This is a genomic window from Pseudomonas sp. D1-1, assembly GCF_051132225.1.
Taxonomy (GTDB): domain Bacteria; phylum Pseudomonadota; class Gammaproteobacteria; order Pseudomonadales; family Pseudomonadaceae; genus Aquipseudomonas.
The window spans coordinates 2,097,447-2,322,776 of record NZ_CP071676.1 but is presented as its reverse complement, the minus strand read 5'-3'; the positions used below and the strand labels follow the sequence as shown (position 1 = coordinate 2,322,776).

The window sequence follows — 225,330 nt, the reverse complement described above, 5'->3', positions numbered from 1 at the left end:
TTGGGCCGCTTCGCGCCCCAGCGGGGATAAATCCCCTCGCCACGTTTGTACGGCTCCAGATCGTCAGGCCTCCTCGACAATTCACCGAATTCGTCTATTCTTAGATAGCAATGTGCCATTATTTTTATCGAAACCGGACGACTGGTCCTCAAGACCGCGTCGGCTTTGCAGATAACCAGTCATTAGCAAATATCCTGTCAGCAACACTGTTCAAGGACCGAACCATGACGTCGTATTCCCACGACCACTCCCCCGCCAAAACCCAACCACGCATTCTCTGGCACGCCTTGATCGTGGCCATCGCCGCAAGCGTTGGCGTGCTGGCACTTAACGGTGCGAGCACACAGAGCATCGGTTTGAGCATCGTGCTGGTGGTTCTTGGCGTGGCCGTCGGCATCTGGGGCGCGCGTTCACAACGTCTTCAACTCGACGAGGCGACGGCCGCGGCCATCACCCGCCACGAGTTGCAAGCCGCCGGTCATGTTTCCCATAAAGCCAGCGCGCAGCTCAACGAAGTGATCCTCGGCGCGATGCCGATCTGGGCCAAGCAAGTCGAAAGCTCACGCCAGCAGACTGAAACCGCAATCGTCTCGCTGACCAGCCGCTTCACCGGTATCTCTTCGCGCCTCGAAGAGACCGTGCAAGCCTCGCAACAGGCCGCCGGCGAGTTGGCCGGCAGCGGCGGTGGCGGTGCCGTCCAGGTACTGGCGCAGAGCGAAGGCGAACTGGTCAAGGTCATCGACTCGCTGAAAACCACCCAGGCCAGCCGTGATGAAACCCTGACCCAAGTCCGCAACCTGACCGCCTACACCGGCGAACTGCGGACCATGGCCGCCGATGTCGCGGCGATTGCCGCCCAGACCAACCTGCTGGCCCTGAACGCCGCCATCGAGGCCGCCCGGGCGGGCGAAGCCGGGCGCGGTTTTGCGGTGGTGGCCGATGCGGTGCGCGCACTGTCGAGCAAATCCAGCGAGACCGGCCAACAGATGTCGGCCAAGGTCGACGTCATCAATACCGCCATCACCCAACTGGTCCAGGCCGCCTCCAGCGGCGCCGACCAGGACAGCCAGTCCGTGGCCGTGTCCGAAGGCAGCATTCAGCGCGTGCTGGAACGCTTCAAAAGCGTCACCGAGCGTCTCGCCGATTCGGCCGACATGCTGCAACGGGAAAGCTTCGGCATTCGCGACGAGCTCACCGAAGTGCTGGTCAATCTCCAATTCCAGGATCGGGTCAGCCAGATCCTCAGCCACGTGCGCGACAACATGGAGGACCTGCATGTGCACATACAGCAGGCCAACCAGTCGCCCGATCAGGCTATCTCCATCGACGCCCGCCAATGGCTGGCGCGCATGGAAACCACCTACGCCACCGACGAGCAACGCCGCAATCATCATGGCGACTCGGCCGCGCAAAAGACTTCACAGGAAATAACCTTCTTTTAGGAGAGCCGTTCATGGCTAAAAGTGTATTGGTTGTCGACGACTCCGCGAGCGTTCGGCAGGTAGTCGGCATCGCGTTGAAAAGTGCCGGCTACGACGTGATCGAAGCCAGCGATGGCAAGGACGCACTGGGCAAGCTCACCGGGCAGAAAGTGCACCTGATCATCAGCGACGTGAACATGCCGAACATGGACGGCATCACCTTCGTCAAGGAGGTCAAGAAGCTCGCCAGCTACAAGTTCACGCCGATCATCATGCTCACCACCGAATCCCAGGAATCGAAGAAGCAGGAAGGCCAGGCCGCAGGCGCCAAGGCCTGGGTGGTCAAGCCGTTCCAACCGGCGCAGATGCTGGCGGCGGTATCCAAGCTGATTCTTCCTTGATGGCCGGAGGCTTCGATGCCGCTGCTGTACGAAACAGAAGATGACACCGCGCAGGTGCAGATCGACGGCGAGCTGACGATCTACACCGCCGCCGACCTGGCCGCACAATTGCTGCCACGGCTGGGGGCCACGCCGAACATGGCACTGGACCTGTCGCAGATCACCGAGATGGACGGCGCCGGCCTGCAACTGCTGCTGATGATTCAGCGCGAGGCACCCAAGGCCGGGACCCAACTGACGGTGACCGGCCAGAGCAAAGCCGTTACGGAGACACTCGCCCTGTGCAACCTCGTTGCCTAGAGGCCCCGCGACACGTCGGACACGACAAAGGATATGAGCGTGAGCATCAATCTCGATCAGGCACAACAAACGTTTATCGTCGAGGCACGAGAGCAGTTGCAGGCGATGGAAGAATCGCTGCTGCAACTGGAAAACGACCCCGCCGACGATGACGCCATCGGCGCAATTTTCCGCGCGGCCCACACCATCAAGGGTTCGGCCGGGCTGTTCGGCCTGGAGCCGATCGTCAGCTTCACCCACATCGTCGAAGACGTGCTCGACCGCTTGCGTGAAGGCAGCGTCGCGGTGGACCCGGGCCTGATCGCGGTGCTGCTCAAGTCCGGCGATCACATGCTGGAACTGATCGACGTGGTCGCCAACCAGGGCTCGACGTTGCAGCCCCCTGCCCTGGCTCGGGAAATGGAATTGTGCCAGATCCTCCAGGAATACCAGGCGCCCCCGACCGCGCCCGAAACCACTACTGCAGAGGCAACCGAAACGAGCGAGTCAACCGACGCGCGCCTCTGGCACATCACCCTGCGCTTTGGCCAGGAAGTGTTCCGCAATGGCATGGACCCGCTGTCGTTCCTGCGCTATCTGCAGACCCTCGGTGAGATCGTCGAGATCACCACGCTGACTGAGGCGATGCCGGCTATCGAAGCCTGGGATGCCGAATCCTGCTACTTGGGTTTTGATATCGGGTTTCGCTCCTCAGCCGGTCATGCCGCGATCAACGAAGTCTTCGATTTTGTTCGCGAAGATTGCCTCATCGACATCGTTGCCGTGCCAGAGGCGGAGGCAGAGCCCCAGGCGAGCACCGATTTGGTCACCACCGCCCAGACAGCCAGCGAAGAAAGCACCGCCATGGTCACCACCGGCGAGCTGCTGCCAGACCAGCGCAAGACCCCGCGCATGCCGGCCCAGGTCGCGCCCGACAAACAGGCCGTGACCAGCGACGGCAAGAGCAGGGACGGCACGTACGTCCGGGTCAATGCCGACAAACTCGACGAGCTGATCAACCTGGTCGGCGAACTGGTGATCGCCAGTGCCGGCGCCAGCCTGCTGGCCCGCACGTGCCAGAACGACCCGTTGCAGGAGGCCACCTCATCGGTGTCCGGGCTGGTGGAAGAGATTCTCGACGGCGCCCTGCGCCTGCGGATGATCCCGATCGGCGAAACCTTCAACCGTTTTCGCCGGGTGGTGCGCGACGTCAGCCAGGAACTGGGCAAGGACATCGACCTGATCATCAGCGGCGCGGAAACCGAGCTGGACAAGACCGTCGTGGAAAAGATCGGCGACCCGCTCATGCACCTGCTGCGCAACGCCATGGACCACGGCATCGAAACCGCCGAGGCGCGGATGGCCGCCGGCAAACCGGCCAAGGGTCACCTGCACCTCAACGCCTACCACGACTCGGGCAGCATCGTGCTGGAAATCGCCGATGACGGCGCTGGCCTGAACCGCGACCGCATCCTGGAAAAAGCCCACGAGCGCGGCCTGATCGCCGCCGGCGCGAACCTGAGCGACCAGGAAATCTACAACCTGATCTTCGAACCCGGCTTCTCCACCGCCCAGGCCGTCACCAACCTGTCCGGGCGCGGTGTGGGCATGGACGTGGTCAAGCGCAACATCACCCTGCTGCGCGGCACCGTCGACCTCGACAGCCAACCGGGCAAGGGCACCGTGGTGCGCATCCGCCTGCCGCTGACGCTGGCGATCATCAATGGCTTCCTCGTCGGCATCGGCCAGTCCACCTATGTGATTCCGCTGGACATGGTCCAGGAATGCATCGAACTGAGCGAAGACGATGGCGTCGCCAGTCGCGAACAAGGCTACCTCGACCTGCGCGGCGAAGTGCTGCCGCTGGTGTACCTGCGCGATCATTTCCATCACGAAGGCCCGGCCTCGCGCCGGCAGAACGTGGTGGTGGTGCGCTACGCCGAACTCAAGGCCGGGCTGGTGGTGGATGACCTGCTGGGTGAATTCCAGACCGTGATCAAACCCTTGGGCAAGCTGTTCGGCGCACTGCGCGGCATCAGCGGCTCGACCATTCTGGGCAGCGGTGCGGTGGCGTTGATTCTCGACGTACCTGCCCTGCTCACCCAGATCGCACAAACAGAAAACCGCTACAACCCGACCCCATTACAACAAGCCAACGCTCGCTGACGCTTCAACACTCCATGGAGAGGTATTCCCCAATGAAATGGTTCTACGACCTTAGAATCGCCACCAAACTGATCACCTCGTTCCTCGTGGTGTTGGCGCTGACCGCCGTCATGGGCGTGTTTTCGATCCACCAGCTGGGCCAGGTGAACGGCACCACCACCGAGATCCGCGAGAACTGGATGCCGTCCATGCGCGCCGCCTCGGGCATGCGCTTCTACGCAGCGAGCTTTCGCCTCAAGGAAAACCGTCATATTTCCGCCGACTCCGAGCAAGAACGCGTAACGCTGGAGCAGGAAGCCGACGAAGCGAAAAAGGCCTTCGAAACCCGTCTCGGCACCTATGAAAAACTGCTCTCCACCGCCGAAGACCGTCAACTGTTCGAAACCACCCGCAACGACTGGGCCGCTTACCTGGTGGTCAGCAAGGATCTGTTCGCGCTGTCCCGGCAGAACCAGACCGAGCAAGCCATGGCGCTGCTCAAGGGCGAGTCCAAACGCCAGTTCGACCTGGTGACAAGCGACCTGCAAAAACTCGTGGAACTGAACGACGTCGGTGCCGGCGCCGCCAGCGAACACGGCACCCAGCTGTATGAGAATGCACGCCTGTCGATCATCGCCGTGCTGGCTGCCGCCCTGCTGGTGGGCCTGGGTCTGGCGCTGTTCATTTCGCGAATTATTTCCCGTCCGCTGAAGCAGGCCGCCGCCGTCGCCGAACAACTGGCCGAAGGTAACCTGAACGCGAAAATCGAAGCCGGCTCCAAGGACGAAACCGGCATGGTGCTCAATGCCATGCAGAATATGGTTGGCAAGCTCTCGCACATCATCGGTGAAGTGCGCAACGCGGCGGACAATCTCGCCAGCGCTTCCGAAGAAGTCAGCGCCACCGCGCAATCGATGAGCCAGGCCACCAGCGAACAGGCGGCCAGCGTCGAGGAAACCAGCGCCTCCATCGAGCAGATGAGCGCCAGCATCAACCAGAACACCGAGAACGCCAAGGTTACCGACGGCATGGCCAGCAAGGCCGCCAAGGAAGCCACCGACGGCGGCGAATCGGTGCAGCAGACCGTGGTGGCGATGAAAAAAATCGCCCAGCGCATCAGCATCATCGACGACATCGCCTACCAGACCAACCTGCTGGCGCTTAACGCCGCCATCGAAGCGGCCCGCGCCGGCGAACACGGCAAAGGCTTCGCGGTGGTCGCCGCCGAAGTGCGCAAGCTGGCTGAGCGCAGCCAGGTTGCCGCCCAGGAAATCGGCGAGCTGTCGTCCAGCAGTGTCGACATGGCGGAGAAGGCCGGGAACCTGCTCAACGAAATGGTCCCGTCCATCAACAAGACTTCGGACCTGGTGCAGGAAATCAGCGCCGCGTCCGAAGAACAGGCCGCCGGCGTTGCGCAGATCAACACCGCCATGACCCAGCTCAATCAGGTGACCCAGCAGAACGCCTCCAGCAGCGAAGAACTGGCCGCCACCGCCGAAGAGATGAGCAGCCAGGCCGAACAGCTGCAACAGGCCATGAGCTTCTTCACCCTGGACACGCCCGCCAAGTCCGCCATGCAGAGCGCCAGGGTCGATAACACCCCAGGTCCGTCCAGCCGCAAACCGGCACGGACACCGGCACCGGTGATGCCCAAGGCGTTTGCCTACAACATGGCCAGCGCGCCGGACGAATCGGAATTCACCCGGTTCTGATGGCCCGGTTCCACAGGCTTGCCTAAAGGAGAAAAAGCTATGGGCGCCATCGCGACCACACGTCAGACCGTCAGCGCGGTCGAGGAAGAAGCGCAATACCTGACGTTCATGCTCGGCACGGAGATGTTCGCCATCGGCATCCTGTGCATCAAGGAAATCATCGAGTACGGCAACCTCACCGTCGTGCCAATGATGCCGGCCTTCGTGCGCGGGGTGATCAACCTGCGTGGCGCGGTCGTGCCGGTGGTGGACTTGTCGGCTCGTTTCGGCCGACCGAATTCCGCCATCAGCCGGCGCAGTTGCGTGGTCATCATCGAGGCCGCCAGCGCCGACGGGCAGGCCCAGGATATTGGCCTGCTGGTGGACACGGTGTCGGCGGTGCTGGAGATCCCGGCCTCGCAGATCGAGCCGCCGCCGAGTTTCGGCGCGAAGATCCGCGCCGACTTCATCAGCGGCATGGCCAAGGTCGATGGCAAGTTTGTCATCGTGCTGGAGGTCGACCGGGTGCTGTCCATCGACGAGATGTCCGAACTCGCCCAGGCCAGCCCCGCTGCGTTGGAAGCGCCAGCCTCATGAGCACAGACACTTGCAAGGAACGCACAGTGAATTCAATGGCCCTCAGCGACCGGGAGTTCAGCCAGTTCCAAAACTGGCTGTACCAGGCCGCCGGCATCAACCTGTCGCCAGCCAAGAAAGCCCTGGTGGCCGGGCGGCTGTTCAAACGCCTCAAGCACTATGAGCTGGACAGTTATGGCGAATATTTCAAGCTGATCATGAGCGGCCAGCGCAGCGACGAATTGCAGGTGGCGCTGGACCTGCTCACGACCAACGAAACCTATTTTTTCCGCGAGCCCAAGCACTTCGACTTTCTTCGCGACCATGTGCTGCCCCACGCGACGCCGGGCAAGACCTTCCGCCTGTGGAGTGCGGCCAGTTCCTCCGGCGAGGAACCCTACAGCCTCGCCATGACCCTGGCCGAAAGCCTGGGCACCACGCCATGGGAAGTCATCGGTTCGGACATCAGCACCCAGGTGCTGGCCAAGGCCCGTTCCGGGCATTACCCGATGGAGCGCGCGCGCAACCTGCCCCATCCGTTGCTGGTGAAATATTGCCTCAAGGGCACCGGCAGCCAGCAAGGCACGATGCTCATCGATCGGGCACTGCGCAACCGCGTCAACTTCATCCAGGTCAACCTCAACGACACCCTGCCGGAGCTGGGGGAGTTCGACGTAATCTTTCTGCGCAACGTGATGATCTATTTCGACCAGCCCACCAAAAGCAAAGTGGTTGCGCGGCTGATCCCTCGGCTCAAATCCGGCGGGTATTTCATCGTCAGCCATTCGGAGAGCCTCAATGGCGTGTCCGATGCGCTGAAGTTGGTCGCCCCTTCGATTTATCGCAAGCCATGAGCGCCGCGATGAAGCAGGTAGCGGAGGTCTACCTCGGGCCGGGAGAGTTTCGCTTTGCGACCTGCCCGACCCGGCTGCGGACGATCCTCGGCTCGTGCGTGGCGATCACGCTCTGGCATCCGCAGCGCAAGATCGGCGGCATGTGCCATTTCATGTTGCCCAGCCGGGTGCGGTGCTCCACCGCGTTGAACGGGATGTACGCCGATGAAGCCATCGAACTGTTCGTCCGTCAGGCCCGGGCCCATCACACCGAGCCCGAGGAATACCAGCTCAAGCTGTTCGGCGGCGGCGAGATGTTTCCCGAACTGCAACGCCATGTGGCATTCGGCGATGTGGCGCGGTCGAACGTCAACGCGGCGCTGGAGATGGCCGCGCTCTATCGCCTGGACCTGATCGCCCAGGACATGGGCAGCACCGGCCACCGCAGCATCATTTTCGACCTTTGCACGGGCGACGTCTGGGTCAGGCACCAACCGATAAGGACCCTGCACTAACCATGTCAGGCAAAAAAATAAACGTATTGCTGGTGGATGATTCCGCCGTGGTCCGCCAGGTATTGCTGGCGATCCTGAGTGACACGCCGGACATCAACGTCATCGGTGCGGCTTCCGACCCGATCTTTGCCATGGACAAACTGGCGAAGGAATGGCCCGACGTGATCGTGATGGACGTGGAAATGCCGCGCATGGACGGCATCACTTTTCTGAAAAAAATCATGAGCGAACGGCCTACCCCGGTGGTGATCTGCTCGTCGCTGACGCCCAAAGGCGCGGAAACCACCTTGCAAGCCATGTCCGCCGGTGCGGTGGAAATCATCACCAAGCCCACCAGCGGCTTGAAGAACTTCCTTTTGGAATCGGCCCCGGAACTGGTGTCCGCCATCCGCGCCGCCGCCCAGGTCAACGTCCGCAACCTGGGCAAGCGCCCGGCTCCGGCGGCGCCGCTGACGCCGGCGACCAAACTCACCGCCGACGCCATGCTGCCCGCCGCCAACGGCCATGCCATGGCCCAGACCACCGAACGCATCGTGGCCATGGGCACCTCCACCGGCGGCACCCAGGCGCTGGAAGCGGTGCTCACCGCCCTGCCGCGGGTATGTCCGGGCATCGTCATCGTCCAGCACATGCCGGAAAAATTCACTGCATCCTTCGCCGCGCGGCTCAACAGCCTCTGCCAGATCGAAGTGCGCGAAGCGAAAAACAACGACCGCATCCACCCGGGCCTGGCCCTCATCGCCCCCGGCGGCAAACACATGATGGTGACCCGCAGCGGCGCGTTCTATCACGTGCAGGTAGTGGACGGCCCGCTGGTCAATCGCCACCGCCCGTCGGTGGATGTGCTGTTCCGCTCGGTGGCGAAGTTCGCCGGCCGCAATGCCACGGGCATCATCATGACCGGCATGGGCGACGACGGCGCCCGCGGCCTCAAGGAAATGCTCGACGCCGGCAGCGCCACCGTGGCCCAGGACGAGGCCAGCTGCGTGGTGTTCGGCATGCCCAAGGAAGCCATCAAACTCAACGCCGCGCAGCGGGTGATGCCGTTGCAGGAGATTGCGCAGGTGATATTGCATCGCTGAACAACGCCTGCCCCGTGGCGAGGGAGCTTGCTCCCGCTGGGCTGCGCAGCGGCCCCAAATACTCGAAAGCATCTCTCAATATCGAGTCGTCAGGGTTCAGGGCCGATGCGCGCCCCAGCGGGAGCAAGCTCCCTCGCCACAGGGAAAACGCTTCAAACAGGCGAGATCGTCGCCAGCACACCAATCAGCAACGTCAACGCCAGAAAACCACCCAGAAAAATCGCCATCTTCGCCATGAGCATTCTCCCAATAGAGTCATTGCGGCACTGCCGAATTGTGGAGCGGTACCTGATACCGTTACAGACGCACCTGCAACCAAAAAATGCGGATCAGCGCATAAAGCCAGAAACCCGCCAAGCCAGAACTGCAGAAGTACGCCATGATCCCGGCTATCATGCCGCACGCCCATTCAACGGGCGTGCTGCAAGCCACCCTAAAGGATTCAGGTATGCCCCTTCTGCCGTCACGCGCTACCCTCCTCGTCTCAGGTCTTCTGATCAGCTCTCTGTGCCTGGCCGAGGGCGAGCCGGCGGAAAGCGTCATCAAGGACTCGACCAAATCCGCGGTCTCGTCGTTCATAACCGCAGGCAAGAACCTGTTGGGCGGTGTGAGCGAAGGCGTGCTCGACGGGCGCGAGTCGGTCCAGGGCACCGATGGCGCCGCGATCATCTCCTCCGGCGAGCAAATGAAAGACCGCATCACCATCGAAGTGCTGAAGCTTGAGCCCAGCGAAGAAAACGTCACCATCACCCTCGGCTTCAAGAACAGCACCGACACCCAACTGCGCCTGATCAACCTCGGACAAACCGGCACCCTGCTGGCCATCGACCAGGCCGGCTACGCCAACCGCCTCACCGGTCTGGACAACCCCGACGAAGTCACCGTCCCACCGAAGATCGCCGTACGACAGAAATTCGTTTTCGAAGGCATGAACGAGGCGATCAGTGCCGTACGGGTCTGGGGGGCGGATTATTCGGTCAAGAAGTAATCACGAAACCGTGGCGAGGGAGCTTGCTCCCGCTGGGCTGCGCAGCGGCCCCACCCCACCAGCGGCTCGGTAAGAGCTTCAACCGATCGTGGAGAAACCGTTCATGCGGTCGTTCAAGAAGTCGCCGTTATCAGACCTCGCTCAAGCGCTGCAGCGATGATGTCGGTTGCAGGTACGTTGACCCAAGTAAAAATGTCTACCTCCTGCCTGGACGCAAGCCAACACCCCACCATCTCGTAGCCCAGCGAGTACCCCAGCCATTTGGGCTTGTCCCCACTACCAAAAAACCATTCGCTGTGATCGTAATAACTCGATTCAAGTGCTTGCAGCCCAACCGGCGAATTCAACAGCTCAGTTGAGCCAACTTCCCGCTCCCAACTCTCTGGATCGGTGTTGAGCAGATATCGGACGAACTGTCCGGCAAGTCCTTCGCTCACCAAAGCCTCGCCCAACGTCCAGCCATAGCCCGGCCCTGCCATGCGCAGACAATGATGGACCTCATGGATAATCTGACGATGTAGCGCGCCAGCGCGCAGGCTGGGAATGAAGTTGGGATTATCTGGATCAAGCGTCATGCTGAACATCGAGCTTCGATACGCTCGCCCTACCAGGCCCAATTCCGGAATGGTTTCGCCCGGCAACCGCTGGACCAGGACATCAAGTCGGGGCGGGACCATCCGAAAAGCCAAGGCCTCATAAGCGGTTTCGAACTCACCAACCAGCTCCTTGCGAAACTCAGCCAGACTCCCCGAGGCTTCTAGCCAGTGCAACGTCCATGCGTCCATCAACTCTCCTTTTTCATTGGGTTTGTGCTTTCTTTTCGTCCGATCAGTCATATCGTTGATTATCCTGAGGATCAATAGGTCCCCGGGGTCCCCCAGCTTTCTACAGCGAAGCTTACAGAAGGATTCGTAATGACCACGCCTGATCAAAACATCAAGAACGATACACACCCCCTCAGCCTGCTAAACGGCTCATGGCTGAACGAACCGAAAATCCACTCCGCGCCCACAACAGACTCCCTGCACCTGGAAACCGACAACGCTACCGACTTCTGGCGAGAAACCCACTACGGCTTCACCCACGACAGCGGCCATTTCCTCGGCGTCGAAGCCCCACCCAGCTTCACCTGCCAACTACGCATCCAAGGCACCTTCGAAGCCCTGTACGACCAGGCCGGCCTGATGGTCCGCATCAACGAACGCCAATGGGTCAAGGCCGGGATCGAACTGAGCGACGGCCAGGCCATGCTCGGCAGCGTACTCACCGACGGACAATCCGACTGGGCGACCAGCCCGTACACCGCCGATCCCAACGACTTCTGGATGCGCGCCACGGTCGCCAACGGCGTACTGCGCTTGCAGGTTTCCGCCGATGGACTTCGTTGGCCGCTGGTGCGCTTATGCCCGTTTCCCATCGCACCGACCTACCGCGTCGGCCCGATGGCGTGCAGCCCCAAGCGCGGCGGCTTGAAAGTCGCTTTTTCCGACTGGACGCTCGGGCCTGCGCTGGGCAAGGACTTGCATGATCTGACCTGAGCGCGGCCCCCTGCAGCGCTCTGTATCCGCGACACACAGCAATACAAACACACCGCCGCACGACACATCCCAGATACACGACAAGCGCCAAATGGCCCCGTCCGAACAGGCCAGTCGCGCCTTGCTTCGACCCGACGTGCCCAGCACCGGGCAAGCAACGTGACGCCGCCACGGCACACGCCCCGCGCAACGTTGCCAGGGGCCAAACAGCTCTTATCTGGAGAAATCTCATGACCCGTACAAAAAACTCGAACACTGCTCGCCTCGCCCTTGCCGCACTTGCCCTGTCCGGCGGCTTGAGCCTCGCCCAGTCGGCTTTCGCGGTCGACGCCCTGCCCCAGGGTTATCAACTGGCCTCGGCGGAAAAAACCTCCGAAGGCAAGTGCGGCGAAGGCAAATGCGGCGCCGCCGAAGCGGGCAAAAAAGTCACCCAGGCCGAAGGCAAATGCGGTGAAGGCAAATGTGGCGACGCGTCCTTCGCCCGCACTGATACCGACAAAGATGATCGCGTGTCGCTGAAGGAATTCCTCAGCGTGGCGCCGACCGAACAAGCCGAGTTCGAAAAGATGGACAGCAACCACGACGGCTACCTGTCCGAAGCGGAAACCTACAAATATCGCACCGGCCAATACACCGCCAATGGCAAGAAAGTGCCCACCGAGCTGTTCACCCGCATGAGCCAAGCCAAGGAATAAAGCCCTTTGCCCGCGCCCTCCCGGCGGTTCACACCGGGAGGGTCTGGCCATCCCTGGAGAATTGCGATGAGCACCTTCACTTCACCCAACGGCGCCGGGCTCGGCCTGCGTCGCGCCATGCTTGGCGACTTGCTGAAAATGGCCCCGAACGCGGTGGATTTCCTCGAATGCGCGCCGGACAACTGGATCGGCGTCGGCGGTGTCTACGCCGAACAACTCGATCAACTGGCCGCAAGACACCCCATCACCTGCCACGGCTTGTCCCTGTCCCTCGGCGGCCCACAACCTCTCGACCTCGACCTGCTGCGGGGCACACGCCGCTTTCTCGATCGCTACGGCGTGGCGATCTACAGCGAGCACCTGAGCTACTGCTCCGCCAGCGGCCACCTCTACGACCTCTTGCCGATCCCCTTCACCGAAGAAGCCGTGCACCACGTTGCCGCGCGCATACGCCAGACCCAGGACCTACTGGGCCAGCGCATCGCCGTGGAAAACATCTCCTACTACGCCGCGCCCTTCCAGGCCATGAGCGAAATCGACTTCATCACCGCAGTCCTCGAAGAAGCCGACTGCGACCTGCTGCTGGACGTCAACAACCTCTACGTCAACGCCATCAACCACCGCTACGACGCTCAGAAATTTCTCGCCGCCCTGCCCGCGCAACGCGTCAGCTACCTGCACGTGGCCGGCCATTACGACGAAGCCGACGACCTGAAAATCGACACCCACGGCGCGCCCGTCAAGCAAGACGTCTGGACGCTTCTGTACCAGACCTACCAACGATTCGGACCGGTGCCGACATTGCTGGAACGCGACTTCAACTTCCCGCCGTTGACAGAACTGCTCGCCGAGGTAGGGCAGATCAAACAGCTGCAACAACTCGCCTGCCCAGCAACCCCGGAGGCCCGCCATGCCTGAACAACTGCTCGACCAACTCAACTGCATGGCCAACTACGTCCGCCACCCCCACCACCCGCCCCCACCCGGGCTGGAAGCACGACGCCTGGCCATCTACCGCCAACTGTTCATCGGCAACATCGAATCACTGCTCGCCGCCAGCTTCCCAGTCATCCACCAAACCCTGCCGCGCGCCGACTGGCAACGACTGGTCCACGACTTCTACGCCAACTACCGCTGCCAGACGCCACTGTTCACGCAGCTTGCCGGTGAGTTTGTCGCCTACCTGGAACAACACGAGGATCTGCACGACCTCCCACCATGGCTGCCCGAACTCGCCCAGCACGAATGGAGCGAAAGCGCCCTGCTGCTGAGCGATGCGGTGGAGCCGTCACACAATCCCCACGGCGATCTGATGGAAGGCACGCCCGTGGTTTCCGGACTCGCGCAGGCACATGCCTATGAATGGCCGGTGTGCGACATCGGGCCGGATCATCAACCCACCGAAAAGCCTGCGACCCCAACGTTGGTATTGTTGCAGCGGCGCGAAGGGCAAGTGACGTTTTCGCGGCTGGCGCCGATGGCTTACGCATTGTTGGCGTCGCTGATGGAACATCGGCGCAGTGGGCGGGAGCATCTGGTTGCGTTGGCTGAGATGGCAGGAGTGTCGGTGCGGGAGTTGATGCCCATGGGGGTGGCGGCGCTTGAAGGGTTCAAGGCGCGGGGGATTGTGTTGGGGACGCGTTGGGGGTGAGTTGTGATAATTCCTACGCGACTCTCGGAAATGGTCACCTGTTCCTGACGGGTACTTGAACTTATAGTCGGTTGCGTCGCCTTGAAGAGCGATCAGGTTTGGCGACCTGCGATCGGATCAGCCCATTAATCTGATCGGAGCAATCCCATGGAAAGATACGTCCCCATCACCGGCATCGACTGCACCCCGGCTTCGCTGCTGATTGATAGCCAGGCACCGCTTGATGTTCTGCATGCTACGGCTGATTACCGTATTCGGGTCGTGACACAGGTTTTGGAAAATATTGCGTTTCGTGCCGAGATTGGTAGCGATACGGTAGTGCTTTCGGATTTCGCGCAGTTGCTGGCGATTCCGCTAAGGGATGGGTGTGATTTGTTGGAGGTGATTGGGCGGCGGCTTCAGGAGGCGGTTGAGGGGTGATGGGAGAACGGGCGTTGGTGGCGCCCGTTTTTTGCCCCAGATGAACGAATGGGGTAATAGAAAGTTCTGCGTTTGGCGCCGCGGCGCATTTTGGAGAGTACTGAACGGCAGCAATCGGCCAGAAGCAGCCACTCGCAACGGGCAGTTTGCGTAGTGAAGCAGTCATCCGTCGATCAATCCCGCCAAGCCTGGGCAGTCGAGTTTCCAATGCTCGCGAGAAAAAACCCGGTATCCCGATTAGACCGCAGATAAACCACGCGGAGTCGGGCGACAACTCACCTATCAGTGGGTGGTATTTCTTTCAGGTCAGTACAGCGTCGCACGAGGTCGGTGGCCTTTCACTACACCTTTTCGCCCGTTTGCGCCCATGGAGCACTGCGCAGGTGATCGGCCAGGTAGTCAATGAGTGCTTGCACGCGAACTGGGCGGCTGCGCCCCGGAGGGGTGACGATGTGCAGCGCGATCGGCTCTACTTGCCAGTCTTCCATCACCGTTTCCAACAGCCCCGATTCCAGATCCTTCCAGGCCAGAAACTCCGGCTGCAGCGCAATGCCCAGTCCCGCCCGCAAGGCTGGTTCGAGTGCCTCGGCATTGTTGGCCTGTAAAGGGGCGGGCATTGCCTGGGTAAATTCTCCATGCCGTTTGTGCCTGAAGCGCCAGCCAGTGCCGCCGAGCGAATTGCTGTATTGCAACGCACGGTGCTTGATCAGATCCCGCGGATGGTCGGGACGTCCATGGCGTTCAAAGTAGGCAGGAGTGCCGACCAATAGGATGCGCACGGTGCACAGGCGCCGAGCCAGCAAACTGGAGTCGCTCAGGGTCGAGATCCGCAGGGCCAGGTCGAACCCTTGAGCGACCAGATCAATTATTTCGTCATTGAAGCTGATATCCAGCACCACATCGGGATGTTGTGCCATGAAGTCTGGCAACAATGGCGCCAGGCGTGAGACGCCAAACGACATCGGGGCACTCAAGCGGATCACGCCGCGCAGGCTAGTGGACTGCTCTATGACCTCAGCCTCGACGGCTTCACCCTCGGCCAGAATGCGCGACGCGCGTTCCAGCGCAGCGTTCCCGCTCTCGGTCAACGACATCTGCCGTGACGTGCGATGGAACAGCATGGTCTTCATGCGGGCTTCCAGGCGCGTAACGGCCTTGGAGACGGTCGCCTGCGACAGGCCGAGATCGGCCGCCGCACGGGCGAAGGAGCCTGCTTCCGCCACTTTGGCGAATATAGCCCAGGCTTCGAGATCCGGCATTTTCTTCATGGCATTCCTGGTAATAGTCCGATCACATTGATCCCATACGAGGCACCATCATGGGCATGAAACGGGCCATCATAGAACAGTGAAACCGGAAAGGATGACTTTCCATTCATTGCATTCTCCCCTCGCTCCAAGCTGGCTATAGTCATTCCAGGACATCCCACCCGACCTGGAGAGAGCAGGATGATCGAACGCCGTTCCTTCGACAGCCTCGGTGGTGCTCACCACGGTTGGCTTGATGCCAGGCATCACTTTTCTTTCGCCGAATACCATGACCCAACGCGGTTTAATTGGGGCGCTTTACGGGTCTTGAACGACGACACGATCGCCCCGAACTCAGGCTTCCCGGCGCACCTGCATTCGGACATGGAGATCGTCACCTACGTCCGCGAGGGCGCCATCACTCATCAGGACAACCTTGGCAACAAGGGTCGCACCGTGGCGGGCGACGTGCAGGTGATGAGCGCAGGCAGCGGTATTCGCCACTCCGAATACAATCTGGAGGCGGGTATCACCAAAATCTTTCAGATATGGATCACCCCTGACACGAAAGGCGATCCACCCTCCTGGGGCTCCAAGCCGTTCCCGAAAGGCGACCGTTCCGGCCAGTTCGTAGCATTGGCGAGCGGCGCCGAAGGCGATGAAGATGCGCTGCCCATCCGTACGAACGCGCGGGTGCTGGGGGCAACGCTGAAAACCGGCGAAACGATCGAATACCACTTCGCCGACGACAAACATTTTGGCTACCTGGTCGCAGCCACGGGCAGCGTCAAAGTCAACAACCTTGTGCTCGAGGCGCGCGATGGCGCCGCCATCCACGATGAGCAGCGCATACGCATTACCGCCCGCGAGGATGCCGAAATACTGCTGGTAGACGCCGCCAGCTGAATCAAAGGTCTCAATAATCAGGTGGACTTTGCGGCGTCCCCTGCATCCAGCCGGGACCGGCGACGCTTTGGCTCACCGGGACGGGCCGAGTGCTGCTCAGGCAGCCGCGCACACCGCCGCTTTCGAACCCATAGTTAATCGTTAAAGGAGCCCCACCGTGTCCAACACGTTGCTAGAAGTACTGACCCCACAAAACAGCCAACTCATCTTCATCGACCAGCAGCCGCAGATGGCTTTCGGCGTGCAGTCGATCGACCGGCAAGTGCTGAAAAACAATGTCGTGGGGCTGGCCAGGGCCGCCAAGGCGTTCGGTATCCCTACGACCATCACCACCGTGGAAACCGACGGATTCTCGGGCAATACCTACCCTGAGCTACTGGCGGTGTACCCTGAGAACGACATCCTCGAGCGCACCTCCATGAACTCCTGGGACGATCAGAACGTTCGCGACGCCTTGGCGAAGTCCGCCGCTGCCGGTCGCAAAAAGATCGTCGTTGCTGGCCTGTGGACCGAAGTCTGCAACACCACCTTCGCGCTGTCCTGCTTGCGCGACACTGACTATGAAATCTACATGGTGGCCGATGCCTCGGGTGGCACTTCGGTTGAAGCGCATAAATACGCCATGGATCGCATGGTTCAGGCCGGTGTGGTGCCGGTGACCTGGCAGCAAGTGCTGCTCGAATGGCAGCGGGATTGGGCACGCAAAGAGACTTATGAAGAAGTGATGGCGATCGTAAGGGATCACTCCGGCGCCTACGGCATGGGAGTGGACTATGCCTACACCATGGTGCACAAGGCTCCGGAACGGGTGAAGCACGGCGAGCGTATCGGCCCCAACCCAGCCGAGTAAGCCTGCGGTGACAGGAGCTATCGCGCATGCGCGATAGCTCCTGTCACGGCCGTTAGTGACCAAGAGAGGTTGAGCATGAAAATGTATGCATTGTCCCTGGCCGCTGGCCTGCTTGTGGGTGTGGTCTACAGTCTTCTGAGCGTGCGCTCGCCTGCGCCGCCGCTGGTGGCCCTGATAGGGCTGATGGGAATCCTGGTCGGCGAGCAAATCATCCCGATCGGCAAGCACTTGTGGTGTGGCACGACATTGAGCGCTGCCTGCGACAAGACAAGCGCCGTCAGCCATGTACTCGGTCAACTGCCTGGTCGACACACCAAGCAACAGACTGAGGAATCAAAGCCGACCTGAGCGACCTGCTCCGACGCTTGCGCACTCGCTGAAGGCCTTTGGCCAGGCGTTGCAACTATAAGGACAGCGACCTATGACATCCCGCCGAAAATTTCTGGGGGCCGCCTCAACGCTTGCGCTGGGTGGCGTACTAGGGCCCAGCGCCTTCTCCGACATGCCAAGAGCAGGAGAGTCCAACGTGACCCATTCCATTCCCGATACCATTTTCCGTAATGGTGAGATCACCACACTCAATCGCGCCAACCCGGTCGCGAGCGCCGTCGCCATCAAAGACGGCAAGTTCCTCGCCGTCGGCTCTGACCAGGAAATCATGCTGCTGGCGGGCCCGGCTACCAAGGTTGTCGACCTCAAGCGCCGTAGCGTGCTGCCTGGCCTGGTTGATAACCACACCCACGTGATCCGCGGCGGCCTCAATTACAATCTGGAGTTACGCTGGGACGGTGTGCGTTCTTTAGCCGACGCCATGGAAATGCTCAAGCGTCAGGTGGCAATCACGCCAGCACCGCAATGGGTTCGCGTGATCGGCGGCTTCACCGAACACCAGTTCATCGAGAAGCGCCTGCCGACCATCGAGCAGATCAATGCGATTGCGCCCGACACGCCGGTGTTCCTGCTGCACCTGTACGACCGGGCCTTGCTCAATGGTGCGGCCTTGCGTGCGGCCGGCTATACCCGGGATACGCCCGAGCCACCGGGTGGAGAAATCACCCGGGATGGCAACGGCAACCCCACCGGGCTGCTACTGGCCAAGCCCAACGCGATGATTCTTTACGCGACGTTGGCCAAGGGCCCCAAGTTGCCCTTCGACTATCAGGTCAACTCCACCCGCCACTTCATGCGCGAGCTCAACCGCCTCGGTGTGACCGGCGTGATCGACGCGGGCGGCGGTTTCCAGAACTATCCCGATGACTATGCCGTGGTGCAGAAGCTGGATGATGACGGCCAGATGACGGTCAGGCTGGCTTACAACCTGTTTACGCAGAAACCTAAGGAGGAAAAAGACGACTTCCTCAAGTGGACCTCCAGCGTCAAGTACAAACAGGGCAACGACTACTTCCGCCATAACGGTGCCGGTGAGATGTTGGTGTTCTCGGCAGCGGACTTCGAAGACTTCCGCCAGCCTCGTCCGAACATGCCGCCGGAAATGGAAGGCGAACTTGAAGAGGTGGTGCGTATCCTGGCGCAGAACCGATGGCCGTGGCGGTTGCACGCCACCTACGATGAAACCATCACCCGTGCGCTGGACGTCTTCGAGAAGGTCAATCAGGACATACCACTGGCCGGGATCAACTGGTTCTTCGATCACGCCGAAACCATCTCGGATAAATCGATCGACCGTATAGCAGCGCTCGGGGGCGGCATTGCCGTGCAGCACCGCATGGCTTATCAGGGTGAATACTTTGTCGAGCGCTACGGCGCCCGCGCCGCTGAGGCCACGCCGCCGGTGAAGCGAATTCTCGAAAAAGGCGTGAAAGTGTCAGCGGGCACTGACGCTACTCGCGTCGCCTCCTACAACCCCTGGGTCTCACTGTCGTGGATGGTCACCGGCAGGACCGTCGGCGGCCTGAACCTCTATCCACAACGTAATCTGCTTGATCGCGAAACCGCGTTGCGGATGTGGACCGAGAATGTCGCCTGGTTCTCCAACGAGGAAGGCAAACGTGGACGCATTCAGGCTGGCCAGTTCGCTGACCTGATAGTGCCGAGCAAAGACTACTTTTCGGTCCCCGAAGACGAGATTTCATTTCTGACCTCCGATCTGACCGTGGTGGGTGGGCGCGTTGTCTATAGTGCCGGCCAGTTCACTGCGCTGGACGACAACCTGCTGCCGCCCGCGATGCCGGACTGGTCGCCGACCCGCACGTTCAAGGGTTATGGCGCTTGGGGAGAACCGGAAGGCGCCGGCAGGAACTCGCTGGCGCCGTTGCGCGCTCAAGCCGCTGCATCGTGCGGCTGCGCAAGCTCCTGCGGTGTGCATGGTCATGACCATGCCGGTGCGTGGGGTTCCAATGCACCGGTGTCGGATCCGAGGAGTTTTTTTGGCGCTTTAGGCTGCTCCTGCTGGGCCGTATAGAGGAGAACGAAAGGCAATACGCTTTCGGTACGCCGCCAGTCTGAATGGCATGTACGTCAATTCCCCTGGACTGAGACGTTGAATAAATTATCTGAAATGCATGCTTTCGTGGCGGTGGTGGACACAGGCAGTATTTCAGAGGCTGCTCGCCGTTTGGGCACCGCCAAGTCCATGATTTCCAAGCGCATTCAACAGCTCGAAAAACGCCTGGGGAGCATTCTTCTGGAGCGTGGCCGGCAGACTCGCCTGACTGAGTCAGGCGAGGTTTTTTACCGTCATTGCAGGGGAATTCTGGCTGACATTGAAACTGCCGAAAACGCGGTGCTGACGTCTCAGTCGATTGTCCGTGGAAGTCTGCGTATTGCAGCTCCGATGGCTTTCGGCAGGCGATATCTGACGCCGATTTTGGCAGCTTTTGCCAGGCAATATCCTGAGTTGTATCTGGATATCGAGTTCGACGACCGCCGCGTCAACTTGCATGAAGAGGGTTTTGATGCGGCGGTTCGTATCGGCGAATTACCAGACTCTTCGCTGATGGCCAAAATAATTACACCCAACCGCCATATCATCTGTGCGAGCCCTGATTATTTGAATGCTCATGGGACGCCACAAATACCGCAAGACCTGGCTCAGCATTTCGCCGTGCTTTACGTCAATCGCGAACCACATGGTATGTGGACGCTACCGGTAAACGGCACATTAGAGTCCTTTCGTGTGCGCTGCCGAATGCGCACCAACTGTGGCGATCAACTGATGGAGGCGGCGAAGACGGGGCTCGGGCTTGCCATATTGCCCACTTTCCTGGCCGCTCAAGCCATTGTGGACGGTGAATTGATCGAAGTGCTGGCGCCTTATGCGCCACGTGGAGGCAATATTTCTGTTGTCTATCGTCAATCGCATAAAACATTGGCCAAGCTTCTCGCGCTGAGTAGCTTCCTTAGCGAACGGATCGGTAACCCGCCAATTTGGGACCGGCTGCTGGCATCCAGTTCGCAACCACAGTAGTAAGCCGTTCGAGAAAAACGAAACCTGGAATCAACTTTTCGAGGCTTATGGTGGGGAACTACCCGACTTATCCTGACTCCAGCCAAGCGTGCTACAGGCGTCTGGCAGGAAAGAAAGCGCCCCGTGAAAAATAATCAGAAACTGAGAAAACTCATGATCACTCCTAAAATCAAATCGCTCGCTGCAGCAATCACGCTCGCCACGTGCATCTTAACTGTCTCGCCAGTGTCGGCACAGTCGACTAGCGAAGCGCAGTCAGCTGCATCACTCTCGGTTGTCATGGAATTCCTGGCCAATACTTCGCCCGATAAAGTCGAAGCCGCTGCGCACAGGTTAGCGGCTCCAGACGCCACCTATGTTTCTCTAAACTTCGATAACCCAGAACTCAAAAAAATCATGCCTTGGACCGGCACAAACAAAGGCCCGAAAGCCTTCAGTTCGTTATTCATGCAGGTCTCGGATTACTGGAAGATCGAAGACTTCACCATCACTACCAAAATCGCCTCCGGCGAAGATGTTGCGATTTTCGGTAAGTTCACCTATCGCTCCGTGGCGGTCGACAAGGTGTTTACATCACCGTTTTCCGTTCACGCCAAGGTTCGTGACGGAAAGATGACTTATTTCCAGTTCATGGAAGATACCTACGCGTCCGCCAGTTCGTTCCGCCAGTCCGGTTCGTGGACCGTGAAGACATCAGCGCATGCAGCCCCCGTTACGGTCGGGACCAATTAACGACCTCTATCGCAAGGACGGAAGTCTTGCCGGCAGGACCGGGAGGCCGTTTGGGTTAGGCCTTGTCGACAATCCCCACCAGAAAAAGGTAGGGCCTGCTGCGGGCTGTCTAGCAAGATGGGCCCGATGATCGACCACAAGAACGTCGGACGCGTCGATAAAGTGGTCGAGCGCGCCATTGCAGAAGGCGCCGAGGTAGTCGTGCGAGGTGGTCCGGTTACGAAGGCCCGTTGTCGGAAGGCGCGTTCTTTCGCCCCGTGATTCTGGAAGTGAGCGATCCCACGCTCCCAGCTGTTCAGGAAGAGACATTCGGGCCGGTGAATGCCTGGGAATGGCCATTTTATTCAACCTCAATTATTTAGACGGCACATCGCGACCGAAGACGGCGTGCAGTTGTATTGCAAGAATTCGGGGCCGAAGCATGGCAAGTCGATACATTCAGCCAAGCGCGAGGGGATACTCCTGGTTGGAGCTGATGTCGAACTGAGTATACAAACAGAGAAATTTTCGCCTGGGTCCATACCGAGGTCGTTCGATCGGTCGAGCTTCGTGGAGAACTTGATCGAATGTCAGCTTCTGGCCGAAGGCGGTCGCTTGTGAAAGGCAGCTAATGGCCGATAACAGCCAGTCACGCTGGCCCTTTGTTGTTGACGGAGATGAGCATTGACGTAGAATCGCCGCCCAAAAAAAGCATGCACAGCAAGAGGTCGCTTCGATGCAACGGGTGATGATTGTTGGTCAACCTGGATCTGGGAAAAGCACTTTGGCGCGTAACCTGGGCCAACGCACGGGCTTACCGGTCGTTCATATCGACACTATTCACTGGCAGCCAGGGTGGGTCGAACGAAGCTGGGACGAGAAGACGCATCTCTGTCGCGAGGTCGAGTCCCTTGATCGCTGGATTTTCGAAGGTGGCCATTCAGCCACGTGGAACCATCGGATGGCTCGCGCTGATCTTTTGATATGGATCGATCGATCTGCGACGCTCCGATTTTGGCGTGTACTCCTCAGAACGCTGCTCCACCGAGGTCAGCGCCGGCCGGACTTGCCGGACAACTGCCCCGAATTGCTGGCGAATCTGCCAGAGTTTTTTAAGTTCATGTGGCGGACGAGAAAATCAGCCCGGGCGAAGATGAACCAACTCGTGGCGACTGCCCCCCCAACTTGCCGCGTGGTCTGTCTGCGGTCTAACCGGGATACAAGAATTTTTCTGGCGAGCGTTGGAAATTCGACTGGCCAGGCTCTGCGGGATTGATCGAAGATTGACTCCTTCAGCGCGAGGGCTTCCGGTATTGAGTGGCGCCTTCCCAATTCCCTCAAATCTTCCGCCCCACCCCAAGACAAAACATCTTCCGATAATCAGAAGGCGACGTCCCCAGATGCACCCCAAAATGCTGCCTCAACGACAATGACGTCCCAAACCCCACCTCCCCCGCGATGTATTCAATAGGCAACTCAGTCGTTTCCAGCAACGCCTGCGCCCTAGCCACTCGTTCAGCGGTCAACCATTTCGACACAGTTGTGCCAGTCGCCTCCTTGAACCGACGGGTAAAAGTCCGTCTGCTCATTTTCGCCATGTCTGCCAGCACGTCGAGGGAGAGGTCTCCGGACAGGTTCATTCGGGCCCACGTCAGGACGTCGGACAGGTGAGTCTCGCCAGCTAATTGCGGTACCGGGTGTTCAACATACTGCGCCTGGCCTCCGGGCCTGTGGGGTGGCGTCACGAGCATTTTCGCGGTGCGATTCGCCACGTCTGCACCGAGTCGCTCGCGTACCAGGTGCAGGCAGCAATCGATTGCCGCGACCGTTCCGGCGGACGTTACGATGTTATCGGCGCTGACGTAGAGCACTTCGGGCTTGAATCGGACCTTGGGAAAACGTTGCGCAAACTGGTCACGGACGGCCCAGTGGGTGGTTGCTTCCTTTCCATCGAGCAGCCCGGCATCGCCAAGGACGAACGCTCCCAAACACAATCCCACGATGAGCTTGCCTTGCGTATTGGCGAGCTGCAGCGCTTCTATGAGTTGGGGCGATGCAACAAGGGATTGATCGCCCCACGCCGGGATGATGATGACGTCGGAAGTTTCCATCAGCTCCAGGCCGAGGCTTACCGACAGGCCAATGTCCTGGTCGGTGCTGATCACTCCGGGCACTTCTGCGCAGTAATTGATTTCGTAGCGAGGCCCATCGGGCGCAGGTTGCGCGGTTCCCAATACCATTCCCGGCACGGAAAGATGGAAAAGGCTGACGCCTTCGAAAGCTAGAACAGCAACGCGTATGGGGAGCATGAGGAAGCCTCGATTCGCCCTCTGGGCCCAAGCCGAACCACCTCGAGCGGTTGGCCCGATTATAGCGAAATATGTCATTCGGGCCACTGTTGGCTCGCGAGACATTCAGCAAGAATGGATTCCTCGATGTAAACAACAGGATCAATTCTTATGAAACTCAGAACTTTACCGCTTGCCGTCAGCATGGCTTGTGCCGTAGCCGCTGCCCCCGCGTTCGCCAGTTCGAATGCTCCCAAGGCACCTGACGCCTCTCACAAGTTGGATTTGCAGCAGGTTCGTAACGCCACGGTGAAAATCACCTACGGTGACACCACTTTCCTGATTGATCCGATGCTGGCAAAAAAAGGCGCTTATCCGGGTTTTGAAAACACCTATCGGAGCAACCTGCGCAACCCCTTGGTTGATCTGACGGAGTCGCCTGAGAAAGTTATCGCTGGAGTCGACGCCGTCATCGTCACCCATACGCACCTGGATCACTGGGACGATGCCGCGCAGAAAGCGCTGCCTAAAGACATTCCGTTGTTCGCCCAACATGAAGAAGATGCACAGCTGATTCGTTCCCAGGGTTTCAAGAACGTACGCGTACTGACGGATGAAGCCGAATTCGGCGGCGTGAAGATCACCAAGACCGGCGGCCAGCATGGCACTGACGAAATGTATGCCGTGCCAGCGCTCGCAAAACCGCTAGGCGAAGCCATGGGCGTGGTTTTCCAATCGCCGGGCTACAAGACGCTCTACCTAGCGGGTGACACGATCTGGCGTAAAGAGGTCGACCAGGCGATCAACCAGTACCGCCCGGAAGTTATCGTGCTCAACGCCGGGGAGGCAAAAATGGCCGGATTCGACGGCTCGATCATCATGGGCGAGGAAGATGTGCTTCGCGCCTCAAAAGCCGCGAAAAACGCACAGATTGTCGCGGTGCACATGGACGCGATCAACCATATGTCCCTGACCCGTGAAGAACTGCGCGCTTACGTCAAGAAGCAAGGGATTCAGGGGCGTGTGGACATTCCGGAAGATGGGGCTTCGCTGGAGTTCTAAATGTGGAAGGGGACAGGTTTTATTCAGCGAATAAATCTGTCCCTTTATCCTCAATGCCATTAACACTCAAACCCGCACCGAAAACCGCTCCGCCGCCCGCCTCTCGAACATCGCCTGTTCCGTCTCCCGCGTCGCCCGCTCGCCCTTGTACGCCAACTGATTGAAAAACAACCCGTCGGAATATTCCTGTATGGACACCGACCCACGGTCTTTCAGCAACGGGGCCAGATCGATCGTGTTGGCGAAGTTTTCCTTGGTCAGGCTGTAGAGGCCCAGGTAGCTGCCGGACCAAGGCGAGTCGGCGTCGACCAGGTCGATGGAGGCGTCGCGAACTGCGATGGCGGCGGCTTTCAGGTCCTTGGAGTCGTTGAGCAGATCGGTCAGCCGTTGGATATCGGAACTGCTGAGCTTGCCGGCGGAGTTGAGCACCTTCAGGCTGCCGTCGGCTTCGACAGTGAAGCCGTATTTCTTCCCGGCCAAGTCCGGGTGGGTCGTCGAGAGCGTGGATTGGAAATCCTCGAACGAGGACTTCAGCGTACTGGTTGCCCCTTTGAGGGTCTCTACGTATCGAGGAAAGTCCGGTGATTGAGAGCGACCGATCCAGGTCTCGATCGCCACAGGCATCGGCATTGTTGCCTGGGCTTCTTCGCTGGGATGGAAGATGGCCGCTGGGCTGGCGTTTGCCAGGAGTTCTTTCGCAGCGTCTGTCGGCGCCTTGGTCACGAGCGCCTGTTCGGAGCGCGTGAGGTTGGTATTGGCCGGCGGGATGTAAGCGGAACTGACGGTGAGTACCATTTTTCATCGGTCCATGATGGGCGGGTTTGTTCAGGTTATCGGCGGTGCTGGATCCAACTTTAGAAGATCGCTCCATGTCGCCAGCTTCGTAGCTTCTGGAGGGGGTGCGTTCCGCAGCCTGGGCTGATGATTGAATCCGTGGAAAGAATCACCACAGTTGATTGTTACCAGAGTATTTAATCGGCATTTCATCAACTTTTCTGAACGGCAGTCGATGGACTTGCAGATCCCAGGGAGCAGTTCAGAAATGAGAAACAATCAGCCGGTCACGCAACGTGAGATTTCGCTCGCACCTCAGCAAAAGCTGATTTCCACCACGGATACGCGAGGCGTCATCACGTATTGCAATGACGCCTTCGTCGAGATCAGCGGATTCGACAAGGTGGACCTGATCGGCGCACCACAGAATATCGTTCGTCATCCGGATGTGCCGCCCGCCGTGTTTGCGCATATGTGGGCCGCGCTCAAGCAAGGCAAGCCGTGGATGGGGATCGTCAAGAACCGCTCGAAAAACGGCGACCATTATTGGGTCAATGCCTACGTCACGCCTGTTTACGAAGGGAGCCAGGTCGTCGGTTACGAATCGGTACGAGTCAAGCCGACGGCCAGCCAGATCCGCCGCGCCGAAGCGCTCTACAAACGCATCAGACTCGGCAAGGCAGCTGTCCCGGGTGTTGATCGGTGGTACCCCTTCCTGCTCAGTTGGGTACCGGTTCTGTTGATGGGTTTATTGGGCACAGTAGGCGGCGCCTTCCTCAATACCGCCATGGCAATGCTGCTTGCTGTCGGAATATCGATTCCGGTCGGGTTGATCATCTCGCGCCAGCAGAACAAAGGCGCGCTGCGTCTGTTGGAAATGGCCGAGGCATCAACCTCGGATGCGTTGCTGGCGAAAATGTACAGCGACGAGCGCGGCCTGCAGGCTCGCCTTGAAACAGCTTTCGAGAGCCAGGCATCCCGGCTCAAGACGTGCCTCACTCGCCTGCAGGACACCGCCGAGCAACTGACCGGTTTGGCTGGCAGGTCCGACGGCCTGGCCGCCGACAGTTCACGCGGGCTTGAACGCCAACGCGTCGAGACTGAGCAAGTGTCGGCCGCGGTGAATCAGATGTCGGCGACCACCCAAGAGGTCGCCAGTCATGTCCAGCGCACGGCTGACGCTACCCAGGAAGCCAACGTGCTGACCGGGCGCGGACGCGACGTGGCCCGTGACACCCGCCAGGCGATTCAGCGTCTCTCCGAGGTCGTGGGCGAAACCGGGCTGACGGTTGCGCAGCTGGCCAAGGACAGCAACGAAATCGGGACGGTGGTCGATGTCATCAAAGGCATTGCCGACCAGACCAACCTGCTGGCGTTGAACGCCGCCATCGAAGCCGCGCGCGCCGGAGACATGGGCAGGGGGTTCGCGGTGGTTGCCGATGAAGTGCGCCAGCTGGCACAGCGCACGACTGAGTCCACCACGCAGATTCATAGCCTGATTTCCAAGCTGCAGGTCTCCTCCAACAACGCCGTGAAAACCATGGAAAGCGGCCATCGACAAGCTGAGGAAGGCGTCGCCTGGGTGCTTGAGGCAGACAAAGCACTGATCGGCATCAGCGAAGCCGTGGCACACATCACCGACATGACCAGCCAGATTGCCGCGGCGACAGAAGAGCAAACCGCGGTGGCCGACGAAATCAGCCGCAATATCACCACTATCGCGAACCTGGCAGACCAGACTTCCGAACAGGCCAGGCACTCCGCGGAGTTGAGCAAGGAATTGACGCAAACAGCCATGACTCAGTACTCGTTGGTGGAGCGATTTAATCGCTAGTCAATCAACCGAATTGAGTTCGTTTTGCCGAAGCTGATGTTGCGCCATTACGGATTTGATGGCCGGGTACCGGGGCAACCAAACCTGGGTTTGCAAGTGAATGCCAACAATTTTGGCAGCCGTTATTATTCGACTACTGCCAATTCGGCGAGTTTGGAGGGGATGGATATGGTAATTCGAGAAATATGATGTTGAGTGCCAAGTACAATTTCTAAGAGCCTCTGTCTAGCCCTGGAACAGATGTGCATGTTTCAGGACTAGACACAGCGCTCTAATTTCTCAGGAAATTATTTTACGGACTATTCTCCAGTGGTGGTTAGATAAAGCAACAAGCCTCGCGGCAGCGCTATCGAGCAAGACTCTTCCAACGCCTTAGCTTGAGACTCAGTCAACTCATAATCGTAAAAATAATTTTCCTTTCTTACCCAGCCCATGATTTCTGCCAGATCTGGACTACCAATGCAGAGAGTTATCTCCCAACAAGCAAAATCGTTCCCTTCAAATACTCCCATAATTCTGCGCTTCAAAGGACAGGCCCAAGTAATTATTATGTTACCAAGCGGCTCGGTAACGAAATGAGATCTGGTAATCAAACTGTTCGGGAACGATCAGGTGGCTGAAGAGGGGTTGAAGAATCGGAATCCATTCTTCCAGCACATCAAAGCCACCGTCATAAATGTTTGGCTCGTTCTCTAGACCCAGTGCGGCGATAGCTGACTTATCTTCCCGTAAATCTACCGTATATTCCTTACCTTCACCCCACTCCGTTTTCGGGTCATACCAGTCCATCCTTAACTTTAAGCCCATTGAACCGTCGCCATATCTGTACGCCTTCTTCTAGCGCAAGAGCTAATAAGCGCCGTAAAACTCTCGCTAGTCGGCTGTCGCCCCAATAAAATATTCCAGTCCCACGGGGAGCTTCCTGCCCAGGATCGCTTCAACTCTCTTGAGCTGCTCTTCCGTAATTTCCTGCTCCCCTGGACCAATTTTGCTGAATGGTTTTGCTTCGGCCATCTGAGCCAAGGCTTCTTTTTGTTCGATGTCTTTTATATCAATCTCAAATTGTAGTGAGTCGTCATTTTTTTCATCCGGGTAAAAACCAGTTATCGAGTAATAAGGCACCATTCTCTCCCGCTACTACGTTTTTGGACCAGCTCGGCAAGCATAGTCTTGCTAACCACCCATCCAGCACAGACCCCATATAAAAAAATCCCAAGATGGAAATCCAAGTATTACCAGCTGTCTCGATAATCGAAGGCTACTTGATAGTCATAACGATCCCAATCAATAAGATGTTGAAAATAGGGCCGAAGAATTTCTATCCATTCCAAGGGAACATTAAATCCACCGTTATTTATATTATTCTCGAAAGGAATGCCCAAAGCGTCGATGACAGCACCGTCATCACCGAAGTCGTCCGAGTACTCCTCCCCCTCGAAAGATTCGGTTTGTTTGCTATACCACTCGAGCCTCAGTTTGAGTCCCATTTGAACCTCAAAAATTATTTCCATGCAGTCCTTTCCTTAGGAAATTCAACAAACCAAACTAAAACACCTTCAACTCCTCCCCTCCTCCTGCTTTACTCAAGGCAGACAATTTGGATAATGACGTTATCCCCATTTAATGCGGTACTGGTCCACCTCTCTAATACCTCTACCTGTTCCGACGAGAGGTCATAGCCATCGTACGGGTCTTCAGGTTGCGTCCAGCCCATTAGTTCGCTCAATTGAGTCGAGTACGACTTTGGAATCTCCACGCTCTGCAGCAACTCCTCAGTTCCCGCGTCGAAAACCTCAATGACGTGCCTCATTTTTCAACCCTCCTAGATGGATCAGCAGGTTTTGTTTGCTCCCCCGTTACGAAATCGAACTCGCCGAGGTGCTTACCTTGCTTTGTATATACTTCTAGCGCGCCATGTTGAGAGTCCCATTCATAGATTTTTCCCGCGCGATCCTTCCATCGTCGACGTTTTTTACCTCCGCCACGTACAGACGTTTTCAAGGGGGCGGACTTCGCGTCTGCAAAGGCGGGAAGCGACAGTGGAGATGGGTAATACTTATGATCCCCCGGAACACTCAAAACCACATAAACCGGCCGAACCCCCGAATCCACCGGAAACACCAGAATGAAATCTTTGTACTCCGGCGGATAGATCGGGTTGACGATGATGCTGTCCGCCACGGGCGTCGGCGGATAAATCCAGATGTGTGGCGTCTGAGGGGCGGCTTCCAAGGCCGGGATGCCGAGGGTGTCGGAGGGGTCGATGGCTGGGGTCCAGATCAGTTCGATGCCGTCGCCAAGGTCGGCGACGTATTGGTCGGCACGCGGCGTCAGCTGGATGACGTCGACCATTTCCCAGTCGCGGTTCTGGCCGGTGTAGAAGCCATAGCCCTTGAGGCTGCCATCGGCCTGCTGCTCGATGCTCAGGCGCATGCGGCTGCGGGCCTGTTTGAGATTGCGCAACTGGTCTTCGCTGTAGAGTGCGCTGTCGCCGAGGCTGGAGGGCCAGAGCAAGGCGACGATGCCGGTCAACAGTGCGGCGCCGACCGTGCCGCCGATGGCTCCGGCGGTTGACACTGCGGAACCGCCCAGTGCGAGCCTACCCATTGCGGCGGGTATCGCGCTTGAGCCAATCTGCTTCAGGGGAAGGGTTCCCGACGCGTCGGGGCTCCTGGCGCCAAGCCACATCAGATCGCCGTACTGCTTGATCAGGTCCGGCGGAACAAAGCCGTTGGGGTTGCTGTAGTCAATGATTCCGTTGGGCAGCGCGCAGCTTTTGGCGAACACCGACCCGGTGATGACGAGAGGCGTTCTTTCAACCTTGGCCCAACGTTGTTTTTCGTAAGCAGCCTGTCGGGCAAGCATGGCTTTGTGGCCACGCTGGAGTGCTTCGTACTCCGCCACCTCGCTGGAGGTCATGTCTCGATAGGAAACGCGGTGCCCTTCTCCAGAAGGTGGATTGCGAATTTTGGGCAGGTCTTTGGGGCGTGTGGTCACGAGTCGCGAATCTCATCCTGAAAATCCAGGACGGACGCTAACGCAAGGGGTAAGCGCGGCGATGTAGGACGCGTCTTGAATTGGCTACTCCGTTTTCCTCAAACGCCAGAGGGCCGGGGTCGAAATTTTTAGCGGAACCGCACAAAGCTGCTTAGGAGTCTTTCCCAACAGTTTGCGAGTTCACTATCCTACGCATCCAACCCAAACGGACTTTGCCTAGATGCATCTGCGTTCAAGCTTGTTGTGCCTGTGCCTTTACAGCAGCCTTGGCCAGGCCGCTGTCGACTGTTCTGCCCTGACGGAAAAGCTCTCGGGAACGGTCCCTGAATTTCATCCGTCAGTGCAAGGCAAGGTCATTGGCACCGGGCGCCTGCATTTCCACGAAGCGCCGGATGGGGCTTGCGCCAACAAGAAGATTTTCGTGATACCCGGCGACTCCCTCACCGTTTACGCCAGTCTTGAAGACGAGTCCTGGCTGGAAGTGAATTACATCGCCAAGGATGGCGAGGACTACACCGGTTGGGTGAAGGCAGACCGGGTACAGATTGGCGAACCTTACGGAGCTCAACCGGACACCGATGACGCGCCAGAGGCTGATGCCCAATAATCGGTCAGGTTGTTGTCGACCAATCATTCAGCCGACTCGGCGGTTGTTCCACCTCGTTCAAATCCACCGCTGCTTTTGGGCTGGCGGCTTTCAGGAGATCTGCATTTGATTGGATATCGGTTCGAGCGCACCGCGCGGGGTGACTTGCACATCCACTCGCTCAACCGGGTGCAGAGCGTATTCGTGTTGTTTACCAGTGCGCTGGCCTTGATCTTTCCCGTGGGAGCCGTGCTGGCGATTGCCACTGCAGACTCGTCGCTGGTGGGCCTGGACCCACTGACCTTGCTGCTGATGGTGCTCGGGCTGCTGTTGGTTCCTGCCCTGGGCCTGGCGCTGCTGGTCTACACCGGTATCCGCGAAACCCTGCTGCTGTCGCGCGTCGACGCTGAAGGCAAGCGTCGCACCCGAAACTTTTTTGGACGCCGTGAGCGGGTGCGATCGGTGTTCAGGATCGACGCCGTCAAATACCTCGAACTTCGCCGCCACCCGGAGGCCGAGCCAGCCCGCACCCAGCTATGGCTGGTGCTGCGCGATGGCACCGAGCACCGCCTGACGAGCGACAATGTTCCGGTAGTGCCGGGAAGCAAACGCACTGACCTGTGGCTGCGTGAACTGGCCGACTACCTGCAAGTGCCAGTGCCCAGCGAGGTCATGATCGGTTCGACGGCCGTTGCGAAGGCAGCCTATCGGCCTGCTCCAACCCCGGCGAAGATCGCCAGGCAGCGCAAAGCAAAGGCGCCGACGCCTTCGGCTGAGACGACTGAGCAACTGGGCACCCCCGTCCGCGCCCTGCTCGCCCTGCTTGGCGCCTTCCTGGCTGTGTATGAGCTGACCCGCATCATCACGTTGGTGCCTTCGCTGTTTACCGGACGGCTGCGCATTGGCATCAGTCGCCCAACGACCTTCTACTGGGCCGAGGAGCCGATGACCTTTTCCTTTCACATGCTTATCGGCGTCGCCGAGCTGCTGGTCATCGGGGTCATCGCCTGGGGTTGTTTGCGCGTGGCGATCGAGGGGCGGATGAAGTCCGATCGTTGAGGGCGGTTGATTCCACTCGGTTGCGTATCGGCAGCAAAAAGCTTGGGGCCGCTACGCGACCCAGCGGGAGCAAGCTCCCTCGCCACGGGGGCTGAGGTGGATTGATTATTTCTGAGCACCAGAAAAACCTGTGGGAGCGAGCCTGCTCGCGAAAGCGGTCCTACACTGCTGACCACCGCCATCGCGAGCAGGGCTAACGGTCCGCGCTATTCATCAACAAGCCGAAAACCGAATTCCCGCCGTAACACCGCCACGACCTGCTCGACAGACGGCCCCTGTATCGGCGGAGGATCAGGACGCTCGCAAAATTCCCGCCAGACAAAGAGCGTCAATTCCGCACCATCGGTCTGAGACAAATTGCTGTCGATCGAGCCGAAAGTCTGCAGCAGCCGGTACCTGTCGTCGTTCCAGAACAGCGCTTCGACCCAGTGATAAACCGGAATGAAATGGAAGTGGATGGAGTAACCAGCGTCATGACCAAAACGGCCGATGTACAGTCGTCTTGGTTGCAGGCAGGTTTCGATGGCGTGCTGGATTCGCGCTTGCAATACACCCAACTCCGCCAGCGCTTCAGCCGACAGCGATGCCAAGGCATTCGTCCTCTGTTTTGCGCTGAGCATCAGGTAGCCGGGCAGTGCACTGTCCACGCGGTGATTGATGAGCCAATGCTCTGATTCATGAACGACAAAGCGAGGCGATATTTCCATCGGATGACCTTGATGAAGTTGGGGACGGCAAATCAAGGCAACTTACAACCCGCCTCCACTGGACGCAGGCGTTCCCGCCAGGAAATCCGCTATCAACGATACGACCCCCTGTTGAATCACCCCACGATCACGCCCGTTTTCGCCGTCCCGGCAAATGATGCCATCGCCTGGCACTTCTTCTTCGAGCATTGCCTGCGCGCCAGGTTTGCAAATCGACATGAAACTGAAATGGCTGGCGTCGCTGATTTCCACATAACGGCTGGACACCGGCGGCAGGCGCCTGGCGAGGTCGGCAGACTCCAACTCGGCGGGAAGTTCGCGCGAGGGCACGCCGGCAGCAATCACCAGGGCGGGCACCGGCAGCGCGGAGAGGCTTTCATCGGTCAGGCCTCGCGACAGGCCCAGATCGAGAGTGATCACGGCCGTGACGCGTTTGTCGCGCCAGTCGGCGGCCAGCGCGGCTTTCGAGTCCGGACTACTCGCCGGATTCATCTGCCCGTAGACGGTGCAGCTGGCTAGCTGCGGATGGGTTTTGCAATCGTCGGCGAAGCGGTCCGGATCAAAACGGGCACCGGCCATTTCCAGGGCGGTCCAGCCACCGAGTGAATGGCCCACGACTGCGACGCGATTATTGGCAACCTGGCCGAATTCTTCCGGTTGAGTCGTGACCTCATCGATGGCTCGGCGCAGATCAACGGACCGCTGCCATAACTGCGCCGCCGCTTGCGGACTGCGGTCATGGGTCGTGGTGCCAGGATGATTGACGGCCGCGACGATGTAGCCCTTACGGGCCAAGGCACTGGCAAGCCAGACCTGATTGCTCCAGTTGCCCCTGTATCCATGAGAAAGCACCACCAGGGGATGCTCACCGGCAGCCGGCGGCGCGTCACGAACGGCAGATGCGCCGACAAATACCGCGTTATCGGCGATCAGTTGCGCGGTTGCGGCAGTTGCTCCGGGATACCAGACGACCATTTCCAGCGGCCGGTCATCCTGTGGATTCGACACTGTCGAAGAGCGAAAGCCGACAGGGTTTTCGTCAGCGAATACGGAGGTGGCCAGGCAAGCCAGAAACAGAGCCGCAAAAGCATTGTTCAATGTCGTCTTCCTTGATCGGACAAACAGTTGAGTTGCGCGGGGCATTAAAGCCTAATTCCGTACCGCCGTGCCTGACTTTCACTTTCAAACAAACTCAGCCCACCACTCAGCCTCTCCATGGCGCAATAACGCCCTCGACCAAGGCAAAAGCCCGGCTCACGAAACCATTGAAGCGCGCCGCATCACGTCGTATTCCGGCCTGCTGCCCGCCAATCAGGCACAAATGGGCCATCTGCCCGATGACCTCCGCCTGACCGGGCGCCGGGGCCAAGCGACGACACGCCTGTATCGCAAAGGCCAATCGTCTTGCGTCGACACGCTGCTGGAACTCGGCAACCAACGGATCATGCAGCGACCAGGCACGGATGGACACTTCCCGCCCAGGTTGTTTCTGCGCGGCGATATCCAGGTAGCGCTGCAACGTCTCTCGCGCGCTCCGACCCTGGCCCGCATAAGCAAGCATGCGCCCCGTGTAGTCCTCTTCCCAGGCAGCCAGCAAAGCGCGGACAAAGTCTTCGCGATTGCGAAAATGGTGATAGAACGAGCCACGGGTCACATTCAATCGACGCGCCAGGCTTTCGGCCGAGACGCCTGCCTGGCCTGCCTGGTCGAGGGCCTCGAAGCCTGCCGCGATCCAACGGTGACGAGTCAGTTTTTCCATGGTTACTTCGCTCCCTCTCAATGCACCGTACAGACTGTGTAGGGTGCCAAACCGATTGATACGCTGCGAACACCTGCATAGAAGGCCGTTGCGTTTTGCACGCCAGCATTTTCATGGAGTTCGCCTTGAAGCAAATCGCCCTGATCGCTTTCGACCAGTTCACCGACATCGACCTGTTCCTGATGTGGGACATCTTAGGCCGCAATACGCAAGACTGGCACGTAAGAATTCTGGCCTCCAGCCCTGTCGTGACATCGGCGCACGGCTTGGCGGTTTCGGTGCACGGCCCGCTGTGCGAGGCCAATGGCGCGGACGCGGTGTTGTTCGTCAGTGGCAAACAAGGCATACCTGCCGCGCTTGCAGCTGCGGACTTCCTACCGTCGTTTGAACTCGATGCCCGACGCCAGCGAATCGGCTCGATCTGCGCCGGGGCCTTTATTCTTCAGCGGCTTGGGCTGCTACCCGACGGCCGGGCAACCACCCACCCGGAGGCTCGCTCAGGCCTGCTGGCCCTGGGAATCGAGCCCGTGGATCAGCCGCTGGTCTGCCACGGGAATGTCGCCACGGCAGGCGGATGCCTTGCCGCGCTTTACCTGGTGGGATGGCTGGTTGAATCCTGGTTCGATGTCGAGAAGCGCCGCGCAACCCTGCTCCCCGTCCTGCCGGCCGGGCAGCAAGCGCTCTACGATATCCTGATCGGGCTCAGCATCCGACAAGGCCAGATCCAGAGAATTGGGTCCAGGCCAGGCGCTTGAACAGCAATCTCAACCGGCCTTGTTCCACTCACCCACCATCGCCTCATAAACCTCCTGGCAAGCGAACTCCGCAGAAACCTGCGCGTCGGCAAACACCTGTTCGCCAGTCGTGGTCAGACAGGCGTAGCCCACGCGCGCATCTCGCGGATCGCTTTGTCGGGAAACCAAGCCTATTTTTTCAAGCGACAGCAGGGACTTGGTCACCGCCGACGCAGTCAGGCCCATGCAATCGGCCAGATCAGCGCGTCGAAGCCGGGAGTTGTGGGCATGCTTGAGGTGGTAAAGAATCATGAAGTCGCTGAAGCTCAGGCCATGCACGGCGGAAAGCTTGGCATCGACCCGCCGCGCGGCTGAGGTGTAGGCGCGTGACAAGCGGATACAGCGATCAAGCATCGATCCGTTCGCGGTCGGTTCAGTAGGTGAATTTACAGACATTGCAAAATGCTCCAGCGCTAAGGGGAAAGACATCGGATCGACCCGGCTTCCAGTTACCGGGTGAACGTTGATTTGCCTGCACCCAGAGGGCCGAACGGCAACCCGTACCAATTCAGGGCAGCCTACCTTCCAGATACTTGACCGCTACAGCATCTAGAAACCAGATCCAAGCGTCAAGCGTCTTTTTCCGCACGCTCCCGACATGCCTCTCCGAACGCCCGAAAAATCGTCCGATAATCCGCGTTATCCATAACCTCCCACTCCGGATGCCATTGCACCCCCAATGCAAACGCCCGGCTGCCCTCCACCGAAAGGCCCTCCACCAACCCATCCTCGGCCACGGCCTCGACGCGCAAGCCCTGCCCCACCCGCGCGACGCCCTGGCCGTGGACTGAGTTGACCTCGATCACGTCCTTGAGGCCCAGCCGCGCCAACACGCCACCGGGCCGCACCGTCAAGGCGTGGTTGCGGGCGTACTGTTCCTGGACCGGTTCATTGCTCGGCGGTTCATGCTCGGCGCCTGGGCCATCGAGTTGTTGATGGAGCGAGCCGCCAAAGGCGACGTTCATTTCCTGGAAGCCGCGGCAGATGCCGAGCACCGGCATGCCGGCTTCGACGGCGGCGCGCCAGAGCGGCAGCGCGAGGTTGTCACGGGCCGGGTCGTGCTCGGTGCCCGGCGGGCTCGGCGGGCCGTCGTAGTGGTGGGGTTCGATATTGGACGGCGATCCGGTGAAGAGCAGGCCGTCCAGGCCGGCGATGATGCGGGCCGGATCGAGCAGCGCCGGAAACACCGGCAGGATGACCGGCAACGCGTCGGCGGCGGTGGCCACGGCCTGGGCATATTTGTCGTTGCTGAGCTGGACGGTGTGTGGGCCGATTTTGCCTGAGCAGGCGATGATTCCGATCATGGGTGGACGAGACATGGGATCCCTCTTTCTTCGAGTCTCAGACGTTTAAGAATCCGATTGCCGCGCGGGTCCGGTTGTTCCATTTCGATGACCACCGCCACGGATCGAACCCCAGGGCTGAACGAAGCTCGCGACACAACGGTCGGAACAGCAATCCCCGACCAAGAAAACTCACCCCATGCCCATACGATCCGCCGCCCTCGTAACGCTGTTCGCCCTGTCTGCCAGCACCCTTGCAGTGGCGCAGGAACCGCTACGCCTGGAAGGCCTGAAACGCTGCGGCGACTTGCTGGAAAACCAGCGCCAGGAATGGTGCCTGACCGCGCGGGGGCTGGGTGACGCAACACCGCAACTGAAACTGGGCGAGAAACTGATTCCGGCCGGCAGCGTTCAGCGTGACGGGAACAACCTCCGCCTGCGCCTGGACCGCGCCGACTACCAGAGCGGCCCGCTCTGGCTGGAGGACGGCCCGCGGGCCAGCAACGCCGCCTGGCTGACGTTACGCACCAGCCACGTGGTGGCCGCCGGGCCGAACGAAGTGGCGAAGAACATGGACGGCCTGACCACGTATGTGGACCTGGTGAGCGTGCTCATCGAGGAAAGTCACGACGGTCGCCAGGAGGCCGAACGTCTCGCCGCCAAATACGGCGCGAAGGTGGTCGGCAGCATCGCCCCGCTGAACGTTTATCAGCTGCGCCTGCCGGCCAAGGACCTGGTCGAGCGCGATGCGCTAGTGCTGCGTCTGGGCGGCGAGACCAGTGTCGATGCGGTGGTGATAGAGGAGTCCGCCGCCGAAGAGACCGAGCAGGCGCCCGCCCAGCCAGAAGAGCCGAAGAAGCCGGCCAAGGACTCGGATGAATGGGCGGCGAATCGCTTCCTCGATGCGGTGCACTATTACCAGCGGCGCATCCCCGGGCAGCAGGCGCCGATCCGACCGCAGCCGGTGCGCATCGGCCTGATCGAGCGCGACGTGGATTTCGACACGGCGGATTTCGCCGATTACCTCGGCGCCTGCTCAATGCCGCGAACCTGCGTCTATGCCCGCGATGCGGACAAGCCGGACAACCACGGCACGACGGTCGCCGGCATCCTCGCCGCGCGCTGGAACGATGGCGGCAACAGCGGCTTCCTGCGGGGCCTGGACAAGGCCAGCGGCGGCTTCGAGGTGATTGTCGAGCGCAATTCCGACGCCGGGATCACCGCCAACATCGCCGCCTCGGTGAACCTCGTCGAGGACGGCGTGCGGGTGCTCAACTGGAGCTGGGGCATTCATCGAGTTGGCGCGAAAAACGTCAAGGGTGACGAGGTCGATTCGTTGCTGCGCTCGGGCATTGCCATGAGCGGCTACGAGGAGTTGCTGGAGGAGTTTTTCCTGTGGCTGCGCAAGGAACATCCCGACGTGGTGGTGGTGAATTCCGCCGGCAACGGCTCGTCATACTCGGGCACCGATGAATACCGCCTGCCCTCCTCGTTCATCACCGAACAATTACTGGTGGTCGGCGGGCATCAGCGCAGCGAACGCGCCGGGGTTGCGGTCGATGATCCGGCCTACGCAGTCAAGCGCGACTCCTCGAACGTCGACATGCGCGTCGACATCACCGCCGCCGCGTGCACCCACGCCTCGACGGTCAAGGCCGGCGAGGACGGCGCGGTGCATTGCGGCACGTCCTACGCCACGCCCATGGTTACCGGCCTGCTCGCGGCGATGCTGTCGATCAATCCGCAGCTTCATCCCGAGCAACTGCGCATGCTTCTGCGCCGCAGCGCCATGACCATCGGCGATAATCACGACTTCGAACAAATGGACGGCGAAGACCTCACCGCGCCCATCCTGCCGTCAGAGCGCAACTACCAGCTCAACGACAAGGATGTCGGTCGCTCGGCGCGGCTGGACATGCAAAAGGCCCTGGATCTGTCGGTACAGAGTCGCGATCGGGTGCGTTGATTCGTAGGGTCACAGGCCCCAAGGCGGCGCCGGGCTGAACCTCGCCTCGATCCACTGCTTGAAAGCGACCACCACGGCACTGGGGAACTTGGCCGACGGCCTGACCAGATAAACCCCGCCGGCGGTGTCCAGGTGCCAATCGGGGAGTACATGCAAGAGCCTGCCGGCGGCGATCTCACGACTCATCAACCAATCGCCGGCGCCAAGTATCCCGGCGTCGGCGCAGGCCGCCGCCAGCAGTGATTCACTGTCGTTGGCGGTGAGGTTGCCTTTCGGCGTGACTGTCTGCAGTTCGTTGCCACGATGGAGCCGCCATTGAGGAAAAGACGCCAGGCCGCTGAAGCGCAGGCAGTTATGGCTGGCCAGGTCCTGCGGCGTCCGGGGCATGCCATGTTTTTCGAGATAGGCCGGTGAGGCGCAGAGGATGCGCCGGTGATCGCTCAGTTTCTTGGCGATCAGCCGGTTGTCATCCAGTTCGCCAATCCGGATCGCCGCGTCAAAACCTTCATCGATGATGTCGACCAGGCGTTCGCTGTAGTCCGCGATGATCGAAACATGCGGATATGCCTCGAGAAACCCCGGCAGCATCGGGCCGAGCCAACGCCTGCCCATTGCGGCGGGCAATGCCAGTCGCAACGTGCCGCGAACCTCGCTGGCGCCCTCGGCCGCTTGCGCCTGAGCTTCATTCATCAGCTCGATGGCCGAGCGCAGGCGCTGTTCCAGCTTGGCCCCGACTTCGGTAATCCGCACCTGCCGGGTGGAGCGCTCCACCAGCCGCACGCCCAGGCGCTTTTCCATCGCCGCGAGCCGTTTCGAGATGATGGTCGGGTGCCGTTGCAACAGCCGGCCGGCCGCCACGAATGAGCCCTGCGCGGCCACGGCCAGGAACGCGGCGATTTCGTCGCTGTGCTGGTTATTCAAGACATCAAGATTCATGGTTTCAGGATGATCGCCCCCGATGAACGCCCCGACTCCAGATCGGCATGGGCCGATGCTGCGTCAGCCAGCGCATAGCTTGCCCAGATTCGTGGCTGGATGACAGCCGAATCGATCGCGGCCAGGACATCCTGGGCCCGCGCCTGGTATTCATCGACAGTCGCGGTATGCGCGGCCAATGAAGGACGCGTCAGGAACAGCGAACCCTTGGCATTGAGTGTCGCCAGTTCCACGGCTGCCGGCGCCCCCGATGAAGCGCCGAACGACACTAGCAGGCCTCGGGGTCGCAGGCTGTCCAGGGAGGCCAGGAAAGAGACCCGCCCGATCGGGTCGTAGACGACGTCGACTTTCTGCCCACCGGTGATACGTGCGACATCCGAAGCCAGGCTGTCGGCGTCGAACACCAGGACCTCATCGCAGCCCAATGCCTTGGCTTTTTCGACGCTGGCTTGCCTGGAGACCACGCCGATCACAAACGCGCCCAAGTGCTTGGCCCACGGCACCATGATCGCCCCCAGCCCGCCTGCCACTCCGTAAAGCAGAAGGGTGCTGCCCGGCCCGACGGGATAGGTGCTTTTCAGCAGGTACTGCGCCGTGATGCCCTTGAACATCAGCGCCGCCGCATCATCGAACGACAGCGCATCGGGAATCCTGACCAGCCGCTGCGCCGGATAAAGCCGGGCCGACGCATACGCGCCTATCGGGCCCGTGGCGTAGGCGACGCGATCTCCGACTTTTACGTTGCTGACATCGGCACCTACGGCCGCCACACGCCCAGCACCTTCAAGCCCGAGGCCGGAAGGCAAGGGAATCGGCACGGCGCCCTTGCGCTGGGTAACGTCGAGAAAATTCACCCCGATCGCTTCTTGCTCGAGCCAGACCTCGCCCGGCCCCGGCGACTGTTCGGGCGCTGCTTGCAGCGTCAATACATCGGGGCTGCCGAATTGGTTGAACCGGATCGCAGTTGCCATGTTCATTTCTCCCTCGGTTGGAAATCGGCTTCACCAGACGGAGTCAGTGTGAGAAGCGATCCCGAAATGAACAAGACAGGCGGATTGCAGATCATTGCTGCACAACATGCAGCAATGATGCTTTGCTCCGGCTGCCTACTCTCCGGCAACCGCCTCACGGACAAACGCCTCATAGCTGCGCAGCGGACGGCCGAGGATGGCCTGCAACCGGTCGATGGCGCCTTCGCTGGTCATGCCGAACTGCTGGATGCCGGCCATCATCAGGCGCATGTCATAAGCCAACCAGGCGGGACCGAACGAAGCCATCTGCGCTTCGAAGGCCGCCACATCGTCACCGCCGTAGGCAATCTCGCGCCCCAGCGCGGCGCTCCAGATCTTCGCCACCGACGCCCCGGTCAGCGCTTGCGGGCCGACCAGATCCAGGGTGATCCGCTCCAGCGGTGCCGAAGCCCTGTCACGGCGCAGCAACTCGGCCACAGCGACATCGGCGATATCGCGCGCATCGACCATCGAGACGCCCGCCGAGCCGATCGGCATCGGGTACACCGAGTAGTCCTGGATCGTTTGCTGGACCATGCGTTCGTTTTGCATGAAGTAGGCCGGGCGCAGGATCGTCGCGGCGATGCCGTGGCTTTCGATCATGCGTTCAACCGTGTGCTTGCCGGTGAAATGCGGGACGTTGGTGAACCGGTCGGCATGGATCACCGAGAGGTAGACGACGCGCTCGATGCCTGCCTCTTGGGCGAGGTTCAGGGTGATCAGGGCTTGGGTGACCTCATCGGGCGTCACGGCGTTGAGGAGGAACAGCGTACGTACCGACGACAGCGCAGCGCGCAGCGACGGGACATCGGTGAGGTCCGCGACAACTTCCGTGACACCGGCCGGGAACGACCGTTTACCGGGTTGGCGCACCAGGGCTTTGACCTCGGCGCCCGCGTCGGCTAGGCCTTGCGTGACGAGTGAACCGATGGTGCCAGTGGCGCCGATGACGAGAATGCTCATGTGAATCTCCAGAAGTGGATGCAAGTGGATGAATTGAACTGCGTTGGAAAAAAGATAAGCCGTTGCATCCGCAAAACGAAGACCACAATATGTAGACGCCATGTCTCAAATCTGGAACAGCGATGAACCTGAATGCACTGATCGATTTCACACTCGTCGCCAGCAGCGAGGGATTGGGAAAGGCAAGCAGAGCAAGCGGCCGGTCCAAGGCGACCTTGTCGCGGCGCATCTCCGAGCTCGAAGAGCAATTGGGTGTGAGGCTGATCGAGCGCAGCGCGCGAGGCCTGAAGCTGACTGAAGCCGGCGAAACACTGCTGGCCCGGGCCGAGGGGCCGCTGGCCGAGGTGGCGGAGGCGTTGACGGCCGCGCGTGACGGAGGGTCGACGCCACGAGGACGCCTGCGTGTCGCCTCCCCGGTGCTGTTCTCGCAGTTGGCGATGGGTCGGATCGGTGCCGAGTTTTGTGCGGCCTACCCGCAAGTCACCCTCGAAGTGGTGGCGGAAGATCGGCTGGTGGACCTCGTCGAGGATCAATTCGACGTCGCCATCCGGATCAATCCGAGCCCGGACAACAGCCTGGTCGGGCGCTGCTTCGCCAAGGACCGGCTGGTGGTCGTGGCCGCTCCAGGCATACCCAGGCCAGAACCCGGCGCGATCCGCCCGGTTCCCGCCATCGTGATGCCGAGCTTCCAGCCCACCCACTGGACGCTCGATGGAGGGGAACTGGTGCTGGAGCCCATCCCCAATCTGCAGTTTTCCTCATTCCTGATGATCCGCGACGCCGCGATCGCCGGCGGTGGTGCTGCGCTCATTCCCCAATCGATCGCGTGGGACCAGCTGGCCCGCGGTGAGTTGGTCCAGTGGGGCACCGTGACCGGCGTCGAACCGCAACTCTGGGTCCTGCACACATCCAGGCGCCTGGCGGCGCCGAAGGTCCGCGCCTTCGTCGATTTCCTGTGCGCCAGATACCCGGACATGTCGTTGGTGCTCAAGGGATAGGCGCAGCCGTTCACAAAAGACGACGCGGGAACCCGAACCCTAGCCACCGCCCCCTTTCGCACTTACGATACGTCACCGCAGCCGCTTCCCAATCGGACAAGCCGAGTAGAAAACATGAATCGCCGTAAAAAGATCAACCAGCTACTCAAGGCCAATGCAAAAAAGGCCAGTGCAAAGCTGGCGCCGAAGAGCAAGGACCGATACATCAGCAAAGCCGACCGACTGAAGCTGGCGGCTGAGGCCGATCCAGAGACGACCGTTTCCGCTGAAAGCTGATGATGACCAAGAACCCCATCGATCCACTGGCGCTTCAGCGCATCACCGCCGCCCACGGCACCCTTGAGGGTGCGTCGTACTTCGACGCGGAAGAAAGCCTCGTCCATGACGTGTTTCCTGATCGCATCGTTTTCCAGACCAACTACCTGGACCACAGCAGTTATGCAGTGGATGTCGTCGAAGGCGCGGTTCGGGTGCGCAAGACGCGGCTGGACAATTACCACCGGGGCCACAAGGCCCAAGTGATCGATGACGACATGGACGATGACGACTGGGCCGAACTTGGCAGTCTCTGGCAGCGTTTGAGCCTCGACCTCGACACCCAAGGCAACGGGCCGCCCGTGGATCTGGCCGATACGCTGGCCGACCTGTTCGATGGACTTTTCGACGAGGCGCAGGCGCAAGCGCTGATCGACAACATGCCGGCCCCTACCGGCGAGTGGGATTGGGCCTGGACGCAAGTGCAATCGGCGCTTTCCGAGGCCGGGCAGCTGGCTGAATTCGAATGGAAGGAGTGGTCGTCCTCAGGCGTCTACGCCATCAATGCCCTCGCCCCGCTAAAGCAACTGAGCATCGAAATCCCTGCTCCGGGCAGCAAGACCGTTGACGCCGTGAACCGCGCCGATGATTGGGAGCGCGCACTGCTGCAGTACTTCAACGCGCAGCTGGAACCCCACGATTTGAAACTGCTGGCCATCGGCACGCATTTCGATGAATACCAGGCATTTGCCTGCCTGCCCATGAACGGTCTGGGCCTGGTCAATGCGTTGGAAATCCTCGGCAGGCTGGGCATCGTCTATAAATACTAAGTCTCTGGTGCGGCGATATTTCGTCGTCGCACAAACGTCCTCGAGCCTCGGATATACCATGAAAAATTGTGTTTACTGCGGAGCCCTTATTCTCGCTGATAACGGTGAGTGCAAACGCTGCTCCGAGGCGATGAGGCAGACAGCCGCCGAAATGCTCCCGCCGAGTTCCGGGACGCCGAGGTGGGTGAAAGTCGTCAAGTGGCTGTTTATCGGGTTGCTGGCAGCGGTGCTGATTGCCGCAGCGGTGATCGCCTGGGTGATCAAATCGTTGGGGCCGATGCCTTCGTTTGGGTGATCACACCTGCAATTTTTACTGCTTCTGTGGCGAGGGAGCTTGCTCCCGCTCGGCGGCGCAGCCGTCGTAATACCGAACACGCGGTATACCTGCAAAACCGCATCCAGCCCATTGGGACTGCTACGCAGTCCAGCGGGAGCAAGCTCCCTCGCCACGGTGATATGCAGGTATCTGAATTCCCCATAGTTGCTATCAACGCCAGCGCCGTTCTCGTTGCGCTGCGCTCTCTCTAATCTGCCCACCAACGCGATCGATGACGATCCCGGCAGATCAAAACACCCCTTATGGAGAGAGAAACGATGAACACCTTCAACCGCACCCTGGCTGTCGCAACCCTGGCCCTGGCCACCCTCGGCGCCGAGGCGGCGACGCCTGTGCAGGCCGGTGCCAGTGCTTCCGCAATCGGCAGCGTGATGCAGTCCGCCAGCTACATCACCACCAAGGATGGCGTCCAGCTCTATTACAAGGATTGGGGCCCGCGTAACGGCCAGGTCGTCACCTTCAGCCACGGCTGGCCGCTGGACTCCGACAGCTGGGAAGGCCAGATGATGTTCCTCGCCTCCAAGGGCTACCGCGTGATTGCCCACGACCGTCGCGGTCATGGTCGCTCCAGCCAGCCGTGGGAAGGCAACGACATGGACCATTACGCCGACGACCTGGCGGCGGTCATCGAAGCGCTGGACCTGAAGGACGTGACCTTGATCGGCTTCTCGACGGGCGGCGGCGAAGTGGCGCGTTACATCGGTCGCCACGGCACCGGTCGAGTCAAGAAAGCCGTGCTGGTGTCCTCGGTGCCGCCGCTGATGCTCAAGACCGACACCAACCCCGGCGGCTTGCCAATCGAAGTCTTCGACGGCCTGCGCAAAGCGTCCCTGGAGAACCGTTCGCAGCTGTACCTGGACATCGCTTCCGGCCCGTTCTATGGCTACAACCGCAAGGGTGCCAAGCCATCCCAAGGCTTGATCCAGTCGTTCTGGGCGCAGGGCATGCAAGGCGGCAGCAAGAACACCTATGACTCGATCGCGGCGTTCTCGGCGACCGACTTTCGCGGCGACTTGAAAAAATTCGACGTGCCGACGCTGGTGATCCACGGTGACGACGACCAGATCGTGCCCATCGATGCCTCAGGCCGGGCTTCGGCGGCGCTGATCAAGGATGCTCGATTGATCGTCTACCCAGGCGCGCCGCACGGCTTGACCGAGACGCACAAGGATCGCCTGAACCAGGACCTGCTGACTTTCCTCAAGGAATAACCCCCCGGATAGTTGTGTGAAATACCCTGTGGGAGCGAGCCTGCTCGCGAAGGCGGCAGCAGATCCAACACCTCTGCAACCTGTGCCACCGCTTTCGCGAGCAGGCTCGCTCCCACATTCATCCACTCAATCATTCATTTGTGCTCAAAGCCCTTCTCCGGAAGGGCTTTCGCGTTGGAGCGCCGCTTCCACCGCCGCCTTGTCGATGACCGACCACACGCGAACGATTTTGCCGCCATCGAAGGTGTAGAACACATTCTCGGAAAAGCGAATCCGCCGGCCATCAGTCTCAAGCCCGAGAAACCGGCCGCGCGGCGAGCAATCGAACAGCAGCCGGGCCGCCACGTTCGGCGGTTCGACCACCAGCAGGTCGATAGTAAAACGCAAGTCCACAATGGTCCTCACGTCGTTTTCCAGCATCGCCCGATAGCCCGCCAAACCCACCGGTTCGCCGTTGTATTGCACGCTATCGTCGACAAAGTCGCCCAGCTCCTGCCAGCGACGGGCATTCAGGCAGACGATGTAATTGCGGTATTGCTCGGCCAGGTCCATTTCCATGTCCTCGATTCCCAGAGCGTATCTGGAGGACCGCATCGGCAGACCAAGGTTCTGGTTCACACCCTACCCCTCGAACCGCCCCGTGCCCTCGCGATCATGTTCATAGCGCCGTGAGAGTGGAAACGCCGGCAACCAGGATTCGCGGCGCACGGTCCAGCTTTCGTAGGTGGGCATCAGTTGGTCGGGCGCATCCAGCGTGCCCAGGTTGACTTCGACCTCGTCGCCGCTGCGGGCGAAGACGGACGAACCGCAGTGGGGGCAGAAAAAACGTCCGGCGTAATCCCGGGTTTCACCGCTGACGGTCACCGCGTCCCGGGGGAACACGGCGGCGGCGAAAAACAGCGCGCCATGGTGCTTGCGGCAATCCAGGCAGTGGCACAGGCCAACCCGGTATGGGCGCCCTGAAGCTTCAATGCGCACGTTGCCGCACAGGCAACCGCCAGTGAATCGGTCCATCGTCGATCTCCTCTGCATTCGAGAAAATTTTCATGACACAGGCCGATCAATAATAGGCGCATGTTGCGCCATCAGCTCCACCACCCAGTCGATGAATACCCGCAGCTTGGCGCTGATGTGCCGGTTCGGCGGGTAAGCCACGTAAAGCGGCATCGACTCCAGGCGCCAGCCTTCGAACAGCGGCACCAGCGCGCCTTGCGCTTCGTGTGGGCGGGACATGTACTGGGGCAGCCATAACACGCCCAGCCCCGCCAGGCCGGCTGCGAGATAAGCGTTGCCATCGTCGACGGCGAGCGCATGGCGGCCCTTGATATGAAGGTGTTCGTCATCCTTGTGCATGGCATAAGGCAAGGCCTTGCCGGTGCGCGCCCAGAGGAAACCGACGATGCGGTGCGCGGAATCTTCCAGCTCCCGGGGATGCCGGGGGATGCCCTCGCGCGCCAGGTAACTCGGCGCCGCAAACACGCCCAGGGCCAGGTCGCCGACGCGCCGGGCGATCAGTGACTGGTCTTTCAGTTCACCGCCGCGCACCACGCAATCGACATTTTCGTCGAGCATGTCGATGATGCGATCGCTGACGCCCAAGTCGATCTGGATGTCCGGATAGCGCTGATAGAAACCCGGCAATGCTGGCACCAGGATCATCGCGGCCAGCGGACTCGGCACGTCCACCCGCAGCCGGCCACGGGGCAGCGACTGGGCAGTGGACAAGCTGGTTTCGGCGTCGTCCAGGTCGGCCAGCAGGCGAATCGCCCGCTCGTAGAAAACCGCGCCGTCCGCGGTGACATTGACCTTGCGGGTGGTGCGGTTGAGCAGCCTGACGCGCAGCCGCGCCTCCAGCTGCTGCACCAGTTGGGTCACGGTGGTCTTGCTCATGTGCAGGGTCTCGGCGGCCTTGGTGAAGCTGCCCGCCTCCACGACACGTACGAACGCCTGCATCGCATCGAAACGATCCATGGGTGCCTCGGATTGTTTGGGTTCTACAAACAGTGATCGCCAAGGTTGCTCGTTTATCGCCCGGACACAAGCCCCTAGAGTGACTTCATCGTTGATTTCCCGCCGCTTGCGGCTCATTTGATGGAGACACCCATGACACAGCGCGACGTTGTTTTCCCACCCGGCCGCCAAGCGCTCTACGAGCGCAACCGTTACTCGCCGGCGATTCGTTCCAATGGTTTCCTGTTCGTCTCCGGGCAGGTCGGCAGCACCGGGGACGGTTCACCGGAGCCGCACCTGGAGGATCAGGTCCGGCGTGCGTTCAACAATCTGAAGGCGATCCTGGCGGCTGCCGATTGCAGCTTTGACGATGTGGTTGACGTGACGGTCTTCATGGTCGATCCGCAGTCGATATTCGAGCGAGTCTGGAGCGTCGTGCCGGAATTCTGGGGCAACGCGCCGCACCCGACGCTGACGGCGGTGGGCGTGACGTGGTTGTATGGTTTCCAGTTCGAGATCAAGGTGATTGCCCGGTTGCCGGAAACCACCGGGAGCTGATAGCGGTATCGACAGTACCGGCGCCATCGCGAGCAAGCTCGCTCCCACAGGGAAGAGGTGTGAACTCAATGTTCGGTCTCCCCAGGGAGCCCATGTGGGAGCGAGCTTGCTCGCGATAGCGGTAGTTCAGCTTGCATCAATGGCGGTACTGCCGATCAGCCCCTCACCGCCGCCTCAATCGCCGCAATATCGATCCTGGTCATGTTCATCATGGCTTCGAAGGCGCGCCTGGCGGCGGCTTTGTCGGAACTGGTGACTGCTTCGATCAGCACCCGCGGGCTGATCTGCCACGACACGCCCCACTTGTCCTTGCACCATCCGCAGGCGCTCGCCTGGCCGCCGTTGTCGATGATTGCATTCCACAAGCGGTCCGTTTCGGCCTGGTCATCGGTGGCCACCTGGAAAGAAAACGCTTCGTTGTGCTTGAACATCGCCCCGCCATTCAGGCCGATACAGGGGATGCCGATCACGGTGAAATCCACGGTGAGCACGTCACCTTGCTGGCCCGCCGGGTAGTCGCCGGGCGCGTGGTGGATGGCGTTCACCGCACTGTCGGGAAAGGTAGCCGCATAGAACTGCGCAGCTTCCTGAGCGGTGCCGTCATACCAGAGACAGATCCTGTTCTTGTTGTTCATCCGGATTCTCCGCAAGGGGCTGGACCGTGAAGTCTAGCAGCCCCTCCAGAGATGAATGAGCAGACCTCAGGTAAACAGATCGACGCCCAGCTGGAACGCGACCCACAACGCCAGGCCAGTGGCGAATACCAGCGCGATATTCTCGAACAGGTTGTTGCGGTATTCCTTGCTCAGCAGCGACTTCTGGTTGGACATGATCAACAGGCCCAGGGAGATCACCGGCAGGCCGATGATGTTCAGGGCGTTGACACCAATGGTCAGGGTCACGAAGTCCGGCATGCCGGGCAAGGACCAGATCAGCGGCGTCACCAGGATGAACAGCATGAACCACTTGTGCATCGGGTCACGGTGGAACTCTTTGCCGTAGCGCTCGCGACGCTCGGGCCGCACGTGCTGGAAGGCGTCGGTGATGAGCATCGGGAACGCCGTGGTCTTGCCGGAAATACTGGCGAACAGCGTGGCAAAGACACCGATGAAGAACACATACCAGCCAATCGGGCCGAAGAAGATTTCCAGGGCCTTGCCCAGGTCGCCCAGGGTTTTGACTTCGATGCCGTTGGGCCGCAGGATTTCCGCGCCGACGATCCAGATCGCCAGGTTGATGATGATCCCGACGAACACCGCGAACAGCAGGTCGTTGCGCTGGATGCGCTTGTGCTCAGGACCCACCCAGCCTTTCTGGCGCATGACGTAGGGGTGAACGAAGTTAGCGATGGAACCGGCCACCGCGCCGATCACCGAGACCGCCACCAGCAGCGCACCGTGCACACCTTCATCCGGCGGAATGCTGAAGCCAATGGTGCCTTTGACGATACCGGCGACATCCGGGCCGGACATCACCGCCAGGGCCAGGAATGCCAGCGTCATGATCGCCAGCAGCGCCTTCATCACGCCTTCGATCATCGAATAGATATTGCGCCCGACGAGCATCCACACCGCCAGCACCACCGCCACCGAACAGAGCAGCGGATAATCGGTCTTGAGCAGCATCGCCAAGGCCTCACCGGCACCCTTGATCATGTAGGCATTCATCAGGTGCCCCATGAGCAGCGCATACACCAGCATGAACCAGGCAAAAAACGGATTGAGTTGCGCGTAGCCCTGCAGGATGGTCATGCCCTGGTTATTGCAAAGCTGGAAGCGCGCGATGATGTTGACGATCAGGTAGCGCAGCAGCAGAGACACCGCCAGCACCCACATCATGGCGTAGCCGTAGTTGGCGCCGGCCACGGAAGAAGTGATGAGGTCGCCTGCGCCCAGCCAGGAAAGTACTGCGATGATGCCCGGGCCTAGAAGCTTCAACAGGCGTACGAAGCGGCTTTGCGCGGGGGCTGCAGCCTGCCCTTCGACGGAAGGTATGCTCGACATGGATGGAGTCTCCGTTGTTTTTTTTGTGAGAAACGGACACAGTCGACCATATTTCGTACGACATCGTACAACTCTAATTTATCGAGAGTATGTAAAAATGTTTCATCACTGTTCGGGCGGCAAACAGCCATTATTGAACCCGCTGTCAGTGGCCCTCCCCTCGTTCGCCGTTATTGATCATCCACCGAATCATGCTCGCCAGCGGCACGCGATAATGCTGGGTGGCGCACAAGCCGGCTTGCTCGGGGTCGTACCATTCGACGTAGCGGCTGAGCAGCACATGCCGGCCATCCTCGGCGAGCCGCAACTCGACTTCGCGGCAATGCAACGCACCCTGGTCGAGTGTCTTCACTCGACGATGCAGGACCAGCGCCTGGCTATTCATCCCCGGCACCCTGTTCCTGGCATTGCGGGTTGTCCTGGACGGCTCCCAGTTTCCCGTCGGCGACAAAATCGGCGCGCCGCTGGGCGACCGCGTCTCGCAGCGCCACGTAGTAATCGGCCTGGGTCTGCAATTTGTCGGTGAGCGGCAGCGCCTCGGCGCGGCCATCGACGACACCGCCCACGGTCTTGATCGTGCCCAGGGTTTCGACGGTATCGCTGTTGCTGCCGAACGGGTCCACCGCGAAGCTCACCACCTTGCCGGTCGCGTCCCTCAGGTTGCCAGTGCCGAACAGTGGCAGCTCGACGATCGGCCCCGGAGCGATATTCCAGACGCCGAATGTCTGGCCGAAATCGGATTCGTGACGCGCAATGCCCATCTTGCCCGACACGTCGATCAGCCCGACGATGCCCACCGTGGTGTTGATGACGAAACGGCCCAGGGTGGTGACCGAGCGCTCGCCGTTGCCTTGCAGCAAATCGTTGATGAAGACCTTGGGCTCGCCGAAGTTGGTGACGAAGTTGTGCACGCCGCTCTGGAACATCTCAGGCAATTTGCGATAACCACGGGCGATGGGGGCCAGGGCATAGTCGTCCACGGTACGGTTGAAGGCGAAGATGCCGCGGTTCACCGGTTCCGCCGGATCATGCACGGCATAGGGCATATTCTCGCAGCTGCCCGGTGTCGCGGGCGGCGTGCTGCTGCAACCGCTGGCAAACGCCGCCAGCGCAACGACGACGGTGGATCGAAGAAACAGCGGAGCGGGTTTGCTGATCGGCATACGGGGCAATCTCGACGAGGAATGGGCGATACCAATCAGTCAATGCAGGCCTTTTGTGGCGAGGGGATTTATCCCCGCTGGGTTGCGAAGCAGCCCAAAAGCTGTCGACTCAATGAGCCAGGCACACCGGGATGTCTGGTTTGGGGTCGCTTCGCAACCCAGCGGGGATAAATCCCCTCGCCACGGGTCTCGGTGTTGAGCTTGCAATTGTCTGACTGGCTGACATCGAGGCAATCCTGCCGCGGTTTTCTTGCCCGAAGATTTCCGCAATGTTGCGTGCCGGTCGCTTTGTTTCCGGATTGAAATATATGACGCAAGCGGCGGATTGACCCTAGTATCGCCTCCTGTATCCATTGCCCGACGTGACCCCTGTGAGCCACCTACTCCTGGTGGACGACGACCTCGAAGTCCTCGCCCTCCTGCGCAAATTCCTCGAACAACATGGCTACAGCGTCGAAGTGGCCGCCGACGGCGCGGCGCTGTGGCAGGCGGTCGAGCGGCGGATGCCCGACCTGATCATCCTCGACGTCATGCTGCCGGGCGACAACGGACTGGTGCTCTGCCAGCGGCTGCGGGCCGAACACCGGGTCGGGATCATCATGCTCACCGCCATGGGCGAACTGAGCGACCGCGTCGTCGGCCTGGAAATGGGCGCCGACGATTACCTGACCAAACCCTTCGACGCCCGCGAGCTGCTGGCCCGGGTCCGCGCCGTCCTGCGGCGTACCGGCGAAGCCAGGGGCAGCCTGGGCGATATCTCCCGACCCGTGCTGGAATTCGAGGGCTGGCAACTGGACGTCACCCGTCGCGAGTTGCGCTCCCCCGACAAGGTCATGATTCCGCTGTCCACCGGCGAGTTCGAACTGCTGCTGGTCTTCGCCGAACATCCGCGCCGCGTCCTCACCCGCCAGCAACTGCTGGACCTGGCCCGGGGCGAAACCTTCGACGCGTTCGACCGCAGCATCGACGTGCAGGTCAGCCGCCTGCGGCGCAAATTGGAGACCGACGTCACGGGGCCGTCGATGATCCGTACCATCCGCAACAGCGGCTACCTGTTCAGCCCTCACGTGGTGAAGCGATGACCGCCAACCCCTCGAAGATGCCTCGCCCCAGGGACACCGTGGCGCGCTGGATTGCCCTGACCACCATGGTCTCGATGCTGACGCTGCTGGCCCTCAACGAACTGTTCAGCCTGGTGGCCGGTGCGTGGGCGCGCCCTCCCCTGATGGAAACCGGCCTGATGGACAAGGCTGCGGCGATCACGCGCATCATCGACGCGGCCGATCCCGGCCAACGGCACGCCATTGCCCGTATCGCCAGCGACCCCGGGATCAACGTACAGTGGCTGCAGCGCTATGAGGAGGCGCATCTGCCGGTGATCGGGGATCCGGAGTTCAGTGAAGGCTCGGCGTTCCTGCACCAGCAATTGAACAGGCCCGACGCCCGGATCGAGGCCTACGAGCCCAACGACTGGCCGGCCGCTGATGACCCGGGCAGACGCTACGCGGTGATCATCGAGCTGTCTGACCACACCTGGGTCATCTTCTCCGTGGGCTCGCGCAGCTGGGGGCTGGGGGAATGGCAGCGCAACCTGATCATCATCGCGTTGATCCTGCTGTCGACCTTCATCGTCGCCCTGATTGCCACGCGGCACCTGGCAACCCCGCTGGAGCGTTTCGCCGAGGGTGCCCGGCGCTTCGGCGTGGACTTCCGGGCGCCGCCGATCCCGGTCGTCGGCCCCTTCGAGATCCGCCAGGCGATCCTGGCGTTCAATGCCATGCAGGCTCAGCTCAAGCATTTCGTCCAGGACCGCACGCAAATGCTCGCGGCCATCTCTCATGACCTGCGGGCGCCGTTGACCCGCATGCGCCTGCGCGGCGAATTCATCGAGGATGCCGAACAGCAATCGCGGTTGTTCCGGGACGTCGACGAGATGCAGGCGATGGTCAACGCCGCGCTGGAATTCTTCCGCGACGAAGCGCGCCTCGAACACGCCACCGCTTTCGACCTGGCGGAGCTGCTGCACACCATCGTCGATGATTTCAGGGACGGCGGCATCGAAGTGTCTTTCGAGGGCGCCCAGCGGCTGGTCTACGTGGGCCGCCCCATCGGGATCAAGCGCGCGCTGACCAACCTGATCGACAACGCGGTCAAATACGCCAGCGAACCGGGTGTTCAACTCAAGACCTTCATCGATCGCATCGAAATCCGCATCCAGGATCGCGGCCCGGGCATTGCGCCCGAATACCATGAGCAGGTCTTCGCACCGTTCTTTCGCATCGAGGGTTCACGCAACAAAAATACCGGCGGCGTCGGCCTGGGCCTGTCGGCGGCTCGGGCGACGGTGCTGGAGCACGGCGGCACACTGACGCTCAGGAACCGCCGGGGCGGCGGCCTGGAGGTCAGGGTCTCGCTCCCGCTCAATTGACCCTGGCAAGGCTCGCCCGGGAACAATCTCCTAAACATCACGCGCCTTCCCCGGTAGGATGTCCGGCCTTTCGACCCGGACCCAGCCGCCTGGAATTGCCCGATGATCCTGATCGTTTATGCCCATCCCTACCCCGACCAGTCGCGGGTCAACCAGCAGATGCTCAAGCGCGCCGGCGCCAATCCGGACGTGGTCATACGCTCGCTCTACGATCTCTACCCGGGTTTCGACATCGACGTCGAGGCGGAACAGCGCGCCGTCGAACAGGCACAGCTGGTCGTCCTGCAGCACCCGATGTACTGGTACAGCATGCCGCCTCTGCTCAAATTGTGGATCGACAAAGTCTTCACCCATGGCTGGGCGTACGGCAAAGGCGCCACGGCCCTGAACGGCAAAAGCCTGCTGTGGGCCGTCACCACGGGTGGCGAACACGATCATTTCCAGATGGGCGCCTACCCCGGCTTTGCCGTGCTGGCGCAGCCGCTCCAGGCCACGGCGCTCTACTGTCATATGCGCTGGCTGGAACCGCTGGTCGTGCATGGTGCGTTTGCCGGCGACGCCGAGGCCCAACGCGAGCAAATCGAACACTATGGCGAACGCCTGGCCGCCTGGAAGGAAGATTGATATGGAAACTCACAGCCTGATCGAAATGCTCATCTACCTGGCCTCGGCGACACTGATCGTACCGATTGCCGTCCGGTTGGGCCTGGGCCCGGTGCTCGGTTATCTGCTGGCCGGGTGCGTGATCGGCCCGTGGGGGCTGAAGCTTATAACCGACGTCAAGGCCATCCTGGAATTCGCCGAAATCGGCGTCGTGCTGATGCTGTTCATCATCGGCCTTGAGCTCGACCCCAAGCGCCTCTGGGCGCTGCGCCGGATGGTATTCGGTGGCGGCGCGCTGCAGATGCTCGCTTGCGGTGCCGCCATCGCAGCGTTTTGCGCGGCGCTCGGCCTGGGCTGGACGGCGGCGTTGCTGGTGGGCCTGACCCTGAGCCTTTCGTCCACGGCCATCGCCATGCAGGCCATGCGCGAACGCAACCTGAACGCTACCGCAGTGGGCCGCAGCAGTTTTGCCGTCCTGCTGTTCCAGGACATCGCGGCCATTCCTCTGGTGGCCATGATCCCGTTGCTCTCGGCCCATGGCGACACGCCGTCGGGCATGGCCCTGGCGTTATCGATCGTCAAGATCGTCGCCGCCATCAGCGTCGTCGTGCTGCTCGGGCGCTACGTGACACGGCCGCTGTTGCGCTTCGCCGCGCGCTCGGGCCTGCGTGAGATCTTCAGTGCCGTGGCGCTGTTCCTGGTATTCGGCTTCGGCTTTCTGCTGGAAGAAGCCGGCCTGTCGATGGCCATGGGCGCATTCCTCGCCGGCGTGTTGCTGGCGAGTTCCGAATACCGCCACGCCCTGGAAAGCGACATCGAACCGTTCAAGGGCTTGCTGCTGGGGCTGTTTTTCATCGGCGTCGGCATGTCGATCGACTTCGGCACGCTGATCGACGCACCGCTGAAAGTCATCACCCTGACCGTCGGGTTCATCCTGATCAAACTGCTGGTGATCAAGACCGTCAGCCGCTTCCTGAATGTCCCCGCCGGCCAGCGTTCCTGGCAGGCGGTATTGCTCGGCCAGGGCAGCGAGTTCGCCTTCGTGGTGTTCGGCGCCGCGACGTTGGCGGGCATCCTGACCGACCAGTGGGGCAAGAGCCTGACCCTGGCGGTGGCCCTGTCGATGTGCGTGACGCCGCTGCTCATTCTGCTGCTGGAGCGAATCGAGTCGGCCAGCAAGAAAGATCGCCAGGAATCCGACCTCGTCGACCAGCAGAACCCGCGGGTGATCATTGCCGGCTTCGGCCGTTTCGGACAGATCGCCGGACGTTTGCTGATGTCCTGCGGCGTCGAGGTAGTGGTTCTGGATCACGACCCCGACAACATCGAGACGCTGCGCAAATTCGGCGTGAAAGTGTTCTACGGCGACGCCACGCGCCTCGACCTGTTGCACGCGGCCGGCGCGGCACAGGCGGCGGTGCTGATCAATGCGATCGACGATCAGCAAGACAACCTGACGCTGACCCGGTTGGCCCAGGAGCACTTCCCCACGTTGAAACTGGTCGTCCGCGCGCGGGACATGGGCCACCTGATCAACCTGCGGCAGATGGGTGTCGAGGTTGCCGAGCGGGAAACCTTCGAAAGCGCGCTGGCGTTGGGTCGCCGGGCACTGGTGCAGATGGGTGTCGGCGCTTACGAGGCGCGCGAACGCGCCGATCAGTTCCGCCGCTTGAATCTGCAGATGCTCGAAGAAATCGTCGCCCAACCGGAAGATGACCTCACGTTCCGGCACGACGCCTACCGACGCGCCAACGCGTTGCTCACCGAGATGTTCAACGAAGACCGCGCCCGCCCCGTCGACAGCTGGCCGGAACACCATCGAAACGAGACGGATGAGGCGCGTGGCTAGCCGGTCACCACTGACATCAGCACCGGCTCCCTGGGCAACATGGGCAGGCGTTGAAAATCGACTTCTTTCACCACCAGCCGCCATTGCACGTGGCGGCACAGATGTTCGAAGGTTTTCTGCATCAGGGCCAGCGTCAGCGGCTCGCCCGGGCAGCGGTGATAGGTGTAATCCCCGCCGCCCTGGCTGATGACAGAGGTTCTCATGGGGCACTGGCCGAAACGTTCGGGCGCAAAGCTTTCCGGGGTTTTCCAGTGCGCCGGATCACGGTTGGAGCCAAACAGATCGAGCAGCACCCGAGTGCCTTTTTCGAAGCGGTAGCCTCGCCACTCGAAACTCTCGCGCACAAACGCCGCCACCATCGGAAAGAACGCGTAAAAGCGCCGCGTTTCCTCGGCAAAAGCCCAAGCCGCAGCGTCATCGCGAGCAATGCTGGCGCGCCATTGCGGCCGGCGTTCCAGCTCGATCAGCCCGAACAACAGAAAGCGCCCCACCGCCACCACTGGACGCAAGATATTCAGCAGCTCCACTGCCGCTATCCGCGGTGGGAGCAACTGGCCGTGCTCATCGCGATGCCATGCGAGTTGTTGCAGCGGGGTCTGCAGCGATGCTGGCGCCGGGTCTTGCCGACAGTTTTTTATCCAGCGTGCCGCCTGGGCCTCGCAAGCCTTGCGCCGCATCCAGGCGGCCGGCATCCGCCAGTCGACGCGGCCGTTGCCATCGATCAGCGAGGCGAGCCGACGGGTCAACCGCCGCATTTGCCGATCACTCATCATTGGCACGCCGGCCCACTCGCAGACCGATCGACACAGCAGCGCCTCGATCCACGGCAGGAATTCGATCGGCTGGTTCGCCGCAAGCTTCGCCGCCGCTTCGCTCAAGTGAGCCTCGTAGCGGCCGACCAGGCGGTTTACGCTTTCCTTGTCCAGCACGTCGAGAAACAGCTGCTTGCGTCGCGCATGAGGTGCGCCATCGAGACCCTGGACGCCGCCCGCGCCCAACAGGATGTTGCGCAGCGGCGCCGGTGTCGACGTGGGGGTCCGGACGAAGCGCCGCGCATCGTAGAACAGCTCCGCCGCTTCCAGCCCACTGAGGCACAGCGTGCGCCGTCCCAGCAGTCGGGCCTGGAAAACCGGACTGCCATAGGCGACGCAACGCTTGCGTATGAACGGGTAGCCCTCGCGCAAGAAAGCCAAGGTCGAATCAGCCCAGCGGTGGCCGGGAATAGAAGGGTCTGCCATGACGAAATCCTTGCCTGACAACGATATGTCTGGGACATCGCCCGGCTGGACCCTGTTCGATTTTTCAGGCGAATGGAGACTGCCCAGAGGGGCTGCGGCTAAACCATGGCGTCAAGCTCAGCCAACATAGGCGCCGGAATCTGCAGCTCACTGGCCGAGATATTTTCCCGCAGGTGCGCCACCGACGAGGTGCCGGGTATCAGCAGGACGTTGGGCGCACGTTGCAGCAGCCACGCCAACGCGACACACAGCGGCGATGCCTCCAGGCGCGCGGCAACGTTCGACAACGTTTCCGATTGCAGCGGCGTAAACCCACCCAGCGGGAAAAACGGCACGTAGGCGATACCTTGGCGGCCCAGGTCAGCGATGAGTTGTTCGTCGTCGCGGTGGGTCAGGTTGTAGTGATTCTGCACGCAGACCACCTTGGCGATGCCTTGGGCTTCCTTGACTTGCGCCGCCGTGACGTTGCTCAGGCCCAGATGGCGGATCAGGCCCTGGCGCTGCAGCTCGGCCAATGCTGTGAAGGACTCTTCAATCGATCCTTCAGCGGGCGCATGCACATCGCCCATGACCCGCAGATTGACCACGTCCAACACCTCGACGTCGAGGTTGCGCAGGTTATCGTGCACCGCACGGGTCAGCTCGGCGGGGCTCTGGGCTGCGTTCCATGACGCATCGGCGCCACGAACCGCGCCGACCTTGGTCACGATGACCAGGTCGTCGGCGTAAGGGTGCAACGCCTCGCGGATCAGTTGGTTGGTGACATGGGGCCCGTAAAAATCGGCGGTATCGATGTGATTGACTCCGGCCGCCAAGGCTTCGCGCAGCACGGCGATGGCCGCCGCCGGATCCTTGGGCGGCCCGAAGACCTGCGGCCCCGCCAGTTGCATCGCGCCGTAGCCCATGCGGTTGACCGTACGATCACCCAGTAAAAAAGTCCCTGCCTTGTCTGCCCTGCTCATCGCGTCCCCCTTGAATTAGTCTGTGTGAGCCGACTATAGGCGTTGACCACTCCACTGATAATCAGGTGCAATCCGAACGGGTTGTACGACGGAGAGAACAATGGCGACGGACATTCAAGACTTGCTGGCCTTTGTGGCGGTGGTCAATGCGCGGGGATTTCGAGCAGGCGCCCGGCTCAGCGGCAAATCCGCCTCCAGCCTCAGTGACGCGGTACGCCGGATCGAAAGCCGACTCGGCGTGCGCCTGCTCAACCGCACCACCCGCAGCGTGGTGCCGACCGAGGCCGGCGCACGGTTGATGGAACGCATCGTGCCGGCCCTGGGCGAAGTCGAATCCGCGCTGGACGTGGTCAACGATTTTCGCGACCGCCCTTCCGGTACCCTCAGGTTGAACGTGCCGGTCAGCGCCGCCCGGCTGGTGCTACCGTCGATCATCGCGCCGTTCCTGAAAAGCCACCCCGACATCCGCCTCGAAGTGGTTACCGAAGAAAGCTTTGTCGACATGCTGGCGGCCGGGTGTGATGCGGGTATTCGCTACGACGAACGCCTCGAACAGGACATGATCGCGATCCCCATCGGCCCGCGCTTTCAACGCTTCGCGACCGCCGCCGCACCGGCGTACCTCGACGCCCGGGGCCGCCCCGAGCACCCACGGGACCTGCTGCAACACGCTTGCCTGGCCGGCAAGTTCCCCAGCGGCGCCTTGCCGCTGTGGGAGTATGAGCGTGACGGCGAAACCATCAGCGTCGAGCCGAACGGCCCGTTGCTGGTGCGCATTGGCGGCGCCATGGACCTGGCCGTCCAGGCCGCGGTGGATGGACTGGGGATCGTCCACCTGTTCGAGGACTGGCTGTGCCCCTACCTGGACAGCGGTGTCCTCGAACCGGTACTCGAACCCTGGTGGCAGCGCTTTACCGGACCGTTCCTCTACTACCCCGGCCGCCGCTACCTGCCCTCGCCGCTGCGGGCGTTTGTGGACTTCATCAATCAAAACCGCAGCAACCAAGACGCCTGATCCCGGCGGCAGATCCAGCATCTCCATAAACTGAACCACCGCTTTCGCGAGCAGGCTCGCTCCCACAGGGGGCCTGCGGCGCATGCACATCCAACGCCCAATCTCATTTCCAATGTGGGAGCGAGCCTGCTCGCGAAGGCGGCGGCACGTCCAACATCGCCATAACTGAACCACCGTTTTCGCGAGCAGGCTCGCTCCCACAGGGGTCCTGCGGCGCGCGCACATCCAGCGCCCAACCTCATTTCCACTGTGGGAGCGAGCTTGCTCGCGAAGGCGGCGGCACGTCCAACATTTCCATAACTGAACCACCGATTTCGCGAGCAGGCTCGCTCCCACAGGGGGCCTGCGGCGCATGCACATCCAACGCCCAATCTCATTTTCCACTGTGGGAGCGAGCTTGCTCGCGATGGCGGCGGCACGTCCAACATCTCCATAGCTGAACCACCGATTTCGCGAGCAAGCTCGCTCCCACAGGGGTCCTGCGGCGCGCGCACATCCAGCGCCCAACCTCATTCCACTGTGGGAGCGAGCTTGCTCGCGAAGGCGGCGGCACGTCCAACGTCGCCATAACTGAACCACCGTTTTCGCGAGCAGGCTCGCTCCCACAGGGGTCCTGCGGCGCGCGCACATCCAGCGCCCAACCTCATTTCCACTGTGGGAGCGAGCTTGCTCGCGAAGGCGGCGGCACGTCCAACATCTCCATAACTGAACCACCGCTATCGCGAGCAAGCTCGCTCCCACAGGGGTCCTACGGCGCGCGCACATCCAGCGCCCAACCTCATTTCCACTGTGGGAGCGAGCTTGCTCGCGAAGGCGGCGGCACGTCCAACATCGCCATAACTGAACCACCGTTTTCGCGAGCAGGCTCGCTCCCACAGGGGTCCTGCGGCGCGCGCACATCCAGCGCCCAACCCATTTACTCTGTGGGAGCGAGCTTGCTCGCGAAGGCGGCGGCACGTCCAATATCGGCAGCTAACGCTTGCCCAATTCCAATCCCTGCGCCTGCCACAGGGTCTGGAACGGCCCTTCACGCTGGCGCAGTTCATCGGGTGAGCCGTCTTCGATGATTCTTCCGCCCTGCAAGACCAAGATCCGGTCGAACCGCGCGACCGTCGACAGCCGGTGCGCCACTGCCAGCACGGTGCGACCGCGCATCAGGTCGTCCAGGGCCATTTGCACCTTGGCTTCGGATTCCGAATCCAGTGCCGAGGTGGCTTCGTCGAGGATCAGGATCGGTGCGTTCTTGAGGAACGCCCGCGCCAGCCCGAGGCGCTGGCGTTGGCCGCCCGAGAGCATCACGCCGCGCTCGCCCACCAAGGTGTTGAAGCCTTCCGGCAGGTCGCGGATAAATTCTTCGCAATAGGCATGGCGGGCCGCGTCGATGACTTGTGCCTCGGTGGCATCGGGCTGGCCATAGGCGATGTTTTCGTAGATGGTCCGATTGAACAGCGCCGGCTCCTGAGGCACCACGGCGATCTGGCTGCGCAGGCTGTCCTGACTGACCGAGCGCACGTCGCGGCCATCGATCAGGATCACCCCGCTGCGCACATCGTCCAGGCGCTGGACCAGACTGACCAATGTCGACTTGCCCGCGCCCGACGGCCCGACGATGCCGACTTTCTGGCCGGCCGGAATGTCCAGGGACAGATGCCTGATCGCGCCGCGCCCGTCGGCATAGCTGTAGCTGACGTCGAGGAAACGGATATTGCCGCGCCCAGGTTCCAGTTCCGCCGGGGTGTCGCTGAGTGCGTGTGGCTGGACGATGATGCGCAACGTCTCGGCAATCACGCCCATCTGCTGCGAGGTATCCACCAAAGCCAGCGCCAGGTCGCGCGAGCCGTGCAGGATGCGAAACGACAACGCGCTGACCATCACCACATCGCCCGGGGTGATCTGCCCGCCCTGCCACAACAGGATCGACCAGCCGAGCATGCCGCCGGCCATGATCGACAAGCAGATGTCGTGCAAGACCCGGGCTTTTTCCAGGTAGATCCAGCTGCGGCGCTGGGCCTTGGCCTCGACGCCGATCGCCTGTTCGAGCCGGCGCCGCTCGCGGTGTCGGGCGGAGAATGCCTTGATCGTCCAGACGTTGGAGACCTGGTCCACCAACTCGCCACCGACGCGTGCGGCCTGGGAAGCGAAATCGATATGCCGACTGCGGCCGCGCAGCCCCATCACGGTGATCAGCGAGGCCACCACAACCACTGCGCCGATCAAAGCGATTCCCATGGACAGCCGCACGGTAAACAGCACCACCACCGCACCGATGAAATCCACGCAAGGGGGAATAATCTTCCAGGCCAGGCCACCATAGATGGAACCCGCTGCCGCGCCCGCCGAGGAGATCCGGTTGGCCAGGGCTCCGGCGAAATGCTCGGAGAAATAGCGCATCGGGTGTCCGGTCAGGTGATTGAACAGGTCAATCCGCAAGTCCGCGCAACTGGCGACCACCGTCCGGCAGCCCAGGTAGCCGCCCGAACGCCAGAACAGGTTTTCCACCACAATCAGCGCGATGAATACGGTGAACGGCAGCCACACATGCCCGGCCGCCTCCCTGCCCTGGGCCATCGCGTCGACCAGCAGCTTCATGCCGAACTGCACCGCCACGGCGCAACTGGCGGCACCGACAATCAGCACAAACAACGTCGCGAAATGCCACGGCCTGAGGGTGACGTATCGCCACAAAAACGCGATGGCGGTATTCGGCAACGGCGCGCCATGGGACTGATGGCTGTTCACGGCATCTGCACCGTGGCCACGGACGAGGCAAACCGCGCCTGCAGGGCCTTCATTGCCAGCGTCAGTGGATGGAAAGACGCGCGGCTGCCTTCGCTGTCGGCATAGCCAAACACGCCAGTGGGACAATAGCGATCATCGTCCCAACCCGGGTAGTCAAGAAACGGGTACCAGCACATGCCTGCTATCGGAATGCCGCGCTCCATCGCCAGTGCCAACTGCTCGCCGATGTAGTGCAGCCAGGGCACCCGAGCGGTGTCTTCGGCGCCCGTTTCAGAGAGCAGAAGCGGCCTTCGATAACGCTGGTGGACTTCGCTGAGCATGCCCACCAACGGGCGATAATCCGCGCTGCCCGGCTCGATCCGATTGCCGTGCAGGAACCACTGGTTATGCGGATAGAAATTGACGCCGACAATATCCAGGTACTCCTCGCGCCCGCCCAACCCCGGCCAGCTTCTGCCGGTGAGCAGGTCCCACGCCTCGAACTGGGATAACCGATACGCCTCGGCGGCCTCGATATCTTCGGCCCGCCGCGATAAGGACCGCACGTTGATCAGCGGGTCGCACTGGACGAATCGCGCGGCGGGAGTCACCTCGCGAATCGCCTCGATCGCCGCGATACTCGCGCGCACCAACTGGTGCTTGAGCTCCATGCCCCGTTGTCGGGCGGTGGGGTTGAAGTAGCCGACGTCGCCGCCGGCCCAGCTCCAGAAAGATATCTCGTTGATCGGCGAGTAGAACGCCGTCTCGATCCCCTCCTCGCGCATCAACCGCGCGACGGCGCCGGCGAAGCGAGCAAACCGTTCGACGAAGGCCGGCCGCCAGATGTCCAGATCGTCAGGGTAGCCGTAATGGCACAGGTCCCACACCACTTGCACATCGCCGCGCTGGGCGGCGCGCAGCATCGGCAGGAAACTGCTCCAGTCATAACGACCCGGCTGCTGTTCGATCAGATGCCAACGCAAGCCATCCCTGGCGCAGCGAATGCCCAGCTCGGCGAGCCGGCTGTAATCCTGCTCGGCCCAGCGGTCATGGCGAGTCGCGGCGAGCATATCCAGCCGACGTCCATCGGCACGGCGATGGGTGGAACACTCGTAGCCGGCCATCACGAAACTGTTGAAGATCCTCTCCTGCACGCTGCTGTCTCCCAGTGTCTGGATGAAGCCGGGATCAACCCGGCTCGACCTCGTGAGCCCTCGTCACGACCCCTTCGCCCTCGGCGATGCGCTGATACAGCGCCAGCGCCTGACCGACCACCTGATCCATGTTGTAGTACTTGTAGGTGCCGAGCCGACCGAGAAAAGTCACCCCGGGTGTTTCGTCGGCCAGGGCCTTGTAGCGTTTGTACAGCTCGGCGTTTTCCGGGCGCGGAACCGGGTAGTAAGGGTCGCCATCGGCGCAGGGAAACTCGTAGCTGATGCTGGTGCGCGGATGCTCCTGCCCGGTGAGGTGCTTGTACTCGGTGATTCGTGTATAGGGCACGCGCTCGTCCGGATAGTTGACCACTGCCACCGGCTGGAACTGCGGCGCATCCAGCGTTTCATGCTGAAAGCGCAACGAGCGATACGGCAGATGGCCGAAGCAGTAATCGAAGTACTCATCGATCGGCCCGCAATAGACCAGTTCCCGATAGGGGATGCGCTGGCGAACCTCTTTGAAATCGGTCGCCAGCAAGATATCGATGTTCGGATGGGCGAGCATGCGCTCGAACATCCGTGTGTAGCCGTGCAGCGGCATCATCTGGAACTGGTCAGTGAAATACCGATCATCGGTGTTGGTCCGTGTCGGCACCCGCGAGGTCACCGACTTGTCCAGCTGGGAAGGGTCCAGCCCCCACTGCTTGCGGGTGTAGCCACGAAAGAATTTCTCATACAGCTCGCGGCCGATCTGGTTGATGACCACGTCCTCCGAAGTCCGGATCGACTCGACCGGCTCCGCCCGCTGCGCCAGGAAGGCCTCGGCCTGCGCTTCATCCATGGACAAGCCGAACAGCGTATTGAGCGTCGTCAGGTTGATGGGAATCGGCACCCGGTGCTCATCGACCTGGGCCAGCACTCGATGCTCGTACGGGCGCCATTCGGTGAACCGCGACAGGTAATCGACAATGCGCTGGGCATTGGTGTGGAAGATGTGCGGCCCGTAGCGATGGACCAGCACGCCCGCCTCGTCCAAGTGGTCGTATGCATTGCCGCCGATGTGATCGCGACGATCGACCAGCAGCACGCGCTTGCCCAACCCTTCGGCCAGCCGCTCGGCCAGCACGCTGCCGGCGAAACCGGCGCCGACGATCAGGTAGTCGTACGGCGCGCCGCCCTGGGAGTTATCAAGGGAATCGAGGGTTATCGTTGGCATTCGATCTGCTCCTTCATCTGCGCGCAGGTCTTGTCCCAGGACATGCCGTCCAGCGCTTTGTCGGCGTACTGCGCAACCACTCCTGGCTGGGTCCGCAGGTCGAGCGCGGCCTGGATCGCGTCGATGAATCCCTGGGGCGAATCGGCAATCGCGACCACACCACTCTCACCGTAGCCATTGACCACATCGCGGATCGGCGTGGACACCACCGGGCATCCGCCCGCCAGGTATTCGGGCGTTTTGGTGGGGCTGATGAAGCGAGTGGATTCGTTCAACGCGAATGGCATCAACGCCACGTCCCAACCCGCCAGGTACGCCGGCAGCTCTTCATATTGCTTGGCGCCCAGGTAGTGAATATTCGCCAGGCGCGGCAACGTCTGCGGATCGATCTTCACCACCGGCCCGATCAACACGATGTGCCAGTCCGGCCGCTGCGTCGCCAATTCACGTACCAGCTCAATATCAAAACGCTCATCGATGACGCCAAAGAAACCCAGGCGCGGATGACCGATATCGGCCTGGTCCGCCGGGTCGGGAATCGGCTGCCTGGCCGCGGCAAAGTGCGTGATATCAACGCTGCTGGGCATGGCGTGGACGTTGTCGTGATGCTCGCGCTTGGCCTCCCAGAGGCTGTATCCGCCGGTGAACACCACATCGGCCTTGGCCATCAGCCGCCGCTCCATCTCCACCAACGCGGGCGGCGCAAACTTGAAGGCCGAGAGCTCGTCCATGCAATCGAAAATCACCACATTGGCCTCCAGGTGATCGGTGAAGGCCTGGCTCATGGGCGTGAGGTACCAGAGCATCAACTCACTCGGCCAGTGCTCTGCCAGCCAGGCATCGAGCAATTCACGCTGGGTGGCGATCACCTGGGCTTCATCCAGCCCCTCGGGGAGCCTGGGCACCAGCACCGTCACGCCCTCCGCCACCGCATAGCTTTCCAGGTGCGCGGACTGCCGCCCTTCGAATATCGGTTCTTCGAAAAACAGTACGTCGTAGTCCCTGGCCAATCGCGACATCACGTGTTGCGGCCGCTGATAGACAAAGCCCCAGCGCAGGTGCGACAGGCACAACAGCGTAGGTCGCAAGCTCGCGGCGGGCGCGGCGCTGTGATCGGGATGAAGATGTTCTTGTTGATTCATGTGACGTTCCTTTTCTCAAGATCGATGTCTGAAGATTGATGTTTGTAGATCGATGCTGGGCCTACCGCGATCCGGCGCTGCCGCGCCTGGCAAACAAGACCTGGTAACTCCTCTCACGCCTGGCCTTGTGGACGTTTGAGAAAGCCGGTTCCGATGCCGTTCCAAATCTTCTTCCAGCCAGCCGACCAAGTGCACACACCGGTCAGTCAACTGCTCTGAACTCCTGGAGCCCGCCACCACACTCAACAGAACAGGCTGATGTCTCCAACGCGCACCACTGCCGAAAGAGACCGCCGGACAACGCCGAGTGTCTCGTCCAAGAGACACCAGGACAGGGATAATCGAGGGGGACTGAATGATGATTCTGGTGACAGGTGGTGCGGGTTATATCGGCGCCCATGTGGCGGTCGAATTGATGAACCAGGGCGACGAGGTGGTGATCCTCGACAACCTGTGCAACAGCTCCCGGGCAACCGTGCAGCGCATATCGGACGTGACGGGGCGGGAGCCGGTTTTTGTCCATGCCGACGTGAGAAGCCGTCGCGCACTGGACAAGGTCTTCAGGGAGTACCCCATCGAGGCCGTCGTCCACTGCGCCGGGCTCAAGGCTGTGGGTGAAAGCGTGCGTGAGCCGCTGAGGTATTTCGATACGAACGTCAGCGGCAGCGTGACGCTGTGCCAGGCGATGGCGCAAGCCGGCGTGTTCAACCTGGTGTTCAGTTCATCGGCGACGGTCTATGGCGATTGCGCCCAGATGCCCATCGCCGAAACCTGCCCGACCGGGCAGCCAACCAACCCGTACGGCCAGTCGAAACTGATGGCCGAACACGTCATGCGCAGCACCGCCGCCTCCGACGCCCGCTGGTCGATCGGCTTGCTGCGCTACTTCAACCCCATCGGCGCCCATTGTTCAGGCCTGCTGGGAGAGACGCCGACGCAGACCCCCAACAACCTTTTGCCGTACCTGTTGCAGGTGGCCAACGGCGAGCGCGAGGTGCTGCGGATTTTCGGCTCCGACTACCCGACGCCGGATGGCACCGGGATCAGGGATTATGTGCATGTGGTGGATCTGGCCGAGGGGCACTTGCAGGCTCTGGCATTCCTGCGCGAACAGACGGGTGTGCATGTCTGGAACCTGGGCACCGGGCGTGGTTATTCGGTGCTGGAGGTGGTCAGTGCTTTCGAGCGGGCGACCGGGGCAAAGGTGCCGCTGGCTTTTGAAGCGCGTCGTCCGGGGGACATTGCACGGTGCTGGGCGGATCCGGGCAAGGCAGCCGAGCAGTTGGGCTGGACTGCACATCATGGGCTTGAGCGCATGTTGGAGGATGCCTGGCGCTGGCAGCGCCTGAATTTTCCTCGGGTCGAGCCGCGGGAGGTGGTGTTGCGGAGTATTGAGCAAGGGTGAGTTGATTTGGTTTAGGACGCACGGGTGGGTTTGGATTGGGGGCATATCCGTTTTTTTGGTGATGGCTGCTTATGGTTTCGCCCTTACGGCGAGTCACTTTCAAAAAGCGTGAAAGTAACCAAAGCGCTTCTGCCCCACCACTTGGCACCTCGCCTAGGCTCGGTGTGCCCTCACTCCGGCATTGCTCCGTGGGCCCGCCGCGAAGGGCCGTCCCTGGCCCAGCGCGGCTATCCCGGCATCCATGCCGGGATGCCCACTGCGCAATACCTGCGTTCGGCCGTCGTGGTTAACGGGGCCTCCGAGATCAACGTTTGCGGCGAGGCGGCCTTATAGCCGACCTGATTTTGGGTGGACGGACCGCGTTCCAATGTGGGAGCGAGCCTGCTCGCGAAGAGGCCGGTACATCCAACATCTTCATTGCCTGTACCGACGGTTTCGCGAGCAAGCTCGCTCCCACATGGGCTTTGCTATGTGTCTGGAATCTGGCATCCGCCGTAGATCCAATGTGGGAGCGAGCTGGCTCGCGATGAAGCCGGTACATCCAACCTCTTGATTTCCTGTGCCGACGCTTTCGCGAGCAAGCTCGCTCCCACCTGGGCTTTGCTGTGTGTCTGGGATCTGGCGTCCGCCCTAGATCCAATGTGGGAGCGAGCTGGCTCGCGATGAAGCCGGCACATCCAACATCTTCATCGACCGTGACATTGCCTTCGCGAGCAGGCTCGCTCCCACAAGGGAAATGCAAACCACACCAAAACCAGGTCGGCTATAAGGCCGCCTCGCCGCAGACGTTGATCCGGAGGCCCCGTTAACCACGCTGGCCGAACGCAGGCATTGCGCAGTGGGCATCCCGGCATGGATGCCGGGATAGCCGCGCTGGGCCAGGGACGGCCCTTCGCGGCGGGCCCACGGAGCAATGCCGGAGTGAGGGCACACCGAGCCTAGGCGAGGTGCCAAGTGGTGGGGCAAAAGCGCTTTGGTTACTTTCACGCTTTTTGAAAGTGACTCGCCGTAAGGGCGAAACCATAAGCAGCAGCTACAAATAAATGGATATACCCACCAAACCTCGGCGCAACGAAAATCAAGCTCGAGGCAAGCGCATCCCCTGCACACTCAGACAATCGCGCTGATTACGCGCCAGCATTTCAACCGTCAGTTGGTAAGCCTGGTCCGCCGCGTCCTTGAGCAATTGCCAATCCTCCAGACTGATCAATTCATGCAACACCAATTCATCCGCGCGCCGGATCAACGTGTCGTAATAATCTTCGGGAAAGTCCAGGCGATATGCATCGTCTTCCAGCAACAGCCGCCAGGCTTTCAATTCCATCTCAAGGTCGGTTTCACTCACGGGCGGGTGTCCTTCAAAAGTTCGAGCCAAGGGCTCCACCCCGGAAAAAACAGGGTGGAGCCCGCAGTGAAACAAGCCTCAACTCACTTGCGCGAGCAGGTCTTGCCTGATGAAGTCGCGAACCGTGGCCAGGTGCGTTTCCTCCTGCTCCAGGGCATGGCCGAAGCGCTTGGCGATCAGCGGGTGACCGCCCTTCTTCGCCAGCTCGATCAGCAACTCCCAGGCAGCGTTGTCTTCCAGCTCGATGGTCAGGATCGCGCTCATCGACTGGGAAACGGTGGTGCGTGGGTCCGTCAGTACCTGCAGCACGCCCATCGCCTTGACTCCCGCCACGTCCGCGCATGGCGTCATCGCGGTTGGGTCGCCGCCAAGGGTTTCGATGGCTTCGCGCACGATGTTCATGTGTTCGAGCTCCTCGGCCTGGATCTGCCGCAAGGTCTCTACCAACGCCGGATCAGCCCCGGGCGCGGCTGTGGCCTTGGCGACCATCGCCTCATACAGGCGCACGCCGGTGCGCTCGAAGGCCAGGCGTTCGCCGAGCTTGTCCAGCAGCACTTCGGGCGCCTTGCCGATGGTTTTGTCCAGTGCGGTCTTGACCACGCCTTTGACCGAACCCGGTGCCGGTACCGAGCCGATCAGGTCGGCCTCGCGAATGGCGCGCTCGCGTTCTGCCGTGTAGGCGCTCACGTCGCCCGGCACATCCGCCGGAAACAGGCGGGTGGCTTCCAGTTGGCGAGCGGTGTCTTCGGGAGACATCTGGACGCCGGTACGATTCATGCCGATGGTGACTTGGCGTTCGCTCATTGCTGTTCTCCCACTGGGTTGAGTTCGGTGCCGGGCTTGAAGGTGTAGCCGGCGGAGACGATGTTGGCAGGCACGCCTTCGCTGTTGAGCTGGGCGCGGTAGTCGAGGGAAGCGTGGCCTTCGCGTTCCTTGGGCACGTAGTCGATGCCGTGGGCTCGCAAATCCACTTCCCGGGACAGCGTCTCACGGACGAAATCACGCTGGCTCTTGAACTCGATCATGCGCGGCAACTGGCCGCTGAGCACCTCGGCGGGGTCGCGTCGCTCGTACTTCTTGAACAATTCGCAAGCCAGGTTCAAGTGCCCCAGCTCGTAGTCGACGAAGCGTTCCCACATCGCCTTGATCCGTGGGTTTTCTTCCTGCTCGGCGCAACTGGCGTAGGTGTAGACCTCCATCGCTTCATGCACCAGCCACTTCTCCATGAAGGTTTCGCTGGGGTCCTGCAACGAGCCATATTGGGTGACATGCTGCTCTTCCACCGAGGCGATTTCGGCATACAACGCGCGCGCCACCGGGTCGGCAAACAGCGGACCGATGTTCATGTAGTAATCGTGGGTCTGGTATTCCGCACCCGTGATCAGCGCCGCATGGATCTTGGTGATCAGCGCGGCGTTCTCCTTCTTGTAGTTGTCGCGCAGGTCATCGCCGGGGGCACGGTGGTGCTCGCTAGTGGGCCGGCCGGGCACGATGTCCGTGTAGCCTTGCAAGATGTTGTTGGCGTCTTTGCCTTCCAATCGATCAAGCATGGCCGAGTAACGATAGAGGTGGTCGAAATCTTCCAGCAGGCCGAAACGATAGGTCTGCGCCTGATAAGGGTCGGGCTCGTTCTGGGCGACGGCGGCAGTCACTTCGATGGCGACCTGTTCGTAGGCCACGGTGGTTTCAAGCGGCGAATGATCAGCCGACAGTAGCCAGTTTATCGCGGTCATCTGATGCTGCTCGGCGCGCCTTACCTGGGCCAGGGGCAGTTGCAATTCCTTGTGGAAACGCGCGCCGAAATGCTTGAGGCGCAGCGCGTCGGATTCGACGCCGTTCATCAGGATCACCCGCACTCGCGTGAACGCATCGTCATCCAGTTTGCTGATGGGTTTGCCGGCCAGGTCACGCCAGGTAAACGTCTGCTTGTCCAGCGGCGTCCCTTTGTTATCCAGCAGGTTGTCGATTTTGGTCATGGGTCATTTCTCCTTCATCAGAGGCCTCGCGATACGCCGTCGATACAACAGCAGCGGGGACAAAACGAACGACCTTGGGAAATTGCGCGGCTCTCCGTGCAGACGATGAGCGGTCGTATAAGTGGATGAAATGCCGCTTGATTTTCCGCTCATCCGGTGACGATAAGGATTTTCGAACCAAGCTTTGGCGCGTCGGCTCGGAGCTACATAACCCCGCCGCAACCGACTGAAGACGACTCGTTTTTTGCGGCTTCAACGGCGGGTTGTAGTCAATATCTGCCTGGAGTTTTCGCGATGTGTGAATGTTTCGTTCAGCCCGTTTCTTCCAAGGATTCCCTTGCGTTTTTTGCCCAGCGCGACCCCTTCGGTGCCAACCCATCAAGCTTGTCCGCCGACAGCCTTCACGCTGCGGCGGAGCCCGCGCTGCATGAGCGACAAAGCGTGATCAAGCCGAACATGCAGGTCAGCGCCATACGCAACCGTGGCGGGCGCCTGGAGTGCATCAAGGTGCGCTGGGGTTGGTCGCCCGTGTGGTCGATGGGCACGATGCCGCCGCTGACCCACCTGCCCTTGCACCTGGTGATGCGCTCCAAGGTGTTCGACCGGATCAAGCGCGACGGTCGCGTCCTGGTGGCGGTGGATGGCTGGTACGAAGCCGCCGCGGAGACTGGCGCGCACGCCCAGTCCAAGCGCCTGAGCTATACGACGTCGCGGCAATCCTCACCGATCTTCCTCGCCGCCCTGGCCCAGGCCAGTGAAACGCCCAACGGCTGTGACGGGCTGGCCCTGGTGACCTACGGCGACATGGTCAATCAACAGCAGCGACTGCTGGCCTTCACCGGCGAGAACGCCCTCGAATGGTTGCGCCCGGAGCTGGATTGGGAACAGGCCCGCGACATGGCCGCCCACGTAGCGGTCGCCGAACCGCAACTGGAGCACGTGCTGACCGCCAAGCGAATGGTCCAGGGCCGACGGTGACGGCGGCTCGAACCGGAGGAAGTGGCTGACAGCCCGAAGATCGGCGTTAAACTGGCAGGCCAGTCGTTTTGACGCGACTGGCCTCCTTTCTTTTCGAGCACGAGACTTCCATGGCGAACCAAGACATCACGTTCACCCCCGACCCGGACGCAGACTCCATCTCCTCCGACGTCGCCGGTTTCGGCGGCTTGCTGGTTTCCACCCAGATCCCGACCCGCGCCGACGGCAGCCTGGAGCTGGGCGACATCACGGCGCAGAGCGAATGCACGTTGCAGGCGCTCAAGAGCGCCCTCGAACGCGCCGGCAGCTCCATGGACCGCGTGTTGCACTTGACCATCTACCTGACCGACATAGCCGATCGCGCGGCTTTCAATGAAGTCTACAAACGCTTCTTCGCCAAGCCCTGGCCGGTGCGCGCCGCGGTGGGCGTGGCGGCGCTGGCGGTGGAAGGCATGAAAGTGGAAGTGACGGCGATGGCGGCGAAGGGCTGAGCGCACGGTCTTACGAATCAGTCTCGTGGCGAGGGAGCTTGCTCCCGCTGGCCTGCGCAGCAGGCCCAAGCTTTTTTGCCAAGGCAGAAATTTTTGGGGCGGCTTCGCCACCCAGCGGGAGCAAGCTCCCTCGCCACGGGGGTTTTGTTAAGGCTGGCTCCCAGCTTCAACATCGGTGTTTTGTTAAGGCTGGCTCCTAGTCCAACAGGGGCTGTGTTTATTCAGTTGTAGGATCCTTCGGGTTTGGGCTACATCGTCTTGCGCCATTGCCTACGACTACGCCAGAATCCACCGGCTTGTGCGTCTTGAGGGCGGGCTTTACTGTTTCACGGTCGCTGAAAAATCAGCGATCGGGTTTGGTAGCCCGGTTTTCCATGTGACGCACAGCTTCACTTTCTGCGAATGCCCTTCAGCATTTGCATAAATGGTGGCCATGCGTAGGGCGTCTTCGGGCGCGCCGGTGTTCATGTGGACCGGTCTACCAACCTTCGTATGGCCGCCACCCTTCGTTTGGTAGCGAGGGGTCATGGCTTCTCTAAATTCCACATGAGACTCCATCTATGTTCAAAGCAACCCCAAACCCGCCAAACACCGAACCCACCCAACTCTTCACCGTCATCAACGGCATCGACACCGAAGCCCTGCTCGCCAACCTCAGCGAAACCCTCGCCTCGGCCAATGCCATGGTCACCGACCTGGCCTTCGACCTGGACGGCTCGCGACGCCACATTGCCCTGGGCATCCAGCAACTGATCGAGCTGAGCGGGCTGCTGGCGAACCGCGCGCTGGATAACGTCGAAGCCCGCTAGCCGTCATCACCCGAAACCCTGTGGGAGCGAGCTTGCTCGCGATAGCGGTGGCACAGTCAGCTTCACCTCCAACTGACCCACCGCCATCGCGAGCAAGCTCGCTCCCACATTGGGTAAGCAGGACCAGAAGGTTCCAATCCCATCCTCTGATCCCCGCCTATACTTCTCTGCCAATCCCCCCCGGGGCCTGCACTTCCAACAATAAAAAGCAGAGGTGGAACATGGTCTGGCAACAAGTCTACGATCCCTTCGGTAATGCGGTGCTGTCGACGCTCCTGGCGGCGGTTCCGGTGGTGGTGATGCTGGCGGCCCTGGCGTTCTTTCATGTCAAGGCGCACCTGGCGGCGTTGTACGCCCTGGCCTCGGCGTTGCTCATCGCGATTTTCGCCTTCGGCATGCCCGCCGACATGGCCGGTTCGGCGGCCCTTTATGGTGCGGCCAACGGCCTGCTGCCGATCGGCTGGATCGTGCTCAACATCATCTTCCTGCACCGGCTGACCACCGAGAACGGTTCGTTCAAGGTCCTGCAGGATTCCCTGGCGCGCATCACCGACGATCGGCGGCTGCAATTGCTGCTGATCGCCTTCTGTTTCGGTGCCTTCTTCGAGGGCGCGGCGGGCTTCGGCACGCCAGTGGCGGTGACCGGAGCGATCCTCATCGGGCTGGGCTTTTCGCCGCTCGCCGCCTCGGGCCTGGCGCTGATCGCCAACACTGCGCCAGTGGCGTTCGGCGCGCTGGGTACGCCGATCATCACGCTTGCCAAGGTCACCGGGCTGGATGAAATGGAGCTGTCGATGATGGTCGGCCGGCAGTTGCCGTTTTTCTCGGTGATCGTACCGTTCTGGCTGATCTGGGCGTTCGCCGGTTGGCGCAAGATGCTCGAAGTCTGGCCGGCGATCCTGGTGGCCGGCGTCAGCTTCGCCATCCCGCAGTTCTTGGTATCGAACTACCACGGCCCGATGCTGGTGGACGTGATTGCCGCGCTGATTTCCATGGCCTGCCTGACCGGTTTCCTCAAGGTCTGGAAACCGGCCACGGTGCATACCTCGGCGGCGTTGTCAGGCCGGCACGATGATTCGAAGATCGACCCCAGCGAGCAACAGACACCGGTGGCCAGCGGCGCCTTCGCCAGCGACAACCGCCCCGCCGTGCTGCGGGCGTGGATGCCGTGGATCATCCTCACGGTCTTCGTGTTTGCCTGGGGCACCCAGGGCTTCAAGAATCTGTTCGACACCCGCCCGGCCCTCGACCCGCAGACCCAATCGGCCAGGCTCGATCCCCAGGGCAAGCCAATGCGCGAGGCGAATCCGATCTTCTCGCCGCTGTTGACCTTCGGCACCATCCACCAGCAAATCGAAAAGGTCCCGCCGGTGGTGCCCCAGCCGAAAACCGAGGAAGCGGTCTACAAGTTCAACTGGTTTACCGCCACCGGCAGCGGCATCTTCCTGGCGGCCATTCTCGGCGGCTTGCTGATGGGCTATTCGATCCCGCAACTGGCGCGTCAATACCTGCGAACGCTGTGGGTGGTGCGCTATTCGCTGATCACCATTGTCGCCATGTTGGCGTTGGGCTTTCTTACGCGCTATTCGGGCCTGGACGCGACCATGGGCCTGGCGTTTGCCGCGACGGGCATCTTCTACCCGATGTTCGGCACGCTGCTGGGCTGGCTCGGCGTGGCGCTGACCGGTTCGGACACGGCGTCAAACGTGCTGTTCGGCGGTTTGCAACGGGTCACGGCAGAGCAGTTGGGAATCAGCCCGGTGTTGATGGCCGCCGCCAATAGTTCCGGCGGGGTGATGGGCAAGATGGTCGACGCCCAGTCGATCGTGGTCGCCTCCACCGCGACCCGCTGGTACGGCCACGAAGGGGAAATCCTCCGCTACGTGTTTTTCCACTCGGTGGTGCTGGCGATTCTGGTGGGCGGGCTGGTGACGTTGCAGGCGTATGTCGAGCCGTTCAGTCACATGGTGGTGGGAGGAAAGTAACCTGGAAATGAACCAGCTTTTGTGGCGAGGGAGCTTGCTCCCTCGCCACGGGCGGACTTACCTGGTCGGGCTTACTGAACGTTCTTCAGCTTGACCACATCACCGGACACCGAAGTGGTGTAGCCGGTCAGGACCCAGGCCCAGAACCAGTTTTCCTGGACTTGAGTGTTGATCATGGCGTCGCCGCCCTTTGCCTTGATCGCGGCGGTCTGGGCGCGCACGAAACGGTTGTTCTGGCGGATCGGGATCACGCCGAACAGCAACAGGCCGGTGGCCTTGGCTTCACTGTGGCCAACCACGGTGTATTGGCTGCTGTCGTATTGCTGGGTTTTCATCGGGGTGCCGGTGCAACCCGCCAGGACCAGGCCGAACAGTGCGCAGGCGACAACTTTGCTGAATTGTTTCATTTGATGCTCCATGGGAAAACGCCCGGGATCCGTCTCTCGGGCGGCGCGTACTCTAACCGATCAGCAACAAAAAGACACAACGTCACTCCCCCCAATTACGGGCCTGAGAGGCTCATCGCAGAGCCATCCGTCAGTTGGGCCTCCAGCGAAGCAGACTCCCGTCGATAGCATGAAAACTACGCCACGGAAGGCAATTCATTGTCTTGACGACCGCCAGATACGGCCGGTCCCGTTGGAGGATTTCATCATGATTGACGTGACTGTCTGGAGCGTTACCCTGCCGGTGCAAACGCCCGCGCAGGTCGTGGCGACCAAAGCCATGCCGAGTCTGAACAACAAGTATTTCGACAATAACGGCCAGAGGATCATCTTCTGGGCGCCTGTCACCGGCTCCCATACCGGTAACAGCGATTACCCGCGTTCCGAATTGCGGGAAACCAGCAAAGACGGGAAACATCGCAACTGGCGCTACAACAGCGGCACCAACACTCTCAAGGGTGAATTGTCGGTGAACCAGGTGCCTTCGGAAGGCCGTGTGGTAGTGGCGCAGATTCACGCCAAGGAGGCGCCGACGCCGTTGTTGAAACTGGTTTACCGCTACGAAAAAGGCGTCGGCAATATCGACGTGGAATACCGCTTCAAGCCCAAGGACAAAAAAAGCCCGGTGATCATGACCGTGCCCAAGGTGCCGTTGAACAAATCGTTCTCGTACACGCTGCAAATGGACAAGCAAGGCCAACTGTCGGTGCTGATCGGCAGCAGTGGCAAACAGGTGAAACTGGACAAGTCCTGGCAAGGCTACGATTTCTACTTCAAGGCCGGCGTCTACACCTTGGATAACAAGGGCAGCACCAGTGAAGGCGGAAAAGTGACCTACACCAAACTGAGCGCCAGCCACAAGTGACTGGCGTTCTTTCCCCACTCAAGCCTTGGACGGCGCCACGACCGCTTGTCGGCCGCTGAAGGTCAGCAGGAAGCAGACGAATACCACCAGGGCAAAACCGGCCGGGAACAGCCAGATGCTTTTCCAGTCGTGGCCGCCTTCCACCACAAAGTGATCGGTCACCTGCCCCGCCACCCAGAACCCGATCAACATGCCCACTCCGTACGTCGCCAGGGTGATCAGCCCCTGGGCCGAGCTGCGCAGGTGCGCGGGCGCCTTGGCGTCCGTGTAGATCTGCCCCGAGACAAAAAAGAAGTCGTAGCAGATGCCGTGCAGCGCAATGCCGGTGAACAGCATGAACGCCAGCCCGCCGTTGTCGCCGTAGGCGAACAGCACGTAGCGCAACGCCCACGCCAGCATGCCCACCAACAGCGCCAGCTTGATACCGAAGCGCTGGATGAACAGCGGCAACAGCAGCATGAACAGCACTTCGGACACCTGCCCGATGGCCATTTTCGCCGTCGGGTTGGTCATGCCGGTTTCCGCCAGGAACGGGTTGGCGTTCTGGTAGTAGAACGCCAACGGGATGCAGATCAGGATCGAGGCGATGAAGAACACCAGGTAGCTGCGGTCCTTTAACAGGCCTAACGCGTCGAGCCCCAGCGACTGCTTGACGGCGCCAGCGCTCGCCTGCGCCTTGAGCGGCGCGGTGCCTGGCAGCGTGAAGCTGTAGAGCCCAAGGAGCAGCGAGGCAATGGCCGCCATGAGGAACGTATTGCGCAGGCCGCCGGCCGAGATCGCCTCGCGTGAGTCCCAGGCGAAGACAAAACTGATCACCACGCCGGCGACGATCCAGCCGACCGTGCCCCAGACGCGGATACGCGAGAACTCCAGCGCCGGATCACGCATCTGCCGGAATGCCACGGAATTGACCAGGGCCAGGGTCGGCATGTAGATCACCATGTAGGCCAGCACGTACGGATAGAACGCGTTGAAATCCGCCGCCGAGTACAGCTGATACAACAACACCGCGCCCACCAGGTGCAGCACCGCCAGGATGCGCTCGGCGTTGAAGTAGCGGTCGGCAATCAGGCCGATGACGAACGGCGCGATGATCGCGCCCCAGGATTGGGTGGCGAAGGCCATGCCGATCTGCCCGCCGCTGGCACTCAGCGTAGTGGACAGGAACGTGCCAAGGGTGACGAACCAGCCGCCCCAGATAAAGAACTGCAGGAACATCATCACGCTCAGGCGTGCATTCATCGTGGTCATGGTAGTCACCGTTTTATTGTTGTTCTTATGAAAAATTGAAGCCTTGCATGCCCTCTGTGGCGAGGGGATTTATCCCCGCTCGGTTGCGCAGCGACCGCAAAATCTTATGACCGCTTCGCAGCCCAGCGGGGCGGCGCGACGTTTCGCTAAATCCCCTCGCCACAGGGGTTATGTCATTGGCACCGGGGGCAACCCCAGCAACCGCCGATTGGACGCTTCGTCCGCCGTGACACCGGCGAAATCATCGAACGCCTTGGCGGTCTTGCTGATCATGTGCCGCTGGATGAACGCCGCGCCTTCGGCCGCGCCCTGCTGCGAATCTTTCAGGCAGCATTCCCATTCCAGCACCGCCCAGCCGTCGAAGCCGTACTGGGTCAGCTTGCTGAAGATCGCCTTGAAATCGATCTGCCCATCGCCCAGGGAACGGAACCGGCCGGGGCGATCAACCCAAACCTGGTAGCCGCCGTAGACACCGGAACGGGCATCGGGGCGGAATTCGGCGTCCTTGACGTGGAACATGCGGATGCGGTCGTGGTAGCGATCGATGAAGCCCAGGTAGTCCATCTGTTGCAGCAACAGGTGGCTGGGGTCGTAGAGGATCGCCGCCCGTGGATGGTGATCGACGGCTTCGAGGAAACGCTCGAACGAGGCGCCGTCGTGCAGGTCTTCGCCGGGGTGGATCTCGTAGCACAGGTCGACGCCGGCCGCGTCGAAACAGTCGAGGATCGGCAACCAGCGCCGGGCCAGTTCGGCGAACCCTTGCTCGACCAGGCCGGACGGACGTTGCGGCCACGGGTACATATAAGGCCACAGCAACGCACCGGAAAACGTCGCGTGGGCCTTGAGGCCCAGGCGTTGGCTGGCACGGGCGGCGAGTTTCAGTTGCTCGATGGCCCACTCGGTGCGCGCCTCGGGCTGGCCGCGCAGGTGGGCCGGGGCGAAGTCGTCGAACAGCGCGTCGAATGCCGGGTGCACCGCCACCAACTGCCCTTGCAGGTGCGTCGACAACTCGCTGATCTCGACGCCGGCCGATGCGCAGACGGCCTTGAGCTCATCGCAATAATCCTGGCTCTCGGCGGCCCGGGCCAGGTCGATGTAGCGCGTGCCGAGGGTCGGCAGTTGAATCGCCTTGTAGCCCTGCGACGCGGCCCATCGAGCAATGTCGGCCAGGGTGTCGAACGGCGATTCATCGGACATGAACTGCGCCAGGAAAATCGCTGGCCCGCGCAGGCCGCTCGGTGTTTCGTCGGGGGTGCTCACAACTGCGATTCTCCGGTTTTCAGCGTGGTCCATTTCGCCTCGCCACGGTGATTGAGGATGGCGGCCTCAATGAACGCCATACCGCGCAAGCCGATTTCGATGCCGGGTACGCCAGGCACATCGGGGCCTTCGACGCGTTCGCGAATGGCCCGGGCGAAATCGCCGTAGAGGTTGGCCATCGCTTCCAGATAACCCTCGGGATGCCCGGCGGGCAGACGCATGCGGCGCGTTGCGGCCTCGCACAACCACGGCTGGCCAACCCCGCTACGCAGGATGCTCAGGGGTTGATCGAGGGCGCGATGGATCAGGCTCGACGGCTGTTCCTGGCGCCACTCCAGGGCGCCTTTGTCGCCGTAGACGCGGATCTTCAGCGGGTTCTCTTCGCCGGTGCAGACCTGGCTGGCCAGCAACACGCCGCTGGCGCCGCGTTGCATCTGGAATAACATCGCCACGTCGTCGTCCAGTTGCCGACCGGCGACATGCGTGCCCAGCGTGGCGCAAAGCTGTTGGATCGGTTGGTCGGCGACGAACTCCGCCAAGGAAAAAGCATGGGTGCCAATGTCACCAATGCAGCCGCCCAGCCCGGACTGTGCCGGATCGTCGCGCCATTCGGCCTGTTTGTTGCCTTGCGCGGCGACGTCCTGGCTGAGCCAGCCCTGAGGGTATTCGACGAGCACTTTGCGCACCTGGCCGATCACGCCCGAACGCACCATCTCCCGGGCCTGCCAGACCATCGGGTAGCCCAGGTAGGTGTGAGCCAGGCCGTAGAGACAACGGCTGCCCTGCAGCACGTCCCTGAGCGCGAGCAACTCCTTGAGGTTCAGTGCCGCGGGCTTTTCGCTGAACACATGGAAACCCGCCGCCAGCGCCTGGCGGGCAATGGGCGCGTGGAGATGGTTGGGGGTGACGATCACCAGCAGTTCCATGCGCTGGTCCAGAGGCAGCAGCGCCTCGGCGTCGAGCATCTGCTGCCAGTCGTGATAACAGCGGGACGCGGCCAGCCCCAGGGCTTCTCCGGTCTGCCGGTTATTCTGCGGGTCACGGCTGAACGCGCCGCACACCAGCTCGAAACCACCGTCCAGGCCCGCGGCCTGACGATGGGCCTGGCCGATGAACGCGCCCTCCCCACCGCCGACGAAGCCCATTCTTATTTTTGGTGCTACAGGTTTCATCGCGATTCTCTTTTGTCCGGACTGATGATGTAACCGGTTACATCATGAGCGGAAATCTAGGCCTGGTTTAGCTTCGTGTCAAACCCTGGAAGATGCCGATGAGCATTTGTCAGGCTTCGAACCTGCGGTAAGCTCGCGGCCATGCCTGTGTCTCCAGGCGCCGAATCGAGGTGATCTTGTCGAATATCCGTGAAGTGGCCCGGCTGGCCGGTGTTTCCGTGGCCACGGTGTCGAGGACGCTGAAGTCGCCTGAACGCGTGCTGCCGGAAACCCGCGACAAGGTCAACGCCGCGGTGGCACAGGCCGGTTATCGACCGAACCTGATGGCGGTGCAGTTCCGTTCCCGCCGTACCGGCAACCTGGTGATCCTGGTGCCGGCGATCGCCAACACCTTTTTCGCCCGGGTCATCAGCGGCGCCCAACAGGCGGCGCAAGCGGCCGGCTATCGACTGCTGCTGTGCGATACCCAGGGCCGCGAAGCCATCGAGCAGGAATTCGCCGCGCTGGTCTACGCCCACCAGGCCGACGGGGTGATTCAACTGCGCGCCAGCGACCCCTTTGTTTCATTGCCGCCCGGCGCCGACGCGTTGCCGCTGGTCAATGCGTGCGAAGTGGTCAAGGACGCGCCCTACCCGACCATCAGCCTGGACAACCGCAGCGCCGCCCGCGCCATGACCGAGCACCTTATCGGCCTCGGCCACCGACGCATCGGCATCATCAAGGGCCCTCGCAGCAGCCCGTTGACCCTCGATCGCGTCGCCGGCTATCAGGACGCCTTGCAAGACGCCGGCATCGCCATCGTCCCCGAGCTGATCTGCCACGGCGACTTCACCCTCAAGGCCGGCTTCGACGGCGCCAGCGCCATGCTCGCCCTGGCCGAGCGTCCCAGCGCGCTGTTCTGCGAGAACGATGAGATGGCCATCGGCGCGCTCAAGCGCATCAAGCAGACGGGCCTGCGGGTGCCCGAGGACATCTCCCTGGTGGGTTTTGACGACATCCCGTTCGCCGCCTATTGCGATCCGCCGCTGACCACCATTTCCCAGCCAGCTGAAACCTTTGGTCACAAAGCCGTAGAAATGCTCATCGCCCTGATCGAGAAAAGATCCATCGCCCAGCGGCACGTGCTCCTGCCGTTCGAGCTGACCGTACGCGGCAGCAGCGCAGCGCCAGGCTCCAGCATGGCCTGATCAGGCCCATCGGAGTTGTCGACTCGCCATCAGGCCCGTTTCGACTACAGTGGAAAGACTCTGCAAAAGCCATAACAAGACGGAGAGTCGCCATGCCAATCAGCAAACGCTTCATTTCCCTGGCCGCCACCGCAGCCGTGATGGTCACGACCACGGCCTATGCTGCGCCAGCGTACATCAACATTCTGACCGGAGGCACCAGCGGGGTGTATTACCCGATTGGCGTCGGGCTCTCGCAGATCTATAGCAGTGGCATCAAGGATTCCAAGACGTCGGTCCAGGCCACCAAGGCTTCGGTGGAAAACCTGAACCTGCTGCAAGCCGGACGCGGGGAGTTGGCGTTCGCCTTGGGCGACTCGGTGGCGGACGCCAAGAATGGGGTGGAAGACGCCGGCTTCAAGGCGCCCTTGACCAAGCTGCGGGCCATCGCTGGCGCCTACCCCAACTACATACAAATCGTCGCCAGCCAGGAATCAGGCATCAAGACCCTGGCCGATCTCAAGGGCAAGACCGTTTCGGTCGGCGCAGCGAAATCCGGCACCGAGCTCAACGCCCGGGCAATCTTCAAGGCCGCGGGCCTGACCTACAGCGATATGAAGGTGCAATACCTGCCATTCGCCGAGTCGGTGGATCTGATCAAGAACCGCCAGTTGGATGCCACGCTGCAATCTTCCGGCCTGGGCATGGCAGCGATTCGTGACCTGGCGTCGACCATGCCATTGAACTACGTATCGATTCCCACCGATGTCGTGGCAAAAATCGGTAACCCGGCCTATTTGAGCGCACAAATCCCGCCCAACACGTACGACGGACAAACTGACGCCGTGCCCACCGTCGCCATCACCAATATCCTGGTGACCCGCGAGGATGTGCCGGACGAAGTGGCCTATCAGATGACCAAGCTGCTCTTCGACAACCTCAATCGCCTGGGCACGTCCCATTCGGCGGCGAAAGACATTTCCCTGAAAAACGCCGCGAAGAACCTGCCGATAGCCCTGCACCCTGGCGCCGAACGCTACTACAAGGAAGTGGGCGCGCTGTAGACCCCTGGGGCGGCAACGGCGTAAACCGCCGTTGCCGTGTCGTGTTTCGCACCGGCTACAGACAACAGGCAGGCACCTTATGAGTGAAGACCAGCACGGCATCGCCACGGACCCACGGGACTGGCCGAAGACGCTGTTCTATGTAGCGTTGCTGTTTTCCATATTCCAGATCGTCACCGCAGCCTTCTCCCCGGTATCGAGCATCGTGCTGCGGGCGGTGCATGTGGGCTTTTTGCTGTGGGTGGTGTTCTTGAGCTACCCGGCCCATGGCAAGCAACGGCCCTGGCAACCCCTGGCCTGGGCGTTGGGGCTGGCGGGGATGGCGACCGCGCTCTATCAGTGGGTGTTCGAGGCCGACCTGATCCAGCGCTCCGGCGACCTGACGAGCGCCGACATGGTCATCGGCATCGTCCTGATCGTGCTGGTATTCGAGGCGGCGCGGCGGGTGATGGGCATCGCCTTGCCGATCATCTGCGGCCTGTTCCTAGCCTATGGCCTGTTCGGCGAACACCTGCCGGGCGACCTGGCGCATCGCGGCTACGGCGTGGACCAGATCATCAACCAATTGGCGTTTGGCACCGAAGGGTTGTACGGCACGCCGACCTACGTATCGGCCACTTATATCTTCCTCTTCATCCTGTTCGGCGCTTTCCTGGAAAAGGCCGGCATGATCAAGCTGTTCACCGATTTTTCCATGGGCCTGTTCGGCCACAAACTCGGCGGCCCGGCGAAGGTGTCGGTGGTGTCATCGGCGCTGATGGGCACCATCACCGGCTCGGGCATCGCCAATGTGGTGACGACCGGCCAGTTCACTATTCCGCTGATGAAACGCTTTGGCTACAAGGCCGCGTTCGCCGGCGGCGTGGAAGCGACATCGAGCATGGGCAGCCAGATCATGCCGCCGGTCATGGGTGCGGTGGCGTTCATCATGGCCGAGACCATCAACGTGCCGTTCGTGGAAATCGCCAAGGCGGCCTTGATACCCGCCTGCCTGTATTTCGGCTCGGTGTTCTGGATGGTGCACCTGGAGGCCAAGCGTTCGAACCTCAGAGGTCTACCCAAGGATCAGTGCCCGAGTGCCTGGGGCGCGGTCAAGGAAAACTGGTATCTGCTGATTCCACTGGCAGTGCTGGTCTATCTGTTGTTTTCCGGGCGCACTCCGCTGTTCTCCGGCATGGTCGGGCTGGCATTGACCGCTATCGTGATTCTCGGGTCGGCGATCATCCTCAAAGTATCGAACTATGCCTTGCGCTGCGCATTCTGGATAGCACTGGGGATTCTCTGCGTCGGCTTCTTCCGGTTGGGTATCGGAATCGTGTTCGCGGTGATCGGCGTGCTGGTGGTGGCTTGCTGGTTCATGCAAGGCACACGGGAAACCCTGGTCATCTGCCTGCATGCATTGGTGGATGGTGCCCGGCACGCCGTTCCGGTGGGGATCGCCTGCGCCTTGGTCGGCACCATCATCGCCGTGGTTTCGCTGACGGGCGTGGCGTCCACTTTCGCCGGTTACATCCTGGCCATCGGCAAGGACAACCTGCTGCTGTCGCTGATCCTGACCATGCTTACCTGCCTGGTATTGGGCATGGGCATCCCGACCATCCCGAACTACATCATCACCAGCTCGATCGCCGCGCCAGCCCTGTTGGAACTGGGCGTGCCGCTGATCGTATCGCACATGTTCGTGTTCTATTTCGGCATCCTCGCCGACCTGACCCCTCCGGTGGCCCTGGCCTGTTTCGCCGCCGCGCCCATCGCCAGGGAGAGTGGCCTGAAGATCAGCTTCTGGGCCGTGCGCATCGCCCTCGCCGGCTTCGTCATTCCGTTCATGACGGTCTACAACCCGGCGCTGATGCTCCAGGGCGACAATCTCTGGATGACGGCGTACATGCTGATCAAGACCTTGCTCGCGGTCGGCCTGTGGGGCATGGCGTCTACCGGTTTCCTGCAACAGAAGATGCCGGTCTGGGAACGGCTGATGTGTTTTGCCGCCGGGGCATTGTTGGTGGTGGCGCTGCCGTTGACCGATGAAATCGGCTTTGTCCTGGGGGCGCTGTTGATCGGGCAGCATCTGTGGCGCGCACGTCGCGGCGGACAGGCCTTGGCGTGATCGGCTTGTGCCTGGGCCTGTCCGGAGTGATCTGGGCGCAGCTTGAACTCAGCGAGTTCACCTTGGCGTGGGATCACACCATCGAGAAGATCCGTTGGGAGGAAGACTACCGTGTCACCGAAACGGGCCTGGTCCTGGGCGAAGCCAGGATCAAGGGCAACGGTGCCGGCATGGAGATTCCGGAAAACGCCCGGCTGGAACACGGCAGTTGGCACTACTATCGCCAACTGCCGCCGCTGCAACCCTTGAAGCTGGGCCGCACGCCCCAGGCCGGCGATTACCAACTGTGTCATGCCGGCCATTGCCAGCCGATGGCGCATTGGCTCGGCCCGCCCACCGTGGAACACCCCTCGGTAGAACTGTGGAGCTGCGAACGGCGCTCGATCATTCAGCGCTGATCGACCGCCACGCCGCCTGCGCCAGTAATTCCCGATGGGCCTTCGGGCTGGTCGGCACGCGCCCCGCCAGCCAGGCACGGCAATAACTTTCCGACGCGCCGATGATCAGCGAGAACATCAACTCGGCTGGATAACGCTTGAGCGCCTCGCCCTGCTCCGCCGCGCTCAGCCACTGCCAGAGCTGGCCGTTGCGCGTGCTGTTGCGGCTGGCGAGTTCGTCCTTGAACGGTCCCTTGGTCACGGCAAAACGCGCGTGATACTGGAAACGCGCCCATTCCGGCTGGCTGTCGACCCAATCGACATAGCTGAAGATCAACGCTTGCACGCCCTGTTCGGCCGTCGTCGCCTCGGCCAGGTATTGCTCGCGCAAGTGCGCCTGGTCGTCCAGCGCGGTGAAGAACAGCGCCGCCACCAGGCCTTCCTTGTTGCCGAAGTGGTGGTAGATCGCGCCGACACTGGTCTGGCATTCGGTGCGGATCATTTCAATGGTGGTCGCCTCGATGCCCTGTTCGTTGAACAGCGCCAGGGCCTTGCTGAAGATATCGCGCTTGAGCTCGGCCCTTCTGCCGGGGAAGGCACGTTCGAGTAATTCCGTTGTTTGCATGCTGGGCTTAAACCGGTTCGTTGAAGGATCAGGCAGACGACTGCCCATGACGAAGTGAGCGCAGCTTGACAGATTCGCCAACAACAGAATACCGTTCCGTCACAGAATAATATTCTGTAACGGAAGATTGTTCCGCAAATCCCTTGTCAGTGAGGCTTCACATGAATCAGGTTCTCGGTATGTTCAACAGCGCAGGTCCCGATGCGTTCAGCAAAATGGCCTGTCAGATGGCACCTTACTTCTCCACTATCAATCCGCTGGTCACGGAGCTGCGCCAGGGCGCGGCGACTGTGCAGGTACCGTTTCGCAAGGAAATCACCAATCACCTGGGCACCGTGCATGCCATTGCCATGTGCAACGCCGCCGAGCTGGCCGCCGGGATGATGACCAACGTCTCGATTCCCGACGGCGCCCGGTGGATCCCCAAAGGCATGACCGTGGAATACCTGGCCAAGGCCAAGAGCGACGTGACGGCGGTGGCGAACGGCGATGAGGTGGACTGGCAGACCGAGGGCGACAAGATCGTGCCGGTGGATATTCATGACGTGGATGGCAAGAAGGTGTTCACGGCGCGGATCACCATGAATGTGAAGTTGGCTTGAAAAATCGGGGGCGTCTGGAACGCCCTCTATCCAATAATTGGAAAAATCGTGGCGAGGGGATTTATCCCCGCGCCACAAAGAGAGGTGCTCGGCTAACTGAGAGACGTTGCTGGGCTATTTTTAATGATCAAGCAAACGTCGCCCCGCGGGTGTTCACGAACAATGAGTACAACGAGTGGCTGCCGGCCATGAACAACCGGTTGCCCTCCCTGCCGCCGAAACAGATGTTGGGGCAGCGTTCCGGCAGGGAGATATGCCCGATGGCCTTGCCCTCGGGGTTGAACACCCGCACACCGTCGAGTTTTTCCAGGTCGGCCTTGGGGTCGCCGTTGCCGCCCCAGCCGCACCAGAGGTTGCCGCTCTCATCGCACTTGATGCCGTCGATGGCGGCGTAATCCAGGCCTTCGATATGCTTGCGGCGCTCGCCCAAGGTGCCGTCATCCTTGACCGTGATTGCCCAGACCAGGCGGTTGGGCTTGGCCCGGCCTTCGACCACGTAGAGAGTTTTTTCATCCGGGGAAAAGCACAGGCCGTTCGGCCCCGCCAGGTCGTCGATGACCCGGCTGAGCTTCCCGGTTTCACCGTCGATACGGTACACCGCGTGCGGCTGCTCGGGGGTGACTTTGTGCCCCTCGTAGTTGTTGCCGGTCTGGAACGGCGGGTCGGTGAACCAGATCGAGCCATCCCGTTTGCAAACGATGTCGTTGGGCGAGTTCAACGGTTTGCCGTCGAAACGATCGGCCAGCACGGTGATCGTGCCGTTGTGTTCGGTGCGGGTGATACGCCGCCCTTCGGTCGACGTGGTCGAGCCTTCACAGACCAGCAACCGTCCCTGGCGATCACGGCACATGCCGTTGGAGAAGTTCGAATTCTCCCGATACACCGACAGCCCACCGGTGACTTCGTCCCAGCGCACGATGCGGTTGTTGGGGATGTCACTGACCAGCAGATACCGACCGTCGCCGATCCACACCGGCCCTTCGGCCCAGCGCAGGCCGCTGGCGAGTTTTTCCACGCTGGCGTTGAAGATGCGCAGGTCCATGAAGCTGGGGTCGAGGATATTGACCAGAGGGTCCGGATAACGCTGGCTCAGCGGTTCGGCCTGGGTCAGGCCGGGCAGGTTGCCAAGGGTCACGGCGGCGGCCGAGACCACCAGGGATTTCTTGAGGAAGGTCCGGCGCGCCTGATCGGCGGCTGAAGGTTGCGAAGCATCCATAGTACGTCTCCGTTAATTATTATTGGACGGGGACGTTTGTTTTACCCTCTGATAGGACATCGTACAAGTTATTATCCTCGCCCGGCCCTGTCACTCGGGATGGAGTGGGATCCGAACGGTGAACGTGGTGCCTCCGCGCGCCTTCGAGTGGACTTCGATGGTCCCCTGGTGAGCCGCGACGATCGCCGAGGCAATGTAGAGGCCCAGTCCCAGGCCGGCCGTGGGGCCATATTGCAGGTCGCCGCTGCGCAGTTGCCGGATCAAGGGATTGAAGATGCTGGCGATGGCGTCCTTCTCGATAGGCTTGCCCTGGTTGTTGATCGCGATGACGGCTTCATCCCCTTCGCGGCTCAACGATACCGTGATCGGCGCGCCCTCCGCGCCATGTTGCACGGCATTGCCGATCAGGTTGGAAAACACCTGTTCCATCCGCGCCGGATCGAACAGTCCTTCAAGCGGACCGTGGGGCTCGAAGAGGATGCTGCTTTCCGGATGATAGGCCCGCGCCTCTTCCACCATGCCTTCGCACGCCGCGACCAGGTCGCCGTTGAAACGCTGTACCGGTATGCCTGCGCCCAGCTGGGTACGGGTGAAGTCCAGCAGGTCGCCAACAATCTTGTTCGCCCGTTTGACGCTGGTATAGATGCGCGAGGAAATCTTGGTGGCCTTGGCCGGCAGATCGCCGGCGCGCAGGAGCACTTCGGAACTCAGCAGGATTGCCCCCAGCGGGCTGCGCAGATCATGTCCCAGGATCCCGAGGAAGATATTGCGCGCCGCATCGACCGCGCCGGAATAACTGACCACCGATTCCGCCAGGGCCTGGTCGACGGCTTCATTGAAGCGGATCACATCCGACATCGCCTGCGCCTGGTCCAGCTGGGCATGGGGCATCCACAACACCAGCACGCTGGTGCGCAACGCACGGTACTCCGAGACCATCTGTTCCACGGTAAAACCGGATGACTGGCGAATGACAGCGTGGGTTTCCGCCGCGGTCTCGGCCTCCGCCGCCGGGGCTTCGCCCTGGGACTTGGCGATCTGCTCCTCCGGGGTCTGAGAGGTGCGCAGATCAATGGCGATGGTGCGCAGCATCTGCTCGGCATGGTCGCGCAGCGCTACCGCATCCATGCCGATGGAAGCCGGGGTGATGGTCCTGGCGAAGTCTTCCCACGCCTGGAGGATCGGTTCGATGTTGTCGACAATGAAATCAGCCAGGCGCATGGGTTGCTCCGCGGGAAACTCAGGGGGATCGGTGCCGGAAACAACACAGCGGTCAGCTGTTGTACAGCAAATCGCTGGGGGATGTACGCCAGTCTCTGGATTGGTTGAGCTGGTGGAGCTGGCGGCTGCTTTGCAGCCGAGCGGGAGCAAGCTCCCTCACCACGGGTGAGCTGCCAACATCTGCGGAGAACGGGTTACGGGCGGGAGCCGGCGCTTGTCTCTCTCTGCTGGATCCGGTACAAATCTTCCTTTGTTGTACGACAACCTATAACTAAAAAATAAACCACCGAAGCCTCGCTGCTGCGGTGGTACACCTTTGAGATTGCTGCCATGACCCGCCCCACCGTTGCCGCCGATGTTCCTATTCCTTTTTCCCGCCCTGTCGCTGTGCTCATCCTGCTTTGCATGGGCTGCGCTTTTGCCGGTAACCACGTCGCCGCGCGGGCGGCGTTCGATGACGGTGCCGGCGTGCTGCTGGCGATCCTGCTGCGCTCGGGCGGGACGTTGCTGGTGCTGGCGGCGATGGTCTTGTGGCAACGCCAGAGCCTGCGCCTGCCCGCCGGGGCCTGGCGCTGGCAGTTGGTGTTGGGCCTGTTGATCGGCGCCCAGAGCCTGTGCCTGTATTCGGCCGTGGCGCGGGTGCCGGTGGCGCTGGCGCTGTTGGTGGGTAACGTGTTCCCGATCCTGCTGGCGCTGCTGACCTGGGCCCTCGGCGGGCCGCGCCCCACTGCGCGTACGGCGATGTTGATGGGGATGATCCTGGTGGGCCTGGTGTTCGTACTGGAAGTGCCGGCGCGGTTATCGTCGCAGGCGGACGTCGGCCCGCAATGGCTGTTGGGGGTTGGCCTGGCATTCTGCGCCGCGTGCGTGTTCGCTTGCGCGTTGTGGATCACCGATCACAAGCTGTCCCAGGTGCGCGGCTCGGTGCGCAGCCTGCTGACGATTTTCATTGTGTTCAGCAGCGTCAACCTCGCGGGCCTGACCGGCGCCCTGCCCGGCGGCCTCGACCTGCCCGCCAGCAACACCGGCTGGCTCGCGCTCGCCACCCTGGTGGTGCTTTACGGCACCGGGTTCATCGTGTTGTTCATGTGCGTGCCACGCCTGGACATGCCACGCAACGCCCCGGTGATGAACATCGAACCGCTGGCGACCCTGCTGATCGGCTGGCTGGTGCTGGGCCAGATGCTCAACCCGGGCCAGGTGCTCGGCGGCGCGATCGTGGTGACGGGCATTGTGTTGCTGACCTGGCGCAAGGCTGAGCGGGTCAAGGCGCCGGTGGCTGCACGCAATTGAACTGACTGAACGCTCTTTTGTGGCGAGGGAGCTTGCTCCCGCTCGGCTGCGACGCAGTCGCGAATTTCTTGGGCCTGCTTCGCAGGCCAGCGGGAGCAAGCTCCCTCGCCACAAAAGCATTGTGCGGTCAGGCGTTTATGTCTGGGTGCGCCGGAAACTAGTTTCAAAAGCCACAGTCCTACCCCAGCCCTGAACGAAGCGTTTCGGGCTGATTGGCGCCGTCTCCCGGCGCTCAGGCAATTCCCTTCCAGAGCTGTCCATCCATGCGCCACCTCGTTCGCTCTCGCCGTTTCGCTGCGCTGTGCCTCACGATCCTGTTTCCGTTGTTCCCCAGCCCGGCTCACGCCCGAGGCGAAGGACAACTGGTGAGTGCCATCAACGACTACCGCAGCCAGCCCCACCGCTGTGAATGGCAAACAATGCGTGCTGCCCAACCTTTGGTGTTGCGCTCCAGCCTGGCATTGCCCATCGGCTTCAGCGGTGGCTTGCGCGAAACCCTGAGCAGATCCGGCTATCAGGCCCGGTCAGTGCGCAGCATTCGCCTGACCGATGCGCGGGACGCCGAAGAAGCGTTCGAGAGACTGGCGGACGAGCATTGCGCAGCGCTGCTGGACGGCCAGTACGCCGACATTGGCGTCAATCGGGTCGGGGATGAATGGCGCGTGGTGCTCGCACAACCCATGGGCGGAACGCGGATCAGCGACACGCGCGACATCGGCGCGCCGGACAAAACGCTGCTGGCCCAGGTCAATGCCGCCAGGGCCAAGCCCCGCATGTGCGGGCGCCAGCGCTTTGCGGCGGCTCGGCCGCTGAGCTGGAACGCCGCGCTGGGAAGCGCTGCCCAGGGCCACAGTCGGTCGATGGCCCGCGGCAACTATTTTGCCCATCGCGACCCGGACGGTCGCTCCACATCCGAGCGGGCCAGGAGCGCCGGTTTTCGCGGACGCAAACTCGGCGAGAACATTGCCGCCGGACAACGTTCGCCAAGCCAGGCCATGCACGACTGGCTCGCCAGCCCCGGGCATTGCGCCAACCTGATGAACCCGATGTTCACCCAGGTCGGTGCGGCGTCGGCCAGTGACTCGCGCAGCGATGCCGGAGTGTATTGGACAATGGTGCTTGGCGCCCCGTGATGTAACGGACGGGTATCCACGGAGGTTTATGCGAGCCTGGCGTCCTCACGCCGGCCGACGCACCGCCCTCACCTTCCCGCTGCCACCGCCGCCACAGAAAAACCGTTCGCCCCCGTCGGATTCCAGCCCCGACACACCGGTCCCGGGCGGCATCGTCACGCTTTCCAGCACTTGTGCCGTCTGCGGATCAATACGCCGCAGGTCACTCTCATCGTTTTCCCACGTCCCGTGCCAAAGCTCTCCGTCGACCCAGGTCACGCCCGTGACGAAGCGATTGGATTTAATGGTGCGCAGGACTTTTCCGTCGGCCGGGTCGATCTGGAGAATTTTGCGCGCCTTGTACTGGCCGACCCAGAGCGATCCTTCGGCCCACGCCAACCCTGAATCATCACCGCTGTTGGGCGCCGGAATTGTCGCCAGTACCTCGCCGGTGCGTGGATCGATCTTGCGGATGCTGTCGCCAGCAATCTGGAACAGGTGCTCACCGTCGAACGCCGTGCCAGCGTTCGCCGGCACGTCGAGCGAATGCACGGTCTGGCCACTGGCGGGATCAAGTGCGTGGAGCTTTTCGCCTGAGGCGAACCAGACGCGCTCACCGTCATGGCTTACCCCGTGGACACACTCGACGCCCGGAAAAGGGCCGTACTCACGCAGGATCTGTGCTTCTGAACGTTTCATTTCACTCGCCTCATCAGTGGGGTGTGATTGCATCCTAACCAGCCACTGGCAACGCAGTGAGTAACAATGCCGTCGCGAATCCAGGCATCGTTGGCGCCATCCAGCGCCGGGCCCTGGCACGACCGAACGCTTGCGCCTTGCCGCAGGCGGCGAGGGTTTCCAAGGCCCGCTGCACGCTGCGCTGGCTGTTGCCCAAGGCAAGCGCCAGGGCCGAACTGGACCAGGTTTCGCCATCGGCAAGCAGCGCCAGCACCGCGCCGTGAGGTTCTTCGATGACGCGCGCCAGCACCACGACCTCGTCGGCCTGGTTGGGAATAAGGATAAAACCGCGCCGGGTCGCCTTCACCTCGGCCAATGACCGCAGCTCCGCCCGCAACCGCCCCATCTCGACGCGCAGCCGGGCGCGGTGGGACTCATCCGTCAGTTTCAAGCCGAAGGCCTCGGCCATGAGCGCTTCCCTCGATGCATCGCCCGGCCAGGCTTGGGCCAGCCCGCGGGCCAGGGCGAACAACACCGGGCGCCGGGCGAGGGAAACCTGGCTGCCAGCGCTACTGACGCCATACCGGCATGCATCTACTACCAGCGCCGCACCGGCCAGCAGCACCTGTACCTCTTCAAGAATCAGCAAGCGCTCTTCGTTCCGGCCGATCAGACGCGCCGCCGGTGAGCTCAGCATGCGCCAGGCGCTTTCGATTTCGGCGTTCAGCGCGCTGATGCCCGTTTGCCGTGCGGCCTGCCCGGCCCTTTCCAGAGCGGCGTGGGCGGTTTGCGCTTGCAGGCGCCGCATGGCGATCCCCGCCGCCACCAGTTCACAAGCGGCTCGAGACGCCACAGGCAAGCTGCAAAGATTCAGATCAGCAAGCTTGCCCTCGGCCTCGCCAAGGCGACCGAGCAACAGCAGGCGGCGGATTTCAATCGCATGAGCATGCCCGACGTTCGCCCGGTCGCCGCAGGCTTCGAGCACCGTCCGCGCGGCGTCGAGGCGCTTCATGGGCCACGCCAGGTCACGGGAAGCCAAGGCGATTTCGCCCTCCGCCACGATACACCGTGCCCGCGCCACGGCCGCCTTGGGCCCGAACGCGGTACTTGCCCGGCGCATCAGGCTCCTGGCTTTGTCCAGGTCCCCCAGCTGCGCCATGGCGATGCCGCGCAGCGCGAGGGCCGGGGCATCGGTGCGCAAGGCGATGCGATTGAGCGCCGCCACTGGATCGCCCGCCGCCAATGCTCGCGCTGCTATGCTGATCGCGTAATCCATAAAACGACGGCCTTTGTGGCGAGGGAGCTTGCTCCCGCTGGCCTGCGAAGCGGGCCTGAAAATCTTGCAGTCGCTGCGCACTGGAGCGCCAGCCCGGCCTGCTCCTCAGGCCAGGCAGTGAGTATCGCTACAGGCGAATCCCGGCGGCCCGTACCACATCAATGCGCGACACCGCGCTGCTCAGCCGCCCCAGTCGCTGATTGTGATCGGCAATGATCTGCTCGGCCGACAGGCTGCCATTGTCCACCGTCGAATGCGCATCGGCGGCCAACACCACTTCGTACCCCAGGGCATGGGCCTGGCGCACGGTGGCATTGATGCAGTGATCGGTCTGCAGCCCGCAGATCACCACGCGATCGATGCTTCTGGCCTGCAACAGCGCCAGCAGGTCGGTCTGGTAGAACGCGTCCGCGGTGGTCTTGCGCACGCGCAAGTCATCCGCGGCGGTGAGCAGGCCGTCGGCCAATTGCCAGGCGGCACTGCCATAAGCCAACGAACCCTCAAGTTCTTCGTGCTGGACCAGGATCACCGGCAAGCCGACAGCCCGAGCCCTGGCACTGAGGTCATTGATGGTGCCGAGCAGGCGTGGGCTGTCGAAGCATTCCTCTTCGCCCGTGCACAGCCCGGCCTGGACGTCGATAATCAGCAATGCGCTGCTCATGCTTGCCTCTCCGAGCGCTCAGTAGCCCAACGATAACCCGGTGTTGCGACGCGGATCGTTGGCACCGTAGAAACGATTCTTGCCCACGGGCTTGCCACCCAATGATGGCGCGCCCACCAGGATCGCGGCGATGTGGTTGGGGTCCTGCGGGCCGGCGAACTTGTGGCCCCAGCTTTCCAGCAGCTTGAGCGTATCGGGGCTGGCGGCGAAGGTTTCCAGGTTGGTCTCCTCCGGCATCCACTGCTGGTGGAAGCGCGGTGCGTCCACCGCTTCCTGCAGGTTCATGCCGTAGTCGATCACGTTGAGGATGGTCAGCAGGGTCGCGGTAATGATGCGGCTGCCGCCCGGCGTGCCGACGACCATCACGGTCTTGCCGTCCTTGGTGACGATGGTCGGGCTCATGGACGACAGCGGCGCCTTGCCCGGTGCGATGGCGTTGGCCTCGCCCTGTACCAGGCCGTACATGTTGGGCACGCCGACCTTGGCGGTGAAATCGTCCATTTCATCGTTGAGGATCACCCCGGTCTTGCTCGCCATCACGCCGGCGCCGAACCAGTCGTTGAGGGTGTAGGTGACAGAGACGGCGTTGCCCCATTGGTCGACGATCGAATAGTGGGTGGTGTTGCTGCCCTCGTGAGGCGCCACGCCGGGTTTGATCTTGTGCGAGTCGCCGGCCTTTTGCGGCTCGATCGCGGCGCGCAGTTTCGCCGCATAGTTCTTGTCCAGCAGATGGTCGATGGGGTTCTGCACAAAGTCCGGGTCGCCCAGGTAGCTGTTGCGATCGACGTAGGCGTGACGCATGGCTTCGATCTGGTAGTGCATGCCCTGGGCCGAATGGAAGCCCAGGTCTTTCATCGGATACCCGTCGAGGATATTCATGATCTGGCACAGCACCACACCACCGGAACTGGGCGGTGGTGCGGAAATGATGTGATAACCGCGGTAGTCGCATTCCACCGGGGCCAGCTCGCGGGTCTTGTATTTGTTCAGGTCGGCCTGGGTGATGATGCCCTTGTTGGCCTGGCTGGAAGTCACCAGGGCGTCGGCCACCCAGCCTTTGTAGAAGCCGTCGGCGCCTTTGGCGGAAATTTCCCGCAGGGTCCTGGCGAGGTCTTTCTGCACCAGTTTCTGGCCGGCCTGCATCGGCTCGCCGTTGTGCAGGAAGATCGCGCCGGAATCGCGCATGTCCTTTTTGAACACGTCCGTGGCGGTCTCCAGCAGGTCGACATCACCTTGTTCGAGGACAAAACCCTCCTCGGCGAACCTGATCGCCGGGGCGATCAGTTCCTCCCGGGGCTTGCTGCCGTATTTCTTCAGCGCTAGCTCCATGCCGGACACCGTGCCGGGCACGCCTACCGCCAGGTGGCCGCGGGTGCTGAGCTCGGGAATGACGTTGCCGTCCTTGTCCAGGTACATGTCGGCGGTGGCGGCCAATGGCGCTTTTTCGCGGAAATCCAGGAATGTCTTGCGGCCATCCGCCATCTGCAGCGTCATGAAACCGCCACCGCCAAGGTTGCCCGCCGCCGGGTAGACCACCGCCAGGGCGTAGCCCACCGCGACTGCCGCATCCACCGCGTTGCCCCCGTTCTTGAGCACATCGACGCCGACGTGGGTCGCCAGGTGCTGGGCGGTGACGACCATGCCGTTCTCGGCGGCAACCGGGGCCTGGGACGCAGCGTGGGCAGTCAGGCAGCAAAGGGAGAGCGAAGTGGCGATGAGGGTCCGGGCCAGGGATTCGAACTTCATGAGTCGGTCTCTTCTTGTTTTAGGGTCGGGATCGCTTCAAAAGCACACACGAGTATGGCTCGGTTTAAACAATATGCCTGTTTACTGTAGGCTCGTGTGCTTGATCATCCTCGCACAAGGACATCGCCGATGACGTTAAGAATCGAGCGCACGGACGCTCCCACCGATGAACAACGCCAGGCCATCCTCGCGCCACTACGCGCCTATAACACGGCTCAGACCGGTGGAAGCGCGCCGGAACTGGTCGCCTGGCTGGTGCGCGACGAGCACGGCGAAATCGTCGGCGGACTCTACGGCCGAATATTTTTTCGTTGGCTCTATATCGAACTGCTGGTAGTGCCTGAACAGGCCCGGGGCCAAGGCACGGGTTCGCAGCTGATGCAGATGGCCGAACAGTTGGCCAGGGAAAAAGACTGCGTAGGTATCTGGCTCGACACCTTCGACTTCCAGGCGCCGGACTTCTATCGTCGGCATGGTTTCACCGAGTGCGGGCAGATCGACGACTACCCGCCGGGGCATCAGCGTTTCTTTTTCCAGAAACGCCTGCCGAACGCTGACTGACCACATATCCCCTGTGGGACATCCCCTGTGGGAGCGAGCCTGCTCGCGAAAGCGGTGGGTCAGTTAAATGCTATGCAAGAAGATAAACGGCTTTCGCGAGCAGGCTCGCTCCCACATTGTGATCAGGGGTTCAGAGGCAAGTCGCCAACGCCGCCAACCGGCGCTTGGCGACAAAATCATCCTGTTTGGCGTAGTACTTCAACGCCGTGCCGGTGGCACTGGCTTGTATATCGACAAACGATTCGGCCGAGCGGGTGTACACCGTCGAGCCACCCTGCTTGCCGGGTTGCAGGTAGGCACCGGCATCGACGCCGAACACCGCTTCGTCTTCCCAGGCGAACTTCACGCATTGGGCGACATTCTGCTCCGGCTTGTCCGAGGCCAGGGTCTTGTAGGGGGCTTGGGTCCGGGCCTGTTCCATCGCCGAACCCGCGCAGCCGGCCAGCAGGGTTGCGGCCACGGCCACCATCAGCATTCGCATCACATTCACTCATCGAGAAAAAAACCGACTTTAGCACTGCGATCCGCGCCTACGTGCGGCTTTACTGAAATTTGCCCGCGACAATGGCGATCGATTCACGCAACCTGTCGGGACATTGACTCAAGGAGCAACCATGGCGGCAACCGGACAGCAGCACGAACGAGCCCTGGAGATCTTTCTCGACGAACGCCCGCAGTTGCGTGTCGAGCTGGACAACCTCAACCCCCTGCTGGCCCAGGCCAAGGGCGAAACCGCTGCGCAGTATCGCGCCGAGCGCTTGCATGAGGCGTTCGAAGCCGAGGCCGAGCGCCTGGGTCTGTTTGCCTGGGAGCTGACGCTGTCGCTGACGGCGGACTCCGCCGAGGACTACCAGGCCCAGCGCATGGAAGTGCACAGGGAAGTCGCGGAGATGGCGGGAATGGAGTGGGCTGAGTATTGCCAGTTAAATGGTCTCATGGACTGAAGTGAACCCCGTGGCGAGGGAGCTTGCTCCCGCTGGCCTGCGCAGCAGGCCCAAAAAGGCGACTCAACTCACCTGACACACCGAGTTGCACGATCCTGGGGCCGCTTCGCAGCCCAGCGGGAGCAAGCTCCCTCGCCACGAAAGCTCACGCCGTTTCCGAGAATCGCCCCACCGCCCATAAAGCTTTATCATGGCCGCAGTTTTACGGATCGGGTCTGTCATGAAGTTCGCCATCGCGCTGTTTTCCGCCGCCCATGCGCCCTCCTCGCGCCGCGCCTTGCTGTTTGCGCAAGCCGCGCTGGCCGGTGGGCATGAGATCGTGCGGCTGTTTTTCTACCAGGACGGCGTCTACAACGCCGATAACAGCATCGTCACGCCTCAGGATGAGCAGGATCTGCCCCGGCAATGGCGAACCTTCGTCAGCGACCATCAGCTCGACGGCGTCGTCTGCATCGCGGCGGCGTTGCGCCGTGGTGTGCTCAACGCTGAAGAGGCCCAGCGCTATCAGCGTTCGGCAATCAGCGTCGAAGCGCCTTGGGCCCTCTCCGGACTGGGTCAGCTGCACGATGCGATCCAGGACGCCGACCGCTTGATCTGTTTTGGAGGCGCATGATGGCCAAGTCGTTATTGCTCATTAGCCGTCAGTCTCCGTGGTCTGGCCCTGGAGCCCGGGAAGCGTTGGACATCGTGCTGGCCGGCGGTGCGTTCGACCTGCCCATTGGCCTGCTGTTTCTCGATGACGGCGTGTTCCAGCTCAGCGCCGGGCAAAACGCCAAGGCCCTCCAGCAAAAAGACCTGAGCGCCAATTTGCAGGCATTGCCGATGTTCGGCGTCGAAGACCTGTTTGTCTGCGCCGACAGCGCCGCCGAGCGTGGCATCGCCACCGATACCCTGGCACTGGACGCTTTTAAAGTGCTGGGCGCAGCGGACATCGCCGCGCTCATTGACCGTTACGACCAGGTGATCACCCTCTGATGTCGACTTTGCATGTGTTGTCCCATTCACCGTTCGGTGATAACCGCCTCGCCAGTTGCCTGCGGATACTGGGGAGCCAGGATGCGCTGCTGCTGTGCGGCGACGCGACTTACGCGCTGCAACCTGGCACCGAACCGTTCGCTGCACTCCAGGCCTCCGGGCGCAAGGTGCTCGTCCTTGCCGAAGACGCCCAGGGCCGTGCCCTGCACATTCCCGACTGGGCCGAAGCCATTGATTATCCGGCCTTCGTCGAGCTCTCAATCGAGCATGACAAGGTCAACTCCTGGCTATGAACGTGCTGACCGTGGGCGCGCGCAGCATCGCGCTGGACAAGGACGGCTACCTGGCCGATCTCAATGACTGGTCAACGGAAGTGGCCACAGCCCTGGCCGCCGCCGAAGACATCGAGCTGAGCCCCGAGCACTGGGAAATCCTCGAACTGCTCCGGGCCTTCCACGATGAATTCCAGCTGTCCCCCGCCACTCGGCCGCTGATCAAGTACACCGCGCTGAAACTCGGCGCGGACAAGGGCAACAGCCTGCACCTGAACCGATTGTTCAAAGGCACTCCCGCCAAACTCGCCGCCAAGCTGGCGGGCCTGCCCAAACCGACGAATTGCTTATGACCGACTTTCCTTCGCTGACCCTCGAGACCCCGGCCGAACATCCGTTCGCCCAATTCGTGCGCATCCTTGGCAAAGGCAAGCGCGGCGCCCGCAACCTCACCCGGGAAGAAGCCCGCGAGGCCATGGGCATGGTGCTCGATGAGGAGGTCGAAGAGACCCAGCTCGGCGCCTTCCTGATGCTGTTGCGGCACAAGGAAGAAAGCGCCGAGGAAATGGCCGGCTTCACCGACGCCCTGCGTCAACGCCTGGTGGTTCCACAACTGGCGGTAGACCTCGACTGGCCGACCTACGCCGGGAAGAAGCGCCACCTGCCGTGGTATCTGCTGGCGGCCAAATGCCTGGGACAGAACGGCGTGCGGATCTTCATGCACGGCGGCGGCGCCCACACGGCGGGTCGGCTCTACACCGAACAGTTGCTTGGTTTGCTGGATATTCCCTTGTGCCGCGACTGGCAACAGGTCGGCACGGCGCTGGACACCGGCGGCCTGGCCTTCATGCCGCTGGTGGACTGGGCACCGCAGATGCAACGGATGATCGACCTGCGCAACACTCTCGGCCTGCGCTCGCCGATCCATTCCCTGGCGCGGATCCTCAACCCACTGGGCGCGCGTTGCGGTCTGCAAAGCATCTTCCATCCTGGCTACCAGGCCGTGCATCGCGAGGCCAGCGGGTTGCTGGGCGACACCGCCATCGTGATCAAGGGCGACGGCGGCGAGATCGAAATCAATCCGGACGCCGACAGCCATCTGTACGGCACCACCGGTGGCGCCAGTTGGGACGAAGAATGGCCACGCCTGTCGGAGCAGCGCCACGTCAAGCCGGAGCGCCTCGACCCTGAGCATTTGAAAGCCGTCTGGCGCGGCGACGTCGAGGACAGCTACCCGCAACTGGCGTTGATCGCCACGATGGCTTTGGCCTTGCGCGGCCTGGGTTTGTCTCGCGAAGAAGCGTTCGACAAAGCCCGGCAGTATTGGGACGCGCGGAACAGATCGATTTAGTCGATCATCAGCGCCCAACCTTTGCGCTTTTTGTTCGAACCTATCGGCATAGACTCTTCTCCAACGTTTATCAGGCTGAGGAGATCGAGATGGGTTTGTTGGTCGAGGGCCGCTGGCAGGACCAGTGGTATGAGAGCAAGGACGGTAGTTTCCAGCGTGAACAGGCGCAACGCCGCCACTGGATAACCGCCGACGGCAGCGCCGGCCCTTCCGGCGAGAGCGGTTTCGCCGCCGAAGCCGGTCGTTATCATCTTTATGTATCCCTGGCCTGCCCCTGGGCCCATCGCACGCTGATCTTGCGCAAGCTCAAGGGCCTGGAAGACCTGATCGATGTTTCAGTGGTCAGCTACCTGATGCTGGAAAACGGCTGGACCTTCGATCAGGCTCACGGCTCGACGGGCGACAAGCTCGACCACTTCGACTTCCTGCACCAGCGCTACACCGCCGATACACCGAACTACACCGGTCGTGTCACTGTGCCCGCGCTGTGGGATAAACAGCAGCAGCGCATCGTCAACAATGAGTCAGCGGAAATCATCCGCATGTTCAACAGCGCCTTCGATGGTTTGACCGGCAACGACCTGGATCTCTATCCAGAGCACCTGCGCGGCGAAATCGATGGGTTGAACGAGCGCATCTATCCGGCGGTGAACAACGGCGTCTACCGGGCCGGCTTCGCCACCACCCAGGCGGCTTACGAAGAAGCCTTTGATCAGCTGTTTGCCGAGCTGGACCGTCTGGAGGCTCTGCTCGACACCCGCCGCTACCTGGCTGGCGAGTACCTGACCGAGGCCGACATCCGCTTGTTCACGACGATGATCCGTTTCGACGCGGTGTACTTCGGTCACTTCAAATGCAACCTGCGACGCATCGCCGATTATCCGAACCTGTCGAACTGGCTGCGGGAGATGTATCAGTGGCCAGGCATTGCCGAGACAGTGGATTTCACGCATATCCAGGAGCATTACTACGGCAGCCACAAGACCATCAACCCCAATGGGATCGTGCCCAAGGGGCCGAAGCAGGACTTCATGGTGGCGCATGATCGAGGGAGGTTGGGTGGGAAAGGGATCTGGCGCGGGGCCCGGGATTGATCCTGGATTTTCGCTGTGATTGAGGGCCTCATCGCGAGCAAGCTCGCTCCCACAGTTGATTGGTGTTGGCCACAATCCGTGGTTACACACAGTCCCCTGTGGGAGCGAGCTTGCTCGCGATTGGCAGCGGCGCGGTCTTCAGACCTGCCCCTGAGCCCCTTCAAACCAAGCCAGCTTCTCGCGCAACTGCACCACTTCCCCGACGATCACCAGTGTCGGCGCATGCACCTCATGCTCGGCCACCAGCCGCGGCAGGTCCGCCAAGGTACCGGTAAACACCCGCTGGTTTGAAGTCGTGCCTTGCTGGATGAGCGCCGCCGGCGTGTCCGCCGCTCGACCGTGCTTGATCAATTCGTTGCAAATCACCGGCAGCCCCACCAGGCCCATGTAGAACACCAGGGTCTGCGCTGGCGATACCAGGTCCGCCCAGGGCAGATCGCTGCTGCCGTCCTTGAGATGCCCGGTGATGAAACGCACCGACTGGGCGTAGTCGCGATGGGTCAGCGGGATCCCGGCGTAAGCCGCGCAACCACTGGCGGCGGTGATGCCCGGGACCACCTGGAACGGGATGCCATGGGCCGCCAGTTCTTCGATTTCTTCGCCGCCACGACCGAAGATGAACGGATCGCCGCCCTTCAACCGCACCACACGCTTGCCCTGCCGGGCCAGGTCGACCAATTGCTGGTTGATCTGGTCCTGGGGTACCGCATGCTCGGACCGGCGCTTGCCGACGTAAACCCGCTCGGCGTCGCGCCGGCACAGCTCGATAATCGCCGGGGCCACCAGACGGTCGTAAAGCACCACGTCCGCCTGCTGCATCAGGCGCAGCGCGCGGAAGGTCAGCAGGTCCGGGTCACCCGGCCCGGCGCCTACCAGATAGACTTCCCCCGGCGCGTTCGGCGCCTGGCCGTCGATCTTCTCGCGCAGCAACCGCTCGGCCTCGGCGCCCTGCCCGGCCAGTTGGCGATCGGCGATCGGGCCCTGGAAAACCTCTTCCCAGAATGCCCGCCGTTGCTGCACATCGGGAAACAGTTGCTTGACCTGATTGCGAAAGCGCGCCGCCAGGCCGGCCAGTTGCCCGTAGGTCGATGGAATCCAGGTTTCCAGCTTGGCGCGGATCAGCCGTGCCAGCACCGGCGCGTCGCCGCCGCTGGACACCGCAATAACCAGCGGCGAGCGGTCGACGATCGCCGGGAAGATCACGCTGCACAGCGCAGGCGCGTCCACCACGTTGACCGGCACGCAGCGCTTGTGGGCGTCGGCCGAAACCTGGGCATTGAGCGGCTCGTCGTCGGTGGCGGCGATGACCAGGCCGCAGCCGTCCATATCCGCTTCAACGTAGCCACGCAGCACGCATTCGCCGTCGCTGCCACTGACCAGTTCCCGCAACTGCGGTTCGATGTCGGGTGCGACCACCCGCAGCAGGGCACCGGCATCCGCCAGCAGGCGAGACTTGCGCAAGGCAATCTCGCCGCCGCCGACCACCAGCACGCGGCTGCCGCGCAGGTTGTGGAACAGTGGCAGATAGTCCATTTAGCCGATGACCTCGATGCCGCCCATGTACGGCTTCAGCACTTCAGGCACCCGGATCGAACCGTCGGCCTGCTGATAGTTTTCCAACACGGCGACCAGCGTACGACCCACCGCCAGGCCGGAGCCATTGAGGGTATGGACCAGTTCCGGCTTGCCGGTTTCCAGGTTGCGGAAACGCGCCTGCATGCGGCGGGCCTGGAAATCACCGCAGTTGGAGCACGACGAAATCTCGCGGTACTTGTCCTGGCTCGGGATCCAGACTTCCAGATCGTAAGTCTTGACCGCGCTGAAGCCCATGTCGCCGGTGCACAGCGCCAGGGTGCGATACGGCAGCTCGAGCAGTTGCAGGACCTTCTCGGCGTTGGCGGTCAGGCTTTCCAGGGCTTCCATGGATTTCGACGGCTCGACGATCTGCACCATCTCGACCTTGTCGAACTGGTGCTGGCGGATCATGCCGCGAGTGTCACGACCCGACGCGCCGGCTTCACTGCGAAAGCACGGGGTGTGGGCGACAAACTTGATCGGCAGTTGCTTGGCGTCGACGATTTCGCCGGCAACGATGTTGGTCAGCGAGACTTCGGCGGTCGGGATCAGGTACAGGTCGGCTTCGCCGTCGCGAGCGATCTTGAACAGGTCTTCCTCGAACTTCGGCAACTGACCGGTGCCTTGCAGCGCCGGCGCCTGGACCAGGTAAGGCGTGTAGGCCTCTTCGTAGCCGTGCTCGGTGACGTGCAGGTTGATCATGAACTGCGCCAGTGCGCGATGCAGACGGGCGATCGGCCCGCGCAGCAGGGCGAAACGCGCGCCCGACAGCTTGGCGGCGGTTTCGAAGTCCAGCCAACCGAATTTCTCGCCCAGGGCGACGTGGTCCTGTACCGGGAAATCGAAGACTTTCGGCGTGCCCCAGCGACGTACTTCGACGTTGCCGTCTTCGTCTTCACCCACCGGCACCGATTCGTGAGGCAGGTTCGGGATGCCCAGCAGGATCGAATCAAGCTCGCTCTGGATCGCGTCCAGTTCGGTCTTGCCGGCACTCAACTCGCCCGCCATGCGCTCGACATCGGCCATCAGCGGCGCGATGTCTTCGCCGCGCTGCTTGGCCTGACCGATGGACTTGGAGCGCGCGTTACGTTCAGCCTGCAGGGCTTCGGTGCGGGTCTGGACGGTCTTGCGCTGTTCTTCCAGCGCTTCGATGCGCGCGACATCCAGGGCAAAGCCACGGGATGCCAGGCGGTCCGCTACGTCCTGAAGGTTGCTACGTAACAGTTTGGAATCGAGCATGTCGGTCTCTCGTTATCAAAGTTTGGTCAGGGACAGGCCGGCCCAGGTGGCGAGCAGCCCGCCGAACACGCTGATGGCCGCATAGCCCAGGGCCAGCGGCACCTGCCCGCTTTCCAGCAGGCGCACCGTATCCAGTGAAAAGGATGAAAAAGTCGTCAGGCCGCCAAGAAAACCGACCATCAACCCCGCGCGCACCTCGATGGGCACTTCGGGGCGAATCAGAAACAGGCCGTATAGGACGCCGATCAGCAGACAGCCCACGATATTAACGGCCAGCGTCGCGGTATAGAAGTGCCGCGGCCAATTTGCGCTGATCCAGTTGCCCGTGGCGAAACGCAACAATGTACCGGCAACGCCGCCGGCGGAGACTGCGAGAATCAAGGGGATCACGGTTTTCTCCGCTGCCGTGGACTCAATCGGTCCAATTGCGCCAAGTGGTTGAGCTTCTCGCCGATCTTCAGCTCCAGGCCACGGGGCACCGGCTGATAGAACCGCTGGGGTTCGAGTTCCTCGGGAAAATAGTCTTCGCCAGCGGCGTAAGCGTCAGGCTCGTCATGGGCGTAACGGTATTCCTCGCCGTAGCCCAACTGTTTCATGAGCTTGGTCGGCGCGTTGCGCAGGTGCAACGGCACTTCCAGAGAGCCGTGCTCGGCGGCGCTGCGCATCGCCGCCTTGAAGCCCATGTAGACGGCGTTGCTTTTCGGCGCGCAGGCCAGGTAGGTAATGGCCTGGGCCACGGCGAGCTCGCCTTCCGGGCTGCCGAGGCGTTCCTGCACGTCCCAGGCCGTCAGGCACAGGCTCAGCGCGCGCGGATCGGCGTTGCCGATGTCTTCGCTGGCCATGCGCACCACGCGGCGCGCGAGGTACAGCGGATCACAACCGCCATCGATCATCCGCGCAAACCAGTACAACGCGCCGTCCGGGTTGGAGCCGCGCACCGACTTGTGCAGCGCCGAAATCTGGTCGTAGAACGCCTCGCCGCCCTTGTCGAAGCGGCGCCGGGTATCGCCCAGCAGGCTTTGCAGCAGTTCGACACCGATCTCGCTGTCGTCTTCGGCCAGGTCCGAGGCGTTTTCCAGCAGGTTGAGCAGGCGTCGGCCATCGCCGTCGGCAGCGCTGAACAATATCTGGAAACCTTCGTCGCTGAGGCTCAGGTGGCGCTTGCCCAGGCCGCGCTCTTCGGTGAGCGCGCGATGCACCAGCTTGCGCATCGCCGCCTCGTCGAGGCTCTTGAGCACGTAGACCCGCGCGCGGGACAGCAAGGCGTTGTTGAGTTCGAACGAAGGGTTCTCGGTGGTGGCACCGATGAAAATCAGCGTGCCGTCTTCGACATAGGGCAAGAAGGCGTCCTGCTGCGACTTGTTGAAGCGATGCACTTCATCGACGAACAGGATGGTGCGCTTGCCGTACTGGCCGGCCTGCTGCTTGGCGATTTCCACCGCCTGGCGAATCTCCTTGACCCCGGCCAGCACGGCCGACACCGTTTCGAAATGCGCGTCCGAGACTTCCGCCAGCAACCGCGCCAGGGTGGTCTTGCCGACCCCCGGCGGGCCCCAGAAGATCATCGAATGCAGGGCGCCCTGCTCCAGGGCTTCGCGCAGGGGCTTGCCCCGGGCGAGCACATGTTCCTGGCCGACGTACTCATCCAGGTTGGTGGCCCGCAGGCGGGCGGCCAATGGCTGGGCAATCGGGGCGCTTCGAAACAGGTCCATCACTGCTTATGCAACCTCCACTGGGTCCTGTTGAACACCGCCCCCTGTGGGAGCGAGCTTGCTCGCGATAGCGGCATTACATTCAATATCAATGTTGACTGATATGACGCCATCGCGAGCAAGCTCGCTCCCACAGGGGGGCTTGCCTTTATTTATTCCTGGATCACATCCGCACCCTTGGGGATGTCGAACTTGAACTTGGACGCGGCGATCGGCTCGTTGGCCTTGACCCCGGTGAACAGGATATTGGTGCGCTGGCCGACACTGTCGATCAGTTGCATGTCGTTGACCAGGCCGTTGCGGAACGACAGGCGCAGGCTGTCGAACAGGCTGTCCTTGGTCTTCGGCTTGAGAGTGAAGTCAATCACGCCACCGGCCTCCTTGGAGGTGATGTCGAAGCTCTGGCTGATCTCCGAGATATCGCCGGAGAGCAGCAGCGCCGGCGTCTGGGTCAGGCGCTGGTCGAGGGTCTTGATGGTCACTTGTTCGAGGTCCGGGTCCCACAGGGAGACTTTCTTGCCATCGGACACCATCAGCTGTTCGGCGGGTGCATCGGTGTGCCAGTAGAACAGGCCAGGGCGCTGCAGGGCCATGTCGCCAGCGGTTTCCTGCAACTGGGTGCCGCTGCCGTCGAGGGTCAGCTGGGAGAAACGCGCAGTCAGGGTCTGGGAGCCGCCCAGCAACTGGGTCAGGCGGGCCACATCTTTCTCGCCGGCATGGACCGACAAGGTAGACAAAGCCAATACGGGCAACAACAGCATGCGAATCAGGCGCATGGGAGTCCTCATGAATTCGTGGGGGGCGAGCGGCGCGTCATCACGCCGCCCGGGTTGTCAGTCGCGCATCGGGCCCGGCGCCAGCACTTCGCGCGAGCCGTTGGTGTTCATGGCCGTCACGACCCCGGCCATTTCCATGGCCTCGATCATGCGTGCGGCGCGGTTGTAGCCGATCTTCAGCTTGCGCTGTACGGCGGAAATCGAGGCACGGCGACTCTCCAGGACGAACTGCACCGCTTCGTCATAGAGCGCATCGGTCTCGGCATCGTCGTCACCGCCGCCACTGCTGCCCTCGAAACCGCTGCCGGCCTCTTCGACACCGTTGAGGATGTCGTCGTTGTATTCAGGCGCGCCACGCAACTTCCAGGCTTCGACCACGCGGTGCACTTCGTCATCGGAGACGAACGCACCGTGGACACGGATCGGCAGGCTGGTGCCGGGCGGCATGTAGAGCATGTCACCGTGGCCGAGCAATTGCTCGGCGCCGCCCTGGTCGATGATGGTCCGCGAGTCGATCTTGCTCGACACCTGGAACGCCATGCGGGTCGGGATGTTGGCTTTGATCAGGCCGGTGATCACGTCTACCGACGGCCGTTGTGTGGCGAGGATCAGGTGAATACCGGCCGCACGGGCTTTCTGGGCGATACGGGCGATCAGTTCTTCGACCTTCTTGCCGACGATCATCATCATGTCGGCAAATTCGTCCACCACCACCACGATGGTCGGCAGCTTGTGCAACAGCGGCGCTTCGTCGTGGATGCTTTCGCGGTGGTACAGCGGGTCGCTCAACGGCGTGCCGGCTTCCTCGGCCTCCTTGACCTTGGCGTTGAAGCCCGACAGGTTGCGCACGCCCATCTTCGCCATCAGCTTGTAGCGGCGCTCCATCTCGGCAACGCTCCAGCGCAGGGCGTTGGCCGCGTCCTTCATGTCGGTGACCACCGGGCACAGCAGGTGCGGGATGCCTTCGTAGATCGACAATTCGAGCATCTTCGGGTCGATCATGATCAGCTTGGCGTCTTCCGGGCCGGACTTGAACAGGATCGACAGGATCATCGCGTTCACCCCCACCGACTTACCCGAACCGGTGGTACCGGCCACCAGCAGGTGAGGCATCTTCGCCAGGTCGGTGATGACCGGCTTGCCGCCGATGTCGTGGCCCAGGGCCAGGGTGACCGGTGACTTGTGATTGTCGTACTCGGGGGTCGAGAGCACCTCGGAGAAGCGCACGATCTGGCGATCCTCGTTGGGGATCTCGATGCCCACGGTGGTCTTGCCCGGGATCACTTCCACCACCCGCACGCTGGTGACCGCCAGGGAGCGCGCCAGGTCCTTCGCGAGGTTGGCGATACGGCTGACCTTGACGCCGGCGGCCGGCTGGATTTCGTAACGGGTGATGACCGGACCCGGATGGATCGAATCCACCGACACCTCGACACCGAACTCCTTGAGCTTGATCTCCAGCAGGTGACCGACGGCCGCCAGGGATTCGGGGGAATAATTGAGTTGTTTCTTTTCGGCAGGATCGAGGATCGAAATCGGTGGCAAGGTCCCTTCCACCGCGCTGTCGACGAACAGCGGCGCCTGTTTTTCCTTCTGCACGCGCTTGCTCTGCTCCGGCGGCTTGGCCGGGGCCATGGTGATAACCGGCGGCACCTGCTTTTCGCGCTCGGACATGTGCTTGCTCAGGGCCTGCTCGCGCTCGATCAGGCGTTCCTTGACCTTGGCCTGCTCGCGTTTGTCCGGAACGGTGGGCGCCACGACGTCATGGACCCGATCGTCCACTTCACGCAGTTGCGCCACCAGTTGCTTGCGTTCGTTGCGCGCCGCCCACCAGCGGTTCAGCGCACCCTGGATCAATTCGATGAGGTCGAGCGTGATCTTGCCGGTGACGTCCATGACCTTGAACCAGGACAGGTCGGTGAACACCGTCAGGCCGAAGAGGAACAGTGCGATGAACAGCAGCGTGCTGCCCTGGATATTCAGGGCATTGCGCGCCAGATCACCAAGGCTCTCGCCCAGCGCACCACCCGCCCCGGCCGGCAGGCCGGTGGGTGCGTGGAAATGGATATGTGCCAGCGCGGCGCCTGACAACACCAGGAACACCAGGCCAATCAGGCGCCAGGAGAACAGCCAGCCGCTCCACTGCCAGGGCTCATGGCGCTGGCGGAAAATCTGATAGGTCTTGATCGCCAGCAGCAGCGGGAAAATATAGGCGAAATAGCCCAGCACCATGAACAGGATGTCAGCGCTGTAGGAACCGGCCGGCCCGCCGAAATTCTGCACGTCTTCGATCTTGCTGTTGTGGCTCCAGCCCGGATCGTCCTTGCCGTAGGTCAGCAAGGCCATCATCAGGAACAGGCACAAGGCCCCAATGGCGATCAACGCACCTTCCTTGAGCCGGTAGTGCAATTGTTGGCGCCAGAGCGGAACGACTGTCTTGGGTGCTGCGGTGGATTTCTTCAAAACGCTTCTTTTCCTGCGCCAATGGCGCGTCCATCTGTTGAATGACTATAAAAACTGCCCACGGGGAGCAGGTAAAAAAAGTGAATGTGCTCAACCGGTACTACTTTTACCACTGAGGCATGTTTTACCACTGTGGCATGCGTCCGGAAAACCGCAGGTGTTGCCGAAGATTTGACCTTTTGCCCGTCCTGCGTTCAAAACTCAAGCATTGTACGGGTTTGTCTTGCCAGAGGCATTGCCCGCTCGCCCGGCGACAACCTGGCCAGAAATGGGTCATCGGGCGCCAATTTGAGCATGCATTCTCTTTTGTGACAAAGGCTTATGAGGTGTTTTTTATGAGCGAAGCGAAGCATTCACGCCTGATCATTCTCGGTTCCGGCCCTGCAGGGTACAGCGCGGCTGTCTATGCAGCCCGCGCCAACCTCAAACCCGTTGTCATTACCGGCATACAGGCCGGTGGCCAGCTCACCACCACGGTCGAAGTCGATAACTGGCCCGGCGATGTCGAAGGCCTGACCGGTCCCGTACTCATGGAACGCATGCAGCGGCACGCCGAGCGCTTCGACACGCAGATCGTCTACGACCATATCCATACCGCCAAGTTGCAACAGCGACCGTTCGAACTGGTCGGCGACAGCGGCACCTATACCTGCGATGCATTGATCATCGCCACTGGCGCCTCGGCTCAATACCTGGGCCTGCCTTCAGAGGAAACCTTCGCCGGCAAAGGCGTGTCCGCCTGCGCGACCTGTGATGGCTTCTTTTATCGAAACCAGGTGGTGGCCGTTATCGGTGGCGGTAACACGGCGGTTGAAGAAGCCTTGTACCTGTCGAACATCGCCAGGGAAGTTCACCTGATTCACCGCCGCGACAAGCTGCGCGCGGAAAAGATATTGCAGGACAAGCTCTTCGAAAAGGCAGCCAACGGCAATATCCGCCTGCACTGGAACCAGAACCTGGATGAAGTGCTGGGTGACGCCAGCGGCGTGACCGGCGCGCGCCTGCGGCACAGCGAGACGGGCGATACCAGCACGTTATCCCTGGCCGGGGTGTTCATCGCCATCGGGCATAAACCCAACACCGATCTGTTCCAGGGCCAGTTGCAGATGCGCGATGGCTACCTGATTGTGCGTGGCGGCAGCGAAGGCAATGCCACCGCCACTGACATCGAAGGTGTTTTTGCCGCCGGCGACGTGGCTGACCACGTCTATCGCCAGGCCATTACGTCCGCCGGCGCCGGTTGCATGGCCGCGCTGGATGCAGAAAAGTATCTCGATGACATCCCGGCCGTTTGACGGTTAACCTCTAGGGCGGGCCTATGACAGGGCCCGCTCCCCTCCCCTTCTGCAAGTCCGGATAACGATGCTGACCTGGTTACAACGCAACACGTTCGATTTCCCACCGCTGGAAAAAGCCATGCGCGACCCCAATGGCTTGCTGGCCGCCGGCGGGGATCTTTGCGCCGATCGGTTGATCCAGGCCTATCGCCACGGCTGCTTTCCATGGTTCTCGGAGGGACAGCCGATTCTGTGGTGGTCACCGGACCCGCGCACCGTGCTGTTTCCCGACGAACTGCATGTTTCCCGCAGCCTGAACAAGCTGTTGCGCAAGCAGCGCTATCAAGTGACGTTCGACCGGGACTTCGCGGCGGTCATCAAGGCCTGCGCCGCACCCCGCGATTATGCCGACGGCACCTGGATCACCGACGCCATGCAGACCGCTTATCTGGAACTGCACCGGCGTGGCTTCGCCCATTCGGTGGAGGTCTGGGACCAGGACCAACTGGTGGGCGGCTTGTATGGCCTGGCGATGGGGCAGCTGTTTTTCGGCGAGTCGATGTTCAGCCGGGCCGACAATGCGTCGAAATTCGGCTTCGCAACCCTGGTCCAACATCTCAAGGAAGCGGGTTTCGTGCTCATTGACTGCCAGATGCCCACCGAGCACCTGCACAGCCTGGGCGCCCGGTCGATTCCCCGCGCAGCGTTTGCCGATTACCTGAAGGCGCACCTGGACCAGCCCAACCAGGCCACCTGGCTTTGCTGAGCGATATTCGCTCGACTGGCTTACACTTGAATTGAAGTTTTATCCCGAGGGTTGATCATGACCGAGTTGGCGCGCTTGAAGTTCTATGCCACTCAACCTCACTCTTGCAGTTATCTGCCGGAGGAGCAGGCCACGACCCTGTTCCTCGACCCGAGCCAGCCCATGGATGTGCATGTCTACGCAGACCTGTCGGAAATGGGCTTTCGGCGCAGTGGCGATCATCTTTACCGGCCCCATTGCCAACACTGCAATGCGTGCGTTCCGGCGCGCATTCCCGTGGCGCGATTCACACCCAATCGCCAGCAAAAGCGTATTTTCAAGCGCAACGCCGACTTGCAGGTGCGCCCGGCCAAGCCGCAATTTACCGAAGAATATTTTGACCTGTACCAGCGCTATATCGAGCAACGCCACGCCGATGGTGACATGTACCCGCCTAGCCGGGATCAATTCTCGACGTTCCTGGTGCGCGACCTGCCGTTCTCGCGCTTCTACGAGTTCCGCCTCGATGACCGACTGGTCGCCATCGCCGTCACCGACCTGCTGCCCAATGGGCTTTCGGCGGTGTACACCTTCTATGAGCCCGACGAAGAAAAACGCAGCCTGGGGCGTTTTGCGATTCTCTGGCAGATCAACGAGTGCCGGCGCCTGGGCCTGGATGCGGTGTACTTGGGCTATTGGATCAAGAACTGCAAAAAAATGAACTACAAGACCCAATATCGGCCCATTGAATTGCTGATCAATCAGCGGTGGGTTGTCCTGAACTAAGGGCTCGCTCGCAATGAGTGCCCCGATGCAAGTACCCGACTCGTCGAGTATCCCAAGAACCCCTTGGCTTGCCCCCCCTTTTTCGGGCACAATGCACGCCGCTTTTGCCTGGCGCAGTTGCACCGGGCCATTCACTGGATACCGAGGGCTTTACTGCATGTCGAAAGAAGACAGCTTCGAAATGGAAGGCACTGTCGTCGACACCCTGCCCAACACCATGTTTCGTGTGGAGTTGGAAAATGGGCACGTCGTAACCGCGCATATCTCCGGCAAGATGCGCAAGAACTACATTCGTATTCTTACCGGTGACAAAGTGCGCGTCGAGCTGACGCCCTATGACTTGAGCAAAGGGCGCATCACTTACCGCGCTCGCTAACAAGTCAATACAAAACGCCCGGCTCATGTCGGGCGTTTTTGTTTGCCCGCGATTTGATGGCTGCCCCGAAACACTGTGGGAGCGAGCTTGCTCGCGATAGCGGTGGGTCAGTTTGCATCAGTGCCGAATGTGCCGCAGCCATCGCGAGCAAGCTCGCTCCCACATGGGATTGCGGTGTCGCATATAGCAAAAAGGCGCCTTTCGGCGCCTTTTGCTTATCCCAGATTTACGATCAGGCCATTTCTGCCGTGGTTTCGAAGTCGAACGTAAGCTCGCCATCCTTGATGTCGATGTGGACCACACCGCCATGCTCGGCCAGTTCGCCAAAGAGGATTTCCTCCGCCAGTGGACGCTTGATCTTGTCCTGGATCAGGCGAGCCATCGGCCGTGCCCCCATCGTCACATCGTAGCCACCTTCGGCGAGCCAGCTGCGTGCCGCATCGGTAACCTCCAGCAACACCCGCTTGTCTTCGAGCTGCGCCTGAAGTTCGGTAAGGAACTTGTCCACCACGCTCTTGATGACTTCATGGCTGAGGCGACCAAACTGGATGATAGTGTCCAGGCGGTTACGGAACTCAGGCGTGAAGCTCTTCTTGATCACTTCCATCGCATCGGACGAGTGATCCTGATGGGTGAAACCGATCGAAGCGCGCGCAGCGGTTTCAGCGCCGGCGTTGGTGGTCATGATGATGATCACGTTGCGGAAATCCGCCTTGCGTCCGTTGTTGTCGGTCAGCGTACCGTGGTCCATGACCTGCAGCAGCAGGTTGAAGACTTCCGGATGCGCCTTCTCGATCTCATCGAGCAACAGCACGCAGTGCGGCTGCTTGGTGATCGCCTCGGTCAACAGGCCGCCCTGGTCGAAGCCGACATAACCTGGAGGCGCACCGATCAGCCGCGATACGGTGTGACGCTCCATGTACTCGGACATGTCGAAGCGCACCAGCTCGATCCCCAGCGCCTTGGCCAACTGCCGTGCCGCCTCGGTCTTGCCGACACCGGTAGGCCCGGCGAACAGGAACGAACCGACCGGTTTGTCCGGCGACTTGAGACCGGCGCGCGACAGCTTGATAGCGGTCGACAGCGAGTCGATGGCCGCATCCTGGCCGAACACCGTGAGCTTCAGGTCGCGCTCCAGGTTACGCAGCAGCTCCTTGTCGGAACTGGTGACGTGTTTTGGCGGAATCCGCGCGATCTTCGCGACGATGTCCTCGACCTGCGGCACGTCGATGCGCTTGACGCGATTCTCCACCGGTTGCAGGCGCTGATAGGCACCCGCCTCGTCGATAACATCGATGGCTTTGTCCGGCATGTGCCGATCATTAATGTAGCGCGAGGCCAGCTCGGCGGCGGCGCGCAACGCCTCATCGCTGTATTCGATGCTGTGGTGCAGCTCGAAACGCCCTTTCAGGCCGCGCAGGATGCCGATGGTGTCTTCCACCGACGGCTCCGAGACGTCGACTTTCTGGAAACGCCGGGCCAAAGCACGGTCTTTCTCGAAAATGCCACGGAATTCCTGGAACGTGGTCGAGCCGATGCAACGGATATCACCCGAGGAAAGCAACGGCTTGAGCAGGTTCGAGGCATCCATGACGCCACCCGACGCAGCACCGGCACCGATGATGGTGTGGATCTCGTCGATGAACAGGATCGCCTGCGGACGTTTCTTCAGCTCGCCGAGCAGCGCCTTGAAGCGTTTCTCGAAGTCGCCGCGGTATTTGGTACCGGCCAGCAAGGCACCCAGGTCGAGGGAATAGACGACACTGTTGGCCAGCAGGTCCGGCACCTGGTTATCGACGATGCGCTTGGCCAGGCCTTCGGCGATCGCGGTCTTGCCCACGCCCGCCTCGCCTACCAGCAGCGGATTGTTCTTGCGACGCCGGGCCAGGATCTGCGCCACGCGCTCGACTTCCGCCTCGCGCCCGACCAGCGGGTCGATACGGCCCTGGCGCGCCAGTTCGTTCAGGTTGCTGGCATAGGCATCCAGGGGATTGCCTGAAGAAGAAGACTCACCGCCCTCGTCGTCCTGCATGTCCTGCTCACCCTCGGAATGATCGCCATGCCCGGGCACCTTGGAGATGCCATGGGCGATGTAGTTGACGACATCGATACGCGCCACGCTCTGCTGCTTGAGCAGGAAGACCGCCTGGCTTTCCTGCTCGCTGAAGATCGCGACCAGGACATTGGCGCCGGTGACTTCGCGCTTGCCCGAGCTCTGTACGTGAAAGACAGCACGCTGCAATACACGCTGGAAGCCCAGGGTTGGCTGGGTTTCGCGATCCTCGTCATGAACGGGGATCAATGGCGTGGTGGAGTCGATGAACTCCTGCAGATCATGCTTGAGTTTATCGAGGTTTGCGCCGCAGGCACGCAAAACGGTGGCGGCAGCCTCATTATCCAATAGGGCCAGCAGCAGGTGTTCGACGGTCATGAATTCATGACGCTTCGAACGAGCCTCCTTGAAGGCAAGATTGAGGGTGACTTCGAGCTCGCGGTTTAACATAGCTTCACCTCATACCCAAGTGGTCGGCGTTAACCGTCCTTCTCGATTTCACAGAGTAGCGGATGCTGGCTTTCCCGGGCGTACTGGTTGACCTGCATGGCCTTTGTCTCGGCGATGTCGCGGGTAAACACTCCACATACTGCCCGTCCCTCTGTATGGACGGCCAGCATGACCTTGGTCGCCAGCTCGCGATTCAGGTTAAAAAACACCTCGAGCACTTCGACGACGAAATCCATCGGTGTGTAGTCATCGTTGAACAAAACCACCTTGTACATCGGTGGAGCCTGTAAAGCGGGCTTTGATTCCTGAACAGCAATACCCGCTGAATCGTCGTCATGTAGATCCGGGCGATCCTGATTGAATGTTAGTCGAATCTGGCTGATTGCATGCATGGAAAGAAAGGTTCGTTTAGTTGGCGAATACAGTGATGGGGCCGCTTGCAGGCGATTTCAACCGCTACTGCCCGATCACCTTGACTATCGGCAAATCGGTGTTACAACCAATAGAGCCCACCGTGGGTTAAAAAGGTCCGTGAAGTCAATCCGATTTCAATGATCGACGGCGGATAGTCAGGATGATACTCCCATGGCGGGGTGTGTTGCAGAGGGATATTGGTATGCCGGGTACCGGGATGACATTCAAGGGCAAGGTCAAATGGTTCAACAACTCCAAGGGCTTCGGGTTTATCAATCGCGATGGCGATCCGAATAAGGAAGACCTGTTCGCTCACTACTCGGCGATCCTGATGGACGGCTACAAGACCTTGAAGGCCGGGCAAACCGTGTCGTTCAGCATGATCCAGGGTCCCAAGGGCGTACACGCAGTCGCCATCACGCCCGTCGCGCAGGACAACGCCGACGCCACGCCCGAATCCGTCAACGCCCTGGAGCACGTCAGCGCCTCCGAAAAAGGCTGACACACCCGCCCCTCCTCAGGCAAAACGCCCGGATCGATCACTCGAGCCGGGCGTTTTCAGTTGCGTAACGATCCGCCTACATGTGCGAGATCAGTGCATCACCAAAGCCGGAAGACGATACCAGCTTGGCTCCGTCCATCAGGCGTTCGAAGTCATAGGTCACGGTTTTGGCCGAGATCGCGCCGTTGGTGCCCTTGATGATCAGGTCGGCCGCTTCGGTCCAACCCATGTGACGCAGCATCATTTCCGCCGACAGGATCAGCGAACCCGGGTTGACCTGGTCCTTGCCGGCATATTTGGGCGCGGTGCCATGGGTGGCCTCGAACATCGCCACGGTGTCCGACAGGTTGGCGCCCGGCGCGATACCGATACCGCCCACTTCGGCCGCCAGGGCGTCGGAGAGATAGTCGCCGTTGAGGTTCAGGGTTGCGATCACGTCGTACTCGGCCGGGCGCAGCAGGATCTGCTGGAGCATGGCGTCGGCGATGGCATCCTTGACCACGACATTCTTGCCGGTCCGCGGATTCTTGAACTGCATCCAGGGCCCGCCGTCGAGCAGGGTCGCGCCGAACTCTTCGGCCGCCACTTCGTAGGCCCATTCCTTGAAGGCACCTTCGGTGAACTTCATGATGTTGCCTTTGTGCACGATGGTCAGCGAATCGCGGTCATTGTCGACAACATATTGCAAGGCTTTGCGCGCCAGACGTTTGGTGCCCTGCTTGGAAACCGGCTTGACGCCGATACCGCAATCTTCGTCGAAGCGGATCTTGGTAACACCCATTTCCTCCTTGAGGAACTTGATGACCTTGGTGGCCTCGGCCGAACCGGCCTTCCACTCGATGCCTGCATAGATGTCTTCGGAGTTCTCGCGGAAGATTGTCATGTCGACATCGCCAGGCTTCTTCACCGGGCTTGGCACACCCTCGAACCAGCGCACCGGGCGCAGGCAGACATACAGGTCCAGCTGCTGGCGCAGCGCGACGTTCAACGAACGGATACCGCCACCGACCGGCGTGGTCAGAGGGCCCTTGATGGAAACCACGTAGTCCTTGACCGCGTCCAGGGTTTCCTGGGGAAGCCAGGTGTCCTGGTCGTAGACCTGGGTGGCTTTTTCACCGGCATAGACTTCCATCCAGGAAATCTTGCGCTTGCCGCCATAAGCCTTCTCGACCGCGGCGTCGACGACCTTGATCATGACCGGACTGATATCAACGCCAATGCCGTCACCTTCAATGAAAGGAATGATCGGATTGTCGGGAACATTAAGAGAATGGTCTGCATTGACGGTGATTTTGTCACCGACGGCTGGAACCTGAATCTTTTGATACCCCATGCTGAACTCCATTGCTTGGATTGAACATCTGGCTGCGTTCGAGCGTACCCCAGTTGTATCGGCACGCAAACCCTACGTTCGGCCCGTCCTCGGCAAATAAACCGAGTTCGCCGCGTACAAGCCTGAAAACCAAGGGAAAAGCGCCAAACTTGAGCATAGTCCAGCCCCGCGGCCTGCGACGTTTAGACCAATGGACGTGTACGGAAGTCTATGAACCGTCGGCAGATCGCCAGCTACCTATGTATAATGCCGCCGCTGACCACAGGGTCACGACGGCTGACGGCTCTATCACGAGACTTTCCGCCAATTTGAAAGCCGGACCGTACCGCGGCCCGACCGCTTGACGCTCGACTGATGCACCCAACATCACCGCGAAGAAACCTCGACATTCGGCTCACGGATGACTTTGAACGAACGCGCTTACCCGGCGCCCCTCGAGTTTCTGCGCATGCTTTAGCAAAGAAGAGAGTTAATCCGAATATGCCCACCCGCTCGAAGATCATCTATACCTTCACCGACGAAGCGCCTGCCCTCGCCACCTATTCGCTGCTGCCGATCGTCGAAGCCTTCACCGCTTCGGCCGATATCGCCGTGGAGACCCGCGATATCTCCCTCGCAGGGCGCATCCTGGCCAGCTTCCCCGAGCAACTGGGTGACAAAGCCGTAGCCGACCACCTCGCCGAACTGGGCGACCTGGCCGTCACGCCTGAAGCCAACATCATCAAGCTGCCGAACATCAGCGCCTCGGTGCCGCAACTGCAGGCCGCGATCAAGGAATTGCAGGCCCAGGGCTACGCACTGCCGGACTACCCGGAAACCGTGACCACCGACGCCGAGAAAGAAGTCCGCGCCCGTTACGACAAGGTCAAGGGCAGCGCCGTGAACCCGGTCCTGCGCGAAGGCAACTCCGACCGCCGCGCGCCGCTGTCGGTGAAGAACTACGCTCGCAAGCACCCGCACAAGATGGGCGCCTGGGCTGCCGATTCCAAATCCCACGTGGCCCACATGAGTACCGGCGATTTCTACGGCAGCGAAAAAGCCGCCCTGATCGACGCCGCGGGCAGCGTGAAGATCGAGCTGATCGCCAAGGACGGTACTGCCACTGTCCTGAAGGAAAAAACCACCGTCCAAGCCGGTGAGATCCTCGATTGCGCGGTCATGAGCAAAAATGCCCTGCGCAATTTCATCGCCGCCGAAATCGAAGACGCCAAGCAGAAAGGCGTGCTGCTGTCGGTTCACCTCAAAGCGACCATGATGAAGGTCTCCGACCCGATCATGTTCGGCCAGATCGTGGCTGAGTACTATAAGGACGCGCTGGCCAAGCACGCCCAGGTACTGGAGCAGATCGGCTTCAACCTGAACAACGGCATCGGCGACCTGTACGCCCGCATCAAGGCCCTGCCGGCCGAGCAGCAGGCGCAGATCGAAGCCGACATCCAGGCGGTCTATGCCGTTCGTCCGGCACTGGCGATGGTCAACTCCGACAAAGGCATCACCAACCTGCACGTGCCGAGCGACGTCATCGTCGACGCCTCGATGCCAGCCATGATCCGTGACTCCGGCAAGATGTGGGGCACCGACGGCCAGCTGCACGACACCAAGGCCGTGATCCCGGATCGCTGCTACGCGACCATCTACCAGGCCGTGATCGAAGACTGCAAGCAACACGGCGCCTTCGACCCGACCACCATGGGCAGCGTGCCGAACGTCGGCCTGATGGCCAAGAAAGCCGAAGAGTACGGCTCCCACGACAAGACCTTCCAGATCAAGACTGACGGTGTGGTCCGCGTCTCGGACAGCAACGGTCGCACCCTGCTGGAGCAGAACGTCGAGGCTGGCGATATCTTCCGCATGTGCCAGACCAAGGACGCGCCGATCCAGGACTGGGTCAAGCTCGCCGTCAACCGCGCCCGCGCCAGCAGCACCCCGGCAATCTTCTGGCTCGACCCGATGCGCGCCCACGATGGCGTGATGATCGAGAAGGTCCAGGCTTACCTGAAGGATCACGACACCAGCGGCCTGGAGATCCGCATCATGTCGCCTGTCGACGCGATGAAGTTCACCCTGGCGCGTACCCGCGAAGGCAAGGACACCATCTCGGTGACCGGCAACGTACTGCGTGACTACCTGACCGACCTGTTCCCGATCATGGAACTGGGCACCAGCGCCAAGATGCTCTCGATCGTGCCACTGATGAACGGTGGCGGCCTGTTCGAAACCGGCGCCGGCGGCTCGGCACCCAAGCACGTGCAGCAATTGCTGGAAGAGAACTTCCTGCGTTGGGATTCCCTGGGCGAGTTCCTGGCCCTGGCCGCATCCCTGGAACACCTGGGCGTGACCTACAACAACCCGAAAGCACTGGTGCTGGCCAAGACTCTCGACCAGGCGACTGGCGAATTCCTGGACCGCAACAAGTCGCCTTCGCGCAAGGTCGGCGGCATCGACAACCGCGGCAGCCACTTCTACCTGACCCTGTTCTGGGCCCAGGCACTGGCCGCCCAGGATGACGACGCAGCCCTGAAGGCGCAGTTCACCACCCTGGCCAAGACCCTGACCGACAACGAAGAAAAAATCGTTGCCGAGCTCAACGCCGTCCAAGGCAAGCCAGTGGACATCGGCGGCTACTACTCCGCCAACCCTGAGCTGACCAGCAAGGCCATGCGCCCGAGCAACACCTTCAACGCGGCGATTGCTGCGCTGGTATAAGGTCGCAAGGAAACACCACAAACCCCGGCCCTGTGCCGGGGTTTGTGTTTCTGGCATTTACACTATCCGTCAGACAGCACCCGACCCTGTGGGAGCGAGCTTGCTCGCGATTGCGATTCATCATTCAATTCAGGCGCTGACTGACCCACCGCTATCGCGAGCAAGCTCGCTCCCACAGTTGGATTGGAGTACAGCCGGCAAAGACAGGTCGGCTGTCAGGCCGCCTTCGCGAGCAGGCTCGCTCCCACAATTAGACCGGGGTATAGCCAAAGAGACAGGCCGGCTATCAGGCCGCCTCGATCTTGATCTTGATCTTGATCTTGATCCTGATCCTGATCCTGATTTGGGGCGCCCCGTTAACCACGATGGCCGAACGCAGGCATTGCGCAGTGGGCAACCCGGCATGGACGCCGGGTTAGCCGCGCTGGGCCATGGATGGCCCTTCGCGGCGGCCCACGGAGCAATGCCGGAGTGAGGGCATGCCGAGCCTAGGCGAGGCACCGAGTGGTGGGGCTAAGCCTTTTTGGTTACTTTTTTGGCGTCTGAAAAAAGTGACCCGCCGTAAGGGCGGAACCCTAAGCAGCCGTGACCGCAGCAATGGATATGTACTCAGCCAACAAAATCCGAGAAATAGAGGAGTCTCATGAACTGGCAACCCCACATCACCGTCGCCACCATCGTCGAAGACCACGGCCGCTTCCTGATGGTCGAAGAATCCAAGGGCGGACGAGCAGTGCTCAACCAGCCCGCCGGCCACCTGGACCCGAACGAAACACTGATCCAAGCCGCCATACGTGAAACCCTCGAAGAAACCGGCTGGGACGTCGAACCCACCAGCGTCACCGGCCTCTACCTCTACACCGCCCCGAGCAACGGTGTGACCTACCAACGGGTCTGCTTCGCCGCCAAAGCCCTGAAACACCACCCGGATTATCAACTGGACGACGGCATCCTCGGCGCCAAGTGGCTGACCCGCGACGAATTGCTGAAACAGCGCGACCGCTGGCGCAGCGAGCTGGTCATCCGCTGCATCGACGATTACCTGGCCGGCCATCGCCACAGCCTGGAGCTTATCCGCCCTTCTCTTTAGCCTTGCACGCCCGGGCCTGATAGAATCGCGTCCTTTTTCAAGACACTCATTGAATTCCTATGCGTGATCCAGCCTCTTCGAACACCCCCAAGCAACGCGTCATAGTCGGCATGTCCGGCGGCGTGGACTCTTCCGTTTCCGCCCTTCTGCTGATCGAGCAGGGTTATGAGGTGGAAGGCCTGTTCATGAAGAACTGGGAAGAAGACGACGGAACCGAATACTGCACCGCCATGGACGACCTGGCGGACGCCCAGGCCGTCTGCGACCGGATCGGCATCAAGCTGCACACCGCCAACTTCGCCGCGGAGTACTGGGACAACGTGTTCGAGCACTTCCTCGCCGAATACAAGGCCGGTCGCACGCCGAACCCGGACATCCTCTGCAACCGCGAAATCAAGTTCAAGGCGTTCCTCGACTACGCCATGATGCTCGGCGCCGACCTGATCGCCACCGGTCACTACGTGCGCCGCCGCGACATCGACGGTCGTACCGAGCTGCTCAAGGGGCTGGACCCGAACAAGGACCAGAGTTATTTCCTGCACGCCGTCGGCGCAGAACAGATCGCCAAGACCCTGTTCCCGGTGGGCGAACTGGAAAAACCCGAAGTGCGCGCGATTGCCGAGAAACATGACCTGGCCACCGCCAAGAAGAAGGATTCCACCGGGATCTGCTTCATCGGCGAACGGCGCTTCAGCGATTTCCTCAAGCAATACCTGCCGGCCCAGCCGGGCGAGATCAAGACCACCGAAGGCGAAGTCATCGGCCGCCACCATGGTCTGATGTACCACACCATCGGCCAGCGCCAGGGCCTGGGCATCGGCGGCTTGAAAGACGCCGGTGAAGAGCCTTGGTACGTGCTGGTCAAGGACCTGGAGCACAACGAGCTGATCGTTGGCCAGGGCAATGACCATCCATGGCTGTTTTCCCGTGCCCTGCTGGCCTCCGATATCTATTGGGTCAACCCGATCGACCTCAGCGAACCGCGCCGCCTGACGGCCAAGGTTCGCTATCGCCAGAGCGACCAACCCTGCACCCTGGAAAAAACCGCCAGCGGCTATCGCGCCACGTTCGATGATCCGCAGCGCGCGGTCACCCCCGGCCAGTCCGTGGTGTTCTACGACGGTGAAGTCTGCCTCGGCGGCGGCGTGATAGAAGTCGCCGAGCCATGGAGCAGCCAGGCATGACGCCGATCCAGGAACAACTGACGGCACTCGGCGGGGTGTTTCTCGCCGCGGTGCTGGTGGACCGGATCGCCAAGACCGGCCAGGCCACCGAAGCCGGCCTGGGCTGCATGCTCGGCAGCCTGCTGGTGCGCGATCCCAAGGACACCCTGGAAGTCTATGGTGGCGATGACCTGAACCTGCGCGAAGGCTACCGTGCGCTGATCGGCGCCCTGGAGCGCGACCCCAGTGCCCTGCAACGCGAGCCGCTGCGCTACGCTCTGTCGATGCTGGGCCTGGAGCGTCAGCTGGCCAAGCGCGACGACCTGCTGGAAACCATCGGCAAACGCCTGCCGCAAATCCAGTCCCAGGTCGAACACTTCGGCCCGTCCCACGAGAACGTGATCGCCGCTTGCGGCGCGCTGTACCAGGACACCTTGAGTACCCTGCGCCAGCGCATCCAGGTGCATGGCGACATGCGCAACCTGCAGCAGCCTAGTAACGCTTCGAAGATCCGCGCCCTGTTGCTGGCCGGGATTCGCTCGGCGCGGCTGTGGCGACAACTGGGTGGGCATCGCTGGCAGCTGGTGATCAGCCGGCGCAAATTGCTGAAAGAGCTTTACCCGTTGATGCGCAACGAATAAGCCGCCTCGACCTGCTTGTGGACATTGAGGGGCTGCTTTGCAGCCCAGCGGGAGCAAGCGCCCTCGCCACAGGTGATGAACAGTTTTATCTCGATACGCGTAACACGCCGGTCAGTTGGCAACGGACCGGCGCTGGATTTCATGTATGATACGCGCCCCATTTCGTTGCCCGACTGTCCGAGAACACCCCATGCAGCTCTCTTCGCTCACTGCGGTTTCCCCTGTAGACGGCCGCTACGCCGGCAAAACCCAGGCCCTGCGCCCTATTTTCAGCGAGTACGGCCTGATCCGTGCCCGCGTTCTGGTTGAAGTGCGCTGGCTCCAGCGCCTGGCCGCTCACCCTGGCATTGGCGAAGTACCGGCCTTTTCCGCCGAAGCCAACGCGGTACTGAACGCCCTGGCCGACGATTTCGCGCTGGAGCACGCCGAGCGCGTCAAAGAGATCGAGCGCACCACCAACCACGACGTCAAGGCCATCGAATACCTGCTCAAGGAGCAGGCGGCCAAGCTGCCGGAACTGGCCAACGTCAGCGAGTTCATCCACTTTGCCTGCACCAGCGAGGACATCAACAACCTGTCCCACGCCCTGATGCTGCGCGAAGGCCGTGACGAGGTGATGCTGCCCCTGATGCGCCAGACCGCCCAGGCCATCCGCGAACTGGCGATCCGCTTCGCCGACGTGCCGATGCTGTCGCGCACCCACGGTCAACCGGCTTCGCCGACCACCCTGGGCAAGGAACTGGCGAACGTGGTGTATCGCCTGGAGCGCCAGATCGCCCAAGTAGCCGCCGTGCCACTGCTGGGCAAGATCAACGGCGCCGTGGGCAACTACAACGCCCACCTGTCGGCCTACCCGGACATCGACTGGGAAGCCAACGCCCGCGCCTTCATCGAAGACGAGCTGGGCCTGAGCTTCAACCCGTACACCACCCAGATCGAACCGCATGACTACATCGCCGAGCTGTTCGACGCGATCGCGCGCTTCAACACCATCCTGATCGACTTCGACCGTGACATCTGGGGCTACATCTCCCTGGGTTACTTCAAGCAGCGCACCATCGCCGGCGAAATCGGTTCCTCGACCATGCCGCACAAGGTCAATCCGATCGACTTCGAAAACTCCGAAGGCAACCTGGGCATCGCCAACGCGCTGTTCCAGCACCTGGCGAGCAAGCTGCCGATTTCCCGCTGGCAGCGCGACCTGACCGACTCCACCGTGCTGCGCAACCTGGGCGTAGGTTTTGCCCACAGCGTCATCGCCTACGAGGCCAGCCTCAAGGGCATCAGCAAGCTGGAACTGAACGAGCAGAAAATCGCCGCCGACCTGGATGCCTGCTGGGAAGTCCTGGCCGAGCCGATCCAGACCGTGATGCGTCGCTATAACATCGAAAACCCCTATGAAAAGCTGAAAGAACTGACCCGTGGCAAGGGCATCAGCCCGGACGCGTTGCAGACTTTCATCGATGGCCTGGACATGCCTGCCGAGGCCAAGGCAGAGCTGAAGAAACTGACCCCGGCCAGCTACATCGGCAACGCGGCGGCACAAGCCAAGCGCATCTGACACATCGCTTCACCTTTGAGACGCCCGGCCGCGCCGGGCGTTTTTATTCGCGTCTGAAAAGTATATTTTTTCAATAGGTTACACATGAATTCTGACATTCCACTGCAACTCCTGGGCGGTATCACGGCACGGGAGTTCCTGCGCGACTACTGGCAGAAGAAACCCCTGCTGATCCGCCAGGCCATTCCTGACTTCGAAAGCCCGATCGACGCCGACGAACTGGCCGGCCTTGCGCTTGAGGAAGAGATCGAGTCACGCCTGGTGATCGAACACGGCGAGCGCCCCTGGGAATTGCGTCGCGGCCCGTTCGCCGAAGACGAGTTCAGCAAACTGCCGGAGCGCGAGTGGACCCTGCTGGTGCAGGCGGTCGACCAGTTCGTACCGGAAGTCAGCGAGCTGCTGGAGCATTTCCGCTTTTTGCCGAGCTGGCGCATCGACGATGTGATGATCAGCTTCGCTGCCCCAGGTGGCGGCGTCGGCCCGCATTTCGACAACTACGATGTGTTCCTGCTGCAGGGCCACGGCAAGCGCAACTGGAAAATCGGCCAGATGTGCAACTCCGAAAGCCCGCTGCTGCCCCATGCAGACTTGCGCATCCTCGCCGATTTCGAGGCGACCGAGGAATGGGTCCTGGAACCTGGCGACATGCTCTACCTGCCGCCGCGCCTGGCCCACTGCGGCGTCGCCGTGGATGACTGCATGACCTATTCGGTGGGTTTCCGCGCACCGAGCGCCGCCGAGGTGCTGACCCATTTCACCGACTTCCTCAGCCAGTTCCTGCCGGATGAAGAGCGCTACACCGACGCCGATGCGCGGCCTGTCGCCGATCCGCATCAGATCCAGCAAGACGCCCTGGACCGACTCAAGGGCCTGCTGGCCGAGCACATGAGCGACGAGCGCCTGCTGCTGACCTGGTTCGGCCAGTTCATGACCGAGCCGCGCTATCCGGAACTGGTCGTCGGCCCGGAGCTGGAAGAGGACGATCTGCTGGCCGGACTGGAACAGGGCGCGGTGATCATTCGCAACCCGAGCGCTCGCCTGGCCTGGTCGGAAGTCGATGAAGACCTGTTGCTGTTCGCCAGCGGCCAGAGCCGTTATTTGCCGGGCAAATTGCGCGACCTGTTGAAGATGATCTGTGCCGCCGACGCGCTGCACATCGAGAACCTCGGCCCATGGCTGGCCGACGAGGACGGTCGCGGCCTCATTCATGAATTGGTCAAGCAAGGTAGCCTGGGGTTCGCCGATGAATAAAATTCACGTTCGTGTCGCAGACTGGCAAAAGGATAACGCCGAGATCCGGCGCATTCGTGAAGCGGTATTCATTGCCGAGCAATCCGTGCCGCCGGAGTTGGAGTGGGATTCGGATGACCAGGACGCCGTGCATTTCCTGGCCTTCGAAGGCGACTTCCCCATCGGCACCGCGCGCCTGCTGACCGATGGCCATATCGGCCGCGTCTCGGTCCTGAAGGATTGGCGCGGCCTGAAAGTCGGCGATGCGCTGATGCACGCAGCAATCGCCGAGGCCGAGAAGCGCGGGCTCAAGCAGCAGATGCTCAGCGCCCAGGTGCACGCCACGCCGTTTTACGAGCGACTGGGGTTTGCGGTGGTCAGCGAGGAGTTCCTCGAAGCCGGGATTCCTCACGTGGACATGGTGCGGCGCTCGATCTGAGACCGTGGTGCGGCATTCGCGAGCAGGCTCGCTCCCACAAGGTTCTGCTGCGAACACCGATCCGGTGATCACTTCGGCGCAAATGTGGGAGCGAGCCTGCTCGCGAAGAGGCCCTCAAACCCTGCCCAAAAGCCCGACAAAACACTGCCCCCTCGCCACAAAGGCAGCCTGCAACAACATCCTGCAACGCCCAAAAACGCCCCGCCATCCACCGATGCCGGGGCGTTTTGCCGTCTACCATTCAACTTGCCCCACCCGGGGCCGACAAACTGGCAATATCCAGCTTTTGTCTCGCGGAGAAATGGACATGTCCCTACGTACCCTGCTGACCACCCTGCTGCTCGGTTGCAGCCTGTCAGTCATGGCGGCTACCGAAATCGTGCCGCTGAACTACCGCACCAGCGCGGACTTGCTGCCGGTGGCGCAGAACTTCATCGGCAAGGATGGCCAGGTCAGCGCTTACGGCAACCAACTGATCGTCAACGCCGAACCCGGCAAGATCGAAGAACTTCGACAATTCCTGGCGCAGCTCGACGTGGCTCCCAAGCGCTTGCTGATCACGGTCGACACCAATGAAAACAACCTGCAAGGCGATCAGGGTTACTCGATCAACGGAGCCGCCCCCAGCCAGACCCGCATCATCAACCGCAGCACCGCCAGCCGTGACGGCGGCGTGCAGCAGATCCAGGCCAGCGAGGGCCAGCCGGCGCTGATCCAGGTGGGCCAGAGCGTGCCCTTCACCAGCAACCAGACCGATGGCTATGGGCGCATGCAAAGCCAGACCGAATACCGCAACGTCACCCAAGGTTTTTACGTAACGGCCAGCGTCACGGGCGAGACCGTTCATCTGAGCATCAGCACCAACCGTGACCGCATGAGCCAGGAACGTCCCGATGTAGTGAACGTGCAAAGCACCGACACAACCGTCAGCGGGCGCCTGGGCGAGTGGATCACCCTGGCCGGGGTGAATCGGCAGAATCAGGCCGATAAACAAGGCCTGACCCGCAGCTACTCGACCCAAGGCCGGGATGACATGATTTTGCGGGTCAAGGTCGATACGCTGAACTGAAGCACCAGAAACTGACTGATAAGTCGTATTAGACCAAAGATGTAGTGCCTGAAAAAAAGCACTACAAAACGTTTGACGAGCCAAAAAACCGAAGGCATGATGGCCTCGCTCCCGCTAATCAGGGGCCCTGGCAAGGGCCTTCGGGTCGAAGCTTGCAACTACCCTGCGAGCCGATTCGTGTCTGTACCGCCCACAAGGTGTGTTTGACGAGGTTGCGACTGGAACGAAGTTGTCCCGAGGGACGGAAGCGTAACTAGGTAACCCGGCATCACTCTGAGTTCGTATGAAGGCCCACGACGCCCGAATGCGCCCGCAGCTCGCCCCTACCTGCTCACTTTCCCCTCGAGCCCATCGTTCATCCCGTCGCCTCCCCGCCTCAACCGACTTGTACGCCAGCCTCCTGGTCAGCGAGCAGCCCTTCACACCAATGACTGGTGCGATTGACGAGCTGGAACCTTCCAGCCCGGAACGACCATCCATACAAGACGCGACGAGGTTTATTTCCATGGCACTGACACGCGAACAGCAAATTGCAGCCCTTGAAAAAGACTGGGCTGAAAACCCGCGCTGGAAAGGCGTGAAGCGCAATTATTCGGCTGCTGACGTCGTCCGTCTGCGTGGCTCGGTGCAACCTGAGCACACCTTCGCGAAAATGGGCGCCGAGAAGCTGTGGAACCTGGTCACCCAGGGCGCCAAGCCAGCCTTCCGTCCCGAGAAAGACTTCGTCAACTGCATGGGCGCCCTGACTGGCGGCCAGGCTGTGCAGCAGGTCAAGGCCGGTATCCAGGCCATCTACCTGTCGGGCTGGCAAGTGGCCGCGGACAACAACTCCGCCGAGTCCATGTACCCCGACCAGTCGCTGTACCCGGTGGACTCGGTTCCAACCGTGGTCAAGCGCATCAACAACTCGTTCCGTCGTGCCGACCAGATCCAGTGGAAAGCCGGCAAGAACCCGGGCGACGAAGGCTACATCGACTACTTCGCGCCAATCGTGGCTGACGCCGAAGCCGGTTTCGGCGGCGTACTGAACGCCTACGAACTGATGAAGAGCATGATCGAGGCAGGCGCCGCCGGCGTGCACTTCGAAGATCAGCTGGCCTCGGTGAAAAAATGCGGCCACATGGGCGGCAAGGTACTGGTTCCCACCCAGGAAGCCGTACAGAAGCTGACCGCCGCGCGCCTGGCCGCCGACGTTGCCGGCGTACCGACCATCATTCTGGCCCGTACCGACGCCAACGCCGCTGACCTGCTGACTTCCGACTGCGATCCGTACGACCAGCCGTTCGTCACCGGCACCCGTACCCAGGAAGGCTTCTACAAGGTGCGCGCCGGTCTCGACCAGGCCATCGCCCGTGGCCTGGCCTACGCCCCGTACGCCGACCTGATCTGGTGCGAAACCGCCAAGCCGGACCTGGACGAAGCTCGTCGCTTCGCCGAAGCGATCAAGAAGGAATACCCGGACCAACTGCTGTCGTACAACTGCTCGCCTTCCTTCAACTGGAAGAAGAACCTGGACGACGCGACCATCGCCAAGTTCCAGCGCGAACTGTCCGCCATGGGCTACAAGCACCAGTTCATCACCCTGGCCGGCATCCACAACATGTGGCACAGCATGTTCAACCTGGCGCACGACTACGCCCGCAACGACATGACCGCCTACGTGAAGCTGCAAGAGCAGGAGTTCGCTGACGCCGCCAAAGGCTACACCTTCGTGGCCCACCAGCAGGAAGTCGGCACCGGCTACTTCGACGACATGACCACGGTGATCCAGGGCGGTACCTCGTCGGTGACCGCACTGACCGGCTCGACCGAAGAAGAACAGTTCCACTGATTGCACGCGTAAACGGCCCTTGCGGACCGAATAAAAGCTAACCGCAAAGCCGACGATTTGAAGCCCCGACTGGTTCGGGGCTTTTTTTTGCCTATGCTATGACAGACACCCTGTTCAACCCTGTGGGAGCGAGCCTGCTCGCGAAGGCGTCATCCCAGCGGATATTACGGTGACTGTCACACCGCAATCGCGAGCAGGCTCGCTCCCACAAGGGAAATGCGCGAACCGATAAAAAGATTGATCGAACGCAGTAACGGGCAGTCTGAAAAAGAGTAAAACGGCCGGCGCTGACAACTGCGATCACCGCTATATAAGACATGTTCTCAGTTGTTGCATCGAGCCCATACGGCGATCGCAGGCCAAACAATAATAATTATCATTTGAAGGGCGTTTTCATTGTTACATCCAAAACGAAATTCCATTGTGGATTCGACAGCCAATCCCCACGGGGCCGGGCTCGCGAGGTCGTGGAGGCGCGCTATGTCCTTATTCCAATAAATAATTTCGCTATAGGAATTTTACTTGCCCGGTGTTTAGCCATAAAATCACCGCGATTGATTGCTGCGACATATCGTCACTGCGTTATTTCTTTTCAAGCTCAGAGACCTTTGCTCTCTGTTAAGGATTTCCAGCATGCCCGAAGCGACAGGACTCATGGCCCACAACTGGGGCTTTGCCATTTTCCTTCTGGGTGTTGTCGGCCTGTGTGCCTTCATGCTCGGCGTGTCGAGCCTGCTCGGGTCAAAAGCCTGGGGCCGCAGCAAGAATGAACCGTTCGAATCCGGCATGCTGCCTACCGGTGGCGCCCGCTTGCGGCTCTCAGCCAAATTCTATCTGGTCGCGATGCTCTTCGTGATCTTCGATATCGAAGCCCTTTTTCTCTTTGCATGGTCTGTGTCCGTCCGCGAAAGCGGCTGGACCGGATTCGTCGAAGCTCTCGTTTTCATAGCAATTCTGTTGGCAGGTCTTGTCTACCTTTACCGGGTGGGGGCTCTTGATTGGGCTCCGGAAGCTCGGCGCAAGCGGCAGGCGAAGCTGAAACAATGAGGCTTTGGCAATGCAATACAATCTCACCAGGATCGACCCCGATGCTCCTAACGAGCAGTATCCGATCGGCAAGCGGGAAACCGTTTCCGATCCGTTAGAGGATCAAGTTCACAAGAACATCTTCATGGGCAAGCTCGAAGACGTGCTGAACAGCACGGTCAACTGGGGTCGCAAGAACTCCCTGTGGCCGTACAACTTCGGCCTTTCGTGCTGCTACGTGGAAATGACCACCGCCTTCACGGCGCCCCACGACATCGCGCGCTTTGGCGCCGAGGTGATCCGGGCATCGCCGCGCCAGGCGGATTTCATGGTTATCGCCGGTACGCCGTTCCTGAAAATGGCTCCCATCATCCAGCGCCTGTACGAACAGATGCTGGAACCCAAGTGGGTCATTTCCATGGGCGCGTGTGCCAACTCCGGCGGCATGTACGACATTTATTCCGTGGTCCAGGGAGTCGACAAGTTCCTGCCGGTGGATGTCTACGTGCCCGGCTGCCCGCCCCGCCCCGAAGCGTTCCTGCAAGGCCTGATGCTGCTGCAGGAATCCATCGGCCAGGAGCGTCGCCCACTGTCCTGGGTCGTCGGTGATCAAGGCGTCTATCGCGCCGACATGCCGTCGCAAAAGGAACAGCGCCGCGAACAGCGAATCGCAGTCACCAACCTGCGCAGCCCCGACGAAGTCTGATCCAGCTCTGTTCTGTAGAAGAAACGAGAACCTGGCTTCATTCTTTACGTTGACCGAAAGCGATAAATAACCATGACTACAGGCAGTGCTCTGTACATCCCGCCTTACAAGGCAGACGACCAGGATGTGGTCGTCGAACTGAACAACCGCTTTGGCGCCGAGGCGTTCACCGCCCAGGCCACCCGCACCGGCATGCCGGTGCTTTGGGTTGCCCGCGCCAGGCTCATCGAAGTCCTGACTTTCCTGCGCAACCTGCCCAAGCCGTACGTCATGCTCTATGACCTGCACGGCGTGGACGAGCGCCTGCGCACCAAGCGCCAGGGTCTGCCGGGCGCCGACTTCACCGTGTTCTACCACCTGCTGTCGATCGAGCGTAATAGTGACGTAATGATCAAGGTCGCCTTGTCCGAGAGCGACCTCAGCGTGCCGACCGTGACCGGCATCTGGCCGAACGCCAACTGGTACGAGCGTGAAGTCTGGGACATGTTCGGCATCGACTTCCCCGGCCACCCGCACCTGACCCGCATCATGATGCCGCCGACCTGGGAAGGTCACCCGTTGCGCAAGGACTTCCCGGCCCGCGCCACCGAGTTCGACCCGTACAGCCTGACCCTGGCCAAGCAGCAGCTCGAGGAAGAATCCGCGCGTTTCAAGCCGGAAGACTGGGGAATGAAGCGTTCCGGCGCCAACGAGGACTACATGTTCCTCAACCTGGGCCCGAACCACCCTTCGGCCCACGGTGCGTTCCGTATCATCCTGCAACTGGACGGTGAAGAGATCGTCGATTGCGTCCCGGACATCGGCTACCACCACCGTGGCGCCGAGAAGATGGGTGAGCGTCAGTCCTGGCACAGCTATATTCCATACACCGACCGCATCGATTACCTCGGCGGCGTGATGAACAACCTGCCGTACGTCCTGTCGGTGGAAAAACTGGCGGGCATCACGGTGCCGGACCGGGTCAACGTGATCCGCATCATGATGGCCGAGTTCTTCCGGATCACCAGCCACCTGTTGTTCCTGGGTACCTATATCCAGGACGTGGGCGCCATGACGCCGGTGTTCTTCACTTTCACCGACCGCCAGAAAGCCTACACCGTGATCGAAGCCATCACCGGTTTCCGCCTGCACCCGGCCTGGTACCGCATCGGTGGCGTTGCCCACGACCTGCCGCGCGGCTGGGAAAAGCTGGTCAAGGATTTCGTCGAGTGGATGCCCAAGCGCCTGGACGAATACACCAAGGCAGCGTTGCAGAACAGCATCCTCAAGGGTCGTACCGTCGGCGTCGCCGCGTACAACACCAAGGAAGCGCTGGAATGGGGCGTCACCGGCCCGAACCTGCGCGCCACCGGCCTCGATTTCGACCTGCGCAAGGCGCGCCCGTACTCCGGCTACGAGAACTTCGAGTTCGAAGTCCCGCTGGCGTCCAGCGGCGATGCCTATGACCGCTGCCTGGTTCGCGTCGAGGAAATGCGCCAGAGCGTCAAGATCATCGAGCAATGCATGCGCAACATGCCGGAAGGCCCGTACAAGGCGGACCACCCGCTGACCACGCCGCCGCCAAAAGAGCGCACGCTGCAACACATCGAGACCCTGATCACGCACTTCCTGCAGGTTTCGTGGGGCCCGGTCATGCCGGCCAACGAATCCTTCCAGATGATCGAAGCGACCAAGGGCATCAACAGTTATTACCTGACGAGCGATGGCGGCACCATGAGCTACCGCACCCGGATTCGCACCCCAAGCTACCCGCACCTGCAGCAGATCCCTTCGGTGATCAAAGGCAGCATGGTCGCGGACTTGATCGCGTACCTGGGTAGTATCGATTTCGTTATGGCCGACGTGGACCGCTAAGCATGAACAGCACGCTTATCCAGACAGACCGTTTCGCCCTGAGCGAAACCGAGCGCTCGGCCATCGAGCACGAGCTGCATCACTACGAAGACCCGCGCGCGGCGTCGATCGAAGCCCTGAAGATTGTCCAGAAGGAACGTGGCTGGGTGCCCGATGGCGCGCTCTACGCCATCGGCGAAATCCTCGGCATTCCGGCCAGCGACGTCGAAGGTGTCGCCACGTTTTACAGCCAGATTTTCCGTCAGCCGGTCGGCCGCCACATCATTCGCGTCTGCGACAGCATGGTCTGCTACATCGGCGGCCACGAGTCGGTGGTCAGCGAAATCCAGGGCAAGCTGGGCATTGGCCTGGGCCAGACCACCGCCGACGGCCGCTTCACGCTGCTGCCGGTGTGCTGCCTGGGCAACTGCGACAAGGCACCGGCGCTGATGATCGACGACGACACCTTCGGTGACGTCAAGCCGGATGGCGTCGCCAAACTGCTGGAGGGCTACGTATGACCCTGACTTCCTTCGGGCCCGCCAACCGCATCCAGCGTTCGGCCGAAACCCATCCCCTGACCTGGCGCCTGCGTGACGATGGCGAGGCGGTGTGGCTGGACGAATACCAGGCGAAGAACGGCTATGCCGCCGCGCGCAAGGCGTTCGCCGACATGGCCGCCGACGACATCGTCCAGACCGTGAAAGACGCCGGCCTCAAGGGCCGTGGCGGCGCGGGCTTCCCCACGGGTGTGAAGTGGGGCCTGATGCCCAAGGACGAGTCCATCAACATCCGCTACCTGCTGTGCAACGCGGACGAGATGGAACCCAACACCTGGAAAGACCGCATGCTGATGGAGCAACTGCCCCATCTGCTGATCGAAGGCATGCTGATCAGTGCCCGCGCGCTGAAAACCTACCGTGGCTACATCTTCCTGCGCGGCGAATACACCACCGCCGCCAGGCACCTGAACCGTGCCGTCGAAGAAGCCAAGGCCGCAGGCCTGCTGGGCAAGAACATCCTGGGCTCGGGTTTTGATTTCGAGCTGTTCGTCCACACCGGCGCCGGGCGCTACATCTGCGGTGAAGAAACCGCCCTGATCAACTCCCTCGAAGGCCGCCGCGCCAACCCGCGCTCCAAGCCGCCCTTCCCCGCCGCTGTTGGCGTGTGGGGCAAGCCGACCTGCGTGAACAACGTCGAGACCTTGTGCAACGTGCCGGCGATCATCGCCGACGGCGTGGACTGGTACAAATCCCTGGCCCGTGACGGCAGCGAAGACATGGGCACCAAGCTCATGGGCTTCTCCGGCAAGGTCAAGAACCCTGGCCTGTGGGAACTGCCGTTCGGCGTCACCGCGCGCGAGCTGTTCGAGGACTACGCCGGCGGCATGCGCGACGGCTACAAGCTCAAGTGCTGGCAGCCCGGCGGCGCCGGTACCGGTTTCCTGTTGCCGGAACACCTTGACGCACAAATGTACGCCGGCGGCATCGCCAAGGTCGGCACCCGGATGGGTACCGGCCTGGCGATGGCGGTGGACGACAGCGTCAACATGGTCTCCCTGCTGCGCAACATGGAGCAGTTTTTCGCCCGCGAGTCCTGCGGTTTCTGCACCCCTTGCCGCGACGGCCTGCCATGGAGCGTCAAGCTGCTGATGGCCCTCGAGAACGGCCAGGGCCAGGCCGGCGACATCGAGACCCTGCTGGGGCTGGTCGGTTTCCTCGGCCCAGGCAAGACCTTCTGTGCTCACGCACCGGGTGCCGTGGAGCCGTTGGGCAGCGCAATCAAATACTTCCGCCCTGAGTTCGAGGCCGGCATCGCGCCAACCCGCGCGGGCGATCTCAATCAGGTGGTCACGCCGACCATGGTCGGCGCGTAACGACGCTTAACAAGGCGAAGGGTCCGTGCCCTTCGCCTTTCGTTCGATGACGCCTTTTCACCGAGGCTGTTTGGATTCGGACGAACAACAAGATTCCATTAGCCACGCCCGCTGACACCGGGCCAACGAAGAACTTTGAACCATGGCCACTATCCACGTAGACGGCAAAGAGCTCGAAGTCGATGGCGCAGACAACCTGTTACAGGCATGTCTGTCGCTGGGCCTCGACATTCCTTATTTCTGCTGGCACCCCGCCCTTGGCAGCGTTGGCGCCTGTCGCCAGTGCGCGGTCAAGCAGTACACCGACGAAAACGACAAGCGTGGTCGGATCGTCATGTCCTGCATGACCCCCGCCACCGACGGCAGCTGGATCTCCATCGACGACGAAGAAGCGAAAGTGTTTCGCGCCAGCGTCGTCGAATGGCTGATGACCAACCACCCTCACGACTGCCCGGTCTGTGAGGAAGGCGGCCATTGCCACCTGCAAGACATGACCGTGATGACCGGCCACAACGAGCGCCGTTATCGCTTCACCAAGCGCACCCACCAGAACCAGGACCTCGGCCCGTTCATTTCCCACGAGATGAACCGCTGCATCGCCTGCTACCGTTGCGTGCGTTTCTACAAGGACTACGCCGGCGGCACCGACCTCGGTGTGTTCGGCGCCCACGACAACGTGTACTTCGGTCGCGTTGAAGACGGCACCCTGGAAAGCGAGTTCTCCGGCAACCTCACCGAGGTCTGCCCGACCGGTGTGTTCACCGACAAGACTCACTCCGAGCGCTACAACCGCAAGTGGGACATGCAGTTCTCGCCAAGCATCTGCCACGGCTGCTCCAGCGGCTGCAACATCAGCCCGGGCGAACGCTACGGCGAACTACGTCGCATCGAGAACCGCTACAACGGTTCGGTGAACCAGTATTTCCTCTGCGACCGTGGCCGTTTCGGCTATGGCTACGTCAATCGCAAGGACCGCCCGCGCCAGCCGCTGCTCGCCAATGGCGCCAAGCTGAGCCTGGACGAAGCCCTGGACAAGGCCGCCGAACTGCTGCGCGGTCGCAACATTGTCGGCATCGGTTCGCCACGGGCCAGCCTGGAAAGCAACTACGCCCTGCGTGAGCTGGTCGGTGCCGAGCACTTCTACAGCGGCATCGAAGCCGGCGAGCTGGAACGTATTCGCCTGGTGCTGCAAGTGCTCAAGGACAGCCCGCTGCCCGTGCCGACGATGCGCGACATCGAAGATCACGATGCGGTGTTCGTCCTCGGCGAAGACCTGACCCAGACCGCCGCCCGCATGGCCCTGGCCCTGCGCCAGTCGGTAAAAGGCAAGGCCGAGGACATGGCCGACGCCATGCGCGTCCAGCCATGGCTCGACGCTGCGGTGAAGAACATCGGCCAGGACGCGCTGAACCCGCTGTTCATCGCCAGCCTCGCTGAAACCAAGCTCGACGACGTCGCCGAAGAATGCGTCCACGCCGCTCCGGACGACCTCGCGCGCATCGGTTTTGCCGTCGCCCACGCCCTGGACGCCAGCGCCCCGGCCGTCGACGGCCTGGACAGCGAAGCCGCCGGCCTGGCCCAGCGCATCGCCGACGCCCTGCTGGCGGCCAAGCGTCCATTGATCATCGCCGGCACCTCGCTGGGTTCCAAGGCGCTGATCGAAGCCGCCGCCAACATCGCCAAGGCCCTGAAGCTGCGCGAGAAGAACGGTTCCATCAGCCTGGTCGTGCCGGAAGCCAACAGCCTCGGCCTGGCCATGCTCGGTGGCGAATCGGTCGATGCCGCCCTGCAAGCAGTGATCGACGGCAGCGCCGATGCCATCGTGGTGCTGGAGAACGACCTGTTCACCCGCACCGACAATGCCAAGGTCGATGCTGCGCTGAACGCTGCCAAGGTAGTGATCGTCGCCGACCATCAGAAAACCGCCACCACCGACCGCGCCGACCTGGTGCTGCCGGCGGCGAGCTTCGCCGAAGGCGACGGTACGCTGGTCAGCCAGGAAGGTCGCGCCCAGCGCTTCTTCCAGGTCTTTGACCCGCAATACCTGGACGCCAGCATCCTGGTCCACGAAGGCTGGCGCTGGCTGCATGCCTTGCGCGCGACCCTGCTGAACCAGCCGATCGACTGGACCCAGCTGGACCACGTCACCGCGGCCGTCGCTTCGAGCAGCCCGCAGTTGAGCCGCATCGTCGACGCCGCGCCGTCCGCCGCGTTCCGCATCAAGGGCCTGAAGCTGGCGCGCGAACCGCTGCGCTACTCCGGTCGCACCGCGATGCGCGCGAACATTAGCGTGCACGAACCGCGTATGCCGCAGGACCAGGACACCGCGTTCGCCTTCTCCATGGAAGGTTACTCGGGCTCCGCCGAACCGCGCTCCCAGGTGCCGTTCGCCTGGTCGCCGGGCTGGAACTCGCCGCAAGCCTGGAACAAGTTCCAGGACGAAGTCGGCGGTCACCTGCGCGCCGGTGATCCGGGCACCCGCCTGATCGAAAGCCAGGGCGATGGCCTCGGCTGGTTCGCCAGCGTGCCACGCGCCTTCAATCCGGCACCGGGCACCTGGCAGGTCGTGCCGTTCCATCACCTGTTCGGCAGTGAAGAGAACTCTTCCAAGGCCGAGCCGGTGCAGGAGCGCATCCCGGCGGCCTACGTGTCGCTGGCCAAGTCCGAAGCCGATCGCCTGGGCGTCAACGATGGCGCCTTGCTGAGCCTGAACGTTGCGGGCCGGACCTTGCGTCTGCCACTGCGCATCAATGAAGAACTGGGCGCCGGCCTGGTGGCCCTGCCGGCTGGCCTGGCGGGCATTCCACCGGCGATTTTCGGCAAGACTGTCGACGGTCTGCAGGAGGCAGCGCAATGAGCTGGTTCACCCCTGAAGTGATCGCGGTGATCCTGACGGTCCTCAAGGCCATCGTGATCCTGCTGGCCGTGGTGGTCTGCGGCGCGTTGCTGAGCTTCGTCGAACGTCGCCTGCTCGGCTGGTGGCAGGACCGCTACGGTCCGAACCGCGTCGGCCCGTTCGGCATGTTCCAGATCGCCGCCGACATGATCAAGATGTTCTTCAAGGAAGACTGGACGCCACCGTTTGCCGACAAGGTGATTTTCACCCTGGCACCGGTCGTGGCCATGAGCGCCTTGCTGATCGCCTTCGCGGTCATCCCGATCACCCCGACCTGGGGCGTGGCGGACCTGAACATCGGCCTGCTGTTCTTCTTCGCCATGGCCGGTCTGTCGGTGTACGCGGTGCTGTTCGCCGGTTGGTCGAGCAACAACAAGTTCGCCCTGCTCGGCAGCCTGCGGGCCTCGGCCCAGACCGTGTCCTATGAAGTGTTCATGGGCCTGTCGCTGATGGGCATCGTGATCCAGGCCGGCTCGTTCAACATGCGCGACATCGTCGAGTACCAGGCCCAGAACCTGTGGTTCATCATTCCGCAGTTCTTCGGTTTCTGTACCTTCTTCATCGCCGGCGTGGCCGTGACTCACCGTCACCCGTTCGACCAGCCGGAAGCGGAACAGGAACTGGCCGACGGTTACCACATTGAATATGCCGGCATGAAATGGGGCATGTTCTTCGTTGGCGAGTACATCGGCATCATCCTGATCTCGGCGCTGCTGGTAACGCTGTTCTTCGGTGGCTGGCACGGTCCGTTCGGCATCCTGCCGCAACTGTCCTTCGTCTGGTTCGCCCTGAAGACCGCGTTCTTCATCATGCTGTTCGTTCTGCTGCGCGCCTCGATCCCGCGCCCACGCTACGACCAGGTGATGGACTTCAGCTGGAAATTCTGCCTGCCGCTGACCCTGATCAACATGCTGGTGACCGCTGCGATCGTTTTGATGAACGCGCCTGCGGCCGCGGTTCAGTGAGGATTTGACCCATGTTCAAATATATTGGCGACATCGTTAAGGGTACCGGTACCCAACTGCGAAGCCTGGTCATGATCTTCGGCCATGGCTTTCGCAAGCGCGACACCCTGCAATACCCGGAAGAAGCGGTCTACCTGGCGCCGCGTTATCGCGGCCGTATCGTCCTGACCCGCGACCCCGACGGTGAGGAACGCTGCGTGGCCTGCAACCTGTGCGCCGTGGCGTGCCCGGTAGGTTGCATCTCGCTGCAGAAAGCCGAGACCGAAGACGGTCGCTGGTACCCGGACTTCTTCCGTATCAACTTCTCGCGCTGCATTTTCTGCGGGTTGTGCGAGGAAGCGTGCCCGACCACCGCGATCCAGCTCACGCCGGATTTCGAAATGGCCGACTTCAAGCGTCAGGACCTGGTGTACGAGAAAGAAGACTTGCTGATTTCCGGTCCCGGTAAAAACCCTGATTACAACTTCTATCGTGTTGCAGGTATGGCCATTGCCGGTAAGCCGAAAGGCGCCGCGCAGAACGAAGCCGAACCGATCAACGTGAAGAGCTTGCTGCCTTAAGGAAGAAAGATGGAATTCGCTTTCTATTTCGCATCGGGTATCGCGGTGGTGTCCACGCTTCGTGTGGTCACCAACACCAATCCTGTGCACGCCCTGCTCTACCTGATCATTTCGCTGATCGCCGTGGCCATGACCTTTTTCGCTCTCGGAGCACCGTTCGCCGGTGCCCTGGAAGTGATCGCCTACGCCGGCGCCATCATGGTGCTGTTCGTATTCGTGGTGATGATGCTCAACCTGGGTCCGGCGGCCGTCCAGCAGGAACGCTCCTGGCTCAAGCCGGGCATCTGGGCCGGACCGGTGATTCTCTCCGCGCTGCTGCTGGGTGAACTGCTGTATGTGCTGTTCGCCCACCAGAGCGGCCAGGCCATCGGCCACACCACCGTAGGCGCCAAGGCCGTGGGCATCAGCCTGTTCGGTCCGTACCTGCTGGTGGTCGAACTCGCCTCGATGCTGCTGCTTGCCGCAGTCGTCACGGCGTTCCATTTGGGCCGTAACGAGGCGAAGGAGTAATCACATGCCTGCTATCCCTCTCGAGCATGGTCTGGCGGTTGCCGGCATCCTGTTCTGTCTCGGTCTGGTCGGCCTGATGGTCCGCCGCAACATTCTGTTCGTGCTGATGAGCCTGGAGGTCATGATGAATGCCTCCGCCCTGGCCTTCATCGTCGCGGGCGCGCGCTGGGCGCAACCGGATGGACAGATCATGTTCATCCTGGTGATCAGCCTGGCAGCCGCCGAGGCCAGTATCGGCCTGGCGATCCTGTTGCAGCTGTACCGCCGCTTCCACACTCTCGATATTGACGCTGCCAGCGAGATGCGCGGATGAACCTTCTCTTCCTGACTTTCGTATTTCCCCTCATCGGTTTCCTGCTGCTGTCTTTCTCCCGTGGACGCTGGTCGGAAAACCTTTCGGCGCTGGTCGGCGTGGGCTCGATCGGCCTGTCCGCCCTCATCACCGCCTACGTGATCTGGCAATTCAACGTCGCCCCACCGGAAGGTGGCCGGTACGTGCAGGTGCTGTGGCAGTGGATGGCGGTGGAAGGCTTCACGCCGAACTTCGCCCTCTACCTGGACGGCCTGTCAGTGACCATGCTTGGCGTGGTGGTCGGCGTGGGTTTCCTGATCCACCTGTTCGCCTCCTGGTACATGCGCGGTGAAGCCGGTTACTCGCGCTTCTTCGCCTACACCAACCTGTTCATCGCCAGCATGCTGTTCCTGGTACTCGGCGATAACCTGTTGTTCCTGTACTTCGGCTGGGAAGGCGTGGGCCTGTGCTCGTACCTGTTGATCGGTTTCTACTACAGCAACCGCAACAACGGTAACGCCGCGCTCAAGGCATTCATCGTGACCCGCATCGGCGACGTGTTCATGGCCATCGGCCTGTTCATCCTGTTCCAGCAACTGGGCACGCTGAACATCCAGGAGCTGCTGGTTCGTGCTCCGGAGCACTTCAAGGCCGGCGACTTCTGGATCGTCCTGGCGACCCTGATGCTGCTGGGCGGTGCTGTCGGTAAATCCGCGCAACTGCCGCTGCAGACCTGGCTGGCGGACGCGATGGCCGGCCCGACCCCGGTTTCGGCACTGATCCACGCCGCGACCATGGTCACCGCAGGCGTCTACCTGATCGCCCGTACCCATGGCCTGTTCGCCCTGGCGCCGGACATCCTGCACCTGGTCGGCCTTGTTGGCGGCGTGACCCTGGTGCTGGCCGGTTTTGCCGCGCTGGTGCAGACCGACATCAAGCGTATCCTCGCCTACTCGACCATGAGCCAGATCGGCTACATGTTCCTGGCCCTGGGTGTCGGCGCCTGGGAAGGCGCGATCTTCCACCTGATGACCCACGCGTTCTTCAAGGCCCTGCTGTTCCTTGCCTCCGGTGCGGTGATCGTTGCCTGCCACCACGAGCAGAACATCTTCAAGATGGGCGGCCTGTGGAAAAAACTGCCGTTGGCCTACGCCAGCTTCATCGTTGGCGGCGCGGCCCTGGCGGCCCTGCCACTGGTCACCGCCGGTTTCTACTCCAAGGACGAAATCCTCTGGGAAGCGTTCGCCAGCGGTAACCAGGGTCTGCTCTATGCCGGCCTGGTGGGTGCGTTCATGACTTCGCTGTACACCTTCCGCCTGATCTTCATCGCGTTCCACGGTGAAGCCAAGACCGAAGCCCACGCCGGCCACGGCATCGCCCATTGGCTGCCGCTGTCGGTGCTGATCGTGCTGTCGACCTTTGTCGGCGCAATGATCACCCCACCGCTGGCCGATGTGCTGCCGCAAAGCGTCGGCCATGCCGGCGGCGAAGCCAAGCACAGCCTGGAAATCGCCTCGGGTGCCATCGCCCTGGCGGGGATCCTGCTGGCCGCCCTGCTGTTCCTTGGCAAGCGCCGCTTCGTCACGGCCATCGCCAACAGCGGCATCGGGCGTTTCCTCTCGGCCTGGTGGTTCGCCGCCTGGGGCTTCGACTGGATCTACGACAAACTGTTCGTCAAGCCATACCTTGCGATCAGCCACATTCTGCGCAAAGACCCGCTCGACCAGACCATTGGCCTGATCCCGCGCATGGCCAAGGGCGGCCACACCGCCCTGAGCCGTACCGAGACCGGTCAACTGCGTTGGTATGCGGCTTCCATGGCGGCTGGCGCCGTGCTGGTTATCGGCGCCATCGTGCTGGTAGCGGTCTGATATGAACCTTGCGAACTTGCGAAAGGAAACGAGCCCGTCATGATTCTGCCCTGGCTAATCCTGATCCCCTTCATCGGCGGCCTGCTGTGCTGGATGGCGGAGCGTTCCAGCTCTACCCTCCCGCGCTGGATTGCGCTGCTGACCATGTCCCTGGAACTCGCGCTCGGCCTCTGGCTGTGGGCGACCGGCGACTATTCATTTGCACCGGCGCCTGGCGCCGATCCGACCTGGGCGCTTGAGTTCAAGCACACCTGGATCGAGCGCTTCGGCATCAGCGTGCACCTGGCCCTCGACGGCCTGTCGCTGCTGATGATCCTGCTGACCGGCCTGCTGGGTATTCTCTCGGTACTCTGCTCCTGGAAAGAGATCCAGCGTCACGTCGGTTTCTTCCACCTGAACCTGATGTGGATCCTGGGCGGTGTCGTCGGCGTGTTCCTGGCGCTGGACCTGTTCATGTTCTTCTTCTTCTGGGAAATGATGCTGGTGCCGATGTACTTCCTCATCGCGCTCTGGGGTCACAGTTCTTCGGACGGCAAGAAAACCAGGATCTACGCGGCGACCAAGTTCTTCATCTTCACCCAGGCTTCCGGCCTGATCATGCTGGTGGCGATCCTTGGCCTGGTGCTGGTGAACTTCAACAATACTGGCGTGATTACCTTCAATTACGCCGACCTGTTGAAAGTGCAGATGTCGCGCACCACCGAATACGTGCTGATGCTGGGCTTCTTCATCGCCTTCGCGGTGAAGCTGCCGGTGGTGCCGTTCCACTCCTGGCTGCCGGACGCCCACGCCCAGGCACCGACCGCCGGTTCCGTGGACCTGGCCGGTATCCTGTTGAAAACGGCGGCCTACGGCCTCCTGCGTTTCGCCCTGCCGCTGTTCCCGAATGCCTCGGCGGAGTTCGCGCCGATTGCCATGACCCTGGGCCTGATCGGGATTTTCTACGGTGCGTTCCTGGCATTTGCCCAGAGCGATATCAAGCGCCTGATCGCCTTCTCCAGCGTCTCGCACATGGGCTTCGTGCTGATCGGGATCTACTCCGGCAGCCAGCTGGCCCTGCAAGGCGCGGTGATCCAGATGCTCGCCCACGGCCTGTCGGCCGCGGCGCTGTTTATCCTCAGCGGTCAGTTGTACGAGCGCCTGCACACCCGGGACATGCGTGAAATGGGCGGCATCTGGTCGCGCATCGCCTACCTGCCGGCCATCAGCCTGTTCTTCGCGGCCGCTTCCCTGGGTCTGCCAGGCACCGGCAACTTCGTCGGCGAGTTCCTGATCCTGATCGGCTCGTTCGTCAGCGCACCGTGGATCACCGCGATCGCGACGTCCGGCCTGGTGTTCGGTTCGGTCTACTCGCTGATCATGATCCACCGCGCCTACTTCGGTCCGGCCAAGTCGGACGAAGTGTTGCGGGGCATGGACGGTCGCGAACTGATCATGGTGCTCGGCCTTGCGGTGCTGCTGGTTTACCTCGGCGTCTACCCGCAACCGTTCCTCGACACCTCTGCCGCCACGATGCATGGCGTGCAGCAGTGGCTCGGCACCGCCTTCTCTCAACTCGCTTCGGCCCGGTAAGAGCGCTATGGAATTCACGATTCAACACTTTATCGCGCTTGCGCCGCTGTTGATCACCAGCGCCACGATCATCGTGGTGATGCTGGCGATCGCCTGGCGGCGCAATCACTCGCAGACCTTCCTGCTGTCGGTGGCGGGGCTGAACCTGGCCTTGCTGTCGATCCTGCCGGCCCTGAAAGTCGCGCCATTGGCGGTCACGCCACTGATCCAGATCGACAGCTTCGCCTGCCTGTACATGGCGCTGATCCTGGTCGCCACCCTCGCCTGCGTCACCCTCGCCCACGCCTACCTGGGTGACGGCGGTTCGGGTTACCCGGGCAACCGCGAAGAACTGTACCTGCTGATCCTGATGGCCGCCGCCGGTGGCCTGGTCCTGGTCAGCGCGCAGCACCTGGCCAGCCTGTTCATTGGCCTGGAGCTGCTGTCGGTACCGGTCTACGGCCTGGTGGCCTATGCCTTCTTCAACAAGCGCTCCCTGGAAGCCGGCATCAAGTACATGGTGCTGTCGGCGGCCGGTTCCGCGTTCCTGTTGTTCGGCATGGCCCTGCTCTACGCCGAAGCCGGCACCCTGAGCTTCGTCGGCATCGGCCAGGCCCTGGCGGCCACCGGCCTGCCTAGCCCGATCGCGCAACTGGGCCTGGGCATGATGCTGATCGGCCTGGCGTTCAAGTTGTCGCTGGTGCCCTTCCACCTCTGGACCCCGGACGTCTACGAAGGCGCCCCGGCGCCGGTGGCGGCGTTCCTGGCTACCGCTTCGAAAGTGGCGGTGTTCGCGGTGATGGTGCGACTGTTCCAGATCTCGCCAGTGGCCAGCAGCGGTGTCCTGAGCAATGTGCTGACGATCATCGCCATCGCGTCGATCCTGTTTGGCAACCTGCTGGCGCTGACCCAGAGCAACCTCAAGCGTCTGCTCGGTTACTCGTCCATCGCCCACTTCGGCTACCTGCTGATCGCCCTGATCGCCAGCAAAGGCCTGGCCGTGGAAGCCATCGGCGTGTATCTGGTGACCTACGTGATCACCAGCCTCGGCGCCTTCGGCGTGATCACCCTGATGTCCTCGCCGTACAACGGCCGCGACGCCGACGCCCTGTACGAGTACCGCGGCCTGTTCTGGCGCCGTCCGTACCTGACCGCCGTGCTGACCGTGATGATGCTGTCCCTGGCCGGCATCCCGCTGACCGCCGGCTTCATCGGCAAGTTCTACATCATCGCCACCGGCGTCGAGGCCCACCAATGGTGGCTGGTCGGCTCCCTGGTGCTGGGCAGTGCCATCGGCGTGTTCTACTACCTGCGCGTGATGGTCACCCTGTACCTGATGGAACCCAACCTGCGTCGTCACGATGCCGAGCTGCACTGGGAACAGAAGGCAGGCGGCGTGATGCTGCTGGCCATCGCGGTGTTGGCGTTCTTCCTCGGTGTGTACCCGCAGCCGTTGCTGACGCTGGTCCAGCAGGCGGGCCTGACCGGCTGATCGCCTGAGCGTCATCGCTGACAAATGCCCGTATCGTGAGATGCGGGCATTTTTTTTGAGCTGGATTTGAAACCGTGGCGAGGGAGCTTGCTCCCTCGCCACGGTTTGGTGGTTTTCCGAGATTGTTATTAGGTTTGATTAATTTTTTGGCAGATTAAATCGCAACCACTCATCTATAATCATCGCCCTAGAAGACTGGCTTGCACAGCCAACCGCCAAGGAGAATTCCGTCATGACAACCACCACGAAAACCCGGTCGGTCACCGCTCATGTCCCGGTGGACCTGGCTGAAAAAGTCGACCTGATGGCCGAGCGCCTGGAGCGCTCCAGGAACTGGATCGTCAAACAAGCGCTATCTGCCTGGATCGAACAGGAGGAGGAACGCAGCCGTCTGACTCATGAGGCATTGGCCGATGTTGACGCTGGCCGCGTGGTTGATCACCAGGCTGTCCAGGCTTGGGCCGACAGTCTCAGCACCGACACCCCGTTACCGGTACCGCGCTGATGGAGTTGAAGTGGACCAGCAAGGCGCTTTCCGACATCGCCCGACTTTATGAATTTCTGGCGCTGGTGAATCAACCCGCCGCCGCGCGAACGGTACAACAGCTCACGGCGGCGCCGACCGCTCTGCTGACCAACCCACGCATGGGTGAACGCCTGGAAGAGTTCGACCCTCGGAACGTGCGCAGAATCCAGGTCGGCCCCTACGAAATGCGCTATGAAATAATCGGCTCCACCCTTTACCTGCTACGCCTGTGGCACACACGCGAAGATCGATGACCTGGGCTCGATCAGCCACCAACACCCGCGGCAGCGCAAAGTGCAAGGCGTTTTCAGCGGGCCTCATGCAGCCTGCACGATGGCGAAAATCCTCGATAATTTAAGTCATTGATTACAAAGAATTTTATCAAGCGGCTCGGCTGGCACGGTGGATGCACCTGTCCTTGTTACGTGGCGTCGGCGCTTGAAGCCGGCCCGCATCCGTGAATGACCGAGGAGCAACACATGAACGCCATCGACCTGTTGAAAGCGGACCATGAACGCGTGAAGGGCATCCTGTCCCAGTTGAGCGAATCAACCGACCGCGCCATCAAGAAACGCACCGAACTGTTGGCCAAGCTGGAAATGGAAGTGTCTATCCATACCCGCCTGGAAGAAGAAATCCTTTATCCGGCCTTCAAACAGGAAGGCGGCAAGGACGAAGCCGAGATGTACTACGAAGCCAAGGAAGAGCACCGCACCGTCGATTCCCTGGTGCTACCCGACCTGAAAAACACCGACCCTTCCCAGCCTGAGTTCGCCGGTCGCGTGAAAGTGGTCAAGGAGCTGCTCGAGCATCACATCGAAGAAGAAGAGGAAGAAATGTTCCCTAAAGCCGAAGAAATCCTCGGCAAGGCCAAGCTCGAAGAACTGGGCAACCAGATGGAAGCCGTGAAGGCCCAGTACAAAAAAGAGTTCACCGCCAACCTGGCTGCCTGATCAAGGCGCCTTGAAATTCAGCCGTCCCAGGGACGGCTGAATGCGTTTTGCGCCACCTACTGCATGTGTTCACGCAAGAATTCCACCAACGCCTGCACCGGTCGCGAGCTTTGTCGGTGCTGCGGATAGACCGCCGACAGCGTCAGGGGCTCGGTCTCGAATCCCTCCAATACCTGGATCAGCCGCCCATCCCTCAACGCCTCACCGAGGATGAAGGTCGGCAGATAAGTAATCCCCATGCCGGCAATCGCCGCATCCCTGAGCAAGTCGCCGTTATTGGCACGCATGCGTCCCACCACTTCCAGCGCCAACGGCTTGCCCTTTCCGGCGAATCGCCACTGCACCTGACGGCTGTGCCCGTACGGCAAACAGTCGTGGGTGCGCAGGTCTTCCGGTCGCGTCGGCGTGCCTCGCTGCGCCAGGTAGGCGGCGCTCGCGCAATACACTCGCTCGATACTCGCAATGCGCCGGGCGATCAGGGTCGAATCTTCCAGCACGCCGATCCTCAGTGCGAGGTCGTACCCCTCCCCCAGCAGGTCCACCGAACGATCACTCAGGTCGACCTCCACGGTGACATCCGGGTAGCGCTGCAAGAACAGCGGCAGCAGGCTGCCCAGGTGCGCCACGGCGAAGGACAACGGAGCGCTGAGGCGGATGGTTCCGCGCGGCTCGCTGGTCTGGCCACTGATGCCCTGCTCCACCTGCTCGACTTCGCTGAGCAGGCGCAACGCCGCCTCATGATAGCGCTGGCCCAACGGAGTGACGTCCAGGCGGCGCGTCGAGCGATTGAGCAACCGAACCCCCAGCCGCTGCTCCAGCTCCATCAACTTGCGACTGACGAACTGCTTGGACAGCCCGAGTTTGTCCGCCGCGGCGGTGAAACTGCCCGACTCCATGACCTGGGCAAAGATGCGCATTTCTTCGAAGGGGTTCATTGTCATTCCGTGGGTGGACAGTCATCGGGTTCCAGCGGGCATTGTGGTCTTGGCAGGTCAGATTGGCCAGCTGTTGAATGTGCCGGCCTCATCGCGAGCAAGCTCGCTCCCACAGGGATTCGAGGCGTTCACAAATCACCTGTGGGAGCGAGCTTGCTCGCGATGAGGCCAGTACAGCTGCCCACCATCAAAGGCCCGACACAAAAACGCCCGCACAAGGCGGGCGTCGTCCAGCAAGGCGCGCTTATTTGGCCGTCAGCGCCGAGTAGCTGTTCATCAGGTTGCGGTAGTTGGGGATGCGCTGGGACAGCAGGTTACCCAGGCCTTCGATGTCGTTGCGCCAGTCGCGGTGCAGCTCACAGGCCACCGAGAACCAGTTCATCATCTGCGCGCCGGCGGCGGTCATGCGCACCCAGGCGGCTTGTTGCACGGTTTCGTTGAACGTACCCGAGGCGTCGGTCACGACAAACACGTCGAAACCTTCAGCCAGGGCCGACAGGGTCGGGAACGCCACGCAGACATCGGTCACTACGCCGGCGATGATCAATTGCTTGCGGCCGGTGGCCTTGATCGCCTTGACGAAGTCTTCGTTGTCCCAGGCATTGATCTGGCCAGGGCGCGGAATATACGGCGCGTCCGGGAACATTTCCTTGAGCTCCGGCACGATCGGGCCATTGGGGCCCTGTTCGAAACTGGTGGTCAGGATGGTCGGCAGGCCAAAGAACTTGGCCAGGTCAGCCAGGGCCAGCACGTTGTTCTTGAACTCGTTGGGCGAGAAATCCTGGACCAGGGAAATCAGGCCAGTCTGGTGATCGACCAGCAGGACCACCGCGTCGTCTTTGTTCAGGCGGTTGTAGGCGGGAACGTTGCTCATGGGATGACTCCTTTGGGATGGATATATTGAAACCAATGTGGGAGCGAGCTTGCTCGCGATAGCGGAGTGTCAGGCGGCGGCACGTTGAGTGTTCCGCCGCCATCGCGAGCAAGCTCGCTCCCACAGGGGAATTCCGCGTCTCAGTTAAAAGGCAAAACACGAACAGCCAAACGCGCCCCAGAACCCCTGGAAGTCGCTGACCGGCACGTTCGACAGACGCGCCCGTTCATGGCTGTGGGAATGCACCTTGCACGGCCCGCTGCACTGGTGGACTTGCGCCTGCAATGGCGAAGCCGGACGCCAGTGGCCGGGAACCTTGACCACCGGCGACCAGTCCGGCAGTACCGGGACGCTGGCCGGGCCGAGTTTTTCGAAGTCGCCAGCGGCGTAGACGACCTTGCCGTCCACGACGGTCAGCACCGATTCGATCCACTTGATGGCTTCTTCCTCGACGCTGAAGAAATCCGCGCTCAGGGCTGCCAGGTCCGCCAGTTGACCAACCTTGATCTGGCCCTTCTTGCCCTGCTCCGAGGAGAACCAGGCGCTGCCATGGGTGAACAGCTCCAACGCGGTCAGCCGCGGCAGGCCTTCTTCGTGCAGCGAGAGGCCGCCGACGGTGCGGCCGCTGACCATCCAGTACAGCGAGGTCCACGGGTTGTAGCTGGAGACCCGGGTGGCGTCGGTGCCGGCGCCCACCGGTACGCCTTCGGCCAGCATGCGCTTGATCGGCGGCGTGGCTTCGGCGGCCTTGGCGCCGTAGCGGTCGACGAAATATTCACCCTGGAAGGCCATGCGGTCCTGAATGGCGATGCCACCGCCCAGCGCGCGGACCCGCTCGATGTTTTTCGGCGTGATGGTCTCGGCGTGGTCGAAGAACCACGGCAGGCCGTTGAACGGAATGTCGCGGTTGACCTTCTCGAACACGTCGAGCATGCGGCTGATGGATTCGTCATAGGTGGCGTGCAGGCGGAACGGCCAGCGCTGCTCGACCAGATGACGCACCACCGGCTCCAGGTCCTGCTCCATGCCCGGCGGCAGGTCCGGACGCGGTTCGAGGAAGTCTTCGAAGTCCGCCGCCGAGAACACCAGCATTTCCCCGGCACCGTTGTGCCGCAGGAAATCGTCGCCCTGGTGCAGCTTGACGCTGCCGGTCCAGTTCTTGAAGTCGGTGAGTTCTTCCTTGGGCTTCTGGGTGAACAGGTTGTAGGCGATGCGCACCGTCAACTGCTGCTCGCGAGCCAACTGCTCGATGACTTCGTAGTCGTCCGGGTAGTTCTGATAGCCGCCGCCGGCGTCGATCGCGCTGGTCAGGCCCAGGCGATTGAGCTCGCGCATGAACTGGCGGGTGGAGTTGACCTGGTATTCCAGCGGCAGCTTCGGCCCTTTCGCCAGCGTCGAGTAAAGGATCATCGCGTTGGGCCGCGCCACCAGCATGCCGGTCGGATTCCCGTTGGCATCGCGAACGATCTCGCCGCCCGGCGGGTTCGGCGTGTCGCGGGTGTAGCCGGCCACCCGCAGCGCGGCGCGGTTGAGCAAGGCGCGGTCGTACAGGTGCAATACGAACACCGGGGTGTCGGGCGCGGCCTGGTTCAGTTCTTCCAGGGTCGGCAGGCGCTTTTCGGCGAACTGGAATTCGTTCCAGCCCCCCACCACCCGTACCCATTGCGGGGTCGGGGTGCGATCGGCCTGGTCCTTGAGCATGCGCAAGGCGTCGGCCAGGGACGGCACACCTTCCCAACGCAGCTCCAGGTTGTAGTTCAGGCCACCGCGGATCAGGTGCAGGTGCGAGTCGTTGAGGCCGGGAATGACGGTGCGGCCCTTGAGGTCGATGACCTGGGTGCCGCTGCCACGCAAGGCCATGGCCTCGGCATCGGTGCCCACGGCGACGAAACGGCCCTGGCTGATGGCAACCGCGCTGGCGCGAGGTTTTTCACGGTCGACGGTATGGAACTGGCCATTGAACAGAATCAGATCGGCGTTCATTGGATGTCCTTCTGGATGGGAAGAGGAAAGAGACAGGCGTGGCCAGAAAGCCGCCGCCGCGCTGAGCAGGGATCCGGCGGCCAGCAACTGGCGGCGCAGCGGATCGGTCGGGTCGTCTTTATTGGCCATCGCCGGGCTCCAGGTGTTGGTGGGCCTTGGACGCTTCCAGCCACGGCGCGAACAGACGCGTCGCCAGCGGCATGCACACGTACACCACCGAGAGCACGATGGTCACGGTGATCAGGAACGTGGCGACCACGTAGTTGGACAGAAACGCGTTGAGTTGCAACAGCGGGCCCCAGAGCAACGGCACCAGCAAGGTGTGCGGCAGGATGACCAGCAAGGTCACCACCGATTGCTTCCAGCGCGGTGGCGGCGTGGCGGCATCGGCCAGCGGGGCGAACCAGAATTCCTTGTGCGGAGCGACTTCTGTCTGGTCGCCGTCCGCCAGCAGCGGCGCGGCCTCTTCCACCAGTTCGCGGCGCTCGGGCGAGTCCAGCCAGCGCTGCATGGCCTCGGTGGAGCAGAACCGCAGCACGCAGGTGAACAGCGACAACCCGCCCTGCTTGCCCCGGACTACGTCCACGCCCAGATGCCCCGGCCATTGGCCGGCCACGCTGACGATGCGCCGCAACCAGGCTTCATAGGCGCCGTCCTGCCCGGCCTTGACCCGGTGCTTGACTACCAGGGTGACGATTTCATCGAAGCCGGGGATCGCCGGGATCGCGGTTGATTCAAGGGTTTGGGATTCAGGCATGACGCAGCACTCCAGCAAAACGCGCGTTGATCGCCAGGCCTCCCGGGCCAGCAATGAACACGCTGGTAAATATGATCAGCAGCAACCAGCCGAACTGGCCTTCTTCCAGGCTCCATTGCGGGTGCACCACGAGCAGCGCAACGGCCAGCAGGAAGAGGATGGGCAAGCACGCCAGGCGCACCAGCACGCCAGCCATGATCAGCAGCGGGCAAAGCACCTCGGCGAAAATTGCCAGGATCAGCGTGGGCGCCGCGCCGAGGTGGAACGGGTCTTCGATGCGGGTCAGCTCGGCGCTGTAGTTCAGCAGCTTCGGCAAGCCATGGACCCACAGCAGAAACAGCGCGCCGCTCAGGCGCAGGAACAGCAGGCCGAGGTCCTGCATGCGGCGTTCGTCAGTGGCGTTCATCGGTGAGCTCCGGCCGGGTCCGTCGAGGCGGCTGCCGGCAACGGTTGGGACATGTGGGTGGCGATGCGCGAGCGCAGCCAGCGCTCGGCGGGGTCATTGTCGTGGACGCCGCTCCAGACCATCGACAACTCGGCGGCATTGATCTCGAACGGCGGGTCTTCGGCGCGCAAGGCGCAGCCCTCCACCAGCGCGCAGGCGGCGTAGTCCGGTACCGTGGCGATCAGCTCGGTGCCCGCCAGCAAGGCGCGCAGGCCGCTGAATTGCGGCACTGCCAAGACCACTTTGCGGGCCCGGCCGATGCGCGCCAGGTCCAGGTCGATGTTGCCGCTCAGGTCGCCCGAGAACGACACCATGGCGTGGGGTCGCGAGCAGTAGTCGTCCAGGGTCAGCGGCCCCGGGCGCTTGTCGCCACGCAGGACCTTGCAGGGAATGTCCCGCAGTTTCTTGCGCTTGGCATTGGCCGGCAGGTCGGTGGTGTAGCTGACGCCGACGCTGATTTCGCCGCTGGCGAGCAACGACGACATCAGCAGGAAATTGGCCCGGCGCACCACCACGATGATGCCCGGCGCTTCTTCGCGCAATTGACTGAGCAGCGGTGGAAACAGGCCGAATTCGGCATCATCGGACAGACCGATGCGGAACACGTCGCAACTGGTGGACGGGTCGAACGCCTTGGCCCGGCTGACCGCGCCGGAAATGGTGTCCATGGCCGGCTGCAATTCTTGCAGGATCGCCAGGGCCCGAGGCGTCGGTTCCATGCCCCTCCCGTGACGGATCAGCAGCGGATCATCGAACAGATCCCGCAGCCGCCCGAGCGCCGCGCTCACCGCCGGCTGGCCCATGAAGAGCTTTTCGGCGACACGGGTCAGGTTCTTCTCGAACATCAGCGCCTCGAAGATCACCAGCAGGTTCATGTCGAGGCGGCGTAGATCGTTGCGGTTCATGGGTGTGAGGTCCTGTTTAAACTGTGGGAGCTGGCTTGCTCCCACAGGTTCATGGCTTGATCAACCCTGGATGAACGCCAGCAGGTCGGCGTTCAGCCGGTCCTTGTGGGTGTCGGTCAGACCATGGGGCGCGCCCGGATAGACCAGCAGCTGCGAGTTCTTGAGCAGCTTGGCGGCCGCGATGCCGGCGGTTTCGATCGGCACTACCTGGTCGTCATCGCCATGCACCACCAGGGTCGGCACGTCGATGTTGCGCAGGTCTTCGGAAAGATCGGTTTCCGAGAAGGCCTTGATGCAGTCGTAGGCGTTCTTGTGGCCGGCGAGCATGCCCTGCATCCAGAACCAGTCGATCATGCCCTGGGACACCTTGGCACCCGGACGGTTGGCGCCGAAAAACGCGCTGGCCACATCCTTGTATAGCTGAGAACGATCGGCCAGAGAGGCCTGGCGGAAGCCGTCGAATACCTCAACGGGCAGGCCGCCGGGGTTGGCCGCGGTCCTGAGCATCAGCGGCGTGACCGCCGAGATCAGGCCGAGCTTGGCGACGCGGGCGGCGCCATGCCGACCGATGTAGCGCGCCACTTCGCCACCGCCGGTGGAGAAACCGAGCAACACCGCGTCCTTGAGGTCCAGGCGCTCGATCAGCTCGGCCAGGTCATCGGCGTAGGTGTCCATGTCATTGCCGTCCCAGGGCTGGCTGGAACGCCCGTGACCACGACGGTCGTGGGCAATCACCCGATAGCCGTTGGACGCCAGGAACATCATCTGCGCCTCCCAACTGTCCGAATTCAACGGCCAGCCGTGGCTGAAGACCACCGGTTGGCCACTGCCCCAATCCTTGTAGTAGATCTCGGTGCCGTCGCGGGTGATGAAAGTGCTCATGACGTGATTCCTTGAGGTCGGTGGATCATTCAATGGTCCGGCCAGGAGAGGCATGTGCGTGAGTTAAACGTTGTTAATTTTTTCGCGACGGCGGTGCTAAAACCTCAGGGGGAACTGCTTTTGTGGCGAGGGGATTTATCCCCGCTGGGCCGCGAAGCGGCCCCCCAAAGCGCAATCCCCAAATATGTCTGGCACCCCGAGATAACAGTCTTGGGACTGCTTCGCAGTCCAGCGGGGATAAATCCCCTCACCACACATAAATCCCCTCACCACAGGGGTTTGTGTCTGTCGATCGCTCTGCGCAGCGCCTCCCACCGTTGCGCTTGACGCAAAACCTGAGGAATATGCTCGGGTACAGCGGGAACAGAACCTTGAGCAGACCATGAGCCAATACCTCAACCTGCCCGTCGAACAGACGGTGCATTTCGGCCCTTACCGGGTCCATCCGCGCCAGCGCCTGGTGCTGGAGGGCGGGCAACCGTTGCGCCTGGGGCGGCGAGCGGTGGAGATCCTGCTGGTGCTGCTCGAACACGCCGGCCAAGTGGTGAGCAAGCAGCAACTGATCGCCCGGGTCTGGCCGAAAAGCGTGGTGGAGGACACCAACCTGCGGGTTCACGTGGCGGCGTTGCGCAAGGCCCTGGGCGACGGCCAGGCCGGTCAGCGTTATATCGTCACGGTGGCGCAGCGCGGCTACAGTTTTGTCGCACCGGTGACATTCGAAGCGCCCGAGGAACTGGCGCGCATCCCCCACCCCTCCCTGGCGCGCAACCTGCCGCCGCGCCGTACCCGCATGATCGGCCGCCAGGGCCTGGTGGAGAGCCTGGTGGCGCAACTTCCGCGCAAACGCTTCATCAGCCTGGTCGGCAGCGGCGGCATCGGCAAGACCACCGTCGCCTTGCGGGTTGCCGAACGGCTGCTTGGCCAGTACCGCGACGGCACCTGCCTGCTGGACCTGGCCTCGCTCAACGACGCGACCATGATCGCCCCCAACCTCTGCGCGTTGCTGGAGCTGACGCTGCATGACGGCGAACCGCTCGACGCGATCGTCCGGCAACTCAAGGACCGCCATCTGCTGCTGGTCATCGACACCTGTGAACACCTGATCGATGCCGTCGCGCTGCTCTGCGAAACCCTGCTGCGCGGCGCGCCTCACCTGCACATCCTGGCCACCAGCCGCGAAGGCCTGCGCGCCGAAGGCGAACACGTGCAGCGCCTCGATTCGCTGGCGTTTCCGCCAAGGGGCATGGTCATCGAAGGTTATCCGGCCCTGGAATTCCCGGCGCTGCAACTGTTCGCCGAACGGGCGATAGCCAGCCAGGACGACTTTGAGCTGACGGACCACGAGGTTCCGCTGATCGTCGATATCTGCCAGCGGCTCGACGGAATCCCCCTGGCGATCGAACTGGCCGCCGCCCAGGTCGGGCGCTTTGGGCTGGAGGCGCTATGCCGGCAACTGCAGGACAGCGTCGCCCTGCTCGACCATGACAGGCACGCCAGCGCACCGCGCCAGCAAACCCTGCGCGCCACGGTGGACTGGAGTTTCGCGCTGCTCACGCCGTGCGAACAGACCTGCCTGCGGCGCCTGGCGGTGTTCATGGGCAGTTTCAACCTGGCGTCGGCCGCGGCAGTCATCGTCGGCCAGCATGTCGCGCCGGAACAGGTGCTGGTCTCGATCAGCCAGTTGGTGGCGAAATCGTTGCTCAATGTCGAGATCGGCGACGATGAGGTCCGTTATCGGTTGCTGGACACCACGCGCAGCTACGCCCTGGAAAAACTGCTGGATGCCGGGGAACTGGCCGCCACCCGGGAGCGCCACGCCGAGCGCTGCCTGACGCTCATGGAACAGGCTGAAAAGGATTGGGAAAACACTTCTACGCGCGTGTGGATCGCACGCTACGCGGCCTATCGGGACGACATCCGCGCGGCGCTCGACCGCGGGCTGGGCCCGCAGGGTTCGCACGCCGTGGCGATCCGCCTGGCCGCGCGCACCCTGCCGCTCTGGCAAGAGCTGTCGCTGCTCAAGGAGCACGGGCTGTATGTCAGCAAGGCGCGGGCGCTGCTACAGGCCAGCCCCTCGCCGTGCCAGAGATTGACCCTCGCCCTGGAACTGGCCCACGGCAGTTTCAACTACCACACCGAGGGCGGTACGCCGGCCACTGTCGAGGCCTTCGTCACGGCCCGCCACCTGGCCCGGCAGTGCCAGGACCGGGCGGGAGAATTGCGCGCATTGTCGGGCCTCATGACGGTCAATCTCAGCGCCGGCCGCTATCAGCAGGCGCTGGAGCAAAGCCTGGATTTCGATCGCCTGGGCCTGCCGGGCGACCCGGTCCTGTCCTTGAGTACCCAGCGCCTGCGGGTGCTGGCGCTGCATTTCACCGGCGACCAGGACGGCGCGCGACGTGACGCCGAGCAGGTCATCCAGCGCCTGGCCCAGAATGGTCACCTGAGCCGCTTCAGCCACGGTTTCGGCGTGCAATACGAGCAGAGCGTGGCCGCGCTGACGATCCTGTCGCGCATCCTCTGGCTGCAAGGGTTCGCCGAAAAAGCCCGGCGCACGGCCAACCTTGCGCTACAGATTGCCCTGCAGATCAACCACGGCCTTTCGATCTGCTACACCCTGGCGATCGCCGGTTGCGTGATCGCCCATTACACCGGCGATCAGCCGACCGCCCAGGAACGGCTGGACATGTTGAAGCAGCAGGCCAAACGCCATTCGGTCATGCTCTTCCATGATTGGGCTGGCCATTACGAGCGCGCCTTCGACGGCGCCAGTCCGCAGTCGCACTGGAGCGCTTGCGGCCTGATCCAGGATACCGTCGTCACTCTGCGCGGCGATGCCGTCAGCCCGCAGCAGATCGAGCGCGCCCATAGCGGCGCGGCAGGCTGGTGCTCGGCGGAAATCCTGCGCATCGCTGCCGAAGCGTTGCTGGCCGAGGGAAAAGCGGGCGCAGAAAGCCGTGCCGAAGAGTACTTACACGCCGCGCTGACGGTAGCCCGGAGCCAAGGCGCGCTGGCCTGGCAATTACGCAGTGCCATGTCGCTGGCCCGGCTGTGGCAACGGCGCGGCCAGGATGCGGCGGCGCAGGATGTGCTCGCTTCGGTCTATCGGCGCTTCAGCGAAGGGTTCGACACACCCGACCTAAAGGAAGCCGGCGCGCTGCTCCAGACGCTGACTCGCCAGCTCGGGTCTTGAACGCCGCGCCAGCCAAGCCTCCTGCAACACGTAGCGCCGATGGAGCGACTGCCACTGGCCTGCGCGACGCAACTTTTCCAAGGCATAGGCACGCGTGGTATTGAGCAGGTGGTAGCGATTGCCTTCGGCACCTTGTTCGACCATCACCAGCGACTGCTTGACCAGCCGTGACAGCAGCCAGGGCAATCGCCCCACCCCGACGTCAGTGCAACTGACCACAGCCAGCGCAGCCTTCAACGTGAACGGTTCCTCGAACACCGCCAGCCGCTGGAACACCGTTCGTTCGTCGCTGCCCAAGCGCTCGAAACTCCAATCCAGCGCCGCGTCAAGGCTGCGGTGGCGCGCCACGGCTGTACGGCGGCCGTGGCTCAACAGTGACAGACCGTAGTCCAACTGTTCCAGGACCCCCGCCACGCCCAGCACATCAACCTGGGCCGCCGCCAGTTCCAGCGCCAACGGCAACCCGTCCAGGCGCTGGCAGATCTGTGCGAGAGGCGCGAGGTCGCGTTCACCCGGCTTGAAGCCCTGCTGTCGGGCACCGACCCGATCAACCAGCAAGCGCACTGCCGGACTCGCCAATATCAAGTGGCCGGGCTCGCTGGCCGTCGCCACGGCCAGACCGGCCAATTGCACGACATGTTCATCTGCAAGCTCCAAGGCTTCGCGACTGCTCAACAACAGCGATACGCCAGGGGCCGCTGAGCGCAGCGTCAAGGCCAGCTCCCGGCAGGCATCGAGCAGGTGTTCGGCGCCATCGAGCACCAGCAACATCCGGCACGATTGCAGGCACTGTCCCAGCGAGCCGCCCGTCAGGCCAAGGGTTTGCATGATCCGCGGGCAGACCTCGGCCGGGTCGCTGATCGCCGCCAGGTCAATAAACCAGGCGCCGTCGGCAAAATGCTCGAGCAACAGTTCCGCCGCCCGCGACACCACCGTGGTCTTGCCGATACCGCCCGGGCCGACGACGGTGGTCAGGGGCTGGCGCGGAACCTCGACCAACAGCCGTCCCAGCAGCTTGTCGCGACCGATCACCGGGCTCAGGCGCGCGGGCAGATTGTGCCGCTCGGAGCGCCTGGCGCCGGATGATTCAGCACTCGGCTGCGGGGTCAGGGGCACGGCGAAGCAGTAGCCCTGGCGCGGATGATTGAGGATGTAGCGATTGCCATCCTGTCCAGCACCGAACGCCCGCCGTAAGGCGGCGATGTGCACCCGCAGGTTGATGTCTTCCACCACGCTGTCGGGCCAGACCTGGGCGATCAGGGTTTGCTTGCTGACGAAGGCGCCCGCATGGGCAACCAACAAGTGCAGGATGTCCAGGGCGCGACCGCCCAAGGCCAGGGGCTCGCCATCGCAGGTAACCAGCCGCTGCTGGCGGTGAAAGACAAACGGACCGAAGCGCACCGTGGTTTCGGGGCTCGCCGCTGTTGCGGCGCAAGGTTTGGTGAAGCTGTTCATGAGCGATCCAGCGACAGAAAACCGGTCCGGGCGTGGCGCTGCGGATTACCGCACACACCTGCCCTGGCTCCTGCGCATCCTTTGCAGAGGGTTCGCCGTTATCTTGGCAGCCACGGGCCAGAGAACAATGCTGGCACAGGACGCATCACGGACATCACGGTGCCCTGGACGGACACCGAAGGCTCAACTGAACTGCTGCCGGTACTGGACCGGTGTCAGGCCGAGTTTTTCGCTGAACAACTGGCGCATGTGCCGGACGCTGCCAAAGCCACTGCGAAAGGCCACGGTCTTGAGGGGCAAGTCGGTGGACTCCAGCAACTGCCGCGCCCGATCGATGCGCGCACCTTGCAGGAACTCCATCGGTGTCATCTTGACTTCGCGCAGGAAAACCCGGGCGAAATGCCTTGAGCTCATGGCGGCCAGATCAGCCATGCGCTCGATGGAAAACGGCTCCTCCAGATGTTCCATCACGTAATGCTGCACCCGGGTAACCGCCGATTCCTGTGCCGCCACCGCCGCTACCAGCGGGCTGAACTGCGCTTGCCCACCCTGGCGCTGCATGACCACCAGCAAGACCTTGGCCACATCCAGCGCGACTTTGCGGCCATGGTCCTGGGCGACGATGGACAGGGCCATGTCGATACCGGCCGTGACCCCGCCGGAGGTGATCAACCGTCGGTCATGCAAGATGATCTTGTCGGTCTCGACCAAAGCCTTGGGGAACCGCTGGATCAGGCGTTCGGTGTAATGCCAATGGGTGGTGACCCGATAGCCGTCGAGCAAGCCCGCCTCTCCCAGGATGAAGGCTCCCGTGCAGATCGACCCGTAGCGCGTGGCCCGCTGCGCCGACGCCCGCAACCAGGTGTGCAAGCCCGGATGCCTGTCGTTATAGGCACCAGGCCCGCCCGGTACCAGCAGTACGTCGTAGGCCGCCCAAGCCTGGTCGATATGGATGTCGGCCTGGACAGTCACCCCGTTGGAGGCTCGCAACGCCCCGCGCTCGGTGCCCAGGGTCAGCAACTGATAGTGCTGCTCCGGCGCGAGAAAACGATTGGCGATGGAAAACACTTCGAGCGGCCCGGCCATGTCGAGCAGCAGGAAATCGGGGAACAGCACCATTGCAACGGTTTTCATGGGGAGGACGCCAAGACAAGGGGAACATGCTACCGGTTGGCGACCGACGACCCTGTGGGAGCGAGCTTGCTCGCGATAGCGTCCGTCCAGCCGGCATCTATGTAACTGAGGCACCGCTATCGCGAGCAAGCTCGCTCCCACAGGGACCAGCGGTCACCGGCTGGCATTATGACGAAGCGCAGCGCTCCCGGCGAGATTGTCCACTCAGAACGGACAGTATTTCCACATTCAGCCGCTTATTGAATGCGCCGATAACCATTAACCTTCTTCTGTACCCGGCGAACGGCCAAGGCCACCGCCTACTGAACCAGGAGAATCATCATGCTGACCCTTCGCAAAGCTTCTGATCGCGGCATCGCCCGTCACGGCTGGCTGACGTCGTTCCATACCTTTTCCTTCGCCAACTACCGCGACCTCAACCAACAGGGTTTTTCCGACCTGCTGGTGATCAACGACGATCGGGTTGCCGCCGCCAAAGGTTTCGGCCAGCACCCACACCGGGACATGGAAATTTTCTCCTACGTGCTCGAAGGCGCGCTGGAGCACAAGGACACCCTGGGCACGGGCTCGGTGATTCGTCCGGGTGATGTGCAGTTGATGAGCGCCGGCAGCGGCGTGGCCCACAGCGAGTTCAATCACAGCGCGGACGAGCCGGTGCACTTCCTGCAGATCTGGATCGTGCCCAATGTCGTGGGCGCTACGCCGCGCTACCAGCAGGAGCACTTCAGCACCGAACAGAAACGCGGTCGCCTGCAACTGATCATCTCCCCGGACGGCGCCGAGGGGTCGTTGCACGTACGCCAGGACGCACGGGTGTATGCCGGGCTGTTCGATGGTCAGGAAAGCGCCACGCTGACCTTGGCCGCTGATCGTTATGCCTATGTGCATGTGGCCCGGGGCAGCGTCGAGCTCAACGGCGTGGCGTTGCAGGAAGGCGACGGTGTGCGGGTACGCAACGAACAGGCACTGACGCTGGGCAACGGCCAGGATGCCGAGGTGCTGGTGTTTGACCTGCGGCCGCAGGAACTGCCGCAAATGCCATAACATCGGCAGCTGTGAGATTAATTTGTGGGAGCGAGCTTGCTCGCGATCGCGGTGGGTCGAGCAACATTAATGTTGGATTGACCACCGCCATCGCGAGCAAGCTCGCTCCCACAGTTGTTTTATGTCGTACTCAGATGTGGGGCCGCTGAAGATCTACTCGTTCTCCTTGGAAAACGCCGCGACGATCTCATCGATCACCGCCCGCACCCGCGCCGTGTGGCGCAGATCCGCGTGAGTTACCAGCCACACCTCATATGGCAGCGGTCGCGTGCGCTGCGGCCAGAGCCGCACCAGCCCGTCGCGCTCCCCCATGTACACCGGAATTTCTCCCACCCCGATCCCCGCCCCGATCGACCTGCGTACCAGCAGGCTTGAGCTCAGGCTGGCGACAATCCGTCCTCGGCCGACCGGTTCGGCCACCAGGGTGAAATCCTTTTGGCCCTGCCAGTACGGTTGATAGACCACCAGGTCATGCCCTTCGAAAGCACTGCCCGGCGCAGGCTCCCCATGAGCGTCGACGTAATCCTGGGAGGCGAACAGCCCCACCGGCCAGCGCGCAATCCGCCGGGCGATGAGATCAGGATTGTCGGGCCGGGTATTGCGCACGGCAATGTCCGCTTCACGCTTGACCAGGCTGATGATCTGCGTGGAGGCGTCCAGTTGCACGCGGACGTCGGGATGCCGCGCATGCAGGCGGGCGATGGCCGGGATGAGGAAATCGATCGCCAACGAATCGGTGGTGGCGACGCGTACGTTGCCGATCAGCCGATCGTCCAGGCCCTGGATGCGACGCTCAAGCTCCAGGGCCGACTGCTCCATTTTCTCCACGGCCTTGAGCGCCGCTTCGCCCACCGCCGTCAGCGCATAACCGTCGGAGGTGCGCAGGAACAACGCGGCGCTCAAGGATTTTTCCAACGCGACGATCCGTCGCCCCACGGTCGCCTGATCCACGCCCAGTATCCGGGCCGCTCCACGCAGTGTCGACTCCCGACATACCGCGAGAAACACCCGCGCGTCATCCCAATTCATTCGCCCTCTCCCGCTGCAAAACTGCATCACCATGTCGCGAAATCGCTGCATAAACGCTCCAACGATAGCCGATATGCTGGACGCCATAAACCTTTCCAGAGGATCGTTCCCATGCACACCCAATCCACGGCGCTGGACTCATCCCCGACGGGCATCTGGCTGCCGATATTCGCCGGCCTCTGCGCCAGCCTCGTCAGCATCGGCCTCGCACGCTTCGCCTACACGCCGTTGATTCCGTCGCTGATCGAAGCGCATTGGTTCAGCGCCAACGACGTGGTTTACCTGGGAGCGGCGAACCTGGTGGGCTACCTGATCGGCGCCCTGCTCGGCCGGCCCATGGCTCGGCGCCTGGGCAACAAGCAGGCGCTGCGCCTGATGATGCTGGCCGTGACGGCGGCATTTTTTGCCTGCGCCTTCCCGGTGTCGGTGATCTGGTATTTCGCTTGGCGGCTGCTGTCGGGCATCGCTGGCGGCGCGATCATGGTGCTGGTGGCGGCGACCGTACTGCCGCATGTGCCCGCCGCGCGCAGAGGCTTGGCCAGTGGTGCGATTTTCCTTGGCATCGGGCTGGGTATCGCCGGCTCCGGAACGATTGTGCCGCCGCTGTTGAGCCACGGTCTGCAGGCGACCTGGCTGGGGCTCGGCGTGTTGTCACTGGTGCTGACCGGGCTGAGCTGGTTCGGTTGGCCGCAAGATTCTGCCCAGGCGACAAGCGTCGCGAAACACGCCACACCGGCCGAACCCACGCCCCGCGCCGTGTATCAGCTGTTTGCCCAATACGCCTTCATGGCGGCAGGGTTGGTCCCGGCAATGGTGTTCCTGGTGGACTACGTAGCGCGGGGCCTCAAGGCCGGCGCCCATGTCGGTGCGCTGGTCTGGGTGATGTACGGCCTCGGCGCGATTATCGGCCCGGTGACCTACGGCCTTCTCGCCGACCATCTGGGCGCGCGCAAAAGCATACGACTGGTGCTGGCCGTCCAGGCCGTTGCCCTTGGCCTGCTGGCGATTACCCAGAGCTTCCTGGCGCTGGCGGTACTGGCCGTGCTGATCGGCTCGTTCCCGCCGGGCATCGTGCCGTTGGCCCTGGCCCGGGTGCACGAACTGGTGCCGGACCATCATCGCCAGCAAGTCGCCTGGAGCCGCGCCACCGTTTCATTCGCAACCTTTCAGGCGCTCGCCGGGTTCGGCTATTCGGCGCTGTTCAATGCCAGTGGCGGACAGCATGCGGTGCTGTTCCTGGTTTCTGCGGGGGCGATCGTGGTGGCGCTGCTGCTCGATTTCACGCCCAAGCTGTTCGCAAGGACCGCAACCGCGGACGACTAAACCTTACTTGCGCCCAAACGTCGAACGATAGCTACCCGGCGGCACACCAAAAAAATCGCGGAAACGTCGCTGGAAATGCGGGGAGCTGACGAAGCCGGTGGCCACGGCGATTTCGGTCACCGAGCGGTTGGTCTGCTGGATGAGCTGGCGTGCGCGTGTCAGGCGCAGTTCCAGGTAATAACGCGTCGGGGTCGCACCGAGGAACCGGCAGAACCGCCGTTCCAGCTGGCGCTTGGAGACCTTGACGCAGGCCGCCAGCTCATCGATCGTCAAGGGCTCCTCGACGTTCTGCCACATCAGTTCCAACGCCAGCTTGAGGCTTTCCGGCAGCGTCGGATCGGTCTCGACGAAGATCGGCGGCAGGTCCGTGGCGTCATCCCCTGATTCATCGCAGCGAAGGATCTCTTCGATTGCCCCCACCAGCGCCTCGCCGCCGGTGCGGCGGATCAGCTGGAGCATCATGCGCAGCGAGCTGTTGGCGCCCGCGCAGCTGACTCGCTCGCGGTCCACGACATAGGCGCGGCTGGTGACTTTCACATGGGGGAACATTTCGGCCATCGTCGCCCGACTTTCCGGATGGACCGCGCATTCGAAACCATCGAGCAGGTTCGCCTCTGCCACAAAAAAAACGCCGTTCCACAACCCCCCCACTATCGCCCCGGACGTCGCATGGGCGCGCAGCTTGCGCCGCAATAACGGCGTGCCTTGCAACTTCACACGAAAGCCTCCGGCGACAATCAGCACGTCGAGGTTATCGGGCAATTGCGCCAGCTCGATATCGGTGGAAATCACGATGCCCAGGTCACTCGTCACCTGCCCGCCCGAAGCGCCCACCGTCAGCACTTCATAAAGCGGCATGTCGCTCATCAGGTTGGCGGTGACCAGCGCGTCCACCGCGCCGGTAAAGGACATCATGGAAAAGTTGTCCATCAGCACAAACGCGACGCGCACCGGCGCTTGTCCCTCAGGCGCAGCCCCTTGGGGGCGATAGGCCATGTTCTTGTTCTTGAGTACGCTTTCGAATGCGCTGGGCATGGGGCCTCGTGAGACAGGAAGGCGATCTGGACCGGACCCGGGCGGATTGCCCGAGCCAAGCCATCTTCCCGATTAACCGCAAAGGCAACCATCGCCTGCGCGACATCACTGTCAGCGTTAGCGACGTCCGACCGGTGGCGACCTCAAGGGAATACGACATTGGTCGATAGCCTGAGAGTAGGCATGGGCGCTTTTCCCTCCAAAGCTCGCAACGCTCACCGCTACTGTTTCCGCCGTTTCCAACACCGATAAATACCTGCGGGAGAAGTCATGAATATCAAACAGAAGCTGACATGGGCGTTCGCGACCATTGCCTGCCTCCCGGTTATCCTGGTGGCGGTGCTCGTTGTATTGAACCTGCGCGATGCGGCACAAGCCAACTTCCTGGACAGCAGCGGCCGCGAGATCCGCCAGATCGACAACGGCATGAAGCAGTTCTTCGACGGCATCATGCAGAACGTCGAGTTCTTCGCCAAGGACCCGCGGATCGTCGCGGCCAAGGACCTGAAGAACTACTCGGGTGCTGAGGCCGCGCAGATCCCGCTGACCGAGAACAACAAACAGCTGCTGGCGATTTTCGACCAGTTCGCCAAGAGCCATCCAACCACCGCCTACCTGTCCCTGGGCCTGGCGGACGGTGGCTATGCCAGCTGGCCGGATGATCCGAAGATTTCCAACTACGACCCGCGCGTACGCCCCTGGTACAAGGCGGCTATTGCAGCGCCTGGCACCACCGTGAAAACCGATGCCTATTACTGGGCGCCGGACGACGTGTCGTTGATCGGCATCGTGCACACGGTCGCCGATGCCAGCGGCAAGGTGGTCGGCGTGGTCGGCCTCGATGTGTCGCTCAAACAGCTGACCGAACTGGTCAAGAACATCAAGCTGGGCGACAGCGGCTACCTGATGCTGGTGGAGGCCAGCGGCAACGTGCTGGTCGACCCGGCCGAGGCCAAGCACAACTTCAAGCCGCTGGCCGACCTCGGCCCCAATTACGCCGCGCTGGCCAAGAGCAGCGATGGCGCCACCCAGATCGAGATCGATGGCGTGCCCTACATGGCCAACATCGTCACCTCCAAAAGCCTGGGCTGGCGCTTCATCGGCCTGATCAAGCGCGACGAAGTGATGGCCGAGGCTTCGAGCCTGACCTGGTTGATCGCCGCCATCGCCGCCGCGCTGGCCGTGGTCTTCGCCATTGTCGGCGCCAGCTTCGCCAGCGTGATCGTGCGGCCGATTCGTGGTGTTGCCAATGGCCTGCAGGAAATCGCCGAAGGTGAAGGCGACCTCACCCGCAAACTGTCGGTGCAGGGCAAGGACGAAACGGCCACCCTGGCGGGTTGGTTCAACCAGTTCCTGGCCATGATCGCGCAACTGATGCAGCGCATCGGCAGCGCTTCTTCCGACCTGCAAACTGCCGCGGCCGATACCAGCAACGTGGCCCAGAACATGAACGATGCCGCCGGGCGCCAGCGCCAGGCCGTGGAGCTGGTGAGCACCGCGTTCAACGAAATGGTCGCCACCGCGAACGAGGTGGCCCGCTCCTGCAGCCAGGCCGCCGTCAGCGCGGACACCGGCTATCGCGATGTACACGACGGCCAACATCATATCGGCGAAGCCACCGGCAGTGTGCTGAAGCTGAGTGAGGAATTGCAGCAGTCGACCCAGACCATGCAAGCGCTGGAGCAGGACAGCAAGAACATCAACACCATCCTCGACACCATCCGTTCGATCGCTGAACAGACCAACCTGCTGGCGCTCAATGCGGCCATCGAAGCGGCGCGCGCGGGCGATCAGGGCCGCGGCTTTGCCGTGGTGGCCGACGAGGTGCGCGCCCTGGCGCGGCGTACCGCCGATTCCACCGGCGAGATCGACAGTCTGCTCGGCAACCTCGCGCGGCGCACCCAGGAAGTGACGCAACAGATGCAGAACAGCCTGCAGGTGTCGCACACCAGCGTCGAACGCATCCAGCAGGCTCGCGACAGCTTCGACAAGATCCGCACCTCGGTGGACTCGATCCGCGACCAGAACACCCAGATCGCCACCGCCGCGGAGCAACAGCACCAAGTGGCGGAAGACATCAACCGGCACATCGCGCAGATCCATTCCGATGCGCAACTGGTCGAGGAATTCGCCCATACGGCGCAGACCGGTTCGGGGCGGCTGACCGATATTTCCGGCCAGCTCAAGGGGCTGGTGGGACGCTTCAGGTTCTAAATCGGCTTTATGTCCCGCCGGAGATCCAATGTGGGAGCGAGCCTGCTCGCGAAGGCGGTCTGACAGTTGATAGATGTTTTGACTGTGCTGGCCTCTTCGCGAGCAAGCTCGCTCCCACAAGGGGTTCTGCGGTTACCTTAGTTTTGTGTCTGCTGAAGTTCTGCGGTTACTTGAGTTTTGTGTCCGCTGAAGACCAAAAATGTGGGAGCGAGCTTGCTCGCGAAGGCGGTATCACAGCCAATGAAGATGTTGACTGTGCCGGCCTCTTCGCGAGCAAGCTCGCTCCCACAGGGGTTCTGCGGTTACCTGGGTTTTGTGTCTGCTGAAGTTCTGCGGTTACTTGGGCTTTGTGTCCACTGAAGACCAAAATGTGGGAGCGAGCCTGCTCGCGAAGGCGGTCTGACAGTCGATAGATGTGCTGACTGTGCCGGCCTCTTCGCGAGCAGGCTCGCTCCCACAGGGGTTCTGCGGTTACCTTAGTTTTGTGTCTGCTGAAGTTCTGCGGTTACTTGAGTTTTGTGTCCGCTGAAGACCAAAAATGTGGGAGCGAGCTTGCTCGCGAAGGCGGTATCACAGCCAATGAAGATGTTGACTGTGCCGGCCTCTTCGCGAGCAAGCTCGCTCCCACAAGGGGTTCTGCGGTTACCTTAGTTTTGTGTCTGCTGAAGTTCTGCGGTTACCTGGGTTTTGTATCCGCTGGAGACCGAAATGTGGGAGCGAGCCTGCTCGCGAAGGCGGTGTCACAGCCGCTGGGTACCTGCCCGGTGGCTACCCTTTCGCCTTGATCGCATACATCCCACCCGCAATCACCAGACATGCACCCACCACGGTCCAGGTGTCGGGCAGCTCACCGAATACCAGCAGGCCAATCAGCGTGGCGAACACCAGCAAGGTGTAGTTGAACGGTTGGAGCGTGGCTGCCGTTGCGTACTTCAGCGCCTGGAGCAACAACAGCTGGGCCACAACCCCGGTAGTGGAAAGCACCGCGATCAGGGCCCATTGCATCGGGCTTGGCGAAACCCAACCTGGAAGCCCCCACAAGGTGATGGCTATCGCGCCGAAAAACCCCATGTAAAGCAGGTTCGTAGCGAACGAATCATGCTGGCTGATGCGCCGGGTCAACACGCTGAAAATCGCAAAACCCAGGGCAGACAACAACGGGACCAGCGCCGCCAGCTCGAAGACACCGGTGCCGGGGCGAAGGATAACCAGTGTCCCCGTAAAACCGATGGCGGCGGCTATCCATCGACGAACCCCGATGAACTCGCCCAGGAACGCTCCAGCCAAGGCCAGCGTCATCAGCGGGAAGACTGCATACAGCGCGTGCATTTCCGCCAGCCCAAGGTAGCGCAGCCCCAGTCCGAACAAGGCGATTTCACCCACGCCGATCAAGGCGCGAATGATCTGCAGGCAGGGGTGGCGGCTTCGACAGGCGGTGCGCAGGCTTCCCTGGAAGACGCCATAGCCGACAGCGAAAACCAGGAAGGCCCAGTAGCGCACCATCACCAGCTGCGCAATCGGGAGATCCTTGACCAGGACCTTGGTAATCCCGTCCTGGCTGGCGAACACCAGCATCGAGAGAAGGCACAGGATGATACCGAGCTGAGGCCTGGGCACATCGTAAGCAGGTGCCGCGCTGTCCGACTGGTTGCTCATGGATCATTCCATTTCGAGGGAGACGACATCATTCGCCCGGCATGCTCGTAAGCCCGCGCCCCATCCTCAGGCGAGGTCAGATTCAAGCGCGATCAACGGTTCAAGGGCAACCTTGAGCGCGTCGAGTTTACCAGCAGCCAAACGCGCCAACGGCCGACGCGGGTTTCCCGCTCCGTAGCCGGTGATCTCGGCAGCGGCGTAGACCGACTGCACATAGTCACCCTGCCAGATCAACGACATCACCGGCTCTATCGACCGCCAGATCTCCCGGGCACTGATCCAGTCGTGCCTCATGGCGGCCTCTACCACGGCAACGCAAGCGCGCGGGGCCATGTTCGCGCCGCCCCAGATCAGGCCTGCGGCCCCGGCGAAGAGCGCGTAGGGCACCAGTGCATCGGCGCCATTCATCGTCGGCAGGCCCGTGCGGATCAGCGCGGCTTGGGCGGCAAGGTCACCACTGCTGTCCTTGACCGACACGAAGTTCGGAATCTCACTCAACTGGCGAAACAGCGACGGAGTGACTTCCACACCCACCGCCTGAGGCACGTTGTAGCCAATGATCGGCAACCCGGCTTCGGACACTGTGGAGTAGAAGTCAACGATGCACTGGTCGTCGGTTGGGCCTTCGAAAAACGGCGGCAGCACCATGACGCCATCGGCGCCACACCCGGCGGCGTGGCGGGTGCGCTGCACTACTTCGTCCACCAGCAAGGCAGAGGTTTGCACAATGACGCGAGCACGACCCTTGATGACGCTGGTGCCGAAGGCAACCAATTGCCTGGACTCTTCCTGGCTAAGGTAGACATGCATGCCGGTCCCCGAACTCAGGACAAAGCCCTCCACGCCGGCCACGAGATAGTGCTCAAGCAACGTTTCGAAGCGCGGATAGTCGATCTTGCCTTGGGCATCGAAAGGCGTGGTCACGGCCAGGTTGAGGCCGGAAAAAGCGAATGCGGACATTAACTCGAGCCTCTTCTTGTTCTTCTCTGATCGAACGCACTGATGACGGGGGATCAGCCCACCGACTTGAGCGGAATATGGGCCTGGAGCCGCTTAAGCATGATTTCGCAGTACCAATCGTCAAACTGGCATACACCGTTTTCCGCGATGTCCGAAAAGGGTCCCGGCTCGTAACTCGGTGAGGTAATACCGGCCTGCGTACCTTCCACCAAACGACGGTCCTGATCGTTGGTGGCAAGCCAGACCTTGGTCAACCGATCAATCTCGTAGTCAACACCTTCAACGGCGGTATTGGGCACCAGCCATTTGGTCGTGACAAGCGTTTCGTCCGGTCCGATCGGGAGGACGCGGAAGCTCAACGCATGATCACCAAGGAAGTGGTTCCAGGTAGATGGGTAGTTGAAATACAGCAAGGCGCCAATATCCGGCTCGCCGCTTTTATCCAGGCGTCCCGCCACAGCAGGTTTACCGTCCATTGTGTAACTCACGGCGCCTGCCGAAAGTGGGATGCGTGTCATACGAAACCGGCCATTGGGATCCATGACCAGCTTGCTCGGCATACCCGCGGTCTCGCAGCGATTCCAGTGTGCGCTCAGTTCGGGATCATCTTCGCCGCCCACCCCGGCCACCGAAAGGTTCTCGACAAAGGAGTTCATCAATTCCGGATGGGTACCGTCGCAGTGGAAGCACTCGCGATTATTTTCAAAGACAAGTTTCCAGTTACCCTTTTCAATGAGGTTGGACTCGAAAGCGATCTTGCAGTTATCCAGGAAATGCGGGGCTATAAACGGACTTACAGCATTTCTGAAACTGTCGAATTCCGGCGCCTTGTCAGCGACACAGACATAAATGTAGGTGTGAACAACTTCACAATGGACAGGCTTCAAATTGTACTGCGACCTGTCGAAGTCGGCGCCCATGTTACCGGCAAACAAAAGACTGCCGTCCAGTTCGAAAGTCCACTTATGATAAGGACAGACCAGTTTTGCGACTTTGCCCTGGGCGTGCTCGCAAACTTTGGAGCCACGGTGACGACAGGCGTTGTGAAAAGCCCGGACCTGACCACTTTTATCCCTGACGACCAGGACGGGATAGTCGCCGATCTGCAATGTCAGGTATTGCCCGGGTTTTTCAAGCTCAAAGGTATGCCCGGCAAAGATCCAGTCCTTGTGCCAGATCTGCTCAAGATCCTGCCGAAAAACCTCAGGTTCAATGTACAGTTCGCGAGGAAGCGCGTGGCGCGCCTTGCGCTTTTGAATCAGGTCGATCACGGATGTTCTGATATTCATTATTATCCTCTACACATCAACCTGACGGTTAATGGCAAGTACGCCCAGAAAGCAGTGTCATGGCCATCGGATCCTGCGCCAACGATTGTTCAGCGCAGCCGCTGGATACGCATGTATCAGCCATATTTAGCCCGAAGGGTACGATAGCCAATCCGGTCGGCAAAACTACATTTTCGTTGTTCAACTGATAACTTGGCGTTATGACCGGGCGAATCCAGACACTACCTTGTTTGGATTTCGCTAACGGCGAGAGGAACCTACGTCGGGAGAAACTTATACAGCCAATCTGGAAAACTTCGAGAGGATCCAGTCTCGCACTCTCCGACAGGCATCTTCATATTCAGTCCTTTCATTACAGGCAACATAATGAAGACTGTTTCGAAGCGTCACCTGCTGCTCGACGGGACGAACAAGCTGCCCCCTCTCGACCATGGCCCCGACCAGCTGGTTCCAGCCCAGTGCTACGCCCTGATGGGTCAAGACCATATTCATGATCAGGTTGTAGTCATTGGCATGAAAAATAGGCGGGCAGTCACCAGGACGCTCATCAATATCAACGTTCAGAAACGCCAGCCATACCCCCCAGTCAACATGCTCAGCCACCCCCGACCGGCCATAGGGACTCAGATTGAGTAGCGAAGAATCGCGCACGCCTTCAAGCGAAGTCAGTTCGGGGTGCGCCTCCAGGAACACGGGAGAGCAAACAGGATAAATAATGTCGTGGCACAACTGATAACTCTTGTACCCGTCCCCGACCTTGCGGATCTTCGAGATGATGATGTCCGGCTCTACGCCAGGCTCCATATTCACAAAGTTCTGGGTAGTGATCAGATTGAACTCGATATCCGGGTTCGTTGCACGAAACTCTGGAAGATGTTCCGACAGCCATAATGCGGAGAATGCGGGTGAGCAACAAACAGTCAGAATGTGCTTCTGCGTCGGCGTGGTACGAATCCTTTCAGCCGCCTGTGCGATATTAACGAAGGACAGTTGCGCCGCCTCAAAAAAAATCTTCCCCTCGGCGGTCAGCTCTACCGTCCGCCCGGCACGCATGAACAATTGAGCGCCCAAGGAGTCCTCAAGCTCCCGGATCTGCCGACTGATCGCCGCTTGCGATACACAAAGTGCCTCTGCCGCCCGAGTGAAGCTTTCATATTTGGCGGCGGCGACAAACGCTCTGACAGCCCTGAGGGAAGGCATTCTAAGCAGTAATGTATCGGGGTCAACGTGTCTGCTGAGCATGGCAGGCCCTCGCACTCCTAGCATCCGCGAAAGCGGCGGAGCGTAACTCAATAGCCTGGCCCGGGCCATACAAAGCGTCGTGATTACGCCAAGGCGGTCGTTTCGACAGGCCTCGATAACGTTAGGTTATCCATAAAGCCCGGTAAATGTTGTTGGATTTAACACAAGGATACCCATAGATTGAAAAAAAGCCCGAGCCCAAGGGCAAACAATAAAAACAAGGTCAATGTCATGCGCCATTCAATCATTTATTCCTGCCCGCCTAAATTACCAACGCTCGAACTCAATTCGATTTCGTGCGCTTGTAGCGTTACACGCAAAGGAGGGACGCGATGACTAGTTCAGACGAAATCATTTCTGTTAAGAACGTTTTCAAGATATTCGGCGCACAACCCGACGCGGCGATGAAGATGCTTGCCGCTGGCGCCTGCAAAAAAGATGTGTTTGAGAAAACAGGTCAGGTTATTGGTGTTTTCGACGCCAGCTTCGCCGTCAAGCGTGGCGAAATCTTTGTGATCATGGGGCTCTCGGGTTCTGGCAAGTCGACGATGGTGCGTTTGTTCAACCGGCTTATCGAGCCCACCTCCGGCAGCATTTATCTGAACGGTCGGGAAATTACCGGGCTGGCTGATAAAGCCCTGCTTGATGTTCGCCGTAAAGAGATGGGCATGGTGTTCCAATCCTTCGCCCTGATGCCTCACATGAGTGTCCTGGAGAACACCGCCTTCGGCCTGGAAATTTCCGGCATCGCCGAAAAGGAACGGCATAGCCGCGCCAGGGAAGCCCTCAGCCAGGTCGGTCTTGCTGGCCAGGAGCACAGTTATCCGCATCAACTTTCCGGCGGCATGCAGCAACGCGTAGGCCTGGCCCGTGCGCTGGCCAACGACCCGACCATCCTGCTGATGGACGAAGCCTTTTCCGCGCTGGACCCGCTTATCCGCAGCGAGATGCAGGGGGAGCTCATTCGCCTGCAAGCCGAACAGAAGCGGACCATCATTTTCATCTCCCACGACATCGAGGAAGCCGTTCGCATCGGCCACCGCATCGCGATCATGGAGGGCGGCCAGGTGGTGCAGATCGGCACGCCTCAAGAGCTGATCAGCCAACCCGCCAATGACTATGTGCGCACCTTTTTCAAAGGGTTCGACAGTTCACGGATTCTCAAGGCGGGCGACGTGGCCAGGCTTGATCCGGAATGGGTTCGTAAAGCGAATGGCCAGGCGCCCCACTTCAAGGCCGGCCTTCCGTTCGGTTACCTGGTCGATGAACGAGGGCAACTGCTCGGGGTCGTCGACATCGATACCAGTGGCGCGGGTGGCGGCACACATCACACCCAGCACCAACACCAGCCGGTATTTACCGATACGCCCCTGCACGAAGTATTGGAAATTGCGGCCAACCTGCCGTATCCGGTCCCTGTACTGGACCGCTCGGGCGCGCTCACCGGGACCCTGTCAAAGAGCGAGTTGCTGCAAACGCTGAGCCGCCATTGATACAACCGTGAAGAGGTAAGCCCTGATGTCCGAGTTCAGTTTTCTCGACCCGTTCCAAGTCGCCACCATTCCACTCGGCGATTGGGTGGAAAGCACCCTGAATTTTCTGGTGCACAACTTTCGCGATGTATTTCGCGCCATCCGCTGGCCGATTGACCAGGTACTTAACGGCGTTGAGTTCATTCTGCAGAGCATTCCGCCGAGCATCGGCATCCTCCTGTCTTCATTGCTCGGATGGCAACTCGCTGGTAAACGCATGGCGTTGCTGTGCTTTGTGACGCTCACACTGCTGGGTTTGATCGGTGTCTGGTCCGAGTCGATGACGACCCTGGCGCTGGTACTGACCTCGGTGTTCTTTTGCGCGCTGCTGGGTATTCCACTGGGTATTCTCTGTGCCCGCAGCGACAACCTGGAAAAGGTCCTGCGGCCCATCCTCGATGCCATGCAGACACTGCCGGCGTTCGTTTATCTGGTGCCGGTCGTCATGCTGTTCGGCATCGGCAACGTGCCGGGCATCCTTGTGACGATTGTCTTCGCCCTCCCCCCTCTGGTGCGCCTGACGAACCTGGGCATCCGCCAGGTGCCGGAGGACAAGATAGAAGCGGCCCGCGCGTTTGGTTGCACACCGCGGCAGATGCTCACCCGTGTCCAGCTGCCACTGGCGACGCCAACCATCATGGCGGGACTCAACCAGACCCTGATGCTCTCGCTGTCGATGGTGGTCATCGCCTCGATGATCTCGGTGGGCGGCCTGGGACAGATGGTCCTGCGCGGCATCGGTCGCCTGGACATGGGCCTGGCCACGGTCGGCGGGACGGGCCTGGTACTGCTCGCCATCTTCCTTGACCGCCTGACCCAAGCCATGGGCGCGCGCACCGGCGCCGACCCGAGCCTGCGCTGGTATCACACCGGTCCCGTAGGTCTGCTGCTACGCCTGTTCGGCGCAAGACAGCCTGCGGGGCGGAGCAAGACCGCCTGAATCCCACTTTCGATCTGCCGCACTTGAAGAAAAAACCCCAAAAAAGGTACGCGACAATGTCTGAATTCAAGCTCTCCCGCAGCATTCTCAATTGCGCTACAGCCCTCGCCATTGCGGCCATGTCCCTGTGCGCAAACGCCTCGGCGAACCAACCGGGCGACGGTGTGAAGGTCACCCCCATCTTCCCGTCCATCGCTGAAGAGCGTTTCCGTGGCGAAGTGGCCATGGAAGGGCTGCGAGGGCTGGGTTACAAGGTGCAGGAGCCCAAGGAGACCGAATACGGCGTCATGATGATGGCCTTGGGTAGCGGTGATGCGGACTTTACCGTGCATTTGTGGGACAAGTTGCACGATAAATTCTTCCAGCAGGCCGGGGGTGATAAAGCCATGGTCAAGGCGGGCGACATCATGCCCGGTGTACTTCAAGGTTATCTGATCGACAAAAAGACCGCTGAAGCGCACAACATCAAGTACATCACCGACTTGAAGAAACCGGAAATCGCCAAGCTGTTCGACACCAACGGCGACGGCAAGGCAGACATGACGGGCTGTAATCCTGGCTGGGGCTGCGAGCTGATCATTGCCCATCACATGAAGGCCTATGACCTGGAAAAAACGGTCACGGTCAACCAGGGTTCCTATTTCGCGCTGATGGCTGACACCATTACCCGTTATAAGGAAGGACAGCCGATTCTCTACTTCACCTGGGTCCCACAGTGGATTGCCACCGTTCTGGTCGAAGACAGGGATGTGGTCTGGCTGGAAGTACCGAAAACCGACCTGCCTGATGGCAACAATAACGTTGACACGATGTACAAGGGCAAGAATCTCGGCTTTGCAGTGGATAAGGTCGAGGCCGTGTTGAATAAAGAGTTCGCCGACAAAAATCCGGCAGCCTTGAAGTTCCTTTCGGTGATGCAGATTACTACCGCTGACGAAAGTGCCCAGAACCTGAAGATGCAACAGGGCGAGAAAAAGCCTGCGGATATTCGCCGCCACGCCAAGGAGTGGGTAGCCGCCCATCGGCAGCAGTTTGATGCCTGGTTACAAACTGCTCGCGCGGCAGCGACACAAGCCAGCAATTGATACGAACAAGAGGCGGGGCGAGTCGATGACTGCCCCCGCCTTTTAATGGCGCTCGGTTCTACGCAACATTTAGTTTATGAAATCCAACTGAAAGCTCCCGTTTCGATTATCGATAACGGAGGGTTATCTTTTTTCTTGATTTAATGTTGCTGGATATCAAGCAATCATCAGAATAAATTTTATGCCCTACCCCGTCGTTAATTAACTGCAAAGTCTTGACCGTTACGCCCGTTAAATACTCAGTCGCCGTGAAATTGCCAAGCAACCTTTTGCAAGACAGGCGTCGGATTGGTTGAATGAACAGGATCTTGAAATGTTGAAAGTCTCTTCGTTACCTGCCGATGATCAGTCTTGCGGGTGGTATCACTTGAGCAGGGGGCGCCAGGTCAAGCCCGCCCATCAAGGTCACGACAGCGCACGTTGGGTGATTGTCGGTGCCGGTTTTACCGGGCTCGCCGCCGCCCGGCAGCTCGCGACTCATTTCCCCGACGACCACATTGTGTTGATCGACGCTCAGGAAATCGGCTTTGGCACTTCCGGTCGCAATGCCGGATTCGCTATCGACTTGCCGCATGACATCGCCGCAGAAGATTACATCGGTGATATCGCCACTGCCAAAACAACCCTTAAACTCAATTTGAGCGGCCTGAGCTATCTAAAAGAATTGGTTGAACGCCACAACATCAATTGCCAGATGAAGCATTGCGGCAAATATCAGGCGGCCGTTGAACCACGGGGCATCGCTGTCCTGGAAGCCTACCGTCGCGGACTCGATAAGCTCGATCAACCCTACCAGATGATCGAGGCTGGCGAACTACCCGAACATATCGGCACGCATTTCTACCGCAAGGCCTTATTTACGCCAGGGACTTCCTTGCTTCAGCCGTCGGCGCTGGTCAAAGGTCTGGCCGACAGCCTTCCCGGCAACGTGACACTCTACGAAAACACCGCGATCACGCATGTCGAGTACGGCACCAGGACGGTGCTCAAGCACGCCGGGGGCTCAATCACCGCCGACAAACTGATCCTGACCAATAATGCCTTTGGCATGAGTTTCGGCTTCCTGAAGGGGCGAATGCTACCAGTGTTCACCTATGCCAGCCTGACCCGTCCCATGACCGAGCAAGAGCAAGCTCGCCTGGGCGGCCGGCCTTATTGGGGGGTGATTCCCGCGGACCCATTCGGCACCACGGTACGTCGCACTCCGGACAACCGCCTGTTGATCCGTAACAGTTTCAGCTTCAACCCCGACGGCCGCAGCGATACAAAATATCTGAAACGCTTTGTCGCCAGGCATCAAGCCTCTTTCGAGCAACGCTTTCCCATGTTGCCCGCGATGAACTTCGAATATACCTGGGGCGGTGCACTGGCTCTTTCGCGTAACCATATGGGTTATTTCGGCGAACTTTCACCCCATGTCTATGGGGCTCTTTGCTGCAATGGCCTGGGTGTTACCCGCGGGACGGCGACCGGAAAACTCCTGGCGGATTGGCTGGCCGGCGAACACTCCGAACTTATTGATTTTGTCTTGAAATCACCCGGCCCCAGCCCTAATCCACCCGGCCCGCTGGTTTCAGCGGGCGTCAATATAAGTTTGCGCTGGGGGCAATACCGCGCCGGTAAAGAAAGTTGACCCGCCCCGACACACTTGAAGAAGTTCAGGTCCGTTCGCTCGATTCTCGGCAAGCGGCCTCCCTTGGTTGAACAGTGACATTAACTGGAGCGATATCAATGAAGTTTGAAGGCATTTACACACCGGCCGTTACGCCCCTGACCTCAGACGGCAGTATCGATAAGACAGCCTTCGCCGACGTCCTGGAGTATCTGGTCGACGCCAAGGTACACGGCATCATTATCGGCGGCTCGACCGGCGAATATTATGCCCACACCGCCCAGGAGCGTTTCGACCTGGCTGCCCAGGCCAAGGACGTGCTGCGCGGTCGCCTGCCGCTGATCGTGGGGACCGGCGCCATCCGCACCGAAGACTCCGTCGCCTACGCCGAAGCGGCGAAGGCGATCAAGGCCGATGCGCTGCTGGTGGGTTCACCGCCCTATGCACTGCCAACGCAAAAGGAAATCGCGCTGCACGTCAAGGCAGTGGACCGCGCCGCCAATCTCCCCATCATGCTTTACAACTATCCAGGCCGCATGAGCGTGAGCATGGGCACGGAGTTCTTTGATGAGGTCCGTGATGTGAAGAACATCGTCGCCATCAAGGAAAGCTCCGGCGACATGGCGCAGATGCACCGCCTGGCCTGCAAGTATCCGCACATCGCTCTGTCTTGCGGCTGGGACGACCAGGCCCTGGAGTTTTTCGCCTGGGGCGCCCGCAGTTGGGTGTGTGCCGGTTCCAACTTCATTCCCCGTGAACACGTCGCGCTGTACGAGGCCTGCGTGGTCGAGAAGAACTTCGACAAAGGTCGCCGAATCATGGCGGCGATGATGCCGCTGATGGATTTCCTGGAAGGTGGAAAATTTGTCCAGTCCATCAAGTACGGCTGTGAACTGAACGGCTTGAGCACCGGTGGCCTGCGTGCCCCCCTGCACGGCCTGGACCTTGATGAGAAACAGGCGCTGCAAAGTGTCGTCACCGAGCTCAAGCGCAACATCGCGCAAATCACTGGAGGTGCATGAGATGGCTGATTTACTGACCAAGGAACAGTACGCGGCCATCGCCGCCAAGTTGCAGTTTCCTACCCAGGCCTTCATCAACGGCGAGTTCCGCGATGCGCTCTGTGGAAAGACCTTCATCACGACGAACCCTGCCACGGGTGAACAGCTTGCAGAGGTAGCGGCTTGCGATACCCGTGACGTCGACGTTGCCGTGGCTGCCGCCAAGCAGGCGTTCGAGGATGGCCGCTGGCACAAACTGTCGCCCGGCGCACGCAAGCAGGTGCTCCTGCGTTTCGCCCAGTTGCTGGAAGACAATGCCCATGAGCTCGCGGTGCTGGAAAGCCTGGACAGTGGCAAGCCGGTCAGCGAATGCCAGAACGTCGATGTGCCCGACACCATCCATACCTTGCGCTGGCATGCCGAGTTGATCGACAAGGTGTACGACAGTACCGCGCCGACCGGCCACGGTGCCGTAACGATGGTGGTGCGCGAAGCGATCGGCGTGGTCGGCCTGGTCCTGCCTTGGAACTTCCCGCTGTTGATGCTGGCCTGGAAGATTGGTCCTTCCCTGGCCGCCGGCTGTTCCATCGTGGTCAAGCCCGCCAAGGAAACCACCCTGACCGCGCTGCGTGTCGCCGAGCTGGCCCATGAGGCTGGTATTCCGGCCGGTGTATTCAACATTACCCCTGGCGGTGGTCGCGAGGCTGGCGAGGCAATCGGCCGACACATGGATGTGGCGATGGTCAGCTTCACCGGTTCTACCGACACAGGCCGGTTGTTCCTCAAGTACGCGTCCGAGTCGAACCTCAAGCGCGTGGTGCTGGAACTGGGGGGCAAGAACCCCGCCGTGGTGATGAATGACTGCGAAGACCTCGATCAGGTTGCCCAGTATGTGACCGCCGGCGCTTTCTGGAACATGGGCGAGAACTGCTCGGCGTCGTCGCGGCTGATCGTCCATGAAGAGGTCAAGGAAGAGTTGCTGCAACTGATCGGCAAGCACCTGCGCGATTGGAAAATGGGCGACCCGCTGGATCCGCAAAATCGCCTCGGGGCCATGATCAGCAAAACCCATTTCGAGAAGGTGCGTTCGTATCTGGAGTATGCGGCCGAGCAGAAACTCAATGTGCTGCAAGGTGGCGAGACCGAGTCCGGTGTGTACGTGCAGCCGACGATCATCGACGGTGTTGAACGTGACAGTCGCCTGTTCATCGAGGAGATCTTCGGCCCGGTCCTGAGCGTCACCCGCTTCAGCACGATCGACGAAGCCATTGCGCTGGCCAACGACACGGTCTACGGCCTGGCGGCATCTGCCTATACCGGTAGCCTGCGTAACGCTTTGCGGCTGTCGCGGGAAATTCGGGCGGGCGTGGTCACGGTCAACTGTTTCGGTGAAGGCGACGCCTCCACGCCGTTCGGCGGCTACAAGGAGTCCGGTTTTGGGGGGCGTGACAAATCCGTCTGGGCACACGATCAGTACACCGAGCTGAAAACCATCTGGATCGATGCTTCGTAAGCTGGATGCTTTTAATAAGGGTCGCGACTTTTTGGCGACTGTACTGGCCTCATCGCGAGCAAGCTCGCTCCCACAGGGTCATGTGTACGGCCGAGGAATGTGGGAGCGAGCTTGCTCGCGAAGAGGCCGGCACAGCTGAATACCTCTAGCAGACTGAACACTGGACGCCATCATGCCCCCTTCACCTTTTTCGATTCCAGCCAATGCCCGGCGCATCGACCCGGCGAGGCAGCGTGCAGTTGCACTGAAAAAAGACGGCTCCGTCGACGACAACAACCGCGTCGAGATAGGCCCTACGCCGCTGGCGTTTGCGGAGTGGGAGCGGCTGGGCCTGGAGCCGCCCCATTTGCCCACCCTGCGCAAGTACCGATTGCAACGGATAGTCGATCAACTGGTCGTCCGTGACCTGGGTGGCATCCTGTTATTCGATCCGCTGAATATCCGCTACGCGACCGATACCACCAACATGCAACTGTGGACGACTCATAACCCCGCACGGGCATGCTTCGTCGCCGCCAGCGGGCATGTGGTTTTGTGGGATTTTCATGGCTGTGATCACTTGTCCGCCCACTTGCCGCTGGTGACGGAGCTACGCAGCGGGGCATCGTTTTTCTTTTTCGAGACCGGTGAACACACGGATCGACACGCCAGGCATTTCGCCGCGCAACTCGACGATTTGCTGCGCCAACACGCCGGAGTCAACCGACGGCTTGCGGTCGATCGAATAGAAGTCGCCGGCGTGCGCGCCCTGGATGCCTTGGCGATCGAAATTTGCAGCGGCCAGGAAGTGACCGAATTCGCGCGCATGATCAAGGGCCCGGATGAAATCAAGGCGATGCGCTGTGCGGTGGCTTCATGCGAAGCGTCAGTGGCCGAAATGCACCAGGCAATGCGCGCCGGCGCGACCGAAAACGATGTCTGGGCCGCGCTGCATTCCGGCAATATCCGCCGCGGTGGCGAATGGATCGAGACGCGCATCCTCAGTTCCGGTCCTCGCACCAACCCCTGGTTCCAGGAGTCCGGCCCACGCGTGTTGAACGACGGCGACCTGCTGTCATTCGACACGGATCTGATCGGCACCTACGGCATGTGCGTGGACATGTCCCGCAGCTGGATCTGCGGGGGTCTGGAGCCCATGCCCGAACAGAAGCGCCTGTACCGGATCGCCCATGACCATATCGTCCATAACACCGAGTTGATCAAGCCAGGCGTACGCTTCACCGAGCTGACCGCCAAGGCGCACCGGTTGCCCGAACCGTGCCGGGCTCAACGGTATGGCGTGCTTTATCACGGCGTCGGGCTGTGTGACGAGTACCCGAGCATTCGTTATCCGGAGGACCTGGAGTCCTACGGATACGAGGGCGAACTGCAGCCGGGCATGGCCCTGTGCGTCGAGGCGTATGTCGGTGAGGTGGGCGGACAGGATGGCATCAAGCTGGAGAACCAATTGCTGGTGACCGAGGCCGGTTATGAGTTACTCACCCACTACCCTTTCGATGACAGTTTCCTGCGGGATACGAAGCGCAACTCATGAACGCGATGATCGAGTCCCAGAAAACATCGAGCGTGGGCTTCCTGTTGCTCGATAATTTCTCCCTGACCTGTTTCACCCAATGCCTGGACGTGCTCGTCACCGCCAATTTGATTCAGCCAGGGTCGATAAAAATCCATACTTTCAGTCGCAACGACTCTGAAGTGATCAGCGACCTGGCAATCCCCATCAGGCCAGACACACCGTTGACCGATATCAGGATCGCGGCGCTGGACTTGATGATTGTCTGCGGCGGCCTGCGCACGCCGAGGGTACTCCCCCACGGGTTGGTAACGCTGCTGACCAAACTGGCGAACCTGCCCATTGCGCTCGGCGGCTTATGGAACGGCGCCTGGTACCTGGGCAAGGCTGGACTGCTGGATGGTTACCGATGTGCTATTCATGCCGAACAACGAATGGCCTTGTCGGAGTGTTCACCGAAAACCACGGTGACGCTGGATACAGTGGTGTTCGACAGGGACCGATTCACCGCGTCAAACCCTGCCGGCGCGTTTCAGATCATGATGAAATGGCTGTACGCGGCCCTCGACCCGAAAGTTGCGGACGCGGTGTTTGACCTGTTGGACCATGAGTCTCGGTTTCGTACCTCGGCCAAGGTCCTGGACCGCAAAGTCAGTGCGTGCCTGCGGGAAGTCATTGCATTGATGGAATGCAACCTTGAAGAACCTTTGAGCCTGGACTTGCTCGCTCAATGCGTTCAGCTTTCCAAGCGCCAGATCCAGCGCCTGTTTCGCAGGCAGATCAATATGTCTCCGCAACGCTACTATCTGGAACTACGGCTGACCGAGGCACGGCGCCTGCTACAGAACTCCAGGCTGAGCGTCACGGATGTCGCCATTGCCTGCGGGTTTGTCTCTACCCCTCACTTCAGCAAGTGCTATAGCACGCTCTTTGGCTGTCCTCCTTCGAAGGAAAGTCGCTACGAGATATAGCGCCTGCTGACGAGGAGGCAGGTTTCCCGATGCTAGGCTTCGATAGGCTGCTCATTAGAATCCGAGGATTGCAACAACGAAAACGGAGTGTCTTTAAAGTTGTCAGGCAGTAGCAGCGCTTACAGACTATTCATCCTTGAAAACAATAAATCCGGTGCCCTGACGAAGGGCACCGGACGGCAACAAAACCATCATGGAACAGCGGTGATTACGGGGCTGGCGTAGCGGAAGCAGTCTGGCTGCCGAACATCGCTTCGAAGCGCGGTTTGTTCGCCGCGTAGTACTCGGCAACCACCTTGTCCGCAGTGCTTTCGCGGGCATCCGCCATCAACTTCTCAAGGTCCGCTTTCGGGATCTTGAAGTTGGCGAAGAAGCGCGCCACGTCCGGATGTTCGGCGCTGAAACCTTTGCGGGCAATCGCGTGGATCTGCTCGGCGCCACCGAATATCTGCTTTGGATCATCCAGGTAACGCAGCGGCCATTTGGCGAACATCCAGTGGGGGCTCCAGGCGTTGACCAACGACCACTTGTCCCGTTTGATGTTGCGATCCAGTTCACTCAGCATGCCGGACTCTGAAGACGCAACCATCTTGTAGCCGTCGAGCTTGTATTCCTTGATGGCTTTTTCCGTCAGCTTGTACTGACCATTGCCCACTTCCGAGGTGAGAATCTTGCCGCCGAGCTTCTCCCGCACTTCGGGTTTGTTGAGGTCTTCGACACTGGCAATCTCACTGGTAGGAATCGAGGTGGGCACCGCCATGCCGATCCGGCCTTCATACAGGACGCCGAGGTCTTCGAGCTTGTCCTTGTACTTGTCATAGAAGGACTTGTGGGTGCTCGGCAGCCAGACCATCGGAATCAAATCGATATTGCCGTTGGCCAGTGCCTGGAACTGGATGCCGATGTCGGCCAGTACCAGCTTGACCGGTTGCTTGAGATGATCCTGCAACGCGGTATTCGCCAGCTTCACGGCGATTTCCGTATCCGACCAGTTCACCCAGCCGATACGAATGGGCGCGGGTTCCTCGGCTTGAGCGATCAGGCTGCCGCAGGCCAATGCAAGGCCGGCAAACCAGCCGATAAAAGTTTTACGGGGTAAGGTCATCATGTGCATCTCCGCAGACTGTATTAATAGTTATTGGCAGGGCAGCAGAAGCATTCATTTCCCATCGCGACCGCGCACGGCCATGGGCAAGTTCTAATTATGAAATCACGGCTATTGAGTGTGGCTTACCCTCCTCCGCCCGTTGGCGGGCTGATTCTTTCAAGGTTGTCGATAAACCCGTGGCGAGGGAGCTTGCTCCCTCGCCACGGGTTCGTCGTTTTACGTCTTGAATTCACAATGCCCTTTCGAGTGCCGGCAACGCCTCGAACAAATCCGCCACCAACAGGTAATCCGCCACCTGGGCAATCGGTGCCTCGGCGTCCTGGTTGATCGCGACGATGACCTTTGAACCGCTCATGCCCGCCAGATGTTGAATGGCGCCACTGATGCCTGCGGCAATATAAAGCTCCGGCGCGACGATCTTGCCCGTCTGCCCGACCTGCAAATCGTTGGGCGCGAATCCCGAATCAACAGCAGCGCGGGAGGCCCCCACGGCACCGCCGAGCTTGTCGGCCACTCGCTCGATCAGGGCGAAGTTCTCTTTGCTCTGCATCCCGCGGCCACCGGAAACGACGACGCGGGCGCTCGACAGATCGGGCCGTTCGCTGGCCGTCAGTTGTTCGCTCACCAAACGCACGTTGCTGGCGCTTTGTCCGCCGTCCACTGCAACCACTTCGCAGGGTTTGTCATGGGATAACGCTGGGGCGAATGCCGAAGCGCGCACCGTGAGCAACTTGATCGGATCCAGTGACTGCAGCGTGGCGATGGCATTGCCGGCATAAACAGGCCGCTGGAAAGTGTCCGCCGAGACGATGTGGGTAACGTCCGAAAGCATGCCCACATCCAGGCTCGCCGCGACCCGTGGCAGCAGATTGCGGCCCATGCTGCTGGCATCGGCAACGACGTGTGTATACCCCTCGGCCACCAGCGACGTGATCAGCGGCTGGACGTTTTCAGCCAGGGCATTTTCGAATACCTCCGCCTGTGCGAGCAGCACCCGGTCCAGGCCTTGGGCCAGCGCTGCCTGTTGCGCCACGGCCGAGGCGTCCGTCCCGCCCATCACCAGCAAATCCGTTTCAGCACCCAACGCCACGGCAGCGCCCACGGCGCTCCAGGTGCCTGCCGTCAGTTGACCGACACTGTGCTCGGCGATCACCAATGTGCGCATCAAATCACCCCCGCAACGGTTTTCAGTTTATCCACCAACTCGGTCACCGAAGCGACCGTGATGCCTGCTTTGCGTACCGGTGGAGGGACAACACCGAGCAATCGAGCGTGTTGCTTCACGCTCGCGCCCAAGCTGTCGGCGGCGATGGTTTCCAAGGGCTTTTTCTTGGCTTTCATGATGTTCGGCAACGAGGCGTAGCGCGGTTGATTCAGGCGCAGATCGCAAGTCACCACGGCCGGCGTCGACAGCGCGACCACCTGGCTGCCCCCATCGACCTCACGCTCGACGAGCCATTGCCCGTCGACATGATTGACTGCCGAGGCGTAAGTGGCCTGACCGCTGCCGATCAATTGCGCGACCATTTGCCCGACCTGATTGTTTTCCTGGTCGATCGCCTGCTTGCCGAACAGGATCAGTTGCGGTTGTTCCTGATCAATCACTTTGCTCAGGTACTTGGCGACGTTGAGCGGCTCGAGAATCGCGCTGGTCTCGACCAGAAGTGCGCGGTCCGCACCGAGTGCCAACGCCGTGCGCAGTTGTTCCTGGGCGGCCGATGTGCCCACCGAGACCACCACCACTTCGGTTGCCAGCCCTTTTTCCTTGAGGCGAATCGCCTCTTCAACCGCGATCTCGCAGAACGGATTCAAGGCCATTTTCACGCCGTTGAGCTCAACGTCTGAACCGTCAGCCTTCACCCGGACTTTCACATTCGGGTCGATGGCGCGCTTTATCGCAACGAGCACTTTCATGGTCTTTGCACAGCCCCCTTGCACTTGGATCGATGCGCGATGACCGGCGCGCATACGCCGGATCACCCCTGTTTCGACTGGATGGTAATCCTGGTTATTCCCCCGCGCAAGAAAAATGTACACCTGTGTCTCAATCGTTGACACACATGAACATTGCACATACCGTTATGTCAAAACCAAGCCTGATGTTCTGTTCCCGGAGCAACACCATGTCCAGCGATCCTCTGCTGCAGCCCTACAAGATCAAGCATCTGACCCTCAAGAATCGGATCATGACCACCTCCCACGAACCCGCGTATCCCGTGGATGGCATGCCGAAGGATTTGTACCGCGCCTATCACGTCGAACGGGCGAAGGCCGGCGTTGCGTTGACCATGACCGCAGGCTCCGCTGCGGTTTCACGGGACAGCCCGCCGGTGTTCAACAACGTGCTGGCGTACAAGGACGAGGTGGTCAAATGGATGAAGGACCTGACCGACGAATGCCACGAACACGGCGCCGCGGTGATGATTCAACTGACCCACCTGGGGCGGCGCACGCGCTGGGACAAGGCTGACTGGCTACCGGTCGTCTCGCCGTCCCATCGCCGCGAAGCGTCCCACCGGGCGTTCCCGAAAAAGATGGAAGACTGGGACATCGACCGGATCGTCAAGGACTACGTGGACGCCGCCGAACGCATGAAGGCCGCCGGTCTCGACGGTTTGGAACTGCAGGCCTACGGGCACCTCATGGATCAATTCTGGTCGCCACTGACCAACGATCTCGACGGCCCCTACGGTGGTTCGCTGGAAAACCGCATGCGCTTCACCTTCGATGTGTTGCGCGGCATCCGCCAGCGCTGCGGTGAGGACTTCCTGCTGGGGGTGCGCTACACCGGCGATGAAGACCTGCCCGGCGGCTTTGGCGCCAGCGATGGCCTGCAGATTTCCCACATGCTCAAGGACAGCGGGCTGGTAGATTTCCTCAACGTCGTGCGCGGGCACATCGATACCGATGCCGGCCTCACCGACGTGATCCCGATCCAAGGCATGCGCAACTCGCCGCATCTGGATTTTGCTGGCGAGATCCGCTCCGCCACCGGTTTCCCGACCTTTCATGCAGCGAAGATCCCGGACGTCGCCACGGCGCGACACGCCATCGCCTCGGGCAAGGTGGACATGATCGGCATGACCCGCGCGCACATGACCGACCCGCATATCGTGCGCAAGATCATCGAAAAACGTGAAGAAGAGATCCGCCCTTGCGTTGGCGCCAACTATTGCCTGGACCGCATCTATCAGGGCGGCGCCGCGTATTGCATCCACAACGCCGCCACCGGGCGCGAAACCACCATGCCCCACGAAATCCCCAAGGCGCCGCTCAAGCGCAAGGTGGTGGTAATCGGCACCGGCCCGGCGGGCCTGGAGGCGGCACGGGTGGCCGGCGAGCGCGGCCATGCAGTCACCGTGTTCGAAGTGGCCGACCAGCCAGGCGGGCAGATCCGCTTGACCGCGCAGAGCGAGCGCCGCCGCGAGATGATCAGCATCATCGACTGGCGCATGGCGCAATGTGAACGCCTTGGCGTGAAGTTCCAGTTCAACACCTGGGCCGAAGCCGAGACGGTGATGGCCGAAGAACCGGACGTGGTAATCGTCGCCACGGGCGGCCTGCCCCACACCGAGGTGCTCAAGCAAGGCAACGAACTGGTGGTGTCGACCTGGGACATCGTTTCCGGCGATATCAAGCCCGGCCAGAACGTGCTGATCTTCGACGACGCCGGCGACCACGCGGCGCTACAGGCGGCCGAGATCATCGCCAGCAGCGGCGCGAAACTGGAAATCGTCACGCCCGACCGGTCGTTCGCACCGGAGGTGATGGCGATGAACCTGGTGCCTTACATGCGCAGCCTGCAAGACCTGAACGTCACCTTCACCGTCACCTATCGGGTCGATTCCGTGGAAAAACGCGACGGTCAACTGGTTGCGCACTTCGGCAGCGACTACGGCCAGGTGCACAAGCAGCGTGTGGTCGATCAGGTGGTGGTCAACCACGGCACCCTGCCCCTGGACGATTTGTACTTTGAGTTGCGGCCGTATTCGAGCAACAACGGCGCGGTCGAGCAGCACAACCTGATCGCCGGGAAAACCCAGAATATCGTGACCAACCCCGGAGGCCGCTTCCAGCTGTTCCGGATCGGCGACGCGGTGTCGGCGCGCAATACCCATGCGGCCATCTACGATGCGCTGCGGTTGGTCAAGGACATCTGAAGCGCGACCGGAGAAGGACACAGCAATTGTGTCGATAAATGAAGATCCAAATGTGGGAGCGAGCCTGCTCGCGAAGGCGGTGGTTCAGTGAAAGGGATGCTGGACTGGCCGACGCCATCGCGAGCAAGCTCGCTCCCACAGGGTTCTGTGTTGCACGGCAATCTTGTGATTAATAAAGATCCAAATGTGGGAGCGAGCTTGCTCGCGATAGCGGTGGTTCAGTGACAAGGATGCTGGATGGCGGACGCTTTCGCGAGCAGGCTCGCTCCCACAGGGTTCTGTGTTGCACAGTAATCTTGTGATTGATAAAGATCCAAATGTGGGAGCGAGCCTGCTCGCGAAGGCGGTGGTTCAGTGAAAGGGATGCTGGACTGGCGGACGCCATCGCGAGCAAGCTCGCTCCCACAGGGTTCTGTGTTGCACGGCAATCTTGTGATTGATAAAGATCCAAATGTGGGAGCGAGCCTGCTCGCGAAGGCGGTGGTTCAGTGACAGGGATGCTGGACTGGCGGACGCCATCGCGAGCAAGCTCGCTCCCACTGGGTTCTGTGTTGCACGGCAATCTTGTGATTGATAAAGATCCAAATGTGGGAGCGAGCTTGCTCGCGATAGCGGTGGTTCAGTGACAAGGATGCTGGATGGCGGACGCTTTCGCGAGCAGGCTCGCTCCCACAGGGTTCTGTGTTGCACGGCAATCTTGTGATTGATAAAGACCCAAATGTGGGAGCGAGCTTGCTCGCGATAGCGGTGGTTCAGTGACAAGGATGCTGGATGGCGGACGCTTTCGCGAGCAGGCTCGCTCCCACAGGGTTCTGTGTTGCACAGTAATCTTGTGATTGATAAAGATCCAAATGTGGGAGCGAGCCTGCTCGCGAAGGCGGTGGTTCAGTGAAAGGGATGCTGGACTGGCGGACGCCATCGCGAGCAAGCTCGCTCCCACAGGTCTCCCACAGGTCTGATCAGTGAATCAGGCTTGCAGGCCCTGGCGGGCGACCGTGGCGCCGGCTTGCAATGCCTTCCCCACCTGCTCCTCGAAATGTCCCTCGGTCATCGCCTGGAGGGCGGCGGCGGTCACGCCGCGGTAGGCGACCAGGGCGTCGATCATCTGCCCGGCGTCATGGCTGGCCAGTAACTGGCTGCTGTGGACCACGACATTCTTCGCCGCAAGCTGTGCAATCTCGGCGGGGATGCCGGCCTCCATCGCCTGATTGGCCAGGGCTGTCATGAGCAAGGCGGGAAAGGCCGGGCCGGTGCCGGAAAGCGCGGAAAGGTAATCAATGAAGTCTTCCTGCTCAACCTCGGCGGCAGTACCGACGCATCCGAACAAGCGCTGGACGAAGCTCTTCGTCGCCGCATCCACCACGCCGAAGCAATACCAAGGTGTAAACGACTGCCCGATCTCCACCGCCGCATTGGGCATCGCCCGCAGCACTCTCGAAGCCGAGGTCCGGGCGGCAATGGCCTGCGCGGTGATCCCGGCCATCAATGAAATGACTGTCTTGCCAGAAGCGTTGAGGCTCAGGCCGGCGAACTGCTCAGGGCGCACCGCGATGATGATCACGTCGCTGCGGTCCACCAGCGCCTGGTTGTCCGTGACCAGACAAACGCCTTGTTGCGCCAAAGGATGGACACCCGAGCGATTGGAAATAACCAGGTTACCCGCCGGCAACAGCGCCTGCGCCAACACAGCCTTGGCAATCGCCCCGCCCAGCCAGCCCGTTCCGCCAATGATGCCCAGCGTCGGCGCGTTCATTTACCGGCCGTCTCTTCAAAGGTTTCCGTCAACGGCACAAAGATCCCTGGCTCTTTTTCGGCATAACCGAATTTACCGTAGAAACGATCCAGCTCGCGCTGCTTGGGTACTTTGCCGGTGAAAATGCTCACATAATGCGGGATGCGCTGGAAACGCACGGTGATCAGCTCGCTGGTGTTCATGGTGATGTAGCCAATCTGGGTCAGGTAAATCGTCCGGGCCCGTGCGTCGGCACCCTGGCTGTCATAACCAAAGCGCTTGAACATGCTCGCCAGGGCGCCCATTCGCTGCTCGTCGACGATGGCGACTTCCTGCGCCACTTCAGCGGACTGGAGCGCCCAGCTGCGCACGGCGAATTCGAATTGCGAATCGAACAATTGAGGATTGAGCCAGCATTCGAAGACATTCAGGATCGCCTCGGAAATGCTCTCGGCGTAGCTCTCGCTTTGCCGGATCAAGCCACCGGTGTTGGTCTCGCGCCAGCGCGACAGCAAGGCGGCGAGCAACTGCTCACGATCCTCGAAGAACCAATAGAAGCTGGTGCGTGACAATCCCAAACGCTTGGCCAGCGGCATGACCCTGACCGCATCGATGCCGGACTCCTTCAAGGCCTCGTAGGCCGCTTCCAGCCAGCCTTCGGGCGACCCTCGCCAGCCGGCGTCCTGGGCCTTGCCGCGCGCCTTTCCTACCTGGGGCATCTTGCATCCACCTTGTTGAACATACGTAACGCGAATGTACTCGGATGCCCGCCGAATGTACACCTGAGTACAGTTGCTCAACGCGACGCGACTTGTGCTTCCGAATCCCAGCAGGATTGATGACAAAAACTCATGAGCCGCTGACTTTAAATGGTTTGTCAGCACCGCACGCCCGGATGAGTATCTGCTCCAGGCAAACCAGAACAAAAACGAGCCGCCTTATGTGGACTGCACAAGAAAAACTCCCACTGGGTGAGTACATCGCCCGATACGTCGAATGGCTGACCCAAAATGGCGCCGATGTCTTCGACGCCATTTCGCTGTCGCTCTCCGAGGTCATTTCGGTCTTTACCAGCGCCCTCCTCTGGTTCAACCCGCTGGCCTTGATCGGGCTGCTGGCCCTCTTCGCTTATTACATTCAACGCAAGGTGAGCCTGACGCTCTTCGTCGCCCTGTCGTTCCTGTTGATCTTCAACCTGGGCTACTGGCAGGAAACCATGGAAACCCTGGCCCAGGTGACATTCGCCACGCTGGTGTGCGTCATCATCGGCGTGCCGCTGGGCATCGTCGCGGCGCATCGTCCCTGGTTCTACGCAACCCTGCGACCGGTGCTCGACCTGATGCAGACCGTCCCCACTTTCGTCTACCTGATCCCGACCTTGACGCTGTTCGGCCTCGGCGTGGTTCCGGGATTGATTTCCACGGTGGTCTTCGCCATTGCCGCGCCAATCCGCCTGACCTACCTGGGCGTGCGCGATGTGCCTCAAGAACTGATGGACGCCGGCAAAGCCTTCGGCTGCTCACGTCGCCAGCTGCTGGCACGCATCGAGCTGCCCCATGCCATGCCGAGCATCGCCGCCGGGATTACCCAATGCATCATGTTGTCGCTGTCGATGGTGGTCATCGCGGCGCTGGTCGGTGCGGATGGCCTGGGCAAACCCGTGGTCAACGCGCTGAATACCGCCGATATCGCCATGGGTTTCGAAGCAGGCCTGGCGATCGTGTTGTTGGCGATCATCCTCGACCGCATCTGCAAGCAGCGCGAAACCGTGAAAAGAGGTGACGCATGAGCACCATTCGTTTTGAAGACGTCGACGTCATCTTCGCCAGCCGCCCGAAGCCGGCGCTGGAGCTGCTCGACCAGGGTTTTTCGCGCCCGGAGATTCTGCAGCAAACCGGCCTGATCGTCGGCGTGGAGAAGGCCAATCTCGACATCAACAAAGGTGAAATCTGCGTGCTGATGGGCCTGTCCGGCTCCGGCAAATCGAGCCTGTTGCGCTGCATCAATGGCTTGAACACGGTGAGTCGCGGCAAGTTGTTCGTCGAGCACGAGGGCCGACAGATCGACATCGCCGCCTGCACCCCGGCCGAGCTGAAAATGATGCGCACCCGACGCATCGCCATGGTCTTCCAGAAATTCGCCCTGATGCCCTGGCTGACCGTGCGCGAGAACATCGGTTTCGGCCTCGAAATGCAAGGCCGCCCCGAGAAGGAGCGGCGCAAGCTGGTCGACGAAAAGCTTGAACTGGTGGGCTTGACCCAATGGCGCAACAAGAAGCCCGACGAGTTGTCCGGCGGCATGCAGCAGCGCGTCGGCCTGGCCCGCGCCCTGGCGATGGACGCCGATATCCTGCTGATGGACGAACCCTTCTCGGCCCTCGATCCGCTGATTCGCCAAGGCCTGCAGGACGAACTGCTCGACCTGCAGCGCAAGTTGCACAAGACCATCGTCTTCGTCAGCCATGACCTGGACGAAGCCCTCAAGCTGGGAACCCGGATCGCCATCATGAAAGACGGCAAGATCATCCAGTACAGCAAACCCGAGGAGATCGTGCTGAAGCCGGCCGACGACTACGTGCGCAATTTCGTCGCCCACACCAACCCACTGAATGTGCTCTGTGCGGGAAGCCTGATGACCCCGTTGGACCAGTGCATATCCGCACAGGGCGAATATTGCCTGGATACGGTGCAGAACCTCTGGGTTGCGCTGAACGCATCGAGAGGATTGGCCAGCGTGCGCCGCGGCGCTGCGGCCCAACCGCCGCAACACTGGAACCGCAACGAGGCCACCGCGCCCTTGCGCCGCCTGGTCACCTCGGTGCCGGCGGATACCGGCATGCGCGAGGCGCTGCGTATCCGCTACGAAACAGGACACCCATTGATCGTGCTCGATAAAGACCAGACCGTCGTCGGTGTACTGGGCGATACGGAACTGTACCGCGCGCTGCTCGGGCATGACCTGTCGCGCCCGGTTTTATCCGAGCCATTGTCAGAGCCTGCGGTGGCCTGAACAGACGAAACCCGTTTTCCCTGCAGCACTGCTTGTCCGCCAACCACCGATCATTTGCCTTGAGTGAGATCGACGATGAACCCAACCCTGAAAACCCATCGTGAACTGCTGGCCGACCGCACCCCGGGCCATGGCATGCCCGGCGGTCTGTTCGGCCGCGAGGATATTTTTGCAACCGACGTCGATGTGTTTTTTACCAAACACTGGATTCTGGTGGGGGTCACCAGCGACGTTGCCGAACCCGGCGATGTTTCGACGATCGATATCGGCAAATCCTCGATCATCCTGGTCCGCGATGATGACGAGCATGTGCAGGCGTTCCGCAATGTCTGCCGGCACCGTGGGGCGCGCTTGAAACAGGCCGGCAAATCGACGGTGGGCATGCTGGTCTGCCCCTATCACCAATGGACGTACGACCTGGATGGCAGCCTGAAACATGCCGCGCACATGGGCAAGGATTTCGACCCGGGGTGCAAGAGCCTGATCCCGGTCCACACCCGCGTGGTGGGTGCCCATGTATTCGTCTGCCTGAGTGACGAGCCGCCGGAAGACATCCTGTACCTCGACCAGGTCATGACCCCGCGTTTCGCTCAGTACGATCTCAGCCATTCGAAGATCGCCTACGAGTCGGAAATCATCGAAAACGGCAATTGGAAACTGGTGATCGAGAACAATCGCGAGTGTTATCACTGCGCCGCCACTCACCCCGAATTGACCGCGTCGTTCCTGCCGGAAGACTTCGGCTTCTGCACCGATGGCCTGGGCGAGGACTCGCTCCTGGCACTCAAGGAATACCACCAGCGCAACGCCGATACCAGGCAAGACTGGGAAAACCAAGGCTACCTCTGCGAGGCCGTCGAGCACCTGGGCGAGGACGCGGTGACTCAGTTCCGCACCCAGCGCCTGGCCATCGCCGGCAACGGCGAATCCCAGACCCTCGATACCCGCGTCGCCTGCACGCGCTTGTTTGGCGACCTCACCCGGCGCGATCTGGGCGACATGCACCTGTGGACCCACAACTCATGGACCCACATCATGAGCGACCATGCGGTGGTCTCCTACATCATCCCGCTGGCGCCCGACAAAACCCTGGTGCGGACCAAATGGCTGGTGCACGCCGATGCCATCGAGGGCGTGGACTACCAGGTGGATAAACTGATCGAGGTCTGGGCGGCGACCAATCTTCAAGACGCCAACCTGGTCGGCATCACCCACAGCGGCACCCAGGACCCGGCCTATTCACCCGGACCGTTCTCGGCGTTTACCGAAACCTATGTCGACCAGTTTTCTCGCTGGTACGCGGCGCGTCTGGCCGCCCATGGCGTGTGAGGGATGGACATGACGACCTACGAAAAGCTGACGCGGCCCCAACGTTTTACCGACCCGACGACCTGGACCGCTTATGGCTCGCAATGGCACAGCGGCGAGCAGAAAACCTTGTCATGTTGCGCCGTGCACCAGGAAACCCATGACGTAAAGACGTTCGTGTTCCAATGCGCGGACTTCAGTGCCTTGAGCTTCGAACCGGGGCAATTCATCACGCTGTCGCCGGTCATCGGTGGGCAAACCATCGCGCGCTGCTACACGCTGTCGTCCTCCCCCACGCGCCCGTTCACCTTTTCGATTACGGTCAAGCGCGTGCCGGGTGGCGTGGTCTCGAACTGGCTGCATGACCATCTCGAACCGGGAGACAACCTCAGGGCGTCCGGCCCGGCGGGCAGTTTCACACCGGTGGGTCATTCGGCGACAAAACTGCTGTATCTGTCGGCCGGTTCCGGCGTGACGCCCTTGATGTCGATGACTCGCGCCGCCTGCGACATGGCGGCCAATCTCGACATCGTGTTCCTGCACAGCGCCCGCACGCCGGCGGATATCATTTTCCATGACGAACTGACGCGAATGCAGGCCGATATGCCCGGCCTGCGGGTCATCGGCATTTGCGAAGGGCTCGGCGTTGCCAGCCAATGGCAGCAACCGATCGGTCGGCTCGACCTGCCTCTGTTGAGCCAGCAAGTACCGGACTACCACCAGCGGGAAATCTTCACCTGTGGCCCCCAGGGCTACATGGAAGCAGTCAAGGCGCTGCTCAGGGAAGCGGCGTTCGATTTTCGCCACTATCATCAGGAAAGCTTCGATATCGCGGTGCTGAATGAGGAACCGCTGATCGAGCAGGCCCCCTCACTCGACCAGCAACAGATGTTCACCGTCACCCTGTCGCGCTCTGGCAAGACCTTCAGCATGCCCGGCAACCAGACCGTGCTGAGCGCGGCAAAAAAAGCCGGGGCGATCGTGCCCTCCTCGTGCAGCCAGGGCATCTGTGGCACCTGCAAGACCGCCCTGCTGGAAGGCACGGTGGACATGAACCACAACGGCGGCATCCGGCAACGGGAGATCGACAAAGGCCTGCGCTTGCTCTGCTGCAGCAAGCCGACCTCCAATCTGATCATCGATCTCTAGCCGTCACGCCTGATCCGCTAGTCACTGCGCGCAGGCTTCTGCACAATCACCCTGCGCCTGACCCCAAACAAGACAGTGACCCAGCCCGATGAAACTGCAACCGTTGCCGCCGCTCAACAGCCTGGTGGCGTTCGAGGCCGCTGCTCGCCACCTGAGTTTCACCGTGGCGGCTCGTGAACTGAACGTCACCCAGGGCGCCATCAGCCGCCAGATACGCCTGCTCGAAGATTATCTGGGCACGGCACTGTTCATCCGCACGACCCGTGAAATCAACCTCACTTCTACAGGCAGCCAGTACCACGAAAGCATTCGCGACACTCTGCAGCAGATCGCCCGCGCCACGGCTGGCGTTCGGCATTGGCAAGGCGCCCAGCAAGTCACCGTGGTCACCAGTACGGCGATGGCATCCCTGTGGCTGCTCCCGCTTGTTTCGGAGTTTCAGCGCCAGCACGAAGAAATCGACCTGCGCATCATCGCCACCGACCAGGTCGAGGACTTTTCCCGACTCGATTGCGATCTGGCGCTGTATTACTGCAGCAAGCCGCCCAACAACATGAAAGTCTCCGCGCTGTTCAGCGAAGAGATTTTCCCGGTATGCAGCCCCACGTACCTGGCGCAGCACCCCGAGGCCGGCAGGCTCGACCAGCTCGGCGCCTGCACCTGGTTATGGCTGGAGGATCAGCATCGGGACTGGATCGGCTGGAAGGAATGGTTCCGACGCCTGGGCCACCAGGCGCCAGAGCCTCGTCGGCGGATCAACATCAACAGCTACTCGATGCTGATCCAGTCGGCGCTGGCAGGGCAAGGTGTGGCCCTGGCCTGGTCGAGGTTGCTCGGCGACCACTTGCAGACCGGCAACCTTGTCCGCCCGACCGCTAGCCTCTTGCGCACCGATGCGCAGTTTTGCCTGCTGGAACCCTTGGGGCGCGTGCCGAACCGGCAAAGTGTCAATCGCTTCCGCGAATGGCTGATGGCCTACCTTGCGCAGACGGAGGATGCCTGAGCCGTGGCGCGTCGAACCCAGGGGCGTTTATCAAGCCGCTTCAAAAACCGCAACCACGGCCGATAACCCTCACAAGAGCCCAGTGACTGGGTGGCTGGATTGCGGCGGGAACCGGTGATGACAGACATATATCTGCTGATAGCGAGCGGCACGGACCAGAGCGATGCGTACGTGCTGGGTTGGTTCGATGACAGGAACAAAGCCAGGGAAGTGGCCGAGCAGAAAGAATGGGAGGCTTATCGCGCCAGCCTGAAGGCGGAAAACCGTTGGTCAAGCCATAAACCGCTGGCGCCGGACAAGACCGAGTATCGGCGGTACTGGATCAAGACCGTGTCGAAGTTCGAATACGTTTCCGTCCCGAGGTCCCTGGCGGTTCACTGAAAGCCTGCGGCCGATCATTCGAAAATTTAACGAACCGCGCGCGCTCGCCAGGGGTCTAGAACACTAAGCCCATCTGAAGAGAGCGTCCTCATGTTGAAATTTCTTGGTGGTACCGTCGGGATCATTTTCCTGATCGGCCTGATCGTGGTCATTGCCTTGTTCAAGTTCATTTTCTGACCCGGACAGCGGTAGCACGTCCTGCGCTACCGCTGGTTTTTCATGGCTCCGGATGCTGGCAGGGACGCGAGGATCTGTGCTCGGCAGACCTCGAGTATTTCCCCAGCCAGCGGGGCATCGTCCGGGCACGCGCGCGAAAGCATGATCGCGCCGATAGCCTGGGCGAGCAGGCCAAGCATCTTCGCCCGGGCCCCCTCCTCCTGTGTCCCAAGCTTTTTTTCAAGCGAAGCCAGGGTGCTTTCGACGCCGCTGGCGAAAGTCGCCTTCAACTCGTCTGACTGACGCGCCGCATCCCCGCACAACGCCGCCATCGTGCAACCGTGCCCCCGCGCGTCGCGGTGTTCCCTGGATAGATACATTGCAAAAAATCCGGCTACATCAAGCTCGCCGGTGCTGGCCAGCGACTGCGACAGGCTGTTCGCGGAAGCCTCAGCCATCAGGTCGGCCTTCGAACCGAAATGTTTGTAGAAGCCGCCATGGGTAAAACCCGCAGCAGCCATCAGGTCCGCCACGCCTATTCCGTCAAAGCCGCGCTCGCGGAACAACACGGACGCCGTCTCGACGATGTGCTCGCGGTTTGCCTGTGCCTGGGCCTTGGTCACTCTCATTTGCGTATGCCTCGTGGCCGCTCGAATCAAGCCCTCATCATACATAGATGCCGAGCATAATCAAATTCGTTGACAGTTTAGATTTCGGTCATCATCCTATAACCAAGCGGTACTAAACTGACTGCCCGACGTTCGCTGAGCAGCACCGCAAATGAAGTGAGTGCACACTCCCAACCCTTCAAGAGACCGACACCATGACCACTCGCAAAACCGTCCTCATCACTGGCGCCTCCACCGGCATCGGCGCGGTCTATGCCAAGCGCTTCGCTCAACGCGGCCATGATCTGGTGCTGGTAGCCCGCGACAACGCGCGGCTGGAAGCGCTGGCAAGCGAACTGCGCAATGAACACAACGTCAGTGTCGATGTGCTCCAGGCCGACCTCACCCAAACCGGCGATCTGCACAAGGTCGAGGCCCGCCTGCGCGATGACGACAGCATCGGCATCCTGATCAACAACGCCGGCGCCGCCCAGTCCGGCAGTTTCATCGAACAGACCACCGACAGCGTCGCGCACCTCGTTGCGCTCAACACCACCGCGCTGGTTCGACTCGCCAGCGCCATCGCCCCGCGCCTGGCAAACGCTGGCGAAGGCGCAATCATCAACATCGGCTCCGTGGTCGGCCTGGCACCGGAATTTGGCATGTCGGTCTACGGCGCAACCAAGGCCTTTGTGCTGTTCCTCTCCCAAGGGCTCAGCCTCGAGCTTTCGCCCAAAGGCGTCTACGTCCAAGCCGTGCTGCCGGCAGCCACCCGTACCGAAATCTGGGAGCGCGCCGGCATCGACATCAATACGCTGAGTGAAATCATGGAAGTGAGCGACCTGGTGGATGCCGCGCTGGTCGGCTTCGATCGCCGCGAAGGCGTGACCATCCCGCCCTTGCAGGACGGCGCGCGCTGGGATGCGTTGCAGGCGGCGCGGCAGGGACTGCTGTCGCAGATCAAGCAATCGACGGTTGCCGAGCGCTACAAAGCCTGACGTTTCACCGCGAAAGTGCTCCGGTGCTGGGGGGTTCGTGGCTGCGTACGCGCGGGATGAGCGCAGTCGACTGTTCGCAATTCAGCTCGATTTCCACCCCGGCGTAGCGCTATCCTCTATTCGCTAATCGAATGGCTACGACGTGAATTATGCGCTTTCCATGATCGCTGTTCCTTCGCAGGATGCCAGTCAGAATCAACCCATCTGGATCGGATCATGCCGTTTGATACCTGGTTGCTCTATCTGGTTACTTGCTGCGGCATAGCGGTAGTGCCAGGTCCCAATGCCTTGTTGGCGCTGACCCACGGCGCCATTCACGGCAGCCGGAAAACGCTGTTCACCATCACCGGCGGCGTCCTCGGCTTTGCCGTCGTGCTGACGCTTTGCGCCCTGGGCCTGGGTGCGCTGATCCAGGCTTCAGTTACCTGGTTCACGGCGTTGAAAATCATCGGCGGGCTCTATCTGATCTGGCTGGGCTTCAATCTATGGCGATCGCCTCCCGTCAGTCTTGAGGCGCCCGCTACAGACAGCTTCCGTGGTTCGTCGCTGTTCCGCCAAGGGCTGGTATCGGCCATTTCCAATCCCAAGGCGCTGCTGCTGTTTACCGCATTCATTCCGCCGTTTCTGGATCCCCACCGGAACATCATCGCGCAGACGTTGGCCATCGCGCTGACTTACGCGGTTGTCGAGTTTATCGTCGAGTTCGGTGTAGCCAGCGCAGCGCACCGGGTCAGGCCCTGGCTGGCCCGAACCGGGCGCCGGTTCAATAAAGTCTGCGGCGGTTTTTTCGTACTTTTCGGGGTGAGCCTGCCGATTCATAACTGAACGGTGTGCTTCCGGCATGTAAAACCGTGATCATTGGCCAACCATCGAACGCTCAGGTCGCAACAACATGACAGACGTAGAGACGGCTATTGCTGAGTGGGAGCCGCTTGATCTCGAATGGCATCAGGGTTTCGCCTTCCTGGAAGGCGTGCTGCTGGGCGACGGGCAAGTGCCGGACGTGTACATCCTGCTCAACCCTGAAGGCGCACACCCCGACGCGATAGCGAAAGCTGCCAGTGACGGGCGTTATCCGCCTTCGCCTCTGGTTGCCGGCCAGCCGGTCTGGCGGCATCGACGCAACCCCTGGGTTTTGCGTGACGCCTTGCGCGACTATTACCTGCTTCCCGCCTACCCACAGCGCTACGGTTATCACGGGCTCCAGAGCCTGGCGTTTCGGTTCGACAAAGCCCTGGAAAACCTTGGCCACCAATATTGGCGCGATGCGTCCGGCGCCTATTGGTTCGGCGAATACGCAATCACCGAAATCCTTCAGGCAAAGCCCGACAGCCTGGCCCTGGTGGCATTGTCGCCAGCCTCGGTGACTGCAGCCTCTGCCCTGTTCAGCGACGGGGTGAGTATCTTTCTTCAAGGCAAATTCATCGCCAGCGCGACGGCGCGGGTGCGTTATTGCAATCACCCTTCCTATCGAGTGATTGACGGCCAGGTCTACAAGGGCTTCAACCCCCTGCATCAGAAGGACGGCACCCCATTGCCGATCAGCAATCCGGACGACTTCCGGATGCTCGCCGAACGCTGGGGAACCGATGGGCAGTCGATCATCGTGCAGGCGCAGCAAGGTTCGAGCATTGCCTATGAGTATTTCTATCGCATCGACAATGCCGACCTGGCGACCTTCACCGTGCTTAACGAACGTTACGCCAAGGACCAGCAACGCGCCTATTACCTGACCGGCAAGACCCTGCGCTACGTTGGCGATTTTCGGCTGCTGAAGAACTGCCACCCGGCGTTCGACGAGTGCGGCCGCGTGATTGGCAGCAGCGAAAGCGAGGATGAGTATTTCGCCGTGGACGACCTGTACGTCTACGCCGCCGGGACGCGCCTGCGTGACGCCCACGGCCCGAGTTTCCGCCACTTGGGGTTCGATTACTACCGTGATCAACATCACGTCTACAAACGTCAGAAACGCCTGGATGTCGACGTGGAAAGCTTCGTCGTGACCCAGCTCTGTGGCGATGACCTGGACTACTCGCCTGTGCTCGCAGGCGACAGGAATGGTCCGCTGGGTTCTGGCGGAATCATCGATGCGGCAATGCAACAGGCATGGGCGCCCTACTTCGAGGCTCATCCGCAATTGCAGGGTTACTGGTGGCATCGTTTGCAAGCGCCGCCTGAAGTTGCAGAAGCGCAAGCAGAAACGCCGCCGTTACAAGCCATCGGCCTCGGTTTCGAAGTCGGCCGCCAAGTGTATTTTCATGGCCGCGTTATCAATGGGCTGGACGCTGCAAGTTTCCAATTGCTCGACACACACCTGTGCGGCGATGCCCGGGGGCTTTATCTGATCCCGTTTCATAACGCCGAGACACAAGTGCCCGAACGGTTTTCCCAGGAGCCGGTTGAGCACTTCCGCTCACTCGGCGGGCCCTATCTCACCGACGGCAAAACCGTGTTCTGCCACCGGGTCTTCTACCATCCCCCTGAACCGATTCGTAAGGCTCAGGTAGGCAGTTTCGAGTCTTGCGGGCATGGTTGGGCCAAGGATCGGGACGCGGTTTATTACTACGGCGAGGCGAAAAAAAAGCTGCATCCTTGCGACACTCGCATTCTCGGTACCTATGCCGTTAGCCCCACGCTGATCTTCTCGGAAGGCAAGTGGCTGGATGTAGCTTTCGAGCCTGACGAAGTCCGCGTGCCGCATCCCGATTTCCTGCAATTGGGTACACGCAAACTGTTCTGCCATCGGCGGCCGCTGAGTGCCAAGCGTATCGACCTGGGCACCTTGGAATTCCTGACGGAGCGTCATGCCCGAGACAAGCACCGAATCTACCACTACGACGGCTATGCGAGCCTGACCGAGGTCGATGAAGCGCATTATCAGCAATCCCTTCGTGAGCCGTCCCATTCATAGCCGCCGGCGATGTTCTATCATGAGCCAGCGCTCATGACGCGCATCCTCAAATCGCCGGATATCCTTCACATGAGAGACCTGCCGCCGACCGCTACATTACGAGCCTTTGAAGTCGCCACCCGCCACGCGACCTTTACCGCAGCCGCGCAAGAGCTGCACGTCACCCAAAGCGCGGTCAGTCACCAGCTCAAGCACCTGGAGTCCCTTTGGGGATTGCAACTGTTCGAGCGTGGCAAGTCACTGCGCCTCACCGCCGCGGGGGCCACGCTGGCGCCCATCGTGCGCGAGTTCTTCATGAGCCTTGAAGCGACCCTGGGCGATCTACGCGAACAGAAAGGCAGGGTTCGACTCGAAGTCAGCACCACTTATTCCTTCGCGCTGAAGTGGCTGCTGCCCCGCTTGCCGAATCTCTCCCGCCTGCACCCGGAGTTATTGGTCTCGCTGGACACCACCGACAAGATCATCCACTTCTCCAGTGCCCAGGCCGACGTGGCAATCCGGCTCGGCAAGGGCAACTACCCCGGCCTGTATTCGGAATTTCTCTTCGGCGAGCAGGTTTTTCCGGTGGCCAGTCCTGACTTGCTGCAGCGCTTCGGGACGCCACGCAGCCCCGCCGAACTGTTGCACTACCCGTTGCTGACCCGGGATGGCGCCGAGCTGGTGCCGAAATGGGAGATGTGGTTCGAGAAGGTCGGCCTGGAATTCTTGCCACTCAAGGAAAGCGTCAGGTTCGGCGACACCAACATGACGGTCGAGGCAGCCCTGCTCGGCCAGGGCGTTGCCTTGGTGCGCAGCGGGCACGTTGAAAGCGAAATCAGCGATGGCCGCCTGGTGCGGCTGTTCGACGTGCCATTCCCGTCACCACTGGCCTACTATTTTGTCTGTCCCAAGGGCATCGAATCGCAGCCGCATATCGTCAGCTTCCGCCAATGGTTGATCGGCGAGGCGTCGACCGTCCAACGCGCTTATGAAAATGCATGAGGTTTTACTCATGAAACGATGAGGAGACTTCGCTGTAGTACAGGCATCTGCGCCGCCTAGAATGGCGCATGCCTATCCATATCATTTCACTGGTTCTTTTCGCCGCGCTCCTGCATGCCAGCTGGAACGCCTTGCTGCGCGGCGGTGCCGATCGGCTGTGGTCAATGACGATCATGTGCATCGCCATCGCCGTGACCTGCGTCGTCGCCGCAGCATTCATGGTCCCACCGGCTGCCGCCAGTTGGGGTTATGCGGTGCTTTCAGCCGTACTGCACGTCGGCTACAACCTGTTCCTGGTGCGCAGCTACCGGGTCGGCGACCTGGGACAGGTCTATCCGATTTCCCGTGGCTCATCACCGGCACTGATCGCCCTGGGCGCCGCCGTCTTCGCCGGAGAAAGCATCGCCCCCGGCGTCCTGCTGGGGATTGCGCTGGTGTCCGGCGGGATCATTTCCCTGGCCTTCAGGGGCCGCCAACTGTCGGTGCCCAGCCTGCCCTACGCGCTGGGCACCGGCTGTTTCATCGCCGCCTATAGCGTCGTCGACGGCATCGGTGCCAGGCTCTCCGGCGCGCCGCTCGCCTATACCGTCTGGATGTGCGCCTTGTGGGGCGTGATGATGCCGATGGTCTACATCGGCCTGCGCGACGCACGCAGCCTGTTCTCCGTCCGCCCCGGAATATTCAGCGCCGCGGCCGGCGGGCTGGTCTCCTTGCTGGCCTATGGAATAGTCATCTACGCCATGAACGAAGCGCCCCTGGGGGCGGTATCGGCATTGCGCGAAACCAGCGTGCTGTTTGCGGCGCTGATCGGCGCCATCTTCCTCGGCGAGACACTCACCGCCCGCCGGATCCTGGCGTGCGCAGTGATCGTCAGCGGCACCATCATCATCGGCTGACACAGCCGACTGCTCAGGAGGGCTATTCACCATGGTCAACGACTCGCAGGCACCGCTGATCCTGATAACCGGCGGAAGTCGCGGAGTGGGCGCCGCCACCGCGCGGCTGGCCGCCGCACAAGGCTACGACGTCGCGATCAGCTACGTTGCCAACGAGCCCGCGGCGCTGGCCGTGGTCGCGGATGTGGAGGCACTCGGACGTCGCGCGCTGGCCATGCGCGCCGACAGTGCCGACCCCGAACAGGTCGCCGATCTGTTCGCGGCCATCGACCGCTCGTTCGGGCGCATCGACGTCCTGGTCAATAACGCGGGGATACTGTCGGCTCAGTCACGCCTGGAAGACCTTGGCTTCGAGCGCATGCAGCGCATCTTCGCGGTCAACTCCATCGGCCCGATTCTCTGCGCCCAGCAGGCAGTGAAGCGCATGGCGTACCGGCATAACGGCCCGGGCGGCGCGATCATCAACGTCTCTTCGGCATCGGCACGCCTGGGCAGTCCCAACGAATATGTCGATTACGCGGCGTCAAAAGGCGCCTTGGAGACCTTCACCATCGGCCTCGCCAAAGAAGTGGCCCGGGAAGGCATACGCGTCAACTGCATTCGCCCCGGACACATCTACACCGAAATGCACGCCAGCGGCGGCGAGCCGGGGCGGGTTGATCGGGTGAAGGACTCGATCCCCATGGGTCGAGGAGGCCAACCGGAGGAAGTGGCACGGGCGATTCTGTGGCTGGCGGGTGGAGAGGCGTCGTTTGTGACGGGGACGTTTCTTGATGTGACTGGAGGGAAGTGAGTTTTGCGCGGGTGAAACGCTGAGGAGCCTAACGCTGTTCACCCAAGAGAAACGGCAGACCCGTGGCGAGGGAGCTTGCTCCCGCTCGACTGCGAAGCAGTCGTAAAACCAGCGGGTGCGGTGGGTCTGATGCTCCGCGCTCGGCAGATTTTGGGCGCGCTTCGCGGCCCAGCGAGAGTAAGCTCCCTCGCCACGTCTTTTGCAGGATTGAAGTCCCGCAAAACTCCCGCCCATGAAAAAGCCCAACTGGTTAGAGTTGGGCTAAGTCATTGAAAAATATGGTCGGGACGGAGTGATTCGAACACTCGACCCCTAGCACCCCATGCTAGTGCGCTACCGGACTGCGCTACGCCCCGACTAGGCGTGAATCTTGTTCCGTTTCTCAACGGAACGCTCAGGAATATATCGCAAGCTTTTGAAAACTGGAAGTATTTAAAAGCAGAAATTTATTTCTTGAGCACCACCAGTACATCTTCAAGCTCGGCGATCATCTGGCGGATCATCTGTTTGTACTGGGTTGTGTCGTCTTTGGCCTCATCACCGGAAAGGCGCAGGCGCGCGCCGCCGATGGTGAACCCCTGGTCGTACAGCAGCGCGCGGATCTGGCGGATCATCAGCACATCCTGGCGCTGATAATACCGGCGGTTTCCGCGGCGCTTGACCGGGTTGAGTTGAGGAAACTCCTGCTCCCAATAACGCAGCACGTGCGGTTTTACCGCACACAGCTCGCTGACTTCACCGATGGTGAAGTAGCGTTTGCCTGGGATGACGGGTAGCTCGTCGTTATGACTTGGTTCCAGCATAAGCCTCAACTCGGGCCTTCAACTTCTGCCCTGGACGAAAGGTGACCACACGGCGAGCCGTGATCGGGATTTCTTCTCCCGTTTTCGGATTGCGGCCAGGCCGCTGGCGTTTGTCCCGAAGGTCGAAATTGCCGAAACCGGACAATTTGACTTGTTCGTTGTCTTCGAGAGCGTGCCTGATTTCTTCGAAAAACAGTTCGACCAATTCTTTGGCCTCCCGTTTATTCAGGCCCAACTCCTCATACAGACGTTCCGCCATCTCAGCTTTCGTCAGAGCCCCCATACGTCACTTCCTTAACGTGGCGTTCAACCTGTGTTCGAGCGAGGTGAGGATATTCTGCGTTGCGGTATTCACCTCATCGTCGTTAAGAGTGCGCGATGGATGCTGCCAGGTCAAGCCGACTGCAAGGCTTTTTCTATGCGGATCAATGCCTTTACCCTGATACACGTCAAATAGCCTGAGGTCCGTCAGCCATTCGCCTGCATTTTCACGGATTACTGCCAGTACGTCGCTGGATGCGACGCTGACATCGGCCACCAGGGCAAGGTCACGACGCACTTCAGGAAAGCGCGACAACTCCTGGAATTTCGGCATTTTTCCTTGGGCGACTTCGGCCAGCACCAGCTCGAAAACGAAGACCGGACGATCGAGGCCCAGGGTCTTCGACAATTCAGGGTGAATCGCCCCGACATAACCGACTTCGCGCCCGTCTCGCTCGATGCGTGCGGTTTGGCCCGGGTGCAGCGCCGGATGCTTGCCCGGCACAAAGGTGAACGCGTCTAGCGCGCCGGCGAAGCCCAGCACCGCTTCCACGTCAGCTTTTACGTCGAAGAAATCAACAACATCGCGACCTTGCGCCCAGCCTTCCGGCAGGCGGCTGCCACAGACGACACCGGCCAGCATCGGCTCTTGCTTCAAGCCGTCCAGTTGCCCAACGAAGCGCAGGCCACTTTCGAACAGACGCACGCGGTCCTGCTGGCGGTTCAGGTTGTGCTGCAACGACTTGACCAGGCCCGGCCACAAGGACGAACGCATGGCCGCCATGTCGTTGGAGATCGGGTTGGCCAGCAGCAGCGGCTCGACACCCGGGCTGAACAGCTCGAACTGGCGCGGATCGATGAAGCTGTAGGTGATCGCTTCCTGATAACCACGGGCCACCAGCAGGCGGCGCAGTTCCGGCAGCTCGCTGCGCGCCTCAGCCTTGGCCTGTGGAGCCAGACGGGCTTGCGGGTAGCGAACCGGCAGACGGTTGTAGCCGTACAGGCGGGCCAGTTCTTCGATCAGGTCGACTTCCAGGCTGATATCGAAGCGGTGGCTCGGCACTTCAACCTGCCACTGTCCTTCCCCATCGGCGCGGATGCCCAGGCCCAGGGCGCTAAGCAGGCGCTCGACTTCGGCCGAGTCCATTTCCATGCCCAGCATCTGGGTGATGCGTTGGGCACGCAGGGTCACCGGCGCGATCTTCGGCAAATGCTGCTCGTTGACCGTCTCGATGATCGGGCCGGCTTCGCCACCGGTGATTTCCAGCAGCAGGCCAGTGGCGCGCTCCATGGCTTCACGGGCCAGCTGCCAATCCACGCCACGCTCGTAGCGGTGCGAGGCGTCGGTGTGCAGGCCGTAGGAACGGGCCTTGCCAGCGACAGCGATCTGGTCGAAGAACGCGCTTTCGAGGAACACATCACGGGTCGTCTTCGAGACGCCACTGTGCTCGCCGCCCATCACGCCGGCAATCGCCAGGGCGCGGGTGTGGTCGGCGATCACAAGTGTGTCGCTGCGAAGGGTCACTTCCTGGCCGTCGAGCAGTACCAGCTTCTCGCCTTCGTCGGCCATGCGCACGCGGATGCCGCCGTTGATTTCAGCCAGGTCGAACGCGTGCAGCGGCTGGCCCAGTTCGAGCATCACATAGTTGGTGATGTCGACGGCCGCGTCGATGCTGCGCACGTCGGCGCGCCGCAGGCGCTCGACCATCCACAGCGGGGTCGGCTTCGATAGGTCGACGTTGCGGATCACACGACCCAGGTAACGCGGGCATGCGGCCGGCGCGAGAACTTCAACCGGCCGCACTTCATCATGCACCGCCGGAACGACCGCGACCGCAGGGCGGGTGACCGGAGCGTCATACAAGGCGCCCACTTCGCGCGCCAGACCGGCGAGGGACAGGCAGTCGCCACGGTTCGGCGTCAGGTCGACTTCGATGCTGGCATCGTCCAGGCCCAGGTATTCACGAATGTCCTGGCCAACCGGTGCGTCGGCTGGCAGTTCCATCAGGCCGTCATTACCTTCGCCGATCTGCAGTTCGGCCTGGGAGCACAACATGCCGTTGGATTCGACGCCGCGCAGCTTGGCTTTCTTGATCTTGAAGTCGCCCGGCAGCTCGGCGCCGATCATGGCGAACGGAATCTTCAGGCCCGGGCGCACGTTGGGCGCGCCGCAGACGACCTGGAAGGTCTCCGTGCCATTGTTGACCTGGCAAACCCGCAGTTTATCGGCGTCCGGGTGCTGCTCGGTGCTCAGCACCTCGCCCACGACCACACCGCTGAACTCACCGGCGGCCGGCGTCACGCTATCGACCTCAAGGCCGGCCATCGACAGGCGAGCAACCAGCTCGTCCTGGCTTACCTGCGGGCTTACCCAGCCGCGCAGCCATTGTTCACTGAATTTCATCCTGCTCCCCTTAATAAATTCGTTACCGACTGCGACCTAGCGAAATTGCGCAAGGAATCGCAAGTCGTTGTCGAAGAACAGGCGCAAGTCATTCACACCGTAACGCAGCATGGCCAGGCGCTCGACGCCCATGCCGAAGGCAAAGCCGGAGAACTCTTCCGGATCGATCCCGGACATGCGCAGCACGTTCGGATGAACCATGCCGCAGCCCATGACTTCCAGCCAGCCGGTCTGTTTGCAGACGCGGCAGCCTTTGCCGCTGCACATCACGCATTCCATGTCGACTTCAGCCGATGGCTCGGTGAACGGGAAGTACGAAGGGCGGAAACGCACGGCCAGTTCTTTTTCGAAGAACACCCGCAGGAACTCTTCGATAGTGCCTTTCAGGTCGGCGAAATTGATGTCGCGATCCACCAGCAGGCCTTCAACCTGATGGAACATCGGCGAGTGGGTGATATCGGAGTCGCTGCGGTACACACGGCCCGGGCAGACGATGCGGATCGGCGGTTGTTGCGATTCCATGGTGCGGACCTGTACGGGCGAGGTATGGGTGCGCAACAGCATGTTCGCATTGAAATAGAAGGTGTCATGCATCGACCGGGCCGGGTGATGGCCTGGGATGTTGAGCGCTTCGAAATTATGGTAGTCGTCTTCGACCTCAGGGCCTTCGGCGATGCCATAGCCGATATGGGTGAAGAACTGCTCGATGCGCTCCAGGGTACGGGTCACCGGATGCAGGCCACCGGAAGTCTGGCCACGGCCAGGCAGGGTCACGTCGATGGACTCGGCGGCGAGCTTGGCAGCCAGATCCGCCTCCTCGAACAACGCCTTGCGCGCATTGAGGACCTCTGTGACACGCTCCTTGGCGACGTTGATCAGCGCACCGACCTGCGGACGCTCTTCAGCCGGCAGGTTCCCCAGGGTCTTCATCACCTGAGTCAACTCGCCTTTCTTGCCAAGGTAGTGAACCCGGATTTGCTCCAGGGCATTGATATCTTCAGCGCTTTGCACAGCCTCTAGTGCTTGAGCGACCAGCGCGTCCAGGTTTTCCATGTACAGACTCCAGATACAAAATAGGGGAAGAGCTTTAAGGCTCTTCCCCTATTTAAGACGTTTGACACCTGGGCCCACAGAGGTGAGCCCTGGTGACTGCCGGGGGTACTTAAGCCAAGGTGGCTTTAGCTTTCTCGACAATCGCAGCAAACGCCGCTTTTTCGTTCACTGCCAGATCAGCCAGAACCTTACGGTCGATCTCGATGGACGCTTTTTTCAGGCCAGCGATGAAACGGCTGTAAGACAGACCGTTAACACGAGCACCAGCATTGATACGAGCGATCCACAGAGCGCGGAACTGACGTTTTTTCTGACGACGGTCACGGTAGGCGTATTGGCCTGCCTTGATTACCGCTTGCTTGGCAACACGGAATACGCGGGAACGCGCGCCGTAGTAGCCTTTAGCAAGTTTCAGAATTTTTTTGTGACGCTTACGGGCAATGACGCCACGCTTTACACGAGCCATGAGTTACTTCCTCTATTCTTGATCCAAAAATTAACGAAGGCGCAGCATGCGCTCGACTTTTGCCACGTCAGACGGATGCAGCAAGCTGCTACCGCGCAGTTGACGCTTACGCTTGGTCGACATTTTGGTCAGGATGTGGCTCTTGAAAGCGTGCTTGTGCTTGATACCGTTAGCAGTTTTCAGAAACCGCTTAGCAGCACCACTTTTAGTCTTCATCTTTGGCATGTTCGGATACTCCGCATTCAGTTGATAAACATAATCGCAAGGCCTGCCGTGCCCTGGTGATTACTTCTTCTTTTTCGGGGCGATGACCATGATCAGCTGGCGTCCTTCCATCTTAGGATGCTGTTCGACCGAACCGTACTCGAGCAGGTCTTGTTCAACCCGCTTGAGGAGTTCCATCCCCAGCTCCTGGTGGGCCATCTCACGGCCGCGGAATCGCAAGGATACCTTGGCCCTGTCCCCGTCACTCAGGAAACGTACCAGGTTGCGCAGTTTTACCTGGTAATCCCCTTCCTCCGTCCCTGGACGAAACTTGATTTCTTTTACCTGAATCTGCTTCTGGTTTTTCTTCGCCGCGGCAATCTGCTTCTTCTTTTCGAAGATCGACTTGCCGTAGTCCATCACCCGGCAAACGGGTGGGACTGCGTCCGCGGAAATTTCCACCAGATCAAGCTTGGCTTCTTCAGCAATACGAAGCGCTTCATCAATCGAGACGATGCCAATCTGCTCGCCATCAGCGCCAATTAACCGAACCTCGCGTGCCGAGATATTCTCGTTGATCGGGGCTTTCGGTGCAGCTCGTTTATCTTGTCTCATTTCACGCTTAATAATAATTACTCCGAATCTGGGCGACCACGCCGGGAAACCGCTTGCGCGAGAAACTCAGCGAATTCGGCGACGGGCATCGAGCCCAGGTCAGCACCTTCACGAGTACGCACAGCGACAGTCTGCATCTCGACCTCCCGATCTCCAACAACCAAGAGAAAGGGAACCTTGAGCAAAGTATGCTCGCGGATTTTAAAGCCGATCTTTTCATTTCTCAAGTCGGACTTGGCACGAAATCCGCTTTGGTTGAGAGTTTTTTCGACTTCAGCGGCAAAATCTGCCTGTTTATCAGTGATATTCATGATCACTGCCTGGGTCGGCGCCAGCCACGCGGGGAACGCACCCTCGTAGTGTTCGATCAGGATACCGACGAAACGCTCGAAGGAACCGAGGATCGCGCGGTGAAGCATGACCGGGTGCTTGCGGCTGTTGTCTTCGGACACATATTCAGCGCCCAGACGGATCGGCAGGTTAAAATCGAGCTGCAGGGTACCACACTGCCAGACGCGACCAAGGCAATCTTTCAGCGAGAATTCGATCTTCGGACCGTAGAAAGCGCCCTCGCCCGGCTGCAGATCGTACGCAAGGCCCGCGCTGTCGAGCGCAGCGGCCAGGGCTGCTTCGGCGCGATCCCACAGTTCGTCGGAGCCGACGCGTTTTTCCGGACGAGTGGACAGCTTCATCTCGACTTCGGTGAAGCCGAAGTCCCGGTAGACGTCCATGGTCAGCTTGATGAACGCGGCGGATTCGGCCTGCATCTGCTCTTCGGTGCAGAAGATGTGGGCGTCGTCCTGGGTAAAGGCCCGCACGCGCATGATGCCGTGCAGCGCACCCGATGGCTCGTTGCGGTGGCAGGCACCGAACTCGGCCAGGCGCATCGGCAACTCACGGTAGCTTTTCAGACCCTGGTTGAACACCTGCACGTGGCACGGGCAGTTCATCGGCTTGATGGCGTAGTCGCGGTTTTCCGACTGGGTGGTGAACATGTTGTCGGCGTAGTTGGCCCAGTGCCCGGATTTCTCCCACAGGCTGCGGTCAACCACTTGCGGCGTCTTGATCTCCAGGTAGCCGTTTTCGCGCTGGACCTGGCGCATGTATTGCTCAAGCACCTGATACAGCGTCCAGCCATTCGGATGCCAGAACACCATGCCCGGGGATTCTTCCTGGGTGTGGAACAGGCCGAGGCGCTTGCCGATCTTGCGGTGGTCGCGTTTTTCCGCTTCCTCGATGCGCTGGATGTAGGCCGCCAGCTGCTTCTTGTCGGCCCAGGCGGTGCCGTAGACGCGCTGCAACTGTTCGTTCTTCGCATCGCCACGCCAGTAGGCGCCGGACAGCTTGGTCAGCTTGAAGGACTTCAGGAAACGGGTGTTCGGCACGTGCGGGCCGCGGCACATGTCGACGTATTCTTCGTGGTAGTACAGGCCCATGGCCTGCTCGTCCGGCATGTCTTCCACCAGACGCAGCTTGTAGTCCTCGCCACGGGCCTTGAAGACTTCGATGACTTCGGCGCGCGGGGTGACCTTCTTGATGACGTCGTAGTCTTTCTCGATCAGCTGCTGCATGCGCTGTTCGATGGCGGCCATGTCGTCCGGGGTAAAAGGACGCTCGAAGGCGATGTCGTAATAAAAGCCTTCGTCGATGACCGGACCGATGACCATTTTCGCGCTCGGATACAGCTGCTTGACCGCATGGCCAACCAGGTGCGCGCAAGAGTGGCGAATGATCTCCAGCCCCTCTTCGTCCTTGGGCGTGATGATTTGCAGCGTGGCATCGCTGTCGATGACATCGCTGGCGTCGACCAGCTTGCCGTCGACCTTGCCGGCCAGGGTGGCCTTGGCCAGGCCCGCGCCGATGGATGCGGCGACCTCGGCTACGGAAACCGGGTGGTCGAATGAACGTTGACTGCCGTCGGGAAGAGTAATAGTTGGCATGGCGCCTCCTCTCCTAGTGGTGACCCCTACCAAAGGTCACGTGGGTTGGGATGAGCCAGTACAAGATCCAGTCCAGGCCGTTCAATGAAGAACGCCTGCCTTACAGCGGCAGGAGCCTTGCGGCCAACCGGGAAACCGAACCAGAGTGACTGGGATTCAAATCAGGGTTGATCGAACATTTACCGCCGCCGGGGCCTGTTGCCTCCGGAGCCTGAGAAATACCCGAGCCCGGCATCCTAGCACAGATGAACGGTCATCGCCGCGCCTGGATCGAAGCCGGCGTAAACTGACGATTTTTATGCCAGAGTGCTGAACCGAAACGTCCGCAACGCCTCAGATAACAAGACATCGACCCACAAAGGAGCATCCCCGCATGCGTCTGAACACCCTATTGGCAGTAGTCGCCCCCCTCGCCCTGCTGCTTCCGCTGAGTGCCCACGCCGAATGGCCCAAGGGCGAGCGTGAGAAATACATGGCGCAGTGCACTCAAGCGGCGACCCCGCAGATTGGCGCAGCGGCGGCCAAGACCCACTGCGCTTGTGGCGCGGACGCGATCAAATCCTACCCGGCGAGCGATATCCAGGCGCTGATGGACAATAAGGCCACCCCTGAACTGCAGCAGAAAGCGCTCGGTCAGATCGCCAAATGCAAGGCCAATCCACCCGCAAAAAAATGAGTGATCGAGGCCCCAGAGACGGCTCGGAACAGCTGAAAAGGCTAGGATAAGCGGCTTTTTTCAGGATTTATTCAGGTTTTACAGCTTTTTTTATCGTCTTTACGTTCGGCTGAAAGCCTTTGAAACCGGGCCTTCCAGCCGGTTCAGGGGGTAAAGGAAACACGACTGATTGGCAAACAGCTCGTCCGGGGGGCTCCCAAATCGAACATTTCGACTATGATACCCGGGTGTGCCCAGTTGGCCTGAGCAGCACAGTACACTGAAAATATATGTTTCTTGGAGATACACCATGTCTAATCGCCAAACCGGCACCGTTAAATGGTTCAACGATGAAAAAGGCTTCGGCTTCATCACTCCTCAAGGTGGCGGTGACGACCTGTTCGTACACTTCAAAGCTATCGAAAGCGACGGTTTCAAAAGCCTGAAAGAAGGCCAGACCGTTTCCTTCGTAGCTGAGAAAGGCCAAAAGGGTATGCAAGCTGCACAAGTTCGCCCAGAGTAATTTCCCGGCGCGCTAAAAAAACCCCGTCCATGTGACGGGGTTTTTTATGGCCTGCTGGAAACCGCCTGTCAGCCGCAGCTCACCCGATTGACCACCAGCTTGGCATCGGTGTTGAGGTTGAGGCGATCGGAGCGGTACTCAAGCGTGATCATGTCGTTGGGTTTGAGAATCCGGGCATTCTGCGCGCCGGATCGAGCGCGCGCTTGCTCAAGCAACTGCGGCGAAGCCTGCTTGCCGACGGCAAACTCGGCGGCCTTGGCATCGCAGCGGGTATGACCGGCCTCGGCTGCCACGGGATCAGGCGTCGACTCCGACGTGCTACTGCATCCGCTCAAGAACGTGGCGGCCAACAGAATATTCAATGACACGAGCTTCCAAGGCATGAAGCCTCCTTTTTTCGATGGATAGTAGTGAGCGTGCGACAGCCGGGATGACGCTTGGTTTCAACACCGGCGCTATCATTGCGCCCTCACTGGAAAAACCGGCAGTTTGCCCGAGCACGACCGCCAGTCCAGAGCTGAATCGTGACTGAATATGAACGGTGCTCAATAGATATCGATGTAATCGAAGGGTGGGTTCGGCCAGTTGTCCTTCAGCGCGTTATAGATCTGCATGACCCAGACCTCGTCACTTGCCGCGACCCGGCCAACGTAGCCTGACCCTTTCGCCCATGTCTCGAGCCGGAACCGCAGGCCATCGATTTCAGCACCACCCACGATGCCCGAAGACAGATAGGCAATGCCGTCCTTGGTCACTCGCAGTTGGGTATGCTCGTCATCACTGGCAGAAGCCAGCAATTGGCGAACCGAGTCGAGGGTAAGTCCATCTGGTTTGTTCAGGTCGATCTGCATGCCAGGGCTCCTCGAAAAAATCAAACGCCAAGTGTCGCATACCGCACTTCTGATGCCTAAGTCGCACTGCCAAACCCGAAGCAAAAATGCTTAACTCAGCCTACTGATCTCCCAACCTGCGAGCCCGACCATGAGCACCGTCAGCATCGAAGCCACCATCAATGCCAAATGGGCCCAGGGCCACAGCTCATACAGCCCGGGCAGCCCTGAGGAACTGGCAATCATCGGCATCGAGTTGTTGGTGAAAGAGCTCGGGACGCAAGGCGCTCAGAACTTCATCCAGCAGGCGTTCGAACGCTACCCGAGCATTATCGAGACGGTTGACTAGACCACCGCAGGCCGGCGCCTGCGGGGTCGCTGCGAGAGGGTCTACTTGAGGCGGGCCAGCCGCTCGGTCAACAGATCGAAGAACCCCTGCGCATCGCCGTCCTTCACCCAGAAGGCATTCTTGGGCGCCTTGAGGCCGTCGTACCAATCGACGACCGTCTGCCCGAACGTCGGGCCTTCACGACTGTCCACCACCAGATTGACCGAACGCCCGGTAAACAACTGCGGCTTGAGCAGATAGGCGACCACGGTCGCATCATGCACCGGGCCGCCGGTCATGCCGTAGTGCTCCATATCGCCCTTGACGTACTCATTGAGAATATTGCCGACCAGCTTGCTGGCGTTGTTGTTCAGCGCGGCGATCTGCTTGAGGCGTGCCTCGCTGGTGAGGATCTTGTGGGTCACGTCCAGTGGCAGATACGTCAGCTTCAGCCCGCTTTTGGCGACTATCTCTGCCGCCTGGGGATCGGCGTACAGGTTGAACTCCGCCACCGGCGTGATATTGCCGCCGTTGAAATGCGCGCCCCCCATGATCACCACTTCCTTGATGCCCTGGACGATGTCGGGCTCCTGGACCAGCGCCAGGGCCAGGTTGGTCTGCGGGCCCAGCATCGCAATGGTGATGCTGTGTGGCTTGGCGGCCTTGAGCGTGTCGATCAGGTAGCTGACGGCATTGCCCTCGGCCAATCCTTTCTTCGGCTCATGCACCTCGACACCGGACAAACCTTCCTTGCCATGGATGTTTTCGGCGTAGATCGGCGTGCGCATCAACGGCTTCGGGGCACCGGCGTACACCGGAACCTCTTCACGCCCGGCCCACTCGCGAGCCAGGCGCGCGTTGCGGGATGTCTTGTCCAGGCGCACGTTGCCGGCGACGGTGGTCAACGCCCGAATATGCAGCTCTTCGGGGGATGCCAGCGCGAACAACAACGCAACCACGTCATCGGCGCCTGGATCGGTGTCGATGATCAGGTCGATTTTTTCCGCCGCCTGGGCGTTTGTAGCCGTGAGCAATGACAAAAGCAGCAGACTCCGCAACAGTTGATGCATTTTCTGAGCATAGCGGTGCATGGCGCACTCCTTGTGCTGGTGGGAAAACCTAGAACGTGACGCCGGCGATCAGCACCACGTTGCAGTATGGAGAACATTCTCCTGTGCGAATGATTGCCCTCGCCTCTCGGCTGAGCGTCTTGAATTGCTCGTGGCTGACCAGCTCCCGCGTACCCAGCGCGCCTTCGGCATGCAGCGCCTGCAACGTGGCCAGGGCCGACGGTTGTTTATCGAGGATTTCCTGAGCCAACACATGGCGCTCGACCTGCATCTCGCTGAGCACCACTTTCAAGGTACTGACGAAATCCGGAACCCCATGGGTCAGCGCCAGGTCGATCAACTCGACGTGGGGCGGCACCGGCAGGCCGGCGTCACCGATGACCACTTTGTCGCCATGACCGAGGGAGGCGATCAATCGCGACAGGGCGATGTTCAACAGAGGAGTTTTTTTCATGCTTCGAACGCCTGTACTTCCTGCAGGGTTGGAATGGAAGGCTGAGCGCCCGCGCGGGTGACCGACAGTGCAGCGGCGACCTGGCCGAAACGAATAGCCTCGACCTCATTCTTGCCGCTGGCCAGGGCCGCGGCAAACCCGCCGACAAACGTGTCGCCCGCTGCCGTGGTGTCCACTGCCTTGACCCGCGGCGCCGGGAAATGTTCGAAGCTCGAACCGTTGGCGAACATCAGCCCTTGGGCCCCCAGGGTCACGATCACCTTGCCGGCACCGGCGGCGATCAACTGGGTCGCGGCGGCTTCGGCGTTTTCCAGGGACTCCACCGCCAGGCCGCTGAGGATCGCCGCTTCACTTTCGTTGGGAATCAGGTAATCGACGCAGGCGTACCAGTCGGCGGGCAATGCCCGAGAAGCGGGCGCCGGATTGAGGATGACGGTCTTGCCGAGTTCACGACCACGCTTGAGTGCATGGCCGACGGTGGCATCCGGCACTTCAAGCTGGCAGATGATGACCTCGGCGCTTTGCAGCACCGCGTCGAAACTGTCGAGCACAGCCGGCGTCAGCTCACCGTTGGCGCCGGCGACGATCACGATCGCATTCTGGCTGTTGTCATCGACCACGATCAGCGCCACGCCGCTGGAACCCTCGACAACGCTGACGGCCTGGCAATCAATGCCTTCGGCCACCAGCGCACCGCGCAATTGCTGACCGTAGGCGTCACCGCCGACGCAACCGACCATGGACACTTGCGCCCCGAGGCGCGCGGCAGCCACCGCCTGGTTGGCGCCCTTGCCGCCGGGGATGGTCGAAAACGATTCCCCGATCAGCGTTTCACCGCCACGGGGCAGACGTGGCGCACGCGTCACCAGGTCCATGTTCAGGCTGCCTATTACCACTACTTTTGCTGGCATACATCATTACTCGTCAATTCGGTTCAGCGGTATTGGGCGAATGTACCGGACAGCGGTGCAGTCGATTCTCGCAAGACAATGCTGGGCGTCACGATCCGCTGGTCGGTGGCAAGCGTCGGCGTGGCGATCCGGCGTAGCAGCACTTCGGCCGCCATCTCGCCGAGCTGCAGGATCGACTGCCCCACCGTGGTCAGCGCCGGGTAGACGTAACGGCTCATCTGGATGTCGTCGAAGCCGATGATCGACAGCTCGCCGGGCACCCGCACGTTGCGTTCGGCGGCGGCGCGCAGCGCCCCGATGCCGATCATATCGTTGGCGGCGAAGATCGCGCTGGGCGGCTGCTGCTCAAGCAGTTGCGCCGCCGCGCGATAGCCACCGGTACTGGTGAAATCGCTTTCGAGCATGCGCTCTACGGGCAATTCGATCCCCGCCTCTTTCAGCGCACGGCAGTAACCCGCCAGGCGCATCTGCGCCACGCTGGTGTCCGCCGGCCCACCGATAAAGGCAATGTCGCGGTGCCCCAGCTCCAGCAGGTGCCGGGTCGCCAGGTACGCGCCATATTCGTGGTCGATACGCACCAGGTCGGCGTCCACCCCATCGAGCCCGCGGTCGACGATCACCATGGGCGTGCGCACGTTGGCCAAGCCCTCGGCCAGGCCGACATCGCCGCCGGCCGACGCCACGATCAAGCCGTCGATGCGTTTTTCCAACAGCACCCGCAGGTAACTGCGCTGCTTGTCCGGGTTGTCGTCGGAATTGCACAGGATCACGCAATAGCCATTGCGCTCGCAGTAATCCTCGATCCCACGGGCCAGTTCGGCGAAGTACGGGTTGAGGCTGTTGGGCACCAGCAGGCCGATAGTCGCTGTGGTCTTGGCCTTGAGTGAACGCGCCACCGCGCTGGGCACGTAGTCCAATCGCTCGATGGCCGCCTCGACTTTGCGTCGCACCTCGTCACTGACCGGTCGCGTCTTGTTCACCACGTGGGACACCGTCGTGTAGGAGATCCCCGCGAGCGCCGCCACATCCTTGATCGTTGCCATGCTTCAAGCCCGCCGACTGGCGCGCTGGCTGCGGTACGTATCGAGCACCACCGCCACCACGATCACCGCACCGGTAATGATCCTTTTGGTCGGCTCGGTCGCGCCGATCTGGGCCAGGCCCGCCGCCAGCACCGAAATGATCAGCACGCCGAAGAAGGTACTGATGACCGAGCCGCGCCCGCCCATCAGGCTCGTACCGCCGATGACCACCGCGGCGATGACTTGCAGCTCAAGCCCTGAACCGGCGTTGGGATCTGCCGCCTCCAGGCGCGAAATCTGGAACAGCGCGGCGACACCGGCCAGCAGCCCCATGAGGCTGAACACCAGGATCTTGTAGGGTTTGGGATTGATGCCGGCCAGGCGCACAGCCTCTTCGTTGGTGCCGATGCCGATCAGGTAGCGACCGAACACGGTACGGGTCAGCACGGCCTGGGCAATGAAAATCACCAGCAAGGCAATGATGAACGAAGGGGAAATACCGAAGGCGATCGGGTTGGACAGCCAGGCGAAGGAGTCGCCGATATAGGCGGTCCGCGAGCCGGTCATCTGGTACGCCAGGCCACGGGCCATTTCCAGCACGCCCAGCGAGACGATGAACGACGGGATGCGCCACGCTACGGTAATCGAACCGGTCACCGTCCCGGCCAGCGCCGCCACGGCCATGCCGAGCAAGGCCGACGGCCAGACGCTCCAGCCCCAGCCGAGCACCGCCACGCTGACCGTCGAGGCAGCCAGCGCCAGCACCGAGCCCACCGACAGGTCGATGCCGCCGATGATCAGGATGAACGTCATGCCGACCGCCAGTACCATCAAATCCGGAATCTGGTTGGCAAGGGTGCTGAAGGTGTCATAGGAAAGAAAGTGGCTGCTCAGGACCGAGAACAGCGCGACCATGGCCAGCAAGGCGCCGGCCAGGCCCAGGTAGGTGCCAAGGCCATAAAAGTTGCCATTCGATTTGCCGACGGCAGGAGCGGTTTTCATGAGAGTTCCCTAGGCGCTGCTTCGTTGAGCAACGCATCACGTTTCTGGTAGCCGGCGAACGCGGCGGCAAGCAAGTCATCCTGGGTCCAGCTGTCGCGCTCGAAGGTGTCGATCAGGCGCCCGGCGGACAGCACGCCGATCCGGTCGCAGATCAGCATCAGTTCCCGCAGGTCACTGGACACCACGACCAGCGCCTTGCCCTGGCGAGTCAACTCACCGAGCAGCGCATAAATGTCGAATTTGGCGCCGACGTCGATGCCCCGGGTCGGCTCGTCGAACAGCAATACCGAGCAATCGCGTTCGAGCCAGCGGCCGATCACGACCTTCTGCTGGTTACCGCCGGACAGCTCCGACACCAACTGCGTCGGGCTGGAGCTGCGGATGCGCATGGCATCGATCTGCCGCTGCGCCAGCGAGAGTTCCTCGCTGCCGTTGACGAAACCGCCACTGGAAATCTCCGGCATGTTGCCCAAGGCAATATTGGCCGCGATGGATTGGGTCAGCAGCAAGCCTTCGCCCTTGCGATCCTCGGTAATCAAGGCGATGCCATGAGCTACCGCGTCGGACGGCGAGCGAATGCTCACCACCTGCGCCGGTGAACCCAGCGCCACCGTGCCGCTGTCGGCCGCATCGGCGCCGAAGATCAGCCGCAGCAGCTCGGTGCGCCCCGCCCCGATCAGGCCGGAAATACCGAAGATTTCGCCACTGCGCACTTCAAAGGACACATCGCGAACCTTGTCGGAACGGCTCAGGCCCTTGACCGTCAGTGCCGGTGCGCCGATCTGGCGCGGGCCCAGGTCGATGTGCTCGCCCAGCTCGCGACCGACCATCAGCGTCACCAGTTGCTCGCTGTTGTAGTTGGCCATCGGCTCGACGCAGACCAGGTTGCCGTCGCGCAACACCGCAATGCGCTGGGCCACCCGCGCCAGTTCTTCGAGGCGATGGGAAATGTAGATGATCGACACGCCGCGGGCTTGCAGACGGGTAATCTGTTCGAAAAGCATCTCGACTTCACGGGCCGTCAGCATGGCGGTCGGTTCGTCGAGGATCAGCACATGGCAATCGCCGATCAGGTTGCGGGCGATCTCGACCATCTGTTGGTGACCGATCCCCAGCTCACCGACCAGCGTGTCAGGATCGATGGCATCCAGCCCCACCTGGGCCATGGCCTCGACTGCCGCCTTGCGCAATTGCTTGCGGCTGATCCAGCCAGCGTGGCTGGGCAGGTTGTCGAGGAACAGGTTTTCAGCCACGGAAAGGGTCGGCAGCAGGTTGAGCTCCTGCATCACCATGCGCACGCCCAACGATTCAGCCTGGGTCCGGCTGCCGGGACGGTAATCCTGCCCCTGGAATTGCATCTGCCCGGTTGTCGGCGTGACCAGCCCGCCGATGATCTTGGACAAGGTACTTTTGCCGGCGCCATTTTCGCCGGTCAGCGCCAGCACTTCACCGCGCATCAACGTCAGGGTGATATCGCTCAGTACCGGCTGCGCATAGGTCTTGCCGATACCGCTGACGCAAAGGACAGCGTTCGGATCACGAACGGACATAACAAACTCTCCAATGCGCCCGCCCGGACGGGCGAGCGCCGTTGTGTCGCCAGGGTTACGGCTTGGTCACCAGCTCGACCGGAGTTTCGATGACGCCGTTGGTGCCGCTGTCGACTTTTTCGCCCTTGAGCATCTTCAGCGCGGTTTCGATGCCGAACACTGCCTGCCTGGCAGCGAACTGGTCGGCTGTCGCCAGGACGCGACCGTCCTTGAGCATCGGCTTGATGGCGTTGATGTTGTCGTAGCCGACCACTTGCACCTTGCCCGCCTTGCCAGCGGCGCGCACGGCCGAGACCGCACCGACCGCCATGCTGTCGTTGCCGGCCAGCAATGCCTTGATGTTCGGATATTCGCTGAGCATCGACGCGGCAACCTGGTTGCCCTTGTTGATTTCCCAGTCACCGGATTGCAGGGAGACGACTTTGATCTGCGCCGCCTCCATCGCATCCTTGAAGCCTGCGGTGCGCGCCTGGGCGTTGGTGGTGGTCGACACGCCTTCGATGATGCCGACCTCGTCACCGGCCTTGAGCTGCTTGGCCAGGTATTCACCTACCAGGCGGGCGCCCTTGCGGTTGTCCGGACCTACGAACGGCACGTTGATGTTCTTGCTCTTGACCACGGCCGGATCGAGCTGGTTATCGATGTTGATCACCGTGATGCCGGCATCCACGGCTTTCTTGATCACCGGCACCATAGCCTTGGAGTCGGCCGGCGCGATGATCAGCGCATCGACCTTGGACACGATCATCTGCTCGACGATGCGAATCTGGTTGGCGGTGTCGGTTTCATCCTTGATCCCGTTGGAGATCAGGTCGAACTCGGCGGAGTGTTCCTTCTGATAAGCCTTGGCGCCATCTTCCATGGTCAGGAAGAATTCGTTGGCCAGGGATTTCATGACCAGGGCGACCTTGGGTTTTTCGGTGGTCTGGGCGAGCGCCGAGGAGAATGGCAGCGCTGCGGATGCGGCCGCGAGCATGGCGACGGCGAGAAGGCGTCCAGCGAATGGCAGCTTCATGGGTTCACTCCGATTTTATGATTATTGTGAGCAAAATCGTCGCACGACAGCCGCGCAAACGTTTGCGTGGAATGAACTATGGTAAAGCATCAGGGTTTTGTCAACGTTGCGGTTTCATCCGCAACGTTGAAACGTCAAGCGGTGGTATTCACCAGCGCCCCCGAACCCGAATCCTTGGCCAGTTCCTTGATCAGGTTGCCGGTGACCTGTTGCAGCGCGCCGGTGGTATCGGCGATTTGCCCTTGGATAGCCATGATAGCGGTCGTCTTGGCTTCGGGCGTTGGATAGGCACGCGTCTGTGCAGCGGCAAGTTGTTGCTGCTGCTCCCGCAATTGCTGCTGGAGTTCCTGCATTCGCTTGAGCAGCACTTGCATAGCGATACTTTGCGTACTGCTGCTTTTCTCGGTCTTGCCCTCGGCTTCGGTCGCCAGGTTCGCACGGACCGTGCCGGTTTCCTGCGTTTCGCCAAGCGCCTCATCAGCCGCGTCGGCGCTCGCCTCCCTCAGGGCATTCAGTGTGGAGATGGATCTACCACCGATGGTGATGGTCGCGGCATTGGGAAAGCCGATGGAAAAGGACATGTCTCGCTCCGTGAATGAATTCCTACAAAGGCATCGTCCGTCAGAGCTTTTTCTTTAGCGCTTCAGACCTTTCTTTCAGCCCTTTCCCTTTCGGGTAACCGAACAGTAAACACTCGCGACATTCGGAAACCCGTCCCCAGACTGCTCGCCCGGGCCCCTCACTCAATACACATCGTTTTGGATATCAACGTCTTAGGCCCTGATCAGCGGCGCCGACCGGGCTGGTACGGATCATGCTCCTCCAGCTGTGTTCCCGGCATTCAGGTCTGCCGGAACATCTAGATGAATCCTCATGACTAGATTCCTCATGACTAGAGAGAAAAATAATGACATCTGCTTTCAAGACTCTTGTTCCGGGCGCCTTGGCCCTTCTGCTCCTGCTGCCCGGCGCGCTCCAGGCAAAAGAAACCCAAACCGAGCAAAAGCTCGCCAACGTCGTCATCCTCGCCACCGGCGGCACCATCGCCGGCGCGGGCGCCAGCTCGGCCAACAGCGCCACTTACCAGGCGGCGAAGGTGGGCATCGAACAACTGATCGCCGGCGTGCCCGAGCTCAGCCGACTGGCCAATGTGCGTGGCGAACAGGTCATGCAAATCGCCTCGGAAAGCATCACCAACGACAATCTGCTGCAGCTGGGCCGGCGCGTCGCCGAGCTCGCCGACAGCAATGACGTCGATGGCATTGTCATCACCCATGGCACCGACACGCTGGAAGAAACCGCGTACTTCCTCAACCTGGTGGAAAAGACCGAAAAACCGATCATCGTCGTCGGCTCGATGCGTCCCGGCACCGCGATGTCGGCCGATGGCATGCTCAATCTCTACAATGCCGTGGCCGTGGCCAGCAGCAAGGAAGCACGGGGCAAGGGCGTGCTGGTGACCATGAACGATGAAATCCAGTCCGGTCGCGATGTCAGCAAGATGATCAACATCAAGACTGAAGCCTTCAAGAGCCCATGGGGCCCGCTGGGCATGGTAGTGGAAGGCAAATCCTACTGGTTCCGCCTGCCGGCCAAGCGTCACACCCTGGACTCGGAATTCGACATCAAGACCATCAAGAGCCTGCCGGACGTGGAAATCGCCTACTCCTACGGCAACGTCAGCGACACGGCTTACAAGGCCCTCGCCCAGTCCGGCGCCAAGGCGATCATTCATGCCGGCACTGGCAACGGTTCGGTGTCGTCGCGGGTTGTGCCTTCGTTGCAGGCCTTGCGCAAGGAAGGCGTGCAGATCATTCGTTCGTCCCACGCCAACGCCGGCGGTTTCGTGCTGCGCAACGCCGAACAGCCTGACGATAAATACGACTGGGTCGTGGCCCACGACTTGAATCCGCAGAAGGCGCGCATCCTGGCCATGGTCGCCCTGACCAAGACTCAGGACAGCAAGGAATTGCAGCGGATATTCTGGGAATACTGATACTCACGCCCAGCCGTTTCCGGTCGGGCTGTTTCGCCACCTGCTTCCTACAAGCAGGTGGCGCTTCGCCTACACACCCGCTAAAAAAACGTATTTCTCCTACACCAAAGTCGGAAAAGTGTTGTCAGACGATTTTCTTGAATTTTAAGCAGTTGCGTAATTGCCTACGGTTAAATACTGTATGCCCGTACAGCTTAATAAGGATAATCCTGTGGCAACGCCTCTCGCTGCAACTACCCCCTTAGATTCCTACACACGACTCGGCCTGCGCGTCTCGAAAATCATCAATTCGCCCACCGCGCAAAAGGCCAAGGCCGCGCTGATCTTCCGCCTGCCCGACGAGCCGATCGACGAGTGGGAACGCCTGCTCGAAGAAATCGACGAGAACGACAACGTCACCCTCGCTTATCGCGACGATGGCGGTGTGCAGGTTTTCTGGGTTGTGCCGAAGGAAGATTGAGCCCGATGATTGTTCGCTGTTTAGCTTTATTGCTCGTCTTCGTTGCCACGGGTGCACAGGCTGGTGCGCCGCGCACCTTCAACGAAGCCAAGAAAGTCGCCTGGAAACTCTATGCGCCACAATCCACCGAGTTCTACTGCGGGTGCAAATACACCGGCAACCGGGTGAACCTCGCGGCATGCGGTTATGTACCGCGCAAGAACGCCAATCGCGCCGCCCGCATCGAGTGGGAGCATATTGTCCCGGCCTGGCAGATCGGTCATCAGCGCCAATGCTGGCAACAGGGCGGGCGCAAACAATGCACCCGCTACGACCCGGTCTATCAAAGGGCCGAGGCGGATCTGCATAACCTGGTGCCGAGCATTGGCGAGGTGAACGGTGATCGCAGCAACTTCAGCTTCGGCTGGTTGCCGGTGCAGAAAGGCCAGTACGGCTCATGCCTGACTCAGGTGGACTTCAAGGCCAAGAAGGTCATGCCGCGCCCGTCCATTCGGGGAATGATCGCCAGGACGTATTTCTACATGAGCAAACAATACGGTTTGCGCCTCTCCAAACAGGACCGGCGCCTGTATGAGGCCTGGGACAAGACCTACCCGGTGCAGGCCTGGGAACGCCAGCGCAACCAGAGCGTGGCGTGCGTCATGGGTCGCGGGAACGAATTCGTCGGCCCGGTGGACCTGAAGGCCTGCGGCTGACCTGGCATCCGTTAACACACAAAAACGATGTGGGAGCGAGCTTGCTCGCGATAGCGGAGTGACAGACAACAGGTTTATCGACTGATATACCGCTATCGCGAGCAAGCTCGCTCCCACAGGTTCTGTATTGACTGATTATTGAGCCGGCGGGAAGTCCACCACCAAGGCCTCGATGTTGCGTTTCTTCGCACGGACCAGGGCAGCGGTGATCTGCTCCTGCTTCGCTTCGGCTTCAGCCTTGGAGCTTAACGGCCCTACCAGGACGCGGTCCTTGCCGTTTTCCCTGACGACAGTGGACATGAAGCTGTGCTCGATCAGCCATCCGGTCAGATCGCTGACGGCCTGGGGCGTCTGGCCTCGAACCTCGACGGCCCACTGCGGTGCGGCAGCGGCGGCCGGCGTGAAGCTCGCCACGGGCTTGGGCTTGGGTGCCGAGACGTCACGCCCTTCACCGCATCCCGCCAGCGCCAATACCACCAATACCCAAGCCAATTTACGCACAACGATTCCCCCGAAAGACATGAGGCGGGAATTTTAGCACTCACTGTCGCCAAAAACGCCGCAAACGGAGCTCAAAACACGAGAAACCTCTCCGGCGTCTCTGTATAGTCGCACCCTGGGAATTAATGCAGCATCTGCACGTCAGAAAGAGGCACCCATATTGTGACACTTAGCACTAATCTATAAGCAGTACCGACATCTGCACTGTCTGAATCAGGTGCCCTATAAAGCAATCAAGGAGAACACCATGCTGATACTCACCCGCAAAGTCGGTGAAAGCATAAACATTGGTGACGACATCACGATCACCATTCTGGGCGTAAGCGGCCAACAAGTCCGGATCGGCATCAACGCCCCGAAAAACGTTGCGGTGCATCGAGAAGAAATCTATCAGCGTATCCAGGCCGGCCTGACTGCTCCTGACAAGCCACAAACGCCCTGAGCCCCTGCCGCAATCCGCAGCCAGCCCGTTTGCAGCAGCGCAGTGGCTGGCTAAAGATCAGGCCGACCGAGCCTCACCCTGCTCTATCCCGCCTCTGACGTTCCGTTAAAACCGATACTACTGGCATGTCTCACAGCATGGCTGTCAGACGTTTCGTTTTAATGGCGACGAAGCAGGCGTTCGTGACCGGTTCCGGCATGGGGACTGCTGTCAGCGCGAGGGTCGAAGCGACCTGTTCCAGCGTAGACATACAAAAAACTGTGGGAGCGAGCCTGCTCGCGAATGCGGTATATCAGTCAAACCATTGTTGGCTGATATTGCGCTTTCGCGAGCAGGCTCGCTCCCACAGGGGCATTGCAAGGACTGGAAGGACTCAGTCCGCCAACCGCCAGGTCGTCCCGCCCTTGCCGTCTTCGAGCACCACGCCCATGGCGGTGAGCTGGTCGCGGATGCGGTCGGATTCGGCCCAGTCCTTGTTGGCCCGCGCGGTCAGGCGCGCCTGGATCAAGGCCTCGACCTCGGCGGCGTCCACGCGGCCCTCGGCGCCGGCTTGCAGGAAGTCGTCGGCTTCAAGCTGCAACACGCCCAACACGCTGGCCAGTTCCTTCAGCCGCGCTGCCAGGCCCGCCGCCGCATCGAGATCGCTCTCGCGCAGGCGGTTGATCTCACGCACCATCTCGAACAGCACCGCGCAGGCTTCCGGCGTGCCGAAGTCGTCGTTCATCACTTCGGTGAACCGCGCCACGAACGCTTCGCCACCGGCGGGCGCCACGTTCGGCAGGCCCTTGAGTGCGTGGTAGAAACGCTCCAGGGCGCCCTTGGCATCCTTGAGGTTGTCTTCCGAATAGTTGATGGCGCTGCGGTAGTGGCTGGACACCAGCAGGTAACGCACAACTTCCGGGTGATACTTGTCGAGCACGTCGCGGATGGTGAAGAAGTTGTTCAAGGACTTGGACATCTTCTCGCCATTGATGCGGATCATGCCGCAATGCATCCAGGCATTGGCGTAGGTCTTGCCGGTGGCCGCTTCGCTCTGGGCGATTTCGTTTTCGTGGTGCGGGAATTCCAGGTCGCTGCCACCACCATGAATGTCGAAGGTCTCGCCCAGGCAGCAGGTCGACATCACCGAGCATTCGATGTGCCAGCCCGGACGCCCGGCGCCCCACGGTGAATCCCAGCTCGGCTCGCCCGGCTTGGAGCCTTTCCACAGCACGAAGTCCAGCGGATCTTCTTTCGACTCGTCGACCTCGATGCGTGCGCCGATGCGCAAATCTTCGATCTTCTTGCGCGACAGCTTGCCGTAGCCCATGAACTTGGCGACGCGGTAGTACACATCGCCGTTGCCCGGTGCGTAGGCATAGCCCTTGTCGATCAAGGTCTGGATCATCGCCAGCATGCCCGGGATGTGGTCGGTGGCCCGCGGCTCCAGGTCCGGCTTCTGGATGTTGAGGCGCGCCTCGTCCTCGTGCATGGCCTTGATCATGCGCTCGGTCAGCGCATCGAACGCTTCACCGTTCTCGTTGGCCCGATTGATGATCTTGTCGTCGATGTCGGTGATGTTGCGCACATAGGTCAGGTCATAACCGCTGAAGCGCAACCAACGGGTCACCAGGTCGAAGGCGACCATGCTGCGGCCATGGCCGAGGTGGCAATAGTCGTACACGGTCATGCCGCAGACGTACATGCGGACCTTGTTGCCATCCAGCGGCTTGAAGACTTCTTTGCTCTTGGTGAGCGTGTTGTAGATCGTAAGCACAGGGTTTCCCTTAAGACTTGATCACTGACCCCAGGAGTCGCGCAAGGTCACGGTACGGTTGAACACCGGAGCACCGGGTTTCGAGTCCTTGATATCCGCGCAGAAGTAGCCTTCGCGCTCGAACTGGAAACGGTCTTCCGGCTGTGCGTTGCCCAGCGAAGGCTCGGCACGACAACCGGTGAGTACTTGCAGGGAGTCAGGGTTGATGTTGTCCAGGAAACTGGCGCTGTCCTCGGCCTTCTCCGGGTTCGGCGAACGGAACAGGCGATCGTACAGGCGCACTTCGCACTCGACGCTGGCGGCGGCCGGCACCCAGTGGATCACGCCCTTGACCTTGCGGCCTTCCGGGTTCTTGCCCAGGGTGTCGGGATCGTACGAGCAACGCAGCTCGACGATGTTGCCGTCGGCGTCCTTGATCGCCTCGTCGGCGCGGATCACGTAGCTGCCGCGCAAGCGCACTTCGCCGGCCGGCTCCAGGCGCTTGTAGCCTTTGGGTGGCTCTTCCATGAAGTCGTCACGGTCGATATAGATTTCCCGGGCGAACGGCAGGACGCGCACGCCCATGTCTTCTTTCGGGTGGCACGGCAGTTCGAGGTTTTCGACCTGGCCTTCCGGGTAATTGGTGATGACGACTTTGAGCGGACGCAACACGCACATGGCGCGCGGCGCGCTGTGGTCCAAGTCCTCGCGAATGCTGAATTCCAGCATGCCGAAATCGACCACGCCGTCGGAACGGTTGGTGCCGACCATCTCGCAGAAGTTGCGGATCGACTTTGGCGTGTAGCCACGACGGCGGAAACCCGACAGCGTCGACATGCGCGGGTCATCCCAGCCGCTGACGTGCTTCTCGTCCACCAGTTGCTTGAGCTTGCGCTTGCTGGTGATCGTGTAGTTCAGGTTCAGGCGGCTGAATTCATACTGGCGCGGGTTGGCCGGCACCGGCAGATGCTCGAGGAACCACTCGTACAGCGGACGATGGCTTTCGAATTCCAGGGTGCAGATCGAATGCGTGATGCCTTCGATGGCGTCCGACTGGCCATGGGTGAAGTCATAGTTCGGGTAGATGCACCATTTGTCGCCGGTCTGGTGGTGATGAGCGTGACGGATGCGGTACATGATCGGGTCGCGCAGGTTCATGTTCGGCGAGGCCATGTCGATCTTCGCGCGCAGCACACGGGCGCCGTCCGGGAACTCACCGGCGCGCATGCGGGCAAACAGGTCGAGGTTCTCTTCCACGCCGCGGTCACGGAACGGGCTGTTCCTGCCCGGCTCGGTCAGGCTGCCGCGATATTCCTTGGCCTGCTCCGGCGTCAGGTCACACACGTAGGCGTTGCCGGACTTGATCAGTTCCACCGCCCAGTCGTGCAACTGGTCGAAATACTGCGAGGCGTAGCGCACTTCGCCGGCCCATTCGAAGCCCAGCCACTTGACGTCGCTCTTGATCGCGTCGATGTATTCCTGGTCTTCCTTGGCCGGGTTGGTGTCATCGAAACGCAGGTGCGTGACGCCACCGAACTCCTCGGCCAGGCCGAAGTTCACGCAAATGGATTTGGCGTGACCGATGTGCAGGTAGCCGTTGGGCTCCGGCGGAAAACGGGTGACGATCTGCGTGTGCTTACCCGAATCCAGGTCCGCCTGGATGATCGGGCGCAGGAAATTGACCGGCACGGCCGGGCCGGTCTTGGAATTCGAGGTAGGGTCGACAGTGGGCTTGCTCATAGGATCCTTGAACATACAAGTGCGCGGCCGGGTGCGGCCTGATAAATCAAAGCCCGTATCATAGCCGATGCTGTCAAGCACCTGACAGGCCAGGCCGGCAAACGATTGAATTTATTCGACAGCCAGATGAAAAACAGCCTCGAAATTCGCGCATGGCGCGCTAAACTGCCCAGCCTGGCCGATTACAGCCAGACCGGTTGCGGGCGTCCGCACCCCCGAAACCCACGAATTCCTTGAAAGAGTAGTGATCATGACCCAAGTCAAACTGACCACCAACCATGGCGAGATCGTCCTGGAGCTGAACGCCGAGAAGGCACCGATTACCGTTGCCAACTTCGTTGAATACGTCAAGGCCGGCCACTACGAAAACACCGTTTTCCACCGTGTCATCGGCAACTTCATGATCCAGGGCGGCGGTTTCGAACCGGGCATGAAAGAAAAGAAAGACAAGCGCCCGAGCATCCAGAACGAAGCCGACAACGGCCTTTCCAACGACAAATACACCGTTGCCATGGCCCGCACCATGGAGCCGCATTCGGCCTCCGCGCAGTTCTTCATCAACGTCGCCGACAACAGCTTCCTGAACCACAGCGGCAAGAACGTCCAGGGCTGGGGCTACGCCGTATTCGGCAAGGTCACTGCCGGTACCGATGTGGTCGACAAGATCAAAGGCGTCTCCACCACTTCCAAGGCTGGCCACCAGGACGTCCCGGCAGAAGACGTGATCATCGAGAAAGCCGAGATCATCGAGGCGTGATATTGCTGATTTCAGATCTGCATCTGGAAGAGGAGCGCCCGGACATCACCCGGGCGTTTCTGGATTTACTCGCCACACGCGCCCGCTCGGCGCAAGCGTTATACATTCTGGGCGACTTCTTCGAAGCCTGGATCGGCGACGATGCCATGACGCCGTTCCAGCGCTCCATCTGCCAGGCCCTGCGCGAATTGAGCGACAGCGGCACGGCAATTTTCCTGATGCACGGCAACCGCGACTTCATGCTCGGGCAGGCCTTTTGCAAAGCGGCCGGCTGCACCCTGCTCAAGGACCCGACCGTCGTGCAATTCAGCGACGAGCCGGTGCTGCTGATGCACGGCGACAGCCTG

The 225,330-nt window shown here is 61.2% G+C and carries 220 protein-coding genes, 1 tRNA gene and 4 pseudogenes (1 of these 225 cut by a window edge); 126 read left to right on the top strand and 99 right to left on the bottom strand.

Features of this window, described 5'->3' with window-relative positions:
- Window positions 1-110: 110 nt before the first annotated feature.
- From J3P86_RS10590 to J3P86_RS10545, 10 genes are all read left to right on the top strand, one after another.
- Entirely contained in the window at window positions 111-1,442 is a 1,332-nt protein-coding gene (locus J3P86_RS10590) for a methyl-accepting chemotaxis protein (RefSeq protein ID WP_434700160.1), read from the top strand.
- Window positions 1,443-1,453: 11 nt separating this feature from the next.
- On the top strand, window positions 1,454-1,822 hold the full coding sequence (locus J3P86_RS10585; protein WP_042730627.1) for a response regulator: 369 nt from the start codon (window positions 1,454-1,456) through the stop codon (window positions 1,820-1,822).
- 15 nt (window positions 1,823-1,837) lie between these two features.
- A complete protein-coding gene (locus tag J3P86_RS10580) occupies window positions 1,838-2,122 on the top strand; it encodes an STAS domain-containing protein (RefSeq protein ID WP_305495393.1) in 285 nt (94 codons plus the stop codon).
- 39 nt (window positions 2,123-2,161) lie between these two features.
- On the top strand, window positions 2,162-4,267 hold the full coding sequence (locus J3P86_RS10575; protein WP_434700158.1) for a chemotaxis protein CheA: 2,106 nt from the start codon (window positions 2,162-2,164) through the stop codon (window positions 4,265-4,267).
- A 32-nt stretch (window positions 4,268-4,299) separates the two neighbouring features.
- Window positions 4,300-5,958 (top strand): methyl-accepting chemotaxis protein, encoded by a 1,659-nt coding sequence (locus J3P86_RS10570; RefSeq protein WP_434700157.1) that lies wholly within the window; start codon window positions 4,300-4,302, stop codon window positions 5,956-5,958.
- A 39-nt stretch (window positions 5,959-5,997) separates the two neighbouring features.
- Window positions 5,998-6,534 (top strand): chemotaxis protein CheW, encoded by a 537-nt coding sequence (locus tag J3P86_RS10565; protein ID WP_305495396.1) that lies wholly within the window; start codon window positions 5,998-6,000, stop codon window positions 6,532-6,534.
- On the top strand, window positions 6,531-7,367 hold the full coding sequence (locus J3P86_RS10560) for a CheR family methyltransferase (RefSeq protein ID WP_434624509.1): 837 nt from the start codon (window positions 6,531-6,533) through the stop codon (window positions 7,365-7,367). The genes J3P86_RS10565 and J3P86_RS10560 overlap by 4 nt, the downstream gene beginning before the upstream one ends.
- Window positions 7,364-7,861, top strand: a complete 498-nt coding sequence (gene cheD / locus J3P86_RS10555) for a chemoreceptor glutamine deamidase CheD (protein WP_434624511.1) — start codon at window positions 7,364-7,366, stop codon at window positions 7,859-7,861. Before J3P86_RS10560 ends, cheD begins: the two co-directional genes overlap by 4 nt.
- Before the next feature lie 2 nt (window positions 7,862-7,863).
- Window positions 7,864-8,943 carry a protein-glutamate methylesterase/protein-glutamine glutaminase gene (locus J3P86_RS10550; protein WP_434700156.1) on the top strand — a complete coding sequence of 360 codons (1,080 nt, stop codon included), beginning with the start codon at window positions 7,864-7,866 and terminating at the stop codon, window positions 8,941-8,943.
- 448 nt (window positions 8,944-9,391) lie between these two features.
- Entirely contained in the window at window positions 9,392-9,931 is a 540-nt protein-coding gene (locus tag J3P86_RS10545; RefSeq protein WP_434652667.1) for a hypothetical protein, read from the top strand.
- Window positions 9,932-10,044: 113 nt separating this feature from the next.
- Here the strand turns inward: J3P86_RS10545 and J3P86_RS10540 are convergent, their stop codons facing one another.
- Window positions 10,045-10,767, bottom strand: a complete 723-nt coding sequence (locus J3P86_RS10540; RefSeq protein WP_434624517.1) for a DUF2268 domain-containing putative Zn-dependent protease — start codon at window positions 10,765-10,767, stop codon at window positions 10,045-10,047.
- Window positions 10,768-10,845: 78 nt separating this feature from the next.
- Between J3P86_RS10540 and J3P86_RS10535 the strand changes: the two genes are divergently transcribed.
- The 5 genes from J3P86_RS10535 (at window position 10,846) to J3P86_RS10515 (ending at window position 14,235) form a co-directional block, all read left to right on the top strand.
- The gene (locus J3P86_RS10535) at window positions 10,846-11,469 is read left to right on the top strand and encodes a DUF1349 domain-containing protein (protein ID WP_434624519.1); all 624 of its coding nucleotides are present in this window, start codon (window positions 10,846-10,848) and stop codon (window positions 11,467-11,469) included.
- Window positions 11,470-11,699: 230 nt separating this feature from the next.
- Window positions 11,700-12,164 carry an HvfA family oxazolone/thioamide-modified RiPP metallophore gene (locus tag J3P86_RS10530; protein WP_434700155.1) on the top strand — a complete coding sequence of 155 codons (465 nt, stop codon included), beginning with the start codon at window positions 11,700-11,702 and terminating at the stop codon, window positions 12,162-12,164.
- Window positions 12,165-12,230: 66 nt separating this feature from the next.
- Window positions 12,231-13,082 (top strand): HvfB family MNIO-type RiPP peptide maturase, encoded by an 852-nt coding sequence (locus J3P86_RS10525; protein WP_434624523.1) that lies wholly within the window; start codon window positions 12,231-12,233, stop codon window positions 13,080-13,082.
- Window positions 13,075-13,815 carry an HvfC family RiPP maturation protein gene (locus tag J3P86_RS10520; protein WP_434700154.1) on the top strand — a complete coding sequence of 247 codons (741 nt, stop codon included), beginning with the start codon at window positions 13,075-13,077 and terminating at the stop codon, window positions 13,813-13,815. Before J3P86_RS10525 ends, J3P86_RS10520 begins: the two co-directional genes overlap by 8 nt.
- Before the next feature lie 147 nt (window positions 13,816-13,962).
- Window positions 13,963-14,235, top strand: coding sequence for a hypothetical protein (locus J3P86_RS10515; protein WP_434700153.1), 273 nt, complete (start codon window positions 13,963-13,965; stop codon window positions 14,233-14,235).
- Between the two features lie 341 nt (window positions 14,236-14,576).
- Here the strand turns inward: J3P86_RS10515 and J3P86_RS10510 are convergent, their stop codons facing one another.
- Entirely contained in the window at window positions 14,577-15,503 is a 927-nt protein-coding gene (locus tag J3P86_RS10510) for a LysR family transcriptional regulator (protein WP_434624530.1), read from the bottom strand.
- 180 nt (window positions 15,504-15,683) lie between these two features.
- On the opposite strand from J3P86_RS10510, the gene J3P86_RS10505 reads away from it, so the two are divergent.
- The 8 genes and pseudogenes from J3P86_RS10505 (at window position 15,684) to J3P86_RS10470 (ending at window position 22,652) form a co-directional block, all read left to right on the top strand.
- Window positions 15,684-16,388, top strand: coding sequence for a pirin family protein (locus J3P86_RS10505; protein ID WP_434624532.1), 705 nt, complete (start codon window positions 15,684-15,686; stop codon window positions 16,386-16,388).
- A 157-nt stretch (window positions 16,389-16,545) separates the two neighbouring features.
- Entirely contained in the window at window positions 16,546-17,238 is a 693-nt protein-coding gene (locus J3P86_RS10500; RefSeq protein ID WP_434624534.1) for a hydrolase, read from the top strand.
- Between the two features lie 81 nt (window positions 17,239-17,319).
- A complete protein-coding gene (locus tag J3P86_RS10495) occupies window positions 17,320-17,586 on the top strand; it encodes a XapX domain-containing protein (protein WP_434631390.1) in 267 nt (88 codons plus the stop codon).
- 73 nt (window positions 17,587-17,659) lie between these two features.
- Entirely contained in the window at window positions 17,660-19,660 is a 2,001-nt protein-coding gene (locus tag J3P86_RS10490) for an amidohydrolase (RefSeq protein ID WP_434700151.1), read from the top strand.
- A 78-nt stretch (window positions 19,661-19,738) separates the two neighbouring features.
- Window positions 19,739-20,665 (top strand): LysR substrate-binding domain-containing protein, encoded by a 927-nt coding sequence (locus tag J3P86_RS10485; protein ID WP_434700150.1) that lies wholly within the window; start codon window positions 19,739-19,741, stop codon window positions 20,663-20,665.
- Window positions 20,666-20,788: 123 nt separating this feature from the next.
- Window positions 20,789-21,397, top strand: coding sequence for a nuclear transport factor 2 family protein (locus tag J3P86_RS10480; protein ID WP_434624540.1), 609 nt, complete (start codon window positions 20,789-20,791; stop codon window positions 21,395-21,397).
- An 85-nt stretch (window positions 21,398-21,482) separates the two neighbouring features.
- Window positions 21,483-21,717 (top strand): annotated as a pseudogene (locus J3P86_RS10475) (aldehyde dehydrogenase family protein); the annotation flags it as partial.
- A gap of 395 nt (window positions 21,718-22,112) precedes the next feature.
- On the top strand, window positions 22,113-22,652 hold the full coding sequence (locus J3P86_RS10470; protein ID WP_434700148.1) for an AAA family ATPase: 540 nt from the start codon (window positions 22,113-22,115) through the stop codon (window positions 22,650-22,652).
- A gap of 61 nt (window positions 22,653-22,713) precedes the next feature.
- Here the strand turns inward: J3P86_RS10470 and J3P86_RS10465 are convergent, their stop codons facing one another.
- Complete coding sequence (locus tag J3P86_RS10465) at window positions 22,714-23,685, bottom strand: GlxA family transcriptional regulator (RefSeq protein WP_434700146.1); 972 nt, start codon at window positions 23,683-23,685, stop codon at window positions 22,714-22,716.
- A gap of 150 nt (window positions 23,686-23,835) precedes the next feature.
- On the opposite strand from J3P86_RS10465, the gene J3P86_RS10460 reads away from it, so the two are divergent.
- Window positions 23,836-24,726, top strand: a complete 891-nt coding sequence (locus J3P86_RS10460) for an MBL fold metallo-hydrolase (protein ID WP_434700144.1) — start codon at window positions 23,836-23,838, stop codon at window positions 24,724-24,726.
- A gap of 66 nt (window positions 24,727-24,792) precedes the next feature.
- Here the strand turns inward: J3P86_RS10460 and J3P86_RS10455 are convergent, their stop codons facing one another.
- The gene (locus J3P86_RS10455; protein ID WP_434700143.1) at window positions 24,793-25,521 is read right to left on the bottom strand and encodes a hypothetical protein; all 729 of its coding nucleotides are present in this window, start codon (window positions 25,519-25,521) and stop codon (window positions 24,793-24,795) included.
- Between the two features lie 214 nt (window positions 25,522-25,735).
- Between J3P86_RS10455 and J3P86_RS10450 the strand changes: the two are divergent.
- Both J3P86_RS10450 and J3P86_RS10445 read left to right on the top strand, forming a co-directional pair.
- Window positions 25,736-26,047 (top strand): annotated as a pseudogene (locus J3P86_RS10450) (PAS domain-containing protein); the annotation flags it as partial.
- Window positions 26,048-26,242: 195 nt separating this feature from the next.
- Window positions 26,243-27,334: a methyl-accepting chemotaxis protein gene (locus J3P86_RS10445; RefSeq protein ID WP_434700621.1), complete on the top strand. Its 1,092-nt coding sequence runs from the start codon at window positions 26,243-26,245 to the stop codon at window positions 27,332-27,334.
- A 552-nt stretch (window positions 27,335-27,886) separates the two neighbouring features.
- On the opposite strand, the gene J3P86_RS10440 is transcribed toward J3P86_RS10445, so the two are convergent.
- From J3P86_RS10440 to J3P86_RS10420, 5 genes are all read right to left on the bottom strand, one after another.
- Window positions 27,887-28,141, bottom strand: coding sequence for a colicin E3-like toxin immunity protein (locus J3P86_RS10440; RefSeq protein ID WP_434700141.1), 255 nt, complete (start codon window positions 28,139-28,141; stop codon window positions 27,887-27,889).
- Window positions 28,142-28,207: 66 nt separating this feature from the next.
- A complete protein-coding gene (locus J3P86_RS10435) occupies window positions 28,208-28,456 on the bottom strand; it encodes a pyocin S6 family toxin immunity protein (RefSeq protein WP_434700140.1) in 249 nt (82 codons plus the stop codon).
- Window positions 28,457-28,566: 110 nt separating this feature from the next.
- Window positions 28,567-28,845, bottom strand: coding sequence for a colicin E3-like toxin immunity protein (locus tag J3P86_RS10430; protein ID WP_434624554.1), 279 nt, complete (start codon window positions 28,843-28,845; stop codon window positions 28,567-28,569).
- A 68-nt stretch (window positions 28,846-28,913) separates the two neighbouring features.
- Complete coding sequence (locus J3P86_RS10425) at window positions 28,914-29,144, bottom strand: DUF7683 domain-containing protein (protein WP_434624556.1); 231 nt, start codon at window positions 29,142-29,144, stop codon at window positions 28,914-28,916.
- Window positions 29,141-30,331, bottom strand: a complete 1,191-nt coding sequence (locus J3P86_RS10420; RefSeq protein WP_434700139.1) for a colicin E3/pyocin S6 family cytotoxin — start codon at window positions 30,329-30,331, stop codon at window positions 29,141-29,143. The genes J3P86_RS10425 and J3P86_RS10420 overlap by 4 nt, the downstream gene beginning before the upstream one ends.
- A gap of 220 nt (window positions 30,332-30,551) precedes the next feature.
- Between J3P86_RS10420 and J3P86_RS10415 the strand changes: the two genes are divergently transcribed.
- A complete protein-coding gene (locus tag J3P86_RS10415) occupies window positions 30,552-30,938 on the top strand; it encodes a hypothetical protein (protein WP_434624560.1) in 387 nt (128 codons plus the stop codon).
- A gap of 105 nt (window positions 30,939-31,043) precedes the next feature.
- Complete coding sequence (locus J3P86_RS10410; protein ID WP_434700137.1) at window positions 31,044-31,976, top strand: hypothetical protein; 933 nt, start codon at window positions 31,044-31,046, stop codon at window positions 31,974-31,976.
- A gap of 206 nt (window positions 31,977-32,182) precedes the next feature.
- Here J3P86_RS10410 and J3P86_RS10405 read toward each other — a convergent pair whose 3' ends face one another.
- The 3 genes from J3P86_RS10405 to J3P86_RS10395 form a co-directional block, all read right to left on the bottom strand.
- Window positions 32,183-32,683, bottom strand: a complete 501-nt coding sequence (locus tag J3P86_RS10405; RefSeq protein ID WP_434700136.1) for an HIT family protein — start codon at window positions 32,681-32,683, stop codon at window positions 32,183-32,185.
- A 42-nt stretch (window positions 32,684-32,725) separates the two neighbouring features.
- On the bottom strand, window positions 32,726-33,781 hold the full coding sequence (locus J3P86_RS10400; RefSeq protein WP_434700135.1) for an alpha/beta hydrolase family protein: 1,056 nt from the start codon (window positions 33,779-33,781) through the stop codon (window positions 32,726-32,728).
- Window positions 33,782-33,887: 106 nt separating this feature from the next.
- Window positions 33,888-34,442 carry a TetR/AcrR family transcriptional regulator gene (locus J3P86_RS10395; protein WP_434624567.1) on the bottom strand — a complete coding sequence of 185 codons (555 nt, stop codon included), beginning with the start codon at window positions 34,440-34,442 and terminating at the stop codon, window positions 33,888-33,890.
- A 125-nt stretch (window positions 34,443-34,567) separates the two neighbouring features.
- On the opposite strand from J3P86_RS10395, the gene J3P86_RS10390 reads away from it, so the two are divergent.
- Window positions 34,568-35,197, top strand: coding sequence for a DJ-1/PfpI family protein (locus tag J3P86_RS10390; RefSeq protein ID WP_434624569.1), 630 nt, complete (start codon window positions 34,568-34,570; stop codon window positions 35,195-35,197).
- 9 nt (window positions 35,198-35,206) lie between these two features.
- Here the strand turns inward: J3P86_RS10390 and J3P86_RS10385 are convergent, their stop codons facing one another.
- Together J3P86_RS10385 and J3P86_RS10380 are read right to left on the bottom strand one after the other, a co-directional pair.
- Entirely contained in the window at window positions 35,207-35,590 is a 384-nt protein-coding gene (locus tag J3P86_RS10385; protein ID WP_434624571.1) for a MarR family winged helix-turn-helix transcriptional regulator, read from the bottom strand.
- A 215-nt stretch (window positions 35,591-35,805) separates the two neighbouring features.
- Window positions 35,806-36,555, bottom strand: coding sequence for a gamma-glutamyl-gamma-aminobutyrate hydrolase family protein (locus J3P86_RS10380; protein WP_434700134.1), 750 nt, complete (start codon window positions 36,553-36,555; stop codon window positions 35,806-35,808).
- A 163-nt stretch (window positions 36,556-36,718) separates the two neighbouring features.
- Between J3P86_RS10380 and J3P86_RS10375 the strand changes: the two genes are divergently transcribed.
- A complete protein-coding gene (locus J3P86_RS10375; protein WP_434624575.1) occupies window positions 36,719-38,485 on the top strand; it encodes a S8/S53 family peptidase in 1,767 nt (588 codons plus the stop codon).
- Window positions 38,486-38,494: 9 nt separating this feature from the next.
- On the opposite strand, the gene J3P86_RS10370 is transcribed toward J3P86_RS10375, so the two are convergent.
- From J3P86_RS10370 to J3P86_RS10360, 3 genes are all read right to left on the bottom strand, one after another.
- Window positions 38,495-39,421, bottom strand: coding sequence for a LysR family transcriptional regulator (locus J3P86_RS10370; RefSeq protein ID WP_434700133.1), 927 nt, complete (start codon window positions 39,419-39,421; stop codon window positions 38,495-38,497).
- Complete coding sequence (locus J3P86_RS10365) at window positions 39,418-40,392, bottom strand: quinone oxidoreductase family protein (RefSeq protein WP_434700132.1); 975 nt, start codon at window positions 40,390-40,392, stop codon at window positions 39,418-39,420. The genes J3P86_RS10370 and J3P86_RS10365 overlap by 4 nt, the downstream gene beginning before the upstream one ends.
- 135 nt (window positions 40,393-40,527) lie before the next feature.
- Window positions 40,528-41,394, bottom strand: coding sequence for an SDR family oxidoreductase (locus J3P86_RS10360; protein ID WP_434700131.1), 867 nt, complete (start codon window positions 41,392-41,394; stop codon window positions 40,528-40,530).
- A 122-nt stretch (window positions 41,395-41,516) separates the two neighbouring features.
- Here J3P86_RS10360 and J3P86_RS10355 point away from each other — a divergent pair, with 122 nt between their 5' ends.
- The 4 genes from J3P86_RS10355 to J3P86_RS10340 all read left to right on the top strand — a co-directional run bounded on the left by J3P86_RS10355 (window position 41,517) and on the right by J3P86_RS10340 (window position 45,025).
- The gene (locus J3P86_RS10355) at window positions 41,517-42,392 is read left to right on the top strand and encodes a LysR family transcriptional regulator (protein WP_434700130.1); all 876 of its coding nucleotides are present in this window, start codon (window positions 41,517-41,519) and stop codon (window positions 42,390-42,392) included.
- A 114-nt stretch (window positions 42,393-42,506) separates the two neighbouring features.
- A complete protein-coding gene (locus tag J3P86_RS10350; protein WP_434624585.1) occupies window positions 42,507-42,668 on the top strand; it encodes a DUF2986 domain-containing protein in 162 nt (53 codons plus the stop codon).
- On the top strand, window positions 42,668-43,477 hold the full coding sequence (locus tag J3P86_RS10345) for a DUF6630 family protein (protein WP_434624587.1): 810 nt from the start codon (window positions 42,668-42,670) through the stop codon (window positions 43,475-43,477). The genes J3P86_RS10350 and J3P86_RS10345 overlap by 1 nt, the downstream gene beginning before the upstream one ends.
- A gap of 594 nt (window positions 43,478-44,071) precedes the next feature.
- Window positions 44,072-45,025: an alpha/beta fold hydrolase gene (locus J3P86_RS10340; RefSeq protein WP_434700129.1), complete on the top strand. Its 954-nt coding sequence runs from the start codon at window positions 44,072-44,074 to the stop codon at window positions 45,023-45,025.
- Between the two features lie 144 nt (window positions 45,026-45,169).
- On the opposite strand, the gene J3P86_RS10335 is transcribed toward J3P86_RS10340, so the two are convergent.
- The 3 genes from J3P86_RS10335 to J3P86_RS10325 form a co-directional block, all read right to left on the bottom strand.
- Window positions 45,170-45,577 carry an ester cyclase gene (locus J3P86_RS10335; RefSeq protein WP_434700620.1) on the bottom strand — a complete coding sequence of 136 codons (408 nt, stop codon included), beginning with the start codon at window positions 45,575-45,577 and terminating at the stop codon, window positions 45,170-45,172.
- Between the two features lie 69 nt (window positions 45,578-45,646).
- The gene (locus J3P86_RS10330) at window positions 45,647-46,039 is read right to left on the bottom strand and encodes a GFA family protein (protein ID WP_434568958.1); all 393 of its coding nucleotides are present in this window, start codon (window positions 46,037-46,039) and stop codon (window positions 45,647-45,649) included.
- A gap of 30 nt (window positions 46,040-46,069) precedes the next feature.
- Window positions 46,070-46,996: a LysR substrate-binding domain-containing protein gene (locus J3P86_RS10325; RefSeq protein WP_434700128.1), complete on the bottom strand. Its 927-nt coding sequence runs from the start codon at window positions 46,994-46,996 to the stop codon at window positions 46,070-46,072.
- A gap of 132 nt (window positions 46,997-47,128) precedes the next feature.
- Between J3P86_RS10325 and J3P86_RS10320 the strand changes: the two genes are divergently transcribed.
- Window positions 47,129-47,533: a RidA family protein gene (locus tag J3P86_RS10320; RefSeq protein ID WP_434700127.1), complete on the top strand. Its 405-nt coding sequence runs from the start codon at window positions 47,129-47,131 to the stop codon at window positions 47,531-47,533.
- A gap of 155 nt (window positions 47,534-47,688) precedes the next feature.
- Here the strand turns inward: J3P86_RS10320 and J3P86_RS10315 are convergent, their stop codons facing one another.
- From J3P86_RS10315 to J3P86_RS10300, 4 genes are all read right to left on the bottom strand, one after another.
- Window positions 47,689-48,168 (bottom strand): VOC family protein, encoded by a 480-nt coding sequence (locus tag J3P86_RS10315; RefSeq protein ID WP_434700125.1) that lies wholly within the window; start codon window positions 48,166-48,168, stop codon window positions 47,689-47,691.
- Window positions 48,169-48,234: 66 nt separating this feature from the next.
- The gene (locus J3P86_RS10310; RefSeq protein ID WP_434603836.1) at window positions 48,235-49,536 is read right to left on the bottom strand and encodes an Nramp family divalent metal transporter; all 1,302 of its coding nucleotides are present in this window, start codon (window positions 49,534-49,536) and stop codon (window positions 48,235-48,237) included.
- Between the two features lie 145 nt (window positions 49,537-49,681).
- On the bottom strand, window positions 49,682-49,921 hold the full coding sequence (locus J3P86_RS10305; RefSeq protein WP_434603833.1) for a hypothetical protein: 240 nt from the start codon (window positions 49,919-49,921) through the stop codon (window positions 49,682-49,684).
- On the bottom strand, window positions 49,914-50,699 hold the full coding sequence (locus J3P86_RS10300) for an MlaA family lipoprotein (RefSeq protein ID WP_434700123.1): 786 nt from the start codon (window positions 50,697-50,699) through the stop codon (window positions 49,914-49,916). Before J3P86_RS10300 ends, J3P86_RS10305 begins: the two co-directional genes overlap by 8 nt.
- A 371-nt stretch (window positions 50,700-51,070) precedes the next feature.
- Between J3P86_RS10300 and J3P86_RS10295 the strand changes: the two genes are divergently transcribed.
- The 4 genes from J3P86_RS10295 (at window position 51,071) to kefC (ending at window position 55,579) form a co-directional block, all read left to right on the top strand.
- On the top strand, window positions 51,071-51,781 hold the full coding sequence (locus tag J3P86_RS10295) for a response regulator (RefSeq protein ID WP_434568965.1): 711 nt from the start codon (window positions 51,071-51,073) through the stop codon (window positions 51,779-51,781).
- Window positions 51,778-53,127 (top strand): sensor histidine kinase, encoded by a 1,350-nt coding sequence (locus tag J3P86_RS10290; protein ID WP_434700121.1) that lies wholly within the window; start codon window positions 51,778-51,780, stop codon window positions 53,125-53,127. The genes J3P86_RS10295 and J3P86_RS10290 overlap by 4 nt, the downstream gene beginning before the upstream one ends.
- 102 nt (window positions 53,128-53,229) lie before the next feature.
- Window positions 53,230-53,751: a glutathione-regulated potassium-efflux system oxidoreductase KefF gene (kefF, locus tag J3P86_RS10285; protein WP_434700120.1), complete on the top strand. Its 522-nt coding sequence runs from the start codon at window positions 53,230-53,232 to the stop codon at window positions 53,749-53,751.
- A 1-nt stretch (window position 53,752) separates the two neighbouring features.
- A complete protein-coding gene (gene kefC / locus J3P86_RS10280) occupies window positions 53,753-55,579 on the top strand; it encodes a glutathione-regulated potassium-efflux system protein KefC (RefSeq protein WP_434700119.1) in 1,827 nt (608 codons plus the stop codon).
- On the opposite strand, the gene J3P86_RS10275 is transcribed toward kefC, so the two are convergent.
- The gene (locus tag J3P86_RS10275; RefSeq protein ID WP_434700118.1) at window positions 55,576-56,817 is read right to left on the bottom strand and encodes a cytochrome P450; all 1,242 of its coding nucleotides are present in this window, start codon (window positions 56,815-56,817) and stop codon (window positions 55,576-55,578) included. The genes kefC and J3P86_RS10275 overlap by 4 nt on opposite strands.
- Before the next feature lie 98 nt (window positions 56,818-56,915).
- A complete protein-coding gene (locus tag J3P86_RS10270; protein WP_434624613.1) occupies window positions 56,916-57,779 on the bottom strand; it encodes an aldo/keto reductase family oxidoreductase in 864 nt (287 codons plus the stop codon).
- 100 nt (window positions 57,780-57,879) lie between these two features.
- On the opposite strand from J3P86_RS10270, the gene J3P86_RS10265 reads away from it, so the two are divergent.
- Window positions 57,880-58,794, top strand: a complete 915-nt coding sequence (locus J3P86_RS10265; RefSeq protein WP_434700117.1) for a LysR family transcriptional regulator — start codon at window positions 57,880-57,882, stop codon at window positions 58,792-58,794.
- 118 nt (window positions 58,795-58,912) lie between these two features.
- On the opposite strand, the pseudogene J3P86_RS10260 reads toward J3P86_RS10265, so the two are convergent.
- From J3P86_RS10260 to J3P86_RS10240, 5 genes and pseudogenes are all read right to left on the bottom strand, one after another.
- Window positions 58,913-59,404 (bottom strand): annotated as a pseudogene (locus tag J3P86_RS10260) (hypothetical protein); the annotation flags it as partial.
- A gap of 362 nt (window positions 59,405-59,766) precedes the next feature.
- The gene (locus tag J3P86_RS10255; protein WP_434700116.1) at window positions 59,767-61,533 is read right to left on the bottom strand and encodes an ABC transporter ATP-binding protein; all 1,767 of its coding nucleotides are present in this window, start codon (window positions 61,531-61,533) and stop codon (window positions 59,767-59,769) included.
- On the bottom strand, window positions 61,530-62,636 hold the full coding sequence (locus tag J3P86_RS10250) for a beta-glucosidase (protein ID WP_434631399.1): 1,107 nt from the start codon (window positions 62,634-62,636) through the stop codon (window positions 61,530-61,532). The genes J3P86_RS10255 and J3P86_RS10250 overlap by 4 nt, the downstream gene beginning before the upstream one ends.
- Window positions 62,637-62,700: 64 nt before the next feature.
- On the bottom strand, window positions 62,701-63,882 hold the full coding sequence (glf, locus tag J3P86_RS10245) for a UDP-galactopyranose mutase (RefSeq protein WP_434624619.1): 1,182 nt from the start codon (window positions 63,880-63,882) through the stop codon (window positions 62,701-62,703).
- Window positions 63,870-65,024: a glycosyltransferase family 1 protein gene (locus J3P86_RS10240; protein WP_434652746.1), complete on the bottom strand. Its 1,155-nt coding sequence runs from the start codon at window positions 65,022-65,024 to the stop codon at window positions 63,870-63,872. The genes glf and J3P86_RS10240 overlap by 13 nt, the downstream gene beginning before the upstream one ends.
- Window positions 65,025-65,382: 358 nt before the next feature.
- On the opposite strand from J3P86_RS10240, the gene galE reads away from it, so the two are divergent.
- On the top strand, window positions 65,383-66,429 hold the full coding sequence (gene galE / locus J3P86_RS10235) for a UDP-glucose 4-epimerase GalE (protein ID WP_434700618.1): 1,047 nt from the start codon (window positions 65,383-65,385) through the stop codon (window positions 66,427-66,429).
- Between the two features lie 1,078 nt (window positions 66,430-67,507).
- Here the strand turns inward: galE and J3P86_RS10230 are convergent.
- The 3 genes from J3P86_RS10230 to J3P86_RS10220 form a co-directional block, all read right to left on the bottom strand.
- The gene (locus tag J3P86_RS10230; RefSeq protein ID WP_434624625.1) at window positions 67,508-67,774 is read right to left on the bottom strand and encodes a hypothetical protein; all 267 of its coding nucleotides are present in this window, start codon (window positions 67,772-67,774) and stop codon (window positions 67,508-67,510) included.
- 78 nt (window positions 67,775-67,852) lie between these two features.
- Window positions 67,853-68,578: a ferritin-like domain-containing protein gene (locus tag J3P86_RS10225; protein ID WP_434624627.1), complete on the bottom strand. Its 726-nt coding sequence runs from the start codon at window positions 68,576-68,578 to the stop codon at window positions 67,853-67,855.
- The gene (locus J3P86_RS10220; protein ID WP_434603800.1) at window positions 68,575-69,750 is read right to left on the bottom strand and encodes a hypothetical protein; all 1,176 of its coding nucleotides are present in this window, start codon (window positions 69,748-69,750) and stop codon (window positions 68,575-68,577) included. The genes J3P86_RS10225 and J3P86_RS10220 overlap by 4 nt, the downstream gene beginning before the upstream one ends.
- Window positions 69,751-70,044: 294 nt before the next feature.
- Between J3P86_RS10220 and J3P86_RS10215 the strand changes: the two genes are divergently transcribed.
- Complete coding sequence (locus J3P86_RS10215; RefSeq protein WP_434624630.1) at window positions 70,045-70,728, top strand: SOS response-associated peptidase family protein; 684 nt, start codon at window positions 70,045-70,047, stop codon at window positions 70,726-70,728.
- A 110-nt stretch (window positions 70,729-70,838) separates the two neighbouring features.
- On the top strand, window positions 70,839-71,219 hold the full coding sequence (locus tag J3P86_RS10210; RefSeq protein WP_434568979.1) for a RidA family protein: 381 nt from the start codon (window positions 70,839-70,841) through the stop codon (window positions 71,217-71,219).
- A gap of 318 nt (window positions 71,220-71,537) precedes the next feature.
- On the opposite strand, the gene J3P86_RS10205 is transcribed toward J3P86_RS10210, so the two are convergent.
- Window positions 71,538-71,765: a hypothetical protein gene (locus J3P86_RS10205; RefSeq protein ID WP_434624632.1), complete on the bottom strand. Its 228-nt coding sequence runs from the start codon at window positions 71,763-71,765 to the stop codon at window positions 71,538-71,540.
- 14 nt (window positions 71,766-71,779) lie between these two features.
- Here J3P86_RS10205 and J3P86_RS10200 point away from each other — a divergent pair, with 14 nt between their 5' ends.
- Window positions 71,780-72,028: a DUF6124 family protein gene (locus tag J3P86_RS10200; protein WP_434700115.1), complete on the top strand. Its 249-nt coding sequence runs from the start codon at window positions 71,780-71,782 to the stop codon at window positions 72,026-72,028.
- 221 nt (window positions 72,029-72,249) lie between these two features.
- Window positions 72,250-74,013 carry an L-lactate permease gene (locus J3P86_RS10195; RefSeq protein ID WP_434624635.1) on the top strand — a complete coding sequence of 588 codons (1,764 nt, stop codon included), beginning with the start codon at window positions 72,250-72,252 and terminating at the stop codon, window positions 74,011-74,013.
- Between the two features lie 71 nt (window positions 74,014-74,084).
- Here the strand turns inward: J3P86_RS10195 and J3P86_RS10190 are convergent, their stop codons facing one another.
- The gene (locus tag J3P86_RS10190; protein WP_434568981.1) at window positions 74,085-74,420 is read right to left on the bottom strand and encodes a hypothetical protein; all 336 of its coding nucleotides are present in this window, start codon (window positions 74,418-74,420) and stop codon (window positions 74,085-74,087) included.
- A gap of 247 nt (window positions 74,421-74,667) precedes the next feature.
- Here J3P86_RS10190 and J3P86_RS10185 point away from each other — a divergent pair, with 247 nt between their 5' ends.
- Window positions 74,668-75,324, top strand: a complete 657-nt coding sequence (locus tag J3P86_RS10185; RefSeq protein ID WP_434624637.1) for a polysaccharide lyase family 7 protein — start codon at window positions 74,668-74,670, stop codon at window positions 75,322-75,324.
- An 18-nt stretch (window positions 75,325-75,342) separates the two neighbouring features.
- Here J3P86_RS10185 and J3P86_RS10180 read toward each other — a convergent pair whose 3' ends face one another.
- The 3 genes from J3P86_RS10180 to J3P86_RS10170 all read right to left on the bottom strand — a co-directional run bounded on the left by J3P86_RS10180 (window position 75,343) and on the right by J3P86_RS10170 (window position 79,007).
- Window positions 75,343-76,575, bottom strand: coding sequence for a nucleoside permease (locus tag J3P86_RS10180; RefSeq protein ID WP_434624639.1), 1,233 nt, complete (start codon window positions 76,573-76,575; stop codon window positions 75,343-75,345).
- 168 nt (window positions 76,576-76,743) lie between these two features.
- The gene (locus J3P86_RS10175) at window positions 76,744-77,772 is read right to left on the bottom strand and encodes a sugar phosphate isomerase/epimerase family protein (RefSeq protein ID WP_434631405.1); all 1,029 of its coding nucleotides are present in this window, start codon (window positions 77,770-77,772) and stop codon (window positions 76,744-76,746) included.
- A 59-nt stretch (window positions 77,773-77,831) separates the two neighbouring features.
- A complete protein-coding gene (locus J3P86_RS10170; RefSeq protein WP_434700114.1) occupies window positions 77,832-79,007 on the bottom strand; it encodes a Gfo/Idh/MocA family protein in 1,176 nt (391 codons plus the stop codon).
- 176 nt (window positions 79,008-79,183) lie between these two features.
- Between J3P86_RS10170 and J3P86_RS10165 the strand changes: the two genes are divergently transcribed.
- The 4 genes from J3P86_RS10165 to J3P86_RS10150 all read left to right on the top strand — a co-directional run bounded on the left by J3P86_RS10165 (window position 79,184) and on the right by J3P86_RS10150 (window position 83,742).
- The gene (locus J3P86_RS10165) at window positions 79,184-80,194 is read left to right on the top strand and encodes a LacI family DNA-binding transcriptional regulator (protein WP_434700112.1); all 1,011 of its coding nucleotides are present in this window, start codon (window positions 79,184-79,186) and stop codon (window positions 80,192-80,194) included.
- Window positions 80,195-80,286: 92 nt separating this feature from the next.
- Window positions 80,287-81,237, top strand: coding sequence for a TAXI family TRAP transporter solute-binding subunit (locus J3P86_RS10160; RefSeq protein WP_434624645.1), 951 nt, complete (start codon window positions 80,287-80,289; stop codon window positions 81,235-81,237).
- 79 nt (window positions 81,238-81,316) lie between these two features.
- Window positions 81,317-83,344, top strand: a complete 2,028-nt coding sequence (locus tag J3P86_RS10155; RefSeq protein WP_434695071.1) for a TRAP transporter permease — start codon at window positions 81,317-81,319, stop codon at window positions 83,342-83,344.
- Entirely contained in the window at window positions 83,341-83,742 is a 402-nt protein-coding gene (locus J3P86_RS10150) for a DUF1850 domain-containing protein (protein WP_434700110.1), read from the top strand. The genes J3P86_RS10155 and J3P86_RS10150 overlap by 4 nt, the downstream gene beginning before the upstream one ends.
- Here the strand turns inward: J3P86_RS10150 and J3P86_RS10145 are convergent.
- Complete coding sequence (locus J3P86_RS10145) at window positions 83,729-84,346, bottom strand: TetR/AcrR family transcriptional regulator (protein ID WP_434700108.1); 618 nt, start codon at window positions 84,344-84,346, stop codon at window positions 83,729-83,731. The two genes, J3P86_RS10150 and J3P86_RS10145, sit on opposite strands and share 14 nt — an antisense overlap.
- 161 nt (window positions 84,347-84,507) lie before the next feature.
- Between J3P86_RS10145 and J3P86_RS10140 the strand changes: the two genes are divergently transcribed.
- Entirely contained in the window at window positions 84,508-84,948 is a 441-nt protein-coding gene (locus tag J3P86_RS10140) for a hotdog fold domain-containing protein (RefSeq protein WP_434568990.1), read from the top strand.
- A gap of 127 nt (window positions 84,949-85,075) precedes the next feature.
- Here J3P86_RS10140 and J3P86_RS10135 read toward each other — a convergent pair whose 3' ends face one another.
- Complete coding sequence (locus J3P86_RS10135; protein ID WP_434700107.1) at window positions 85,076-86,164, bottom strand: SMP-30/gluconolactonase/LRE family protein; 1,089 nt, start codon at window positions 86,162-86,164, stop codon at window positions 85,076-85,078.
- A 90-nt stretch (window positions 86,165-86,254) separates the two neighbouring features.
- On the bottom strand, window positions 86,255-87,385 hold the full coding sequence (locus tag J3P86_RS10130; RefSeq protein WP_434695074.1) for a sensor histidine kinase: 1,131 nt from the start codon (window positions 87,383-87,385) through the stop codon (window positions 86,255-86,257).
- Window positions 87,386-87,715: 330 nt separating this feature from the next.
- Here J3P86_RS10130 and J3P86_RS10125 point away from each other — a divergent pair, with 330 nt between their 5' ends.
- Both J3P86_RS10125 and J3P86_RS10120 read left to right on the top strand, forming a co-directional pair.
- Complete coding sequence (locus J3P86_RS10125; RefSeq protein ID WP_434700106.1) at window positions 87,716-88,678, top strand: EamA family transporter; 963 nt, start codon at window positions 87,716-87,718, stop codon at window positions 88,676-88,678.
- Window positions 88,679-88,941: 263 nt separating this feature from the next.
- Window positions 88,942-89,811, top strand: a complete 870-nt coding sequence (locus tag J3P86_RS10120) for a CAP domain-containing protein (protein WP_434700105.1) — start codon at window positions 88,942-88,944, stop codon at window positions 89,809-89,811.
- A gap of 45 nt (window positions 89,812-89,856) precedes the next feature.
- Here the strand turns inward: J3P86_RS10120 and J3P86_RS10115 are convergent, their stop codons facing one another.
- From J3P86_RS10115 to ggt, 4 genes are all read right to left on the bottom strand, one after another.
- Complete coding sequence (locus tag J3P86_RS10115; protein WP_434700104.1) at window positions 89,857-90,489, bottom strand: Vgb family protein; 633 nt, start codon at window positions 90,487-90,489, stop codon at window positions 89,857-89,859.
- 34 nt (window positions 90,490-90,523) lie between these two features.
- A complete protein-coding gene (locus J3P86_RS10110; RefSeq protein WP_434700103.1) occupies window positions 90,524-91,744 on the bottom strand; it encodes a helix-turn-helix domain-containing protein in 1,221 nt (406 codons plus the stop codon).
- A 127-nt stretch (window positions 91,745-91,871) separates the two neighbouring features.
- Window positions 91,872-92,405: a cysteine hydrolase family protein gene (locus tag J3P86_RS10105; RefSeq protein WP_434674034.1), complete on the bottom strand. Its 534-nt coding sequence runs from the start codon at window positions 92,403-92,405 to the stop codon at window positions 91,872-91,874.
- Window positions 92,406-92,423: 18 nt separating this feature from the next.
- Window positions 92,424-94,151, bottom strand: a complete 1,728-nt coding sequence (gene ggt, locus J3P86_RS10100) for a gamma-glutamyltransferase (protein WP_434700101.1) — start codon at window positions 94,149-94,151, stop codon at window positions 92,424-92,426.
- Window positions 94,152-94,280: 129 nt separating this feature from the next.
- Here ggt and J3P86_RS10095 point away from each other — a divergent pair, with 129 nt between their 5' ends.
- The gene (locus J3P86_RS10095) at window positions 94,281-94,712 is read left to right on the top strand and encodes a GNAT family N-acetyltransferase (protein ID WP_434624666.1); all 432 of its coding nucleotides are present in this window, start codon (window positions 94,281-94,283) and stop codon (window positions 94,710-94,712) included.
- A 130-nt stretch (window positions 94,713-94,842) separates the two neighbouring features.
- Here J3P86_RS10095 and J3P86_RS10090 read toward each other — a convergent pair whose 3' ends face one another.
- Window positions 94,843-95,193: a hypothetical protein gene (locus tag J3P86_RS10090; RefSeq protein ID WP_434624668.1), complete on the bottom strand. Its 351-nt coding sequence runs from the start codon at window positions 95,191-95,193 to the stop codon at window positions 94,843-94,845.
- 133 nt (window positions 95,194-95,326) lie between these two features.
- Here J3P86_RS10090 and J3P86_RS10085 point away from each other — a divergent pair, with 133 nt between their 5' ends.
- The 7 genes from J3P86_RS10085 to J3P86_RS10055 all read left to right on the top strand — a co-directional run bounded on the left by J3P86_RS10085 (window position 95,327) and on the right by J3P86_RS10055 (window position 99,348).
- Window positions 95,327-95,656 carry a DUF6388 family protein gene (locus J3P86_RS10085; protein ID WP_434700099.1) on the top strand — a complete coding sequence of 110 codons (330 nt, stop codon included), beginning with the start codon at window positions 95,327-95,329 and terminating at the stop codon, window positions 95,654-95,656.
- Window positions 95,657-95,876: 220 nt separating this feature from the next.
- Window positions 95,877-96,269 carry a sulfurtransferase complex subunit TusD gene (gene tusD, locus J3P86_RS10080; protein ID WP_434603751.1) on the top strand — a complete coding sequence of 131 codons (393 nt, stop codon included), beginning with the start codon at window positions 95,877-95,879 and terminating at the stop codon, window positions 96,267-96,269.
- The gene (tusC, locus tag J3P86_RS10075; RefSeq protein ID WP_434700097.1) at window positions 96,269-96,631 is read left to right on the top strand and encodes a sulfurtransferase complex subunit TusC; all 363 of its coding nucleotides are present in this window, start codon (window positions 96,269-96,271) and stop codon (window positions 96,629-96,631) included. The genes tusD and tusC overlap by 1 nt, the downstream gene beginning before the upstream one ends.
- Window positions 96,631-96,924 (top strand): sulfurtransferase complex subunit TusB, encoded by a 294-nt coding sequence (gene tusB / locus J3P86_RS10070; protein ID WP_434700096.1) that lies wholly within the window; start codon window positions 96,631-96,633, stop codon window positions 96,922-96,924. Before tusC ends, tusB begins: the two co-directional genes overlap by 1 nt.
- Window positions 96,921-97,256, top strand: a complete 336-nt coding sequence (locus J3P86_RS10065; protein WP_305495521.1) for a TusE/DsrC/DsvC family sulfur relay protein — start codon at window positions 96,921-96,923, stop codon at window positions 97,254-97,256. Before tusB ends, J3P86_RS10065 begins: the two co-directional genes overlap by 4 nt.
- A complete protein-coding gene (locus tag J3P86_RS10060; RefSeq protein ID WP_434700095.1) occupies window positions 97,253-98,254 on the top strand; it encodes a glycosyl transferase family protein in 1,002 nt (333 codons plus the stop codon). Before J3P86_RS10065 ends, J3P86_RS10060 begins: the two co-directional genes overlap by 4 nt.
- A gap of 89 nt (window positions 98,255-98,343) precedes the next feature.
- A complete protein-coding gene (locus tag J3P86_RS10055; RefSeq protein ID WP_434700093.1) occupies window positions 98,344-99,348 on the top strand; it encodes a glutathione S-transferase family protein in 1,005 nt (334 codons plus the stop codon).
- A 138-nt stretch (window positions 99,349-99,486) separates the two neighbouring features.
- Here J3P86_RS10055 and cysG read toward each other — a convergent pair whose 3' ends face one another.
- From cysG to J3P86_RS10025, 6 genes are all read right to left on the bottom strand, one after another.
- Window positions 99,487-100,881 (bottom strand): siroheme synthase CysG, encoded by a 1,395-nt coding sequence (gene cysG / locus J3P86_RS10050; protein WP_434624679.1) that lies wholly within the window; start codon window positions 100,879-100,881, stop codon window positions 99,487-99,489.
- Window positions 100,882-102,162, bottom strand: a complete 1,281-nt coding sequence (serS, locus tag J3P86_RS10045; RefSeq protein ID WP_434624681.1) for a serine--tRNA ligase — start codon at window positions 102,160-102,162, stop codon at window positions 100,882-100,884.
- Between the two features lie 15 nt (window positions 102,163-102,177).
- On the bottom strand, window positions 102,178-102,552 hold the full coding sequence (gene crcB, locus J3P86_RS10040; protein ID WP_207961507.1) for a fluoride efflux transporter CrcB: 375 nt from the start codon (window positions 102,550-102,552) through the stop codon (window positions 102,178-102,180).
- Window positions 102,549-103,874, bottom strand: a complete 1,326-nt coding sequence (locus J3P86_RS10035) for a replication-associated recombination protein A (protein WP_434624683.1) — start codon at window positions 103,872-103,874, stop codon at window positions 102,549-102,551. The genes crcB and J3P86_RS10035 overlap by 4 nt, the downstream gene beginning before the upstream one ends.
- 152 nt (window positions 103,875-104,026) lie before the next feature.
- Window positions 104,027-104,650 carry an outer membrane lipoprotein chaperone LolA gene (lolA, locus tag J3P86_RS10030; protein ID WP_434624685.1) on the bottom strand — a complete coding sequence of 208 codons (624 nt, stop codon included), beginning with the start codon at window positions 104,648-104,650 and terminating at the stop codon, window positions 104,027-104,029.
- A 57-nt stretch (window positions 104,651-104,707) separates the two neighbouring features.
- A complete protein-coding gene (locus tag J3P86_RS10025; RefSeq protein ID WP_434569010.1) occupies window positions 104,708-107,113 on the bottom strand; it encodes a DNA translocase FtsK in 2,406 nt (801 codons plus the stop codon).
- A gap of 335 nt (window positions 107,114-107,448) precedes the next feature.
- Between J3P86_RS10025 and trxB the strand changes: the two genes are divergently transcribed.
- The 4 genes from trxB (at window position 107,449) to infA (ending at window position 110,297) form a co-directional block, all read left to right on the top strand.
- Window positions 107,449-108,408, top strand: coding sequence for a thioredoxin-disulfide reductase (gene trxB, locus J3P86_RS10020; RefSeq protein WP_434603730.1), 960 nt, complete (start codon window positions 107,449-107,451; stop codon window positions 108,406-108,408).
- A gap of 67 nt (window positions 108,409-108,475) precedes the next feature.
- Entirely contained in the window at window positions 108,476-109,156 is a 681-nt protein-coding gene (gene aat, locus J3P86_RS10015; protein ID WP_434569012.1) for a leucyl/phenylalanyl-tRNA--protein transferase, read from the top strand.
- 57 nt (window positions 109,157-109,213) lie between these two features.
- The gene (locus tag J3P86_RS10010; protein WP_434569013.1) at window positions 109,214-109,921 is read left to right on the top strand and encodes an arginyltransferase; all 708 of its coding nucleotides are present in this window, start codon (window positions 109,214-109,216) and stop codon (window positions 109,919-109,921) included.
- 157 nt (window positions 109,922-110,078) lie between these two features.
- The gene (gene infA, locus J3P86_RS10005; RefSeq protein WP_002553999.1) at window positions 110,079-110,297 is read left to right on the top strand and encodes a translation initiation factor IF-1; all 219 of its coding nucleotides are present in this window, start codon (window positions 110,079-110,081) and stop codon (window positions 110,295-110,297) included.
- Between the two features lie 232 nt (window positions 110,298-110,529).
- Here infA and clpA read toward each other — a convergent pair whose 3' ends face one another.
- Entirely contained in the window at window positions 110,530-112,800 is a 2,271-nt protein-coding gene (gene clpA / locus J3P86_RS10000) for an ATP-dependent Clp protease ATP-binding subunit ClpA (RefSeq protein ID WP_305495539.1), read from the bottom strand.
- 29 nt (window positions 112,801-112,829) lie between these two features.
- Window positions 112,830-113,192: an ATP-dependent Clp protease adapter ClpS gene (clpS, locus tag J3P86_RS09995; protein ID WP_305495541.1), complete on the bottom strand. Its 363-nt coding sequence runs from the start codon at window positions 113,190-113,192 to the stop codon at window positions 112,830-112,832.
- A gap of 224 nt (window positions 113,193-113,416) precedes the next feature.
- On the opposite strand from clpS, the gene J3P86_RS09990 reads away from it, so the two are divergent.
- The gene (locus J3P86_RS09990) at window positions 113,417-113,716 is read left to right on the top strand and encodes a cold shock domain-containing protein (protein ID WP_434624690.1); all 300 of its coding nucleotides are present in this window, start codon (window positions 113,417-113,419) and stop codon (window positions 113,714-113,716) included.
- Between the two features lie 76 nt (window positions 113,717-113,792).
- On the opposite strand, the gene icd is transcribed toward J3P86_RS09990, so the two are convergent.
- On the bottom strand, window positions 113,793-115,049 hold the full coding sequence (gene icd, locus J3P86_RS09985) for an NADP-dependent isocitrate dehydrogenase (protein WP_305495545.1): 1,257 nt from the start codon (window positions 115,047-115,049) through the stop codon (window positions 113,793-113,795).
- A gap of 480 nt (window positions 115,050-115,529) precedes the next feature.
- On the opposite strand from icd, the gene J3P86_RS09980 reads away from it, so the two are divergent.
- The 25 genes from J3P86_RS09980 (at window position 115,530) to J3P86_RS09860 (ending at window position 143,836) form a co-directional block, all read left to right on the top strand.
- On the top strand, window positions 115,530-117,755 hold the full coding sequence (locus tag J3P86_RS09980) for an NADP-dependent isocitrate dehydrogenase (protein ID WP_434700091.1): 2,226 nt from the start codon (window positions 115,530-115,532) through the stop codon (window positions 117,753-117,755).
- A gap of 643 nt (window positions 117,756-118,398) precedes the next feature.
- Complete coding sequence (locus J3P86_RS09975) at window positions 118,399-118,845, top strand: NUDIX hydrolase (protein WP_434700089.1); 447 nt, start codon at window positions 118,399-118,401, stop codon at window positions 118,843-118,845.
- A 59-nt stretch (window positions 118,846-118,904) separates the two neighbouring features.
- On the top strand, window positions 118,905-120,029 hold the full coding sequence (gene mnmA, locus J3P86_RS09970; protein ID WP_434700087.1) for a tRNA 2-thiouridine(34) synthase MnmA: 1,125 nt from the start codon (window positions 118,905-118,907) through the stop codon (window positions 120,027-120,029).
- Entirely contained in the window at window positions 120,026-120,649 is a 624-nt protein-coding gene (gene hflD / locus J3P86_RS09965; protein ID WP_305495552.1) for a high frequency lysogenization protein HflD, read from the top strand. The genes mnmA and hflD overlap by 4 nt, the downstream gene beginning before the upstream one ends.
- 190 nt (window positions 120,650-120,839) lie before the next feature.
- Window positions 120,840-122,210 carry an adenylosuccinate lyase gene (gene purB / locus J3P86_RS09960; RefSeq protein WP_434603714.1) on the top strand — a complete coding sequence of 457 codons (1,371 nt, stop codon included), beginning with the start codon at window positions 120,840-120,842 and terminating at the stop codon, window positions 122,208-122,210.
- Between the two features lie 84 nt (window positions 122,211-122,294).
- Window positions 122,295-123,461, top strand: coding sequence for a JmjC domain-containing protein (locus tag J3P86_RS09955; protein ID WP_434700086.1), 1,167 nt, complete (start codon window positions 122,295-122,297; stop codon window positions 123,459-123,461).
- Window positions 123,454-123,879 (top strand): GNAT family N-acetyltransferase, encoded by a 426-nt coding sequence (locus tag J3P86_RS09950; protein WP_434674026.1) that lies wholly within the window; start codon window positions 123,454-123,456, stop codon window positions 123,877-123,879. Before J3P86_RS09955 ends, J3P86_RS09950 begins: the two co-directional genes overlap by 8 nt.
- 307 nt (window positions 123,880-124,186) lie before the next feature.
- The gene (locus tag J3P86_RS09945) at window positions 124,187-124,948 is read left to right on the top strand and encodes a secretin N-terminal domain-containing protein (protein ID WP_434569022.1); all 762 of its coding nucleotides are present in this window, start codon (window positions 124,187-124,189) and stop codon (window positions 124,946-124,948) included.
- Window positions 124,949-125,453: 505 nt separating this feature from the next.
- Complete coding sequence (gene aceA, locus J3P86_RS09940) at window positions 125,454-126,779, top strand: isocitrate lyase (RefSeq protein WP_014337679.1); 1,326 nt, start codon at window positions 125,454-125,456, stop codon at window positions 126,777-126,779.
- A 633-nt stretch (window positions 126,780-127,412) separates the two neighbouring features.
- Window positions 127,413-127,826, top strand: coding sequence for an NADH-quinone oxidoreductase subunit A (locus J3P86_RS09935; RefSeq protein ID WP_030141323.1), 414 nt, complete (start codon window positions 127,413-127,415; stop codon window positions 127,824-127,826).
- A gap of 10 nt (window positions 127,827-127,836) precedes the next feature.
- Window positions 127,837-128,511 carry a NuoB/complex I 20 kDa subunit family protein gene (locus J3P86_RS09930; RefSeq protein WP_186609323.1) on the top strand — a complete coding sequence of 225 codons (675 nt, stop codon included), beginning with the start codon at window positions 127,837-127,839 and terminating at the stop codon, window positions 128,509-128,511.
- A 72-nt stretch (window positions 128,512-128,583) separates the two neighbouring features.
- Window positions 128,584-130,365, top strand: coding sequence for an NADH-quinone oxidoreductase subunit C/D (gene nuoC / locus J3P86_RS09925; RefSeq protein ID WP_434603708.1), 1,782 nt, complete (start codon window positions 128,584-128,586; stop codon window positions 130,363-130,365).
- A 2-nt stretch (window positions 130,366-130,367) separates the two neighbouring features.
- Window positions 130,368-130,865, top strand: a complete 498-nt coding sequence (nuoE, locus tag J3P86_RS09920; protein WP_003180060.1) for an NADH-quinone oxidoreductase subunit NuoE — start codon at window positions 130,368-130,370, stop codon at window positions 130,863-130,865.
- A complete protein-coding gene (gene nuoF, locus J3P86_RS09915) occupies window positions 130,862-132,220 on the top strand; it encodes an NADH-quinone oxidoreductase subunit NuoF (RefSeq protein ID WP_434624706.1) in 1,359 nt (452 codons plus the stop codon). The genes nuoE and nuoF overlap by 4 nt, the downstream gene beginning before the upstream one ends.
- Before the next feature lie 142 nt (window positions 132,221-132,362).
- Window positions 132,363-135,077, top strand: coding sequence for an NADH-quinone oxidoreductase subunit NuoG (gene nuoG, locus J3P86_RS09910; protein ID WP_434700085.1), 2,715 nt, complete (start codon window positions 132,363-132,365; stop codon window positions 135,075-135,077).
- The gene (gene nuoH, locus J3P86_RS09905) at window positions 135,074-136,081 is read left to right on the top strand and encodes an NADH-quinone oxidoreductase subunit NuoH (protein WP_186609329.1); all 1,008 of its coding nucleotides are present in this window, start codon (window positions 135,074-135,076) and stop codon (window positions 136,079-136,081) included. Before nuoG ends, nuoH begins: the two co-directional genes overlap by 4 nt.
- Before the next feature lie 11 nt (window positions 136,082-136,092).
- On the top strand, window positions 136,093-136,641 hold the full coding sequence (gene nuoI / locus J3P86_RS09900) for an NADH-quinone oxidoreductase subunit NuoI (protein WP_072392816.1): 549 nt from the start codon (window positions 136,093-136,095) through the stop codon (window positions 136,639-136,641).
- Window positions 136,642-136,650: 9 nt separating this feature from the next.
- Entirely contained in the window at window positions 136,651-137,151 is a 501-nt protein-coding gene (nuoJ, locus tag J3P86_RS09895) for an NADH-quinone oxidoreductase subunit J (protein ID WP_030141317.1), read from the top strand.
- A gap of 4 nt (window positions 137,152-137,155) precedes the next feature.
- The gene (gene nuoK, locus J3P86_RS09890; RefSeq protein WP_003180046.1) at window positions 137,156-137,464 is read left to right on the top strand and encodes an NADH-quinone oxidoreductase subunit NuoK; all 309 of its coding nucleotides are present in this window, start codon (window positions 137,156-137,158) and stop codon (window positions 137,462-137,464) included.
- A complete protein-coding gene (nuoL, locus tag J3P86_RS09885) occupies window positions 137,461-139,314 on the top strand; it encodes an NADH-quinone oxidoreductase subunit L (protein WP_434700083.1) in 1,854 nt (617 codons plus the stop codon). Before nuoK ends, nuoL begins: the two co-directional genes overlap by 4 nt.
- Before the next feature lie 39 nt (window positions 139,315-139,353).
- Window positions 139,354-140,886, top strand: a complete 1,533-nt coding sequence (gene nuoM / locus J3P86_RS09880) for an NADH-quinone oxidoreductase subunit M (protein WP_434569028.1) — start codon at window positions 139,354-139,356, stop codon at window positions 140,884-140,886.
- Window positions 140,887-140,893: 7 nt separating this feature from the next.
- Window positions 140,894-142,357 (top strand): NADH-quinone oxidoreductase subunit NuoN, encoded by a 1,464-nt coding sequence (nuoN, locus tag J3P86_RS09875; protein WP_003203388.1) that lies wholly within the window; start codon window positions 140,894-140,896, stop codon window positions 142,355-142,357.
- A gap of 232 nt (window positions 142,358-142,589) precedes the next feature.
- Complete coding sequence (locus J3P86_RS09870) at window positions 142,590-142,862, top strand: CopG family ribbon-helix-helix protein (RefSeq protein WP_434695093.1); 273 nt, start codon at window positions 142,590-142,592, stop codon at window positions 142,860-142,862.
- Window positions 142,862-143,137, top strand: a complete 276-nt coding sequence (locus J3P86_RS09865) for a type II toxin-antitoxin system RelE/ParE family toxin (protein WP_434674022.1) — start codon at window positions 142,862-142,864, stop codon at window positions 143,135-143,137. Before J3P86_RS09870 ends, J3P86_RS09865 begins: the two co-directional genes overlap by 1 nt.
- A gap of 225 nt (window positions 143,138-143,362) precedes the next feature.
- Entirely contained in the window at window positions 143,363-143,836 is a 474-nt protein-coding gene (locus J3P86_RS09860; RefSeq protein WP_305495568.1) for a hemerythrin domain-containing protein, read from the top strand.
- Window positions 143,837-143,892: 56 nt separating this feature from the next.
- Here J3P86_RS09860 and J3P86_RS09855 read toward each other — a convergent pair whose 3' ends face one another.
- From J3P86_RS09855 to J3P86_RS09825, 7 genes are all read right to left on the bottom strand, one after another.
- Window positions 143,893-144,771 carry a LysR family transcriptional regulator gene (locus tag J3P86_RS09855; RefSeq protein ID WP_434700082.1) on the bottom strand — a complete coding sequence of 293 codons (879 nt, stop codon included), beginning with the start codon at window positions 144,769-144,771 and terminating at the stop codon, window positions 143,893-143,895.
- Between the two features lie 244 nt (window positions 144,772-145,015).
- The gene (gene ycaC / locus J3P86_RS09850) at window positions 145,016-145,645 is read right to left on the bottom strand and encodes an isochorismate family cysteine hydrolase YcaC (RefSeq protein WP_030141308.1); all 630 of its coding nucleotides are present in this window, start codon (window positions 145,643-145,645) and stop codon (window positions 145,016-145,018) included.
- A gap of 144 nt (window positions 145,646-145,789) precedes the next feature.
- Window positions 145,790-147,628 carry an amidohydrolase gene (locus tag J3P86_RS09845; protein WP_434605052.1) on the bottom strand — a complete coding sequence of 613 codons (1,839 nt, stop codon included), beginning with the start codon at window positions 147,626-147,628 and terminating at the stop codon, window positions 145,790-145,792.
- Between the two features lie 118 nt (window positions 147,629-147,746).
- Window positions 147,747-148,385 (bottom strand): antibiotic biosynthesis monooxygenase, encoded by a 639-nt coding sequence (locus tag J3P86_RS09840; protein ID WP_434603694.1) that lies wholly within the window; start codon window positions 148,383-148,385, stop codon window positions 147,747-147,749.
- Window positions 148,378-148,791 carry a DoxX family protein gene (locus tag J3P86_RS09835; RefSeq protein WP_434674020.1) on the bottom strand — a complete coding sequence of 138 codons (414 nt, stop codon included), beginning with the start codon at window positions 148,789-148,791 and terminating at the stop codon, window positions 148,378-148,380. The genes J3P86_RS09840 and J3P86_RS09835 overlap by 8 nt, the downstream gene beginning before the upstream one ends.
- Complete coding sequence (locus tag J3P86_RS09830) at window positions 148,788-149,735, bottom strand: LysR family transcriptional regulator (RefSeq protein ID WP_305495573.1); 948 nt, start codon at window positions 149,733-149,735, stop codon at window positions 148,788-148,790. The genes J3P86_RS09835 and J3P86_RS09830 overlap by 4 nt, the downstream gene beginning before the upstream one ends.
- 60 nt (window positions 149,736-149,795) lie before the next feature.
- Window positions 149,796-150,617 (bottom strand): alpha/beta fold hydrolase, encoded by an 822-nt coding sequence (locus J3P86_RS09825; RefSeq protein ID WP_434695096.1) that lies wholly within the window; start codon window positions 150,615-150,617, stop codon window positions 149,796-149,798.
- Between the two features lie 382 nt (window positions 150,618-150,999).
- Between J3P86_RS09825 and J3P86_RS09820 the strand changes: the two genes are divergently transcribed.
- Window positions 151,000-153,810: an ATP-binding protein gene (locus tag J3P86_RS09820; protein ID WP_434700081.1), complete on the top strand. Its 2,811-nt coding sequence runs from the start codon at window positions 151,000-151,002 to the stop codon at window positions 153,808-153,810.
- On the opposite strand, the gene J3P86_RS09815 is transcribed toward J3P86_RS09820, so the two are convergent.
- Together J3P86_RS09815 and J3P86_RS09810 are read right to left on the bottom strand one after the other, a co-directional pair.
- Complete coding sequence (locus J3P86_RS09815) at window positions 153,757-155,265, bottom strand: ATP-binding protein (RefSeq protein ID WP_434624725.1); 1,509 nt, start codon at window positions 155,263-155,265, stop codon at window positions 153,757-153,759. The two genes, J3P86_RS09820 and J3P86_RS09815, sit on opposite strands and share 54 nt — an antisense overlap.
- Before the next feature lie 183 nt (window positions 155,266-155,448).
- Entirely contained in the window at window positions 155,449-156,399 is a 951-nt protein-coding gene (locus tag J3P86_RS09810; protein ID WP_434700080.1) for a GlxA family transcriptional regulator, read from the bottom strand.
- A 321-nt stretch (window positions 156,400-156,720) separates the two neighbouring features.
- Between J3P86_RS09810 and J3P86_RS09805 the strand changes: the two genes are divergently transcribed.
- Window positions 156,721-157,443, top strand: coding sequence for a pirin family protein (locus J3P86_RS09805; protein ID WP_434695100.1), 723 nt, complete (start codon window positions 156,721-156,723; stop codon window positions 157,441-157,443).
- Window positions 157,444-157,596: 153 nt separating this feature from the next.
- Here J3P86_RS09805 and J3P86_RS09800 read toward each other — a convergent pair whose 3' ends face one another.
- On the bottom strand, window positions 157,597-158,472 hold the full coding sequence (locus J3P86_RS09800; protein ID WP_434652821.1) for a LysR family transcriptional regulator: 876 nt from the start codon (window positions 158,470-158,472) through the stop codon (window positions 157,597-157,599).
- A gap of 111 nt (window positions 158,473-158,583) precedes the next feature.
- On the opposite strand from J3P86_RS09800, the gene J3P86_RS09795 reads away from it, so the two are divergent.
- Window positions 158,584-159,795 (top strand): YbfB/YjiJ family MFS transporter, encoded by a 1,212-nt coding sequence (locus tag J3P86_RS09795; RefSeq protein WP_434700079.1) that lies wholly within the window; start codon window positions 158,584-158,586, stop codon window positions 159,793-159,795.
- Between the two features lie 3 nt (window positions 159,796-159,798).
- Here J3P86_RS09795 and J3P86_RS09790 read toward each other — a convergent pair whose 3' ends face one another.
- Window positions 159,799-160,830 carry a GlxA family transcriptional regulator gene (locus tag J3P86_RS09790; protein WP_434624735.1) on the bottom strand — a complete coding sequence of 344 codons (1,032 nt, stop codon included), beginning with the start codon at window positions 160,828-160,830 and terminating at the stop codon, window positions 159,799-159,801.
- Window positions 160,831-161,100: 270 nt separating this feature from the next.
- Here J3P86_RS09790 and J3P86_RS09785 point away from each other — a divergent pair.
- A pseudogene (locus J3P86_RS09785) lies at window positions 161,101-162,135 on the top strand (cache domain-containing protein); the annotation flags it as partial.
- Window positions 162,136-162,189: 54 nt separating this feature from the next.
- Window positions 162,190-163,044 carry a methyl-accepting chemotaxis protein gene (locus J3P86_RS09780; protein ID WP_434605050.1) on the top strand — a complete coding sequence of 285 codons (855 nt, stop codon included), beginning with the start codon at window positions 162,190-162,192 and terminating at the stop codon, window positions 163,042-163,044.
- 768 nt (window positions 163,045-163,812) lie between these two features.
- Here J3P86_RS09780 and J3P86_RS09775 read toward each other — a convergent pair.
- The 4 genes from J3P86_RS09775 to J3P86_RS09760 form a co-directional block, all read right to left on the bottom strand.
- A complete protein-coding gene (locus tag J3P86_RS09775; protein WP_434624737.1) occupies window positions 163,813-164,700 on the bottom strand; it encodes a DMT family transporter in 888 nt (295 codons plus the stop codon).
- Between the two features lie 66 nt (window positions 164,701-164,766).
- Window positions 164,767-165,660: a dihydrodipicolinate synthase family protein gene (locus tag J3P86_RS09770; protein ID WP_434700078.1), complete on the bottom strand. Its 894-nt coding sequence runs from the start codon at window positions 165,658-165,660 to the stop codon at window positions 164,767-164,769.
- A 53-nt stretch (window positions 165,661-165,713) separates the two neighbouring features.
- Complete coding sequence (locus J3P86_RS09765) at window positions 165,714-166,949, bottom strand: aromatic ring-hydroxylating oxygenase subunit alpha (RefSeq protein ID WP_434624741.1); 1,236 nt, start codon at window positions 166,947-166,949, stop codon at window positions 165,714-165,716.
- 273 nt (window positions 166,950-167,222) lie between these two features.
- Window positions 167,223-168,191 (bottom strand): LysR family transcriptional regulator, encoded by a 969-nt coding sequence (locus J3P86_RS09760; protein WP_434605048.1) that lies wholly within the window; start codon window positions 168,189-168,191, stop codon window positions 167,223-167,225.
- Window positions 168,192-168,523: 332 nt separating this feature from the next.
- On the opposite strand from J3P86_RS09760, the gene J3P86_RS09755 reads away from it, so the two are divergent.
- The 8 genes from J3P86_RS09755 to J3P86_RS09720 all read left to right on the top strand — a co-directional run bounded on the left by J3P86_RS09755 (window position 168,524) and on the right by J3P86_RS09720 (window position 178,358).
- Entirely contained in the window at window positions 168,524-169,684 is a 1,161-nt protein-coding gene (locus J3P86_RS09755) for a quaternary amine ABC transporter ATP-binding protein (protein ID WP_434624743.1), read from the top strand.
- Window positions 169,685-169,709: 25 nt separating this feature from the next.
- Window positions 169,710-170,663 (top strand): glycine betaine/L-proline ABC transporter permease ProW, encoded by a 954-nt coding sequence (gene proW / locus J3P86_RS09750; RefSeq protein WP_434624745.1) that lies wholly within the window; start codon window positions 169,710-169,712, stop codon window positions 170,661-170,663.
- Window positions 170,664-170,719: 56 nt separating this feature from the next.
- Window positions 170,720-171,748, top strand: coding sequence for a glycine betaine/L-proline ABC transporter substrate-binding protein ProX (proX, locus tag J3P86_RS09745; RefSeq protein ID WP_434700617.1), 1,029 nt, complete (start codon window positions 170,720-170,722; stop codon window positions 171,746-171,748).
- Between the two features lie 313 nt (window positions 171,749-172,061).
- Window positions 172,062-173,381 (top strand): NAD(P)/FAD-dependent oxidoreductase, encoded by a 1,320-nt coding sequence (locus J3P86_RS09740; RefSeq protein WP_434652835.1) that lies wholly within the window; start codon window positions 172,062-172,064, stop codon window positions 173,379-173,381.
- A 98-nt stretch (window positions 173,382-173,479) separates the two neighbouring features.
- Complete coding sequence (locus J3P86_RS09735) at window positions 173,480-174,382, top strand: dihydrodipicolinate synthase family protein (RefSeq protein WP_434700077.1); 903 nt, start codon at window positions 173,480-173,482, stop codon at window positions 174,380-174,382.
- A gap of 1 nt (window position 174,383) precedes the next feature.
- Window positions 174,384-175,874, top strand: coding sequence for an aldehyde dehydrogenase (locus J3P86_RS09730; protein WP_434700076.1), 1,491 nt, complete (start codon window positions 174,384-174,386; stop codon window positions 175,872-175,874).
- A gap of 172 nt (window positions 175,875-176,046) precedes the next feature.
- The gene (dddP, locus tag J3P86_RS09725; RefSeq protein WP_434700075.1) at window positions 176,047-177,408 is read left to right on the top strand and encodes a dimethylsulfonioproprionate lyase DddP; all 1,362 of its coding nucleotides are present in this window, start codon (window positions 176,047-176,049) and stop codon (window positions 177,406-177,408) included.
- Entirely contained in the window at window positions 177,405-178,358 is a 954-nt protein-coding gene (locus tag J3P86_RS09720) for a GlxA family transcriptional regulator (RefSeq protein WP_434700074.1), read from the top strand. The genes dddP and J3P86_RS09720 overlap by 4 nt, the downstream gene beginning before the upstream one ends.
- Window positions 178,359-178,566: 208 nt before the next feature.
- Here J3P86_RS09720 and J3P86_RS09715 read toward each other — a convergent pair whose 3' ends face one another.
- The 3 genes from J3P86_RS09715 to J3P86_RS09705 form a co-directional block, all read right to left on the bottom strand.
- A complete protein-coding gene (locus J3P86_RS09715; RefSeq protein ID WP_434569055.1) occupies window positions 178,567-179,466 on the bottom strand; it encodes a glycine betaine ABC transporter substrate-binding protein in 900 nt (299 codons plus the stop codon).
- A gap of 229 nt (window positions 179,467-179,695) precedes the next feature.
- Entirely contained in the window at window positions 179,696-180,631 is a 936-nt protein-coding gene (locus J3P86_RS09710; protein WP_434624755.1) for an electron transfer flavoprotein subunit alpha/FixB family protein, read from the bottom strand.
- Window positions 180,631-181,380: an electron transfer flavoprotein subunit beta/FixA family protein gene (locus tag J3P86_RS09705; RefSeq protein WP_434624757.1), complete on the bottom strand. Its 750-nt coding sequence runs from the start codon at window positions 181,378-181,380 to the stop codon at window positions 180,631-180,633. Before J3P86_RS09705 ends, J3P86_RS09710 begins: the two co-directional genes overlap by 1 nt.
- Before the next feature lie 209 nt (window positions 181,381-181,589).
- On the opposite strand from J3P86_RS09705, the gene J3P86_RS09700 reads away from it, so the two are divergent.
- Window positions 181,590-183,626 carry an FAD-dependent oxidoreductase gene (locus J3P86_RS09700; protein WP_434700072.1) on the top strand — a complete coding sequence of 679 codons (2,037 nt, stop codon included), beginning with the start codon at window positions 181,590-181,592 and terminating at the stop codon, window positions 183,624-183,626.
- 967 nt (window positions 183,627-184,593) lie between these two features.
- Here J3P86_RS09700 and J3P86_RS09695 read toward each other — a convergent pair.
- Both J3P86_RS09695 and J3P86_RS09690 read right to left on the bottom strand, forming a co-directional pair.
- Window positions 184,594-185,379 carry a pyrroline-5-carboxylate reductase family protein gene (locus tag J3P86_RS09695; protein WP_434624761.1) on the bottom strand — a complete coding sequence of 262 codons (786 nt, stop codon included), beginning with the start codon at window positions 185,377-185,379 and terminating at the stop codon, window positions 184,594-184,596.
- Window positions 185,376-186,077 (bottom strand): TetR/AcrR family transcriptional regulator, encoded by a 702-nt coding sequence (locus J3P86_RS09690; RefSeq protein ID WP_305495603.1) that lies wholly within the window; start codon window positions 186,075-186,077, stop codon window positions 185,376-185,378. Before J3P86_RS09690 ends, J3P86_RS09695 begins: the two co-directional genes overlap by 4 nt.
- 221 nt (window positions 186,078-186,298) lie before the next feature.
- On the opposite strand from J3P86_RS09690, the gene choW reads away from it, so the two are divergent.
- The 6 genes from choW to J3P86_RS09660 all read left to right on the top strand — a co-directional run bounded on the left by choW (window position 186,299) and on the right by J3P86_RS09660 (window position 192,208).
- Window positions 186,299-187,147: a choline ABC transporter permease subunit gene (gene choW, locus J3P86_RS09685; protein ID WP_434700070.1), complete on the top strand. Its 849-nt coding sequence runs from the start codon at window positions 186,299-186,301 to the stop codon at window positions 187,145-187,147.
- A complete protein-coding gene (gene choV / locus J3P86_RS09680) occupies window positions 187,144-188,367 on the top strand; it encodes a choline ABC transporter ATP-binding protein (protein ID WP_434700069.1) in 1,224 nt (407 codons plus the stop codon). Before choW ends, choV begins: the two co-directional genes overlap by 4 nt.
- A 75-nt stretch (window positions 188,368-188,442) precedes the next feature.
- Window positions 188,443-189,696, top strand: coding sequence for an aromatic ring-hydroxylating oxygenase subunit alpha (locus J3P86_RS09675; RefSeq protein ID WP_434624767.1), 1,254 nt, complete (start codon window positions 188,443-188,445; stop codon window positions 189,694-189,696).
- Window positions 189,697-189,705: 9 nt separating this feature from the next.
- Entirely contained in the window at window positions 189,706-190,824 is a 1,119-nt protein-coding gene (locus J3P86_RS09670; RefSeq protein WP_434700068.1) for an FAD-binding oxidoreductase, read from the top strand.
- 88 nt (window positions 190,825-190,912) lie between these two features.
- Window positions 190,913-191,827: a LysR substrate-binding domain-containing protein gene (locus tag J3P86_RS09665; RefSeq protein ID WP_434700067.1), complete on the top strand. Its 915-nt coding sequence runs from the start codon at window positions 190,913-190,915 to the stop codon at window positions 191,825-191,827.
- 117 nt (window positions 191,828-191,944) lie between these two features.
- Entirely contained in the window at window positions 191,945-192,208 is a 264-nt protein-coding gene (locus J3P86_RS09660) for a hypothetical protein (RefSeq protein WP_305495615.1), read from the top strand.
- A gap of 203 nt (window positions 192,209-192,411) precedes the next feature.
- Here J3P86_RS09660 and J3P86_RS09655 read toward each other — a convergent pair whose 3' ends face one another.
- Complete coding sequence (locus J3P86_RS09655) at window positions 192,412-192,993, bottom strand: TetR/AcrR family transcriptional regulator (RefSeq protein WP_434700616.1); 582 nt, start codon at window positions 192,991-192,993, stop codon at window positions 192,412-192,414.
- A 194-nt stretch (window positions 192,994-193,187) separates the two neighbouring features.
- Between J3P86_RS09655 and J3P86_RS09650 the strand changes: the two genes are divergently transcribed.
- From J3P86_RS09650 to J3P86_RS09625, 6 genes are all read left to right on the top strand, one after another.
- A complete protein-coding gene (locus J3P86_RS09650) occupies window positions 193,188-193,970 on the top strand; it encodes an SDR family NAD(P)-dependent oxidoreductase (RefSeq protein ID WP_434700065.1) in 783 nt (260 codons plus the stop codon).
- 216 nt (window positions 193,971-194,186) lie between these two features.
- Entirely contained in the window at window positions 194,187-194,795 is a 609-nt protein-coding gene (locus J3P86_RS09645; protein WP_434700063.1) for a LysE family translocator, read from the top strand.
- Window positions 194,796-194,862: 67 nt separating this feature from the next.
- On the top strand, window positions 194,863-196,881 hold the full coding sequence (locus J3P86_RS09640) for a DKNYY domain-containing protein (protein ID WP_434700062.1): 2,019 nt from the start codon (window positions 194,863-194,865) through the stop codon (window positions 196,879-196,881).
- A gap of 69 nt (window positions 196,882-196,950) precedes the next feature.
- The gene (gene gcvA / locus J3P86_RS09635) at window positions 196,951-197,862 is read left to right on the top strand and encodes a transcriptional regulator GcvA (protein WP_305495621.1); all 912 of its coding nucleotides are present in this window, start codon (window positions 196,951-196,953) and stop codon (window positions 197,860-197,862) included.
- A gap of 68 nt (window positions 197,863-197,930) precedes the next feature.
- The gene (locus J3P86_RS09630) at window positions 197,931-198,758 is read left to right on the top strand and encodes an EamA family transporter (protein WP_434652873.1); all 828 of its coding nucleotides are present in this window, start codon (window positions 197,931-197,933) and stop codon (window positions 198,756-198,758) included.
- 31 nt (window positions 198,759-198,789) lie between these two features.
- Complete coding sequence (locus tag J3P86_RS09625) at window positions 198,790-199,551, top strand: SDR family oxidoreductase (protein WP_434624780.1); 762 nt, start codon at window positions 198,790-198,792, stop codon at window positions 199,549-199,551.
- A 279-nt stretch (window positions 199,552-199,830) separates the two neighbouring features.
- Here J3P86_RS09625 and J3P86_RS09620 read toward each other — a convergent pair.
- The 9 genes from J3P86_RS09620 to thrS all read right to left on the bottom strand — a co-directional run bounded on the left by J3P86_RS09620 (window position 199,831) and on the right by thrS (window position 207,297).
- Window positions 199,831-199,907, bottom strand: a tRNA-Pro gene (locus J3P86_RS09620).
- A gap of 90 nt (window positions 199,908-199,997) precedes the next feature.
- Window positions 199,998-200,354, bottom strand: a complete 357-nt coding sequence (locus J3P86_RS09615) for a MerR family transcriptional regulator (protein WP_003179985.1) — start codon at window positions 200,352-200,354, stop codon at window positions 199,998-200,000.
- Window positions 200,335-200,637, bottom strand: coding sequence for an integration host factor subunit alpha (gene ihfA, locus J3P86_RS09610; RefSeq protein ID WP_002553164.1), 303 nt, complete (start codon window positions 200,635-200,637; stop codon window positions 200,335-200,337). The genes J3P86_RS09615 and ihfA overlap by 20 nt, the downstream gene beginning before the upstream one ends.
- 3 nt (window positions 200,638-200,640) lie before the next feature.
- The gene (gene pheT, locus J3P86_RS09605; RefSeq protein WP_434700061.1) at window positions 200,641-203,019 is read right to left on the bottom strand and encodes a phenylalanine--tRNA ligase subunit beta; all 2,379 of its coding nucleotides are present in this window, start codon (window positions 203,017-203,019) and stop codon (window positions 200,641-200,643) included.
- Between the two features lie 36 nt (window positions 203,020-203,055).
- Window positions 203,056-204,072 carry a phenylalanine--tRNA ligase subunit alpha gene (gene pheS / locus J3P86_RS09600; protein ID WP_003203624.1) on the bottom strand — a complete coding sequence of 339 codons (1,017 nt, stop codon included), beginning with the start codon at window positions 204,070-204,072 and terminating at the stop codon, window positions 203,056-203,058.
- A gap of 109 nt (window positions 204,073-204,181) precedes the next feature.
- Entirely contained in the window at window positions 204,182-204,538 is a 357-nt protein-coding gene (gene rplT / locus J3P86_RS09595) for a 50S ribosomal protein L20 (protein ID WP_002553161.1), read from the bottom strand.
- 30 nt (window positions 204,539-204,568) lie between these two features.
- Window positions 204,569-204,763 carry a 50S ribosomal protein L35 gene (gene rpmI / locus J3P86_RS09590; protein ID WP_002553160.1) on the bottom strand — a complete coding sequence of 65 codons (195 nt, stop codon included), beginning with the start codon at window positions 204,761-204,763 and terminating at the stop codon, window positions 204,569-204,571.
- 60 nt (window positions 204,764-204,823) lie between these two features.
- The gene (infC, locus tag J3P86_RS09585; RefSeq protein WP_169432615.1) at window positions 204,824-205,375 is read right to left on the bottom strand and encodes a translation initiation factor IF-3; all 552 of its coding nucleotides are present in this window, start codon (window positions 205,373-205,375) and stop codon (window positions 204,824-204,826) included.
- Window positions 205,375-207,297 (bottom strand): threonine--tRNA ligase, encoded by a 1,923-nt coding sequence (thrS, locus tag J3P86_RS09580; protein ID WP_434700060.1) that lies wholly within the window; start codon window positions 207,295-207,297, stop codon window positions 205,375-205,377. Before thrS ends, infC begins: the two co-directional genes overlap by 1 nt.
- 373 nt (window positions 207,298-207,670) lie before the next feature.
- Between thrS and J3P86_RS09575 the strand changes: the two genes are divergently transcribed.
- A complete protein-coding gene (locus J3P86_RS09575; protein ID WP_434700059.1) occupies window positions 207,671-207,973 on the top strand; it encodes a hypothetical protein in 303 nt (100 codons plus the stop codon).
- A gap of 289 nt (window positions 207,974-208,262) precedes the next feature.
- Window positions 208,263-208,475 carry a cold-shock protein gene (locus J3P86_RS09570; protein ID WP_003179963.1) on the top strand — a complete coding sequence of 71 codons (213 nt, stop codon included), beginning with the start codon at window positions 208,263-208,265 and terminating at the stop codon, window positions 208,473-208,475.
- A gap of 68 nt (window positions 208,476-208,543) precedes the next feature.
- Here J3P86_RS09570 and J3P86_RS09565 read toward each other — a convergent pair whose 3' ends face one another.
- Both J3P86_RS09565 and J3P86_RS09560 read right to left on the bottom strand, forming a co-directional pair.
- Window positions 208,544-208,858, bottom strand: a complete 315-nt coding sequence (locus tag J3P86_RS09565; RefSeq protein ID WP_434569076.1) for an I78 family peptidase inhibitor — start codon at window positions 208,856-208,858, stop codon at window positions 208,544-208,546.
- 162 nt (window positions 208,859-209,020) lie between these two features.
- Entirely contained in the window at window positions 209,021-209,326 is a 306-nt protein-coding gene (locus J3P86_RS09560) for a hypothetical protein (protein WP_434569077.1), read from the bottom strand.
- A gap of 130 nt (window positions 209,327-209,456) precedes the next feature.
- Between J3P86_RS09560 and J3P86_RS09555 the strand changes: the two genes are divergently transcribed.
- Window positions 209,457-209,654 (top strand): hypothetical protein, encoded by a 198-nt coding sequence (locus J3P86_RS09555; protein ID WP_305495666.1) that lies wholly within the window; start codon window positions 209,457-209,459, stop codon window positions 209,652-209,654.
- A 41-nt stretch (window positions 209,655-209,695) separates the two neighbouring features.
- Here the strand turns inward: J3P86_RS09555 and J3P86_RS09550 are convergent, their stop codons facing one another.
- The 8 genes from J3P86_RS09550 to J3P86_RS09515 form a co-directional block, all read right to left on the bottom strand.
- Window positions 209,696-210,724: a nucleoside hydrolase gene (locus tag J3P86_RS09550; protein ID WP_434700057.1), complete on the bottom strand. Its 1,029-nt coding sequence runs from the start codon at window positions 210,722-210,724 to the stop codon at window positions 209,696-209,698.
- Window positions 210,725-210,752: 28 nt separating this feature from the next.
- Window positions 210,753-211,157, bottom strand: a complete 405-nt coding sequence (gene rbsD, locus J3P86_RS09545) for a D-ribose pyranase (RefSeq protein WP_434569080.1) — start codon at window positions 211,155-211,157, stop codon at window positions 210,753-210,755.
- The gene (gene rbsK, locus J3P86_RS09540) at window positions 211,154-212,068 is read right to left on the bottom strand and encodes a ribokinase (protein ID WP_434695229.1); all 915 of its coding nucleotides are present in this window, start codon (window positions 212,066-212,068) and stop codon (window positions 211,154-211,156) included. Before rbsK ends, rbsD begins: the two co-directional genes overlap by 4 nt.
- 23 nt (window positions 212,069-212,091) lie before the next feature.
- Window positions 212,092-213,111 carry a LacI family DNA-binding transcriptional regulator gene (locus tag J3P86_RS09535; protein WP_305495672.1) on the bottom strand — a complete coding sequence of 340 codons (1,020 nt, stop codon included), beginning with the start codon at window positions 213,109-213,111 and terminating at the stop codon, window positions 212,092-212,094.
- Between the two features lie 3 nt (window positions 213,112-213,114).
- Window positions 213,115-214,092, bottom strand: a complete 978-nt coding sequence (locus J3P86_RS09530; RefSeq protein ID WP_305495674.1) for an ABC transporter permease — start codon at window positions 214,090-214,092, stop codon at window positions 213,115-213,117.
- Entirely contained in the window at window positions 214,089-215,642 is a 1,554-nt protein-coding gene (locus J3P86_RS09525; protein ID WP_434624790.1) for a sugar ABC transporter ATP-binding protein, read from the bottom strand. The genes J3P86_RS09530 and J3P86_RS09525 overlap by 4 nt, the downstream gene beginning before the upstream one ends.
- Window positions 215,643-215,697: 55 nt before the next feature.
- A complete protein-coding gene (locus J3P86_RS09520) occupies window positions 215,698-216,657 on the bottom strand; it encodes a sugar ABC transporter substrate-binding protein (RefSeq protein ID WP_434569083.1) in 960 nt (319 codons plus the stop codon).
- Between the two features lie 134 nt (window positions 216,658-216,791).
- Entirely contained in the window at window positions 216,792-217,238 is a 447-nt protein-coding gene (locus tag J3P86_RS09515; protein ID WP_434700056.1) for a hypothetical protein, read from the bottom strand.
- A gap of 326 nt (window positions 217,239-217,564) precedes the next feature.
- Here J3P86_RS09515 and J3P86_RS09510 point away from each other — a divergent pair, with 326 nt between their 5' ends.
- The 3 genes from J3P86_RS09510 (at window position 217,565) to J3P86_RS09500 (ending at window position 219,808) form a co-directional block, all read left to right on the top strand.
- Window positions 217,565-218,653, top strand: coding sequence for an asparaginase (locus J3P86_RS09510; RefSeq protein WP_434652891.1), 1,089 nt, complete (start codon window positions 217,565-217,567; stop codon window positions 218,651-218,653).
- A gap of 160 nt (window positions 218,654-218,813) precedes the next feature.
- Window positions 218,814-219,113, top strand: coding sequence for a DUF1654 domain-containing protein (locus tag J3P86_RS09505; protein ID WP_434569086.1), 300 nt, complete (start codon window positions 218,814-218,816; stop codon window positions 219,111-219,113).
- Between the two features lie 5 nt (window positions 219,114-219,118).
- Window positions 219,119-219,808: an endonuclease gene (locus J3P86_RS09500; protein WP_434569087.1), complete on the top strand. Its 690-nt coding sequence runs from the start codon at window positions 219,119-219,121 to the stop codon at window positions 219,806-219,808.
- A 135-nt stretch (window positions 219,809-219,943) separates the two neighbouring features.
- Here the strand turns inward: J3P86_RS09500 and J3P86_RS09495 are convergent, their stop codons facing one another.
- Window positions 219,944-220,309 (bottom strand): SPOR domain-containing protein, encoded by a 366-nt coding sequence (locus J3P86_RS09495; RefSeq protein WP_434700054.1) that lies wholly within the window; start codon window positions 220,307-220,309, stop codon window positions 219,944-219,946.
- A 247-nt stretch (window positions 220,310-220,556) separates the two neighbouring features.
- On the opposite strand from J3P86_RS09495, the gene csrA reads away from it, so the two are divergent.
- Complete coding sequence (gene csrA, locus J3P86_RS09490) at window positions 220,557-220,751, top strand: carbon storage regulator CsrA (RefSeq protein ID WP_003179932.1); 195 nt, start codon at window positions 220,557-220,559, stop codon at window positions 220,749-220,751.
- A 373-nt stretch (window positions 220,752-221,124) separates the two neighbouring features.
- On the opposite strand, the gene cysS is transcribed toward csrA, so the two are convergent.
- Window positions 221,125-222,507, bottom strand: coding sequence for a cysteine--tRNA ligase (cysS, locus tag J3P86_RS09485; RefSeq protein ID WP_434700053.1), 1,383 nt, complete (start codon window positions 222,505-222,507; stop codon window positions 221,125-221,127).
- Window positions 222,508-222,528: 21 nt separating this feature from the next.
- Window positions 222,529-224,226 carry a glutamine--tRNA ligase/YqeY domain fusion protein gene (locus J3P86_RS09480; protein ID WP_434700052.1) on the bottom strand — a complete coding sequence of 566 codons (1,698 nt, stop codon included), beginning with the start codon at window positions 224,224-224,226 and terminating at the stop codon, window positions 222,529-222,531.
- Window positions 224,227-224,476: 250 nt separating this feature from the next.
- Here J3P86_RS09480 and J3P86_RS09475 point away from each other — a divergent pair, with 250 nt between their 5' ends.
- Window positions 224,477-224,983 (top strand): peptidylprolyl isomerase, encoded by a 507-nt coding sequence (locus tag J3P86_RS09475; RefSeq protein ID WP_434695235.1) that lies wholly within the window; start codon window positions 224,477-224,479, stop codon window positions 224,981-224,983.
- Window positions 224,980-225,330, top strand: the beginning of a protein-coding gene (locus J3P86_RS09470; protein ID WP_434700050.1) for a UDP-2,3-diacylglucosamine diphosphatase. Its footprint extends 417 nt past the window's final position; only the first 351 of its 768 coding nucleotides appear in the window; the start codon lies at window positions 224,980-224,982; its stop codon lies off the right edge, out of view. The genes J3P86_RS09475 and J3P86_RS09470 overlap by 4 nt, the downstream gene beginning before the upstream one ends.

What these genes read in the sequence shown, in the direction of transcription:
- J3P86_RS10590 (WP_434700160.1), top strand. Translation starts at nt 111, where the DNA reads ATGTGCCATTATTTTTATCGAAACCGGACGACTGGTCCTCAAGACCGC.
- J3P86_RS10585 (WP_042730627.1), top strand. Translation starts at nt 1,454, where the DNA reads ATGGCTAAAAGTGTATTGGTTGTCGACGACTCCGCGAGCGTTCGGCAG.
- J3P86_RS10580 (WP_305495393.1), top strand. Translation starts at nt 1,838, where the DNA reads ATGCCGCTGCTGTACGAAACAGAAGATGACACCGCGCAGGTGCAGATC.
- J3P86_RS10570 (WP_434700157.1), top strand. Translation starts at nt 4,300, where the DNA reads ATGAAATGGTTCTACGACCTTAGAATCGCCACCAAACTGATCACCTCG.
- J3P86_RS10565 (WP_305495396.1), top strand. Translation starts at nt 5,998, where the DNA reads ATGGGCGCCATCGCGACCACACGTCAGACCGTCAGCGCGGTCGAGGAA.
- J3P86_RS10560 (WP_434624509.1), top strand. Translation starts at nt 6,531, where the DNA reads ATGAGCACAGACACTTGCAAGGAACGCACAGTGAATTCAATGGCCCTC.
- cheD (WP_434624511.1), top strand. Translation starts at nt 7,364, where the DNA reads ATGAGCGCCGCGATGAAGCAGGTAGCGGAGGTCTACCTCGGGCCGGGA.
- J3P86_RS10550 (WP_434700156.1), top strand. Translation starts at nt 7,864, where the DNA reads ATGTCAGGCAAAAAAATAAACGTATTGCTGGTGGATGATTCCGCCGTG.
- J3P86_RS10545 (WP_434652667.1), top strand. Translation starts at nt 9,392, where the DNA reads ATGCCCCTTCTGCCGTCACGCGCTACCCTCCTCGTCTCAGGTCTTCTG.
- J3P86_RS10540 (WP_434624517.1), bottom strand. Translation starts at nt 10,767, where the DNA reads ATGACTGATCGGACGAAAAGAAAGCACAAACCCAATGAAAAAGGAGAG.
- J3P86_RS10535 (WP_434624519.1), top strand. Translation starts at nt 10,846, where the DNA reads ATGACCACGCCTGATCAAAACATCAAGAACGATACACACCCCCTCAGC.
- J3P86_RS10530 (WP_434700155.1), top strand. Translation starts at nt 11,700, where the DNA reads ATGACCCGTACAAAAAACTCGAACACTGCTCGCCTCGCCCTTGCCGCA.
- J3P86_RS10525 (WP_434624523.1), top strand. Translation starts at nt 12,231, where the DNA reads ATGAGCACCTTCACTTCACCCAACGGCGCCGGGCTCGGCCTGCGTCGC.
- J3P86_RS10520 (WP_434700154.1), top strand. Translation starts at nt 13,075, where the DNA reads ATGCCTGAACAACTGCTCGACCAACTCAACTGCATGGCCAACTACGTC.
- J3P86_RS10515 (WP_434700153.1), top strand. Translation starts at nt 13,963, where the DNA reads ATGGAAAGATACGTCCCCATCACCGGCATCGACTGCACCCCGGCTTCG.
- J3P86_RS10510 (WP_434624530.1), bottom strand. Translation starts at nt 15,503, where the DNA reads ATGAAGAAAATGCCGGATCTCGAAGCCTGGGCTATATTCGCCAAAGTG.
- J3P86_RS10505 (WP_434624532.1), top strand. Translation starts at nt 15,684, where the DNA reads ATGATCGAACGCCGTTCCTTCGACAGCCTCGGTGGTGCTCACCACGGT.
- J3P86_RS10495 (WP_434631390.1), top strand. Translation starts at nt 17,320, where the DNA reads ATGTATGCATTGTCCCTGGCCGCTGGCCTGCTTGTGGGTGTGGTCTAC.
- J3P86_RS10490 (WP_434700151.1), top strand. Translation starts at nt 17,660, where the DNA reads ATGACATCCCGCCGAAAATTTCTGGGGGCCGCCTCAACGCTTGCGCTG.
- J3P86_RS10470 (WP_434700148.1), top strand. Translation starts at nt 22,113, where the DNA reads ATGCAACGGGTGATGATTGTTGGTCAACCTGGATCTGGGAAAAGCACT.
- J3P86_RS10465 (WP_434700146.1), bottom strand. Translation starts at nt 23,685, where the DNA reads ATGCTCCCCATACGCGTTGCTGTTCTAGCTTTCGAAGGCGTCAGCCTT.
- J3P86_RS10460 (WP_434700144.1), top strand. Translation starts at nt 23,836, where the DNA reads ATGAAACTCAGAACTTTACCGCTTGCCGTCAGCATGGCTTGTGCCGTA.
- J3P86_RS10455 (WP_434700143.1), bottom strand. Translation starts at nt 25,521, where the DNA reads ATGGTACTCACCGTCAGTTCCGCTTACATCCCGCCGGCCAATACCAAC.
- J3P86_RS10445 (WP_434700621.1), top strand. Translation starts at nt 26,243, where the DNA reads ATGGGTTTATTGGGCACAGTAGGCGGCGCCTTCCTCAATACCGCCATG.
- J3P86_RS10440 (WP_434700141.1), bottom strand. Translation starts at nt 28,141, where the DNA reads ATGGGCTTAAAGTTAAGGATGGACTGGTATGACCCGAAAACGGAGTGG.
- J3P86_RS10430 (WP_434624554.1), bottom strand. Translation starts at nt 28,845, where the DNA reads ATGGAAATAATTTTTGAGGTTCAAATGGGACTCAAACTGAGGCTCGAG.
- J3P86_RS10425 (WP_434624556.1), bottom strand. Translation starts at nt 29,144, where the DNA reads ATGAGGCACGTCATTGAGGTTTTCGACGCGGGAACTGAGGAGTTGCTG.
- J3P86_RS10415 (WP_434624560.1), top strand. Translation starts at nt 30,552, where the DNA reads ATGCATCTGCGTTCAAGCTTGTTGTGCCTGTGCCTTTACAGCAGCCTT.
- J3P86_RS10405 (WP_434700136.1), bottom strand. Translation starts at nt 32,683, where the DNA reads ATGGAAATATCGCCTCGCTTTGTCGTTCATGAATCAGAGCATTGGCTC.
- J3P86_RS10395 (WP_434624567.1), bottom strand. Translation starts at nt 34,442, where the DNA reads ATGGAAAAACTGACTCGTCACCGTTGGATCGCGGCAGGCTTCGAGGCC.
- J3P86_RS10385 (WP_434624571.1), bottom strand. Translation starts at nt 35,590, where the DNA reads ATGCTTGATCGCTGTATCCGCTTGTCACGCGCCTACACCTCAGCCGCG.
- J3P86_RS10380 (WP_434700134.1), bottom strand. Translation starts at nt 36,555, where the DNA reads ATGTCTCGTCCACCCATGATCGGAATCATCGCCTGCTCAGGCAAAATC.
- J3P86_RS10375 (WP_434624575.1), top strand. Translation starts at nt 36,719, where the DNA reads ATGCCCATACGATCCGCCGCCCTCGTAACGCTGTTCGCCCTGTCTGCC.
- J3P86_RS10370 (WP_434700133.1), bottom strand. Translation starts at nt 39,421, where the DNA reads ATGAATCTTGATGTCTTGAATAACCAGCACAGCGACGAAATCGCCGCG.
- J3P86_RS10365 (WP_434700132.1), bottom strand. Translation starts at nt 40,392, where the DNA reads ATGGCAACTGCGATCCGGTTCAACCAATTCGGCAGCCCCGATGTATTG.
- J3P86_RS10360 (WP_434700131.1), bottom strand. Translation starts at nt 41,394, where the DNA reads ATGAGCATTCTCGTCATCGGCGCCACTGGCACCATCGGTTCACTCGTC.
- J3P86_RS10355 (WP_434700130.1), top strand. Translation starts at nt 41,517, where the DNA reads ATGAACCTGAATGCACTGATCGATTTCACACTCGTCGCCAGCAGCGAG.
- J3P86_RS10350 (WP_434624585.1), top strand. Translation starts at nt 42,507, where the DNA reads ATGAATCGCCGTAAAAAGATCAACCAGCTACTCAAGGCCAATGCAAAA.
- J3P86_RS10345 (WP_434624587.1), top strand. Translation starts at nt 42,668, where the DNA reads ATGATGACCAAGAACCCCATCGATCCACTGGCGCTTCAGCGCATCACC.
- J3P86_RS10340 (WP_434700129.1), top strand. Translation starts at nt 44,072, where the DNA reads ATGAACACCTTCAACCGCACCCTGGCTGTCGCAACCCTGGCCCTGGCC.
- J3P86_RS10335 (WP_434700620.1), bottom strand. Translation starts at nt 45,577, where the DNA reads ATGGACCTGGCCGAGCAATACCGCAATTACATCGTCTGCCTGAATGCC.
- J3P86_RS10330 (WP_434568958.1), bottom strand. Translation starts at nt 46,039, where the DNA reads ATGGACCGATTCACTGGCGGTTGCCTGTGCGGCAACGTGCGCATTGAA.
- J3P86_RS10325 (WP_434700128.1), bottom strand. Translation starts at nt 46,996, where the DNA reads ATGGATCGTTTCGATGCGATGCAGGCGTTCGTACGTGTCGTGGAGGCG.
- J3P86_RS10320 (WP_434700127.1), top strand. Translation starts at nt 47,129, where the DNA reads ATGACACAGCGCGACGTTGTTTTCCCACCCGGCCGCCAAGCGCTCTAC.
- J3P86_RS10315 (WP_434700125.1), bottom strand. Translation starts at nt 48,168, where the DNA reads ATGAACAACAAGAACAGGATCTGTCTCTGGTATGACGGCACCGCTCAG.
- J3P86_RS10310 (WP_434603836.1), bottom strand. Translation starts at nt 49,536, where the DNA reads ATGTCGAGCATACCTTCCGTCGAAGGGCAGGCTGCAGCCCCCGCGCAA.
- J3P86_RS10305 (WP_434603833.1), bottom strand. Translation starts at nt 49,921, where the DNA reads ATGAATAGCCAGGCGCTGGTCCTGCATCGTCGAGTGAAGACACTCGAC.
- J3P86_RS10300 (WP_434700123.1), bottom strand. Translation starts at nt 50,699, where the DNA reads ATGCCGATCAGCAAACCCGCTCCGCTGTTTCTTCGATCCACCGTCGTC.
- J3P86_RS10290 (WP_434700121.1), top strand. Translation starts at nt 51,778, where the DNA reads ATGACCGCCAACCCCTCGAAGATGCCTCGCCCCAGGGACACCGTGGCG.
- kefF (WP_434700120.1), top strand. Translation starts at nt 53,230, where the DNA reads ATGATCCTGATCGTTTATGCCCATCCCTACCCCGACCAGTCGCGGGTC.
- kefC (WP_434700119.1), top strand. Translation starts at nt 53,753, where the DNA reads ATGGAAACTCACAGCCTGATCGAAATGCTCATCTACCTGGCCTCGGCG.
- J3P86_RS10275 (WP_434700118.1), bottom strand. Translation starts at nt 56,817, where the DNA reads ATGGCAGACCCTTCTATTCCCGGCCACCGCTGGGCTGATTCGACCTTG.
- J3P86_RS10270 (WP_434624613.1), bottom strand. Translation starts at nt 57,779, where the DNA reads ATGAGCAGGGCAGACAAGGCAGGGACTTTTTTACTGGGTGATCGTACG.
- J3P86_RS10265 (WP_434700117.1), top strand. Translation starts at nt 57,880, where the DNA reads ATGGCGACGGACATTCAAGACTTGCTGGCCTTTGTGGCGGTGGTCAAT.
- J3P86_RS10250 (WP_434631399.1), bottom strand. Translation starts at nt 62,636, where the DNA reads ATGGCCGGCTACGAGTGTTCCACCCATCGCCGTGCCGATGGACGTCGG.
- glf (WP_434624619.1), bottom strand. Translation starts at nt 63,882, where the DNA reads ATGCCAACGATAACCCTCGATTCCCTTGATAACTCCCAGGGCGGCGCG.
- J3P86_RS10240 (WP_434652746.1), bottom strand. Translation starts at nt 65,024, where the DNA reads ATGAATCAACAAGAACATCTTCATCCCGATCACAGCGCCGCGCCCGCC.
- galE (WP_434700618.1), top strand. Translation starts at nt 65,383, where the DNA reads ATGATTCTGGTGACAGGTGGTGCGGGTTATATCGGCGCCCATGTGGCG.
- J3P86_RS10225 (WP_434624627.1), bottom strand. Translation starts at nt 68,578, where the DNA reads ATGAGCGAACGCCAAGTCACCATCGGCATGAATCGTACCGGCGTCCAG.
- J3P86_RS10220 (WP_434603800.1), bottom strand. Translation starts at nt 69,750, where the DNA reads ATGACCAAAATCGACAACCTGCTGGATAACAAAGGGACGCCGCTGGAC.
- J3P86_RS10215 (WP_434624630.1), top strand. Translation starts at nt 70,045, where the DNA reads ATGTGTGAATGTTTCGTTCAGCCCGTTTCTTCCAAGGATTCCCTTGCG.
- J3P86_RS10210 (WP_434568979.1), top strand. Translation starts at nt 70,839, where the DNA reads ATGGCGAACCAAGACATCACGTTCACCCCCGACCCGGACGCAGACTCC.
- J3P86_RS10200 (WP_434700115.1), top strand. Translation starts at nt 71,780, where the DNA reads ATGTTCAAAGCAACCCCAAACCCGCCAAACACCGAACCCACCCAACTC.
- J3P86_RS10195 (WP_434624635.1), top strand. Translation starts at nt 72,250, where the DNA reads ATGGTCTGGCAACAAGTCTACGATCCCTTCGGTAATGCGGTGCTGTCG.
- J3P86_RS10190 (WP_434568981.1), bottom strand. Translation starts at nt 74,420, where the DNA reads ATGAAACAATTCAGCAAAGTTGTCGCCTGCGCACTGTTCGGCCTGGTC.
- J3P86_RS10185 (WP_434624637.1), top strand. Translation starts at nt 74,668, where the DNA reads ATGATTGACGTGACTGTCTGGAGCGTTACCCTGCCGGTGCAAACGCCC.
- J3P86_RS10180 (WP_434624639.1), bottom strand. Translation starts at nt 76,575, where the DNA reads ATGACCACGATGAATGCACGCCTGAGCGTGATGATGTTCCTGCAGTTC.
- J3P86_RS10175 (WP_434631405.1), bottom strand. Translation starts at nt 77,772, where the DNA reads ATGTCCGATGAATCGCCGTTCGACACCCTGGCCGACATTGCTCGATGG.
- J3P86_RS10170 (WP_434700114.1), bottom strand. Translation starts at nt 79,007, where the DNA reads ATGAAACCTGTAGCACCAAAAATAAGAATGGGCTTCGTCGGCGGTGGG.
- J3P86_RS10160 (WP_434624645.1), top strand. Translation starts at nt 80,287, where the DNA reads ATGCCAATCAGCAAACGCTTCATTTCCCTGGCCGCCACCGCAGCCGTG.
- J3P86_RS10155 (WP_434695071.1), top strand. Translation starts at nt 81,317, where the DNA reads ATGAGTGAAGACCAGCACGGCATCGCCACGGACCCACGGGACTGGCCG.
- J3P86_RS10145 (WP_434700108.1), bottom strand. Translation starts at nt 84,346, where the DNA reads ATGCAAACAACGGAATTACTCGAACGTGCCTTCCCCGGCAGAAGGGCC.
- J3P86_RS10140 (WP_434568990.1), top strand. Translation starts at nt 84,508, where the DNA reads ATGAATCAGGTTCTCGGTATGTTCAACAGCGCAGGTCCCGATGCGTTC.
- J3P86_RS10135 (WP_434700107.1), bottom strand. Translation starts at nt 86,164, where the DNA reads ATGGATGCTTCGCAACCTTCAGCCGCCGATCAGGCGCGCCGGACCTTC.
- J3P86_RS10130 (WP_434695074.1), bottom strand. Translation starts at nt 87,385, where the DNA reads ATGCGCCTGGCTGATTTCATTGTCGACAACATCGAACCGATCCTCCAG.
- J3P86_RS10125 (WP_434700106.1), top strand. Translation starts at nt 87,716, where the DNA reads ATGACCCGCCCCACCGTTGCCGCCGATGTTCCTATTCCTTTTTCCCGC.
- J3P86_RS10120 (WP_434700105.1), top strand. Translation starts at nt 88,942, where the DNA reads ATGCGCCACCTCGTTCGCTCTCGCCGTTTCGCTGCGCTGTGCCTCACG.
- J3P86_RS10115 (WP_434700104.1), bottom strand. Translation starts at nt 90,489, where the DNA reads ATGAAACGTTCAGAAGCACAGATCCTGCGTGAGTACGGCCCTTTTCCG.
- J3P86_RS10110 (WP_434700103.1), bottom strand. Translation starts at nt 91,744, where the DNA reads ATGGATTACGCGATCAGCATAGCAGCGCGAGCATTGGCGGCGGGCGAT.
- J3P86_RS10105 (WP_434674034.1), bottom strand. Translation starts at nt 92,405, where the DNA reads ATGAGCAGCGCATTGCTGATTATCGACGTCCAGGCCGGGCTGTGCACG.
- ggt (WP_434700101.1), bottom strand. Translation starts at nt 94,151, where the DNA reads ATGAAGTTCGAATCCCTGGCCCGGACCCTCATCGCCACTTCGCTCTCC.
- J3P86_RS10095 (WP_434624666.1), top strand. Translation starts at nt 94,281, where the DNA reads ATGACGTTAAGAATCGAGCGCACGGACGCTCCCACCGATGAACAACGC.
- J3P86_RS10090 (WP_434624668.1), bottom strand. Translation starts at nt 95,193, where the DNA reads ATGCGAATGCTGATGGTGGCCGTGGCCGCAACCCTGCTGGCCGGCTGC.
- J3P86_RS10085 (WP_434700099.1), top strand. Translation starts at nt 95,327, where the DNA reads ATGGCGGCAACCGGACAGCAGCACGAACGAGCCCTGGAGATCTTTCTC.
- tusD (WP_434603751.1), top strand. Translation starts at nt 95,877, where the DNA reads ATGAAGTTCGCCATCGCGCTGTTTTCCGCCGCCCATGCGCCCTCCTCG.
- tusC (WP_434700097.1), top strand. Translation starts at nt 96,269, where the DNA reads ATGGCCAAGTCGTTATTGCTCATTAGCCGTCAGTCTCCGTGGTCTGGC.
- tusB (WP_434700096.1), top strand. Translation starts at nt 96,631, where the DNA reads ATGTCGACTTTGCATGTGTTGTCCCATTCACCGTTCGGTGATAACCGC.
- J3P86_RS10065 (WP_305495521.1), top strand. Translation starts at nt 96,921, where the DNA reads ATGAACGTGCTGACCGTGGGCGCGCGCAGCATCGCGCTGGACAAGGAC.
- J3P86_RS10060 (WP_434700095.1), top strand. Translation starts at nt 97,253, where the DNA reads ATGACCGACTTTCCTTCGCTGACCCTCGAGACCCCGGCCGAACATCCG.
- J3P86_RS10055 (WP_434700093.1), top strand. Translation starts at nt 98,344, where the DNA reads ATGGGTTTGTTGGTCGAGGGCCGCTGGCAGGACCAGTGGTATGAGAGC.
- cysG (WP_434624679.1), bottom strand. Translation starts at nt 100,881, where the DNA reads ATGGACTATCTGCCACTGTTCCACAACCTGCGCGGCAGCCGCGTGCTG.
- serS (WP_434624681.1), bottom strand. Translation starts at nt 102,162, where the DNA reads ATGCTCGATTCCAAACTGTTACGTAGCAACCTTCAGGACGTAGCGGAC.
- J3P86_RS10035 (WP_434624683.1), bottom strand. Translation starts at nt 103,874, where the DNA reads ATGGACCTGTTTCGAAGCGCCCCGATTGCCCAGCCATTGGCCGCCCGC.
- lolA (WP_434624685.1), bottom strand. Translation starts at nt 104,650, where the DNA reads ATGCGCCTGATTCGCATGCTGTTGTTGCCCGTATTGGCTTTGTCTACC.
- trxB (WP_434603730.1), top strand. Translation starts at nt 107,449, where the DNA reads ATGAGCGAAGCGAAGCATTCACGCCTGATCATTCTCGGTTCCGGCCCT.
- aat (WP_434569012.1), top strand. Translation starts at nt 108,476, where the DNA reads ATGCTGACCTGGTTACAACGCAACACGTTCGATTTCCCACCGCTGGAA.
- J3P86_RS10010 (WP_434569013.1), top strand. Translation starts at nt 109,214, where the DNA reads ATGACCGAGTTGGCGCGCTTGAAGTTCTATGCCACTCAACCTCACTCT.
- infA (WP_002553999.1), top strand. Translation starts at nt 110,079, where the DNA reads ATGTCGAAAGAAGACAGCTTCGAAATGGAAGGCACTGTCGTCGACACC.
- clpA (WP_305495539.1), bottom strand. Translation starts at nt 112,800, where the DNA reads ATGTTAAACCGCGAGCTCGAAGTCACCCTCAATCTTGCCTTCAAGGAG.
- clpS (WP_305495541.1), bottom strand. Translation starts at nt 113,192, where the DNA reads ATGCATGCAATCAGCCAGATTCGACTAACATTCAATCAGGATCGCCCG.
- J3P86_RS09990 (WP_434624690.1), top strand. Translation starts at nt 113,417, where the DNA reads ATGCCGGGTACCGGGATGACATTCAAGGGCAAGGTCAAATGGTTCAAC.
- icd (WP_305495545.1), bottom strand. Translation starts at nt 115,049, where the DNA reads ATGGGGTATCAAAAGATTCAGGTTCCAGCCGTCGGTGACAAAATCACC.
- J3P86_RS09980 (WP_434700091.1), top strand. Translation starts at nt 115,530, where the DNA reads ATGCCCACCCGCTCGAAGATCATCTATACCTTCACCGACGAAGCGCCT.
- J3P86_RS09975 (WP_434700089.1), top strand. Translation starts at nt 118,399, where the DNA reads ATGAACTGGCAACCCCACATCACCGTCGCCACCATCGTCGAAGACCAC.
- mnmA (WP_434700087.1), top strand. Translation starts at nt 118,905, where the DNA reads ATGCGTGATCCAGCCTCTTCGAACACCCCCAAGCAACGCGTCATAGTC.
- hflD (WP_305495552.1), top strand. Translation starts at nt 120,026, where the DNA reads ATGACGCCGATCCAGGAACAACTGACGGCACTCGGCGGGGTGTTTCTC.
- purB (WP_434603714.1), top strand. Translation starts at nt 120,840, where the DNA reads ATGCAGCTCTCTTCGCTCACTGCGGTTTCCCCTGTAGACGGCCGCTAC.
- J3P86_RS09955 (WP_434700086.1), top strand. Translation starts at nt 122,295, where the DNA reads ATGAATTCTGACATTCCACTGCAACTCCTGGGCGGTATCACGGCACGG.
- J3P86_RS09950 (WP_434674026.1), top strand. Translation starts at nt 123,454, where the DNA reads ATGAATAAAATTCACGTTCGTGTCGCAGACTGGCAAAAGGATAACGCC.
- J3P86_RS09945 (WP_434569022.1), top strand. Translation starts at nt 124,187, where the DNA reads ATGTCCCTACGTACCCTGCTGACCACCCTGCTGCTCGGTTGCAGCCTG.
- aceA (WP_014337679.1), top strand. Translation starts at nt 125,454, where the DNA reads ATGGCACTGACACGCGAACAGCAAATTGCAGCCCTTGAAAAAGACTGG.
- J3P86_RS09935 (WP_030141323.1), top strand. Translation starts at nt 127,413, where the DNA reads ATGCCCGAAGCGACAGGACTCATGGCCCACAACTGGGGCTTTGCCATT.
- J3P86_RS09930 (WP_186609323.1), top strand. Translation starts at nt 127,837, where the DNA reads ATGCAATACAATCTCACCAGGATCGACCCCGATGCTCCTAACGAGCAG.
- nuoC (WP_434603708.1), top strand. Translation starts at nt 128,584, where the DNA reads ATGACTACAGGCAGTGCTCTGTACATCCCGCCTTACAAGGCAGACGAC.
- nuoE (WP_003180060.1), top strand. Translation starts at nt 130,368, where the DNA reads ATGAACAGCACGCTTATCCAGACAGACCGTTTCGCCCTGAGCGAAACC.
- nuoF (WP_434624706.1), top strand. Translation starts at nt 130,862, where the DNA reads ATGACCCTGACTTCCTTCGGGCCCGCCAACCGCATCCAGCGTTCGGCC.
- nuoG (WP_434700085.1), top strand. Translation starts at nt 132,363, where the DNA reads ATGGCCACTATCCACGTAGACGGCAAAGAGCTCGAAGTCGATGGCGCA.
- nuoH (WP_186609329.1), top strand. Translation starts at nt 135,074, where the DNA reads ATGAGCTGGTTCACCCCTGAAGTGATCGCGGTGATCCTGACGGTCCTC.
- nuoI (WP_072392816.1), top strand. Translation starts at nt 136,093, where the DNA reads ATGTTCAAATATATTGGCGACATCGTTAAGGGTACCGGTACCCAACTG.
- nuoJ (WP_030141317.1), top strand. Translation starts at nt 136,651, where the DNA reads ATGGAATTCGCTTTCTATTTCGCATCGGGTATCGCGGTGGTGTCCACG.
- nuoK (WP_003180046.1), top strand. Translation starts at nt 137,156, where the DNA reads ATGCCTGCTATCCCTCTCGAGCATGGTCTGGCGGTTGCCGGCATCCTG.
- nuoL (WP_434700083.1), top strand. Translation starts at nt 137,461, where the DNA reads ATGAACCTTCTCTTCCTGACTTTCGTATTTCCCCTCATCGGTTTCCTG.
- nuoM (WP_434569028.1), top strand. Translation starts at nt 139,354, where the DNA reads ATGATTCTGCCCTGGCTAATCCTGATCCCCTTCATCGGCGGCCTGCTG.
- nuoN (WP_003203388.1), top strand. Translation starts at nt 140,894, where the DNA reads ATGGAATTCACGATTCAACACTTTATCGCGCTTGCGCCGCTGTTGATC.
- J3P86_RS09870 (WP_434695093.1), top strand. Translation starts at nt 142,590, where the DNA reads ATGACAACCACCACGAAAACCCGGTCGGTCACCGCTCATGTCCCGGTG.
- J3P86_RS09865 (WP_434674022.1), top strand. Translation starts at nt 142,862, where the DNA reads ATGGAGTTGAAGTGGACCAGCAAGGCGCTTTCCGACATCGCCCGACTT.
- J3P86_RS09860 (WP_305495568.1), top strand. Translation starts at nt 143,363, where the DNA reads ATGAACGCCATCGACCTGTTGAAAGCGGACCATGAACGCGTGAAGGGC.
- J3P86_RS09855 (WP_434700082.1), bottom strand. Translation starts at nt 144,771, where the DNA reads ATGAACCCCTTCGAAGAAATGCGCATCTTTGCCCAGGTCATGGAGTCG.
- ycaC (WP_030141308.1), bottom strand. Translation starts at nt 145,645, where the DNA reads ATGAGCAACGTTCCCGCCTACAACCGCCTGAACAAAGACGACGCGGTG.
- J3P86_RS09845 (WP_434605052.1), bottom strand. Translation starts at nt 147,628, where the DNA reads ATGAACGCCGATCTGATTCTGTTCAATGGCCAGTTCCATACCGTCGAC.
- J3P86_RS09840 (WP_434603694.1), bottom strand. Translation starts at nt 148,385, where the DNA reads ATGCCTGAATCCCAAACCCTTGAATCAACCGCGATCCCGGCGATCCCC.
- J3P86_RS09835 (WP_434674020.1), bottom strand. Translation starts at nt 148,791, where the DNA reads ATGAACGCCACTGACGAACGCCGCATGCAGGACCTCGGCCTGCTGTTC.
- J3P86_RS09830 (WP_305495573.1), bottom strand. Translation starts at nt 149,735, where the DNA reads ATGAACCGCAACGATCTACGCCGCCTCGACATGAACCTGCTGGTGATC.
- J3P86_RS09825 (WP_434695096.1), bottom strand. Translation starts at nt 150,617, where the DNA reads ATGAGCACTTTCATCACCCGCGACGGCACCGAGATCTACTACAAGGAT.
- J3P86_RS09820 (WP_434700081.1), top strand. Translation starts at nt 151,000, where the DNA reads ATGAGCCAATACCTCAACCTGCCCGTCGAACAGACGGTGCATTTCGGC.
- J3P86_RS09815 (WP_434624725.1), bottom strand. Translation starts at nt 155,265, where the DNA reads ATGAACAGCTTCACCAAACCTTGCGCCGCAACAGCGGCGAGCCCCGAA.
- J3P86_RS09810 (WP_434700080.1), bottom strand. Translation starts at nt 156,399, where the DNA reads ATGAAAACCGTTGCAATGGTGCTGTTCCCCGATTTCCTGCTGCTCGAC.
- J3P86_RS09805 (WP_434695100.1), top strand. Translation starts at nt 156,721, where the DNA reads ATGCTGACCCTTCGCAAAGCTTCTGATCGCGGCATCGCCCGTCACGGC.
- J3P86_RS09800 (WP_434652821.1), bottom strand. Translation starts at nt 158,472, where the DNA reads ATGAATTGGGATGACGCGCGGGTGTTTCTCGCGGTATGTCGGGAGTCG.
- J3P86_RS09795 (WP_434700079.1), top strand. Translation starts at nt 158,584, where the DNA reads ATGCACACCCAATCCACGGCGCTGGACTCATCCCCGACGGGCATCTGG.
- J3P86_RS09790 (WP_434624735.1), bottom strand. Translation starts at nt 160,830, where the DNA reads ATGCCCAGCGCATTCGAAAGCGTACTCAAGAACAAGAACATGGCCTAT.
- J3P86_RS09780 (WP_434605050.1), top strand. Translation starts at nt 162,190, where the DNA reads ATGATCGCGCAACTGATGCAGCGCATCGGCAGCGCTTCTTCCGACCTG.
- J3P86_RS09775 (WP_434624737.1), bottom strand. Translation starts at nt 164,700, where the DNA reads ATGAGCAACCAGTCGGACAGCGCGGCACCTGCTTACGATGTGCCCAGG.
- J3P86_RS09770 (WP_434700078.1), bottom strand. Translation starts at nt 165,660, where the DNA reads ATGTCCGCATTCGCTTTTTCCGGCCTCAACCTGGCCGTGACCACGCCT.
- J3P86_RS09765 (WP_434624741.1), bottom strand. Translation starts at nt 166,949, where the DNA reads ATGAATATCAGAACATCCGTGATCGACCTGATTCAAAAGCGCAAGGCG.
- J3P86_RS09760 (WP_434605048.1), bottom strand. Translation starts at nt 168,191, where the DNA reads ATGCTCAGCAGACACGTTGACCCCGATACATTACTGCTTAGAATGCCT.
- J3P86_RS09755 (WP_434624743.1), top strand. Translation starts at nt 168,524, where the DNA reads ATGACTAGTTCAGACGAAATCATTTCTGTTAAGAACGTTTTCAAGATA.
- proW (WP_434624745.1), top strand. Translation starts at nt 169,710, where the DNA reads ATGTCCGAGTTCAGTTTTCTCGACCCGTTCCAAGTCGCCACCATTCCA.
- proX (WP_434700617.1), top strand. Translation starts at nt 170,720, where the DNA reads ATGTCTGAATTCAAGCTCTCCCGCAGCATTCTCAATTGCGCTACAGCC.
- J3P86_RS09740 (WP_434652835.1), top strand. Translation starts at nt 172,062, where the DNA reads ATGTTGAAAGTCTCTTCGTTACCTGCCGATGATCAGTCTTGCGGGTGG.
- J3P86_RS09735 (WP_434700077.1), top strand. Translation starts at nt 173,480, where the DNA reads ATGAAGTTTGAAGGCATTTACACACCGGCCGTTACGCCCCTGACCTCA.
- J3P86_RS09730 (WP_434700076.1), top strand. Translation starts at nt 174,384, where the DNA reads ATGGCTGATTTACTGACCAAGGAACAGTACGCGGCCATCGCCGCCAAG.
- dddP (WP_434700075.1), top strand. Translation starts at nt 176,047, where the DNA reads ATGCCCCCTTCACCTTTTTCGATTCCAGCCAATGCCCGGCGCATCGAC.
- J3P86_RS09720 (WP_434700074.1), top strand. Translation starts at nt 177,405, where the DNA reads ATGAACGCGATGATCGAGTCCCAGAAAACATCGAGCGTGGGCTTCCTG.
- J3P86_RS09715 (WP_434569055.1), bottom strand. Translation starts at nt 179,466, where the DNA reads ATGATGACCTTACCCCGTAAAACTTTTATCGGCTGGTTTGCCGGCCTT.
- J3P86_RS09710 (WP_434624755.1), bottom strand. Translation starts at nt 180,631, where the DNA reads ATGCGCACATTGGTGATCGCCGAGCACAGTGTCGGTCAACTGACGGCA.
- J3P86_RS09705 (WP_434624757.1), bottom strand. Translation starts at nt 181,380, where the DNA reads ATGAAAGTGCTCGTTGCGATAAAGCGCGCCATCGACCCGAATGTGAAA.
- J3P86_RS09700 (WP_434700072.1), top strand. Translation starts at nt 181,590, where the DNA reads ATGTCCAGCGATCCTCTGCTGCAGCCCTACAAGATCAAGCATCTGACC.
- J3P86_RS09695 (WP_434624761.1), bottom strand. Translation starts at nt 185,379, where the DNA reads ATGAACGCGCCGACGCTGGGCATCATTGGCGGAACGGGCTGGCTGGGC.
- J3P86_RS09690 (WP_305495603.1), bottom strand. Translation starts at nt 186,077, where the DNA reads ATGCCCCAGGTAGGAAAGGCGCGCGGCAAGGCCCAGGACGCCGGCTGG.
- choW (WP_434700070.1), top strand. Translation starts at nt 186,299, where the DNA reads ATGTGGACTGCACAAGAAAAACTCCCACTGGGTGAGTACATCGCCCGA.
- choV (WP_434700069.1), top strand. Translation starts at nt 187,144, where the DNA reads ATGAGCACCATTCGTTTTGAAGACGTCGACGTCATCTTCGCCAGCCGC.
- J3P86_RS09675 (WP_434624767.1), top strand. Translation starts at nt 188,443, where the DNA reads ATGAACCCAACCCTGAAAACCCATCGTGAACTGCTGGCCGACCGCACC.
- J3P86_RS09670 (WP_434700068.1), top strand. Translation starts at nt 189,706, where the DNA reads ATGACGACCTACGAAAAGCTGACGCGGCCCCAACGTTTTACCGACCCG.
- J3P86_RS09665 (WP_434700067.1), top strand. Translation starts at nt 190,913, where the DNA reads ATGAAACTGCAACCGTTGCCGCCGCTCAACAGCCTGGTGGCGTTCGAG.
- J3P86_RS09660 (WP_305495615.1), top strand. Translation starts at nt 191,945, where the DNA reads ATGACAGACATATATCTGCTGATAGCGAGCGGCACGGACCAGAGCGAT.
- J3P86_RS09655 (WP_434700616.1), bottom strand. Translation starts at nt 192,993, where the DNA reads ATGAGAGTGACCAAGGCCCAGGCACAGGCAAACCGCGAGCACATCGTC.
- J3P86_RS09650 (WP_434700065.1), top strand. Translation starts at nt 193,188, where the DNA reads ATGACCACTCGCAAAACCGTCCTCATCACTGGCGCCTCCACCGGCATC.
- J3P86_RS09645 (WP_434700063.1), top strand. Translation starts at nt 194,187, where the DNA reads ATGCCGTTTGATACCTGGTTGCTCTATCTGGTTACTTGCTGCGGCATA.
- J3P86_RS09640 (WP_434700062.1), top strand. Translation starts at nt 194,863, where the DNA reads ATGACAGACGTAGAGACGGCTATTGCTGAGTGGGAGCCGCTTGATCTC.
- gcvA (WP_305495621.1), top strand. Translation starts at nt 196,951, where the DNA reads ATGAGAGACCTGCCGCCGACCGCTACATTACGAGCCTTTGAAGTCGCC.
- J3P86_RS09630 (WP_434652873.1), top strand. Translation starts at nt 197,931, where the DNA reads ATGCCTATCCATATCATTTCACTGGTTCTTTTCGCCGCGCTCCTGCAT.
- J3P86_RS09625 (WP_434624780.1), top strand. Translation starts at nt 198,790, where the DNA reads ATGGTCAACGACTCGCAGGCACCGCTGATCCTGATAACCGGCGGAAGT.
- J3P86_RS09615 (WP_003179985.1), bottom strand. Translation starts at nt 200,354, where the DNA reads ATGCTGGAACCAAGTCATAACGACGAGCTACCCGTCATCCCAGGCAAA.
- ihfA (WP_002553164.1), bottom strand. Translation starts at nt 200,637, where the DNA reads ATGGGGGCTCTGACGAAAGCTGAGATGGCGGAACGTCTGTATGAGGAG.
- pheT (WP_434700061.1), bottom strand. Translation starts at nt 203,019, where the DNA reads ATGAAATTCAGTGAACAATGGCTGCGCGGCTGGGTAAGCCCGCAGGTA.
- pheS (WP_003203624.1), bottom strand. Translation starts at nt 204,072, where the DNA reads ATGGAAAACCTGGACGCGCTGGTCGCTCAAGCACTAGAGGCTGTGCAA.
- rplT (WP_002553161.1), bottom strand. Translation starts at nt 204,538, where the DNA reads ATGGCTCGTGTAAAGCGTGGCGTCATTGCCCGTAAGCGTCACAAAAAA.
- rpmI (WP_002553160.1), bottom strand. Translation starts at nt 204,763, where the DNA reads ATGCCAAAGATGAAGACTAAAAGTGGTGCTGCTAAGCGGTTTCTGAAA.
- thrS (WP_434700060.1), bottom strand. Translation starts at nt 207,297, where the DNA reads ATGCCAACTATTACTCTTCCCGACGGCAGTCAACGTTCATTCGACCAC.
- J3P86_RS09575 (WP_434700059.1), top strand. Translation starts at nt 207,671, where the DNA reads ATGCGTCTGAACACCCTATTGGCAGTAGTCGCCCCCCTCGCCCTGCTG.
- J3P86_RS09570 (WP_003179963.1), top strand. Translation starts at nt 208,263, where the DNA reads ATGTCTAATCGCCAAACCGGCACCGTTAAATGGTTCAACGATGAAAAA.
- J3P86_RS09565 (WP_434569076.1), bottom strand. Translation starts at nt 208,858, where the DNA reads ATGCCTTGGAAGCTCGTGTCATTGAATATTCTGTTGGCCGCCACGTTC.
- J3P86_RS09560 (WP_434569077.1), bottom strand. Translation starts at nt 209,326, where the DNA reads ATGCAGATCGACCTGAACAAACCAGATGGACTTACCCTCGACTCGGTT.
- J3P86_RS09555 (WP_305495666.1), top strand. Translation starts at nt 209,457, where the DNA reads ATGAGCACCGTCAGCATCGAAGCCACCATCAATGCCAAATGGGCCCAG.
- J3P86_RS09550 (WP_434700057.1), bottom strand. Translation starts at nt 210,724, where the DNA reads ATGCACCGCTATGCTCAGAAAATGCATCAACTGTTGCGGAGTCTGCTG.
- rbsD (WP_434569080.1), bottom strand. Translation starts at nt 211,157, where the DNA reads ATGAAAAAAACTCCTCTGTTGAACATCGCCCTGTCGCGATTGATCGCC.
- rbsK (WP_434695229.1), bottom strand. Translation starts at nt 212,068, where the DNA reads ATGCCAGCAAAAGTAGTGGTAATAGGCAGCCTGAACATGGACCTGGTG.
- J3P86_RS09535 (WP_305495672.1), bottom strand. Translation starts at nt 213,111, where the DNA reads ATGGCAACGATCAAGGATGTGGCGGCGCTCGCGGGGATCTCCTACACG.
- J3P86_RS09530 (WP_305495674.1), bottom strand. Translation starts at nt 214,092, where the DNA reads ATGAAAACCGCTCCTGCCGTCGGCAAATCGAATGGCAACTTTTATGGC.
- J3P86_RS09525 (WP_434624790.1), bottom strand. Translation starts at nt 215,642, where the DNA reads ATGTCCGTTCGTGATCCGAACGCTGTCCTTTGCGTCAGCGGTATCGGC.
- J3P86_RS09520 (WP_434569083.1), bottom strand. Translation starts at nt 216,657, where the DNA reads ATGAAGCTGCCATTCGCTGGACGCCTTCTCGCCGTCGCCATGCTCGCG.
- J3P86_RS09515 (WP_434700056.1), bottom strand. Translation starts at nt 217,238, where the DNA reads ATGTCCTTTTCCATCGGCTTTCCCAATGCCGCGACCATCACCATCGGT.
- J3P86_RS09510 (WP_434652891.1), top strand. Translation starts at nt 217,565, where the DNA reads ATGACATCTGCTTTCAAGACTCTTGTTCCGGGCGCCTTGGCCCTTCTG.
- J3P86_RS09500 (WP_434569087.1), top strand. Translation starts at nt 219,119, where the DNA reads ATGATTGTTCGCTGTTTAGCTTTATTGCTCGTCTTCGTTGCCACGGGT.
- csrA (WP_003179932.1), top strand. Translation starts at nt 220,557, where the DNA reads ATGCTGATACTCACCCGCAAAGTCGGTGAAAGCATAAACATTGGTGAC.
- J3P86_RS09480 (WP_434700052.1), bottom strand. Translation starts at nt 224,226, where the DNA reads ATGAGCAAGCCCACTGTCGACCCTACCTCGAATTCCAAGACCGGCCCG.
- J3P86_RS09475 (WP_434695235.1), top strand. Translation starts at nt 224,477, where the DNA reads ATGACCCAAGTCAAACTGACCACCAACCATGGCGAGATCGTCCTGGAG.